At 72.4% G+C, this 186,677-nt stretch carries 174 protein-coding genes, 5 tRNA genes and 1 pseudogene (1 of these 180 cut by a window edge); 147 read left to right on the forward strand and 33 right to left on the reverse strand.

What is annotated here, in order from left to right:
* Window positions 1–323, forward strand: the 3' end of a protein-coding gene (locus ACZ5OX_RS09540) for an outer membrane protein assembly factor BamB family protein (protein ID WP_465629409.1). It extends 2,050 nt beyond the left edge of the window; only the last 323 of its 2,373 coding nucleotides appear in the window; its start codon lies beyond the left edge, outside the window; the stop codon is at window positions 321–323.
* Window positions 324–363: 40 nt separating this feature from the next.
* Here the strand turns inward: ACZ5OX_RS09540 and galE are convergent, their stop codons facing one another.
* Window positions 364–1,350, reverse strand: a complete 987-nt coding sequence (gene galE / locus ACZ5OX_RS09545) for a UDP-glucose 4-epimerase GalE (RefSeq protein ID WP_465629410.1) — start codon at window positions 1,348–1,350, stop codon at window positions 364–366.
* Window positions 1,351–1,592: 242 nt separating this feature from the next.
* On the opposite strand from galE, the gene ACZ5OX_RS09550 reads away from it, so the two are divergent.
* A complete protein-coding gene (locus ACZ5OX_RS09550) occupies window positions 1,593–2,660 on the forward strand; it encodes a S1C family serine protease (protein WP_465629411.1) in 1,068 nt (355 codons plus the stop codon).
* 135 nt (window positions 2,661–2,795) lie between these two features.
* Here ACZ5OX_RS09550 and ACZ5OX_RS09555 read toward each other — a convergent pair whose 3' ends face one another.
* Window positions 2,796–3,965 (reverse strand): sensor histidine kinase, encoded by a 1,170-nt coding sequence (locus ACZ5OX_RS09555; RefSeq protein ID WP_465629619.1) that lies wholly within the window; start codon window positions 3,963–3,965, stop codon window positions 2,796–2,798.
* A gap of 339 nt (window positions 3,966–4,304) precedes the next feature.
* Between ACZ5OX_RS09555 and ACZ5OX_RS09560 the strand changes: the two genes are divergently transcribed.
* The 13 genes from ACZ5OX_RS09560 to ACZ5OX_RS09620 all read left to right on the forward strand — a co-directional run bounded on the left by ACZ5OX_RS09560 (window position 4,305) and on the right by ACZ5OX_RS09620 (window position 17,062).
* Window positions 4,305–4,721: an NADH-quinone oxidoreductase subunit A gene (locus ACZ5OX_RS09560; RefSeq protein WP_392867575.1), complete on the forward strand. Its 417-nt coding sequence runs from the start codon at window positions 4,305–4,307 to the stop codon at window positions 4,719–4,721.
* Entirely contained in the window at window positions 4,712–5,395 is a 684-nt protein-coding gene (locus ACZ5OX_RS09565; protein WP_465629412.1) for an NADH-quinone oxidoreductase subunit B, read from the forward strand. The genes ACZ5OX_RS09560 and ACZ5OX_RS09565 overlap by 10 nt, the downstream gene beginning before the upstream one ends.
* Window positions 5,392–6,528 carry an NADH-quinone oxidoreductase subunit C gene (locus tag ACZ5OX_RS09570; protein ID WP_465629413.1) on the forward strand — a complete coding sequence of 379 codons (1,137 nt, stop codon included), beginning with the start codon at window positions 5,392–5,394 and terminating at the stop codon, window positions 6,526–6,528. Before ACZ5OX_RS09565 ends, ACZ5OX_RS09570 begins: the two co-directional genes overlap by 4 nt.
* Window positions 6,525–7,484: an NADH-quinone oxidoreductase subunit NuoH gene (gene nuoH, locus ACZ5OX_RS09575; protein ID WP_465629414.1), complete on the forward strand. Its 960-nt coding sequence runs from the start codon at window positions 6,525–6,527 to the stop codon at window positions 7,482–7,484. Before ACZ5OX_RS09570 ends, nuoH begins: the two co-directional genes overlap by 4 nt.
* Window positions 7,481–8,050, forward strand: coding sequence for a NuoI/complex I 23 kDa subunit family protein (locus ACZ5OX_RS09580; RefSeq protein ID WP_465629415.1), 570 nt, complete (start codon window positions 7,481–7,483; stop codon window positions 8,048–8,050). The genes nuoH and ACZ5OX_RS09580 overlap by 4 nt, the downstream gene beginning before the upstream one ends.
* On the forward strand, window positions 8,047–8,805 hold the full coding sequence (locus ACZ5OX_RS09585; RefSeq protein ID WP_449788125.1) for an NADH-quinone oxidoreductase subunit J family protein: 759 nt from the start codon (window positions 8,047–8,049) through the stop codon (window positions 8,803–8,805). Before ACZ5OX_RS09580 ends, ACZ5OX_RS09585 begins: the two co-directional genes overlap by 4 nt.
* The gene (nuoK, locus tag ACZ5OX_RS09590) at window positions 8,805–9,197 is read left to right on the forward strand and encodes an NADH-quinone oxidoreductase subunit NuoK (protein ID WP_449788126.1); all 393 of its coding nucleotides are present in this window, start codon (window positions 8,805–8,807) and stop codon (window positions 9,195–9,197) included. Before ACZ5OX_RS09585 ends, nuoK begins: the two co-directional genes overlap by 1 nt.
* Window positions 9,194–11,254: an NADH-quinone oxidoreductase subunit 5 family protein gene (locus ACZ5OX_RS09595; RefSeq protein ID WP_465629416.1), complete on the forward strand. Its 2,061-nt coding sequence runs from the start codon at window positions 9,194–9,196 to the stop codon at window positions 11,252–11,254. Before nuoK ends, ACZ5OX_RS09595 begins: the two co-directional genes overlap by 4 nt.
* 53 nt (window positions 11,255–11,307) lie before the next feature.
* Window positions 11,308–12,864, forward strand: a complete 1,557-nt coding sequence (locus ACZ5OX_RS09600) for a complex I subunit 4 family protein (protein ID WP_465629417.1) — start codon at window positions 11,308–11,310, stop codon at window positions 12,862–12,864.
* A 56-nt stretch (window positions 12,865–12,920) separates the two neighbouring features.
* Window positions 12,921–14,465, forward strand: a complete 1,545-nt coding sequence (locus ACZ5OX_RS09605; protein WP_465629418.1) for an NADH-quinone oxidoreductase subunit N — start codon at window positions 12,921–12,923, stop codon at window positions 14,463–14,465.
* 218 nt (window positions 14,466–14,683) lie between these two features.
* Window positions 14,684–15,547 (forward strand): zinc metalloprotease HtpX, encoded by an 864-nt coding sequence (htpX, locus tag ACZ5OX_RS09610; RefSeq protein ID WP_465629419.1) that lies wholly within the window; start codon window positions 14,684–14,686, stop codon window positions 15,545–15,547.
* Window positions 15,548–15,676: 129 nt separating this feature from the next.
* Complete coding sequence (locus tag ACZ5OX_RS09615; protein WP_449788130.1) at window positions 15,677–16,102, forward strand: BlaI/MecI/CopY family transcriptional regulator; 426 nt, start codon at window positions 15,677–15,679, stop codon at window positions 16,100–16,102.
* Between the two features lie 3 nt (window positions 16,103–16,105).
* On the forward strand, window positions 16,106–17,062 hold the full coding sequence (locus ACZ5OX_RS09620) for a M48 family metalloprotease (protein WP_465629420.1): 957 nt from the start codon (window positions 16,106–16,108) through the stop codon (window positions 17,060–17,062).
* On the opposite strand, the gene ACZ5OX_RS09625 is transcribed toward ACZ5OX_RS09620, so the two are convergent.
* A complete protein-coding gene (locus ACZ5OX_RS09625; protein WP_465629421.1) occupies window positions 17,049–17,195 on the reverse strand; it encodes a hypothetical protein in 147 nt (48 codons plus the stop codon). The genes ACZ5OX_RS09620 and ACZ5OX_RS09625 overlap by 14 nt on opposite strands.
* Between ACZ5OX_RS09625 and ACZ5OX_RS09630 the strand changes: the two genes are divergently transcribed.
* Window positions 17,188–17,445 carry a hypothetical protein gene (locus ACZ5OX_RS09630; RefSeq protein WP_465629422.1) on the forward strand — a complete coding sequence of 86 codons (258 nt, stop codon included), beginning with the start codon at window positions 17,188–17,190 and terminating at the stop codon, window positions 17,443–17,445. The two genes, ACZ5OX_RS09625 and ACZ5OX_RS09630, sit on opposite strands and share 8 nt — an antisense overlap.
* Window positions 17,446–17,485: 40 nt before the next feature.
* Here ACZ5OX_RS09630 and ACZ5OX_RS09635 read toward each other — a convergent pair whose 3' ends face one another.
* Window positions 17,486–18,490 (reverse strand): NADP-dependent oxidoreductase, encoded by a 1,005-nt coding sequence (locus ACZ5OX_RS09635; protein ID WP_465629423.1) that lies wholly within the window; start codon window positions 18,488–18,490, stop codon window positions 17,486–17,488.
* 148 nt (window positions 18,491–18,638) lie between these two features.
* On the opposite strand from ACZ5OX_RS09635, the gene ACZ5OX_RS09640 reads away from it, so the two are divergent.
* Window positions 18,639–19,667 (forward strand): LysR family transcriptional regulator, encoded by a 1,029-nt coding sequence (locus tag ACZ5OX_RS09640; RefSeq protein ID WP_465629424.1) that lies wholly within the window; start codon window positions 18,639–18,641, stop codon window positions 19,665–19,667.
* On the opposite strand, the gene mug is transcribed toward ACZ5OX_RS09640, so the two are convergent.
* The 3 genes from mug to ACZ5OX_RS09655 form a co-directional block, all read right to left on the reverse strand.
* Complete coding sequence (gene mug, locus ACZ5OX_RS09645) at window positions 19,607–20,149, reverse strand: G/U mismatch-specific DNA glycosylase (RefSeq protein ID WP_449788296.1); 543 nt, start codon at window positions 20,147–20,149, stop codon at window positions 19,607–19,609. The genes ACZ5OX_RS09640 and mug overlap by 61 nt on opposite strands.
* Before the next feature lie 14 nt (window positions 20,150–20,163).
* On the reverse strand, window positions 20,164–21,279 hold the full coding sequence (locus ACZ5OX_RS09650) for a phosphatase PAP2 family protein (RefSeq protein WP_465629425.1): 1,116 nt from the start codon (window positions 21,277–21,279) through the stop codon (window positions 20,164–20,166).
* Window positions 21,280–21,478: 199 nt separating this feature from the next.
* Window positions 21,479–22,558, reverse strand: coding sequence for a M24 family metallopeptidase (locus tag ACZ5OX_RS09655; RefSeq protein ID WP_465629620.1), 1,080 nt, complete (start codon window positions 22,556–22,558; stop codon window positions 21,479–21,481).
* A 618-nt stretch (window positions 22,559–23,176) separates the two neighbouring features.
* On the opposite strand from ACZ5OX_RS09655, the gene ACZ5OX_RS09660 reads away from it, so the two are divergent.
* Window positions 23,177–23,671 (forward strand): hypothetical protein, encoded by a 495-nt coding sequence (locus tag ACZ5OX_RS09660; protein ID WP_465629426.1) that lies wholly within the window; start codon window positions 23,177–23,179, stop codon window positions 23,669–23,671.
* Window positions 23,672–23,782: 111 nt separating this feature from the next.
* Here the strand turns inward: ACZ5OX_RS09660 and ACZ5OX_RS09665 are convergent, their stop codons facing one another.
* Complete coding sequence (locus ACZ5OX_RS09665; RefSeq protein ID WP_355262984.1) at window positions 23,783–24,271, reverse strand: YajQ family cyclic di-GMP-binding protein; 489 nt, start codon at window positions 24,269–24,271, stop codon at window positions 23,783–23,785.
* A 219-nt stretch (window positions 24,272–24,490) separates the two neighbouring features.
* On the opposite strand from ACZ5OX_RS09665, the gene ACZ5OX_RS09670 reads away from it, so the two are divergent.
* From ACZ5OX_RS09670 to ACZ5OX_RS09705, 8 genes are all read left to right on the forward strand, one after another.
* Window positions 24,491–24,571: transfer RNA gene (locus ACZ5OX_RS09670), tRNA-Tyr, on the forward strand.
* Between the two features lie 402 nt (window positions 24,572–24,973).
* On the forward strand, window positions 24,974–26,806 hold the full coding sequence (locus ACZ5OX_RS09675) for an APC family permease (RefSeq protein WP_465629427.1): 1,833 nt from the start codon (window positions 24,974–24,976) through the stop codon (window positions 26,804–26,806).
* A 547-nt stretch (window positions 26,807–27,353) separates the two neighbouring features.
* A complete protein-coding gene (gene kdpF, locus ACZ5OX_RS09680) occupies window positions 27,354–27,443 on the forward strand; it encodes a K(+)-transporting ATPase subunit F (protein WP_045693083.1) in 90 nt (29 codons plus the stop codon).
* A gap of 1 nt (window position 27,444) precedes the next feature.
* Complete coding sequence (kdpA, locus tag ACZ5OX_RS09685) at window positions 27,445–29,109, forward strand: potassium-transporting ATPase subunit KdpA (protein ID WP_465629428.1); 1,665 nt, start codon at window positions 27,445–27,447, stop codon at window positions 29,107–29,109.
* Window positions 29,109–31,223, forward strand: a complete 2,115-nt coding sequence (gene kdpB / locus ACZ5OX_RS09690; protein WP_465629429.1) for a potassium-transporting ATPase subunit KdpB — start codon at window positions 29,109–29,111, stop codon at window positions 31,221–31,223. The genes kdpA and kdpB overlap by 1 nt, the downstream gene beginning before the upstream one ends.
* A gap of 21 nt (window positions 31,224–31,244) precedes the next feature.
* The gene (kdpC, locus tag ACZ5OX_RS09695) at window positions 31,245–31,880 is read left to right on the forward strand and encodes a potassium-transporting ATPase subunit KdpC (RefSeq protein ID WP_465629430.1); all 636 of its coding nucleotides are present in this window, start codon (window positions 31,245–31,247) and stop codon (window positions 31,878–31,880) included.
* Between the two features lie 121 nt (window positions 31,881–32,001).
* A complete protein-coding gene (locus ACZ5OX_RS09700; protein ID WP_465629431.1) occupies window positions 32,002–34,554 on the forward strand; it encodes an ATP-binding protein in 2,553 nt (850 codons plus the stop codon).
* Window positions 34,551–35,225, forward strand: a complete 675-nt coding sequence (locus ACZ5OX_RS09705; RefSeq protein ID WP_392914359.1) for a response regulator — start codon at window positions 34,551–34,553, stop codon at window positions 35,223–35,225. The genes ACZ5OX_RS09700 and ACZ5OX_RS09705 overlap by 4 nt, the downstream gene beginning before the upstream one ends.
* 248 nt (window positions 35,226–35,473) lie before the next feature.
* On the opposite strand, the gene ACZ5OX_RS09710 is transcribed toward ACZ5OX_RS09705, so the two are convergent.
* Window positions 35,474–36,742 carry an amidohydrolase family protein gene (locus tag ACZ5OX_RS09710; protein WP_465629432.1) on the reverse strand — a complete coding sequence of 423 codons (1,269 nt, stop codon included), beginning with the start codon at window positions 36,740–36,742 and terminating at the stop codon, window positions 35,474–35,476.
* Window positions 36,743–37,020: 278 nt separating this feature from the next.
* Between ACZ5OX_RS09710 and ACZ5OX_RS09715 the strand changes: the two genes are divergently transcribed.
* The 8 genes from ACZ5OX_RS09715 to ACZ5OX_RS09750 all read left to right on the forward strand — a co-directional run bounded on the left by ACZ5OX_RS09715 (window position 37,021) and on the right by ACZ5OX_RS09750 (window position 41,785).
* A tRNA-Thr gene (locus ACZ5OX_RS09715) sits at window positions 37,021–37,093 on the forward strand.
* Between the two features lie 43 nt (window positions 37,094–37,136).
* Window positions 37,137–37,209: transfer RNA gene (locus tag ACZ5OX_RS09720), tRNA-Met, on the forward strand.
* 83 nt (window positions 37,210–37,292) lie between these two features.
* Window positions 37,293–37,457, forward strand: coding sequence for a 50S ribosomal protein L33 (gene rpmG / locus ACZ5OX_RS09725; RefSeq protein WP_006604855.1), 165 nt, complete (start codon window positions 37,293–37,295; stop codon window positions 37,455–37,457).
* 117 nt (window positions 37,458–37,574) lie between these two features.
* On the forward strand, window positions 37,575–38,033 hold the full coding sequence (locus ACZ5OX_RS09730) for an FAS1-like dehydratase domain-containing protein (RefSeq protein WP_465629433.1): 459 nt from the start codon (window positions 37,575–37,577) through the stop codon (window positions 38,031–38,033).
* A 5-nt stretch (window positions 38,034–38,038) separates the two neighbouring features.
* Window positions 38,039–38,461 (forward strand): MaoC family dehydratase, encoded by a 423-nt coding sequence (locus ACZ5OX_RS09735; RefSeq protein WP_097237453.1) that lies wholly within the window; start codon window positions 38,039–38,041, stop codon window positions 38,459–38,461.
* 105 nt (window positions 38,462–38,566) lie between these two features.
* A complete protein-coding gene (locus tag ACZ5OX_RS09740) occupies window positions 38,567–39,130 on the forward strand; it encodes a TetR/AcrR family transcriptional regulator (protein ID WP_465629434.1) in 564 nt (187 codons plus the stop codon).
* A gap of 93 nt (window positions 39,131–39,223) precedes the next feature.
* Entirely contained in the window at window positions 39,224–40,663 is a 1,440-nt protein-coding gene (locus ACZ5OX_RS09745; RefSeq protein WP_465629435.1) for an MFS transporter, read from the forward strand.
* A gap of 78 nt (window positions 40,664–40,741) precedes the next feature.
* On the forward strand, window positions 40,742–41,785 hold the full coding sequence (locus ACZ5OX_RS09750) for a UDP-N-acetylmuramate dehydrogenase (RefSeq protein WP_465629436.1): 1,044 nt from the start codon (window positions 40,742–40,744) through the stop codon (window positions 41,783–41,785).
* Window positions 41,786–41,814: 29 nt separating this feature from the next.
* Here the strand turns inward: ACZ5OX_RS09750 and ACZ5OX_RS09755 are convergent, their stop codons facing one another.
* Window positions 41,815–42,879: an adenosine deaminase gene (locus ACZ5OX_RS09755; RefSeq protein WP_392867456.1), complete on the reverse strand. Its 1,065-nt coding sequence runs from the start codon at window positions 42,877–42,879 to the stop codon at window positions 41,815–41,817.
* A 126-nt stretch (window positions 42,880–43,005) separates the two neighbouring features.
* The gene (locus tag ACZ5OX_RS09760) at window positions 43,006–44,253 is read right to left on the reverse strand and encodes a pyridoxal phosphate-dependent aminotransferase (RefSeq protein WP_449809705.1); all 1,248 of its coding nucleotides are present in this window, start codon (window positions 44,251–44,253) and stop codon (window positions 43,006–43,008) included.
* A 283-nt stretch (window positions 44,254–44,536) separates the two neighbouring features.
* On the opposite strand from ACZ5OX_RS09760, the gene ACZ5OX_RS09765 reads away from it, so the two are divergent.
* The 22 genes from ACZ5OX_RS09765 to ACZ5OX_RS09870 all read left to right on the forward strand — a co-directional run bounded on the left by ACZ5OX_RS09765 (window position 44,537) and on the right by ACZ5OX_RS09870 (window position 69,572).
* Window positions 44,537–44,609 (forward strand) — tRNA-Trp (locus tag ACZ5OX_RS09765).
* A 148-nt stretch (window positions 44,610–44,757) separates the two neighbouring features.
* Entirely contained in the window at window positions 44,758–45,084 is a 327-nt protein-coding gene (secE, locus tag ACZ5OX_RS09770) for a preprotein translocase subunit SecE (protein WP_449788146.1), read from the forward strand.
* 209 nt (window positions 45,085–45,293) lie between these two features.
* Complete coding sequence (nusG, locus tag ACZ5OX_RS09775; RefSeq protein WP_449788147.1) at window positions 45,294–46,166, forward strand: transcription termination/antitermination protein NusG; 873 nt, start codon at window positions 45,294–45,296, stop codon at window positions 46,164–46,166.
* 165 nt (window positions 46,167–46,331) lie between these two features.
* A complete protein-coding gene (rplK, locus tag ACZ5OX_RS09780) occupies window positions 46,332–46,766 on the forward strand; it encodes a 50S ribosomal protein L11 (protein ID WP_359897545.1) in 435 nt (144 codons plus the stop codon).
* A gap of 104 nt (window positions 46,767–46,870) precedes the next feature.
* Window positions 46,871–47,593, forward strand: coding sequence for a 50S ribosomal protein L1 (rplA, locus tag ACZ5OX_RS09785; RefSeq protein WP_030290441.1), 723 nt, complete (start codon window positions 46,871–46,873; stop codon window positions 47,591–47,593).
* A 254-nt stretch (window positions 47,594–47,847) separates the two neighbouring features.
* Window positions 47,848–48,630 (forward strand): hypothetical protein, encoded by a 783-nt coding sequence (locus tag ACZ5OX_RS09790; RefSeq protein WP_465629437.1) that lies wholly within the window; start codon window positions 47,848–47,850, stop codon window positions 48,628–48,630.
* Between the two features lie 146 nt (window positions 48,631–48,776).
* On the forward strand, window positions 48,777–49,658 hold the full coding sequence (locus ACZ5OX_RS09795; RefSeq protein WP_465629438.1) for an SCO4651 family lipoprotein: 882 nt from the start codon (window positions 48,777–48,779) through the stop codon (window positions 49,656–49,658).
* 88 nt (window positions 49,659–49,746) lie between these two features.
* The gene (locus tag ACZ5OX_RS09800; RefSeq protein ID WP_465629439.1) at window positions 49,747–50,667 is read left to right on the forward strand and encodes an SCO4651 family lipoprotein; all 921 of its coding nucleotides are present in this window, start codon (window positions 49,747–49,749) and stop codon (window positions 50,665–50,667) included.
* Window positions 50,668–50,827: 160 nt separating this feature from the next.
* On the forward strand, window positions 50,828–51,706 hold the full coding sequence (locus tag ACZ5OX_RS09805) for an SCO4651 family lipoprotein (RefSeq protein WP_465629440.1): 879 nt from the start codon (window positions 50,828–50,830) through the stop codon (window positions 51,704–51,706).
* 351 nt (window positions 51,707–52,057) lie between these two features.
* Window positions 52,058–52,621, forward strand: coding sequence for a 50S ribosomal protein L10 (gene rplJ, locus ACZ5OX_RS09810; RefSeq protein ID WP_207809823.1), 564 nt, complete (start codon window positions 52,058–52,060; stop codon window positions 52,619–52,621).
* 91 nt (window positions 52,622–52,712) lie between these two features.
* The gene (gene rplL / locus ACZ5OX_RS09815; protein ID WP_359823749.1) at window positions 52,713–53,096 is read left to right on the forward strand and encodes a 50S ribosomal protein L7/L12; all 384 of its coding nucleotides are present in this window, start codon (window positions 52,713–52,715) and stop codon (window positions 53,094–53,096) included.
* A gap of 708 nt (window positions 53,097–53,804) precedes the next feature.
* Complete coding sequence (rpoB, locus tag ACZ5OX_RS09820) at window positions 53,805–57,281, forward strand: DNA-directed RNA polymerase subunit beta (protein ID WP_449788153.1); 3,477 nt, start codon at window positions 53,805–53,807, stop codon at window positions 57,279–57,281.
* 98 nt (window positions 57,282–57,379) lie between these two features.
* Window positions 57,380–61,273 carry a DNA-directed RNA polymerase subunit beta' gene (locus ACZ5OX_RS09825; RefSeq protein ID WP_465629441.1) on the forward strand — a complete coding sequence of 1,298 codons (3,894 nt, stop codon included), beginning with the start codon at window positions 57,380–57,382 and terminating at the stop codon, window positions 61,271–61,273.
* 144 nt (window positions 61,274–61,417) lie between these two features.
* Window positions 61,418–61,491, forward strand: a tRNA-Met gene (locus tag ACZ5OX_RS09830).
* 173 nt (window positions 61,492–61,664) lie between these two features.
* A complete protein-coding gene (locus ACZ5OX_RS09835; protein WP_465629442.1) occupies window positions 61,665–62,339 on the forward strand; it encodes a DUF4097 family beta strand repeat-containing protein in 675 nt (224 codons plus the stop codon).
* Between the two features lie 79 nt (window positions 62,340–62,418).
* On the forward strand, window positions 62,419–63,627 hold the full coding sequence (locus tag ACZ5OX_RS09840; protein ID WP_465629443.1) for a sensor histidine kinase: 1,209 nt from the start codon (window positions 62,419–62,421) through the stop codon (window positions 63,625–63,627).
* Window positions 63,624–64,304: a response regulator gene (locus ACZ5OX_RS09845; RefSeq protein WP_392867426.1), complete on the forward strand. Its 681-nt coding sequence runs from the start codon at window positions 63,624–63,626 to the stop codon at window positions 64,302–64,304. Before ACZ5OX_RS09840 ends, ACZ5OX_RS09845 begins: the two co-directional genes overlap by 4 nt.
* Before the next feature lie 114 nt (window positions 64,305–64,418).
* The gene (locus tag ACZ5OX_RS09850) at window positions 64,419–65,045 is read left to right on the forward strand and encodes a hypothetical protein (RefSeq protein WP_465629444.1); all 627 of its coding nucleotides are present in this window, start codon (window positions 64,419–64,421) and stop codon (window positions 65,043–65,045) included.
* A 78-nt stretch (window positions 65,046–65,123) separates the two neighbouring features.
* The gene (locus ACZ5OX_RS09855; protein ID WP_465629445.1) at window positions 65,124–65,864 is read left to right on the forward strand and encodes an SIR2 family NAD-dependent protein deacylase; all 741 of its coding nucleotides are present in this window, start codon (window positions 65,124–65,126) and stop codon (window positions 65,862–65,864) included.
* Between the two features lie 89 nt (window positions 65,865–65,953).
* Window positions 65,954–67,168, forward strand: coding sequence for a cytochrome P450 (locus ACZ5OX_RS09860; protein ID WP_465629446.1), 1,215 nt, complete (start codon window positions 65,954–65,956; stop codon window positions 67,166–67,168).
* A 19-nt stretch (window positions 67,169–67,187) separates the two neighbouring features.
* Window positions 67,188–68,186 (forward strand): ADP-ribosylglycohydrolase family protein, encoded by a 999-nt coding sequence (locus ACZ5OX_RS09865; protein WP_465629447.1) that lies wholly within the window; start codon window positions 67,188–67,190, stop codon window positions 68,184–68,186.
* A gap of 66 nt (window positions 68,187–68,252) precedes the next feature.
* The gene (locus tag ACZ5OX_RS09870; RefSeq protein ID WP_465629448.1) at window positions 68,253–69,572 is read left to right on the forward strand and encodes a serpin family protein; all 1,320 of its coding nucleotides are present in this window, start codon (window positions 68,253–68,255) and stop codon (window positions 69,570–69,572) included.
* A 26-nt stretch (window positions 69,573–69,598) separates the two neighbouring features.
* Here ACZ5OX_RS09870 and ACZ5OX_RS09875 read toward each other — a convergent pair whose 3' ends face one another.
* The 4 genes from ACZ5OX_RS09875 to ACZ5OX_RS09890 all read right to left on the reverse strand — a co-directional run bounded on the left by ACZ5OX_RS09875 (window position 69,599) and on the right by ACZ5OX_RS09890 (window position 74,658).
* Window positions 69,599–70,711 (reverse strand): ADP-ribosylglycohydrolase family protein, encoded by a 1,113-nt coding sequence (locus ACZ5OX_RS09875; protein WP_465629449.1) that lies wholly within the window; start codon window positions 70,709–70,711, stop codon window positions 69,599–69,601.
* Window positions 70,712–70,836: 125 nt separating this feature from the next.
* Window positions 70,837–72,108, reverse strand: coding sequence for a DUF2786 domain-containing protein (locus ACZ5OX_RS09880; protein ID WP_465629450.1), 1,272 nt, complete (start codon window positions 72,106–72,108; stop codon window positions 70,837–70,839).
* 103 nt (window positions 72,109–72,211) lie between these two features.
* Complete coding sequence (locus tag ACZ5OX_RS09885) at window positions 72,212–73,834, reverse strand: transporter (RefSeq protein ID WP_465629452.1); 1,623 nt, start codon at window positions 73,832–73,834, stop codon at window positions 72,212–72,214.
* A complete protein-coding gene (locus ACZ5OX_RS09890) occupies window positions 73,831–74,658 on the reverse strand; it encodes an ABC transporter ATP-binding protein (RefSeq protein ID WP_465629453.1) in 828 nt (275 codons plus the stop codon). Before ACZ5OX_RS09890 ends, ACZ5OX_RS09885 begins: the two co-directional genes overlap by 4 nt.
* Before the next feature lie 245 nt (window positions 74,659–74,903).
* Here ACZ5OX_RS09890 and ACZ5OX_RS09895 point away from each other — a divergent pair, with 245 nt between their 5' ends.
* The 9 genes from ACZ5OX_RS09895 (at window position 74,904) to ACZ5OX_RS09935 (ending at window position 86,350) form a co-directional block, all read left to right on the forward strand.
* Window positions 74,904–75,449 (forward strand): DUF1707 and DUF4190 domain-containing protein, encoded by a 546-nt coding sequence (locus ACZ5OX_RS09895; protein ID WP_449809699.1) that lies wholly within the window; start codon window positions 74,904–74,906, stop codon window positions 75,447–75,449.
* A gap of 223 nt (window positions 75,450–75,672) precedes the next feature.
* Entirely contained in the window at window positions 75,673–77,289 is a 1,617-nt protein-coding gene (locus ACZ5OX_RS09900; protein WP_465629454.1) for a DUF2142 domain-containing protein, read from the forward strand.
* 376 nt (window positions 77,290–77,665) lie between these two features.
* Window positions 77,666–78,037, forward strand: a complete 372-nt coding sequence (gene rpsL, locus ACZ5OX_RS09905; protein WP_014144289.1) for a 30S ribosomal protein S12 — start codon at window positions 77,666–77,668, stop codon at window positions 78,035–78,037.
* 2 nt (window positions 78,038–78,039) lie between these two features.
* On the forward strand, window positions 78,040–78,510 hold the full coding sequence (gene rpsG, locus ACZ5OX_RS09910; RefSeq protein ID WP_030055803.1) for a 30S ribosomal protein S7: 471 nt from the start codon (window positions 78,040–78,042) through the stop codon (window positions 78,508–78,510).
* 39 nt (window positions 78,511–78,549) lie between these two features.
* Complete coding sequence (gene fusA, locus ACZ5OX_RS09915; RefSeq protein WP_449788168.1) at window positions 78,550–80,655, forward strand: elongation factor G; 2,106 nt, start codon at window positions 78,550–78,552, stop codon at window positions 80,653–80,655.
* A 199-nt stretch (window positions 80,656–80,854) separates the two neighbouring features.
* The gene (tuf, locus tag ACZ5OX_RS09920) at window positions 80,855–82,048 is read left to right on the forward strand and encodes an elongation factor Tu (protein ID WP_355253441.1); all 1,194 of its coding nucleotides are present in this window, start codon (window positions 80,855–80,857) and stop codon (window positions 82,046–82,048) included.
* 355 nt (window positions 82,049–82,403) lie between these two features.
* Window positions 82,404–83,354, forward strand: a complete 951-nt coding sequence (locus ACZ5OX_RS09925; protein ID WP_392867389.1) for a glycosyltransferase family 2 protein — start codon at window positions 82,404–82,406, stop codon at window positions 83,352–83,354.
* Between the two features lie 95 nt (window positions 83,355–83,449).
* Window positions 83,450–85,870: a hypothetical protein gene (locus ACZ5OX_RS09930; protein WP_465629456.1), complete on the forward strand. Its 2,421-nt coding sequence runs from the start codon at window positions 83,450–83,452 to the stop codon at window positions 85,868–85,870.
* A 27-nt stretch (window positions 85,871–85,897) separates the two neighbouring features.
* Complete coding sequence (locus tag ACZ5OX_RS09935; protein WP_449788170.1) at window positions 85,898–86,350, forward strand: GtrA family protein; 453 nt, start codon at window positions 85,898–85,900, stop codon at window positions 86,348–86,350.
* A gap of 43 nt (window positions 86,351–86,393) precedes the next feature.
* On the opposite strand, the gene ACZ5OX_RS09940 is transcribed toward ACZ5OX_RS09935, so the two are convergent.
* The 3 genes from ACZ5OX_RS09940 to rfbA form a co-directional block, all read right to left on the reverse strand.
* Entirely contained in the window at window positions 86,394–87,572 is a 1,179-nt protein-coding gene (locus tag ACZ5OX_RS09940; RefSeq protein ID WP_465629457.1) for an acyltransferase family protein, read from the reverse strand.
* A 212-nt stretch (window positions 87,573–87,784) separates the two neighbouring features.
* Window positions 87,785–88,384, reverse strand: coding sequence for a dTDP-4-dehydrorhamnose 3,5-epimerase (gene rfbC / locus ACZ5OX_RS09945; protein WP_402406044.1), 600 nt, complete (start codon window positions 88,382–88,384; stop codon window positions 87,785–87,787).
* Window positions 88,381–89,256, reverse strand: coding sequence for a glucose-1-phosphate thymidylyltransferase RfbA (rfbA, locus tag ACZ5OX_RS09950; protein WP_392867373.1), 876 nt, complete (start codon window positions 89,254–89,256; stop codon window positions 88,381–88,383). Before rfbA ends, rfbC begins: the two co-directional genes overlap by 4 nt.
* 81 nt (window positions 89,257–89,337) lie before the next feature.
* Between rfbA and rfbB the strand changes: the two genes are divergently transcribed.
* The 6 genes from rfbB to ACZ5OX_RS09980 all read left to right on the forward strand — a co-directional run bounded on the left by rfbB (window position 89,338) and on the right by ACZ5OX_RS09980 (window position 94,644).
* Window positions 89,338–90,315, forward strand: a complete 978-nt coding sequence (gene rfbB, locus ACZ5OX_RS09955; RefSeq protein ID WP_392867370.1) for a dTDP-glucose 4,6-dehydratase — start codon at window positions 89,338–89,340, stop codon at window positions 90,313–90,315.
* Window positions 90,312–91,247: a dTDP-4-dehydrorhamnose reductase gene (gene rfbD, locus ACZ5OX_RS09960; RefSeq protein WP_465629458.1), complete on the forward strand. Its 936-nt coding sequence runs from the start codon at window positions 90,312–90,314 to the stop codon at window positions 91,245–91,247. The genes rfbB and rfbD overlap by 4 nt, the downstream gene beginning before the upstream one ends.
* Window positions 91,244–92,581 (forward strand): lipopolysaccharide biosynthesis protein, encoded by a 1,338-nt coding sequence (locus ACZ5OX_RS09965; protein WP_465629459.1) that lies wholly within the window; start codon window positions 91,244–91,246, stop codon window positions 92,579–92,581. Before rfbD ends, ACZ5OX_RS09965 begins: the two co-directional genes overlap by 4 nt.
* Before the next feature lie 68 nt (window positions 92,582–92,649).
* Window positions 92,650–93,339: a glycosyltransferase family 2 protein gene (locus ACZ5OX_RS09970; RefSeq protein ID WP_402406050.1), complete on the forward strand. Its 690-nt coding sequence runs from the start codon at window positions 92,650–92,652 to the stop codon at window positions 93,337–93,339.
* Entirely contained in the window at window positions 93,336–93,734 is a 399-nt protein-coding gene (locus ACZ5OX_RS09975) for a DUF2304 domain-containing protein (protein ID WP_402406052.1), read from the forward strand. Before ACZ5OX_RS09970 ends, ACZ5OX_RS09975 begins: the two co-directional genes overlap by 4 nt.
* Before the next feature lie 4 nt (window positions 93,735–93,738).
* Window positions 93,739–94,644 carry a glycosyltransferase family 2 protein gene (locus ACZ5OX_RS09980; RefSeq protein ID WP_449788174.1) on the forward strand — a complete coding sequence of 302 codons (906 nt, stop codon included), beginning with the start codon at window positions 93,739–93,741 and terminating at the stop codon, window positions 94,642–94,644.
* Between the two features lie 83 nt (window positions 94,645–94,727).
* On the opposite strand, the gene ACZ5OX_RS09985 is transcribed toward ACZ5OX_RS09980, so the two are convergent.
* Window positions 94,728–96,479: a hypothetical protein gene (locus tag ACZ5OX_RS09985; RefSeq protein ID WP_465629462.1), complete on the reverse strand. Its 1,752-nt coding sequence runs from the start codon at window positions 96,477–96,479 to the stop codon at window positions 94,728–94,730.
* 288 nt (window positions 96,480–96,767) lie between these two features.
* Here ACZ5OX_RS09985 and ACZ5OX_RS09990 point away from each other — a divergent pair, with 288 nt between their 5' ends.
* From ACZ5OX_RS09990 to glmM, 37 genes are all read left to right on the forward strand, one after another.
* Window positions 96,768–98,573 (forward strand): hypothetical protein, encoded by a 1,806-nt coding sequence (locus tag ACZ5OX_RS09990; protein WP_465629463.1) that lies wholly within the window; start codon window positions 96,768–96,770, stop codon window positions 98,571–98,573.
* 391 nt (window positions 98,574–98,964) lie between these two features.
* Entirely contained in the window at window positions 98,965–99,273 is a 309-nt protein-coding gene (gene rpsJ / locus ACZ5OX_RS09995) for a 30S ribosomal protein S10 (RefSeq protein WP_012785157.1), read from the forward strand.
* 14 nt (window positions 99,274–99,287) lie between these two features.
* Entirely contained in the window at window positions 99,288–99,935 is a 648-nt protein-coding gene (gene rplC, locus ACZ5OX_RS10000) for a 50S ribosomal protein L3 (RefSeq protein WP_153460994.1), read from the forward strand.
* 5 nt (window positions 99,936–99,940) lie between these two features.
* A complete protein-coding gene (gene rplD, locus ACZ5OX_RS10005; protein ID WP_031063053.1) occupies window positions 99,941–100,618 on the forward strand; it encodes a 50S ribosomal protein L4 in 678 nt (225 codons plus the stop codon).
* Entirely contained in the window at window positions 100,618–100,935 is a 318-nt protein-coding gene (gene rplW / locus ACZ5OX_RS10010) for a 50S ribosomal protein L23 (protein ID WP_030280768.1), read from the forward strand. The genes rplD and rplW overlap by 1 nt, the downstream gene beginning before the upstream one ends.
* A 46-nt stretch (window positions 100,936–100,981) precedes the next feature.
* On the forward strand, window positions 100,982–101,818 hold the full coding sequence (gene rplB / locus ACZ5OX_RS10015) for a 50S ribosomal protein L2 (protein WP_030232466.1): 837 nt from the start codon (window positions 100,982–100,984) through the stop codon (window positions 101,816–101,818).
* A gap of 11 nt (window positions 101,819–101,829) precedes the next feature.
* Window positions 101,830–102,111 carry a 30S ribosomal protein S19 gene (rpsS, locus tag ACZ5OX_RS10020; protein ID WP_035848164.1) on the forward strand — a complete coding sequence of 94 codons (282 nt, stop codon included), beginning with the start codon at window positions 101,830–101,832 and terminating at the stop codon, window positions 102,109–102,111.
* A gap of 82 nt (window positions 102,112–102,193) precedes the next feature.
* Window positions 102,194–102,541, forward strand: a complete 348-nt coding sequence (rplV, locus tag ACZ5OX_RS10025) for a 50S ribosomal protein L22 (protein WP_030280773.1) — start codon at window positions 102,194–102,196, stop codon at window positions 102,539–102,541.
* Window positions 102,541–103,365 carry a 30S ribosomal protein S3 gene (gene rpsC / locus ACZ5OX_RS10030; RefSeq protein WP_355253411.1) on the forward strand — a complete coding sequence of 275 codons (825 nt, stop codon included), beginning with the start codon at window positions 102,541–102,543 and terminating at the stop codon, window positions 103,363–103,365. The genes rplV and rpsC overlap by 1 nt, the downstream gene beginning before the upstream one ends.
* Before the next feature lie 5 nt (window positions 103,366–103,370).
* Window positions 103,371–103,790, forward strand: a complete 420-nt coding sequence (gene rplP / locus ACZ5OX_RS10035; protein WP_030232476.1) for a 50S ribosomal protein L16 — start codon at window positions 103,371–103,373, stop codon at window positions 103,788–103,790.
* Entirely contained in the window at window positions 103,790–104,014 is a 225-nt protein-coding gene (gene rpmC / locus ACZ5OX_RS10040) for a 50S ribosomal protein L29 (RefSeq protein ID WP_030232478.1), read from the forward strand. Before rplP ends, rpmC begins: the two co-directional genes overlap by 1 nt.
* Window positions 104,014–104,286 (forward strand): 30S ribosomal protein S17, encoded by a 273-nt coding sequence (gene rpsQ / locus ACZ5OX_RS10045; protein WP_030055826.1) that lies wholly within the window; start codon window positions 104,014–104,016, stop codon window positions 104,284–104,286. Before rpmC ends, rpsQ begins: the two co-directional genes overlap by 1 nt.
* 102 nt (window positions 104,287–104,388) lie before the next feature.
* Window positions 104,389–104,760 (forward strand): 50S ribosomal protein L14, encoded by a 372-nt coding sequence (gene rplN / locus ACZ5OX_RS10050; protein ID WP_030232481.1) that lies wholly within the window; start codon window positions 104,389–104,391, stop codon window positions 104,758–104,760.
* 15 nt (window positions 104,761–104,775) lie between these two features.
* Window positions 104,776–105,087 (forward strand): 50S ribosomal protein L24, encoded by a 312-nt coding sequence (gene rplX / locus ACZ5OX_RS10055; RefSeq protein WP_030263484.1) that lies wholly within the window; start codon window positions 104,776–104,778, stop codon window positions 105,085–105,087.
* A complete protein-coding gene (gene rplE, locus ACZ5OX_RS10060; protein WP_359820418.1) occupies window positions 105,087–105,656 on the forward strand; it encodes a 50S ribosomal protein L5 in 570 nt (189 codons plus the stop codon). The genes rplX and rplE overlap by 1 nt, the downstream gene beginning before the upstream one ends.
* Before the next feature lie 4 nt (window positions 105,657–105,660).
* A complete protein-coding gene (locus ACZ5OX_RS10065) occupies window positions 105,661–105,846 on the forward strand; it encodes a type Z 30S ribosomal protein S14 (RefSeq protein ID WP_030393303.1) in 186 nt (61 codons plus the stop codon).
* Between the two features lie 268 nt (window positions 105,847–106,114).
* Complete coding sequence (gene rpsH / locus ACZ5OX_RS10070; protein WP_350503566.1) at window positions 106,115–106,522, forward strand: 30S ribosomal protein S8; 408 nt, start codon at window positions 106,115–106,117, stop codon at window positions 106,520–106,522.
* Between the two features lie 22 nt (window positions 106,523–106,544).
* The gene (gene rplF / locus ACZ5OX_RS10075; protein ID WP_359820420.1) at window positions 106,545–107,084 is read left to right on the forward strand and encodes a 50S ribosomal protein L6; all 540 of its coding nucleotides are present in this window, start codon (window positions 106,545–106,547) and stop codon (window positions 107,082–107,084) included.
* Window positions 107,085–107,087: 3 nt separating this feature from the next.
* On the forward strand, window positions 107,088–107,471 hold the full coding sequence (gene rplR / locus ACZ5OX_RS10080) for a 50S ribosomal protein L18 (RefSeq protein ID WP_030280785.1): 384 nt from the start codon (window positions 107,088–107,090) through the stop codon (window positions 107,469–107,471).
* A 49-nt stretch (window positions 107,472–107,520) separates the two neighbouring features.
* Window positions 107,521–108,141 carry a 30S ribosomal protein S5 gene (rpsE, locus tag ACZ5OX_RS10085; RefSeq protein WP_350573992.1) on the forward strand — a complete coding sequence of 207 codons (621 nt, stop codon included), beginning with the start codon at window positions 107,521–107,523 and terminating at the stop codon, window positions 108,139–108,141.
* Window positions 108,141–108,323 carry a 50S ribosomal protein L30 gene (gene rpmD, locus ACZ5OX_RS10090; RefSeq protein WP_030055835.1) on the forward strand — a complete coding sequence of 61 codons (183 nt, stop codon included), beginning with the start codon at window positions 108,141–108,143 and terminating at the stop codon, window positions 108,321–108,323. Before rpsE ends, rpmD begins: the two co-directional genes overlap by 1 nt.
* Window positions 108,324–108,325: 2 nt before the next feature.
* Window positions 108,326–108,778, forward strand: coding sequence for a 50S ribosomal protein L15 (gene rplO, locus ACZ5OX_RS10095; protein ID WP_392867334.1), 453 nt, complete (start codon window positions 108,326–108,328; stop codon window positions 108,776–108,778).
* Window positions 108,779–109,088: 310 nt separating this feature from the next.
* Window positions 109,089–110,399 carry a preprotein translocase subunit SecY gene (gene secY, locus ACZ5OX_RS10100; protein ID WP_392867331.1) on the forward strand — a complete coding sequence of 437 codons (1,311 nt, stop codon included), beginning with the start codon at window positions 109,089–109,091 and terminating at the stop codon, window positions 110,397–110,399.
* Complete coding sequence (locus ACZ5OX_RS10105) at window positions 110,399–111,052, forward strand: adenylate kinase (protein ID WP_402406061.1); 654 nt, start codon at window positions 110,399–110,401, stop codon at window positions 111,050–111,052. Before secY ends, ACZ5OX_RS10105 begins: the two co-directional genes overlap by 1 nt.
* Before the next feature lie 115 nt (window positions 111,053–111,167).
* Window positions 111,168–112,007, forward strand: a complete 840-nt coding sequence (gene map, locus ACZ5OX_RS10110) for a type I methionyl aminopeptidase (RefSeq protein ID WP_355261350.1) — start codon at window positions 111,168–111,170, stop codon at window positions 112,005–112,007.
* Between the two features lie 142 nt (window positions 112,008–112,149).
* Window positions 112,150–112,575 (forward strand): large conductance mechanosensitive channel protein MscL, encoded by a 426-nt coding sequence (gene mscL, locus ACZ5OX_RS10115; protein WP_449788177.1) that lies wholly within the window; start codon window positions 112,150–112,152, stop codon window positions 112,573–112,575.
* 194 nt (window positions 112,576–112,769) lie between these two features.
* On the forward strand, window positions 112,770–112,991 hold the full coding sequence (infA, locus tag ACZ5OX_RS10120; protein WP_003956442.1) for a translation initiation factor IF-1: 222 nt from the start codon (window positions 112,770–112,772) through the stop codon (window positions 112,989–112,991).
* A 33-nt stretch (window positions 112,992–113,024) separates the two neighbouring features.
* Window positions 113,025–113,138 carry a 50S ribosomal protein L36 gene (rpmJ, locus tag ACZ5OX_RS10125; RefSeq protein WP_003956441.1) on the forward strand — a complete coding sequence of 38 codons (114 nt, stop codon included), beginning with the start codon at window positions 113,025–113,027 and terminating at the stop codon, window positions 113,136–113,138.
* A gap of 176 nt (window positions 113,139–113,314) precedes the next feature.
* Entirely contained in the window at window positions 113,315–113,695 is a 381-nt protein-coding gene (gene rpsM / locus ACZ5OX_RS10130; RefSeq protein ID WP_188306769.1) for a 30S ribosomal protein S13, read from the forward strand.
* A gap of 72 nt (window positions 113,696–113,767) precedes the next feature.
* Window positions 113,768–114,175, forward strand: coding sequence for a 30S ribosomal protein S11 (gene rpsK, locus ACZ5OX_RS10135; RefSeq protein WP_030232513.1), 408 nt, complete (start codon window positions 113,768–113,770; stop codon window positions 114,173–114,175).
* 130 nt (window positions 114,176–114,305) lie between these two features.
* Window positions 114,306–115,328 carry a DNA-directed RNA polymerase subunit alpha gene (locus ACZ5OX_RS10140; RefSeq protein WP_049649049.1) on the forward strand — a complete coding sequence of 341 codons (1,023 nt, stop codon included), beginning with the start codon at window positions 114,306–114,308 and terminating at the stop codon, window positions 115,326–115,328.
* Window positions 115,329–115,455: 127 nt separating this feature from the next.
* Window positions 115,456–115,923, forward strand: coding sequence for a 50S ribosomal protein L17 (gene rplQ, locus ACZ5OX_RS10145; protein WP_396300203.1), 468 nt, complete (start codon window positions 115,456–115,458; stop codon window positions 115,921–115,923).
* A gap of 81 nt (window positions 115,924–116,004) precedes the next feature.
* Window positions 116,005–116,910, forward strand: coding sequence for a tRNA pseudouridine(38-40) synthase TruA (gene truA / locus ACZ5OX_RS10150; protein WP_392867319.1), 906 nt, complete (start codon window positions 116,005–116,007; stop codon window positions 116,908–116,910).
* 49 nt (window positions 116,911–116,959) lie between these two features.
* A complete protein-coding gene (locus tag ACZ5OX_RS10155) occupies window positions 116,960–118,618 on the forward strand; it encodes an ABC-F family ATP-binding cassette domain-containing protein (protein WP_465629464.1) in 1,659 nt (552 codons plus the stop codon).
* Window positions 118,619–118,850: 232 nt separating this feature from the next.
* Entirely contained in the window at window positions 118,851–119,294 is a 444-nt protein-coding gene (gene rplM, locus ACZ5OX_RS10160) for a 50S ribosomal protein L13 (protein WP_030055846.1), read from the forward strand.
* A gap of 45 nt (window positions 119,295–119,339) precedes the next feature.
* The gene (gene rpsI / locus ACZ5OX_RS10165) at window positions 119,340–119,843 is read left to right on the forward strand and encodes a 30S ribosomal protein S9 (protein ID WP_224273932.1); all 504 of its coding nucleotides are present in this window, start codon (window positions 119,340–119,342) and stop codon (window positions 119,841–119,843) included.
* Window positions 119,844–120,008: 165 nt separating this feature from the next.
* The gene (glmM, locus tag ACZ5OX_RS10170) at window positions 120,009–121,373 is read left to right on the forward strand and encodes a phosphoglucosamine mutase (RefSeq protein ID WP_449788180.1); all 1,365 of its coding nucleotides are present in this window, start codon (window positions 120,009–120,011) and stop codon (window positions 121,371–121,373) included.
* 67 nt (window positions 121,374–121,440) lie between these two features.
* On the opposite strand, the gene coaA is transcribed toward glmM, so the two are convergent.
* The gene (gene coaA / locus ACZ5OX_RS10175) at window positions 121,441–122,436 is read right to left on the reverse strand and encodes a type I pantothenate kinase (protein ID WP_392867308.1); all 996 of its coding nucleotides are present in this window, start codon (window positions 122,434–122,436) and stop codon (window positions 121,441–121,443) included.
* A gap of 99 nt (window positions 122,437–122,535) precedes the next feature.
* Here coaA and glmS point away from each other — a divergent pair, with 99 nt between their 5' ends.
* The 6 genes from glmS (at window position 122,536) to ACZ5OX_RS10205 (ending at window position 129,619) form a co-directional block, all read left to right on the forward strand.
* Window positions 122,536–124,392, forward strand: coding sequence for a glutamine--fructose-6-phosphate transaminase (isomerizing) (gene glmS / locus ACZ5OX_RS10180; RefSeq protein WP_449788181.1), 1,857 nt, complete (start codon window positions 122,536–122,538; stop codon window positions 124,390–124,392).
* Window positions 124,393–124,642: 250 nt separating this feature from the next.
* On the forward strand, window positions 124,643–126,154 hold the full coding sequence (locus tag ACZ5OX_RS10185) for an NAD(P)H-hydrate dehydratase (RefSeq protein WP_465629465.1): 1,512 nt from the start codon (window positions 124,643–124,645) through the stop codon (window positions 126,152–126,154).
* 105 nt (window positions 126,155–126,259) lie between these two features.
* A complete protein-coding gene (alr, locus tag ACZ5OX_RS10190; RefSeq protein ID WP_465629466.1) occupies window positions 126,260–127,459 on the forward strand; it encodes an alanine racemase in 1,200 nt (399 codons plus the stop codon).
* Window positions 127,456–128,700, forward strand: coding sequence for an alpha/beta fold hydrolase (locus tag ACZ5OX_RS10195; RefSeq protein WP_465629467.1), 1,245 nt, complete (start codon window positions 127,456–127,458; stop codon window positions 128,698–128,700). The genes alr and ACZ5OX_RS10195 overlap by 4 nt, the downstream gene beginning before the upstream one ends.
* Before the next feature lie 114 nt (window positions 128,701–128,814).
* Window positions 128,815–129,312, forward strand: a complete 498-nt coding sequence (tsaE, locus tag ACZ5OX_RS10200) for a tRNA (adenosine(37)-N6)-threonylcarbamoyltransferase complex ATPase subunit type 1 TsaE (RefSeq protein ID WP_392867290.1) — start codon at window positions 128,815–128,817, stop codon at window positions 129,310–129,312.
* A gap of 112 nt (window positions 129,313–129,424) precedes the next feature.
* Entirely contained in the window at window positions 129,425–129,619 is a 195-nt protein-coding gene (locus ACZ5OX_RS10205; RefSeq protein ID WP_392867288.1) for a hypothetical protein, read from the forward strand.
* 133 nt (window positions 129,620–129,752) lie between these two features.
* On the opposite strand, the gene ACZ5OX_RS10210 is transcribed toward ACZ5OX_RS10205, so the two are convergent.
* Window positions 129,753–130,325, reverse strand: coding sequence for a hypothetical protein (locus ACZ5OX_RS10210; RefSeq protein ID WP_465629622.1), 573 nt, complete (start codon window positions 130,323–130,325; stop codon window positions 129,753–129,755).
* 155 nt (window positions 130,326–130,480) lie between these two features.
* Here ACZ5OX_RS10210 and tsaB point away from each other — a divergent pair, with 155 nt between their 5' ends.
* The 5 genes from tsaB to ACZ5OX_RS10235 all read left to right on the forward strand — a co-directional run bounded on the left by tsaB (window position 130,481) and on the right by ACZ5OX_RS10235 (window position 134,042).
* On the forward strand, window positions 130,481–131,137 hold the full coding sequence (tsaB, locus tag ACZ5OX_RS10215) for a tRNA (adenosine(37)-N6)-threonylcarbamoyltransferase complex dimerization subunit type 1 TsaB (RefSeq protein WP_465629468.1): 657 nt from the start codon (window positions 130,481–130,483) through the stop codon (window positions 131,135–131,137).
* Between the two features lie 23 nt (window positions 131,138–131,160).
* Entirely contained in the window at window positions 131,161–131,649 is a 489-nt protein-coding gene (rimI, locus tag ACZ5OX_RS10220; RefSeq protein WP_449788300.1) for a ribosomal protein S18-alanine N-acetyltransferase, read from the forward strand.
* Window positions 131,642–132,733: a tRNA (adenosine(37)-N6)-threonylcarbamoyltransferase complex transferase subunit TsaD gene (gene tsaD, locus ACZ5OX_RS10225; protein ID WP_465629469.1), complete on the forward strand. Its 1,092-nt coding sequence runs from the start codon at window positions 131,642–131,644 to the stop codon at window positions 132,731–132,733. The genes rimI and tsaD overlap by 8 nt, the downstream gene beginning before the upstream one ends.
* The gene (locus ACZ5OX_RS10230; protein WP_465629470.1) at window positions 132,730–133,038 is read left to right on the forward strand and encodes a hypothetical protein; all 309 of its coding nucleotides are present in this window, start codon (window positions 132,730–132,732) and stop codon (window positions 133,036–133,038) included. The genes tsaD and ACZ5OX_RS10230 overlap by 4 nt, the downstream gene beginning before the upstream one ends.
* A gap of 92 nt (window positions 133,039–133,130) precedes the next feature.
* A complete protein-coding gene (locus ACZ5OX_RS10235; protein WP_465629471.1) occupies window positions 133,131–134,042 on the forward strand; it encodes a polysaccharide deacetylase family protein in 912 nt (303 codons plus the stop codon).
* Here the strand turns inward: ACZ5OX_RS10235 and ACZ5OX_RS10240 are convergent.
* Window positions 134,018–135,214, reverse strand: coding sequence for a THUMP-like domain-containing protein (locus ACZ5OX_RS10240; protein ID WP_465629472.1), 1,197 nt, complete (start codon window positions 135,212–135,214; stop codon window positions 134,018–134,020). The two genes, ACZ5OX_RS10235 and ACZ5OX_RS10240, sit on opposite strands and share 25 nt — an antisense overlap.
* Window positions 135,215–135,272: 58 nt before the next feature.
* Window positions 135,273–135,608, reverse strand: a complete 336-nt coding sequence (locus ACZ5OX_RS10245; protein WP_465629473.1) for a hypothetical protein — start codon at window positions 135,606–135,608, stop codon at window positions 135,273–135,275.
* Between the two features lie 249 nt (window positions 135,609–135,857).
* Between ACZ5OX_RS10245 and groES the strand changes: the two genes are divergently transcribed.
* From groES to ACZ5OX_RS10260, 3 genes are all read left to right on the forward strand, one after another.
* On the forward strand, window positions 135,858–136,163 hold the full coding sequence (groES, locus tag ACZ5OX_RS10250) for a co-chaperone GroES (RefSeq protein ID WP_014136232.1): 306 nt from the start codon (window positions 135,858–135,860) through the stop codon (window positions 136,161–136,163).
* Between the two features lie 116 nt (window positions 136,164–136,279).
* Window positions 136,280–137,911, forward strand: a complete 1,632-nt coding sequence (groL, locus tag ACZ5OX_RS10255; protein WP_465629474.1) for a chaperonin GroEL — start codon at window positions 136,280–136,282, stop codon at window positions 137,909–137,911.
* A gap of 132 nt (window positions 137,912–138,043) precedes the next feature.
* Window positions 138,044–139,036, forward strand: coding sequence for a LysR family transcriptional regulator (locus tag ACZ5OX_RS10260; protein ID WP_465629475.1), 993 nt, complete (start codon window positions 138,044–138,046; stop codon window positions 139,034–139,036).
* A gap of 118 nt (window positions 139,037–139,154) precedes the next feature.
* Here ACZ5OX_RS10260 and ACZ5OX_RS10265 read toward each other — a convergent pair whose 3' ends face one another.
* Window positions 139,155–139,481, reverse strand: coding sequence for a WhiB family transcriptional regulator (locus ACZ5OX_RS10265; protein ID WP_049654358.1), 327 nt, complete (start codon window positions 139,479–139,481; stop codon window positions 139,155–139,157).
* Window positions 139,482–140,039: 558 nt separating this feature from the next.
* Here ACZ5OX_RS10265 and ACZ5OX_RS10270 point away from each other — a divergent pair.
* The 4 genes from ACZ5OX_RS10270 (at window position 140,040) to ACZ5OX_RS10285 (ending at window position 144,790) form a co-directional block, all read left to right on the forward strand.
* A complete protein-coding gene (locus ACZ5OX_RS10270) occupies window positions 140,040–140,651 on the forward strand; it encodes a response regulator transcription factor (RefSeq protein ID WP_014136228.1) in 612 nt (203 codons plus the stop codon).
* Window positions 140,652–140,986: 335 nt separating this feature from the next.
* Window positions 140,987–141,703, forward strand: coding sequence for a sigma-70 family RNA polymerase sigma factor (locus ACZ5OX_RS10275; protein ID WP_465629476.1), 717 nt, complete (start codon window positions 140,987–140,989; stop codon window positions 141,701–141,703).
* A gap of 295 nt (window positions 141,704–141,998) precedes the next feature.
* Window positions 141,999–143,501, forward strand: a complete 1,503-nt coding sequence (gene guaB, locus ACZ5OX_RS10280) for an IMP dehydrogenase (RefSeq protein ID WP_465629477.1) — start codon at window positions 141,999–142,001, stop codon at window positions 143,499–143,501.
* A 161-nt stretch (window positions 143,502–143,662) separates the two neighbouring features.
* Complete coding sequence (locus ACZ5OX_RS10285; RefSeq protein ID WP_392867258.1) at window positions 143,663–144,790, forward strand: GuaB3 family IMP dehydrogenase-related protein; 1,128 nt, start codon at window positions 143,663–143,665, stop codon at window positions 144,788–144,790.
* Window positions 144,791–144,899: 109 nt separating this feature from the next.
* Here ACZ5OX_RS10285 and ACZ5OX_RS10290 read toward each other — a convergent pair whose 3' ends face one another.
* Window positions 144,900–145,463: a hypothetical protein gene (locus ACZ5OX_RS10290; protein ID WP_465629479.1), complete on the reverse strand. Its 564-nt coding sequence runs from the start codon at window positions 145,461–145,463 to the stop codon at window positions 144,900–144,902.
* A gap of 253 nt (window positions 145,464–145,716) precedes the next feature.
* On the opposite strand from ACZ5OX_RS10290, the gene ACZ5OX_RS10295 reads away from it, so the two are divergent.
* Window positions 145,717–147,597, forward strand: coding sequence for a serine/threonine-protein kinase (locus ACZ5OX_RS10295; protein ID WP_465629480.1), 1,881 nt, complete (start codon window positions 145,717–145,719; stop codon window positions 147,595–147,597).
* 19 nt (window positions 147,598–147,616) lie between these two features.
* On the opposite strand, the gene ACZ5OX_RS10300 is transcribed toward ACZ5OX_RS10295, so the two are convergent.
* Entirely contained in the window at window positions 147,617–148,144 is a 528-nt protein-coding gene (locus ACZ5OX_RS10300; protein ID WP_465629481.1) for an SHOCT domain-containing protein, read from the reverse strand.
* A gap of 57 nt (window positions 148,145–148,201) precedes the next feature.
* Here ACZ5OX_RS10300 and ACZ5OX_RS10305 point away from each other — a divergent pair, with 57 nt between their 5' ends.
* The 8 genes and pseudogenes from ACZ5OX_RS10305 to ACZ5OX_RS10340 all read left to right on the forward strand — a co-directional run bounded on the left by ACZ5OX_RS10305 (window position 148,202) and on the right by ACZ5OX_RS10340 (window position 160,680).
* Window positions 148,202–149,326, forward strand: a complete 1,125-nt coding sequence (locus ACZ5OX_RS10305; RefSeq protein ID WP_465629482.1) for a protein kinase domain-containing protein — start codon at window positions 148,202–148,204, stop codon at window positions 149,324–149,326.
* Window positions 149,327–149,487: 161 nt separating this feature from the next.
* Window positions 149,488–151,212 (forward strand): protein kinase domain-containing protein, encoded by a 1,725-nt coding sequence (locus ACZ5OX_RS10310; RefSeq protein ID WP_465629483.1) that lies wholly within the window; start codon window positions 149,488–149,490, stop codon window positions 151,210–151,212.
* 93 nt (window positions 151,213–151,305) lie between these two features.
* Window positions 151,306–152,937, forward strand: coding sequence for a succinic semialdehyde dehydrogenase (locus tag ACZ5OX_RS10315; protein WP_465629484.1), 1,632 nt, complete (start codon window positions 151,306–151,308; stop codon window positions 152,935–152,937).
* A gap of 90 nt (window positions 152,938–153,027) precedes the next feature.
* Window positions 153,028–154,833 (forward strand): GMC oxidoreductase, encoded by a 1,806-nt coding sequence (locus tag ACZ5OX_RS10320; RefSeq protein ID WP_465629485.1) that lies wholly within the window; start codon window positions 153,028–153,030, stop codon window positions 154,831–154,833.
* 326 nt (window positions 154,834–155,159) lie between these two features.
* Window positions 155,160–156,800, forward strand: a complete 1,641-nt coding sequence (locus ACZ5OX_RS10325; protein WP_465629486.1) for a hypothetical protein — start codon at window positions 155,160–155,162, stop codon at window positions 156,798–156,800.
* Window positions 156,801–157,820: 1,020 nt separating this feature from the next.
* Window positions 157,821–159,416, forward strand: coding sequence for a glutamine-hydrolyzing GMP synthase (gene guaA, locus ACZ5OX_RS10330; RefSeq protein WP_402416654.1), 1,596 nt, complete (start codon window positions 157,821–157,823; stop codon window positions 159,414–159,416).
* Window positions 159,417–159,630: 214 nt separating this feature from the next.
* A pseudogene (locus ACZ5OX_RS10335) lies at window positions 159,631–160,164 on the forward strand (DoxX family membrane protein); the annotation flags it as partial.
* Between the two features lie 231 nt (window positions 160,165–160,395).
* Window positions 160,396–160,680 (forward strand): QcrA and Rieske domain-containing protein, encoded by a 285-nt coding sequence (locus ACZ5OX_RS10340; RefSeq protein WP_465629623.1) that lies wholly within the window; start codon window positions 160,396–160,398, stop codon window positions 160,678–160,680.
* A gap of 57 nt (window positions 160,681–160,737) precedes the next feature.
* Here the strand turns inward: ACZ5OX_RS10340 and ACZ5OX_RS10345 are convergent, their stop codons facing one another.
* Both ACZ5OX_RS10345 and ACZ5OX_RS10350 read right to left on the reverse strand, forming a co-directional pair.
* Window positions 160,738–160,947, reverse strand: a complete 210-nt coding sequence (locus tag ACZ5OX_RS10345) for a hypothetical protein (RefSeq protein WP_449788204.1) — start codon at window positions 160,945–160,947, stop codon at window positions 160,738–160,740.
* Complete coding sequence (locus ACZ5OX_RS10350; RefSeq protein WP_465629487.1) at window positions 160,944–162,398, reverse strand: PspC domain-containing protein; 1,455 nt, start codon at window positions 162,396–162,398, stop codon at window positions 160,944–160,946. The genes ACZ5OX_RS10345 and ACZ5OX_RS10350 overlap by 4 nt, the downstream gene beginning before the upstream one ends.
* A 263-nt stretch (window positions 162,399–162,661) precedes the next feature.
* Between ACZ5OX_RS10350 and ACZ5OX_RS10355 the strand changes: the two genes are divergently transcribed.
* The 3 genes from ACZ5OX_RS10355 to pcrA all read left to right on the forward strand — a co-directional run bounded on the left by ACZ5OX_RS10355 (window position 162,662) and on the right by pcrA (window position 167,393).
* Complete coding sequence (locus tag ACZ5OX_RS10355; protein WP_449809971.1) at window positions 162,662–163,996, forward strand: ATP-binding protein; 1,335 nt, start codon at window positions 162,662–162,664, stop codon at window positions 163,994–163,996.
* On the forward strand, window positions 163,989–164,693 hold the full coding sequence (locus ACZ5OX_RS10360) for a LuxR C-terminal-related transcriptional regulator (protein WP_449788206.1): 705 nt from the start codon (window positions 163,989–163,991) through the stop codon (window positions 164,691–164,693). The genes ACZ5OX_RS10355 and ACZ5OX_RS10360 overlap by 8 nt, the downstream gene beginning before the upstream one ends.
* Before the next feature lie 84 nt (window positions 164,694–164,777).
* A complete protein-coding gene (gene pcrA / locus ACZ5OX_RS10365; protein ID WP_465629488.1) occupies window positions 164,778–167,393 on the forward strand; it encodes a DNA helicase PcrA in 2,616 nt (871 codons plus the stop codon).
* A 6-nt stretch (window positions 167,394–167,399) separates the two neighbouring features.
* Here the strand turns inward: pcrA and ACZ5OX_RS10370 are convergent, their stop codons facing one another.
* Window positions 167,400–168,215 carry a M23 family metallopeptidase gene (locus tag ACZ5OX_RS10370; protein ID WP_465629489.1) on the reverse strand — a complete coding sequence of 272 codons (816 nt, stop codon included), beginning with the start codon at window positions 168,213–168,215 and terminating at the stop codon, window positions 167,400–167,402.
* Between the two features lie 324 nt (window positions 168,216–168,539).
* Between ACZ5OX_RS10370 and ACZ5OX_RS10375 the strand changes: the two genes are divergently transcribed.
* Entirely contained in the window at window positions 168,540–168,944 is a 405-nt protein-coding gene (locus tag ACZ5OX_RS10375; RefSeq protein WP_224285525.1) for a cobalamin B12-binding domain-containing protein, read from the forward strand.
* A 72-nt stretch (window positions 168,945–169,016) separates the two neighbouring features.
* On the opposite strand, the gene ACZ5OX_RS10380 is transcribed toward ACZ5OX_RS10375, so the two are convergent.
* On the reverse strand, window positions 169,017–170,603 hold the full coding sequence (locus tag ACZ5OX_RS10380) for a DUF5691 domain-containing protein (RefSeq protein ID WP_465629490.1): 1,587 nt from the start codon (window positions 170,601–170,603) through the stop codon (window positions 169,017–169,019).
* 11 nt (window positions 170,604–170,614) lie between these two features.
* Window positions 170,615–171,907 carry an SWIM zinc finger family protein gene (locus ACZ5OX_RS10385; protein WP_465629492.1) on the reverse strand — a complete coding sequence of 431 codons (1,293 nt, stop codon included), beginning with the start codon at window positions 171,905–171,907 and terminating at the stop codon, window positions 170,615–170,617.
* Between the two features lie 167 nt (window positions 171,908–172,074).
* Here ACZ5OX_RS10385 and ACZ5OX_RS10390 point away from each other — a divergent pair, with 167 nt between their 5' ends.
* The 5 genes from ACZ5OX_RS10390 to sucD all read left to right on the forward strand — a co-directional run bounded on the left by ACZ5OX_RS10390 (window position 172,075) and on the right by sucD (window position 179,227).
* Window positions 172,075–173,157, forward strand: coding sequence for an ATP-binding protein (locus ACZ5OX_RS10390; protein ID WP_402416679.1), 1,083 nt, complete (start codon window positions 172,075–172,077; stop codon window positions 173,155–173,157).
* Window positions 173,115–175,541 carry a DUF5682 family protein gene (locus tag ACZ5OX_RS10395; RefSeq protein ID WP_465629625.1) on the forward strand — a complete coding sequence of 809 codons (2,427 nt, stop codon included), beginning with the start codon at window positions 173,115–173,117 and terminating at the stop codon, window positions 175,539–175,541. The genes ACZ5OX_RS10390 and ACZ5OX_RS10395 overlap by 43 nt, the downstream gene beginning before the upstream one ends.
* A 135-nt stretch (window positions 175,542–175,676) precedes the next feature.
* On the forward strand, window positions 175,677–176,843 hold the full coding sequence (locus tag ACZ5OX_RS10400) for a VWA domain-containing protein (RefSeq protein ID WP_392867209.1): 1,167 nt from the start codon (window positions 175,677–175,679) through the stop codon (window positions 176,841–176,843).
* Window positions 176,844–177,145: 302 nt separating this feature from the next.
* The gene (gene sucC, locus ACZ5OX_RS10405; RefSeq protein WP_449788212.1) at window positions 177,146–178,318 is read left to right on the forward strand and encodes an ADP-forming succinate--CoA ligase subunit beta; all 1,173 of its coding nucleotides are present in this window, start codon (window positions 177,146–177,148) and stop codon (window positions 178,316–178,318) included.
* Window positions 178,319–178,336: 18 nt separating this feature from the next.
* Window positions 178,337–179,227, forward strand: a complete 891-nt coding sequence (sucD, locus tag ACZ5OX_RS10410) for a succinate--CoA ligase subunit alpha (RefSeq protein ID WP_465629493.1) — start codon at window positions 178,337–178,339, stop codon at window positions 179,225–179,227.
* Window positions 179,228–179,303: 76 nt separating this feature from the next.
* On the opposite strand, the gene ACZ5OX_RS10415 is transcribed toward sucD, so the two are convergent.
* The gene (locus ACZ5OX_RS10415; protein ID WP_465629494.1) at window positions 179,304–181,643 is read right to left on the reverse strand and encodes a LuxR C-terminal-related transcriptional regulator; all 2,340 of its coding nucleotides are present in this window, start codon (window positions 181,641–181,643) and stop codon (window positions 179,304–179,306) included.
* Between the two features lie 132 nt (window positions 181,644–181,775).
* Between ACZ5OX_RS10415 and ACZ5OX_RS10420 the strand changes: the two genes are divergently transcribed.
* The gene (locus ACZ5OX_RS10420; RefSeq protein ID WP_465629495.1) at window positions 181,776–183,194 is read left to right on the forward strand and encodes a cell division protein PerM; all 1,419 of its coding nucleotides are present in this window, start codon (window positions 181,776–181,778) and stop codon (window positions 183,192–183,194) included.
* 48 nt (window positions 183,195–183,242) lie between these two features.
* Here ACZ5OX_RS10420 and ACZ5OX_RS10425 read toward each other — a convergent pair whose 3' ends face one another.
* A complete protein-coding gene (locus ACZ5OX_RS10425; RefSeq protein ID WP_465629496.1) occupies window positions 183,243–183,893 on the reverse strand; it encodes a hypothetical protein in 651 nt (216 codons plus the stop codon).
* Window positions 183,894–184,317: 424 nt separating this feature from the next.
* On the opposite strand from ACZ5OX_RS10425, the gene purN reads away from it, so the two are divergent.
* Complete coding sequence (gene purN / locus ACZ5OX_RS10430) at window positions 184,318–184,977, forward strand: phosphoribosylglycinamide formyltransferase (protein ID WP_465629497.1); 660 nt, start codon at window positions 184,318–184,320, stop codon at window positions 184,975–184,977.
* Window positions 184,974–186,551 (forward strand): bifunctional phosphoribosylaminoimidazolecarboxamide formyltransferase/IMP cyclohydrolase, encoded by a 1,578-nt coding sequence (gene purH, locus ACZ5OX_RS10435; RefSeq protein ID WP_465629498.1) that lies wholly within the window; start codon window positions 184,974–184,976, stop codon window positions 186,549–186,551. Before purN ends, purH begins: the two co-directional genes overlap by 4 nt.
* Window positions 186,552–186,677: the final 126 nt, after the last annotated feature.

Here is a 186,677-nt window from a genome sequence, read left to right on the forward strand (position 1 = left end):
CGGACGGCATGGTGCTGGTCGGCAACGGCGAGGTGCTGTACGCCTTCGAGGCGGCCACCGGCCGTGAGCGCTGGCGCTACACCGCCCGCGGCGAGATCGTCGGCTCCCCGGCGGTGGCCGACGGCCTGGTCCACCTGGGCAGCCGGGACCATTCGCTGCACACCCTGGACCTGGCGAGCGGTCAGCTGCGCTGGGAGCTCGGTACCAAGGGCGAGCTCACCGGCTCGCCGGTGGCGGTCGGCGGCCGGGTCTTCGTCGGCTCCAAGGACCGCTGCGTGTACGCGCTGGACGCCTTCTACGGAACGGCGGTGCCCGCCCGCTGAAGCGCGGGCGGACACCGCCGGTCGGCCGGGTCGGGCCGGATCAGGCCTTGCGGGCCCCGGGGTGGCGGCTGCACCAGCCGTCCCACGCGGAGGAGACCATCTCCGTCACGTCGTGACGGGCGGTCCAGCCCAGCTCCCGGTGGATCAGGTCGGCGGAGGCCACCACCCGGGCCGGGTCGCCGGGGCGGCGCGGGGTCACCTCGGCGGTGGTGTCGTAGCCGGTGACCTTGCCGATCACCGCCAGCATCTCCTTGACGCTGACGCCCTCGCCGCGGCCGATGTTCAGCACCAGGGAGGTCGCGCCGGCCGGGTCGGCGGCCATCCGCTTGGCGGCCGCCACGTGCGCCGAGGCGATGTCGGAGACGTGGATGAAGTCGCGGACGCAGGTGCCGTCCGGGGTCTGGTAGTCGTCGCCGAAGATCCGCGGGGCCTCGCCGGCGGTGAGCCGCTCGAAGACCATCGGGATCAGGTTGAACACCCCGGCGTCGGAGAGCTCGGGGGAGGCGGCGCCGGCCACGTTGAAGTAGCGCAGGGCCACGGTGGACATGCCGTGGGCCTTGCCGGCCGCGGCGACCAGCCACTCGCCGGCCAGCTTGGTCTCGCCGTACGGGCTCATCGGGGCGCAGGGCGTGGACTCGGTGACCAGGTCGACGTCCGGCATGCCGTAGACCGCGGCGGAGGAGGAGAAGAGGAAACGCTTCACCCCGCCCTCGGCGGCGGCCTCCAGGACGGTCTGGAGGCCGATCATGTTCTCGCGGTAGTACAGGAACGGCTGCTCGACGGACTCGCCGACCTGCTTCTTGGCGGCGAAGTGCAGGATGCCCTCGACGCCGTGCTCGCGGATCGCGGCTTCCAGGGCGGCGCGGTCCAGGGTGGAGCCCTCGATCAGGGGGACGCCGGCCGGGAGCCGGGAGGCGTCGCCGGTGCTGAGGTCGTCCAGGACGGCGACGCGCTCCCCGGCGTCGAGCAGCTGTCGGACGACGTGTCCGCCGATGTATCCGGCACCGCCGGTGATCAACCAAGTCATGGCCCGAATCCTAGGCGCTCGGATTCGATCGCCACGTTCGGGCGAGTCGGGACAACAAAGCGGACAAAACGGTGAAAAGCTGACAAGGATTTCCGTGCGTTCATGACTGCGCCCGCTCGGCGCGGTGACGAATCGGAGGCAGCCAGGTGCGCCGTCACAAGGAACACGCCAGCCCCCTGCCCGCCGGACCGCGGCCGATCGGGCCGTGGGCGCGGGGCCGGCGGCTGCCGGGAGTCGTCGCGATGGCGCTGGTGGCCGTGCTGGCGCCGGCCGGGTGCAGCAGCGGCTCGTCCTCCTCGTCCACCCTCGCCGCCACCGCCTCGCCCCCGGCCACCGCCTCGCCCCCGGCCGCCTCGACGAACGGCGCGACCCAGTTGCAGGAGGCCTACCAGGCGGTGATCGCCAACGTGCTGCCCTCCGTGGTGCAGATCACCACCGGCGACAGCCTCGGGTCCGGGATCGTCTACGACGACAAGGGCGACATCGTCACCAACGCCCACGTGGTCGGCACCGCGACCGGCTTCACGGTGACGCTCGCCAACAGCACCACGGCGCTGGACGCCGGCCTGGTCGCCAGCTACCCCGACTCCGACCTCGCGGTGATCCGGCTGAAGAACCCGCCGAGCGGTCTCAAACCGGCCAGCTTCGGCGATTCGAGCAAGGTCCAGATCGGCCAGATCACCCTCGCCATGGGCAGCCCGCTGGGCCTGTCCGGCAGCGTCACCCAGGGCATCGTCTCGGCCATCGGGCGGACCGTCTCCGAGCCCCAGGCGCCGGGGTCGCCGGGCGCCACGATCAGCAACATGGTGCAGACCTCGGCGGCGATCAACCCGGGCAACAGCGGTGGCGCGCTGGCCGACCTGGACAGCAAGGTGATCGGGATCAACACGCTCGCCGCGACCGAGCCGCAGACCAACGGCGCGGCCGCCCCCGGCATCGGCTTCGCCATCCCGGCGAGCACCATCACCAACATCGCCGACCAGCTGATCAAGCAGGGCAAGGTCACCAACTCCGGCCGGGCCGCGCTCGGCATCACCGCCCGGACCAGCTTCAACCAGCAGTTCCAGCCCACCGGTGCGGTCATCGTGGCGGTCACCCCGGGCGGGGCGGCCGCCTCGGCGGGGCTCCAGGTCGGGGACGTCATCACCAAGATCGGCGACACCCCGGTGGACTCGCTGAACGCGCTCACCACCGCGCTCGCCGCGCTCAGCCCGGGCAGCAAGACCACCGTCACGTACACCAGGAACGGCGAGACCAGGACCGCCGCCGTCACCCTCGGCGAACTGGCACTCGCCCGGACCTCGCCCTGAGCCCCGGTACGGGGACGCCGGGCCGCACGCCGCGCAAGGGTTCAGCGGGCCGGGTGCCGTACCGGACCGGCGCCGGGACCCCGTCTCTGCCACGACGGGGTCCCGGCGCCTTGCCGTGTTCCGGGGCAGGGGTGGTCAGCGGCGGGCGGTGCGGGTGCGCCAGGGCAGCTCGACGGTGACGGTGGTCGGCCCGCCCTCGGGGCTCTCCACCAGGAAGACCCCGTCCACCGCGCGGATCCGCTCGGCCAGTCCGGCCAGTCCACTGCCCGGGTAGGGGGCCGCGCCGCCCTTGCCGTCGTCCTGGACCAGCACCATCAGCTGGTCGTCCGAGCGCCAGACCTCGACCGACGCGGAGCGGGCGCCGGCGTGCTTGGAGACGTTGGTCAGCAGCTCGCTGACGGTGAAGTAGGCGATGCCCTCGACCGCCGAGTCCGGGCGCTCGGGCTGCCCGTCCGCGCCGGCCAGGTCGACGTTCACCCGGACCCCGCCGGGGACGGTGCAGCGGGCGGCGACCGAGGAGAGCGCGGCGTCCAGGCCGCGGTCGGTGAGCACCGCCGGGTGGATGCCGCGGGCCAGGTCGCGCAGCTCCTGGAGGGCCAGCTTCACCTCGCCGTGGGCGTTGTCGACCATCCTGGTGGCGGCCGCCATGTCGTCCTCGCTCTCCACCTCGCGCAGCCGCTCCTTGGCCATGCCGAGGTCCATCGCCAGCGCGACCAGCCGGGCCTGGGCGCCGTCGTGCAGGTCGCGCTCGATCCGGCGCAGGTCGGCGGCGGCGGTGTCGACCACGGTGCCGCGGTCGTCCTCCAGCTCGCGCACCCGCTCGGCCAGGGCGCCCGGGAAGAGCAGCGACTCGATCAGGATGCGGTCGACCGCCGCCAGCCCGCGGACCACCCAGGGCAGCACCGGCCAGAGCGCGATCACCGCGACCAGGGTCAGCGCGAAGCTGAGCACGCCCCACGGCAGCATCAGCACGTTGTAGAGCGCCGAGCGCCAGTTCAGCAGGTCGGTGAGCTGGGCGATGGTGTAGCCGACCATCCCCGGGCGGCGCGGCTTGACCGGCTCCGGCTCGTCGATCCCGGAGCCGTACGCCACCCGGGCCCGCTGCCGGCCCAGCGCGCCCAGGGAGCGGGAGACGGCCAGGCCGCCGGCCAGCAGCGGCAGGCCGATCACGGTGATCGACAGCCCCAGGCCGACCGACAGAGTGGTCACCGCCAGCACGAAGCCGAAGATGCCGAGCGGCAGGTTGAGCAGCAGCCGGCCGACCTGGTGCCACATCCTCGTGCCGTACAGCGGCGGACGCTCCATCCGAGCGTCCTGCTCCTTGATGGCGTCCACGGCGCGGTGCAGCGGCTTCATCCGGATCTACCGTCCCTCTTCGTCGTGCGGGTGGACCAAGCTTCCCGAACGCCGGGCGGTGCAGGCCATGGGGGTGATACATCTTCCCGGCCGGGGGTTAACCCCACCCCGGGCGGGGGTGCCGGAGGTCCGCCGGGGTGTCCAGCGGCCGTCTTGCCAAGCGGGCAGGGTTCGGGCGGAGCGCGGCGGTCCCCTTAGACTCACGCTTTGGCCATGGTTGGGTCCGTGAGAGCAAACGTCGTAGAACTGTCCTGAGGGCGGATTCACGGCCGAGGTGGAGGCGAAGGCATGGAGGGGAAGCACGCGGCTGCCGTCGCGGCCGACCCGGCGGTCGGCAGCGGCTACTTCGACGCGTACGCCGCGATGGGCCTGCTGGCCGTCGTCGGGGTGCTCTTCGTCGCCGTGGCGTTCACCGCCAACCGGCTGCTGCGGCCCGTGGTGTACTCGCCCGAGAAGCTCCTCGCCTACGAGTGCGGGGTGGACCCGGTGGGCGAGGACTGGGCGCACACCCAGATCCGCTACTACGTGTACGCCTTCCTGTACGTGATCTTCGCGGTGGACGCGATCTACCTGTTCCCCTGGGCGACCGTCTTCGCCTCCGCCGGGTACGGCGCCGGAACGCTGATCGAGATGTTCCTGTTCATCGGGTTCCTCGCGGTCGGGCTGCTGTACGCCTGGAAGAAGGGTGTTCTGGAATGGACGTGACGCACTCCCACTCCCACGGCGGCGCGCAGGGCGGTCCCGTCCCGCTCGGTCTGCCGGACCCGGCGCGCCCCGGCGCCGTCGAGCGCCGCGGCATAGGCCCGCTGGCCCGGCTGGCGCCGGACCCGGTCAAGGTGGTGCTCAACTGGGGGCGCCGCTACAGCCTCTGGTGCTTCAACTTCGGGCTGGCCTGCTGCGCGATCGAGTTCATCGCCGCGTCCATGGCCAAGCACGACTTCATCCGGATGGGTGTCATCCCGTTCGCACCCGGCCCCCGTCAGGCTGATCTGATGATCGTCTCCGGGACCGTCACCGACAAGATGGCGCCCGCCGTCAAGCGCCTCTACGAGCAGATGCCCGAGCCGAAGTACGTCATCTCCTTCGGCGCCTGCTCCAACTCCGGCGGCCCCTACTGGGACTCTTACTCGGTCACCAAGGGCGTGGACCAGATCATCCCCGTGGACGTCTACGTGCCCGGCTGCCCGCCGCGGCCGGAGGCGCTGCTCCAGGGCATCCTCAAGCTCCAGGAGAAGATCGCCGCCGAGTCCCTGCCGGACCGCTACACCACGCCCGCGGCGGCGCTGCGCCGCCCGCTGGTGGCCGGGCCGCAGGCCGGTTCCGGGGCCGGCACTGCGACCGCGGGAGCCGGCCCTTCGACCGAGGGAGGGGCCTCGTGACTTCCGCCGAGCAGTACGCGGCGTCGGTCGGGGAGTGGGCGACCGGCGCCGAGGCGTACGGGCTGACCACCGTCGACGTCCCGGCCGAGCACTGGATCGAGGCGCTCACCAACGCCCGCGACGTCCTGGGCCTGGGCTTCTTCGACTGGCTGAGCGCCGTCGACGAGCTCGCCGACGGCTTCTCCGTGGTCGCGCACCTGGCCGCCGTCGAGGCTCCGGGCGTGCGGCACCTCGCGCTGCGCACCCGGCTGCCGCGCGACGGGGCGGCGCTGCCGACCGCCGTCGGGGTGTACGCGGGTGCCGCCTGGCACGAGCGCGAGACCCACGAGATGTTCGGCATCGACTTCCCCGGGCACCCCCACCTGGTCACCCTGCTGCTGCCGGACGGCTTCGAGGGGCACCCGCTGCGCAAGGAGTTCGTGCTCGCGGCCCGGGTCGCCAAGGACTGGCCGGGCGCCAAGGAGCCGGGCGAGTCCGACCACGGCGGCGGGCCGGCCCGGCGCAAGATGCAGCCGGCCGGTGTGCCGGACCCGAACGAGTGGGGGCCGCTCAAGGGCACCCTGCCGCCGGTCGCCGAGCGGCCCGCGCGCGGTGCGCGGGCGGCGGGTGCGGCGGCGCGGACGCCCCGGGCGGCCGCCGGTGCCGGTGCCGCCGGTGCCGCCGCCGAGGGCGGCGCTCCGGTGCGGGCGGACCGGCCGCGGCGGACCAGGTCGGTGTCGGAGGGGTCGGCGAGCCAGGCGGCCGCCGAGGCCCCCGCGGCGGTTCCGGCCGAGGGCGGCGCTCCGGTGCGGGCGGACCGGCCGCGGCGGACCAGGTCGGCCTCCGAGGGATCGGCCGGCCAGGCGGCGGGCCAAGGGGCCGACCAGCCGGCCGCCGAGCCGGCCGCCGAGCCGGCCGCCGAGCCGGCCGCCGAGCCGGCCGCCGAGCCGACGGCCGGGCCCGCGGCTCCGGTACGGCCCCGGCCCTCCGACGCGCCCCGGTCCGCGGACGCGCCCTGGCACAACCCGGTGCCCGCCCACGACGAGAAGCCGTCGGACGGGAAGCCCTCCGAGGAGAAGCCGTCGGGCGAGCCGGCCGGGCAGCAGGACGAGACCTCGGCCGGAGCGGCCGACCAGGACGGAGACGGCGCGTGAACCTGCTCGACACGGTGCTGCGCTGCGTCGCCACCCTCGTCGTCTTCCTGGTGTTCCCGCTGGTCATCGGCCAGACCGAGCACAAGGTCATGGCGCACATGCAGGGCCGGCTCGGCCCGATGTACGCGGGCGGCTTCCACGGCTGGGCGCAGCTCGTCGCGGACGGCGTGAAGTTCGCGCAGAAGGAGGACATCGTCCCGGCCGGGGCGGACCGCCGGATCTTCCAGCTGGCGCCCGCCGTCTCGCTGCTGCCGTACCTCTTCGTGCTGCTGGCGATCCCGGTCGGCCCGGACGGCTTCGTCGGCCAGGCGGTCGACGCCGGCCTGTTCTTCGTGCTGGCCGTGATGGGCGTCGGCGTGATCGGCAAGCTGATGGCCGGCTGGGCCTCGGCGAACAAGTTCTCGCTGCTCGGCGCGCTGCGCACGGCCGCCCAGCTGATGTCGTACGAGCTGCCGATGGTGCTGGCGGCGGCCTCGGTGGCGATGGCCGCCGGCACGCTGTCGCTGCCCGGGATCGTGGACGCCTGGGAGTGGTACTGGCTGCCCTGGCAGATCATCGGCGCGTTCGTGTTCTTCACGGCCGGTCTGGCCGAACTCCAGCGGCCGCCGTTCGACATGCCGGTCGCCGACTCGGAGATCATCTTCGGCGCGTACACCGAGTACACCGGCCTGCGGTTCGCCCTGTTCCTGCTGTCCGAGTACGCGGGCATCCTGGTGGTGTCCGCGCTGACCGCGGTGCTCTTCCTGGGCGGCTGGCACGGACCGCTGTCGGACCAGCTCGGCTGGCTCTGGATGATCCTCAAGACCTTCGCGCTGGCCTTCGTGGTCATCTGGCTGCGGGTCACCTACCCGCGTCTGCGCGAGGACCAGCTGATGCGCTTCGCGTGGACGGTGCTGATCCCGCTCGCGCTGGTCCAGCTGGCCCTCACCGGCATCATCAAGGTGGCGATCTCATGAGTTTTCCCGGTGTCGGGCTCGCGAAGGGCCTGGCCGTGACGCTGCGGACGATGACGAGGAAGAGCGTCACCGCGCAGTACCCCGACGTGCAGCCGGTGCTGCCGCCGCGTTCCCGCGGCGTCATCGCGCTGCTGGAGGAGAACTGCACGGTCTGCATGCTCTGCGCGCGCGAGTGCCCGGACTGGTGCATCTACATCGACTCCCACAAGGAGACGCTGCCGGCCGCCGAGCCGAACGCCCGGGCCCGCACCCGCAACGTGCTGGACCGGTTCGCCATCGACTTCTCGCTCTGCATGTACTGCGGGATTTGCATCGAGGTCTGCCCGTTCGACGCGCTGTTCTGGTCGCCGGAGTTCGAGTACGCGGAGACCGACATCCACGAGCTGACCCACGAGCGGGAGAAGCTCCGCGAGTGGATGTGGACCGTCCCCGCGCCGCCGGCGCTGGACCCGGCGGCCGAGGAGCCCAAGGAGATCGCCACCGCGCGCAAGGCGGCGGACAAGCTGGCGGCCGCTGCCGCAGCCGCCGCGGCAGCGGCTACCGAGGAGAAGGGTGACGACGCGTGATCGGTGCCACCACGCTTCTCGCGGCGACCGGCTCCCTGGAGCCGGCCGCCCGTTCGTTCCTGTCCCCGACCGGCCAGGAGATCGTCTTCCTGCTGGTCGGCATCGCCGTGCTCGGCTCGGCCGTGGTCTCGGTGACCACCAGGCAGCTGGTGCACGCCGCGCTCTGGCTGGTGGTCGCGCTCGGCGGGCTGGCGGTGGAGTTCCTGCTGCTCACGGCCGAGTTCATCGCCTGGGTGCAGGTGCTGATCTACCTCGGCTCGGTGGTCGTCCTGGTGCTGTTCGGGCTGATGCTCACCAAGGCGCCGATCGGGCGCTCGCCGGACGCCGACTCCAAGAACCGCTGGGTGGCGCTGGTCGTGGCGCTGGCCTCGGCCGGGACGCTGGTCACGCTGGTGGTCGACGCCTTCCGGACCTCCTGGATCGACCTCGGCCAGGGCGGCGGCTCGGCCGCCGTCACCGGGGCCAGCCTGTTCCGGCACTGGGTGCTGCCCTTCGAGGCGCTGTCCGTGCTGCTGCTGGCGGCGCTGGTCGGCGCGATCGTGCTGTCCCGCGGCGCCAAGCGGCGGGTGCCGGCGCCCCGGGCGGGCAAGCTGCGCGCCGGGCGGCCGGTCGGGTCCAACGGGACGGTCGCCGCGACGGCGCCGAAGCCGGTTCCGGCGGCCGCCGAGCCGGTGACCGCCGAGCCTTCGACCGCCGAGCAGCCGACGGCCGCGCAACCGACCGCCGAGCCGTCGACCTCTGAGCAGGAGGGCTGATGCACCTCGCCTATCCCGCCGTCCTCGCCGCGCTGCTGTTCAGCGTCGGCGTGTACGGCGTGCTCGCCCGGCGCAACGCCGTCCTGGTGTTGATGTCCGTCGAGCTGATGCTCAACGCCGTCAACCTCAACCTGGTCGCCTTCGACGCCTGGCTGCGGGACTCGCTGCACGCCGGGCAGGCGCTCACCCTGTTCACCATCACCGTCGCCGCCGCCGAGATCGGGCTGGGACTCGCCATCGTCCTGCTGCTGTTCCGGGCCCGGGGCACCGCGGACATCGACCGGGCCACCGCGCTCGGCGACCCGGCCGAGGCGCTCGCCGTCGAGGAGACGCCGGTCGACGCCGAGGCGCCGGTCGGAGCCGAGGCACTGAAGGGCCGGGCCGCCGCATGAACCTCGCCCTGCCCGTACTCGTCCCGGCGCTGCCCGCGCTCGGCGCCGCCGCGACCCTGGCCGTCGGCAAGAAGGCGCCCGGGCTGGCCCGGCCGCTGGCGATCGTCCCGGTCGCCGTCTCGGCGGTGCTCGCCCTGGTGGTCGCCCTCCAGCTCGGCACCGGCCAGACGCTGGACGCCGCCACCAGGCTCACCCCGACCGGCGGCCCGGACATCGCGCTCGCGCTCCACCTGGACGGCTTCAGCTCGCTGATCTCGGTGCTGGTCGGCCTGGTCGCCACCTGCGTCCAGGTCTACTCGACCGCGTACCTCAAGAAGGACCCGCGCTACCCCTCGTACGCGGCGCTGGTCTCGCTGTTCACCGCGGCGATGTTCCTGGTGGTCTACTCGGGTGACCTGATCGTGCTGCTGGTGGGCTGGGAGGTCATGGGCCTGTGCTCGTACTTCCTGATCGGCCACCACTGGGAGACCGCGGACGCCCGCTCGGCCTCGCTGAAGGCCTTCCTGGTCACCAAGCTCGGTGACGTGCCGTTCCTGTTCGGGATCTTCCTGCTCGGCGCGGACGCCGGCAGCTTCCGCGTCCCGGACGTGCTGGCGGCCGCGACGGAGGGCCGGCTCGGGCACCCCACGCTGACCGCTCTGCTGCTGCTCGCCGGCGTGGCCGGCAAGAGCGCGCAGTTCCCGCTGCACACCTGGCTCCCGGACGCGATGGCCGGCCCGACCCCGGTCTCCGCGCTGATCCACGCCGCCACCATGGTCGCGGCCGGCATCTACCTGGTCGCCCGGCTGCTGCCGGTGTTCCTGCTGTCGGGCGCGGCGCTGGTCGTGCTCGCGGTGATGGCCGCCGTGACGATGATCGGCTCGGCGCTCTGCGCGCTCGCCCAGGACGACCTCAAGCGGGTGCTCGCCTACTCCACCGTCGGCCAGCTCGGCTACATGGCCGGCGCGCTGGCCAGCGGGGACCGCGAGGCCTCGGTCTTCCACCTGGTCAGCCACGGCGCGTTCAAGGCGCTGCTCTTCCTGGCCGCCGGTGTGGTGATCCACGCCGCGCACACCAACTCGATCTCCGCGATGTCCCGCATCCCGGGGCTGCGCAAGCGGGTGCCGGACGCCTACTGGACGATGGGCATCGCGCTGGTCGCCCTGGTCGGGCTGCCGCCGTTCTCCGGCTTCTTCAGCAAGGAGGCGGTGCTGACCGCCGCCGAGCACGCCGCCAAGGGCGAAGCGCTGACCAACGGGCTCGGCCCGGCCTCGGCGGTGCCGCAGGCCGCCGGGTGGATCGTGCTGATCTCCGCCGGGCTCACCGCGCTGCTGACCGCCGCGTACGCGGCCAGGCTCTTCCTGGTCGCGTTCCACAGCCCGGCCGGGGCCGCCGCGGCCGCCCCGAAGGTGCTGCCCGCCGCCGACCGGGCCACCGTCGCGGCCGATCACGAGGCCGACGCGCCGTACTCGCCCGAGCTCGACGAGGCCGACCCGGCCGCCGCCGAGCCGCCCGCGATGCGCTGGCCGCTGTGGGTGCTGGCCGTGCCGACCATGGGCTTCGGCATCGCCGGCCTGCGCTCGGACTGGCTGCCCGCGCTGCTGGACGGCGGCTCGCTGCGGCCCTCCGCCGTCACCGCCGTCACCGGGACCGGGCTCGCCGTCGTCGGCGCGCTCGCCGCGTACGGCGCCTGGCGTTCGGCGACCGCCCGACTGGGCACCGGCCGCCCGGCCCCGGCCGCCGCCGGCCGGGTGCCCGAGCAGGGCGCCGCCCCGGCCGCCGAGGTGATCGTCGCCGACCCCGGGCGCACCCTGCTCGGCCCGCTGTTCGGCCCGGCCCGGCACGGCTTCGGCGTCGACCGGCTGTACCACGCGCTGTTCGTCCGCCCGGTGGGCGCCGCCGCCAAGCTGGTCCGCTTCCTCGACCGCGAGGTCGTCGAGACCTACGTGCGCGGCAGCGCGGTGGGCGCCAACCTGCTCGGCCGGGCCGTCCGGCTCGCGCAGACCGGCAACGCCCAGACGTACCTCAGCGCCCTGCTGGCCGCCGTCGTCCTGCTGGCCGTCCTGGTGGCGGTGTAGCCGGTGCTGCTGTCCTCCACCTCCGTCCCCTCGACCGCTGCTGGGAGCCCCCGATGAACGCAGTCCTCATCGCCCTCCTGGTGCTGCCGCTGCTCGGTGCCGCACTCACCCTGGCGCCGGTGTTCGGGCCGGACCGGGCCGTGGCCGACCGGCGGGCACTGCGGCTGAACACCGTCGTCACCGGCGCGGTGTTCCTGCTCACCGTCGCCCTCGCGGCCGGCTTCGACCACGACGAACCCGCCCGGATGCAGGCCACCACCGACGTGTCCTGGATCCCGGCCCTGCACGTGCGCCTCCACCTCGGGGTGGACGGCGTCTCGCTGCCGCTGGTCGTGCTGACCGCGCTGCTCACCTTCCTCTGCGCGCTGTACTCGGAGAAGAGGCTGCCGAACGGGGAGGGCGTCCCGTCGGCGCAGGCCTTCGTCGGGCTGTTCCTGCTGCTCGAAGTCGGCATGCTCGCCACCTTCGCGGTGCTGGACCTCCTGCTCTTCTTCGTGGCCTTCGAGATCGTGCTGATCCCGATGTACTTCCTGATCGCCCGCTGGGGGAGCGGGGCGAAGGTGCCGGCCGCCAACCGCTTCATCCTCTACACGCTGCTCGGCTCGGCCGTGATGCTGCTCGGCTTCCTGCTGATCGGCAGCAAGGCGGGCACCTTCGACATGCAGGCCCTGGCCGCCGCGCACGGCAGCGGCCTGAGCCACACCACCCAGGTGATCGCCGCGCTGGCGATCCTGGTCGGGCTCGCGGTCAAGGCCCCGGCCTGGCCGCTGCACAGCTGGCTCCCCGACGCGCACACCGCCGCCCCGACGGTGGGCTCGGTGCTGCTCGCCGGCGTGCTGCTGAAGATGGGCACCTACGGCCTGGTCCGCGTCCTCCTCCCGGTCGTGCCGGACGGCGCCGCCACGCTGGCCCCCTACCTGGGCGCCTTCGCGGCCGTCGGCATCGTCTACGGCTCACTGGCCTGCCTGGCGCTGGCCCGCCCCGGCGCCAAGGGCGACCTCAAGCGTCTGATCGCGTACTCCTCCGTCGGCCACATGGGCTTCGTGCTGCTCGGCATCGCCTCCCTCACCCCGGTGGGCGTCAACGGCGCGCTGTTCGCCAACATCGCCCACGGTCTGATCACCGGTCTGCTGTTCTTCGTCGTCGGCGCGCTCAAGGACCGCTACGGCACCGCCGACCTCGACACCCTCGCCGGCACCACCGGAGCCGCCCTGTACGGCCGGGCCCCGCGGCTCGGTGTGCTGCTCGCCTTCGCCGCCGTCGCCAGCCTCGGCCTGCCCGGCCTGGCCGGCTTCTGGGGCGAGCTGCTCGCCATGTTCGGCGCGTTCGACCCGGCCGACGGCCTGTCGCGCCCCGCGTTCGTCACCTACATGGTCCTGGCCGGCCTCGGCACCCTCCTCACCGCCGCGTACCTCCTGATCGTGGTCAAGCGCGTCTGCATGGGGGACCCCGAGCAGCCCGCACCGGTGGCCGAGCTCGCCGACCTGCGCCCGTACGAGGCCGTCAGCTGGACGCCGCTGGCCGCGCTCACCCTGCTCGCCGGCCTCTGGCCCGCGCTGCTGCTCGGCCTCTCCGATCCCGCCGTCAAGCACCTCCTCGGGGGTGGCTGACCGTGCTCGCAGCCCAGACCGCCGCACTCGGACCTCACTCCACGGGGCAGCACACTGTGACCTCCCTCGCCGTAGCCAACCCGGGCAGCCTGATCCAGTCCGTGGACTGGGTGGCGATCGCGCCCCCGCTGATCGCCGCCGTGGCCGCCCTCGCCGTGCTGCTCACGGACCTGTTCCTGCCCGAGCGGCACAAGCGGTGGCTCGGCCGCCTCACCGCGGCCGGACTCGCCCTCGCCCTCATCGCGCTCCTTCCCCTCACCGGCGGATCACCCCGAGCGACCTTCTGCGTGCAGAACGTAGCAGGGGGGTCTGACAACGGCGGTTGCTCGTACGTCGCCGACCACTTCGCCCTGGTGTTCCAGCTGCTCGCCCTCGGCGGCGCGCTGATCGCGGCGCTGCTGTCGGCGCACACGGTGGAGACCGAGAAGCTGCCGCGCGGCGAGTACTGGTTCCTGCTGCTTTCCAGCGCCACCGGCGCCGCCCTGCTGCCCGCCTCCCGGGACCTCGCCACCATGGTGATCGCCCTGGAGGTCGCCTCGCTGCCCGCCTTCGCCCTGGTGGCGCTGCGCCGGGACGGCCGGGGCGCGGAGGCCGCCTTCAAGTTCTTCGTCTCCTCGGTGACCGCGACCGCCGTGATGCTGCTCGGCGTCGGCTTCGTCTACGCGGCGAGCGGCAGCCTGCACCTCGGCGCCGTCGCCCAGGGCCTGGAGCACGCCCCCGGGCAGCTCAGGCCGCTGGCCGAGGCGGGCGCGGTGCTGACCCTGGTCGGCTTCGCCTTCAAGGTCGCCGCCGTCCCGTTCCACTTCTGGGTGCCCGACACCTACACCGGCGCCCCGCTGCCGGTGGCCGGCTACCTCTCGGTGGTCGGCAAGGCGGCCGGCCTGTCCGGGCTCGCCCTCGCCACCACCGTCGCGTTCCGCCCGTACGCCCACACCTGGGGCCTGGTGCTCGCCGTGCTGGCCGCCGTCACGATGACCGTCGGCAACGTCGGCGCACTGCGGCAGCGCTTCGACACCCGGTACAGCGCGGTGCGGCTGCTCGCCTGGTCCTCGGTCGGCCAGGCCGGGTACCTGCTGGTGCCGCTCGCCGCCGCCGGCTACGCGCCCACCGGCGTCGATCCGCTCGGCGCCACCGCCGCGTACGCGCTGATCTACGGCGTGGTGAACCTCGGCGCCTTCGGGGTGGTCGCCGCCGTCGGCCGCCGCGCCGGGACCAGCGTGGACGACTTCCGCGGCCTGTTCTCCCGCAACCGCTGGACGGCGCTGGCGCTCGCCTTCTTCCTGCTCTGCCTGGCCGGGCTGCCGCCGGGCGTGATCGGCCTGTTCGGCAAGGTCGTGGTGTTCCGCGCGGCGGTCGACGCCGGGCTGGGCTGGCTGGCCGTGGTGATGGCCGTCAACGTGGTCGTCGCCCTGTACTACTACCTGCTGTGGACGGCCCGGCTGTTCGCCCCGGCGGGCGACGCGCCCCTCGGGGAGGCCGCCGCCGGGCACCGCCTGCCGGTGAGCCTCACCGCGACCCTGGGGCTGACCGCCTCGGCGGCCGTGGTCCTCTCGGTGGCGCCGCAGCTGGTCCTCCAGGTGGCGGGCGGCTCGCTGTTCTGAGCCCCGGCCGGGACCGGGCCGCGGTGCTGCCGGGCGGTCCCGGGGCACCGTCGGGGGTGCGGTCCGGTGGTGTCGGGGGTGCGGTCCGGCGGTGTCGGGGTGCGGTCCGGCGGTGTCGCGTCGGTCACAAGGGAACAAGGTCCCCGGCCCCACCCGTTGACCGGGCAAGAGGGACGAGGCAGAAAGGGCTTCCCCACCGCACCATTGGAGGGCCTGACGTGCACAGCAGGCACAACGGACTGAGGACTGCGGTCCTGCTCGGAGGCCTCTCGGCGCTGATCCTGGTGATCGGCAGCCTCTTCGGCCGCACCGGCTTCCTGATCGCCCTGCTGGTCGCCCTCGGGACCAACGCCTACGCCTACTGGAACAGCGACAAGCTCGCGCTGCGGGCCATGCGCGCCCGGCCGGTCAGCGAGTTCGAGGCACCCGGGCTGTACCGGATCGTCCGTGAACTCTCCACCTCGGCCCGCCAGCCGATGCCCCGCCTCTACATCTCCCCGACCCCGGCCCCGAACGCCTTCGCCACCGGCCGCAACCCGCGCAACGCGGCGGTCTGCTGCACCGAGGGCATCCTGCGGATCCTGGACGAACGCGAACTGCGGGGCGTGCTCGGGCACGAGCTCAGCCACGTCTACAACCGGGACATCCTGATCTCCTCGGTGGCCGGGGCGCTCGCCTCGGTGGTGATGTTCCTGGTGAACTTCGCCTGGCTGATCCCGTTCGGGCGCAGCGAGGACGACGACGGCCCGGGGCTGTTCGGGATGCTCGCCATCATGATCCTCGGCCCGCTCGCGGCCGGGCTGATCCAGCTGGCGGTCAGCCGCTCCCGGGAGTACCAGGCCGACGCCGACGGCGCCCGGATCACCGGCGACCCGCTCGCCCTCGCGAGCGCCCTGCGGAAGCTCGACGCCGGCACCCGGCAGCTGCCGCTCCCGCCCGAGCCGCAGCTCCAGACCGCGAGCCACATGATGATCGCCAGCCCCTTCCGCCCCGGCGAGGCCGGCGCGAAGCTCTTCTCCACCCACCCGCCGATGGCCGAGCGCATCGCCCGCCTGGAGCGGATGGCGGGCCACGGCCGGTAGGGCCTGGGCGCCTCGGGCGCCGTACGCCCCCGAACCCTCGCCTCCGACCGGGTCGGCGCGGCCCCGTGCTCGTTAGGATGAACCCGCGCCCGTCGGTCCGGGCGCGGCATCCGGAGGGAGTGGGCCGTCATGGCAGACCAGAGGCACGCCCCGACGACCGGGGACGCGCCGACCCGGCGACGCGGCCAGGGCGAGCTGGAGGCACAGGTGCTCGCGGTGCTCCAGCAGGCGCCCGGCCCGGCGGCCGCGGGATGGGTCCAGGAACGCCTGGACGGCGACCTGGCGTACACCACGGTGATGACCATCCTGTCCCGGCTGCACGCCAAGAACGCCGTGACCCGGACCCGCTCCGGCCGCTCCTACCTGTGGCAGGCCTCCTCGGACGCCGCCGGGCTGGCCGCGCTGCGGATGCGCCGGATGCTCGACGGGGAGGCGGACCGGGACGCCGTCCTGGCCAGTTTCGTCAGCGCGCTGCTGCCGCACGACGAGGAACTGCTCCGGGCGCTGCTGGACGCCGCGTCCGCCGATCCGGCAGCGCCCGACCGTGAGAGCTGATCCGTGGGCCTCTTCGTCTTCCTCCCGCTCGTCCTGCCGCTCACCGCGGTCCCGATCGCGCGCCTGACCGAGCAGCACCTGCACCCGCGCGGCGCGACCCGGTTGATGACCGTGATCAGCGCCGTGATGGCGGTGTGCAGCGTGCTCTGCCTCGGCCTGATCGGCGTGGTGGGCACCGCGCAGATCCCGGGCAACCCGCTGCCGGACAGCTGGTCCGACCCGGAGGTGCGGGCCGCGCTGCCGTACCACGAGACGGTCGGCACGGCCGCGATGTGGCTGCTGGCCCTGGTGGGCTTCGCCTGCGCCCGGACGGTCGTCCGCCACCTGCGGGTGCGGACCCGGGCCCGGCGGGCGCTGAGCGGGCTGCCCGCCGGGCCGGGCGGGTCCGGTGACCTCGCGGTGCTGCCGGACCGCAGCCCGTACGCCTACGCGCTGCCCGGCTCGCCGGGCCGGGTGGTGGTCTCCACCGGGATGCTGGACGGCCTGGCCGCCGACGAACGCGAGGCGCTGCTCGCGCACGAGCGGGCGCACCTGCGCCACCGGCACCACCGGTACCTGCTGGCCACCCAGCTCGCCGCCTGCGTCAACCCGTTCCTGCGGCCCCTGCAGGACGCGGTGGCGTACAGCGCGGAGCGGTGGGCGGACGAGGACTCGGCGCAGGCCGTCGGGGACCGCCGGATCACCGCGCGGGCGGTGGCCCGGGCGGCCCTGGTCTCGCACGCCGCCCCGGCGCCCGGCTTCGCGGCCTTCGCCACCCCGGCCGCCGCGGCCGGTCCGGTGCCGCGGCGGGTCGCCGCCCTGCTCGGGCCGGTGCCGACCTCCCGCAACTGGCCGCCGGCCAAGACCCCGGCGGGCCTGGCGGCGATGGTCGCGGCGATCGGTACGGCGGCGTCGGCCCTGTGCGCGCTCAACGCCGCCATCGCCCTGCTGGTGGTGCTCAAGGCCGTCACCCCGCTGTAGTCCGCCGGGGCCGGAGCGCCGCGGCCAACTCGTCGAGGGCGGCCTCGGCGGCCGCCGGCGACTCGGCGGCGAGCGGCCGGAGGGCGTTCAGCGCCGGGATGTCCGCGGCCCTGGTGAGCTCGGCGGTGGCCACGTGGAGGTTCTCCGGCGGGGACCGTCGCCCGGAAGACCACGGTCCCCGGAAGACCACGGTCTTCGGCCGCCGGGCCCGCTACGGCGCGGTGGCGCTGGTGGACGGGGTGCCCGGCATCCTGATCGCCCCGGGCGGGCGGCTGCGGCTGGTGCTGCGGCTGGCGGTCGCCGACGGCCGGGTGGCCGGCTACGAGGTGGTGGCCGACCCGGCCCGGCTCGCCGCGCTCGAACTGGCCGTCCTGCCCGGATGAGCGCCGCCGGGGTGAGCACGGCGGGCCGGCCGGAGCCGGGTCAGTCGGCGATCCGGACCAGCATCTTGCCGGTGTTGGCGCCGCGCAGCATGCCGAGGAAGGCGTCCACCACCCGCTCGAAGCCGTCCACGACCGTCTCGTCGGGGACGACGGCGCCCGAGCGCAGGTGCGGGACCAGGAAGTCGTAGAGCTCCGGCCGGGCGTCGAGGTGGTCACGGACCAGGAAGCCCTCCAGCCGCAGGCTCTTCCCGACCACGTCGTAGAGGTTGCGCGGCGCGGCCGGCGGGTCCCCGAGGCGGTCGTACTGGGCGACCGCGCCGCACCAGGCGATCCGGCCGCGCTCGCGCAGGGCGCCGATGGCGGCCTCCAGGTGGTCGCCGCCGACGTTGTCCAGGTAGACGTGCAGCCCCTCGGGGGCGGCCTCGCGCAGGCGGTCCGCGATCGGGCCGTCGTGGTAGTCGAAGGCGGCGTCGAAGCCGAGCCGCTCGACGAGCCGGGCCGCCTTGGCGGCGGAGCCGGTGCTGCCGACGATCCGGCCGGCGCCGAGCAGCCGGGCGAGCTGTCCGGCGGCGGTACCGACGCCGCCGGCGGCCGCCGAGACGAAGAGCGTCTCGCCGGCCCTGAGCCGGGCGATCCTGGTAAGCGCCACCCAGGCGGACAGGCCGGTGCCACCGAGCACCGACAGGTGGGCGCTGAGCGGGACACCGGCGAGCTCCGGCAGCAGGCTCGCCCGCTCCACGGTGACCACCGAGTGGGTGCGCCACGCCTGGCGGTGCTGGACCAGCGCCCCGACCGGCAGGCCGTCGGCCCGGGACTCCACCACCCGGCCGAGGGTGCGTCCCTCCAGCGGGGCGTGCAGCTCCCACCCGCCCTCCTCCATCTCCTCGCGCATGTACGGGTCGACGGACTGGTAGAGGTTCTCGACCAGGGCCTCGCCCGCTGCGAGGGCCGGGACGGTCTCGTCGACGAAGGCGAAGTTCGCGGCGGTGGGCGCGCCGTCGGGGCGGGACACCAGGTGGACGGCGTGGACGGTGGGACGGGACATCGGGTGCTGCTCCAGGGGGCGGGTGACGGCGGGACGTGATCACCGTAGAAAGCGCGGGAGCGGCCGGGCAGAGGCTGCTGCCGATGGAACGGCGGCATCCATGAGCGGGATCGATGGATCGCCGGACGGCCGGGATAGGTTCGGGCGCATGACCGATCTCGCCCCGCACGAGCTGCGGACCCTGGTCGCCGTAGAGGAGGAGCGGAGCTTCACGGCGGCCGCCGCACGCCTGGGCACCACTCAGTCCGCCGTCTCGCACACCGTGCGCGCCTGCGAGCGGAAGCTCGGCACGGTGCTCTTCGACCGGGGACGCCACGGCGCACGCCCCACCGATGGCGGCGCGCGGGCGGTGGCGTACGCCCGCCGGATCCTGCGGCTGCTGGACGCGATGGGCCCCGAGGTCCGCGGCGCGGGAGCGGCCGGGCCGCTGACCGGCACGCTGCGGATCGCCGCCTTCCGCAGTGCCGCCGCCCATCTGCTGCCGTCCGTCCTGGCCCGGCTGGCCGAGCGGCACCCCGGGCTCGGCACCCGTGTCCGGATCGTCCGGGAGATCGGCCGCGGCACCGCCGGAGAGGTCGCCGACGGGCGCGCCGACCTGGGGCTGGCCACGCTCGACCCGGGCGGCCCGCCGGCCGTCCCCGGTCTGGTCGCGGTGCCGCTGTACGAGGAGTCGTACGCGCTCGCGCACCCGCTGGGCCACCCGGCGCCGCGCGAGCTCCCGCTGGTCGACTGGGACGAGAACTGCGGTTCGTACACCCGGGACTGGTGGCGGCGGCAGGACTGGATCCCGCCCGCGACGGTGGACGTGGAGGACGACACGGTGGCCCTCTCGCTGGTCGCCCAGGGCCTCGGCATGGCGATCATGCCCCGGACCGCCCTGCTGGGCGCTCCGGCCGCCCTCGCCGTCACCGACCTCGGGCCGCGGCCGCCGAGCCGCTCCGTCGGGTACGTCACCACGCCCGAGCTCGCCGGGACGGCCGCCGTCCGGGCACTGATCCGCGAGCTGCGCGAACTGCCCCTGCCGGAAGGGCTGTCGGCGGCCCGGCCCCCGGCCGGTCAGGCCTCGACGGCTCAGCCGTCAGCGGCTCGGGCCGCCGGGGCTCGGCTGTCCGGGGTTCAGCCGTCGACGGCCTCGCGGAGCCTTCGGAACTCCTCGGCCAGCCCGTCCAGGGTGTAGTGGGCGTTGAGGCCGCTGGGGTTCGGCAGCACCCACACCTCGGTGTCCCCGATGCCCTCCGGCTGCCGCCCGAGCACGGCCCGGCGCTGCCCGAAGGCCGTCCGGTAGGCGCCGATGCCGAGCACGGCGAGGACGCGCGGGCGCAGCCGCAGCACCCGTTCGCGCAGTGCGGCGCCGCCCTCGCGCAGCTCCTCGGCGGTCAGTTCGTCCGCCTTGGCGGTGGTGCGCGGGGCGACGTTGGTGATGCCCAGGCCGAGTGCGAGCAACTCCTGCTGCTCGTCCGGGCGGTACTGGCGCGGGGTGAAGCCGGAGCGGTGCAGGGCGGGCCAGAAGCGGTTGCCCGGGCGGGCGAAGTGGTGCCCGGTGGCGCCGGACCACAGGCCCGGGTTGATGCCGCAGAACAGCACCCGCAGCCCGGGCCCGGAGACGTCCGGGATGGTGCCGTCCTTGGCGGCCAGCAGCTGCTCGGCGGTGGGTTTCATCGGTGCGCTCGGGGTCACCCGGCCAAGTCTGCCCTGCCCTTGGCCGTGCTCTCCGTCGCGGCCGGGGCCGACGTCGGATCCGAAACCGCAGCCGGATCCGAAGCCACAGCCGGATCGGAAACCGCAGCCGGGGCCGAAGCCACAGCCGGGGCCGAAGCCGCAGTGGCCGCCCGGCGGTTGTGCAGCCGGCGCAGGCCGAACACCACCACGGCCGCGTAGGCCCAGCCGACGAAGACGTCGATGATGAAGTGCTCCGCGCCGTAGACCAGGGTGAAGGTCATCGCGAGCGGGTAGGCGACCAGCACCGCCCGCAGCCAGCGCTTGGCGGTGGGCCAGAAGAAGAACAGCAGCATCGCCGGGTAGGCGGAGTGCAGCGAGGGCATCGCCGCGACGTCGTTGGCGAACTGACTGCCGTTCTCCAGCAGCGAGTCGGCCTGCGGCAGCCCGCTCACCGAGATCACCTCCCAGACCACCCGGGACAGGTGCGGCAGGTTGCCCTCCTGGGAGACCAGCCACGGCGGGTCGGCCGGGTAGAGGAGGTAGGTGGCGAAGCCCGCGAAGGTGAGCGTCAGGTAGGCGGCGAGCAGCTGCCGGAAGCGGTGGTGGGCGCGCCGCCAGAGCACCGCGAGCAGCAGGAAGACGACGAAGAAGTGCGAGAGGTAGACGGCCACCGCGGCGTAGTCGTACCAGTGTGGCGAGCCGGAGGTGTAGAGGGCGTGCTGGAGCCGGACGGTCCAGGTCTCGCCGAAGCCGAGCACCTCGTCGAAGCGCAGCTGCGGCAGCCAGTGCGGGGCCCACGGGGTGTGCGCGCCGTAGCCGCGCAGCAGCGAGTACGTCCACACCACGGCCATGACCGGGACCCAGTCGCGCAGGACCAGGAGGAAGCCGCGGGGGCCGTGCCCGCTGTGCACGGCGGCGGTCAGCAGGGCGGCGATCAGCCAGAGGAACAGCACGTCGTTGGCCGCGGGGATGCCCTCGGTGCGCAGGAACCAGAGGAAGCACGTCAGGTAGAGCGGCCAGGCGAGCCACCGGAGTCTCGACCAGCCCGTCACGCGTGGACGGGGCGGAGGCACCGGGCGCGGCTGCCCGGCCCGCACGTCGTACGGGGCCGGGGGGAGGGTCTTGGTCATGCGCACCGAAACTAGCAACCCAAACTTGGAGGTCTCTGGGTGAAATATGACCGGTTCGTAAGGACGTCCGATCCGGTCGACACCCGGTTCGACGGGCGGTCCGACAGATGGTTCGACAGGCGGTTCGACGGGCGGTCGGGCGCCCGGTCCGAAACCCGGTCGGACACGGTCGGGAATGGTCAGAGATGGTCGGGGGCGGTCAGGCCACGATGGCCAACTCGTGCGGGGTGTTGTTGAAGCGGCGCCCGCCCGACGGGGTGACGGTGACGATGTCCTCGATCCGCACCCCGAACCGGCCGGGCAGGTAGATCCCGGGCTCGATCGAGAAGCACATGCCGGGCACCAGCGGCCGCTCCTCGCCCTCGACCAGGTACGGAGGCTCGTGCGTGGTGATGCCGATGCCGTGACCGGTGCGGTGGATGAAGTACTCGCCGTACCCGCCCTCGGTGATCACCCGGCGGGCGATCCGGTCGATCTCCTGGCACGGCACCCCTGGGCGGACCGCCTCGAAGGCGGTCTGCTGGGCCGACCGGACCAGCTCGTGCACCTTCCGCACCTCGTCCGGGACGTCCGGGCCGACGTGCACCGTCCGGGTGGTGTCGGAGCCGTAGCCGTCCTTGAGGCCGCCGAAGTCCAGCACCACGGTGTCACCCGTACGGATGACCCGGTCACCGGCCTCGTGGTGCGGGTCGGCGCCGTTCGGGCCGGAGCCGACCACGGTGAAGTCGACCTGGCTGTGCCCGTACTGGACGAGCAGCGCGGCGAGGTCGCCGGCCACCTCGTTCTCCCGGCGGCCGACGAAGGGGACCTCCAGGATGCCCCGGTAGGCGGCGTCCGCGGCGCCGCCGGCCGCGGCCAGACGGTCCACCTCCTCGGCGTCCTTGACGGCGCGCAGCATCGGCAGGCTGTCGGTGAGCGAGCTGAAGGAGACGCCGGGCAGCGCGCCCTGGAAGCCGAGCAGGTGCAGCGCCCAGGTGTTGTCGGAGACGCCGTACCGCCCGGCCGGGTCGAGCAGCGGGCCCGCGGTGGCGAACGGGTCCTCGCCGTCGGACCAGTCGAGCAGCCGGACGGCCGGGGCGCCGACCGCCTTCTCGGCGTCCGGACGTTCCAACCTGGGGACCACCAGGGCGGGTTCGCGTCCGGCGGTGAGGACGAGGGCGGTCAGCCGCTCGGTGACCGCGGTGGGCGTGTAGCCGCACAGGTAGGCCAGGTCCGGGCCGGGGGCGACGACCAGGCCGGCCAGCCCGGCGGCGGTCGCCTCGGCGGTGGCCCGAGTCATCCGGGCGGTGTGGTCCTCGACGGTGAAGGGACGGGGCACGGCGGTTCCTCCTCGGGGGCCGGACGGGCTCGGCGAGACGCCATCGGGTCGACTCCATCACTTCCGCGCCGAGTTGGCGAAGCCCTCGGGGAGGGACCGGCGCGATCCGGACGACGGGCCGGCCGCCCCTCGGCGGGCCGGAGCGGCCCCGGCGGCCGCGCCGGGGCCCGGCGGGGCGCGCCGCCGACCCGGCCGGGGGCGGGCGGGGGCAGGAGCACGAGGGCCGCGACGAGGCGGAGAAGGGCGGCGCGGGCCAGACTGCGGAGCGCCATGGTCGTGGCCGTCCGGTACGGCGGGGGCGTGTCCGTGGAATGCATGCGGTCCTCCTGCGTACGGTCCCGGCGTGAGCACCCGGCTGTACGGGAGACGGGGAGGGGCCGGTGGAGGCCGTACCGGGCCAGTCCATCCGGGTGTCGCGGCCACCGCATGCCGCAGGCGTCCGAGCGGGTGACCGGCGGCGCGACCGGAGAGGCGGCCTGAGCCGTCATGCGGCCTCGCGGTCTGCTCTACGGTCTCCGACCGGGCACGGAATCATAAATTCGGGGCCGACTGTCGGTGCGGTGGGACACCATGTCCGCCATGTCCTACGAACTCCAGGCGCTCATTGGAACATTGGAGCTGTTGACGGTGGCGTCGGCGGAGGTTCCGGCGGCCAGGGTGGTGCCGTTGGCACAGGGGCTGGCACTGCTCCCCGTCACCCCCGCGGTCCTCGCCGCGCTCCAGGGGGACGGCACCGCGCGCAAGCGCGCCGGTGGGGCCGGGTTCGGTTGGCACTCGGACGGCTTCGAGCTCCGGCTGGCCGCCTGGTCGAAGGCCGGCCCGATCGCCTGCGTCGAGGCGGACTACTTCGGCGGCAGCGGCACCCAGCGCGCCGCCGTCTGGGTGGACGGCGTGGTCGCCCTCGGCCCGCTCACCATCGGCGAGTTCGAGGCGTCCCCGGCCGAGGGCACCCCGATCTCCCGCGCCCTCAGGCGGCTCGGCGCGCACACCGAGGAGGGCCGGGTGGACGAGTTCGAGTCGGTCGGCCTGGGCCGGCACCGCACCACCGGCGGCTGGGCGGAGCCGACCGCCTGACCCGCCCCCGCCCGCCCGCCTGCCGGGACCGCCCCGGTCGCGCGAACGGCCCCGCTCCCGAACCCGGGAGCGGGGCCGCGCCGTCGTCCGTCGGACCGGCCGACCGGAGGGTCAGCGGTAGTTCACGAACTGGATCGCGAAGTCCAGGTCCTTGCCCTTGAGCAGGGCCTGCACGGCCTGGAGGTCGTCGCGGCTCTTCGAGCTGACGCGCAGCTCGTCGCCCTGGACCTGCGCCTTGACGCCCTTCGGGCCCTCGTCACGGATGATCTTCGCGACCTTCTTCGCGTCCTCCGTGGTGATGCCCTCCTTGACGTTGGCGAAGATCTTGTACTCCTTGCCGGAGAGCTGGGGCTCGTTGGCGTCCAGAGCCTTCAGCGACAGGCCGCGCTTGACGAACTTGGTCTGGAGGATGTCGAGGACGGCGCGCACGCGCTCCTCGCCGTTCGCCTTCATCTCGATCTTCTCGCCGGAGCGGCTGATCTCGGCGCCCACGTTCTTGAAGTCGAAGCGCGTCGCGATCTCGCGGGAGGTCTGGTTGATCGCGTTGTCGACCTCCTGCCACTCGACCTTCGAGACGATGTCGAAACTGGAGTCGGCCATGGGTATAGGTCTCCTTGATGCTCTGGTCTTCACTGGCACGAGTGCCCCGCCGGGGTGCCCGCAGGCCCAGCCTATCCAGCGCCACACCGGCCCCGCCCGTAGCAGGCGCCCGAGACTCCTTGATCATCGTGTGATCTGGCGAGTGGCGGAACACCCCCCTGCATCGGGTATGGTTTACCAAGTCGAACGGGGCGAACGCCCCGGGAAACGAAAAATCCTGGCTGGTTGCCCGAGCGGCCAAAGGGAGCAGACTGTAAATCTGTCGCGCAAGCTACGCAGGTTCGAACCCTGCACCAGCCACAGGATAGAGAACAGCCCCCGATCTGCGGAAACGCGGATCGGGGGCTGTTCTGTGTGTTCGGGGCGGGCTCGGGCGGGCTCGGGGTGGGCTTGGTCCGGAGTCGGGGCGGCGGGCCGACTTATTGCACATTGCTTGCAATTACGGGTTGCAGGCAGCAGAGTGGTGCCCGGGGGTGGGAGTCCTTCGACAGAGCTGATCGTCTTCCCAGCCGGCGACCGCCGGGACAACGGCTCGCCCCACCCCCGCCAACAGCCACCGGACGGGGCCGACGCGGCGTGACGGCCCCGTCAAGAGCGTGTCAAGGCCGCTCGTGGCGGCGTCAGGAACGCGTACGGGCCCCGGGGCGGTGGGCGCGCGGACCGCAGGATCGGACCAACTACCGACTGCGGAGGTCCCGTCCGATGTCCAGCGCCACCACCACCCCGGCAGCCACGGCCGAACCCGCGCCGCCTGATACCGGCGCGGGCGACGAGCGGCACCGGCTCAGCGCGCTCGGCGGGCTGGCCGCGCTCTCGCTGGACGCCATGGCCTCGGTCGCGTACGGGCCGGAGTCGATCGTGCTGGTGCTGGCCGCCGCCGGGGCTTACGGGCTGGGCTTCACGCTGCCGGTCACGGCGGCGATCGCGGTGCTGCTGGCGGTGCTGGTCGCCTCCTACCGGCAGGTGATCGCGGCGTTCCCGGACGGTGGCGGCTCCTACGCGGTGGCCAAGGCGCACCTGGGCCGCCGGACCGCGCTGACCGCGGCCGCCTCGCTGGTCGTCGACTACGTCCTGAACGTCGCGGTCTCGGTCACCGCCGGCGTCGCCGCGCTCACCTCGGCCGTCCCGAGCCTGTACGACGACCGCGTCTGGCTCTGTCTGGGCGTGCTGGCGCTGGTCACCGCGGTGAACCTGCGCGGGATCGCCGAGTCGGCGCGCTGGTTCATGGCGCCGACGGCCGTCTTCGTGCTCTCCATCCTGGCGATCGTCGTGGTCGGCCTGTTCCGGGACGCCCCGGTCAGCACCGCGGCCGCTGCCGGGCACACCTCGGCCCTCGCCCAGAACGCCACCGCCGTCGGTGCGCTGCTGCTGCTCAGGGCCTTCGCGGCCGGCTGTTCCGCGCTGACCGGCGTGGAGGCGGTGGCCAACGCCGTCCCCTCCTTCCGCACCCCGCGGGTCAAGCGCGCGCAGCACACCGAGGTCGCGCTCGGCGCCCTGCTCGGCGTGATGCTGGTCGGGCTGGCGGTGCTGATCGGCCGCTTCCACCTCCAGCCGGTCGAGGGCGTCACGGTGCTCGCCCAGCTCGCCGACGCCTCGCTCGGCCACGGGTTCGGCTTCTACGTCGTCCAGTTCGCCACCGTGGTGCTGCTCGGGCTCGCCGCCAACACCTCCTTCGGCGGGCTGCCGGTGCTGCTCGACCTGCTCGCCCGGGACAACCACCTGCCGCACCTGTTCGCGCTGCGCGCCGACCGCCAGGTGTACCGGTACGGGGTGCTGTTCCTGGCCGCGGTCTCGGCGGCGCTGCTGGTCGGCTCCGGCGGGGACGTCAACAGCCTGGTGCCGCTGTTCTCGATCGGCGTGTTCGTCGGCTTCACCGTCTGCCAGGTCGGCATGGTCCGGCACTGGCTGCTGCACCGGCCGTCCGGCTGGCGGTGGAAGGCCGCGCTGAACGGCTTCGGCGCGCTGCTCACCGGCGTCGCGGCGCTGGTCGTCACCGGCACCAAGTTCACCGAGGGCGCCTGGGGCATCGTGCTGGCCCTGCCGCTGCTGGTGGTGCTGTTCGAGGCGGTCCACCGCAGCTACGGGCGGATCGGCGAGCGGCTGGAGCTGGGCCGGGTGCCAGGCCCGGTGACCAGGCAGCGCAGTCTGGTCGTCGTCCCGGTGACCGCGATCACCCGGCTGACCAGGGACGGCCTGTCGGCGGCGCTCTCGCTCGGCGACGAGGTCATGGCGGTGACCGTGGTGCACGAGCCGGCCGTCGCGGAGGCACTGCGCCGGGACTGGGAGCTGTGGCGGCCGGGCGTGCCGCTGGTGGAGGTCCCGGACGTCCACCGACGGCTGGGCCGGCCGATCGCGGACTTCGTCAACGAGCTGGGGGCGGAGCACGTCTACGACCGGCTGACCGTGCTGATCCCCGAGGTGGAGCCGGCCCGCTGGTGGCAGCGGGCGCTCCAGAACCGGCGCGGCGCCGTGATCGACCGCGCCCTGCGGCGGCACACCGACGCGGTGGTCTGCCGGCTGCGCATGCGGATGTGACCGGGGACGGGGGACCGGGAACGGGGGAACGGGGACTGGGGACCGGGGACGGGGGACCGGGGACGGGGGAACGGGGACGGGGGAACGGGGAGCGGGGGCGGCCCCGGACGGCAGCCTGCCGTCCGGGGCCCGCCGTTTTCCGCTCCCGAGCCGGCCCGAGCCGGCCCGCGCGGGCCCCGGCCACGTCTCGGCCCGATCACGACGGTCTCGGTCCGGTGAAGCGCCCGTCAACGTCGCGTCAACGTCGCGCTATCACCCGTATGGAGGGCGTCAGGGCCCCATAACGCGCCCCTGACGGCTGGTTTGCTGCATCTGCCGGTCTTCCGCCGGTGCCGCGCGAGCCCCTCCGGCCCAGGTCGCGGCATCTCCCGAACCACTCTGGTGGAGCCCATGTCCGATCTCATCTACGTCGGTGTCACGGTCGCCGTGTTCGCCGTCATCGCCCTGATCGCGCGGGGGGTGGAGAAGCTGTGAGTGAGCGCAGCGAACGAACCATCGGAGGGCGCGTGTTGCGCCAGGCGCCCAGCGAGCGCAGCGAGGTGGCCGCATGAGTGCCGAGAACATCGCTGGTCTGGTCGTGGCCGTCGCGCTCGTCGGCTATCTCGTCGTGGCGCTGATCTTCCCGGAGAAGTTCTGACATGGGATCCACTCTCGCGGGCTGGCTGCAGGTGCTCGCCCTCGTCGGCGCGCTGGCCCTGTGCTACCGCCCCCTCGGCGACTACATCGCCAAGCTCCTCACCTCCGCCAGGCACCTCAGAGTCGAGCGCGGCATCTACAAGTTGATCGGCGTCGACGGCGACGCCGATCAGCGGTGGCCGGTGTACCTCCGCTCGGTGCTGGCCTTCTCGGCCGTCTCCGTCCTCTTCCTCTACGGTCTGATCCGCCTCCAGGGCTACCTGCTGCTGAGCCTGGGCGTTCCCCAGATGGAGGGCCACCAGGCCTGGAACACCGCCATCTCGTTCGTCGCCAACACCAACTGGCAGTCCTACGCGGGCGAGTCCGCGATGGGCCAGGTGGCGCAGATGGCGGGTCTGGCCGTGCAGAACTTCGTCTCCGCGGCCGTCGGCATCGCCGTCGTCGCCGCGTTGGTCCGGGGCTTCACCCGGAACAGGACGGACCGGGTCGGCAACTTCTGGGTGGACCTCACCCGGATCAACCTGCGGCTGCTGCTGCCGATCTCGATCGTCTTCGCCCTGGTCCTGGCCGCCAGCGGCGTGATCCAGAACTTCCACGGCTTCCACGAGGTCACCGGCCTCGCGGGTGAGGTCCAGAAGATCCCGGGCGGCCCGGTGGCCTCCCAGGAGGTCATCAAGCTGCTCGGCACCAACGGCGGCGGCTTCTTCAACGCCAACTCGGCGCACCCGTTCGAGAACCCGACCGGCTTCACCAACCTGGTCGAGGTCTTCCTGATCCTGGTGATCCCGTTCGCGCTGCCGCGGACCTTCGGCCGGATGGTGGGGGACGACCGCCAGGGCTACGCGATCGTCGCCGTGATGGGCCTGTTCTGGATCGCCTCGACGGCCCTGCTGACCTTCGCCGAGGCGCAGCACCAGGGCAGCGCCCTGCAGGCCGCGGGCGCCGCGATGGAGGGCAAGGAGCAGCGCTTCGGCATCGCCGCCAGCTCGCTGTTCGCCGCCTCGACCACGCTGACCTCGACCGGTGCGGTGAACTCCTTCCACGACTCGTACACGCCGTTCGGCGGCGGGCTGACGGTCTTCGACATGATGCTGGGCGAGATCGCGCCCGGCGGTGTGGGCTCCGGCCTGTACGGCATGCTGGTGCTGGCGGTCGTCGCGGTGTTCGTCGCCGGCCTGATGGTCGGCCGCACCCCCGAGTACCTGGGCAAGAAGCTCGGCGGCCGGGAGATGAAGTTCGCCTCGCTGTACATCCTCACCACGCCGACGATCGTGCTGGTCGGCACGGGCGTGGCGATGGCCCTGCCGGGCGAGCGTGCCGGGATGCTCAACTCGGGCGCCCACGGCTTCTCCGAGGTGCTGTACGCCTTCACCTCGGCCTCCAACAACAACGGCTCGGCCTTCGGCGGCATCACCGTCAACACCGACTGGTACGACACCGCGCTCGGCCTGGCGATGATCTTCGGTCGGCTGCTGCCGATCGTCTTCGTCCTCGCGCTGGCCGGTTCGCTCGCCCAGCAGCAGCCGGTCCCGGCCACCCCGGGCACCCTGCCCACCCACAAGCCGCTGTTCGTGGGCCTGCTGTCGGGCGTGATCCTGATCGTCGTCGGCCTCACCTACTTCCCGGCCCTGGCTCTCGGGCCGATCGCGGAAGGTCTGTCCTCCTGATGTCCACCTCCACGCTCAACCCCGCACCGGCCGACCAGGCGGAGGCCGCCGCGCCGCACAGAGTGGCGAGCGGCCTGCTCGACCCGAAGCTGATCGTCGCGTCCCTGCCGGACGCGGTGAAGAAGCTCGACCCCCGGGTGATGATCAAGAACCCGGTGATGTTCGTGGTCGAGGTCGGCTCGGTGGTCACCACCGTCGCCGCGATCGCCGACCCGTCCGTGTTCGCCTGGGTCATCACCGTCTGGCTGTGGCTCACCACGGTCTTCGCCAACCTGGCCGAGGCCGTGGCCGAGGGCCGCGGCAAGGCGCAGGCCGACACGCTGCGCAAGACCAAGAGCGACACCATGGCCCGCCGGCTCACCGACTGGCCGGCCACCGGTGCCGAGGAGGAGGTGCCCGGCACCGCGCTGAGGCTCGGCGACCACGTGGTGGTCGAGGCCGGCCAGGTCATCCCCGGCGACGGCGACGTGGTCGAGGGCGTCGCGAGCGTCGACGAGTCGGCGATCACGGGTGAGTCCGCGCCCGTCATCCGTGAGTCGGGCGGCGACCGCAGCGCCGTCACCGGCGGCACCAAGGTGCTGTCCGACCGGATCGTGGTGAGGATCTCCTCCGAGCCCGGCAAGACCTTCATCGACCGGATGATCGCCCTGGTCGAGGGCGCCGCCCGGCAGAAGACGCCGAACGAGATCGCGCTCAACATCCTGCTGGCCTCGCTGACCGTCGTCTTCCTGGTCGCGGTCGTCACGCTCCAGCCGATGGCCACCTACGCGGGTGCTCCGCAGACGATGATCGTCCTGGTCGCCCTGATCGTGGCGCTCATCCCGACCACCATCGGCGCGTTGCTCTCCGCGATCGGCATCGCCGGCATGGACCGCCTGGTGCAGCGCAACGTGCTGGCGATGTCCGGCCGCGCCGTCGAGGCCGCCGGCGACGTCAACACGCTGCTGCTCGACAAGACCGGCACCATCACCCTGGGCAACCGCCAGGCCGCCGAGTTCCTGGCCGCCCCGGGCGTGTCCACCGAGGACCTGGCCGGCGCGGCGCAGCTGTCCTCGCTCGCGGACGAGACCCCGGAGGGCCGCTCGATCGTGGTCCTCGCGAAGACCGGGTACGGCCTGCGGGCCCGCGCCCAGGGCGAGCTGACGCACGCCACGTGGGTCCCGTTCACCGCCCAGACCCGGATGTCGGGCGTGGACCTCGACGAGGCCGGAGGAGTCCACCAGGTCCGCAAGGGCGCGGCCGGCGCGGTCTCCAACTGGGTCACCGAGAACGGCGGTTCGGTCGGAGCCGAGGTCTCCACCCTGGTCGACGGGATATCCGCGGCCGGCGGCACCCCGCTGGTCGTCGCCGAGCGGATCGGCGCCGGGCCCGCCCGCGTCCTCGGGGTCATCCACCTCAAGGACGTCGTCAAGGAGGGCATGCGGGAGCGCTTCGACGAGCTCCGCCGGATGGGCATCAAGACCGTCATGATCACGGGCGACAACCCGCTGACCGCCAGGGCGATCGCGGAGGAGGCCGGCGTGGACGACTTCCTCGCCGAGGCCACGCCCGAGGACAAGATGGCCCTGATCAAGAAGGAGCAGGAGGGCGGCAAGCTGGTCGCGATGACCGGCGACGGCACCAACGACGCCCCCGCCCTCGCCCAGGCCGACGTCGGCGTCGCGATGAACACCGGGACCATGGCGGCCAAGGAGGCCGGCAACATGGTCGACCTGGACTCCAACCCCACCAAGCTGATCGAGATCGTGGAGATCGGCAAGCAGCTGCTGATCACCCGTGGCGCGCTGACCACCTTCTCGATCGCCAACGACGTGGCCAAGTACTTCGCGATCATCCCCGCGATGTTCGCCGGGGTCTACCCGGGCCTGAGCCACCTCAACATCATGGGCCTGCACAGCCCCCAGTCCGCGATCACCTCGGCGATCGTCTTCAACGCCCTGGTCATCATCGGCCTGATCCCGCTCGCCCTGCGCGGCGTGCGCTACCGCCCGTCCGACGCCAGCTCGCTGCTGCGCCGCAACATCGGGATCTACGGCTTCGGCGGCCTCGTGGTGCCGTTCGCCGGCATCAAACTGATCGACCTGATCGTCCAGTTCATCCCCGGCCTCAACTGACGCGGGGAAGGAGAGAAAACCATGTCCAAGCCCCTGCCGACGACCCTCCGCACCCACTTCACCGCGCTGCGCGCGCTGCTGGTGCTGACCGTGATCCTCGGGATCGCCTACCCGCTGCTGATCACCGGGATCTCCCAGGTCGCCTTCACCGACAAGGCGAACGGCTCGCCGGTGAAGACCGACGGCAAGGAGATCGGCTCCAGCCTGATCGGCCAGAGCTTCAACCTCCCGAAGAAGAACCCCGACGACCCGAACGAGGAGGCCCAGCCGGACCCGAAGTGGTTCCAGCCCCGCCCCTCCGCGGCCGGGACCGGCTACGACGCTTCCTCGTCCAGCGCCAGCAACCTCGGCCCGAACAGCGAGGACCTGCTGAAGGCCGTCAACGACCGCCGCGCCGCCGTCGCCTCCTTCGACGGCGTCGACCCGGCGAGCGTCCCGGCCGACGCGCTGACCGCCTCCGGCTCCGGCCTCGACCCGCACATCTCCGCCGCGTACGCCAAGGAGCAGGTCGACCGGGTCGCGAAGAACCGCGGCCTGCCGGTGGAGACGGTGGCCAAGCTGGTCGACGAGTACACCGAGAGCCGTTCGCTCGGCTTCCTCGGCAACGAGGGCGTCAACGTCGTGCTGCTCAACAAGGCGCTCAGCGAGCAGAAGTGACACCACCTCACACATACGGGTGACCGGGCCGGCCCGGGCACGGGAGCACGCCTCCCGGGCCCGGGCCGGCCGACCCGCGTCCGCAGACGTGCACCACCTCCCGATGGAAAGAGCAGTGCCCATGGCTCGCGACCTCACCCCCGGCACCGGCATCCGCGGCGGCCGACTGAGGGTGTACCTCGGCTCCGCGCCGGGGGTAGGCAAGACCTACCGCATGCTGGACGAGGCCCGGCGCAGACAGCAGCGCGGGGCCGATGTCGTGGTCGGGTACATCGAGTGCCACGGCAGACGGCACACCGAGGCCATGCTGGCCGGCCTGGAGGTCCTGCCGCGTGCCCGACGCTCCTACCGGGACGCCGAGTTCGAGGAGATGGACCTCGACGGCGTGCTCGCCCGCCGCCCGTCCGTCGTGCTCGTGGACGAGCTGGCGCACACCAACATCCCCGGCGGCCGGCACGCCAAGCGCTGGCAGGACGTCGAGGAACTGCTCGCCGCCGGGATCGACGTCGTCACCACCGTCAACATCCAGCACCTGGAGTCGCTGAACGACGTCGTCCGGAAGATCACCGGCATCCCGCAGCGCGAGACCGTCCCGGACGAGGTGGTCCGCCGGGCCGACCAGATCGAACTCGTCGACATGGCCCCCCAGGCGCTGCGCCGCCGGATGGCCCACGGCAACGTCTACAGGGCGGAGAAGGTGGACGCCGCGCTCTCCAACTACTTCCGGGTCGGCAACCTCACCGCCCTGCGCGAACTCGCCTTGCTCTGGGTGGCCGGGCGGGTGGACGAGGGCCTGCGCGACTACCGGGCCAGCCACAACATCGACCGGGTCTGGGAGGCCCGCGAGCGGGTCGTGGTCGCCCTCACCGGCGGCCCCGAGGGCGAGACCCTGATCCGCCGCGCCGCCCGGATCGCCGACCGCACGGCCGGCGGCGACCTGCTGGCCGTCCACGTCTCCCGCAGCGACGGCCTGGCCGGCGCCTCCTCCGGAGCGCTCGCCCAGCAGCGGCAGCTGGTGGAGACCCTCGGCGGCAGCTACCACGTGGTGGTCGGCGACGACGTCCCCACCGCGCTGCTCGCCTTCGCCCGCGCCCACGACGCCACCCAGCTGGTGCTCGGCACCAGCCGCCGCGGCCGGATCAACCGCTTCCTCACCGGCCCCGGCACCGGGCAGACCACCGTGGACGACTCCGAGGACATCGACGTCCACATGGTCACCCACGAGTTCACCGGCCGCGGCCGGCTGCCCTCGCTCGGCCGCCGCCACTCCCGGCGCCGCACCGTCGCCGGCTACCTGGCCGGCCTGGCGGTGCCCTGGCTGCTCACCGCCCTGCTCTCGCAGGCGCACCACAGCATCAACCTGACCACCGACGCGCTGATCTTCCAGCTCGGCGTGGTCATCGTCGCCCTGCTCGGCGGCGCGGTGTCGGCCCTGCTGGCCTCGTTCGTCGCCTCGGTGCTGCTCAACTACTACTTCATCCCGCCGATCCACAGCCTGACCATCGGCGAGACCAACAACATCGTCGCCCTGGTGGTCTTCGCCGCCATCGCGCTCACCGTCTCCACCGTGGTCGACCACGCCGGCCGGCTCACCAGCCGGGCCGCCCGCGCCACCGCCGAGGCCGAGACCCTCTCCACCCTGGCCGGCAGCGTGCTGCGCGGCGCCGACGCGCTGCCCGCCCTGCTGGAGAAGTCCCGGACGGCCTTCGGGATGCGGACCGTCGCGCTGCTCTCCCGGGCCGACGGCGAGGTGCTCGCGCACAGCGAGGGGGACCATCCGGGCGACGGCGACGGGCCGCACGAGACCACCGAGGTCCCGGTCGGCCGGGACGCCCTCCTGGTGCTCACCGGCCGCCGGCTGCCGGCTGCCGACCAGCGGGTGCTGACCGCCTTCGCCGCCCACGTCGGCGCCGCGCTCGAACGCGACCGGCTGGCGGTGGCCGCCGCCGAGGTCGAGCCGATCAAGGCCGCCGACCGGATGCGCACCGCCCTGCTCGCCGCCGTCAGCCACGACCTGCGCACCCCGCTGGCCGCCGCCCGGGCCTCGGTCGGCTCGCTGCGCAGCCCCGACGTCGAGTTCTCGCCCGAGGACCAGGCCGAACTCCTCGCCACCGCCGACGAGTCGCTGGTCAAGCTCACCCGGCTGGTCGACAACCTGCTCGACATGAGCCGCCTGCAGGCCGGCGCGCTCACCCTGCACCTCACCGAGACCCACCTGGACGAGATCCTGCCCCGGGCGCTCGACAGCCTCCCCGACCCGTACGCGCCGATCCAGCCGCTGGACCTGGACACGACCCCGCCGGTGCTCGCCGACCCGCCGCTGCTGGAGCGGGTGCTCGCCAACGTGATCACCAACGCGCTGCGGTACAACGCCCCCGGCGCGCCCGTCCTGGTCACCGGCAGCCACCACGCCGCCCAGGTCGAGATCCGGGTGATCGACCGCGGCCCCGGCATCGCCCCCGAGGACCGCGACCGGGTCTTCCTGCCCTTCCAGCGCCTCGGCGACACCGACAACACCACCGGCGTCGGCCTCGGACTCGCCCTCTCCCGCGGCCTCGCCGAGGCGATGGGCGGCAGCCTGGAGGTCGAGGACACCCCGGGCGGCGGCACCACCATGCTGCTCACCCTGCCCGCCGCCGACCCCACCATCGAGCGAAGCGAGGCGGACACGTGAGCGAGATCCTGGTCGTCGACGACGAGCCGGCCCTCCTGCGCACCCTGCGGATCAACCTCAGCGCCCGGCAGTACGCCGTCCGCACCGCGGCCACCGGCGGCGAGGCGCTCGACCGTGCCGCGCACAGCGCCCCGGACGCCGTCCTGCTCGACCTCGGCCTGCCCGACCTCGACGGGATGGACGTGCTGCGCGGCCTGCGCACCCACAGCGCGGTGCCGATCATCGTGCTCTCCGGCCGCACCGACGCGGCCGACAAGGTGGGCGCCCTGGACGCGGGCGCCGACGACTACCTCACCAAGCCGTTCCTGATGGACGAGCTGCTGGCCCGGCTGCGTGCCGTGCTGCGCCGGCCGCTGGGCGGCGTGCCGCTGAGCCGGCCGGTGATCGGCGACCACACCGTGGACCTCGCGGCCACCGCGGTGAACGGCCCGAACGGCCCGGTCCGGCTCACCCCGACCGAGTGGCGCATCCTGGCCCTGCTGCTCGCCAACCCCGGCCGGCTGGTGCCAGGCCGGCAGATCCTGCGCGAGGTGTGGGGTCCGGCCCAGGAGGGGCGCGGCAACTACCTGCGGGTCTACTTCGCCGGGCTGCGCCGCAAGTTGGAGCGCGACCCGGCCCGGCCGCGGCACCTGGTCACCGAGCCGGGGATCGGGTACCGCTACGTGCCGTGACGGGCCGACGCCGCGGCCTGCGTCAACGGCCCGTCAAGAGCGCCCCGGTGGGCGACAGGACGGCGTCAAGGCCGCTCGGGGGTGGTGCTCCGTGGGCGTAGTGTCGGTGTCGAACGAGCGGCCCTGCTCCGTGTGGGGGAGGCCTGGGGCCGCTTCGACAGCCGTCCCATGGACGGCCGGCAGGTGGGGGAGGGGCGCGCGACACCCGTCGCGCGCCCCCATCTGCCGTCGGGGCCGGTCCGCCCCGCTCAGCCCTCCCCGCCCCCGCACTGGCGGGGCAGCGCCAGCGCCACCGTGTCCGCGAACTCCCGGACCGCGCTGGTCCGGCTGACCACCCGGCCGCTGTGCACCACCAGCCGGCTGTGCCCGCCCGCGAGCGCCCCGGCCAGGCTGTCCCCGCGCACCGCCAGCAGCTCCGCCGGGAACCCGGCGTCCACCCGGACCGGCGCCAGTCCGAGCGCCGCCCGGGCCTGGTTCGCCACCGCGTCGTACGCCGCCTCCGGGTCCAACTCCCCACCGGCCGCCAGCAGATAGGCCGACTCCAGCGGATCCGCCCGGCCGACCGGGTTGGACGGGTCGCGCAGCGCCCCGCTGCCCGCTGCCAACGGCACCCGGGCCGCCGCCAACTCCCGTACCAGGCCCGGCCGCAGGCCTGCCGGCCGACCCTCCAGCCCGGTGCAGCAGCCGTTCTGCGGCAGGCAGACCACCCGCACCCCGCTGGTCGCCAGCACCGTCGACGCGCCGCGGGCCAGCGCCCCGCACGGGCCGAGCGTCACCCGTGGCCGCAGCGGCGCCAACGCACCGGCCATCCGGGCGAGTTGGGCGGCGTCGGCGGCGCTGGCGTGCAGGTCCACCGAGCAGTCGGCCTCGCGGGCCGCCTCCAGCAGCAGCTGCACGTAGCCGGAGGGGTCCGGGTCCAGCTCCGGGCAGCCGCCGGCCGCCGTGGCGCCCAGCTTGAGCGCCTCGCGCAGCTGCGCGCGGCCGTCCGCGCCGGCCCGCCCGGTGAGCAGCCGTGGCATCGCCACCGCCTGGAGCTCGGCCAGCCCGCTCAGCGCCTGCCGGGCGGTGAGCACGGCCTCCAGCCGGCGCAGTCCGTGTACGTCGCCGATCCGGACGTGGGTGCGCTGGGCGGTGGCGCCGTAGCCGAGGGAGGTCAGCGCGGCCTCGGTGATCCGCCGGGTGAGGTCGGCCGGGGTGTCCGGCGGCGGAGTGGGCAGGGCGGCGGAGAAGGCGGCGTCGTAGTGGGCGTGCGCCTCGGCGGGGGCCGGGAGCAGCAGGTATCCGCGAAGGTCGATCCGGGCGCCGGTGGTGACGGTGGGGGCGCCGGGCAGGGCGGGCAGCGGGCCGAGGCTGCCGACGGTGCCGACCGCCTGGATGCGGTCGCCGCTGATCCGGACGTCCACCACCCGCCCGTCGGCGAGTCGGGCGCCGGTGAGCAGCAGGACCGGGCCGTGCCCGAGCGGGTTGGCCGCCGGGCCGGGCCAGGGCTGCGGCCCGTCGGCGGCTGCGCTGTCCATCGCCGGCTCCTTCTCGGGCCGGCCCGTGCGGTCGGCCCCGTACGGCTGGCCCGTACCGCCGGCCAGTCCTCCCGATCAATGAGCGACGAGCCTATGGGCCCGGGAGGCGGGTCGCCGGGAGGCGGGCAATAGTCGTATCGGGTCGGGCCGTGGGGCTCGCGGGCCGATCGAACGCCCGCCCTTGGATCGTCCGTCCGTACCCGTCGCCCACCTGCGGTCTTCGCCGCGGGATACGGATTTCACCTCCGGCCGCGAAACGTGTAATCTCTTCCTCGTTCGCCCCTATAGCTCAGTCGGTAGAGCGTCTCCATGGTAAGGAGAAGGTCTGCGGTTCGATTCCGCATGGGGGCTCGGGTGAGAAGCAGTCAGCTCCGGCTGTGCTGCGGATCACTGTGGCGGTGTAGCTCAGTTGGTAGAGCAAGCGGCTCATAATCGCTGTGTCACCGGTTCAAGTCCGGTCACCGCTACCCCGCGTAGTCGGTCGGGAGATCGCACTCCCGGTCGGCTACTCTTGTTGTGTTCTTATTCGTTGTCCAAGGAAGGCACTCCCGTGGCTGCCACCGACGTCCGCCCGAAGATCACGCTGGCCTGCGTGGAGTGCAAGGAGCGGAACTACATCACCAAGAAGAACCGGCGTAACGACCCGGACCGTCTTGAGATGAAGAAGCACTGCCCCCGCTGCAACTCGCACACCGCGCACCGCGAGACCCGCTGACCCTCCCGTAGGGCGCCGGGCCTGTGTGAATTCAGGTCTTCTACTCCGGGCCGCATCCCTCACTGGGGGGTGCGGCCCGGAGTTTTTTCGTATCCATCCGCGTTCCGAGGAGCTGCCATGGCGCTCGACCCCTCCTTCATCGGGCGTAGTTACCCGCCCACCGAGCCGTACGAGGTCGGCCGGGAGAAGATCCGCGAGTTCGCGACCGCGATCGGGGACGCCAACCCGGCGTACGCCGACCCTGAGGCGGCGAAGGCGCTGGGTCACTCCGACGTCATCGCCCCGCCGACCTTCCCCTTCGTGGTCACCTACCGGGCGGCCGCCCAGGTGATCGAGGACCCGGAGCTGGGTCTGGACTTCAGCCGGGTGGTGCACGGCGACCAGAAGTTCGTCTACACCCGCCCGGTGCGGGCCGGTGACCGGCTGTCGGTCGCGGTGACCATCGACAACATCAAGTCGCTGGCGGGCAACGACGTGCTCACCGTGTGCGGCGAGGTGACGGACGCGACCGGCGAGCACGTTGTGACGTCGGTCATGACCCTGGTGGCCCGGGCCGCCGACGAGGCGGGGGAGTGAGCGCGATGGCGATCAGCTACGACGAGGTCGAGGTCGGCACCGAGCTGCCGGCGCAGTCCTTCCCGGTGACCCGCGACACACTGGTGCGCTACGCGGGCGCCTCGGGCGACTTCAACCCGATCCACTGGAACGAGAAGTTCGCCCTGGAGGTCGGCCTGCCGGACGTCATCGCGCACGGCATGTTCACCATGGCCGAGGCGATCCGGGTGGTCACCGACTGGGTCGGCGACCCGGCCGCGGTGGTCGAGTACGGCGTGCGCTTCACCCGGCCGGTGCCGGTGCCGAACGACGGGGTCGGCGCGGTGGTCGAGGTCTCGGCCAAGGTCGCCAAGAAGCTGGACGACCGCAGGGTGCAGGTCGACCTGCTGGCCACCACGGGCGGCCAGAAGGTGCTCGGCATGTCCCGGGCCGTCGTCCGGCTCGGCTGAGCCGCTTCCGCGCGCCGGCGGCCGCGGCCGGAGTGCCCGCACCGGGGGCTCCGGCCGCGGCCGCGGGCCTTGCCTGGCTAGTGATTGGCCACTAACTTGTGACCCATGGCGAAGTCGAGCATCCGGATGAGTGCGGAGGAGCGGCGCGAGAGCGTCGTCCGCGCCGCCCTGATCGAGTTCGCCCGGGGCGGTTACCACGGCACCTCCACCGAGGCGATCGCCCGCCGGGTGGGCGTCTCGCAGCCGTACCTGTTCCGGCTGTTCCCGGGCAAGCAGGCGATCTTCGCCGCGGCCGCCGAACGCTGCGTCGAGGAGACCTGGCGGGTGTTCGACGAGGCCTCGGCCGGGCTGACCGGCTCGGAGGCCGCCGACGCGATATCCGGCGCGTACATGGGCCTGGTCGAGGACAGCGACCAGCTCATGATGCAGATGCAGATCTACGTCTCGGTCTTCGCGGCCCGCTCGGCCGGCGAGGAGGAGATCGGGGAGACCGCCCGGCGGCTCTGGGAGAGCCTGTTCGAGCGGGTCAGGATGCGGATCGGCGGGGACATGAGGGACGCCACGCGGTTCTTCGCGCACGGGATGCTGATCAACACCCTGGTGGCGCTGGGCTATCCGCAGGACCACCGGATCTGGACCGGCTTCGACGAGTGCAAGGACCCGGAGTAGCGTCCGGGCGGCCGCGCGGTGCGTCCGGGCGGCCTTTTTTCGACCCATGAAAGTTATTGAGCAATAACTACCTAGAGGAACCTGGGGGATGTCATGACGGAGAAACCGGCCATGGGCAGAGCCGCGATCTGGACCCTGGTGATCGTCAGCGCGGCCGGCTTCATGGCCGCCCTGGACAACCTGGTGGTCACCACCGCCCTGCCGTCGATCCGCGAGGAGCTCGGCGGCGGGCTGTCCGAGCTCGAATGGACGGTCAGCGCCTACACCCTGAGCTTCGCCGTGCTGCTGATGTTCGGCGCCGCCCTCGGCGACCGCTTCGGCCGCCGCCGGATCTTCCTGGCCGGCCTGGCGGTCTTCACCGCCGGCTCCGCCGCGGCCGCGCTGTCCCCCGGCATCGGCGAGCTGATCGCCGCCCGCGCCGTCCAGGGGGCCGGGGCCGCGGTGATGATGCCGCTCACCCTCACCCTGCTCACCGCCGCGGTGCCCCCGGCCAGGCGGGGGCTGGCCTTCGGCGTCTGGTCGGGCGTCAGCGGCCTCGCCGTCGCGGCCGGGCCGCTGATCGGCGGCGCGCTGACCGAGCACTTCTCCTGGCAGTGGATCTTCTGGGTGAACGTCCCGGTGGGCCTCGTCCTGCTGCCGCTGGCCTTCCTGCGGCTCGGCGAGAGCCGGGGCGCGGGCCGGGCCCTGGACGTGCCCGGAACCGTGCTGGTCAGCCTGGGGATGTTCGGGGTCGTCCTCGGCCTGATCCGCGGCAACCCGGACGGCTGGACCAGCCCGCCGGTCCTCGGCGCCCTGATCGGCGGCGCCCTGCTGCTGACCGCCTTCGTCTGGTACGAGCAGCGGGTGGCCGCCCACCCGATGCTGCCGATGCGGCTGTTCCGCAGCCGGACCTTCTCCGCCGTCAACGCGGCGAGCCTGCTGATGTACCTGGGGATGTTCGGCTCGATCTTCCTGATCAGCCAGTACCTCCAGGGGGTCGGCGGCTTCAGCCCCCAGGAGGCGGGCATCCGGATGCTGCCGTGGACGGCGATGCCGCTGCTGGTCTCGCCGGTCGCGGGCATCGTCTCCGACCGGATCGGCGGCCGCCCGATCGTGGTCGCCGGGCTGGCGCTGCAGGCGGTGGGCCTGGTGCTGTTCGGGCTGGTCGCGGACGGGAGCACCGGCCTCGACTACCCTGCCCTGATCCCGGCCATCGTGATCTGCGGGGTCGGCATGTCGCTGTACTTCGGCCCGACCGCCCAGCTGGTGATGGTCGGCGTCCGGCCGCAGGAGCAGGGGATCGCCTCCGGCGCCAACAACGCGCTGCGCGAGGTCGGCGGGGCGCTCGGGGTCGCCGTGCTCGCCGCGGTGTTCTCGGCACAGGGCGGCTACCAGTCGGCCCGGGCCTTCACGGACGGGCTGGTGCCCGCGCTGTACGTCGGCGGGGCCGCCGTCGGGCTCGGCGCGCTCGCCGCGGTGCTCATCCCCCGGCGGGGCAGGGCGCCGGTCGCGGCCGCGGTCGAACAGCCGGCGCCCGAGATGGTCAAGGCCTGACAGCGGCACCGGAAGCCGCTTCCCGGGAAGGGCCTTCCCCGGGAAGCGGCTTCCCGGCGCCCCCGTACGCTGGTGGGCGTGCTGGTAGAAAACGACGCCCCCCTCGCCCCGCTGACCACGCTCCGGCTCGGCGGCCCGGCCCGCCGCCTGGTGACCGCCCACACCGACGACGAGGTGATCGCGGCCGTCCGCGAGGCCGACGCGGCCGGCGAGCCGCTGCTGGTCCTCGGCGGCGGCTCCAACCTGGTGATCGGCGACGCCGGCTTCTCCGGCACCGCGCTGCGGATCGCCACCGAGGGCTTCGCCCTGGACGGCACCGCGCTGGAGGTCGCGGCCGGCGAGACCTGGTCCGAGGTGGTCCGCCGGACCGTGCTGGACCACCACCTGGCGGGCATCGAGTTCCTGGCCGGCATCCCCGGCTCGGCCGGCGCCACCCCGGTGCAGAACGTGGGCGCGTACGGCCAGGAGGTCGCGCAGGCGATCACCGAGGTGGTCGCGTACGACCGCACCGCCGACGAGGTGGTCGTGCTCCCGAACGCCGAGTGCGCGTTCTCCTACCGGCACAGCCGCTTCAAGGCCGAGCCGGACCGCTACGTGGTGCTGCGGGTGCGGTTCCGCCTGGAGGACGCCGACGGGCTCTCCACCCCCGTCCGCTACGCCGAGACCGCCAGGCACCTGGGCGTCGAGCAGGGCGACCGGGTGGCGGTCGACACGGCCTGGAAGGCGGTGCTGCTGCTGCGCGCCGGCAAGGGCATGGTGCTGGACCCGGCGGACCACGACACCTGGTCGGCCGGCTCCTTCTTCACCAACCCGGTGCTCACGGCCGCCCAGTACGAGTCCTTCCGCACCCGCCCGGGCGCCGAGGACGCCCCCGCCTACCCGGCCCCGGAGGGCTGCACCAAGACCTCGGCGGCCTGGCTGATCGACCGGGCGGGCTTCGGCAAGGGCTACGGCAGCGGCCCGGCGACGCTCTCCACCAAGCACACCCTGGCGCTCACCAACCGCGGCTCGGCCACCGCCGAGGACCTGCTGGCACTGGCCCGGGAGATCCGGGACGGGGTCCGCGAAGCCTTCGGGGTGGAGCTGGTGAACGAGCCGGTGATGGTGGGCGTCACGCTCTGAGCGGGCGCCGGGGGTGCGCCGAACGGGCGCTAGGCGGGCACGGCGGCCGGCTCGGCGGGGGCACGGTCGCCCACCAGCCAGGCGTCGATGTCCGCCAGCAGCTCCCTGCGGACGGCCTCCGGCGCGACCGAGCCGCGCACCGACTGCCGCGCCAGCTCGGCGAGTTCGGCGTCGGAGAAGCCCAGCACGTCCCGGACCAGCTCGTACTGGGCGGCCAGCCGGCTGCCGAACAGCAGCGGGTCGTCGGCGCCCAGGGCGAGCGGGACCCCGGCGTCGAACAGCCGGCGCAGCGGGACCTCCTCGGGGCGCTCGTAGACGCCGAGCGAGACGTTGGAGGACGGGCAGACCTCGCAGGTGACCTGCCGGTCCGCCAGCCGCTCCATCAGCCGGGGGTCCTCGGCGGCCCGCACGCCGTGGCCGATCCGGCCGGCGCCCAGGTCGTCCAGGCAGTCCCGGACGGACTCCGGGCCGGACAGCTCGCCGCCGTGCGGGGCCGCCAGCAGCCCGCCGTTGCGGGCGATCGCGAAGGCCCGGTCGAAGTCCCTGGCCATGCCCCGGCGCTCGTCGTTGGAGAGGCCGAAGCCGACCACCCCGTGGTCGGCGTAGCGGACGGCCAGCCGGGCCAACGTCCGGGCGTCCATCGGGGACTTCATCCGGTTGGCCGCGACCAGGACCCGGATGCCCACGCCGGTCGCCGCGGCGGCGTGCTCCACCGCGTCCAGGATCAGTTCCAGGGCGGGGATCAGTCCGCCCAGCCGGGGCGCGTACGAGGTCGGGTCGACCTGGATCTCCAGCCAGCGGGAGCCGTCCCGCCGCTCGTCCTCGGCGGTTTCCAGGACCAGCCGGCGGATGTCCTGCTCGTCCCGCAGCACCGAGCGGGCGGTGTCGTACAGCCGCTGGAAGCGGAACCAGCCCCGTTCGTCGGTGGCCCGCAGTCGGGGCGGTTCGCCGGAGCTGAGCGCCTCCGGCAGCCGGACGCCGTGCTTCTCGGCCAGCTCCAGGAGGGTGGCGGGCCGCATCGATCCGGTGAAGTGCAGGTGCAGGTGGGCCTTCGGGAGGCCCCTGACGTCTCGCGGGTTCAACAGGCGTTCCATTCGCCGATACTGCCGTATGCGACCCCCGGACGGGAACCGCCTCCTTCCAATCCCCCGGAGGGGTGAAAGGAGGCGGTGTGCCGGGTGAATCCCGTATGTCGGATTGACGTCAGTACCGCAGCGACGTCAGTCGCGGGCCTCGCCGAGCAGCTTCTGGATCCGGCTGATGCCCTCGACCAGGTCCTCGTCGCCGAGCGCGTAGGAGAACCGCAGGTAGCCGGGGGTGCCGAAGGCCTCGCCCGGGACGGCGGCGACCTCGACCTCGTCCAGGATCAGGCTCGCCAGCTCGGCGGAGCTCTGCGGACGCCGGCCGCGGATCTCCTTGCCCAGCAGGCCCTTGACCGACGGGTAGGCGTAGAAGGCGCCCTCGGGCTCGGGGCACAGGACGCCCTCGATCTCGTTGAGCATCCGCACGATCGTCCTGCGGCGGCGGTCGAAGGCGGTGCGCATCTCGTGCACCGCGGACAGGTCGCCGGCGACGGCGGCGATCGCGGCGCGCTGGGCGACGTTGGAGACGTTCGAGGTGGCGTGCGACTGCAGGTTGGTCGCGGCCTTGATGACGTCCTTGGGGCCGATCACCCAGCCCACCCGCCAGCCGGTCATCGCGTAGGTCTTGGCCACGCCGTTGACCACGATGCACTTGTCGGCCAGCTCGGGCAGCAGGGCGGGCAGCGAGGTGAACTTCGCGTCGCCGTAGACCAGGTGCTCGTAGATCTCGTCGGTGAGCACCCACAGGCCGTGCTCCAGCGCCCAGCGGCCGATCGCCTCGGCCTCGGCCTCGGTGTACACCGCGCCGGTCGGGTTGGACGGCGAGACGAACAGCACCACCTTGGTGTTCTCGGTGCGGGCGGCCTCCAGCTGCTCGACCGAGACCTTGTAGCCGGTGGTCTCGTCGGCCACGACCTCCACCGGGACGCCGCCGGCCAGCTGGATCGACTCCGGGTAGGTGGTCCAGTACGGCGCCGGGACGATGACCTCGTCGCCCGGGTCGAGGATCGCGGCGAAGGCCTCGTAGATGGCCTGCTTGCCGCCGTTGGTGACCAGCACCTGCGAGGCGTCCACCTGGTAGCCGGAGTCGCGCAGCGTCTTGGCGGCGATCGCGGCCTTCAGCTCGGGCAGGCCACCCGCCGGGGTGTAGCGGTGGTTCTTCGGGTCGCGGCAGGCCTCGACGGCCGCCTCGACGATGTAGTCCGGGGTGGGGAAGTCGGGCTCGCCGGCGCCGAAGCCGATGACCGGACGGCCGGCGGCCTTGAGGGCCTTGGCCTTCGCGTCCACGGCGAGGGTCGCGGACTCGGCGATCGCACCGATCCGGGCGGAGACCCGGCGGTCGGCGGGGCGGATGGACTGGTCGGGCTGCGGGGTGGAAGCGCTCATGCCTGCATCGTCGCAGAACCGGGACCTACCGGGCATCGGGGTATCGCGATCCGTACGCTCCCGTCCGGATCGCGGCCCCGGAGGTCCGTCGAAAGGGGTCCCCCCGGACCGGACGTCCGACGCCGGACGGGCGGCTCCGGAAGAAGACGTTCGACCAAACGCCCCTCGACCACGTACACTCGCTGCTCGACGGCCCGCCGAAAAGACCGGAGCTTTCACCGCCTGTGCAGACAGCGGGGGGAGATGCGGTAGGTTGGTCGCCACCGGAGCCGCGAGGCACCGTAGGGCAATAGCTCAATTGGTAGAGCACCGGTCTCCAAAACCGGCGGTTGGGGGTTCGAGTCCCTCTTGCCCTGCTGCTAGATCCGTTTTCAGCCCGTTCGCTCCACAGGAGTGAGCGGGCTTGATGCGGAGATGGCACCGATCAGCACCGCTAGCCGACTGGTCGTGCCCAAACCGGGTGCGCGGCGAAGTTCGGCAGGACCCGGATTCAGGTGAGGACGAGTGACGGAGACCACGGGCTCCACCGCAACGCCTGAGAGCGGCAACCCCGAGGGTGCCGACGGCGCCGCCGAGACGGCATCGGCCGAGGGCGACAAGAAGTCGGGCAAGCAGAAGAAGTCCGGCAAGCGGGCCAAGAAGGGCCTGTTCGCCAGGATGGGCCTGTTCTATCGCCAGATCATCGCCGAACTGCGCAAGGTCGTCTGGCCGACCCGCAACGAGCTCACCAACTACACCGCCGTCGTGGTCACCTTCGTGGTGGTCGTGATGGCCTTCGTGGCCGGCCTGGACTACGGCTTCTCCAAGCTCAGCCTCCTGGTCTTCGGCTGACCGGCCGCACCACCTCTCGAACAGCTTCCCGACCCGGGCCGAATCCTCGGCCCGGGTCGAGCTGTCGGCGCCGGACGTACGCGCGGTTACCGTGGACTCGGTACTGTTGAAGTCTCCGAGACCTCACCTGGCGCCCGCGCGAGCGGTCGTACGCCGGGCCGGTCGAGGAGCGCGCCACCTTCACCATCTCCAGGAAAGAAGCCGCCACCGTGTCTGAGTCCCCCCTGTACGACGCCGACGAGACCGTCCGCGAGGCGGATGTCGCCGCCGAGCTGGACGCGGCCGAGCTGGCTGACGACGCCGAGCCCGCCGAGCAGATCGTGGACGCCGCGGACAGCGACGAGGACGAGGTCGAGGCGTACGACGAGGCCGAGGCGGGCGAGCCCGCCGAGGAGGCCGCGTCGCACGTGGAGGGCGACAGCGAGTCCGCCGCCGCCGAGGAGTCCGTCGAGGAGGAGCCGGCCGACGAGGTCGAGGTCGACCCCGTCGCCAAGTTCCGCGAGGACCTGCGCTTCATGCCGGGCGAGTGGTACGTGATCCACACCTACGCCGGCTACGAGAACCGGGTGAAGCAGAACCTGGAGCAGCGCGCCGTCTCGCTGAACGTCGAGGAGTACATCTTCCAGGCCGAGGTGCCGCAGGAGGAGGTCGTCCAGATCAAGAACGGCGACCGCAAGACCATCCGCCAGAACAAGCTCCCCGGCTACGTCCTGGTGCGCATGGACCTCACCCCCGAGTCCTGGGGCGTCGTGCGCAACACCCCGGGTGTCACCGGCTTCGTCGGCAACGCCTACGACCCGTACCCGCTGACGCTGGACGAGGTCGTCAAGATGCTCGCCCCCGACGTCGAGCGCCAGGCCGCCAAGGAGGCCGGCAAGCCGTCGCCGGTCAAGCCGAGCGAGATCCAGGTCCTGGACTTCGAGGTCGGCGACTCGGTCACCGTCACCGACGGCCCGTTCGCGACCCTCCAGGCGACGATCAACGAGATCAACCCGGACTCGAAGAAGGTCAAGGGCCTGGTCGAGATCTTCGGCCGGGAGACCCCGGTCGAGCTCTCCTTCGACCAGATCCAGAAGAACTAGTCATACGGACTTCGGATTCGGGGCGGGGCCGCGGGCCCTGCCCCGAATCCGTTTTGGTCCAGCGGCGCGGACGCGTTAGCCTGGTCCGATGTGTGTGCTGGCGGCCGGGTGTCGCCCCGGTTCCGCACGCACCAGCAATCACCTCTCGGAAGGACCCGGAGAGACATGCCTCCCAAGAAGAAGAAGATCACGGGGCTTATCAAGCTCCAGATCAACGCCGGCGCGGCCAACCCGGCGCCGCCGGTCGGCCCCGCGCTGGGCCAGCACGGCGTGAACATCATGGAGTTCTGCAAGGCCTACAACGCTGCGACCGAGTCGCAGCGCGGCATGATCGTGCCGGTGGAGATCACGGTCTACGAGGACCGTTCCTTCACCTTCATCACGAAGACGCCGCCGGCCGCGCGCCTCATCCTGAAGGCCGCCGGTGTCGACAAGGGCTCCAGCGAGCCGCACAAGACCAAGGTCGCCAAGCTCACCAGCGCCCAGGTCCGTGAGATCGCCACCACGAAGATGCCCGACCTGAACGCGAACGACCTGGACGCCGCGGAGAAGATCATCGCCGGCACCGCCCGGTCGATGGGCATCACCGTCGAGGGCTGAGCGCCCCCGTCCCGCCAGGGACAAAACGGCTCAGCCGTCCCCCGTGGTAGGGCCTGCGCAGGCCCGTCGAACACCACAACTCCAATCACCATTCAGGAGCAGCCATGAAGCGCAGCAAGGCCCTGAAGGCCGCGGACGCCAAGGTCGACCGCGAGCGCCTTTACGCCCCCCTCGAGGCCGTCCGCCTCGCCAAGGCGACCAGCACCACCAAGTTCGACGGCACCGTTGAGGTCGCCATGCGTCTGGGCGTCGACCCGCGCAAGGCCGACCAGATGGTCCGCAGCACCGTGATCCTCCCGCACGGCACCGGTAAGACCGCTCGGGTCCTGGTCTTCGCGACCGGCGAGCGTGCCGAGGCCGCGCGTGCTGCGGGCGCCGACATCGTCGGTGCCGACGAGCTGATCGACGAGGTCGCGAAGGGCAAGCTGGACTTCGACGCCGTCGTCGCCACCCCGGACCTCATGGGCAAGGTCGGCCGCCTCGGCCGCGTGCTCGGCCCCCGTGGTCTGATGCCGAACCCGAAGACCGGCACCGTGACCCCGGACGTCGCCAAGGCTGTCAACGACATCAAGGGCGGCAAGATCGAGTTCCGCGTCGACAAGCACTCGAACCTGCACTTCATCATCGGTAAGGCCTCCTTCACCGACGAGCAGCTGGTCGAGAACTACGCCGCCGCGCTGGACGAGGTGCTCCGCGCCAAGCCGTCCGCCGCCAAGGGCCGGTACATCAAGAAGACCGCCTTCTCCACCACCATGGGCCCCGGCATCCAGGTGGACCCGAACCGCACCCGCAACCTCCTCGTCGAGGAGGACCCGGCCGCGGTCTGAGCCCCAGTGCTCTAGAGCAGTCCGTACGGCGGGCCCGCACCCCTCTCACCGGGGGTGCGGGCCCGCCGTCGTTCCCGGGCGCGGCCGGGACGGGGCCGGGGCGGGGCCGGGGCGGGGCCGAACGGGGCCGGGACGGGGGCCGGTGGGCCGCAACGGTTGCCTGATCGGGACATCGAAGGATGGGAACGGCGGGCCGAACCGTCGTACGCTCTGCCGGTCAGCACGTGGAGAACCTGTGACCGCCGGAGTGTGCCGTGCCGCCCGCCCCCCGCCCCGCCGTTCTCGTGGCAGCCCTGCTGCTCGCCACCACCACCGGGTGCAGTCTGCTGGCCGCCCCGACCACCGGCACCCCCGGGAGGCCGGCGCCGGTGCCGCCCAAGCAGGTGGTGCTCACGGCCGCGCAGGCGCTGGACGACTCGGGCAGCGCCCGGATCGACGTGGTCCAGGAGGGCCCGGCGGGCCGGCGCACCGCGAGCGGCTCCCTGGTCTGGGGCGCGGCGGACGAGGCCCGACTGGCCGTCACCGACGAGCTGGGCAGCGGACTGCTGACCGTCAAGGACGGCGCGCTCGACCTCGTCTACCAGGGCGGCGCGGCCAAGCACGCGGAGCGGCGGAGCGCCGAGGCGGTCGACCCCGCGGCGGGCCCCGATCCGGAGGGCTTCGCGGGCGGCTGGACGACGGCGCTGATCACCAACCCGGGCAGCCGGGCGTACGAGGTCGCCCAGGGCGTCACACTCCGCTCGCTCGGCGGCGAGCAGCTGGCCGGGGTGACCGTGGCGCACTATCAGGGTTCCGCGCCGCTGGCCGAACTGTTCGGCAAGGACGACGAGTTGAGTCCGAAGAAGCGCGCCGCCACACTGGACTGGTACCGGCAGCACGGGGTGGCGACGATCGGCTACGACGTCTGGATCGGGCCCGGCATGCAGCTGCTGCGGCTGCGTGAGACGGTCCGGGGGAGCGCGGGAACCACGGTGACCACCACCGATGTCTCGGCTCCGGGGGCGGCGGACACGGCACCGACGACCCCGGCCGGGTGACGGGGAGGCTGACGGGGGTCGTGGGGGAGGGGATATCCGGTGTGTGGGTAATCCGGGGATCCGTTAGAGTCCGCGTGAAAAGTACGCGAGAAGAGCTGACAATCAGTTCTTCCATGGCTTATCAGGAAACTCTCGGGGGTAGCTCCATGCGCGCTCTGCGCCTCGCCTCGGCCGTCGCGACGGCGGCCGTCCTGTTCGGTGCGGCCACCGCCTGCGGCAGTGACGCCAAGAGTGGCGACGCCAAGGCCGGCGACACCAAGACCGGCGAGGCCAAGCCCGCTGACACCAAGTCCGCCGACGCCAAGCCCGCCGACCCGCTCGCCGCGGCCCTCAACGCGGACCCGAAGGCCGCGCTGGCCGCCGCCGCCGTGGTGATGCAGAAGGCCGGCAACGGCAAGATCACCATGACCCCGACCGACCCCACCGACCCGGGCGGCACCGGCGACGCGGACTGGAAGGACCCGGCCAAGGCGGCCGTGGACATGGCCAGCGACATCGAGGGCAAGAAGCTCCGGATCCGGGTGCTCGGCACGGACGCCTACCTCGGCGGCGGCGACGACATCGCCCCGGCCCTGGGCGGCAAGCACTGGGTCAAGATGCCCGCCGACCAGACGGGCGACAGCTTCCGGATGGTCGGCCAGATGACCAACCCGGTCATCCTGCTCACCGTCGGGGCCCAGAGCGGCAAGCTCTCCAAGGTCGGCCAGGAGGCCGTGGACGGAGTCCAGACCACCCACCTGCGGGCGGAGCAGGACACCGCCGCGCTGGTGGCCGGGATGACGTCGCTCTCGGCGGACCAGCGCAAGTCCGCCCAGAAGACGCTGGAGGAGGACGGCAAGACCCTCACCATCGACTTCTGGCTGAACGCCAAGCAGGAGCTCGTCCAGTACAAGGAGTACGGCGACGCCAACGGCGAGAAGAAGGCCGTCACCATCAAGTACTCCGACCTCGGCAAGGCCGCCGCGATCACGGCACCCGCCGCGAGCGACCTCGGCAAGGAATCCGACCTGCTCAAGCTGCTCGGCTGATCCGGTCGGACCGGACACCGAGCCCACCCGCACCGACCGGCTGCACCCCCGGGCGCATCACGCGCCCGGGGTCCTCAAGGGGGGAATCATGGCTGGAACCCGCAACACCGCCGCCGTCGCCGTCGTCATCGCCGCACTGGCGCTGACCGCGACCGCGTGCGACAACAACGACGACAAGAAGGCCGCCCCGGCCGCGCCGACCACGGCCGCCGCCGCCCCGGCCACCCCGTCGGCCGCCGCCCCGACGACCGACGCGAAGCCGGCGAAGGTCAGCCCGGCGGTCTTCCTGGAGCAGGTCACCCAGAAGACCAGCGCGGCCAAGTCGGCCAAGATCGACGAGCTGATCGAGTTCGGCGAGGTCACCATGAAGGGCCAGGGCGCCGCGTCCTGGGCCGACGGCCTGGAGGCCGACCTCACGATGGACCTGTCGGGCTCCCCGATGGCCAAGGTCCTGGAGCCGCTCACCGGCGGGCCGAAGGTGCGCTACCTGTACACCAAGGACGCGATGTTCATGCACCTGGGCGGCAAGGTGGTGGAGAGCGGCGGCCCGAGCTGGGTGCGCTACAGCAAGGCCGACCTGGCCAAGGCGTCCGGCGGCACGACCGACCAGCTCCAGAGCGCGGACCCGGTGCAGGCCGTCCGGACGCTGATCGCCGGCGGCAAGGTCACCGAGGTCGGACCGGAGACGGTGAACGGCAAGGCCACCACCCACTACACCGGCGTGCTCAGCGCGGCCGACGTGGCCAACGCCACCAGCCAGGGCATGACCCAGGCGCAGGTCGACAAGATCAAGCAGAGCCTGGAGACGGCCGGCGTCACCACCGACAAGATCGACATCTGGGTCGACGCCGACAAGCTCGTCGTCAAGCGGACCGAGCAGGCCGAGACCAAGGCCGGCACGATGAACGTCTCCGTCAGCTACTCGGACTACGGCACCCCGGTGAACACCACCGCCCCGGCGGACTCCATGGACCTCGCCGAGCTCCAGAAGGCCGCCGCCGGCAGCTGATCCCCGCGGCCGGTGTCCCGGTACCGGGACACCGGCTCCGCCGACCCGGCGGAATCCAACGGGCCCCAGGGGGGCCGCCGCCGGGCGGGCCGGGGACGGGTGACAAGGTGGCCCGAACGAGGCCGCCGTCGGACGGGGCCGGGCGAGAGGGGAACGGGCGATGGCGGGACGGCAGCGGTTGGCGGCAGTGGCCGTCGTCGTCCTGCTGGCGAGCGGCCTGAGCGGGTGCGGCGGGGGCGGCGGCGCGACCGCCACGCCGTCCGGCAGCCCGAGCCCGACCAGCGCCTCGCCCTCCACCGCCTCCCCCAGCGCCCAGGCCAAGCCGACCGACCGCTCGCCGCACGGGGTGCTGCTCTCCGCCCAGCTGGCCATGCAGACCGCCCGCCGGGCCAAGGTCAGCTACCGGCTCGGCGCGGACGCCGGGTCCGGCCCGCTGTTCTGGCAGCCCAAGACCGCCCTCCAGATCAAGCGCTCCACCCCAGCCGAGGCCGAGCAGCTGATCGTCGTGGACACCGTCGCCTACCAGGGCGGGGACGCCGTCACCGCCGTCCGGCAGGGCGGGAAGCACTGGGAGCGCTTCACCGTCCCGCCGGACGCGGACGGCCACAAGGAGATCCCGTACGCCGGGCTGATCGACCTGCTGAACCCGGTCGAGGCGCTGACCGCGGCCACCGCCGAGGGAACGGACCCGGTCTTCGTCGGCGAGGAGAAGTTCGAGGACTCGACCGTCGAGCACTACCGGGTCGCCACCACCGCCGAGAGGTACGCGGCCGCCCAGACCCAGCTGACCCAGTCCCGCCGGGACGGCCTGCGGACCGCGCTCGCGCCCGGCGGCTCGCTCTCGCTCACCCTGGACCTCTGGCTCAACGACAAGGACCAGCTGGTCCGGCTCCAGCGCACGGGCAGCGGGGACAGCGGCCGGGCGGACGACTCGGTGCTCTACACCGACCACGCCGGGGCGCTGCTCTCGGCGCAGGCGCCGGCCGAGTCCGACACCGTGGACACCGGCGTCCGGACGGTCTCCCCGCTGGCCCGCTGAGCCGCGTCGGGGGTGCTCCGTCCGAGGGCGATTTGCACCTTGCGAACGCCTCCGGCTAGTCTGGCCGAAGCCAAAGACCGCTGGTTGTCACCACGCGCCCGTCAGGGAGCAGGTGGCCGAAGGATCTGCGCTTCGTCGCAGGCAGCCCGCGCAGGTGTGTCTGGAGCTTCGACTTCCGGGTTCCGCGTTCGCGCGGCCGCCCGTCGAGGTCGTTCCGAGCCCCGTGCCCCTGCGCACCGGGGCTCGTTGCATTTATGCAGGAGCTTTCCTTCCGTCCGGTCGGTCCGCGGCGACCCAGGTCGACTTTCGCGGTCGGCCCGACTTCGACATCACGGAAGGAGGCGTAAGCCTATGGCCAGGCCCGACAAGGCTGCTGCCGTCGCCGAGATCACGGACAAGTTCCGTGGCTCCTCCGCGGCGCTGCTCACCGAGTACCGCGGTCTCTCGGTGAAGCAGGTCAAGACCCTGCGTCGCTCGCTCGGCGACAACGCCGAGTACGCCGTGGTGAAGAACACGCTGACCAAGATTGCGGCCAATGAGGTCGGGATCACGGAGCTCGACGACCTGTTCACTGGTCCGACGGCTGTCGCCTTCGTCACCGGTGACCCGGTGGAGTCGGCGAAGGCTCTGCGTGACTTCGCCAAGGAGAACCCCGCTCTCATCATCAAGGGCGGTGTCCTTGACGGCAAGGCGCTGTCCGCCGATGAGATCAAGAAGCTCGCGGACCTCGAGTCCCGCGAGGTGCTGCTCGCCAAGCTGGCGGGTGCCCTGAAGGCCAAGCAGTCCCAGGCTGCCGCGCTCTTCCAGGCCCTGCCGTCGAAGCTCGTCCGCACCGTGGACGCGCTGCGCGACAAGGTCGAGCAGGGCGGTGCCGGTACGCCGGCTCCCGCCGCCGAGGACGCTGCCGCCGAGTAATTCGGCAGGCTCACGCCTCGCTGCGGGCCCGTACGCCCGCCCCACCCGTACATCCGGCACCAACCTGCCGATTTAGTGGAAGGACGCCATCATGGCGAAGCTGTCCCAGGACGAGCTGCTCGCGCAGTTCGAGGAGCTCACCCTCATCGAGCTGGCCGCCTTCGTGAAGGCCTTCGAGGAGAAGTTCGACGTCACCGCCGCCGCCCCGGTCGCCGTTGCCGCCGCCGGCGTTGCCGGCCCGGCCGCCGAGGCCGCTGAGGAGCAGGACGAGTTCGACGTCATCCTCGAGGCCGCTGGCGACAAGAAGATCCAGGTCATCAAGGAGGTGCGCACCCTGACCTCCCTCGGCCTGAAGGAGGCCAAGGACCTCGTTGACACCGCTGGTGCCAAGGTCCTGGAGAAGGTTGCCAAGGACGTTGCCGAGAAGGCCAAGGCCGCCCTCGAGGGTGCCGGCGCCAAGGTCACCGTCAAGTGACTTCTCGCCCCCTCTGAGGGGGCCTGAAGCCGGGCCGATCACCCTTGTGGGTGGTCGGCCCGGCTTTTTCGCGTTTCCGGGCCGGGGCCGGGCCCCGTCGGGCCGTCCACGGCCCGGTTCCCCCGACCGGCCGGTCCGGCCCGCCGGTGTGGCCGACAGCCCACTCGGCAGCGTCGGTGCCGGGGGGTATGGTGATCACCGTCGTCGAGGGCGGCCCCACCACGGTTTCTGTAACGCGGAGGGGGTCCGGACCGATAGACCGATCGAGGCCCGCACCGCCGGTGGGCCCTTGACGAACCCGGCGCGGCGCGCGATTCTCAAGGCGCGAGTCCGCCCGGTTGGTCCGCTGCTGGATGCATAACCAGTGGCTCCGGCGGGAAATGACTCCACGTGAGTTAGAGCAGTACCCGGTGGGCGCCCGCGCTCGCCGGCTACCGGGAGGAGTCTCCGATTCGGTCTCCGAATCAGAGCTGGACAGCAGTGTCGCCTTTGGCTACACTGTCCCTTTGCGCTGCCTGTTAGCTTCTCCGTGACTCGTCGCCCGGAGTTTGCGTTGCCCTGAAGGGGTCTGGCACCGCCTCCGCAAAGCGGCTCTGACCTGGGTTTCGACTCCGGCAGAGGCCAGTGGCGAGGGAGGCGGCACCAAGCCCAAGCAGGCCCGGCTGGTACGCGCGTAGTGAGCTCCGAGCCCTCGGAAGGACCCCCCTCTTGGCCGCGCCGCGCAACGCCTCGAACAATTCCGCCGCATCCACCGCCCCGCTCCGCGTCTCCTTCGCGAAGATCAAGGAGCCCCTCGAGGTCCCGAACCTCCTGGCCCTGCAGACCGAGAGCTTTGACTGGCTGCTCGGCAACGCGGCCTGGAAGGCCCGGGTCGAGGCGGCCCTGGAGAGTGGTCAGGACGTCCCCACCAAGTCCGGTCTGGAGGAGATCTTCGAGGAGATCTCCCCGATCGAGGACTTCAGTGGGTCGATGTCGCTGACCTTCCGCGACCACCGTTTCGAGCCGCCGAAGAACTCCATTGACGAGTGCAAGGACCGCGACTTCACGTTCGCGGCCCCGCTCTTCGTCACGGCCGAGTTCACCAACAACGAGACCGGTGAGATCAAGTCTCAGACGGTCTTCATGGGCGATTTCCCGCTCATGACCCACAAGGGCACGTTCGTGATCAACGGCACCGAGCGTGTCGTCGTGTCGCAGCTGGTCCGCTCCCCGGGTGTGTACTTCGACTCCACCCTGGACAAGGTGTCCGACAAGGACATCTACTCCTGCAAGGTCATCCCCTCGCGTGGTGCCTGGCTGGAGATGGAGATCGACAAGCGCGACATGGTCGGCGTCCGCATCGACCGCAAGCGCAAGCAGTCCGTCACCGTGCTGCTCAAGGCGCTCGGCTGGACCAACGAGATGATTCTCGAGGAGTTCGGCGAGTACGAGTCGATGCGCGCCACCCTGGAGAAGGACCACACCCAGGGCCAGGACGACGCGCTGCTGGACATCTACCGCAAGCTGCGCCCGGGCGAGCCGCCCACGCGCGAGGCCGCGCAGACGCTTCTGGAGAACCTCTACTTCAACCCGAAGCGCTACGACCTCGCCAAGGTCGGCCGTTACAAGGTCAACCGCAAGCTGGGCAACGCCGAGTCGCTGGACTCCGGCGTGCTCACCGAGCCCGACATCATCGGTGCGATCAAGTACCTGGTGAAGCTGCACGCGGGCGAGACCGAGTGGCGTGACGACGAGGGCCGCGACATCGTGGTCGAGGTCGACGACATCGACCACTTCGGCAACCGCCGCCTGCGCAACGTCGGCGAGCTCATCCAGAACCAGGTCCGTACGGGTCTCGCCCGTATGGAGCGCGTCGTGCGCGAGCGCATGACCACCCAGGACGTCGAGGCGATCACGCCGCAGACCCTGATCAACATCCGGCCGGTCGTCGCCTCCATCAAGGAGTTCTTCGGCACCAGCCAGCTGTCGCAGTTCATGGACCAGACGAACCCGCTGTCGGGTCTGACCCACAAGCGCCGTCTGTCCGCGCTGGGCCCCGGTGGTCTGTCCCGTGAGCGGGCCGGCTTCGAGGTCCGTGACGTGCACCCCTCGCACTACGGCCGCATGTGTCCGATCGAGACCCCCGAAGGCCCGAACATCGGTCTGATCGGCTCACTGGCCTCGTACGGCCGGGTCAACGCGTTCGGCTTCATCGAGACGCCGTACCGCAAGGTCGTCGACGGTGTGGTCACCGAGAAGGTCGACTACCTGACCGCCGACGAGGAGGACCGCTACGTCATCGCCCAGGCGAACGCGCCGCTGACCGCGGACCTGCACTTCGCCGAGCCGCGCGTCCTGGTCCGCCGCCGTGGCGGCGAGATCGACTACATCCCGGGCACCGAGATCGACTACATGGACGTCTCGCCGCGCCAGATGGTGTCGGTCGCGACCGCCATGATCCCCTTCCTCGAGCACGACGACGCCAACCGCGCGCTCATGGGCTCGAACATGATGCGCCAGGCGGTGCCGCTGCTGAAGAGCGAGGCTCCGCTGGTCGGTACCGGCATGGAGTACCGCTGCGCCGTCGACGCCGCGGACGTCATCACCGCCGAGAAGGCCGGTGTCGTCCAGGAGGTCTCGGCCGACTACGTCACCGTGGCCAACGACGACGGCACGTACACCACGTACCGCGCCGCCAAGTTCACCCGCTCCAACCAGGGCACCTCCTTCAACCAGAAGGTGCTCGTGGACGAGGGCGCCCGGGTCGAGTCCGGCCAGGTGCTGGCCGACGGCCCGTGCACCGACGAGGGCGAGATGGCCCTCGGCAAGAACCTGCTCGTGGCGTTCATGTCGTGGGAGGGTCACAACTACGAGGACGCGATCATCCTGTCGCAGCGCCTCGTGCAGGACGACGTCCTCTCCTCGATCCACATCGAGGAGCACGAGGTCGACGCCCGTGACACCAAGCTCGGCCCCGAGGAGATCACCCGGGACATCCCGAACGTCTCCGAGGAGGTCCTGGCGGACCTCGACGAGCGCGGCATCATCCGCATCGGCGCCGACGTCGTCACCGGCGACATCCTGGTCGGCAAGGTCACCCCGAAGGGTGAGACCGAGCTGACCCCGGAGGAGCGCCTGCTCCGCGCGATCTTCGGCGAGAAGGCCCGTGAGGTCCGCGACACCTCGCTGAAGGTCCCGCACGGTGAGTCCGGCAAGGTCATCGGCGTGCGCGTGTTCGACCGCGAGGAGGGCGACGAGCTTCCCCCGGGTGTCAACCAGCTGGTCCGCGTCTACGTGGCCCAGAAGCGCAAGATCACCAACGGTGACAAGCTCGCCGGCCGTCACGGCAACAAGGGTGTCATCTCCAAGATCCTCCCGGTCGAGGACATGCCGTTCCTCGAGGACGGCACCCCGGTCGACATCATCCTCAACCCGCTGGGTGTCCCGTCCCGAATGAACCCGGGACAGGTCCTGGAGATCCACCTCGGCTGGCTCGCCCAGCAGGGTTGGGACGTCTCCGGCCTCGCCGACGAGTGGGCCCAGCGCCTGCAGGCGATCGGCGCGGACAAGGTCGAGGGCGGCACCAACCTCGCCACCCCGGTCTTCGACGGCGCCCGCGAGGACGAGATCACCGGTCTGCTGGACAACACCACCCTCACCCGTGACGGTGAGCGCCTGGTGAACTCCACCGGCAAGGCCCGCCTGTTCGACGGCCGCTCCGGCGAGCCGTTCCCGATGCCGATCTCGGTCGGCTACATGTACATCCTCAAGCTGCACCACCTGGTCGACGACAAGCTGCACGCCCGTTCGACCGGTCCGTACTCGATGATCACCCAGCAGCCGCTCGGTGGTAAGGCGCAGTTCGGTGGTCAGCGCTTCGGTGAGATGGAGGTGTGGGCCCTCGAGGCGTACGGCGCGGCCTACGCGCTCCAGGAGCTGCTCACCATCAAGTCCGACGACGTCCTCGGCCGAGTCAAGGTCTACGAGGCCATCGTCAAGGGCGAGAACATCCCCGAGCCCGGCATTCCCGAGTCCTTCAAGGTCCTCATCAAGGAAATGCAGTCGCTCTGCCTCAACGTGGAGGTGCTGTCCTCGGACGGCCAGTCCATCGAGATGCGGGACTCCGACGAGGACGTGTTCCGCGCCGCCGAGGAGCTCGGCATCGACCTGTCCCGGCGCGAGCCGAGCAGCGTCGAAGAGGTCTGACGGAGGCTGGGCCGGCCGCAGCAGCGGCCGGCCCGCCCCCAGGCCCCCCTCAGACCACATGAACGACTCTCGACTTACGAAAGAGGGCTTGACGACCAGTGCTTGACGTCAACTTCTTCGACGAGCTCCGCATCGGCCTGGCCACCGCCGACGACATCCGCCAGTGGTCGCACGGCGAGGTCAAGAAGCCGGAGACCATCAACTACCGCACCCTGAAGCCCGAAAAGGACGGACTCTTCTGCGAGAAGATCTTCGGCCCCACCCGGGACTGGGAGTGCTACTGCGGTAAGTACAAGCGCGTCCGCTTCAAGGGCATCATCTGTGAGCGCTGCGGCGTCGAGGTGACCCGCGCCAAGGTGCGCCGCGAGCGGATGGGCCACATCGAGCTGGCCGCCCCGGTCACCCACATCTGGTACTTCAAGGGCGTGCCGTCCCGTCTGGGCTACCTGCTCGACCTGGCGCCGAAGGACCTCGAGAAGGTCATCTATTTTGCCGCCTACATGATCACCTGGGTCGACGACGAGCGCCGCCAGCGCGACCTGCCGTCCCTGGAGGCGCACGTCTCGGTCGAGCGCCAGCAGATCGAGAACCGTCGCGACTCCGACCTCGAGGCCCGCGCCAAGAAGGCCGAGACCGACCTGGCCGAGCTGGAGGCCGAGGGCGCCAAGGCCGACGTGCGCCGCAAGGTGCGCGAGGGCGCCGAGCGCGAGATGAAGCAGCTGCGCGACCGCGCGCAGCGCGAGCTCGACCGCCTCGACGAGGTGTGGGCCCGCTTCAAGAACCTCAAGGTCCAGGACCTCGAGGGCGACGAGCTGCTCTACCGCGAGCTGCGCGACCGCTTCGGCACCTACTTCTCCGGCTCGATGGGCGCGGCGGCCCTCAAGGACCGCCTCGAGACCTTCGACCTGGCGGAGGAGTCCGAGCGCCTGCGCGAGATCATCCGCACCGGCAAGGGCCAGAAGAAGACCCGTGCGCTCAAGCGCCTCAAGGTCGTCTCCGCGTTCCTGCAGACCACCAACAAGCCCAACGGCATGGTGCTGGACTGCGTCCCGGTCATCCCGCCGGACCTGCGTCCGATGGTGCAGCTGGACGGTGGCCGCTTCGCGACCTCCGACCTGAACGACCTGTACCGCCGCGTCATCAACCGCAACAACCGCCTGAAGCGCCTGCTCGACCTCGGTGCCCCCGAGATCATCGTGAACAACGAGAAGCGCATGCTCCAGGAGGCCGTCGACGCGCTGTTCGACAACGGCCGCCGCGGCCGTCCGGTCACCGGCCCGGGCAACCGCCCGCTGAAGTCCCTCAGCGACATGCTGAAGGGCAAGCAGGGTCGTTTCCGCCAGAACCTGCTCGGCAAGCGAGTCGACTACTCGGCCCGTTCGGTCATCGTCGTCGGCCCGCAGCTCAAGCTGCACCAGTGCGGTCTGCCGAAGGCCATGGCGCTGGAGCTCTTCAAGCCGTTCGTGATGAAGCGCCTGGTCGACCTGAACCACGCGCAGAACATCAAGTCGGCCAAGCGCATGGTCGAGCGCGCCCGTCCGGTCGTGTGGGACGTGCTCGAAGAGGTCATCGCCGAGCACCCGGTCCTGCTGAACCGTGCGCCCACCCTGCACCGCCTCGGCATCCAGGCCTTCGAGCCGCAGCTGGTCGAGGGCAAGGCCATCCAGATCCACCCGCTCGTCTGCACCGCGTTCAACGCGGACTTCGACGGTGACCAGATGGCCGTCCACCTGCCGCTCTCCGCGGAGGCGCAGGCCGAGGCCCGCATCCTGATGCTGTCCTCGAACAACATCCTGAAGCCGGCCGACGGTCGCCCCGTCACCATGCCGACCCAGGACATGGTGCTCGGTCTGTTCTTCCTGACCTCGGACCGCGAGAACGTGAAGGGCGCCGGTCGCACCTTCTCGTCGACCGCCGAGGCGATCATGGCCTTCGACGCCCGGGACCTGGACGTCCAGGCCCCGATCGAGCTGCGCCTGCCGGCCGGCACCGTCCCGCCGCGCGGCTGGACCGCCCCGGTGGACGAGGACGGCCAGTCGACCTGGTTCGACGGCGAGCCCTTCCGCCTGACCACCACCCTGGGCCGCGCGCTCTTCAACGAGCTGCTGCCCGAGGACTACCCGTTCGTCGACTACGAGGTGGGCAAGAAGCAGCTCTCCGCGATCGTCAACGACCTGGCGGAGCGCTACCCCAAGGTCGTCGTCGCGGCGACCCTGGACAACCTGAAGGCGGCCGGCTTCCACTGGTCGACCCGTTCGGGTGTCACCGTCTCGATCTCGGACGTCATCGTCCCGCCGAGCAAGCCCCAGATCCTGGAGGGCTTCGAGGCGAAGGCGGAGAAGGTCCAGAAGCAGTACGAGCGCGGTCTGATCACCAACGACGAGCGCAAGCAGGAGCTCGTCGGCATCTGGACCCAGGCGACCAACGAGGTCGCGGACGCCATGGCCGCGAACTTCCCGAAGACGAACCCCATCTTCATGATGGTCGACTCGGGTGCTCGTGGAAACATGATGCAGATGCGCCAGATCGCCGGTATGCGTGGTCTGGTGTCGAACGCCAAGAACGAGACCATCCCGCGACCCATCAAGGCGTCGTTCCGTGAGGGTCTGTCCGTGCTGGAGTACTTCATCTCCACCCACGGTGCCCGTAAGGGTCTGGCCGACACCGCCCTCCGTACCGCCGACTCCGGTTACCTCACCCGTCGTCTGGTCGACGTCTCCCAGGACGTCATCATTCGCGAGGAGGACTGCGGCACCGAGCGCGGCCTGAAGCTGGCGATCGGCTCCGTGGGTGCGGACGGCGTGCTGCGCAAGGCCGACGACGTCGAGACCAGCGTCTACGCCCGCATGCTCGCCGAGGACATCACGGTGGACGGCAAGCTCCTCGCCACCGCCAACACCGACCTCGGTGACGTCCTGATCGACGAGCTGATCCGCCACGGCATCAGCGAGGTCAAGACCCGCTCGATCCTGACCTGTGAGTCGGCCGTCGGCACCTGCGCCATGTGCTACGGGCGCTCGCTGGCCACCGGCAAGCTGGTCGACATCGGTGAGGCGGTCGGCATCATCGCCGCCCAGTCCATCGGTGAGCCCGGTACCCAGCTGACCATGCGTACCTTCCACACCGGTGGTGTGGCCGGTGACGACATCACCCAGGGTCTGCCCCGTGTCGTCGAGCTCTTCGAGGCCCGTACCCCGAAGGGTGTGGCTCCGATCTCGGAGGCCGCCGGCCGGGTCCGGATCGAGGACACCGAGAAGACCCGCAAGCTGGTCATCACGCCGGACGACGGCAGCGACGAGATCGCCTACCCGGTCTCGAAGCGCGTGAAGCTGCTCGTCAGCGAGGGCGAGGCGGTCGAGGTCGGCCAGAAGCTGACCATGGGTGCCACCAACCCGCACGACGTCCTGCGCATCATGGGCCAGCGTGCCGTCCAGGTCCACCTGGTCGCCGAGGTCCAGAAGGTCTACAACTCGCAGGGTGTGTCGATCCACGACAAGCACATCGAGATCATCATCCGGCAGATGCTCCGCCGCGTGACGATCATCGAGTCGGGCGACGCCGAGCTGCTGCCCGGCGAGCTGGTCGAGCGCGGTCGCTTCGAGCAGGAGAACCGCCGCGTCGTCGCCGAGGGCGGTCACCCCGCCTCCGGCCGTCCGCAGCTGATGGGTATCACCAAGGCCTCGCTGGCCACCGAGTCCTGGCTGTCGGCCGCCTCCTTCCAGGAGACGACCCGGGTCCTCACCGACGCGGCGATCCACGCCAAGTCGGACCCGCTGCTGGGCCTCAAGGAGAACGTCATCCTCGGTAAGCTCATCCCGGCCGGTACGGGTCTGCCCCGCTACCGCAACATCCGGGTCGAGCCGACCGAGGAGGCCAAGGCCGCGATGTACTCGGCCGTCGGCTACGACGACTACGACCTGTCGCCCTTCGGCGCCGGCTCCGGCCAGGCGGTCCCGCTGGACGACTACGACTACGGCCCGTACACCGGCTGAGTCGCGTAGCACCGACCGCAGGGCGGTCACCCCGATCGGGGTGACCGCCCTGCGGCGTTCCGGGGCCGTTTCGGGGCCGTGTGGGCGGCGGACGGAATCCGATTAGGTCATTCGGCCGAAGTCACGTAAGCTCGTGTTCACCGACGCGGGGTGGAGCAGCTCGGTAGCTCGCTGGGCTCATAACCCAGAGGTCGCAGGTTCAAATCCTGTCCCCGCTACTCAGTACGAAGGGCCCGGAGGCATTCAGCCTCCGGGCCCTTCGGCGTTCCCGGGGCGGGCGACTCCGTCGTGCGGGGGAGGGGCGGGAACCGCTCCGGCGGGGGAGGCGGCGGGGGAGGCGGCCGCGGGAGGGTTCTCGGCGTCAGGACGAGGGCTTACGAAGGGGTCGGGGATGAAGCGGGTGCTGGGCGCGGTGGCGATCACGGCGGGGGTCGTGCTGGGGATGCAGGGGTGCCTGCCGTTCGGGGGCGAGGACGAGCACCGGACACTGAGCTACGGGGTGGCGGAGCCGGTCCGGGAACTCGTCGTCGAGGGGATCAACGGCGGCGTGGTGGTGAACGGCGGCGGCGACGGCGTGCACGTGGTCGAGCGGCAGAACTACTCGGGGGACGTACCGAAGAGCAGCCACGAGGTGGTGGACGGCGTGCTGAAGCTGACGTACGACTGCGATCACTGCGGGATCGGCTACACGGTGCAGGTGCCGGCCGGGACCAAGGTGCGGGTCAAGCAGGGCAACGGCGGCGTCAGGCTGTCCGGGCTGGCCGGCGAGGCGGAGGCCGAGGTGACCAACGGCGGCGTCGAGGCCGACGGGCTGCGGTCCCCGAAGGCGCGGCTGACCGCGGTGAACGGCGGGGTGCGGGCCGACTTCGCAGTGGCGCCGTCGACGGTCGAGGCGAGCACCACGAACGGCGGGGTGCGGCTGCGGGTGCCGGCCGGGGAGGCCTACGCGGTGGACGCCCGGGCCTCGGTCGGCGGGGTGGAGGTGGGCATCCCGTCGAAGCCGGGGGCGGAGCGCCGGATCACCGCGCGGGCGGACACCGGCGGTGTGACGGTCACCGGTGCCTGACCGGGCCGTTCCGGAGGTCCTGCCGCTGGGGCATGATCTTCTCCGCGGGGGCGGCGTCCCCGGCTACGGGGGAGGTGCGGTGGTGGAGCGCGCGGCGCGGTGGCGGACGGGGCGGATCCGGCAGGAGTGGGCGACCGGCCCGAGCCCGTACGTCCTGGACACCTTCCTGGCGGTCTGCTCGGCGGTGGTGTCGGTCTGGTCGGTCTACCACGACGACACGGACTGGCCCTGGTGGGTCTACCTGCTGGCGGTGTCCACCGCGCTGTTCCTGCCCTGGCGGCGGCGGATCACGCTGCCCCTCATGGTCGTGGGCAGCGTGCCCGCGGTGCTGGTGACGGTGCTCGCGCACTCGGCGAACCCGCAGCTGCCGCTGTACGCGGTGATCGGGATGTACACCGTGGCGGAGCGCTTCCCGGACTGGCAGCGCTGGCCGGTGCTGGCGTTCGTGGTGGTCGCCAACGTGATCGGCACCCATTCGCCGAACGGCGCGCTGTTCAGCGTGCTCACCTCGGCCGGCTCCTTCGTGTTCGGCTCGCTGGTGCGCGCCCAGCGGCAGTTGGCCCGGGTGCAGGCGGAGCGGGCCCGGGAGGCCGGTGAGCGGGCGGCGAGCGACGCGGCCCGGGCGGTGGCGGAGGAGCGGGCCCGGATCGCCCGGGAGATGCACGACATCCTGGCGCACGCCGTCTCGCTGATGGTGATCCAGGCCGAGGCCGGGCCGGTGGTGGTGCGCAGCGATCCGGACCGGGCGATCCGCGCGTTCGACACCATCGCCGACGCGGGCCGGGACGCGATGGTCCAGCTGCGGCGGGTGCTCGGGGTGCTGAAGGATCCGGAGGCGGGCCGGCAGCTGGCGCCCCAGCCCCGGCTGGCCGAGCTCGCCGGGGTGGCCGATCGGGTGCGCGCGGCGGGACTGCGGGTGGAGCTCGAACTCCCGGCGGAGCAGGACCGGCTGCCGGCCGACGTGGAGGCGGCGGCGTTCCGGATCGTGCAGGAGGCGCTGACCAACACGGTCAAGCACGCCGGGGCGGACCGGGCGGCGATCCGGGTCCGGCGGGCCGGGGAGGTGCTGGAGGTCGTGGTCTCGGACAACGGCCGTGGGGTGCCGGCGCGCGTCGGCCGTACCGTGGTCGGCTGGTCCGGCGGCCGCGGGCTGGTCGGCATCCGGGAGCGGGCGGCGGCCTGCGGCGGGCGGGCCGAGGCCGGGCCGGGCCCGGAGGGCAGGGGTTTCCTGGTGAGCGCCCGGCTGCCGCTGGGCACGGGCGAAGTGGTGGAGGGAGTGGGCGGATGACGCCGATCCGGGTGGTCGTCGCGGACGACCAGGAGCTGGTGCGGGCCGGGTTCGGGATGATCCTGGACGCGCAGCCGGACATCGAGGTGGTGGCGGAGGCCCGCGACGGCGCCGAGGCGGTCGAGGCGGTGCGCGCGCACGGCCCGGACGTGCTGCTGCTGGACGTCCGGATGCCGGTGATGGACGGGCTGGAGGCGGCCCGCCGGGTGTGCGCCGAGTTCCCGGCCACCAAGGTGATCATGCTGACCACCTTCGACATCGACGACTACGTCTTCGACGCGCTGTACGCGGGCGCCAGCGGCTTCCTGCTCAAGGACGTCCGGCGGGACGACCTGGCGCACGGGGTGCGGATGGTCGCCTCGGGGGAGGCGCTGCTCGCGCCCTCGGTGACCAGACGGTTGATCGGCGAGTTCGCGGCCCGTCGGCCGGGGGCACCGGAGCGGGCGGTGCGGCCGCCGTCGCGGCTGCTGGAGCAGCTGACCCTGCGCGAGCAGGAGACGCTGCGGCTGATCGCCCGCGGGCTGTCCAACGCGGAGATCGCGGCCGAGCTGGTGGTCAGCGAGCACACGGTGAAGACGCACGTCAGCAATGTGCTGAGCAAGCTCGGGCTGCGGGACCGGGTGCACGCGGTGGTGTTCGCGTACGAGGCCGGGGCGGTGGTGGCGGGGGAGTCCTGACGGGCTCCCCCGTGCGGGGGAGGCGGCCCTTTCGCCGGTGCGGGCGATCCGGGACGAGGGCGCGGGCGGCCAGGCTCTGCGGTGTCGGAACGGACCACACCACCGGAGGTCAGGATGAACGCCACGTCGGACGCCCGAACCACCCGCCTCGCCCGCCTCACCCCGTACGCCGTCGTCGGCGCCCCCGCGCTGATGGCGCTCTACGGCGGCATCCGGCTGGTGCCGGGCTCCCGGGCGCCGGGCCCCGGCTGGACGGCCGGCCACGCCGCGATGTTCGCCGGGCTGCTGCTGTTCGTCCCGCTCCTGCTCGCCCTGCACCGGCGGCTCGCCCCGCGTGGCACGGCCGGGCGGGTCGGGGCCGGGGCGGCCCTGGGGACGGCCTTCGCGGGGCTGCTCTGCTCGCTGGCGCAGATCGGCATCGACCTGGTCGTCGGGCTGGTGGCGGCGGACAAGGCCGAGCAGTCCCGGCTGTTCGACCGGGTGCAGGGCGTCCCCGGCGTGCTGCCGGTCGTCTACCAGGTCGGGCCGCTGCTCTTCTACGTCGGCCTGCTGGCGCTGCTGACCGCCGCGGCGGCGGGCCGCTCCCGGGCGCTGCGCTGGTGGAGCCCGGCGCTGGTGCTGCTCGGCACCCTGGCCAGCGGCGTCGACCTGGCCCTCGTCCCGCTCGCCGCCGCCTGCTACCTGCTCGCCCTGGCCCCGCTGGCCCGCCCGGCCGCCGCGCCGCGGGCCGCGCTGGCCTGATCCGCGCGCTTCGGCCCGAAACGGCCCCGCCGGATTTTCGGTGGCCGCCGGCGGGCCGTCGGCCGTACCGTCCGGGGTATGAACGCGAAGCGCCCCCTGGTCGCCGTGCTCACCGGCGCGGGCATCTCGACGGACTCCGGCATCCCCGACTACCGCGGCCCGAAGGGGCTGTGGCAGAAGGACCCGTCGGCGCAGGAGCTGGTCACCATCGAGCCGTACCTGGACGATCCGCGGGTGCGCCGGCGGGCTTGGCGGATGCGGCTGGAGACGGCCGCCCCGGCCGCCGAGCCGAACGCCGGGCACCGCGCGCTGGTCGACCTGGAGCGCTCCGGGCTGCCGACTCGGGTGCTCACCCAGAACATCGACGGGCTGCACCAGAAGTCCGGGCTGACCGCCCGCAAGGTGCTGGAGCTGCACGGCAACCTCCGGGAGACGCAGTGCCTGCGCTGCCGGGTGGTCGGTCCGATGGCGGAGGCGCTGGCGCGGGTCGAGGCGGGGGAGCCGGACCCGGAGTGCCGGGAGTGCGGGGGGATCCTCAAGCCGAACATCGTGATGTTCGGCGAGAACCTGGACCCGGAGGTGCTCGGGCAGGCCGACTCGATCGTCCGGGCCTGCGACGTCTTCATCGCGGTCGGCACCAGCCTCCAGGTGTTCCCGGTGGCGGCGCTGCCGTACAACGCGGTGAAGACCGGGGCGAAGCTGATCATCGTGAACGGCGAGCCCACCCCGTACGACGAGGCCGCGGCCGAGGTGATCCGGGAGCCGATCTCGGAGGCGCTGCCGAAGCTGGTGCGCCGACTTGTACGGGAACGGGCCTGATCAGGGGCCGGAAGGTCGTATTCCCGGATGTACCGCGTGCGTACGATGATCGTTCCGGCTTCCCCCTTCTGGCCTGGAGTGATCGACCGATGACGACGACGGCGAAGTTCGACCCCTGGTCGGCGGAGTTCGTGGCCCACCCGTACGACGCGTACGCCGAACTGCGCGAGCACGCGCCGGTGACGTACTTCGAGCCGACGAACCAGTGGCTCGTCTCGCGCTTCGAGGACGTCAGCGCCCTGCTGCGCGACCGGCGACTGGGCCGCACCTACACCCACCGCTTCAGCCACGAGGAGTTCGGCCGCACCGCGCCCGACCCGGCGCACGAGCCCTTCCACACCCTGAACGACCACGGGCTGCTGGACCTCGAAGGGCCGGACCACACCCGGCTGCGCCGGCTGGTCTCCAAGGCCTTCACCCCGCGCATGGTCGAGGGCCTGCGCTCCACCGTGCGCCGGCTGGCCGGGGAACTGGTCGACGAGCTGCTCGCGGCCGGCGGCGGCGACCTGATCGCCGCCGTCGCCGAGCCGCTGCCCGTCGCCGTGATCGCCGAGATGCTCGGCGTGCCGGAGGGCGACCGGCACCTGCTGCGGCCGTGGTCCGCCGACATCACCGGGATGTTCGAGCTCAACCCGAGCGAGGAGGTCGCCCGCCGGGCCGTCACCGCCAGCATCGAGTTCTCCGACTACCTGCGCACCCTGATCCGCGAACGCCGGGCGAACCCGGGGACGGACCTGATCAGCGCGCTCATCCAGGCCCAGGAGGGCTCCGACGCGCTCAGCGAGCAGGAGATGATCTCCACCTGCGTGCTGCTGCTCAACGCCGGCCACGAGGCGACCGTCAACACCACCGGCAACGGCTGGTGGGCGCTGTTCCGCAACCCCGGGGAGCTCGCCCGGCTGCGCGGCTCGGTCGACGAGCTGCTGCCCACCGCCGTCGAGGAGCTGATGCGCTGGGACACCCCGCTGCAGATGTTCGAGCGCTGGGTGCTGGAGGACATCGAGGTCCGCGGCGTCACCATCCCGCGCGGAGCCGAGATCGCCCTGCTCTTCGGCTCCGCCAACCGCGACCCCGAGCGCTTCGCCGACCCGGACCGCCTCGACCTCGGCCGCACCGACAACCCGCACATCACCTTCGGCGCCGGAATCCACTTCTGCCTCGGCGCCCCGCTTGCCAGACTGGAGCTCACCGAGTCCTACGGCACGCTGCTGCGCCGGGCCCCGGGCCTGCGGCTGGTCCGCGAGCCCGAGTGGAACCCGGGCTACGTGATCCGCGGGCTCAAGGAGCTGCTGGTCGAGGTGTGACGGAGGAGGGGGAGCTGCCGTGGGCAAGGCGACGGGGGCGCTGCTGGGTCTGGCGATCGGGGACGCGCTGGGCAAGGAGACCGAGTTCCACGAGGTCGAGGAGATCGCCTGGAACCATCCCGACTGGCGGCGACTCCCGCTGCCCGAGCGGGCGCTGGTCACCGACGACACCCAGATGACACTCGCCCTCGCCCGCGGCCTGCGCACCGCCCTGGAGCGCGGGCCGCTCACCCCGCTGCGGCTGGAGCGGCCGGTCCGCGAGGAGTTCGTCGACTGGTGGCGCTCCCCGCAGAACAACCGCGCCCCCGGCATGACCTGCCTGCGCGCCTGTCAGCGGCTCAGCCACCCCGAGTACCGCTGGCAGCAGGCCAGCGACGTCGGCTCCAAGGGCTGCGGCGCCAACATGCGGGTCGCCCCGGTCGGACTGGTCCGCGGCCTGGACGCCCGGCAGCTCTCCGGCGCCGCCCAGCTGCAGTCCGCGCTCACCCACGGCCACCCGACCGCCCTCGCCGCCGGCGACCTCACCGCGTACGCCGTGCGGCGGCTGGCCGAGGGCGTCCGGCCGGCCGACCTGCCCGCGGCGCTGCGGGCGTACGCGCTGGCGAGCCGGGAGCGCTACGACGAGTTCTGGCTCGGCGACCTCGCCGACCGCTGGCACGACCCCTCCCCGCAGGCCGGCACGGCCCGGGGCTGGGAGGAGTGCCTCACGGTGCTCGACCGACTGGACGCCGCGCTCGCCGCGCCCGACGTCGAGGCCGACCCCTGCCTGGCCACCGGAGAGGGCTGGATCGCCGAGGAGGCCCTCGGCACCGGCCTGCTCTGCTTCCTGCTGCTTCCCGACGACCCGGTGGCGGCCGTCCGCCGGGCCGCGTACTCCAGCGGCGACTCCGACTCGCTGGCCTGCCTGACCGGCGCCTTCGCGGGCGCCCACCACGGCGAGGCGGCCTGGCCGGCCGACTGGGTGGAGCGGATCGAGCACCGGGACGAACTGCTGGAGTTCGGGGCGCTCTGGGACTGATCCGGGGCCCCGCCGGGCGGGGCGGGCCGGGCGGAACCGGTCGGCGGGGCGGCGCGTCGAAGGGCCATGACGAACCGCAGCACCGCACCCCGTCGCACCCTCCGCCGCCCGGCGGCGCTGCTCCTCGCGGCCGCGCTCGCCGCGCCGCTGCTCGCCGGCTGCGGCAGCACCGGAGCCGCCGCGCCCGTGGAGCTCCGGGCGTCCGCGCCCGCGAGCCGACCGGCCGTGGACCCGGCGTCGGTGGCCGCCACCGCGGCGGCCACCGACGCCTTCGGCCTGGACCTCCTGCACGCCCTGACCGCCCAGCCGGACGCCGCCGGGAGCAACCTGGTGGTCTCCCCGTCCGGCCTGGCCACCCTGCTCGCCATGCTGCTGCCCGGCGCCCGCGGCACCACCGCCGGGGAACTCGCCAAGGCCGTGCACACCGGGCTCGACCCGCAGCAGTACGCCTACGCCACCGGCGCGCTGAACCGGCCGGTCCCGGTCACCGGCAAGGTCACACTGCGCCGCAGCGACGACCTCTGGACGCAGCAGGGCCTGGCCGTGGAACCGGACTACCTGGCCACCCTCGCCGCCGCCTTCGACACCGGCGTGCACCAGGCCGACTTCGCCAAGGACCCGGACGGGGCCCGCAGGACCGTCAACGCGGCCGTGGAGAAGGCCACCGACGGCCGGATCAAGGACCTGTTCGGCCGGGACGCGATCACCTCGAACACCCGGCTGGTGCTCACCGACGCGCTGTACCTCAAGGCCGAGTGGGCCTCCGCCTTCAAGCCCTCGCACACCGCCGACCGCCCGTTCCACGAGCTCGACGGCTCCACCCCGGCCGTCCCCACGATGGGCCAGACCGGGGAGTTCAAGTACGCCGACGGCTCCGGCGGGATCGTCGGCGAGCCCTGGCAGGCCGTCGAACTGCCATACGCGGACGGCGGGTTGGCGATGGATCTGATCCTCCCCGGGCAGGGCGGCTTCACCGCCTTCGCCAAGGGCCTGGACCAGCCCCAGCTGGACCGCATCCTCGGCGCGCTCACCGAGCGGCCGGTCGACCTCCGGCTGCCGCGCTTCCACTTCGGCACCTCGAAGGAACTCACCCCCGCGCTGCGCTCGCTCGGGGTGGAGGCGGCCTTCGACCGGGCCGACTTCGGCGGCATCGCCAAGGACCCGCTGGCCGTCGGCACCGTGGTGCAGAAGGCCACCATCGAGGTCGGCGAGCAGGGCACGGTCGCGGCGGCCGGCAGCGGTGCCGGGATCGACGTGGCGGCGGCGCCGAACGTCGAACGGCCGGTCGAGATGCACCTCGACCGGCCGTTCCTGTTCCTGATCCGGGACACCCGGAGCGGGGCGCCGCTGTTCCTCGGCCAGGTCACCGACCCGCAGGCGCCGTAGGGCCCGTCCTCACACTCGCGCCCGCGCTACCAGGCCGGGTAGCGCCCGCCGAGCCCGGGGTGCAGCGGGTCGCGGCTGCCGAACAGCACCAGCAGGTCGTCGGCGACCTGCCGCAGCTCCGCCCGGCCCTCGACCGCCCCGGCCCACTCGGCGGGCAGCGCCGCCGCGCCGTACGCGGCCCCGACCAGGTTGCCGCAGACCGCGCCGGTCGAGTCGCTGTCCCCGGAGTGGTTCACCGACAGCAGCAGCGCGGTGCGCACCGGGTCGGGGTCCAGGGTGGCCGCCAGCAGCGAGTACACCGCGATGGCCAGGCACTCCTCGGCGATCCAGCCGAGCCCGACCCGCTCCACCGTCTCCGCGGCCGGCTCGGCCTCCTGGGCGAGCCGCACCGCCCGGGCCAGCGCCTGGACGGTCTCCTTGGAGCTCGGCAGTTCGCGGATCTGCTCCACCGTCTCGCCGACCGCCGCCCACGGCTCGGTGCCGTCCGCGAGCCGCTCGATGAGCGCCGCGAAGGCGCCCGCCGCGAGGTAGCCGGTCGGGTGGCCGTGGGTGAGCTGGGCGCACTGCACCGCCAGTCCGAAGGACTGCTCGACGCCCAGCCGGGCCAGCCCGAACGGCGCCGAGCGCATCACGGTGCCGCAGCCCTTGGAGCCCGGGTTGATCGGCCCGGTCAGCCCGATCGCCGACGGCGCCTCGAACACCGGGTGCTCGGACACCCCGCTCAGGCAGGCGTTGCCCGGCGCCCGCCGCGCGTACAGGAAGGGCCGGCTCAGCAGCCAGCCGTCGTACGGGTGGGGCTGCGGCTCGGTGTCCGGCGCGCCCTGGTACTGGGTCCGCAGCCAGCGGCGGTAGGCGCCGTGCACGGCCTCCGGCACCGAGCCGCCGCCGCCCGTCCAGCCCCGGACGAAGCCGCGGATCAGACCCTCGGCGGTGAACAGCGTCATCTGGGTGTCGTCGGTCACCTCGACCGGTCCGGGCCCGGCCGGCAGCGCGGTCACGCCCTGCGGCCCGTACCGGTCCTGGATCTGGTGGAGCTGCTGGAACTCCACCGGCCAGCCCAGCGCGTCGCCGATCGCTCCGCCGAGCAGTGCTCCGCGCACCCGGTCCCGGTACCCCGATTCCGCCGCCGGTTCCGTCACGTCGAGTCCCCCTTCGTTCCTGGCGGACTACGTTCTATCAGGTCCCCGGGAAGCGGGGCGGCTCTTGTGGATCTTGCGCGGGTCGGGCCGGGACCGGTGGGGCCGGCCGGGCCCGCCCGGCGCCCTCAGCGGCGGATCGCCCCGGCGCGCCCGTGCAGCGTGGCCCGGTCGGCGGCGGCGCGTCCGGCCGCCCAGCCCACCCCGTCGCTGACCCGCACCCGCTGCGAGACCAGCTTGGGGAACAGCCGGCCGACCTCCTCGTCCACCGCCTCGGAGCGGGCGGCGAGGGCGGGCAGCAGCCGCTCGTCGGGCAGCAGCTGCTCCTCGGTGCCGTCCTCGCGCAGGTGCCGGCCGGCCGCGGCGGCGCTGGTGGCGCGCTCGGTCGCGGCGGTCAGCCGCTCCCGGATCCGCGCCGCGTACGCGACCAGGAAGGACTGCCGGAACGCCTTGCTGCGCGAGTCCCTGCGGGAGCCCGCCTTGTTCATCGCGTGGGTGGCCTGCACCAGCAGCGAGGTGTAGAGCAGCTCGACGCCGTCCAGGTCGCCGTCGAAGCCGACCACGGTGCAGAAGCCGAACTCCTTCGCCCACACCACCCGGCACCGGTTGGCCGCCGCGACCGCGTCCAGCAGCATCGTCTTGGGGCCCTCGTACGGGTTGTCCACCCCGATCCGCAGCGCCGCCGGGGTGTCGCGGTCGGTGCCGTCCACGGCCAGCAGTGCCTCGTCGATGCTGTGCTGGGCCATCAGCTGCTGGGCCTTGGCGGTCAGCGCCTCGGCCTCCTCCGGGTACTCGGTGGACTCGGCCTTGGCCAGCAGCGCCCGGATCCGCGCCAGCATCCGCGGCTCGCCGGCCGCAGGCGCCGAGCGCCGAGGCCGCACGGCCTGCCCGGGGGCGGGCCCCACCGGGGCGATCGGCGGCAGCCGGCCCCAGGTGCGCAGCAGCTCCAGGACGGCGGTGGCGAGCGCGAAGCGGTCCAGCCGGTGCCGGTCGGCGAAGGCGCCGAGGTACTCCTCGTCGCCGGACCACCACACCTCGGCCTCCAGCTCGCGCAGCTGCTCCAGCCAGCGCCGGTCCAGGGCGGCCGCCGGGTGGCGGCGGCCCTCGGCGGCGATCAGGTCCACCGCGAGGGCCAGGTGGACGGGCTTCAGCTCGCGCCGCACCACCCGGACCAGGTCGGCCGGCCGCCACCCGGCGGACCAGCAGCGGCCGACGGCGGTGTCCGCGTGGCCGAGCAGCGCCCGGCCGACCTCGGGCCACTGCCCGGCCGAGGCGGCCAGCAGCGACGCCCCGGTGTCCAGGGCGAGGTCCAGTGCGTCCTCGGGGGCCGTCAGCACCGACCGCACCGCCTGCTCCAGCAGCGGTCCGGCGGTCCCGGCCTGCTGCGCGCGCTCGCCCACGGTCTGTCCCTGCTCTCCTCGACGGTCCGGCCTCCTGCCCATGATGCCGGAGCCGTGGCGGGAACCCGCCGGGGAGCGGGCCGGGCCGGTGCGGCGGCCCGGCTCAGCGCTCGATGGCCTTGGCCAGGATCTCCGGCGTGCGCTCCAGCAGCCGGCTCGCCGCCATCCGCACGCCCAGCGCCGCGACCAGGGCGCCGTACAGCGGGCCGATCAGCAGCACCGGCCAGCTCGGCCCGTCCGAGGCCAGCGCCCAGGCGAGGTAGCCGCCGACCGGCAGCGCCAGCACCGTGACGCCGAACATCGAGCCGAACTGGTTGAGCAGGATCAGCCCGCCCTGCCCGGGGGCGGCGTTGCGCATCGGGTTGCTGTCGGCCGGCATGGTGTACGGCGCCAGCACGCTGAACATCGAGCCCAGCGCGATCCCGCAGCCGAGCAGCGCCAGCGCCAGGCCGAGCGCCGACGGCAGCTCGCCCCACCGGCCGGTGACGGCCGCCAGCACCAGCCCGAGCACCACCGTCACCGGGACGGCGTACGACAGCACCGCGTACGCCCGGCCGCGCAGCTCGGACCGGGCGTCGGCCGGGGTGCGCAGGGTGGCGGCGACCATCCAGAACGCCGAGCCGTCCATGCCGAACAGGTTGAGCATCTGCAGCCCGAGGAACACCCCGGTCATCGCCAGCAGGTACACGCTCGCCCAGCCCTGGACCATCGACAGCACGCAGATCACCAGCGTCATCCCGATGCTGGTGAACAGCGCCGCCTTGGCCCGCGGCTCGCGCCAGGCGTACCGCAGGTGGCGCTGCATCACCGCGCCGGTCCGCCCCTGGGGCAGGAAGCCCCACCCGCGCGCGTTGCGCACCCCGCGGGCCACCTCCAGGGTGGAGGAGTCGGCCGTCACCATCAGCTCCTGGAGGCTCCGCCGCCACCAGCGCAGCAGCAGCGCCAGCAGCGCGGCGGTCGCGGCGAGCTGGAGCAGCGCGAGCCCGTACCGGCCCTCGCCCGCGGTGCGCGGCGCGTCCGCCGCGCTGATCGGCGGGATCCAGCGCAGCACGGAGGCGATCGGCTTCAGCGGGGTGAGGTCGATCGGCCCGCCCCGGCGGCCGAGGATGCTCTGCGAACCGACGTTGGCGACCTGCACCAGCAGCGCGAAGGCCAGCCCGCCGAAGATCGCGAAGTCCTTGCCGCGGCGGCTGGAGAGCATCCGGGCGTTGCCCGCCGCGACCGCCCGGGAGAGCGTGACCAGGCAGAGCGCCGCGAGCGGCACGCCCGCCACCGCGACCGCGGCCGAGGCGCCTCCCGCCGCGCCGGCCAGCACCGCGCCGGTCACCAGCACCAGGGTGATCAGCGGCCCGGGCCCGATCAGGGCGGCCAGCAGCGAGCCGCGCAGCAGCGGGCCGGGCCGCAGCGGCAGCATGGTCAGCCGGGTCGGGTCGGCGCTCTCGTCGCTGGAGAAGAGGAACAGCGGCAGCGCGGCCCAGCCCAGGGTCAGCACGCCGAGCAGCATCACCCCGGCGTCCCCGGAGCCGGCGTACCGCCCGTTCAGCGCGGCCATCGCGACGGCGATGCCGGCCGCGAAGGCCAGGCCCACGACGCCGCCGATCACGTAGACGGTGGTCCGGCCCGGGCTGCGCCGCAGCCCGTTGCGCAGCAGCCGCAGCTTGAGCGCCACCAGGGCACGGACCACCGTCCGCCCGTCCGGCACCGGAGCCGTGACCCCGCCCGTCACCGGTCGACTCCGGCCTGGCCGCCGCCGAGCCAGCCGAGCACCTGCCCGTCGTCCTCGCGCACGCCGATCAGCTCCAGGAAGGCCTCGTGCAGGCTGCGCCCGCCCCGGACGGAGTCCAGCGGGCCCTGGGCGATCACCCGGCCGGCGTTGACCACCGCGACCCAGTCGCAGAGCTGTTCGACCAGCTCCATCACGTGGCTGGAGAACACCACCGTGGAACCGGCCGCCGCGTACCGCTTGAGCACGCCGCGGATGGTCTGGGCGGAAACCGGGTCGACGCCCTCGAAGGGTTCGTCCAGGAACAGCACGTCCGGGTTGTGCAGCAGGGCGGCGGCGAGGCCGATCTTCTTGCGCATGCCGGTGGAGTAGTCGGCGACCAGCTTGTCGGCGTCCCGGCCGAGGTCCAGGACGGCCAGCAGCTCCTCGGCCCGCCGGTCCACCTCGGCGCCGGGCAGGCCGCGCAGCCGCCCGGTGTACTGGAGCAGCTCGCGCCCGCTGAGCCGCTCGAACATCCGCAGGCCCTCGGGCAGGATGCCTATTCGGGCCTTGACCGTGACCGGGTCCGCCCACACGTCGGTGCCGTGGACCAGGACGGTGCCCTGGTCGGGCCGGAGCAGCCCGGTGACCATCGACAGCGTGGTGGTCTTGCCGGCGCCGTTCGGCCCGACCAGGCCGACGAACGCCCCGGCCGGAAGCTCCAGGCTCAGCCCGGCCACGGCTGCCTGGGTGCCGAAGTGCTTCCAGAGCCCCTGGATGCTGACGGCGGACGGGGTTCCCGGCCCGGGGAGGGGGAGGTCGGAGGACGGCGGCGCTGACGCCTGCATGGCGGCCTTCTCTGCTCGTGGTGGGACATCGTCGTGGCTGGAGACCAGCCTGGCACTGCTCGAACGGGCTGTCGCCCGAGTTGAGCATCCCTTGAGACCGTCCGCCGAACGGCCCAGGCGCGCCGCCCCGACGTCCTCTTCCCTGCCACTGGTCCGATTCGGCAACTACCCGGTCCCGTCGTTCGTCCTGCACTATGAGTGAGCAGTGACGTGCGCGGGGGTGCCGCGCTACCGGGAGGTGGCGGATGTCCGTACAACGATGGGGCGAGCCCGGTTCCGGCTATCCGCCCGGCAGGCAGCCGGCGGCGGGCTGGCAGCCGGCGCCCCCGGTGTCCCCGCAGGCCGTGATGCGGGCGGGCCACGCCGACCGGGACCGCACGCTGGACGTCCTCAAGGCCGCGTTCGCCGAGGGACGGCTCACCATCCAGGAGTACGAGCAGCGCCACGAGGCGGCGGCCGGGGCGCAGACCTACGGCCAGCTGGCCGCCCTGGTGGCCGACCTGCCCTCCGGGCCGATGACGGCGCCGCCGATGACCGCGCCGCAGCCGGTCCCGGCGACCTTCCTCCCGCCGCCCCCGCCGCCGCCCCGCCCCACCAATGTGCTCGCGGTCACGTCGTTGGTGCTCAGCCTGGTCTGCGTCTCGCTGCCCGCCGTGGTCACCGGCCACATCGCCCGGTCGCAGATCCGCCAGCGCAACATGGACGGCGACTGGGCGGCCGTCCTCGGCCTGGTCATCGGTTACATGGGCACCGCTTTCTGGACCTTGTTGATCCTGCTGGGTACCGTCTGACCCGCTGGTACCGCCTCCGTCGTCGGTGGACCGCACCGGGCCGGACCGACTCGGCGGGCCTCCACCGGGAGGGTGCCATTAGTCCCTCAGGGCTCGGTTCGGTACGGTCTTCTCGTCCATGGCTGACCGTTGCCTGTTACATCTCGTCGATGCGAGCACCCACCGCGCCCGTCCGTGGGCGCCGCACGCCGAGTTCGGACCGACCCCGAAGGCCCATTTCCAGATGATGATCACTGCCGTCAAGAGCATCGCCGAGCGGCTCGCGTCCTCACCCCGGCGGCTGTGGGCGGTCGCGTTCGCGATCCTCTTCGCGCTGAGCGCCTCCTGGTCGCTGACGACTCCGATCGGCGGTGCGCCCGACGAACCCGCGCACATCATCCGGGCGGGCGCGGTCGCCCGGGGCCAGATCAACGGCGAGGAGGTCATGACCCCGCACACGGTCGGCGGGATCCAGGGCTACTGGGCCGAGAGCGGGGTGGTGCTCCCGCGGATCTACGAGGACCTCGCGGAGACCCACTGGTGCTACGCCTTCAAGTCCTGGCAGTCGGCCGACTGCGCGCCCCCGCTCAAGCAGCGCTCGGGGACCGCGGAGGTGACCACCTCGGCGGGTCGCTACCACCCGGCGTACTACTTCGCCGTCGGCTGGCCCAGCCTGCTGCTCCCGGGCAAGACGGCCTTCTACCTGATGCGCCTGATCTCGGCCGCGATCTGCTCCGCCCTGGTGGCGAGCGCGGTGGTCTCGGCGGCCGAGTGGCGCCGGCGGTCCCTCAGCATCCTCGGCGTGGTGGCGGCCACCACCCCGATGTCGCTGTTCATGTTCGGCGTGGTCAACCCGAGCGGCCCGGAGATCGCCGCGGGCATCCTGGTCTGGAGCGCCGCCGTGGCGCTGCTGATGAACCCGGACCCGCAGCTCCTGAGCCGCCGCGTCGCCCGGCTCGGCATCGGCGCGGTGGTGCTGATCAGCATCCGGCCGTTGGGCCTGATCTGGCTCAGCGGGGCGGTCTTCTTCGCCCTGCTGCTCGGGCGCAGGGGCGTGCTGGGCGACATCCTGCGCCATCGGGCGACCTGGGCCTGGGGCGCCGTGGCCGCGGTCTCGGCCGGCGTGGCCCTCGTCTGGTCCTCGACCCATCCGGACAACTCGACCATCAACGCCCCGAGCAACTTCACCCCGCTGTCCGCGGCCCGTCAGACCTTCGACAACGGTCTGCTGTACATGAAGCAGATGATCGGCTACTTCGGCTGGCTGGACGCCGAGCCCCCGGCCGCGACGTTGCTGCTGTGGTGCGCCGTGGCGATCGCCCTGGTGCTGCTGGCGCTCTGCTACGCGCGGCTCAGGGACACCCTGGCCGTCCTGGGGATCCTGGTCGGGATCGAGGCCATACCCCTGGTGGCCCAGGCCATGCAGGCGGAGAAGGTCGGCATGATCTGGCAGGGCCGCTACCTGCTGCCGTTCGCCGTCGGGTTGCCGATCGTGTGCGCCGCGATCTGCCACGAGCGGCTGCCGCGGGGCGGTTTCGCCTGGCGCCGGCTGATGGTGCTCTGCTCCCTCGCGCTGGCCCTGGCCGACTTCGCGGGGTTCATCTGGGCGCTGCGCCGCAACACGGTCGGTACCGGCGGTTCGTTCTTCATCAGCCCGGCCCACTGGTCGCCGCCGTTCGTGGGCTGGCAGCCCTGGGTGCTGGTGTACGGGGCGGGCGTGCTGGCGCTGGGGCTGCTCGTCGCCCTGTCGGACCGGAAGGGGACGGACCGGCCGCAGGACGAGTCGGCGTCGGCCGGGACGTCCGGGGGCGGTGCCGACGACGGGAGCACCCCGCTCGCCGCCGCCCGCGCGGAGGCGTAGGGTTTCGCCCTGCGGGGGGCTCTCGGCCGTGATATGGGCGGCACCGGCGCCGGTTCCCGTCCCGTTTCGAGGCCAGGCCCCGCGACCTGCGGCGTTGCATTTGTTTTGACCGCGCCCGATGCGCTAGGTACGCTCTGACCTTGTGCCTGGGGTGTCCCCGGGTCCTTGTGCGTGCATGCACACCGGTCGCCGCGCCGAGCCGGAGCGCCTCCCAGCGCGCCGCGCGTAGAGCGCCGTCGCTGTACATCAGCCATGGGATTCCGTGTCGTAACAAGCCCAACACACCCGACCGCGTGGGTCGACCACGGGGCCGGGTGCGAGGGAGACACCGCAGGTTAGTTTCACCAAGCCTTGGCACACAGAAAACGGAGAAACGGTGCCTACGATCCAGCAGCTGGTCCGAAAGGGCCGGCAGGACAAGGTCGAGAAGAACAAGACTCCCGCGCTGAAGGGCTCCCCGCAGCGCCGTGGGGTCTGCACGCGTGTGTACACGACCACCCCGAAGAAGCCGAACTCGGCTCTCCGCAAGGTCGCCCGTGTGCGCCTCACCAGCGGGATCGAGGTCACCGCTTACATCCCGGGCGAGGGCCACAACCTGCAGGAGCACTCCATCGTGCTGGTGCGCGGTGGTCGTGTGAAGGACCTTCCTGGTGTCCGCTACAAGATCATCCGCGGTTCGCTCGACACCCAGGGTGTCAAGAACCGCAAGCAGGCTCGCAGCCGCTACGGCGCCAAGAAGGAGAAGTAAGAATGCCTCGTAAGGGCCCCGCCCCGAAGCGCCCGGTCATCATCGACCCGGTTTACGGCTCCCCGGTCGTCACCCAGCTAGTCAACAAGATCCTGCTGCACGGCAAGCGCTCCACCGCCGAGCGGATCGTCTACGGCGCCCTCGAGGGCGTCCGTGAGAAGACCGGCTCGGACCCGGTCGTGACGCTGAAGCGCGCGCTGGAGAACGTCAAGCCGGCCCTCGAGGTCAAGTCCCGCCGTGTCGGTGGCGCGACCTACCAGGTTCCGGTCGAGGTCCGTCCGGGCCGCGCCAGCACCCTGGCGCTGCGCTGGATGGTCGGTTACTCCCGCGCCCGTCGCGAGAAGACCATGACCGAGCGCCTGATGAACGAGATCCTCGACGCCAGCAACGGCCTGGGCGCTTCCGTGAAGCGTCGCGAGGACACCCACAAGATGGCCGAGTCCAACAAGGCCTTCGCGCACTACCGCTGGTAGTCCGTACCCCGTCACTAGACAGAGAGAGAACGAGCCACCATGGCTGCAACCTCCCTTGACCTCGCCAGGGTCCGCAACATCGGGATCATGGCGCACATCGACGCGGGCAAGACCACCACCACCGAGCGGATCCTGTTCTACACCGGTGTCTCGTACAAGATCGGTGAGGTCCACGATGGCGCTGCCACCATGGACTGGATGGAGCAGGAGCAGGAGCGCGGCATCACGATCACGTCGGCCGCGACGACCTGTCACTGGACGGTCGACGACGTCGACAACACGATCAACATCATCGACACCCCGGGTCACGTCGACTTCACCGTCGAGGTGGAGCGTTCGCTGCGCGTCCTCGACGGTGCCGTGACGGTGTTCGACGGTGTCGCCGGTGTCGAGCCCCAGTCCGAGACCGTGTGGCGGCAGGCTGACCGCTACGGCGTCCCGCGCATCTGCTTCATCAACAAGCTGGACCGCACGGGCGCGAACTTCTTCTTCTGCGTGCAGACCATCGTGGACCGCCTCGGCGCCACCCCGCTGGTCATGCAGCTCCCGATCGGTGCCGAGTCGGACTTCCAGGGCGTTGTCGACCTGGTCCGCATGAAGGCGCTGGTCTGGTCCGCCGAGGCCGCCAAGGGCGAGATGTACGACATCGTCGACATCCCGGCCGACCTGCAGGAGCAGGCCGACGAGTACCGCGAGGCGCTCATCGACACGGTCTCGAACGTCAGCGACGAGATCATGGAGCTCGCCCTCGAGGGCGAGGAGATCCCGGTCGAGCTGCTGCAGGCCGCGATCCGCAAGGGCACCCTGAACTCGGACTTCACCCCGATCTTCTGCGGTACCGCCTTCAAGAACAAGGGCGTCCAGCCCCTGCTCGACGCGGTCGTCAAGTACCTGCCGTCCCCGCTGGACATCGAGTCCATCGAGGGCACCAAGCCGGGCGACGACACCGTCAAGATCTCCCGCAAGGCCTCGGACGACGAGCCGCTCGCCGCGCTCGCGTTCAAGATCATGTCGGACCCGCACCTCGGCAAGCTCACCTTCGTCCGGGTCTACTCGGGCCGCCTGGAGTCCGGCACCTCGGTGCTGAACGCCGTCAAGGGCAAGAAGGAGCGCATCGGCAAGATCTACCGCATGCACGCGAACAAGCGTGAGGAGATCGAGTCGGTGGGCGCCGGCGACATCATCGCCGTCATGGGCCTGAAGCAGACCACCACCGGTGAGACGCTGTCCGACGAGAAGAACCCGGTCATCCTGGAGTCCATGGACTTCCCGGCCCCGGTCATCCGCGTCGCGATCGAGCCCAAGTCCAAGGGTGACCAGGAGAAGCTGGGTGTCGCCATCCAGCGTCTCGCCGAGGAGGACCCGTCCTTCCAGGTCAACACGGACGAGGAGACCGGCCAGACCATCATCGCGGGTATGGGCGAGCTGCACCTCGAGGTGCTGGTCGACCGTATGCGCCGTGAGTTCAAGGTCGAGGCCAACGTCGGCAAGCCGCAGGTCGCGTACCGCGAGACCATCCGCCAGGCGGTCGAGCGCATCGACTACACCCACAAGAAGCAGACCGGTGGTTCCGGTCAGTTCGCCAAGGTGCAGATCGCGATCGAGCCGCTCGAGCAGGCCGAGGGCTACGAGTTCGTCAACAAGGTCACCGGTGGCCGCGTCCCCCGGGAGTACATCCCGTCGGTCGACGCCGGTTGCCAGGAGGCCATGGAGTTCGGCATCCTCGCCGGCTACCCGCTGCAGGGTGTCCGCGTGAGCCTGCTCGACGGCCAGGCCCACGACGTCGACTCCTCCGAGCTCGCGTTCAAGATCGCCGGTTCGATGGCCTTCAAGGAAGGCGCGAAGAAGGCCAAGCCGGTCCTTCTCGAGCCGATGATGGCCGTCGAGGTCACCACGCCCGAGGACTACATGGGCGACGTGATCGGCGACATCAACTCTCGTCGTGGCCAGATCCGGTCCATGGACGAGCGTCACGGTGCCCGCGTCGTCTCGGCGCTGGTGCCCCTCTCCGAGATGTTCGGCTACGTCGGTGACCTGCGCAGCAAGACCTCTGGTCGCGCGAGCTACTCGATGCAGTTCGACTCGTACGCCGAGGTTCCGAAGAACGTGGCGGACGACATCATCGCCAAGGCCAAGGGCGAGTGACGTCCCGATAATCGGGACGATTACGAAGCCTTAGGCTATTAGGAGGCAATCCGGGAGGATCCGGTCGGATCCTCCCGGGGCCTCCGGCCCCCCCAGCAGCGGGACGGCACGGGATGTCCTCCGGACAACCCGCACCAAAACCGATTTCAGACCAACTGGCGTCAGCACGGCGTACAGGAACTGTCCTCAGGAGGACTCAGTGGCGAAGGCGAAGTTCGAGCGGACGAAGCCCCACGTCAACATCGGCACCATCGGTCACATCGACCACGGCAAGACCACGCTGACCGCGGCCATCACCAAGGTGCTGCACGACGCGTACCCGGAGATCAACCCCTTCACGCCGTTCGACCAGATCGACAAGGCCCCGGAGGAGCGTCAGCGCGGTATCACCATCTCGATCGCGCACGTCGAGTACCAGACCGAGGCGCGCCACTACGCCCACGTCGACTGCCCGGGTCACGCCGACTACATCAAGAACATGATCACCGGTGCCGCCCAGATGGACGGCGCCATCCTCGTGGTCGCCGCCACCGACGGCCCGATGCCGCAGACCAAGGAGCACGTCCTCCTGGCCCGCCAGGTCGGCGTTCCGTACATCGTCGTCGCCCTGAACAAGGCCGACATGGTGGACGACGAGGAGATCCTGGAGCTCGTCGAGCTCGAGGTCCGCGAGCTGCTCTCCGAGTACGAGTTCCCGGGCGACGACCTGCCGGTCGTCCGCGTCTCCGCGCTGAAGGCGCTGGAGGGCGACAAGGAGTGGGGCGAGAAGCTCCTCGGCCTGATGCACGCCGTCGACGAGGCCATCCCGACCCCGGCCCGCGCCGTGGACCAGCCGTTCCTGATGCCGATCGAGGACGTCTTCACGATCACCGGTCGTGGCACCGTCGTCACCGGTCGTATCGAGCGCGGTATCCTCAAGGTCAACGAGACTGTCGACATCATCGGCATCAAGGAGACCAAGACCACCACCACGGTCACCGGCATCGAGATGTTCCGCAAGCTGCTCGACGAGGGCCAGGCCGGTGAGAACGTCGGTCTGCTGCTCCGTGGCATCAAGCGCGAGGACGTCGAGCGCGGCCAGGTCATCATCAAGCCGGGTTCGGTTACCCCGCACACCGACTTCGAGGCCCAGGCCTACATCCTGTCGAAGGACGAGGGTGGCCGCCACACCCCGTTCTTCAACAACTACCGCCCGCAGTTCTACTTCCGCACCACGGACGTGACCGGCGTCGTGACCCTCCCCGAGGGCACCGAGATGGTCATGCCGGGCGACAACACCGCCATGACCGTCGCGCTGATCCAGCCCGTCGCCATGGAGGAGGGCCTGAAGTTCGCCATCCGTGAGGGTGGCCGCACCGTCGGCGCCGGCCAGGTCACCAAGATCGTCAAGTAATCTGACGCTCTGACCTGCCTGCCTCGTACAGGCTCGGTCCGAAGGGCCCCGCGCACTCCGAGTGAGCGGGGCCCTTCGGCGTGTCGGGATATCGAATCGACGGCGATCAGGTAACAGGTCCGTTGAGAGTGGGATCAGAGCAGACTGCTATCCTGCCGCTCATTGGCTCTCCCTCGCCGCCGTCCGCGATGCTCCGGGTGCGGAGGGAGAAGGTTCCGGCCGGTGGGGTCGACTCGGCGGTCCATGCCTCCCAACCGCTTTCGGATCACATGGGGACAGGCGAAGAAGGATGCTCAACGCAGGAGATCAGGGAGTCGGGTCGGCCGGCGAGCCGGCGCCGCTCTTGTCGGTCGTCATGCCGATCTACAACGAGCAGGAGGCGCTGCCGCTGACCGTGCACCGCCTGCGCCCGATCCTCGACGGGTTGGGGATCACCTACGAGGTGGTCGGCATCGACGACGGCAGCACGGACGCCACCCCGGTGCTGATGCAGAAGATCCGCCAGGACTGGCCGGAGTTCCGCATCGTCCGCTTCGCCCGCAACTCCGGGCACCAGGCCGCGCTCACGGCCGGCATCCACCGCGCCTTCGGCGACTACGTCGTCTCCATCGACGCCGACCTCCAGGACCCGCCGGAGAAGATCCCCGAGATGCTCTCGCTCGCGCGGGAGCAGGGCCTCGACGTGGTCTACGGCGTTCGCGGCGACCGCGGCACCGACACGGTCTTCAAGCGCCGCACCGCCGGCGGCTACTACTGGCTGATGCGCAAGCTCGTCGGCAAGAAGATGCCGAACCAGGCCGGCGACTTCCGCCTGCTCAGCCGTGCCGCGGTGGACGCGCTCAAGGCGATGCCCGAGCACCAGCCGGTCTACCGGCTGCTGGTGCCGTGGCTCGGTTTCCCGAGCGGCGAGGTCGTCTACGTGCGCGAGGAGCGGGTCGCCGGTTCGACCCACTACCCGCTGTCCAAGATGGTCCGCCTGGCCGTCGACAGCGTCACCAACTTCTCGGCGAGCCCGTTGCGGCTCGCCACCTGGCTCGGCCTGCTGAGCTTCCTGGTCTGCTTCGCCCTCGGTGTCTACACCGTGGTCGCGTACGCGCTCGACAAGACCGTCCCCGGCTGGTCCTCGCTGTTCATGGGCATGCTGTTCCTCGGCGCCGTCCAGCTCGTCTGCATGGGTCTGCTGGGTGAGTACGTCGGGCGCATCTACTCGGCGGCCCAGGCCAGACCGGCCTACTTCGTCGGCTACGACTCGGCGGACGGGCCCGACCCCGCGACGGCTCGTCGCAGCGCCTCCTACACGGGCTGACCCGGAGTCGTTCCGCCGCCGGTCGACGGACCGCGGCCGGCCTCCGCCAGGCTGCCGTGCTGCGAGCTGCGAGCTCGGACGAGAGAACGGACACCATGCATACGAACAGCACCGCGACCGGAGCCGCCCCGGCCACCGGAGGACGTCCGGGGGTCCCGGCGCCGTCCGGCGGGCTGTCCGGCGGCGCGACGGACGGGGGCTCCGGGGCGCACGCCCTCTGGCGCTTCCTGCCCGCCGTCTCGGCCTACCTGCTCCTGGTGGGGCTGCTGCTGGCCGCGGACACCAGGGTCGGCGACATCGCCCGGTACACCTTCTACGCGGGCTGGGGCGTGGTGCTCCCGGGCACCCTGGTCTTCCGGGCCCTGCGCAGGCGTCCGCACACCCTGCTGGAGGACCTGGTCTTCGGTGCGGTGACCGGGCTGGTGCTGGAACTGGCGGCGTGGGCGGTCCTCGTCCGCGCCGGACTGCAGTCGGTGGCCGTCGGCTGGCCGCTCGCGGTGGTCGTCCCGTTCGCGCTCGTCCCGGGCCTGCGCCGGCACTGGCGACCCGGTGGCTACCGGCGGCTGTCCCTCGGCTGTTCCTGGTCGACGGCCGCGGTGGTGGGCCTGACCAGCCTGTACTACTACCAGGTCTTCCTGTCGAAGTTCCCGGTCCTGGCGACGGACGAGCGGTCCCGGCTGTTCGGCGACATGCCGTACATGCTGTCGCTGGCGGCCGACGCCAAGCAGCACGTGCCGCTGACCGTGCCGCAGGTGGCGGGGGAGCCGCTCCACTACCACTGGTTCACGTTCGCGCACATGGCGATGACCGACATGGTCGGCCACATCGACCTGCCGGTGGTCGAGACCAGGCTGCTCGTCCCCGCGTTCGCCGCGCTCGGTGTGTTGATCATGACCGTGGTGGCCCAGCGGATCACCGGTCGGGCGTGGGCGGGACCGTTGGCCGCGGTGCTGCTCTTCGCGGTGGGGGAGTTCACCGCGGTCTACCCGAACACCGTGATGAGCTGGACCTTCGGCGCGCCGGCCGTCCGGCTGATGTCCTGGTCGAGCATGTCGCTGACGTACAGCCAGCCGCTGCTGATCGCGCTGGTCGGCGTGGTCGCCGACGGGCTCCGACGGGTCGCCCGTCCGGGCGGCGAGGACGGGCCGTTCCAGGCACCGCAGTTCGGGCGGGGCGTCTTCGTCCTGACGGCGATGTTCGCGACCGCCTCCAGCGCGGCCAAGGCGAGCACCCTCCCGGTGGCCCTCGCGGGTCTGGCCGTCGCCGGTCTGGCGGTCGTGATCAGGAGCAGGTGCATCCCCTGGACGGTCGTCGGGCTGGGCGGGGCCATCGCGGGAGCGCAGCTCTTCGCGACGGCGGTGATCTTCGACTTCGAGAGCTACGGCCTGGAGGTCATCCCCTTCGGCAACATCCAGAAGTACTGGGCCGAACCCCTGGAGGGCCGGCCGGTGCTGGCCCAGAGCGGCCTGGTCGTGGCCGTCCTGATCGCCTTCCTCCTGAACCACCAGATCAAGCTCCTGGGCGCGGTGCCGCTGCTGTGGCGCCGCCGGCTCCGGCTGGAGCCGGCGCAGTGGTTCCTGCTCGGCGCGGCGGTGGCCGGACCGGCGGCCTACCTGGTGGTCAACGGCTACAACGCCAGCTACTTCACCATCTCCGCGATGCCCTTCGGGGCGGTGCTGTCCGCCTGGGGGTACTGCGAGGCCTTCGAGCGGGCCAGGCTGCCCAGGGCCGGCAAGGCCGCCCTTGCCGTCGGCGCGGTGGCCCTGACCGGGCTGCTCACCTGGCTCTCGTACCGGTACTCGGCGACCTGGGAGACCTTCCTGCACGAGCACACCGGCGACGGCACCGGCACCGAGCCGTACACGCCGCTGCTGCCGGCGCTGAGCGTGGCGGCCGCGTTCGCGGTGCTGGCGCTCCTCCTGGGGCTGCTCTGGCGGCTGCTCTCCCGGGGGGCGCGCGGCCTGCGGCGCCGGGGCGGGGTCGTCCTGCTGACCGCCGGACTGACGCTCGGCACCCCGGGCCTGGCCCTCGACGCCGTCCAGGCCCAGGAGATGATGTGGGACGGCAGCTGGGTGATGCCGGCGAGCCAGGTGAACGCCGCCCGCTGGATCCGCTCGCACAGCGAGCCCTCGGACATCCTGGCGACGAACAGCCACTGCTGGCAGTACGAGGACTACGCGGACGGCCTGCCGTGCGCCAACTACCGTTCGCACTGGCTCAGCGGCTACTCGGAGCGCTCGGTCCTGATCGAGGGCTGGGCCTACGCGCCGAGGCTGATGGCCACCGCGAACGGGGCGTCGGCCTCCGGCTCGCCGTTCTGGGACACCGAGCTGTTCCAGCTCAACGAGGCCGCGTTCTACGCGCCGACGCCGGACATCCTGAAGCGGCTGCACCGTGATCACAAGGTCCGCTACCTGGTGGTCCAGCGGAAGGCGGGCGAGGAGTCGCCGCAGCTCAGGAACCTCGCCAAGCAGGTGTTCGACAACGGCCGGGTGGCCGTGTACGAGCTCTCCTGACCCGACGAACGAAGCAGTGGGCAACCCATGGTCTCCACCGACAACGCGCCGGCGCCGGCCCCCGACGGCCGGGCCGCCGCACCGGCCGGCACCGCCAAGCGGCAGTTGCCGTCGTTCCTGGTCATCGGTGTGCTCAGCACGCTCTTCTACCTCGGCCTGTACGTGGTGGCCCGCCAGGTCGTCGACCGGCAGGCGGCCAACCTGATCGCCCTGGCGGTGAGCGCGGTCGCCAACACCGCCGCCAACCGGCGCTTCACCTTCGGCATCACCGGCTCGGAGGGCGCGGTGCGCCACCAGCTCCAGGGCGCCGTCGCCTTCCTGATCGGCCTGGGCCTGAGCAGCGGTGCGCTCGCCCTGCTGGCCCTGCTCGCGCCGCACGCCTCGCGGGTGGTCGAGGTGGCCGGCCTGGTCGTGGCCAACGGCCTCGCGACGGTGGCCCGCTTCGTCCTCCTCAAGGTGTGGGTCTTCAGGACCCGTTGAGGGGGACGAACCGGGCCACCGGGGGCCTGGCGTCGTACGGTCGTCAGGGCGCGGGGACCGGCTCCCCGGCCGGCTCGGCCGGCACCGGGACGGCGGCCTTGCGGGCCCGGCGTTCGGCCAGCGCGCGCACCGGCCGCGGCGTCCAGTCCTTCGCCTTCAGCGCGGGCTTCTCGACCAGGTACCAGGAGAGCGCGGCGAGGAGGACCGTCCCGCCGAGGGACAGCAGGAGGTAGACCTTCATGCCGTGCGTGTTGCCCCCGAGCGCGGCGACGGCCTGTTCGACGGTGAAGCCGTACACGTAGATGCCGTACGAGAAGTCCCGCTTGACGCCGATCCGTTGGAACGGCCGGGGCAGCCGGACCGCCAGCCAGAAGAGCAGGTACGCGAAGGCCGGGTAGCCGAACGCGAACAGCCCGCCGTAGTGCAGGCTGGCGACGAGCACGACGACCGACAGCAGCGCGAGCCCGGCGTGGATCGGGATCCGCTCCTTGTACAGCTGCACCGTGGCGCCGAGCAGGAAGACGAACGCCAGGTAGACGAAGTACTGGGTGTAGACCTGGCCGAAGACCGGCACATGGATGTAGAAGCCCATGTGGTGCGGGTAGTTGACGAAGCCGGGGGTCGTCCGCCAGTCCTCGAAGACCAGGATCCAGCCGACCAGGGTCAGCAGCGGCACCGTCTTCTTCGCGCGCAGCAGCACGCCGCCGGCGGCCAGCAGGCCCATCATGACGTAGCAGAGCATCTCGTAGTCGAGCGACCAGAGGGAGCCGTTGATGCCGGGGTCGTGGTTGGTGCCGGCCTTCACGCCGTCGTCGATCACGTTCGAGATGTCGAACCCGGTGGAGAGCGAGGCGTTCCAGGCGCCCGCCAGGTACCTCAGAGGCCCGTGCGAGTGCGACCAGTAGCCGTCGAGCGAGTGGTGGGTCCGGTAGTACAGGGCGGGTGCCACCAGCAGGACGCAGACCAGGAGCGACGCCCAGAGCCCGGGCAGGATGCGCAGGGCGCGGTGCCAGGAGTAGCGGCCGATCGTGCTGCGCATGGCACTTCCGGTGATCATGAACCCGGAGAGCGCGAAGAAGCCGACCACCGCGAGCCGGCCGAGGTCGATCTGGCCGCCGCTGAACTGGGAGAGCGGAGCGGGCCGGCCGAACCCGAGCGGGTAGGCGTGGGAGTAGACGACGGCTACCGCGAGGGTCGTCCGGATCGCGCCGAAGCTGTTCACGCGGCCGGACAGACTGCCTCCCCTCAGCCACGCAGGGCGTCGGGTGTCGACGCCCCCACGTATGCCGTGTGAGGGTCCCGCAGGGTGGGTCATGGTCCGTCCGATCCGGCCGGCTGGGGAGCGGCCTGGGAATGGGCCTGTGATGGGGGGCAGGGGGTACGGCTGAGGGGACGGGTGCATCTGCGCTCGTCCCCTCGGCCGGTCGGGCTCCGCTACTGCTGCTTCAGCGAGTCCGTGTAGGCCTTGCAGGCCTGGTAGTCCGGCAGCAGGCCGGTGGCGAGGGCCTCCGAGAGGGAGGGCGCCACCGCGTCGCGGGCGGAGAGCTGCGGGGCGTCGGTCGGCCACTCGATGCCGAGTTCCGGGTCCAGCGGGTGCACGCCGTGCTCGCCGGTCGGGTTGTACGTCGCCGAGCAGAGGTAGGTCAGCGTGGCGTCGTCGGTGAGGGCGCAGAAGCCGTGGCCGAGGCCCTCCGGGATGTAGACGGCCTTGCGCTCGGTGTCGTCCAGCCGGACGAACTCCCACTTGCCGAAGTTCGGCGAGCCGACCCGCAGGTCGACGATGACGTCCAGCACCGCGCCGCGGGTGCAGGCCACGTACTTGGCCTGGCCGGGCGGGACGTCGGCGAAGTGGATGCCGCGGACGACGTCCTTGGCGGAGAGCGACAGGTTGGCCTGGGCCAGGTTCAGCGGGTGGCCGACGACCTCGGCGAGCCGGTCGAAGCGGTACCACTCGGTGAAGTGGCCGCGGGCGTCGCCGTGCACCTGCGGGGTGATCTCGAAGGCGCCCTCGATGGAGAGCTCGCGGAACTTCACTTGGCGGCCGCCTCTTCGAGCAGGCCCAGCAGGTACTGGCCGTAGCCGCTCTTCAGCAGCGGCTCGGCGAGCTCGCGCAGCTGGGCGTCGTCGATCAGGCCGGCCCGCCAGACGGCCTCCTCGATGCAGCCGATCTTGAAGCCCTGGCGCTCCTCGATGACCCGGACGAACTCCGAGGCCTGGACCATCGACACGAACGTGCCGGTGTCCAGCCAGGCGGTGCCGCGGTCGAGGATCGTCACGTGCAGGTCGCCGGTCTGCAGGTAGGCGTCGTTGACGGCGGTGATCTCCAGCTCGCCGCGGGCGCTCGGCTGCAGGTTGCGGGCGATCTCGACCACCCGGTTGTCGTAGAAGTACAGGCCCGGGACGGCGTAACGGGACTTGGGCTCGGTCGGCTTCTCCTCGATGGAGAGGACCTGGCCGCTCTCGTCGAACTCGACCACGCCGTACGCGGTCGGGTCGGCCACCGGGTAGGCGAAGACCCGGCCGCCCTTGATGTCCGAGTGCTCGGTGAGCCGGGTGCCCAGGCCGCTGCCGTGGAAGATGTTGTCGCCGAGGATCAGGGCCACCGGCTCGTCACCGATGAAGTCCGCGCCGAGCACGAAGGCCTGGGCGATGCCCTCGGGCTTCTCCTGGACGGCGTACTGGAGCTTCAGGCCGAACTGGGAACCGTCGCCCAGCAGCCGTTCGAACTGGTCCCGGTCGTTCGGGGTGGTGATGATCAGGATTTCGCTTATCCCGGCCATCACGAGGGTCGAGAGGGGGTAGTAGATCATCGGCTTGTCGAAGACCGGGAGGAGCTGCTTCGACACCGCACGGGTCAGCGGCCACAGCCGCGAGCCGGTGCCGCCGGCCAGGAGGATTCCACGCATGGGTGCACCCTATTCGAGATCGGTGAACGCGGGAGGGGCCGGGTCGGGAGGGTGTTCGGGCGGCGGTAGACTACGCGCATTATGCGCATCCTCGTGACCGGCGGCGCCGGATTCATCGGTTCGGAGTTCGTCCGTCAGCTCCTCGGGGCTGACGAGAATGCCCGGATCACGGTCTTTGACAAGCTCACCTACTCGGGTGTCCTGGAGAACCTGGCCCCGGTGGCCGGGCACCAGGGCTACACCTTCGTCCAGGGCGACATCTGCGATGTGGACGCCGTCGACCAGGTCATGCCGGGTCACGACGTGGTGGTGCACTTCGCCGCCGAGTCCCACGTGGACCGCTCGATCGCCGGTGCGGGCCCGTTCGTGCTGACCAACGTCGTGGGCACCCAGGTGCTGCTCGACGCGGCCCGCAAGCACGGCGTCGGCCGCTTCGTGCACATCTCCACCGACGAGGTGTACGGCTCGATCAACGAGGGCTCCTGGACCGAGACCTGGCCGCTGGAGCCGAACTCCCCGTACTCCGCCTCCAAGGCCTCCTCCGACCTGCTGGCGCTGGCCTACCACCGCACCCACGGCATGGACGTCGTGGTGACCCGCTGCTCCAACAACTACGGGCACTACCAGTTCCCGGAGAAGGTCATCCCGCTGTTCACCACCAACCTGATCGACGGCAAGAAGGTGCCGCTGTACGGCGACGGTGGCAACGTCCGCGACTGGCTGCACGTCTCGGACCACTGCCGGGGCATCGAGCTGGTCATGCGCGGCGGCCGGGCCGGCGAGGTCTACAACATCGGCGGCGGCACCGAGGCCACCAACAAGGAGCTGACCGGCCTGCTGCTCGAGGCCGCGGGCGCCGGCTGGGACATGGTCGAGCACGTCGAGGACCGCAAGGGCCACGACCTCCGCTACTCCATCGACATCAGCAAGATCCGCGAGGAGCTCGGCTACGAGCCGCAGGTCCGCTTCGAGGACGGCCTCGCCGCGACCATCGCCTGGTACCGCGAGAACCGCGCCTGGTGGGAGCCGCTGAAGCAGAAGGCGGCCCTGGCCAAGTGACCGCGAACGCCGCCGCGCCCGTGCGCTGGCTGGTCACCGGCGCGGCCGGGATGCTCGGGCAGGACCTGCTGTCGGTGCTGGGCGCCGACGAGGCCGCCGAGGTCACCGCGCTGCGCCGGGCGGACCTCGACATCACCGACGCGGCGGCCGTCCAGGCCGCCGTCGAGGGCCACGACATCGTGGTCAACTGCGCCGCCTGGACGAACGTCGACGCCGCGGAGACGGAGGAGGACGCCGCCACCGCCGTCAACGGCACCGGCGTGCGCCTTCTCGCCGAGGCGTGCGCCAAGGCCGGCGCGCGGCTGCTGCACGTCTCCACCGACTACGTCCTTCCGGGTGACGCCACCGAGCCCTGCCCGGAGGACGCCCCGACCGCGCCGGTGAACGCGTACGGCCGCAGCAAGCTGGTGGGGGAGCGGGCGGTCGCCGAACTGCTCCCCGAGCACGGCTACGTGGTGCGCACCGCCTGGCTGTACGGCGAGCACGGCCCGAACTTCGTGGCCACCATGCTCAAGCTCGCCGCCCAGCGGGACACCTTGGACGTGGTGGACGACCAGCACGGCCAGCCGACCTGGTCGTACGCGCTGGCCGGCCGCCTGGTCGAGCTCGGCCGGGCCGCGCTCGCCGGGCAGGCCCCGGCCGGGATCTACCACGGCACCGCGAGCGGCCGCACCACCTGGTGCGGGCTGGCCCGCGAGAGCTACGCGCTGAGCGGGCTGGACCCGGAGCGGATCCGCCCGACCACGTCGGAGGCCTTCGTCCGTCCGGCCGCCCGTCCGGCCTTCAGCGTCCTGGCGCACGACCGCTGGGCCGCCGCCGGGCTGGCCCCGCTGCCCGAGTGGCGGGCCATGCTGGCCGAGGCCCTGGCCCGGCCCGTCTTCGCCGAACTGGCCGCCACGGCCCGGACCACGGGGAGCGACAGACCTCAGTGAAGAACGCACTGACGAAGGTGGCTGCCGCGCTACCGCCGGGAACCCTGGCGGTGGCCGGCGGCACCGTCGTATTGGGCGCCGCCTCCTACATCCACCTCGGGGTGGCGGGCCACAGCCTGTCCGTCGACGACATGGCGAACGTCTCGCTGCTGTGGACGATCGTGATGTCGGTGGGCATCGGCGTCTTCTTCCCGATCGAGCAGGAGCTCACCCGGATCGTCGCGGCGCGGGCGGCGCTCGGCCACGGTGCCGCGCCGGTCCTGCGCCGGGCGACCCTGCTCACCGGCGGGATCCTCGCGGCGACCCTGGCCGTCCTCGGGGCCGCCTCCGGCCCGATCGCCCGGGCGATGTTCCACGGGGACCGCTCGCTGGTGCTGGCCCTCGGCGGCGCCTTCACCGGCATGGCCGTCTGCTACCTCACCCGCGGCGTGCTGGCCGGCCTCGGCCGCTTCGGCGCGTACGGCACCCAGCTCGGCCTGGACGGCGGCCTGCGGATCGGCCTGGCCTTCGCCTGCGGCATGGCCGGGGTGCACTCGGCACTCGCGTTCAGCCTGATCCTGGCCGTCGCGCCGATCCTGGCCACGATCCTCACGCTGCCGCCGCTGCTGCGCGCGGTGAAGCCCGGCGAGCAGATCGGCTGGTCCGAACTCTGCTCCGGCCTTGGCCTGTTGATCTGTTCGACGCTGCTCTCGCAGGTCGTGGTGAACGCGGCCGTGGTGAGCACCAAGCTGCTCGCGCCGTCCGACTCCGCGCTGATCGCCGCCCTGCTCAACGCGCTGGTGCTGGCCCGGGTGCCGCTGTTCGTCTTCGGTTCGCTCCAGGCCTCGCTGCTGAACGGCCTCTCCGCCGCGATCGCGGTCGGGGACCGGGCCGCGTTCACCGGGATGCTCAAGAAGATCGGCGCCGTGGTGGGCGCGCTCGGCCTGCTCGGCGGGATCCCGGCGGTCGCCCTCGGCCCGTGGCTGATCCAGGTGCTGTTCGGCGCCAAGCCGGTGCTCGGCTGCCTCGACTTCTTCTGGTTGTCCGCCGGAACCGTGGCGTACATGTTCGCGATGGTGCTCGGCCAGGCGCTGATGGTATTCAAGCGTCACAACCTTCAGCTGCTCTGCTGGGCGGTCGGCACCGTGGTCCTCGCCGGGGTGACCTTCCTGCCCGGCGACGTGTCCACCCGCGTGATCCTCGCGTACACCGCGGGTTCCGTGGCCACGGTCCTCGGTATGCTGGCGGTCCTGAGGCAGAGTTTCGCCCGTTCGGCGACGAATTCCGCAGGCCTCGTCCAGCAGCCGGGGGACTCGAACGCCGCGGTGTTGAGCAGCCGGACGGCCGGTGAGTGACCGTGTCCGCCCCTCATCTTCAGATCGCCGCGCAGCAGCGCGGGCCAGACCCCATTGATGGAGCCTCCGTGTCCCAGTACGACGATGTTTGGCTGGTGATCCCGGCCTACAACGAGGGCCAGGTGATCGCCGACGTTGTGGAGGGGGCGCGAAAGACGTTCCCGAACATCGTGGTGGTCGATGACGGCAGCGGCGACGACTCGGCCAAGCACATCATGGAGACGGGCGCGCACCTGGTGCGCCACCCGGTCAACCTCGGCCAGGGTGCCGCCCTCCAGACCGGCCTCGCCTACGCCCTGGCCCAGCCCGGTTCCAAGTACTTCGCCACCTTCGACGCCGACGGCCAGCACCAGACCGCCGACGTCGAGAAGATGGTCGCCCTGCTGCGGGAGGGTGACGTGGACGTCGTCCTCGGCTCGCGCTTCATCGAGCAGAACGGGCAGGTGCCGTGGATCAAGCGGGTCGTCCTGCGGACCGCGGCGACCGTCAGCCCGACCGCTCGCAAGCTCAAGCTGACCGACGCCCACAACGGCCTGCGCGTGCTCAACCGCGAGGCCGCCGGTCGGCTGCGGATCACCATGAACGGCATGGCGCACGCGTCGGAGATCGTCAGCTACCTCGCCGGCTCGGACCTCCGGGTCGCCGAACTCCCGGTGGACATCCTGTACACCGACTACTCACGCGCCAAGGGTCAGTCCCTGATCAACGGCGTCAACATCATCTTCGACATCTCGCTGCGGGAGCGTAGCCGCCGATGAAATTCTTCTGGATCCAGCTGGTTCTCATTCTCGGCTCGGTCTCTCTCGCCTTCATGTTCATCCGGCGTTGGGACCGTGCCAACACCCGCGCCTGGAAGCGCATCGCGTTCTCGGTCTTCGTGCTGGTGAACATCTACGCGGTGCTGCGTCCCACCGACGTGACCTGGCTGGCCCACCAGCTCGGCGTCGGCCGCGGCACCGACCTGGTGCTGTACGTGATGGTGCTGGCGATGGGCTTCCTGACCCTGAACACCTTCCTGCGCTTCCGCTCGCTGGAGAAGAAGCTCACCGACCTGGCGCGCACCGTGGCGATCAACGAGGGCGCCCGCCTGAACGAGGAGCGCTTCGACCTGGACCTGCCGGTCTCGGCGCCGGTCGACCGCAGCAAGGCCTGATCCCGTGGCGACCTTCGAGTTCATGCTGCCGTACTACGGCGACGTGGCGCTGATGCAGGCCGCGGTGCGGAGCATCCTCGCGCAGACCGACCGGGACTTCCGGCTGACCGTCATCGACGACGGCAAGGAGCCGGACGTCCCGGGCTGGTTCGCCTCGCTCGGCGACGACCGGGTGACGTACCTGCGCAACGAGCAGAACCTGGGCATCACCAAGAACTTCCAGAAGTGCGTGGAGCTGTCCACGGCCGACCACGTGGTCATCATGGGCTGCGACGACCTGCTGCACCCGCACTACCTGGAGACCGTCCGCTCGATCCTCAAGGCCAACCCGGACCTGGGCATGGTCCAGCCGGGCGTCGAGGTCATCGACGGCAACGGCGAGGTCAGCCGTTCCGGCCTGGCGGACAACGTCAAGGAGAAGATCTACGCGCCGACCGTCAAGGGCCGGCGGCTGATGGGCGGCGAGGAGCTGGCCGCGAGCGTGCTGCGCGGCAACTGGCTCTACTTCCCGTCGATCTGCTGGCGGGGCGAGGCGCTGCGCGCGGTCAACTTCCGTGACGAGTACTCGGTGATCCAGGACCTGGCCCTGGTCGTCGACCTGCTGGAGCGGGGCGAGCAGATGATGGTGGACAACACCACCGTCGTCTTCCAGTACCGCCGGCACGCCGTCAGCGAGTCCTCGGTGCAGGCCTTCTCCGGCACCCGCTTCACCGAGGCGGAGCGGTACTTCAACGCGGTGGCCGAGCGGATGGACGCCCGCGGCTGGCCGAAGGCCGCCCGTGCGGCCCGGTTCCGCAGCGCCTCCCGGCTGCACGCGCTGACCATGCTGCCGGGCGCGCTGAAGCGCGGCCAGCGGGCCGGCGCCAAGGTGCTGGTACGCCACGCGCTGACCGGCGGGGAGCGGCACTGACGCCGCGCGAGTTCTGATACGGCACTGGGCCGGTAGTCCGAATCGGACTACCGGCCCAGTGCCGTATCAGGGTCGGGTGAGGGTCACTCGGGCAGGTCCGCGGAGAACCCGGGGAGCAGTTCACCCTTGCGCGGGTACGGGTTGACCTTGGGGCAGATCAGCTTCCCGAGGTCGACCTTCGGGTCCGACGGGTTCAGGAGCCCCGGGGCCTCGTTGCACTTGGGCGCGTAGGGGGAGCAGTGCCCCTTGGTGTCGGCGGTGGTCTGCGAGATCCAGGCCAGCATGCCGGTGCCCTCGTGCGGGTCGGGCATGTACTTGCTGGCGGTGGCGGAGCCCGCCATGCCGAAGAGCAGGCCCAGCGCGCAGATGGCGCCGATGGCCACGGCGCGCGGGTTGAGGCCCAGCGGAAGCCGGCGGACGGTCTCCTCGCCCGTCTCGGCGGCGGCCGAGGAGGCGCTCCGACGGCGGCGGGCGATCAGGTAGCACGCCAGGCCGACCAGGACCAGCAGGCAGTAGAGCAGCTGCGCGCTGGTGCGCGGGTAGAGCATGACGGCCTGGTCTCGCTCCATGTGGGAGGCGTACCAGTAGCGCATCAGCAGGGCGCTCGCCGAGCAGGCGGCGGCGGTCAGGACGGCGGCTCGGCCTATCCCGAGGGCCAGCGCCACACCCAGGCCGACCAGCAGCAGGATCGTGAAGAGGCCGACCCCGCCGAGCTCGCCGGGCAGCGGCCAGGTGCTCTGGCCGTCGGTGCCGGGAAGGTCGTCGCGCCACATCGCGAAGTAGGTCGGCTCGGTGTAGGTGTCGAAGTAGCAGTAGCGGTCGACCGTGCTTCCGGCGGACCCGAGCAGCCGGACCAGGTAGAGGGACGAGGCGACCAGGAAGATCCCGGACGCGGCACCGATCGCGGTCAGGGCGTTGAGCAGGCCGGGGGTCCCGCCGGTGCGGCGGGCACGCAGCAGCAGCGCCACGGTGAGCACCACCACTCCGACGGCGGACCACACGAACCAGCCGGAGTAGAGGTTGAACAGCAGCGCGATGCCGAGGCCGAGCACGGCGCCGCGGACGGCGACGGTGCGGCGCGGGAGCTCCGGGGCGCGCTGCAGGAGCTGCATCAGCTTGGCCAGCAGGGGGACGAAGGCGACGAGCACGAACGTGGTGTACGGCTTGTACGGCTGCGCCATCGGCAGCGCGGCGGTGACGCCGATCCCGAGCGCCCAGAGCGGGGGCAGCAGCAGCCGCCAGGACAGGTACGCGAGCGGGCCGAGCAGCGCGACGAACACCAGGTCGACGAGCTTGAGCGCGTAGCCGATGTCTCCGTGGGTGAGGTGCTCGGCGACGAAGGCGACGATGTGCGGGAACATCGGCGGGTAGGCGCCGTCCAGCGGCTTGCCGTCCATCAGGGCGCTGACCCAGGCCTGGAGGTTGCCGGAGTCACCCGACTGGGCGTACAGCGGCCAGTCGGTGCCGCGCAGCGCGAGCGAGACACCGGCCGCCAGCACGCCGGAGGACAGGCCCGCGACCGCGGCGGCGGCGAACCGGACCGGGACGTCCGCCCAGCGGCGCATCGCCGGCACCAGGACCAGCACGATGACGCCGAGCAGCAGCAGGAGCCGGAGCTGCAGCGCGGCGAGGCCGCTGACCTGGCCGATCCGCGACATGGGGTTGAGCTGGACGGACGTCGCCAGACCCGTCATGAGCAGGGCCGCCGTGACCGCGGTCAGGATCTCCGCGGCCCAGAGGACGGCGGGTCGGCGCAGGGCTGCCCGTCTTGCTCGGCTGGACGGTATGCCCTGTTGCATGCCCGGGGTGGAGGCGGGCTGCACGCTCGTCGTCACTGTTCGGTCCTTCTGCCTTCCGCAGCGATTCGGTACGGAGGCGGTGTGTGGTTTCGGTGCCGGACACCGCGATTCTGCCAGCACCCCGGGCACGGGATCATCAGGGGCCGAACCACCCTGCCCTAGTAGGCCGTTGTCGTCCACGAGGCAGGAGCGCGTTGGCTCCGCCAGATGGCCGCGTGGCACACTGCCGATGCGCTTCGACTCATGGTGGCGGGAACCGAGGCGCGCCGCCCGGAGCCGACCACGACGAGATCGTCAAACTCATACAAGTAGGGAAGTGTCCCGGTGCAGCCGCTGATCGACTCTGCCCACACGTCCGACGGTCCGGACCGGGGTGAGGACGGCGGCACGAACGCGCCCGACACCCCGGTCGTGCCGGCCCGGCTGCGGGCGCTCGCCGCCCACCGCTGGTTCTGGCCGGCGGCCCTGCTGCTCGGGTACGGCGGGCAGGTGGTGTTCCGCCTGGTGCTGTCGATCCACAACTACTTCCCGTCGGTGCACGCCGACGAGGACTCCTACCTGGTGATCGCGCGGGTGCTGGCCGGCCGGTCGGCCACCGAGCTGCCGGTCGGCGTGGTGATCCCCGGCGGGTACCCGCTGCTGATATCGCCGGCGCTGCGGATCGCCGACAGCCCGGCCATGGCGTACCACCTGGTCATGGGCATCAACGCGGTGCTCAACGCGCTGGTGTTCCCGCTGGCCGTGGCGGCGGCGCGCCGGCTGGGCCTGTCCCGGCCGCACTCCTACCTGGTGGGCACCGCCGTGGCGCTGGTGCCGCCGGTGGTCTTCTACTCCCAGTTCGCCATGTCGGACACCGTGCTCCCGGTGCTCCTGCTGGCCTGGCTGCTCGCGATGCACGGCTGGCTCTCGCCCGGTACGACGGGCCGCCGCGCGCTGTACGCGGTGGGGATGGGCCTGGCGGCCGGCTACTCGCTGGCCACCCACGACCGCGGCGGCGTGGTCGTGGCGCTGACCGCGCTGGTCCTGGTCGTGGTGCTGGCCTTCGGCTGGGCGCCGAGACTCGCCTCGCTGGCCGGCGTCGGCGCGCTCGGGGTGTCGTACCTGGGCGCGCAACTGCTGGCCGGCTTCGTCAGGAGCCGGTTCAAGGACGTGCCGCCGAGCGACGTCGGCAACAAGGTCTTCGAGAACCTCGGGGACAGCAAGTACATCGGCACGATCATCGCCCGCACGTTCGGACAGCTGTGGTACTTCATGACCTCCACGTACGGCTTCGGGGCGATCGCCCTGGTGCTGTGCGTGGTGGTGGTGTTCCGACGCCGGTACACGGTGGCCGAGCGGGTGGTGGCCTTCACCATGGTGGCGCTGCTGTTCGGCACCGCGCTGGCGTCCGCCGCCGGCCTGGCGGACAACGACCGGACCGACAACTGGGTGTACGCCCGGTACTGCGCGGTGCTGGTGCCGCTGTTCCTGGTGGTCGGCCTGGCCGCGCTGTGGCGGGCCGGGGTCCGGGCGCTGCTGTGGTCGGCGCTGGCCGGCACCGTGCTGATCGGGGTCATCCAGCTGTCGGTCGGTGCGTACGCGGGCTCCGCGCTCAAGCTCTGGGTCAGTCCGTGGACGGTGCCGGACGCGATGTTCCTGGCCTCGACCTGGGACGGCCTGCACATGATTCGGACGACCTTCGGGGCGCTGGCGGTGCTGGCCGCGTGCCTGTTGCTGCGGGTGGCCGGCGGGCGCCGGGTGGTCGCCGCCGTGGTGGGGTGCGTGACGCTGTTCGCCGCCTACGCGACGGTCGCCGTCACCGGCAACGTCGCCGAACCGCACGCCAAGGAGCGCAAGTACCAGGCGGTCGGAATGGCCAAGGAGGCGGGCCTGCGCAAGGGCGACAACGTGGTCCTGGACATGGACCTCGACTGGGACGCCCGGATGTCGATGGCCTACGAGGTCTACTGGGGCCGGGTCTGGTCGGACGACCTGAAGGACGGCTCCAACCCGCCGCAGGAGGCCACCGCGTACCTGGCCGGCTGGGCCAAGGGCGCCCTGCCCCAGGCCAGCTGGCCGGACGCGCGGCCCGGCTGGCACATCGCGAAGTTCAACAAGGACAAGGGCTGGGTGCTCTGGCGCAGGGACTGACCTGGGCCGTCACCCGGTCGGGGCCGGTGAGGAGCGCCTCACCGGCCCCGATTGGCATCCGGGCTGCTCCATGTGGCAGTATGTCCAAGTTGCTCGGTTGAGTGCCGATGCTGCGCGCCTCCCGCCGGGAGGACCGGAAGCGAGTCCCATGTACTCGTCGTTCCCGTGATGGCCGTCAAGCGTGAGTTCTACGCCACGGCAGCTGCGGGGCGAAAGTACGGGAATCTTCCGGGAAGCGTGAGCGGGGCCTCGACCCGGCACCCCCCACCCCGAAAGTTCGAAACCGACGAAGTACTTCGCCGGTTTTTTGCAAGCGCGAGTGCGACACGCCCGAGCGCGGGGGTCGGAGGGGGTCGTGCAGTGACTAAGGACAAAGGACTACTGAGTAGCCATGGCGGGACAGAAGATCCGCATCCGGCTCAAGGCCTACGACCACGAGGTCATCGACTCCTCGGCGAAGAAGATCGTCGAGACGGTGATTCGTACTGGTGCGCAGGTCGCGGGCCCGGTGCCGCTGCCCACTGAGAAGAACGTGTACTGCGTCATCCGCTCGCCGCACAAGTACAAGGACTCGCGCGAGCACTTCGAGATGCGTACTCACAAGCGTCTGATCGACATCCTCGACCCCACGCCGAAGACGGTTGACTCGCTGATGCGTCTCGACCTGCCGGCGGGCGTCGACATCGAGATCAAGCTCTGAGAGGCGCACCGAAGATGGCTAAGCAGATTAAGGGCATCCTGGGCGAGAAGCTCGGCATGACCCAGGTCTGGGACGAGAACAACCGGGTCGTCCCGGTGACCGTCGTCAAGGCCGGGCCGAATGTCGTGACCCAGGTCCACACCGCCGACAGCCCGGCCGGCTACGACGCCGTCCAGATCGGCTTCGGCGAGATCGACCCCCGCAAGGTGAACAAGCCCCTCGCGGGCCACTTCGCCAAGGCCGGTGTCACCCCGCGCCGTCACCTGGTCGAGCTGCGTACCTCGGACGCGTCCGAGTACACCCTGGGCCAGGAGATCACCGCCGAGCTGTTCGAGGCGGGTGTCAAGGTCGACGTGACCGGCACCTCCAAGGGCAAGGGCTTCGCCGGTGTCATGAAGCGCCACAACTTCCGTGGTCTCGGCGCCGGTCACGGCACCCAGCGCAAGCACCGCTCGCCCGGTTCCATCGGTGGCTGCGCCACCCCGGGCCGTGTGTTCAAGGGCCTGCGCATGGCCGGTCGGATGGGCCACGAGCGTGTGACCACCCAGAACCTGACCGTGCACGCGGTCGACGCGGAGAAGGGTCTGCTGCTCATCAAGGGCGCCGTCCCGGGCCCGAACGGCGGCCTCGTCCTCGTCCGCACCGCGGCGAAGGGGCTGTGAAGGATATGAGCACCATTGACATCCTGTCGCCGGCTGGCGACAAGACCGGCAGCCTCGAGCTGCCGGCTGAGATCTTCGACGCGAAGGTCAGCGTTCCGCTGATGCACCAGGTCGTCGTGGCGCAGCTCGCTGCGGCCCGTCAGGGCACCCACAAGACCAAGACTCGCGGCGAGGTCCGTGGCGGCGGCAAGAAGCCGTACCGCCAGAAGGGCACCGGCCGCGCCCGTCAGGGCTCGACCCGTGCGCCGCAGTTCGCCGGCGGTGGCGTCGTGCACGGTCCCGTGCCGCGCGACTACTCGCAGCGGACCCCGAAGAAGATGATCGCCGCCGCCCTGCGCGGTGCGCTCACCGACCGGGCCCGCCACAACCGCATCCACGTCGTCACCGGCGTGACCGCGACCGAGGCGCCGTCGACCAAGGCCGCCAAGAGCCTGTTCGGCAAGATCACCGAGCGCAAGAACGTCCTCCTGGTCGTCGAGCGCGAGGACGAGCTGGGCCTGAAGTCCGCTCGCAACCTGCCGCACGTGCACATCCTGGACGCCGGTCAGCTGAACACCTACGACGTGCTCGTCTCCGACGATGTGGTCTTCACCCAGGCCGCCTTCGAGCGTTTCGTGGCCGGTCCGGCCGCGTCCGCCAAGGCCGTTGCCGCTGAGGGCGAGCTCGAAGGGAGCGCCGCCTGATGAGCGACGTTACGAGCAAGACGTTCACGGACCCCCGTGACGTCCTGGTGAAGCCGGTCATCTCGGAGAAGAGCTACTCGCTCCTCGACGAGAACAAGTACACGTTCATCGTGTCGCCGGGCGCCAACAAGACCCAGATCAAGCAGGCCGTCGAGGCGGTCTTCTCGGTCAAGGTCGAGGCTGTCAACACGATCAACCGTCAGGGCAAGCGCAAGCGCTCCAAGACGGGCTTTGGCAAGCGCAAGGACACCAAGCGCGCCATCGTGACGCTGGCCGAGGGCAACCGCATCGACATCTTCGGTGGTCCGGTCTCCTGAATCAGGAGATCGTGATCGTCGATTAGGACGAGGACGAGAGAGCCAAATGGGCATCCGCAAGTACAAGCCGACTACGCCGGGCCGTCGCGGCTCCAGCGTGGCCGACTTCGTAGAAATCACGCGGTCCACCCCGGAGAAGTCGCTGGTTCGCCCCCTGCACAGCAAGGGCGGCCGCAACAACGCCGGTCGTGTCACCGCTCGCCACCAGGGTGGCGGTCACAAGCGCGCCTACCGCGTGATCGACTTCCGTCGTCACGACAAGGACGGCGTGCCGGCCAAGGTCGCTCACATCGAGTACGACCCGAACCGCACCGCGCGCATCGCGCTCCTGCACTACGCGGACGGCGAGAAGCGCTACATCATCGCGCCGCGCGGCATCGCGCAGGGTGACCGGATCGAGAACGGCGCTGGCGCCGACATCAAGCCGGGCAACAACCTGCCGCTGCGCAACATCCCGGTCGGTACCACCATCCACGCGGTGGAGCTGCGTCCCGGCGGCGGTGCCAAGCTGGCCCGCTCGGCCGGCTCCGGCATCCAGCTGCTGGCGCGTGAGGGCAAGATGGCGCACCTGCGCATGCCCTCCGGTGAGATCCGCCTCGTCGACGCGCGCTGCCGCGCCACCGTCGGCGAGGTCGGCAACGCCGAGCAGTCGAACATCAACTGGGGCAAGGCCGGCCGTATGCGCTGGAAGGGCGTCCGCCCGACCGTGCGTGGTGTGGCCATGAACCCGATCGACCACCCGCACGGTGGTGGTGAGGGTAAGACCTCCGGTGGTCGCCACCCGGTCTCGCCGTGGGGTAAGCCCGAGGGCCGTACCCGTCGCCCGAACAAGGCGTCGGACAAGCTCATCGTGCGCCGCCGCAAGACCAACAAGAAGCGCTAGGAGCAGGTCAGATGCCGCGCAGTCTCAAGAAGGGCCCCTTCATCGACGGCCACCTCATCAAGAAGGTGGACGCTCAGAACGAGGCGGGTACTCAGAACGTCATCAAGACCTGGTCCCGTCGTTCCGTGATCTCCCCGAGCATGCTCGGTCACACGATCGCGGTTCACGATGGCCGTAAGCACGTCCCGGTGTTCGTCACCGAGTCGATGGTCGGCCACAAGCTCGGCGAGTTCGCTCCGACCCGCACCTTCCGTGGCCACGTGAAGGATGACCGGAAGTCGAAGCGCCGCTAGAGAGCCCATCAGTGGCCCCTGGCCACGGGCTGAGCTTGCGCGCCAATAAGACTCAATGACTTACTCCATTAAGGGGACAACCATGGAAGCCAGGGCACAGGCGCGGTACATCCGCGTGACGCCCATGAAGGCCCGCCGCGTGGTGGACCTCATCCGTGGCATGAATGCCACGGAGGCCCAGGCCGTCCTGCGTTTCGCTCCGCAGGCCGCCACCGTGCCGGTCGGCAAGGTGCTCGACAGCGCCATCGCCAACGCCGCGCACAACTACAACCACTCCAACGTGGACGACCTCTACATCTCCGAGGCGTACGTTGACGAGGGCCCGACCCTGAAGCGGTTCCGTCCGCGTGCCCAGGGCCGCGCCTACCGGATCCGCAAGCGGACCAGCCACATCACCGTGGTCGTCAGCAGCAAGGAAGGGACCCGGTAATGGGCCAGAAGGTTAACCCGCACGGGTTCCGCCTCGGCATCAGCACGGACTTCAAGTCCCGCTGGTACGCCGACAAGCTGTACAAGGACTACGTCAAGGAAGACGTTGCCATTCGTCGCATGATGACGAAGGGCATGGAGCGCGCCGGCATCTCCAAGGTCGAGATCGAGCGCACCCGCGACCGCGTCCGCGTCGACATCCACACCGCCCGCCCCGGCATCGTCATCGGTCGCCGTGGCACCGAGGCCGACCGCATCCGCGGCGACCTGGAGAAGCTGACCGGCAAGCAGGTCCAGCTGAACATCCTCGAGGTCAAGAACCCCGAGCTGGACGCCCAGCTCGTGGCTCAGGGCGTCGCGGAGCAGCTGTCCTCCCGCGTCTCCTTCCGCCGTGCCATGCGCAAGTCGATGCAGGGCACCATGAAGTCCGGCGCCAAGGGCATCAAGGTCCAGTGCTCCGGTCGTCTCGGCGGCGCCGAGATGAGCCGTTCGGAGTTCTACCGCGAGGGTCGCGTGCCGCTGCACACCCTGCGGGCGAACGTCGACTACGGCTTCTTCGAGGCCAAGACCACCTTCGGCCGCATCGGCGTGAAGGTCTGGATCTACAAGGGCGACGTCAAGAACATCGCCGAGGTCCGCGCTGAGAACGCCGCTGCCCGCTCGGGCAACCGCCCGGCCCGTCCCGAGGGTGGTCGTCCCGCCCGCGGTGGCGACCGCCGTGGTGGCGAGCGCGGTGGCCGTGGCCGTCGTCCCGCCGCTGCCGAGGCCCCCGCGGCCCCGGCGGTCGAGGCTCCGGCTGCCGAGAACACCGGAACGGAGGCCTGACCCCAATGCTGATCCCCCGTCGGGTCAAGCACCGCAAGCAGCACCACCCGAAGCGCCGTGGCGCTGCCAAGGGTGGCACCGAGCTGGCGTTCGGCCAGTTCGGCATCCAGGCCGTGACCCCGGCCTACGTGACGAACCGTCAGATCGAGTCCGCTCGTATCGCGATCACCCGTCACATCCGCCGTGGCGGCAAGGTCTGGATCAACATCTACCCGGACCGTCCGCTCACCAAGAAGCCGGCCGAGACCCGCATGGGTTCCGGTAAGGGTTCGCCGGAGTGGTGGATCGCGAACGTGCACCCGGGTCGGGTCATGTTCGAGCTGTCGTACCCGAACGAGAAGGTTGCTCGCGAGGCGCTCACCCGTGCCGCGCACAAGCTGCCGATGAAGTGCCGGATCGTCCGGCGCGAGGACGGTGAGAGCTGATGTCGGCCGCTACCAAGGCTGCTGAGCTTCGTTCGCTGGACAACGAGGGTCTCGTTGCCAAGCTGCGCGAGGCCAAGGAGGAGCTGTTCAACCTCCGCTTCCAGGCGGCGACCGGGCAGCTCGACAACCACGGACGGCTCAAGCTCGTCCGTAAGGACATCGCGCGGATCTACACCCTGATGCGCGAGCGCGAGCTGGGCATCGAGACGGTGGAGAACGCCTGATGACTGAGAACACCAACGAGACGCGCGGTTTCCGCAAGACCCGTGAGGGTCTCGTCGTCAGCGACAAGATGGACAAGACCGTCGTCGTCGCCGTCGAGGACCGCGTCAAGCACGCTCTGTACGGCAAGGTCATCCGCCGTACGAACAAGCTGAAGGCGCACGACGAGGCCAACGCCTGCGGCATCGGCGACCGGGTCCTCCTCGCGGAGACCCGCCCGCTGTCCGCGACGAAGCGCTGGCGCGTCGTCGAGATCCTCGAGAAGGCCAAGTAACGAAGCCGATGAGGTACGGCCGTATGTGCACCGGGTCCCGCAGGGGCGCCGATGTGAGCAGCGGCCGGCCCGTCGACTCTCGTTGACGATCAGGAGAAAGCTGTGATCCAGCAGGAGTCGCGACTGCGCGTCGCCGACAACACTGGTGCCAAGGAGATCCTTTGCATCCGTGTTCTCGGTGGCTCCGGTCGCCGCTACGCCGGTATCGGGGACGTCATCGTCGCCACCGTCAAGGACGCGATCCCCGGTGGTTCGGTGAAGAAGGGTGACGTCGTCAAGTGCGTCGTCGTCCGCACCGTCAAGGAGCGTCGTCGTCCGGATGGCTCGTACATCCGTTTCGACGAGAACGCCGCGGTCGTTCTGAAGAACACCGAAGGTGACCCCCGTGGCACCCGCATCTTCGGCCCGGTGGGCCGCGAGCTGCGTGACAAGAAGTTCATGAAGATCATCTCGCTTGCGCCGGAGGTGCTCTAACTCATGGCGAACAGCATGAAGATCAAGAAGGGTGACCTGGTCCAGGTCATCACCGGCAAGGACAAGGGCAAGCAGGGCAAGGTCATCCAGGCCATGCCGGCTGAGAACAAGGTCCTCGTCGAGGGTGTCAACCGGGTCAAGAAGCACACCAAGCCGGGTCCGGGTACCCAGGGTGGCATCGTGACCGTCGAGGCCCCGGTGCACGTCTCCAACGTCCAGCTGGTCGTGGAGAAGGACGGCAAGAAGGTCGTCACCCGCGTCGGCTACCGCTTCGACGACCAGGGCAACAAGATCCGCGTTGCCAAGCGAACCGGTGAGGACATCTGATGTCTGAGACGTCTGTTGAGAAGGTGACCCCCCGCCTCAAGGAGCGTTACAACTCCGAGATCAAGGGTCAGCTGCAGGAGCAGTTCAAGTACGAGAACGTCATGCTGACGCCCGGCCTGGTCAAGGTCGTCGTCAACATGGGTGTCGGCGAGGCTGCCCGTGACAGCAAGCTGATCGAGGGCGCGATCCGCGACCTGACCGCCATCACCGGTCAGAAGCCGGCCGTGACCAAGGCTCGCAAGTCCATCGCGCAGTTCAAGCTGCGCGAGGGCCAGCCGATCGGCACCCACGTCACCCTCCGTGGTGACCGCATGTGGGAGTTCCTGGACCGTCTGGTTTCGCTGGCTCTGCCGCGTATCCGTGACTTCCGTGGTCTCTCCCCGAAGCAGTTCGACGGCCGTGGCAACTACACCTTCGGTCTGACCGAGCAGGTTATGTTCCACGAGATCGACCAGGACAAGGTCGACCGTCAGCGCGGTATGGACATCACCGTCGTGACCACCGCTCAGACCGACGACGAGGGCCGGGCGCTCCTGCGCGCTCTGGGCTTCCCGTTCAAGGAGGCGTGAGCCAATGGCGAAGAAGTCCCTCATCGCGAAGGCCGAGCGTAAGCCGAAGTTCGGCGTCCGGGCCTACACCCGGTGCCAGCGCTGCGGCCGTCCGCACTCGGTGTACCGCAAGTTCGGCCTGTGCCGTGTCTGCCTCCGTGAGATGGCGCACCGCGGCGAGCTGCCGGGCGTGACCAAGAGCTCCTGGTAGTCCAGGCGCTTTAGGCACACAGCGACGCAGAGGTGCCCGATCCCACACCGGTCCGTTTTGGGCCTGCCGTACGGAGTCCCGTAAGGTAGTGGGGTCGGGCCCCCTGCCGCGGCTTCCCCATGGACGTCCGTGGCCCTTCAGAGGAAGGGCTCGCACCCAGTCTTACTACGTCGTAGGTCCCCTGCGCTTGTGCCCCTGACGAACTCGGAAGAGTGCGGAAGGGGGACCTGGCGCGGAGAAACCACGGCGAGAGAGGCCTGAGGCCATCATGACCATGACCGACCCCATCGCAGACATGCTCACGCGTCTGCGTAACGCGAACTCGGCGTACCACGACACCGTGGCGATGCCGGCCAGCAAGATCAAGGCGCACGTCGCCCAGATCCTGCAGCAGGAGGGGTACATCTCCTCCTACAAGGTTGAGGAGCCGGCTGAGGGCGAGGTCGGCAAGAAGCTGACCATCGAGCTCAAGTTCGGCCCCAACCGTGAGCGCTCCATCGCCGGCATCAAGCGCATCAGCAAGCCGGGTCTGCGCGTTTACGCAAAGTCCACCAACCTGCCGAAGGTTCTCGGCGGCCTGGGCGTGGCGATCATCTCCACGTCGTCCGGCCTCCTGACCGACAAGCAGGCCGCCAAGAAGGGCGTAGGCGGAGAAGTTCTCGCCTACGTCTGGTAATTCGGGAAACGGAGGTACAGCAATGTCGCGCATTGGACGGCTGCCCATCCAGGTCCCCGCTGGCGTGGACGTCACCATCGATGGCCAGGCGGTCTCGGTGAAGGGCCCGAAGGGCTCGCTCACCCACGTCGTCGCCGAGCCGATCGGGATCGGCAAGGGCGAGGACGGCACTGTGCTCGTCTCTCGTCCGAACGACGAGCGTCGCTCGAAGGCCCTGCACGGCCTGACCCGCACGCTGGTGGCGAACATGATCACCGGCGTGACCGCGGGCTACCGCAAGTCGCTGGAGATCAGCGGTGTTGGTTACCGTGTGACCGCGAAGGGCTCCGACATGGAGTTCGCGCTCGGTTACAGCCACCCGATCCTGATCACCGCGCCGGAGGGCATCTCCTTCGTCGTCGAGTCGCCCACCAAGTTCCACGTGGACGGCATCGACAAGCAGAAGGTCGGCGAGGTCGCCGCGAACATCCGCAAGCTGCGCAAGCCCGACCCGTACAAGGCCAAGGGTGTCAAGTACGCGGGCGAGGTCATCCGCCGCAAGGTCGGAAAGAGTGGTAAGTAAGCGATGAGTGTCTCTGTCAAGATCGGCAAGGGCAACGCCTACAAGAGCGCCGCTCGCAAGCGCCGCGCGATCCGCGTTCGCAAGCGCGTCGTCGGCACCGAGGTGCGTCCGCGTCTCGTCGTGACGCGCTCGAACCGTCACATGGTCGCCCAGGTCATCGACGACGCCAAGGGTCACACCCTGGCGTCGGCGTCCACCCTCGACGTGTCCATCAAGGGCGCCGAGGGCGACAAGACCGAGCTGGCCAAGAAGGTCGGGAGCCTGGTCGCCGAGCGCGCCAAGGCCGCCGGCATCGAGTCGGTCGTCTTCGACCGCGCGGGCAACCGGTACGCCGGCCGCATCGCCGCCCTGGCGGACGCGGCCCGTGAGGCCGGGCTCGACTTCTAAGCCGCTCGTCGACTCTGTCGACGGACGTATTACGAGAGAGGTAAATCCAATGGCTGGACCCCAGCGCCGCGGCAGCGGCGCCGGTGGCGGCACCGGTGGCGAGCGGCGCGACCGTAAGCGTGACGACCGGGGCAACGCCCCCGCCGTCGAGAAGACCGCTTACGTCGAGCGCGTCGTCGCGATCAACCGTGTCGCCAAGGTTGTCAAGGGTGGCCGTCGCTTCAGCTTCACCGCGCTCGTCGTGGTGGGCGATGGCGAGGGCACCGTGGGTGTCGGTTACGGCAAGGCGAAGGAGGTTCCGGCCGCCATCGCCAAGGGTGTTGAGGAGGCCAAGAAGAACTTCTTCAAGGTCCCCCGTATCCAGGGCACCATCCCCCACCCGATCCAGGGTGAGAAGGCCGCCGGCGTCGTGCTGCTGAAGCCCGCCGCCCCCGGTACCGGTGTTATCGCCGGTGGTCCGGTGCGCGCCGTCCTGGAGTGCGCCGGCATCCACGACATCCTGTCGAAGTCGCTCGGCTCGGACAACGCGATCAACATCGTGCACGCCACCGTGGCCGCTCTGAAGGGCCTCGTGCGCCCCGAGGAGATCGCCGCCCGTCGTGGCCTGCCGCTGGAGGACGTGGCCCCCGCCGCTCTGCTGCGGGCGCGTGCTGCTGGGGTGAGCGCCTGATGGCTCGCCTGAAGATCACGCAGACCAAGTCGTACATCGGCAGCAAGCAGAATCACCGTGACACCCTGCGTTCGCTTGGTCTCAAGCGCATGCACGACGTCGTGGTGAAGGAGGACCGTCCCGAGATCCGCGGGATGGCCCACACGGTCCGTCACCTGGTGACGGTTGAGGAGGTGGACTGATCATGGGCGACAACCCGATCAAGATCCACAACCTGCGTCCCGCCCCGGGTGCCAAGACCGACAAGATCCGTGTGGGTCGTGGTGAGGGCTCCAAGGGTAAGACCGCCGGTCGTGGCACCAAGGGCACGAAGGCCCGCTACCAGGTTCCGCAGCGCTTCGAGGGTGGCCAGATGCCGCTCCACATGCGCCTGCCGAAGCTGAAGGGCTTCAAGAACCCGTTCAAGATCACGTTCCAGGTTGTCAACCTCGACAAGCTGGCCGAGCTCTACCCGCAGGGTGGCGAGGTCACCGTCGAGGACCTGGTCGCCAAGGGCGCGGTTCGCAAGAACTCCCTCGTCAAGGTGCTCGGCACCGGCGAGATCTCGGTCGCCCTCCAGGTTGCGGTGGACGCCGTCTCCGGTTCGGCCGCCGAGAAGATCAAGGCCGCCGGCGGTACGGTCACCGAGCTCATCTGAGCCCGCTGAATTCCGCCCACGAGCCCCGCACCTCCTTCGGGAGGTGCGGGGCTCGTGCCGTTCCCGGGGATTTCCGGCCCGACGGCGCTCGTTCTTTTGTGTGGCAAAACCGGGCATCCCGTACCCCATGAGTGGGGGACCGGCGGTACGCGCTTCTTCCGAGTGGCCGCGCACTGTTAGAGTCCGTGGAGTTCCCTTGTAGGCTGCGCGTAGGCTCGCCTGTGCCGTCTGTACGGGAGCCCGTACCGCAAAACTCCCCATTCAGGACCGACCCTCCCGCCGACGACGCGCGGGAGGCGCAGGAGGCACCGTGCTCAGTGCGTTCGCGCGGGCGTTCCAGACGCCCGACCTGCGCAAGAAGCTGCTGTTCACGCTGGGCATCATGGTGCTGTTCCGGCTGGGCTCGCACATCCCGATTCCGGGCGTGAGTTTCACGGCCGTGAACGAGTGCGTGAAGGAGACCAAGAACAGTGGCCTCTTCGGACTCGTCAACCTGTTCAGCGGTGGCGCGCTCCTCCAGCTGACGATCTTCGCCCTCGGCATCATGCCGTACATCACGGCGAGCATCATCCTCCAGCTCCTCACCGTCGTGATCCCGCGACTGGAGATGCTGAAGAAGGAGGGGCAGGCCGGCCAGGCGAAGATCACCCAGTACACCCGGTACCTGACCATCGCCCTCGCCGTGCTCCAGGGCACCGGCATCGTGGCGACGGCCTCCAGCGGCGCGCTGTTCTCCGGCTGCCCGCTGGCCAACCAGATCGTCCCGGACACCAGCGTGTTCCGGATCGCCGTCATGGTCCTCACCATGACCGCGGGCACCACGGTCATCATGTGGCTGGGCGAGCTGATCACCGACCGCGGCATCGGCAACGGCATGTCGCTGCTGATCTTCACCTCGATCGCGGCCCAGTTCCCGTCCTCGATGTGGGCGATCAAGCAGTCCGGCACCATCGGCGACGGCTGGGTCGAGTTCCTCTCCGTGGTCGCGGTCGGCATCATCGTCGTGATGCTGGTCATCTTCGTCGAGCAGGCCCAGCGCCGGATCCCGGTCCAGTACGCGAAGCGGATGATCGGCCGCCGGGCGTTCGGTGGGACCTCGACCTACATCCCGCTCAAGGTGAACCAGGCCGGTGTCATCCCGGTCATCTTCGCCTCGTCGCTGCTGTACATCCCCGCCCTCGTGGTCCAGCTGACCAACAGCCAGGCGGGCTGGGCCACGTGGATCCGGACGAACTTCGTCAAGGGTGACCACCCGATCTACATGGCCACCTACTTCCTGCTGATCGTCTTCTTCGCCTTCTTCTACGTCGCCATCTCCTTCAACCCCGAAGAAGTTGCCGACAACATGAAGAAGTATGGTGGGTTCATCCCGGGTATCCGGGCCGGCCGACCGACGGCCGAGTACCTGAACTACGTGCTGACCCGAATCACGTGGCCGGGTTCGCTCTACCTGGGCCTGATCGCGTTGATCCCGATGATCGCCCTGGTCGCCTTCGGACAGCAGACCAACTTCCCGTTCGGCGGCACCAGCGTGCTCATCGTCGTCGGCGTCGGACTCGAAACTGTGAAGCAGATCGAGAGCCAGCTCCAGCAGCGCAATTACGAAGGGTTCCTCCGCTGATGCGTATCGTCCTCGTTGGTCCTCCCGGGGCCGGGAAGGGTACTCAGGCGCACCTGCTCGCCAAGACCCTGTCCATCCCCCACATCTCCACCGGCGACCTGTTCCGTGCGAACATCAGCCAGGGCACCCCGCTCGGCCTCGAGGCCAAGAGCTACATGGACGCGGGACACCTGGTGCCGGACGAGGTCACCATCGGGATGGCCAAGGACCGAATGCTCCAGGAGGACGCCGCCAACGGCTTCCTGCTCGACGGCTTCCCCCGCAACCTGGGGCAGGCCAAGGCGCTGGACGAGTTCCTCGCCGAGCAGGGCATAAAGCTGGACGGTGTGCTGGACCTGGAGGTCCCCGAGGACGAGGTCGTCCGCCGGATCGCCGGCCGTCGCCTGTGCCGCAACGACGGCGGCCACGTCTTCCACGTGGACTACAACCCGCCGAAGGTCGAGGGCGTCTGCGACGAGTGCGGCGGCGAGCTGTACCAGCGCTCGGACGACACCGAGGAGAAGGTGCGCACGCGCCTGGAGGTCTACCACACGGAGACCGAGCCGATCATCGACTACTACGTCCAGCAGGGCCTGGTGGCGACGATCTCGGCCCTCGGCAAGGTGGACGAGGTCACCGCCCGCTCGATCGAGGCGTTGAAGCAGGACAGCTGAGTCTCTCGGCGAACGTACGACGGTACGGCCGGGTCGCCCGTGAAGCGGGTGGCCCGGCCGTTTCGGCGTCGTACGGTGGTAGCAGTGGTAATCCGGACTTGGAAGGCGTGACCAGATGGTGGAGATCAAGACCCCCGAGCAGATCGCGAAGATGCGAGCGGCCGGGCTGGTCGTCGCCGAGGCCCTGAAGGCCTGCCGCGAGGCGGTCGTCCCGGGGGTGACCACCCAGGAGCTCAACGACATCGCGGACAAGGTCATCACCGACCACGGCGCCACCTCGAACTTCCGCGCCCACCACGGCGGGCTCTGGTTCCCGGGCGTCATCTGCGCCTCGGTGAACAACGAGGTCGTGCACGGCATCCCCGGCGAGCGGGTGCTCCAGGAGGGTGACGTCATCTCGATCGACTGCGGCGCCATCCTGGACGGCTGGCACGGCGACTCGGCCATCACGGTGGCGGTCGGCGAGGTCCGCCCGGAGGTCGAGATGCTGAGCCGGGTCACCGAGGGCTCGATGTGGGCCGGCATCGCCCAGATGAAGAAGAACAACCGTCTGGTCGACGTCTCCAAGGCGATCGAGGGCTACATCCGCCGCCAGCCGCTCCCGCCGAAGGGCAAGTGGGGCATCACCGAGGGCTACGGCGGCCACGGCATCGGCACCGCGATGCACATGGAGCCGCACGTGCTGAACTACGTCGAGCGCGGCCGGGGCAAGGGCCCGAAGCTGGTGCCGGGCACCGTGCTGGCGATCGAGCCGATGGTCTCGCTCGGCACCCCGCACACCACCGTGCTGGAGGACGACTGGACGGTCGTCACCAACGACGGCACCTGGGCCTCGCACTGGGAGCACTCGGTGGCCGTCACCGAGCAGGGTCCGCTGGTGCTGACCGCCTTCGACGGCGGCAAGGCGGAACTGGCCAAGCTGGGCATCACCGCAGCTCCGGACCCCCTCGCGTAGTCACGGCGGCGCCCAACTGCCGCCGCTGACAAGGGATCAGAGCCCTGGAGGTTTGGACCTCCAGGGCTTTTGTCCTATTTTTATCCGCTGGCAGTGGTCAGTAGTGGTCAGCAGTGGCTTACGAGCGAGCAGGAGACAGCACGTGCTCAAGGGATTCCGCGACTTCATGATGCGGGGCAACGTCGTCGACATGGCGGTCGGTGTGGTCATCGGTGCCGCGTTCACCGCGGTGGTGACCGGCTTCGTGTCCGCCTTCCTCACCCCGCTGGTGGGTGTGGTGGTCGGCGCGGCCGGCGACTTCAGCTCGTACAAGGCGCACATCGCCGGAGTGACCTTCCCGTACGGGCAGTTCCTCAACGTGCTGATCGCGTTCTTCATGACCGCCGCGGTGCTGTACTTCTGCGTGGTGCTGCCGATCACCAAGGCGACCGCGCGCTACATGCCGAAGAAGCCGAAGGCACCGAAGCGCCCGTGCCCCGAGTGCCTGACCGAGATCCCCGAGGCCGCCCGCCGCTGCTCGGCCTGCACCGCCCACGTCGAGCCGCTGACCGTCACCACCCGGGCCTGACGGAACGGGTGTGACGGCTACCGCTTTCCGGGGCCCCCGTTTTGGTCCACCGCACGCGCTGGCGTAGGATGGACCGTCGGCTCACTCGTAGCGTGCTTCAGCGCGCCCTCTTCCCTCCGGGGGAGGGGTGAACCCAGGTTCGCACGAGCGTTCCGCATACGGTAGCCGGTCCCGGAAGGTGGATCTCGCAGTTCATGGCTAAGAAGCAAGGCGCCATTGAGATCGAGGGCACCGTGATCGAGTCTCTTCCGAACGCGATGTTCAAGGTCGAGCTGCAGAACGGTCACAAGGTCCTCGCGCACATCAGTGGCAAGATGCGCATGCACTACATCCGCATCCTGCCGGACGACCGGGTCGTCGTGGAGCTCAGCCCCTACGACCTCACGCGCGGGCGGATCGTCTACCGCTACAAGTAAGAACGTCAGATCTAGACCCGGAGAACCTGAAACATGAAGGTCAAGCCGAGCGTCAAGAAGATCTGCGACAAGTGCAAGGTGATCCGCCGCCACGGCCGGGTCATGGTGATCTGCGACAACCTGCGCCACAAGCAGCGCCAGGGCTGATCGCTCTCCAGCATTTCTCGTAGTACTTCGCGCGACGCGAAAACGTCATAAGCGGGCTACCCGATCCGTCCCCTCGTGGACGGACTGCCACCCCCGGTCAGAGGCCGGGGCTCCATCGTCGAGAGGCGAAGGAGTAGGTAGCACGCAAGACCTCTGAAGAACCACAGGAGCCTTGAATGGCACGCCTCGCCGGCGTTGATCTCCCCCGTGAGAAGCGGATCGAGATCGCCCTCACCTACGTGTACGGCATCGGCCGTACCCGCGCCCAGCAGACCCTGGCCGAGACCGGTGTCAACCCGGATGTCCGCGTTCGCGACATCTCCGAGGACGACCTCGTCAAGCTGAGCCAGTACATCGACGCCAACTACACGGTCGAGGGTGACCTCCGCCGTGAGGTGGCCGCCGACATCCGCCGCAAGGTCGAGATCGGCTGCTACGAGGGTCTGCGTCACCGCCGTGGCCTGCCGGTCCGCGGCCAGCGCACCCACACCAACGCGCGTACCCGCAAGGGCCCGCGTCGCGCGATCGCCGGCAAGAAGAAGCCGGGCAAGAAGTAGTCCGTCCCGTAACCGGACATCCCTCCGGCCCGCGGGTCAGCGGACCGACCACCTCAGTAGGAGAACAGACTTATGCCCCCCAAGGGTCGTCAGGCTGCCGGCGCGAAGAAGATCCGCCGCAAGGAAAAGAAGAACGTCGCTCACGGCCACGCGCACATCAAGAGCACGTTCAACAACACCATCGTTTCGATCACCGACCCCGCGGGCAACGTGATCTCCTGGGCCTCCGCCGGCCACGTCGGCTTCAAGGGCTCGCGCAAGTCCACCCCGTTCGCCGCGCAGATGGCCGCCGAGGCCGCTGCCCGTCGCGCGCAGGAGCACGGCATGCGCAAGGTTGACGTCTTCGTGAAGGGTCCGGGCTCCGGCCGCGAGACCGCGATCCGTTCGCTCCAGGCCACCGGCCTGGAGGTCGGCTCGATCCAGGACGTCACCCCCACCCCGCACAACGGCTGCCGCCCGCCGAAGCGCCGCCGCGTCTGACGCAGCGCCTTCGGGCTCGCAGTACCTGCTGTAAACCTCGTACGGGGTCCTGCTTCTCGGCGGGACCCCGTACGCTTGGTCCTGTCGGCATCAAATAGTGGGTGCCGAAGACAACCGGAGGATTTCCCCCATGCTTATCGCTCAGCGTCCTTCGCTGACCGAAGAGGTCGTCGACGAGTTCCGCTCGCGGTTCGTGATCGAGCCGCTGGAGCCGGGCTTCGGCTACACCCTCGGCAACTCCCTGCGCCGCACGCTCCTGTCGTCGATCCCGGGTGCCGCTGTCACCAGCATCCGCATCGACGGCGTCCTGCACGAGTTCACCACCGTGCCGGGCGTCAAGGAGGACGTGACCGACCTCATCCTCAACATCAAGCAGCTGGTCGTCTCCTCGGAGCACGACGAGCCGGTCGTGATGTACCTGCGCAAGCAGGGCCCGGGTGTCGTCACCGCCGCCGACATCGCCCCGCCGGCGGGTGTCGAGGTGCACAACCCCGAGCTGGTCCTCGCCACGCTGAACGGCAAGGGCAAGCTGGAGATGGAGCTGACCGTCGAGCGCGGTCGCGGCTACGTCTCCGCCGTCCAGAACAAGGCCTCCGGCCAGGAGATCGGCCGCATCCCGGTCGACTCGATCTACAGCCCGGTGCTGAAGGTCACCTACAAGGTCGAGGCCACCCGTGTCGAGCAGCGGACCGACTTCGACAAGCTGATCGTCGACGTCGAGACCAAGCCCGCCATGCGTCCGCGCGACGCCATGGCCTCGGCCGGCAAGACCCTGGTGGAGCTGTTCGGCCTCGCCCGCGAGCTGAACATCGACGCCGAGGGCATCGACATGGGCCCGTCCCCGACGGACGCCGCCCTGGCCGCCGACCTGGCGCTGCCGATCGAGGAGCTGGAGCTCACCGTCCGCTCCTACAACTGCCTCAAGCGCGAGGGCATCCACACCGTGGGTGAGCTCGTCGCCCGCTCCGAGGCCGACCTGCTCGACATCCGCAACTTCGGTGCGAAGTCGATCGACGAGGTCAAGGCGAAGCTGGCCGGCATGGGCCTGGCCCTCAAGGACAGCCCGCCCGGGTTCGACCCGACCGCTGCCGCCGACGCCTTCGGCGCCGACGACCTCGACGACTCGCACTTCGCCGAGACCGAGCAGTACTAAGAGAATTGGCCGCGGGGGCGGTTCCACGGAACCGCCCCCGTCGTCCTGAAAGCCGTACGGGCACAGTGCCCGTACGCCCGCTGCGGTACCTGGTACGGCCGCAGTCGGAGATTCGAGGAGTAATTCCATGCCGCGTCCCACCAAGGGTGCCCGCCTGGGCGGTGGCCCGCACCACGAGCCGCTGCTGCTCGCCGGTCTGGCCCGTGAGCTGTTCCAGTACGGCCGCATCACCACCACCGAGGCCAAGGCCCGCCGCCTGCGCCCGCTGGCGGAGAAGCTGATCACCAAGGCGAAGAAGGGCGACATCCACAACCGTCGCCTGGTGCGCAAGACCATCACCGACGTGTCGGTGCTGCACACCCTCTTCACCGAGATCGCGCCGCGCTACGAGAACCGCCCGGGTGGCTACACCCGCATCACCAAGATCGGTCCCCGTCGTGGCGACAACGCCCCGATGGCCGTGATCGAGCTGGTCGAGGCGCTGACCGTCGCGCAGACCGCCGTCGGCGAGGCCGAGGCCGCCACCAAGCGTGCCGTCAAGGAGGCCGACGCCAAGGTCGAGGCCACCGAGACCGAGGCCGCCGAGCAGGCCTGACACCACTAGGTGTTGTTGCGGGCCCGCTTCCCCAGCGATGGGGGAGCGGGCCCGTTCCTCATGTCCAGGGAGTGGAGAGCAGTGGTCAACGATTGCGCCGAGCGGCCGCCGGTGAAGGACGGCCCGGCCGACGGGTACGTCCGGGTCCGGCTGGACCTCGCCTACCAGGGCGCCGAGTTCTCCGGCTGGGCCCGCCAGAAGGGCGGCCGCCGGACGGTCCAGGAGGAGATCGAGACCGCGCTCCAGATCGTCACCCGCAGCTCGGAGCTGTTCCCGCTGACCGTGGCCGGGCGCACCGACGCCGGGGTGCACGCCCGCGGCCAGGTCGCCCACGTCGACCTGCCGGCCGAGCTGTGGGAGGCGCACCGGGAGAAGCTGCTGCGCCGACTGGCCGGCCGGCTGCCCGGGGACGTCCGGATCTACCGGGTCGGCGAGGCGCCGGCCGGGTTCGACGCCCGCTTCTCGGCGATCTGGCGCCGGTACGCGTACCGGGTCGCCGACCACCCCGGCGGGGTCGACCCGCTGCTGCGCGGCCACGTGCTCTGGCACGACCGCCCGCTGGACGTGGACCGGATGAACCGGGCGGCCGAACTGCTGCTCGGCGAGCACGACTTCGCCGCGTACTGCAAGAAGCGCGAGGGCGCCACCACCATCCGCACCCTGCTGGAGCTGCACTGGGACCGCGTCCCGGTGGACTCCTACGCCGCCCAGGAGGGCTCCCTCGCGGTCGCCACCGTCCGGGCCGACGCCTTCTGCCACAACATGGTCCGGGCGCTGGTCGGCGCGATGCTGCTGGTCGGCGACGGGCACCGGCCGGTGGAGTTCCCCGGCGAGGTGCTGGCCGGCGGGGTGCGCAACTCCGCCGTCAACGTGATCCGGCCGTACGGGCTCACGCTGGAGGAGGTCGGCTACCCGCCGGACGACCAGCTGGCCGAGCGCAACCGCGCGGCCCGGCGGATGCGCACCCTGCCCGGGCAGAGCGCGTAGTGAGGTAATCCGTTTTGGCCCGGCGCGTCCGCTTGGGAGAATCGCTCCCATGGGACACGTCGAGATTTCGCACCTGGAGTACTACCTGCCGGACGGGCGCGTCTTGTTCGACGACGCGTCCTTCCGGGTGGGCGAGGGAGCCGCGGTCGCCCTGGTCGGCGCCAACGGCGCCGGCAAGACCACCCTGCTGCGCATGATCGCGGGGGACATCCAGCCGCACGGCGGCTCGGTGACGATCAGCGGCGGGCTCGGCGTGATGCGCCAGTTCGTCGGCACCACCGGCCGCGAGGACCAGCAGGCCACGCCCGGCGCGCTGCCGGCCGACGCCTCGGTGCGCGACCTGCTGGTGTCGGTCGCCCCGGAGCGGATCGCCAAGGCTGCCCGCGCGGTGGACGCAGCCGAGCTGGCGATGATCGCCCAGGACGACGAGAAGACGCAGATGGCCTACGCCCAGGCGCTCTCCGACTGGGCCGACGTCGGCGGCTACGACTACGAGACCGACTGGGACGTCTGCACCATGGCGGCCCTGGGGGTGCCCTTCGACAAGGCCCAGTGGCGCGGCCTGAACACCCTCTCCGGCGGCGAGCAGAAGCGGCTCGTGCTGGAGGCGCTGCTGCGCGGTCCCGACGAGGTGCTGCTGCTCGACGAGCCCGACAACTACCTGGACGTCCCGGCCAAGCGCTGGCTGGAGGAGGCCATCAAGGCCACCTCGAAGACCGTCCTGTTCATCTCGCACGACCGCGAGCTGCTCTCCAAGACCGCGGACAAGATCATCGCCGTCGAGACCGGCGCCACCGGCAGCAGCGTCTGGGTGCACGGCGGCGGCTTCGACACCTTCCACGAGGCCCGCAAGGCCCGCTTCGAGCGCTTCGAGGAACTGCGCCGCCGCTGGGACGAGGAGCACGCCAAGCTCAAGAAGCTGGTCGTCACCCTGCGCCAGGCCGCCGCGGTCAGCCACGAGATGGCCTCCCGCTACGCCGCCGCCCAGACCAGGCTGAAGAAGTTCGAGGACGCCGGCCCGCCCGAGACGCCGCCGCGCGAGCAGACCATCACCATGCGGCTCAAGGGCGGGCGCACCGGCGTGCGCGCCTTCACCATGGAGCAGCTGGAGCTCACCGGCCTGATGCAGCCCTTCGACCTGGAGGTCTTCTACGGCGAGCGGGTCGCGGTGCTGGGCGCCAACGGCGCCGGCAAGTCGCACCTCCTGCGGCTGCTGGCCGGTGACGGGTCGGTCGCGCACACCGGCGAGTGGAAGCTCGGTGCCCGGGTCGTGCCCGGCCACTTCCGGCAGACCCACGCCCACCCGGAGCTGTTCGGCCGCACCGTGCGGTCGATCGTCGAGGAGGAGCACGCGCTCAGCCGCGGCGCCGCGATGGGCGCGCTGCGCCGGTACGAGCTGGACCGCCAGGAGGAGCAGAAGTTCGAGTCGCTGTCCGGCGGGCAGCAGGCCCGGCTGATGATCCTCAAGCTCGAACTCTCCGGCGTGACGGCCCTGTTGCTCGACGAGCCGACCGACAACCTGGACCTGGAGAGCGCCGAGGCCCTGCAGGCCGGCCTGGAGGCCTTCGACGGCACCGTGCTGTGCGTGACCCACGACCGCTGGTTCGCCAAGACCTTCGACCGCTTCCTGGTGTTCGGCGCGGACGGCCGGGTGTACGAGTCGCCGGAGCCGGTCTGGGACGTGACCCGGGTGGAGCGCGAACGCTGAGTGACGGCGGGGGTCGGTCCCGGGCGCTTTTGACCCGCCCCCGCCCTGCCGGTAACCTGGACGCTTGATGTGCGTATTGGCTCGCTCTATCTCACGTGAGAGGTCGGTACGCCGGAGACATCAGGTCGTCGACCAGCGGTCCCCCTTGAATTGCGTCCAAGGATGGCCAGGCTGCTCTTCCGTCCGGGTGCTCCTGTCAGGACTCACTCACTGAAAAGCGAAGGCTACGACCGTGCGTACGTACAGCCCCAAGCCCGGCGACGTCCAGCGTCAGTGGCACGTCATCGACGCGACCGACGTCGTGCTGGGCCGCCTGGCCTCCCAGGCCGCCAACCTCCTCCGGGGCAAGCACAAGGCGATCTACGCGCCGCACGTTGACACTGGTGACTTCGTCATCATCATCAACGCCGACAAGGTGCACCTGTCCGGTAACAAGAAGACCCAGAAGCTGGCCTACCGCCACTCGGGCTTCCCGGGCGGTCTGCGCTCGGTGCGCTACGACGACCTGCTGGCGAACAACCCGGAGAAGGCCGTCGAGAAGGCCATCAAGGGCATGATCCCCAAGAACAGCCTGGGCCGCCAGATGCTCTCCAAGCTGAAGGTCTACTCGGGCGACCAGCACCCGCACGCTGCCCAGCAGCCGGTGCCGTTCGAGATCACCCAGGTCGCGCAGTAATTCGGCCACCAAGCCCCCCAACACTGAAAAGAGCTGAGGAACACCGTGGCCGAGACCACTGAAACCCTTGAGGTCGACTTCGACGAGACCGTCGTCGAGGGCGAGTACACCTCCGAGGAGAGCTACACCTCCGAGTCGCTGGCCGGCCGCTTCGGCGAGGCCGTCCCCGGCGCCGGCCTGGGCCGTCGCAAGGAGGCGATCGCCCGCGTGCGCATCGTCCCCGGCACCGGCCAGTGGAAGATCAACGGTCGCACCCTCGAGGGCTACTTCCCGAACAAGGTGCACCAGCAGACCGTGAACGAGCCCTTCAAGCTCCTGGAGCTGGACGGCCGTTACGACGTCGTCGCCCGCATCAGCGGTGGCGGCGTCTCCGGCCAGGCCTACGCGCTGCGCCTCGGCGTCGCCCGTGCCCTGAACGAGGCCGACGTGGACAACAACCGCGGCGCGCTGAAGAAGGCCGGCTTCCTGACCCGTGACGCCCGCGCCGTCGAGCGCAAGAAGGCCGGTCTGAAGAAGGCCCGCAAGGCGCCGCAGTACAGCAAGCGCTAATCGCCTCCCCGGGGGTGCGGTCCGCCCTGGCGGCGCACCCCCTGGTTGCGCGAAACCGTCGCCCCGGAGTACCTCGCGTACTCCGGGGCGACGTGTTCCCCGGCTACTGTGCGGCGGCCGGGATCATCGGTTGGGTTCCGAGCAGTGGTGATGGAGGACGGGACAGTGGGACGACTCTTCGGTACGGACGGCGTGCGCGGGGTGGCCAACGAGGGCCTGACGGCGGAGCTGGCCCTCGGCCTGTCGGTCGCGGCGGCCCATGTGCTCGGTGAGGCCGGCGCCTTCGACGGCCACCGGCCGGTCGCGGTGGTCGGCCGTGACCCGCGTGCCTCGGGCGAGTTCCTCGAGGCCGCCGTCATCGCCGGTCTGGCGAGCGCGGGCGTCGACGTCCTGCGGGTCGGCGTCCTGCCCACCCCGGCCGTGGCGTACCTCACCGGCGCGCTCGGCGCCGACTTCGGCGTGATGCTGTCCGCCAGCCACAACGCCATGCCGGACAACGGCATCAAGTTCCTCGCCCGCGGCGGCCACAAGCTGGACGACCGGATCGAGGACGCGATCGAGACCCACTACCGCAAGCACTCGCTCGGCGACGAGGACTGGAACCGTCCGACCGGCGCTGCCGTCGGCCGGGTGCGCGAGTACACCGAGGGCTTCGACAAGTACGTCGCCCACCTGATCGGCGTACTGCCCAACCGCCTGGACGGCGTCAAGGTCGTCATCGACGGCGCCCACGGCGCGGCCGCCTACGTCGCCCCCGAGGCCTTCGCCCGGGCCGGCGCCGAGGTGGTCCACACCCTGGGGGCCGAGCCCACCGGCCTCAACATCAACGACGGCGTCGGCTCCACCCACCTGGACCGGCTGCGCGTCGCGATGAAGGAGCACCAGGCCGACCTGGGCATCGCCCTGGACGGCGACGCCGACCGCTGCCTGGCCGCCGACGCCGAGGGCAACGAGGTGGACGGCGACCAGATCATCGCCATCCTCGCCGTCGCCATGAAGGAGGCCGGCACCCTGCGCCGCAACACCGCGGTGGCCACCGTGATGTCCAACCTCGGCTTCAAGCTGGCGATGGAGCGCGAGGGCATCGAGCTGGTGGAGACCGCCGTCGGCGACCGCTACGTGCTGGAGGCGATGAAGGAGCACGGCTTCGCGCTGGGCGGCGAGCAGTCCGGCCACGTGATCCTGCTGGACCATGCCACCACCGGCGACGGCACCCTGACCGGCCTGATGCTGGGCGCCCGGCTGGCCGCCACCAAGCAGCCGCTGGCCGACCTGGCCGCCGTGATGACCCGGCTGCCGCAGGTGCTGATCAACGTCAAGGGCGTCGACAAGTCCCGGGTGCGGACCAGCACCGAGCTGGCCGCCGCGGTCGCCGGCGCCGAGGCCGAGCTGGGCTCCACCGGCCGGGTGCTGCTGCGCCCGTCGGGCACCGAGCCGCTGGTCCGGGTGATGGTCGAGGCCGCCGACCCGGCGCAGGCCGAGGCGGTCGCGCAGCGGCTGGCCGAGGCGGTGCGCACCCACCTGGGCTGAGCCCCCGTACGGCACGAGGCCCCCACCGGGTTCCGGTGGGGGCCGTCGGTGTTGCTCCGAGGACGCCTCAGAGCTTGCGCAGCAGCGCCCGGCGGACCTTGTGGTCCTGGCCCTTCTGGAGGATCAGGGTGGCCCGGCCGCGGGTCGGCAGGACGTTCTCCAGCAGGTTGGGCTTGTTGATGGTGCGCCAGACCTGCCGGCCGTACTCCATCGCCTCCTCCTCCGGCACCTCGGTGAAGCGGCGGAAGTAGGAGTTCGGGTCCTGGAAGGCGGTCTGCCGCAGCTTGCGGAAGCGGTCCAGGTACCAGTGCTCGATGTCGTCGGTCCGGGCGTCGACGTAGATCGAGAAGTCGAAGTAGTCGGCCACCGCGAGGCGGGTGCGGCCGTCGGTGCCGGGCAGGGCCGGCTGGAGCACGTTCAGGCCCTCGACGATCAGGATGTCCGGGCGCTCCACGGTGAGCCGCTCGCCCTGCACGATGTCGTACACCAGGTGCGAGTAGACCGGCGCGCTGACCCGCTCCTTGCCCGCCTTCACGTCCGCGACGAAGCGCATCAGCGCCCGGCGGTCGTACGACTCCGGGAAGCCCTTGCGGGCCATCAGGCCGCGGCGGCGCAGCTCGGCGTTGGGCAGCAGGAAGCCGTCGGTGGTGACCAGTTCGACCCGGGGGTGCTCGGGCCAGCGGGCGAGCAGCGCCTGGAGCAGACGGGCGGTGGTCGACTTGCCGACCGCGACGGAGCCGGCCACGCCGATGATGAACGGGGTGCGGGTGCGCTCGGTGTCCGGGGTGTCCAGGAAGGTGCCCAGCGCGCCGCGCAGCTCGTGCGTGGCGTGGATGTACAGGTTCAGCAGTCGCGACAGCGGCAGGTAGACGTCGCGGACCTCGTCCAGGTCGAGGGCGGTACCGAGGCCGCGCAGCCGCTCCACCTCCTCGGCGCTCAGCGGCAGCGGCGTACGCTCGCGCAGCGCGCTCCACTCGGCCCGGCTGAGGTCCACGTAGGGAGACGGGGACGGGCCGGGCGTGGCGGCGCCCCGCGTACAGAGTTCGGTCAGCACATGCTCCATTGTGAGCCGTCGCGACGTTCACGGTTGCTGTGGTGTCGGTCACGCAGCGTTCGCGCGCGGCGGGAAAACAGCCACAGAACCGCCCTTATGCTGGCACGCATGTGCGGAATTGTTGGATACGTGGGCGCTCAGTCCGCCCTCGACGTAGTAATCGCAGGCTTGCAGCGCCTGGAGTACCGGGGTTACGACTCGGCCGGTGTCGCGGTGCAGGTCCAGGACTCCGAGGGGCAGTGGAGCCTGGCCACGGACAAGCGGGCGGGCAAGCTCGCCAACCTGGAGAAGTCGCTCGCCGAGTCCCCTCTGCCCGGCGGCACCACCGGCATCGGCCACACCCGCTGGGCCACCCACGGCGGCCCGACGGACGCCAACGCCCACCCCCACCTGGACGACCGGCAGCGGGTGGCCGTGGTGCACAACGGCATCATCGAGAACTTCGCCCAGCTGCGCGCCGAGATCGCCGAGCGCGGCCACACCCTCCGGTCCGAGACCGACACCGAGGTCGTCGCCCACCTGCTGGGCGAGGCCTACGCGGGTGACCTCGCCGAGGCCATGCGGGTGGTCTGCCGTCAGCTGGAGGGCGCCTTCACCCTGGTGGCCGTGCACGCGGACGCGCCGGACGTGGTCGTCGGCGCCCGCCGCAACTCGCCGCTGGTGGTCGGCCGCGGCGAGGGCGAGAACTTCCTCGCCTCGGACGTCGCCGCCTTCATCGCCCACACCCGCGAGGCGATCGAGCTGGGCCAGGACCAGGTGGTCGAGCTGCGCCGCGAGGGCGTGACCGTCACCAACTTCGACGGCACCCCGGCCGACGTGCGCGAATACCACGTCGACTGGGACGCCTCCGCCGCCGAGAAGGGCGGCTACGACTACTTCATGCTCAAGGAGATCGCCGAGCAGCCGAAGGCGGTCGCCGACACCCTGCTCGGCCGGATCGGCACCGACGGCCGGCTCACCCTCGACGAGCTGCGGATCTCCGACGCCGACCTGCGCTCGGTCGACAAGGTCGTCATCGTGGCCTGCGGCACGGCGTTCCACGCCGGCATGATCGCCAAGTACGCGATCGAGCACTGGACCCGCATCCCCTGCGAGGTCGAGGTCGCCTCCGAGTTCCGCTACCGCGACCCGATCATGGGCCCGGGCACGCTGGTCATCGCCATCTCGCAGTCCGGCGAGACCATGGACACCCTGATGGCCCTGCGGCACGCCCGCGAGCAGGGCGCCAAGGTGCTGGCGATCTGCAACACCAACGGCTCCACCATCCCGCGCGAGTCGGACGCGGTGTTGTACACCCACGCCGGCCCGGAGGTCGCGGTCGCCTCCACCAAGGCGTTCCTGACCCAGCTGGTCGCCTGCTACCTGGTCGCCCTGTACCTGGGCCAGGTGCGCGGCACCAAGTGGGGCGACGAGATCTTCGCCGTCATCAAGGAGCTCGGCGACGCGCCGAAGCAGGTCGAGCAGGTCCTGGAGACCATGGAGCCGGTGCGCGAGCTGGCCCGCTCGCTCGCCGACGCCCGCTCGGTGCTGTTCCTCGGCCGCCACGTCGGCTTCCCGGTGGCCCTGGAGGGCGCGCTCAAGCTCAAGGAGCTGGCGTACATGCACGCCGAGGGCTTCGCGGCGGGCGAGCTCAAGCACGGCCCGATCGCGCTGATCGAGGAGGGGCTGCCGGTGGTGGTGGTCGTGCCCTCGCCGCGCGGCCGGTCGATCCTGCACGACAAGATCGTCTCCAACATCCAGGAGATCCGGGCCCGCGGCGCCCGCACGATCGTGATCGCCGAGGAGGGCGACGAGGCCGTCGTCCCGTACGCGGACCACCTGATCCGCATCCCGGCCACCCCGACCCTGCTCCAGCCGCTGGTCGCCGCCGTCCCGCTCCAGGTCTTCGCCTGCGAGCTGGCCACGGCCAAGGGCCACGAGGTCGACCAGCCGCGCAACCTGGCGAAGTCGGTCACCGTCGAGTAGTGACGACCACGACGCCCCTGCGGTGGCTGTGCCCTACCGCAGGGGCGCCGTGTCCAGCGTGAAGGAGAACGGGGCGGGTGGCCCTTCTCCCTCCTGTGGGTCCGTGCCGAGCCACAAGGTAGGCGTACGGACCGGCACCGGTGGGGCATCGAAGTGGGTGTCACTCGAAAGTGTGCCGCAGTCCGGCCTGCCGTGGGGCCGCGGCGCGGGCTAGCGTCGGTGGTACGCCGATCGCCGAGGGAGACCCGTCATGCGTCATGCACACCCTGTGGAAACCGTCCGGGCCGCGGAGGCGGAGCTGATGGCGCGGCTGCCGGAGGGCACGTTGATGCAGCGGGCGGCGGCGGGGTTGGCGGCGACCTGTGCGCGGCTGCTGACGCGGCGTCGGGGGCGGGTGTACGGCGGTCGGGTGACGGTGCTGGCGGGCAGCGGGGACAACGGGGGTGACGCCCTGTACGCCGGGGCCGCGCTGGCCCGGCGCGGAGCGCGGGTGACGGCGGTGCTGCTGACGCCGGAGAAGGCGCACCCGGGCGGGCTGGCCGCGCTGCGGGCCGCCGGCGGACGGGTGACGGTGGAGCAGGAAGTCGGCCTGGCCGACTTCTCGCGCGCGGACCTGGTGCTGGACGGCATCGTCGGCATCGGCGGCCGGGGCGGGCTGCGCCCCGAGGCGGAGCCGTACGCGCGGGCCCGGCGGTCCGGGACCGTGGTGGCGGTGGACCTGCCGAGCGGGGTGGACGCCGACACCGGCGAGGTGCCGGGCGCGGCGCTGCGGGCGGACGTCACGGTCTGCTTCGGCACGTACAAGCCCGGGCTGCTGGTCGACCCGGGGGCCTCGTACGCGGGCGTGGTGCAGCTGGTCGGCATCGGGCTGGAGCCGCCCGCCGCGGAGGTGACGGCGCTCCAGCACGCGGACGTGGCGGCGCTGCTGCCGGTGCCGGACGCGGAGAGCGACAAGTACCGGCGCGGCGTCGTCGGGGTGGCGGCCGGCTCGGCGACGTACCCGGGGGCGGCGCTGCTGGCCGTGGCGGGGGCGCTGCACGGCGGCGCGGGCGCCGTCCGGTACGTGGGCACGGCGGCCGAGGAGGTGGTGCGGCGCTTCCCGGAGACGCTCGTCACCGAGGGCGGCCCGGCCGGTGCCGGGCGGGTGCAGGCCTGGGTGGTCGGGCCGGGCGGCGGCGAGGGGGCGCGGCAGGCGCTGACCGAGGCGCTGGCGGGCGACGTCCCGGTGCTGGTGGACGCGGACGCGCTGACCGAGCTGGGCCGGCTCGGCCCGGGCGCGCTGGCCGGCCGCACCGCGCCCACCCTGCTCACCCCGCACACCGGCGAGGCGGCCCGGCTGCTCGCGGGCGCCGAGGGCGGCGCGCCGCCGGCCGCCGACGACCTGGCCGCGGCCCGGCTGGCCACCGCCCGCCGGCTGGCGGCGCACTACCGCGCGACGGTGCTGCTGAAGGGCTCCACCACGGTGGTCGCCGACCCGGGCGGGGCCGTCCGGGTGAACCCGACCGGCACCTCCTGGCTGGCCACCGCCGGCAGCGGCGACGTCCTGGCCGGGCTGGCCGGCTCCCTGCTGGCGGCGGGCCTCGCGCCGCTGGACGCCGCGTCGGTGGCCGCCTACCTGCACGGCCTGGCCGGCCGCGAGGCGGCGGGCGCGCCGGGCGCCCCGACGACGGCGCTCGCGGTGGCCGGGGCGCTGCCGGCGGTGTGGCGGGCGGTCCGCGAGGGGTGGGCGCCGGAACCGGAACGTCCGGTCGCGGCGTCCTGAACGGGGTGAACGGGCGGTCCGCCGCACGTCGGCGCGTCGTAGGGGGCCGTCGTGTCCGACGGGCCGTTCGGCGAGGACTCCGGGACGTCTGGGAGACTGACCCTGATGACAACTGCGAACACGACCGGCACGGCCACCCTCACCGACGGCGTACGGGCCGAGGCGACCATCGATCTCGCCGCCCTGCGCGGCAACCTCGCGGCGCTGCGCGAGCGCGTCGGCGACGCGGCGGTGATGCTCGCGGTCAAGGCGAACGCCTACGGCCACGGCGCGGTCGAGTGTGCCCGGGAGGCGGTCGCGAACGGCGTCGGCTGGCTCGGCTGCGCGACCCCGGACGAGGCGCTGGCACTGCGGGCCGCGGGCATCCGCCCCGAGCGGGCCCGCATCCTGTGCTGGCTGTGGACGCCGGGCGGCCCGTGGCGCGAGGCGCTGCGCGCGGACCTGGACATCTCGGTCAGCGGCCAGTGGGCGCTGGACGAGCTGCTGCCCGCCGTGCGCGAGACCGGCATCCCGGCCCGGGTGCACCTGAAGGCCGACACCGGCCTCGGCCGCAACGGCTGTCAGCCGCGCGACTGGCCGCAGCTGGTGGCCGCCGCCCGCCGGGCCGAGGCGGAGGGACTGCTGACGGTCGTCGGCGTCTGGTCGCACTTCGCCGCGGCGGACGAGCCCGGCCACCCGTCGATCCAGGCCCAGCTGGACTCCTACCGCACCGCGCTGGCCACGGCCGAGGCCGCCGGGCTGCGCCCCGAGGTCCGGCACCTGGCGAACTCCCCGGCCGCCCTGCTGCTGCCCGAGGCGCACTTCGACCTGGTCCGCACCGGCCTGGCCGCGTACGGGCTGTCGCCGGTGCCCGAGGTGGGCTCCCCGGCGGACTTCGGGCTGCGCCCGGTGATGGCGCTGACCGCGCGGCTGGCGCTGGTCAAGCACGTCCCCGGCGGACACGGGGTCAGCTACGGCCACCACTACACGACGCCGGGCGAGACCACCCTGGGCCTGGTGCCGCTCGGCTACGGCGACGGGATCCCCCGGCACGCCAGCGGCACCGGCCCGGTGCAGATCGACGGCAAGTGGCGCACGGTGGCCGGCCGGATCGCGATGGACCAGTTCGTGGTGGACCTCGGCGGCGACACCCCGGAGATCGGCGACGAGGTGCTGGTGTTCGGCAACGGCGAGCGCGGCGAGCCCACCGCCGAGGACTGGGCCCGCGCCTGCGGCACCATCTCGTACGAGATCATCACCCGGATCGGCGCCCGGGTGCCCCGCCGCTACCTGGGCGGCAGCCACGCCGAGGGCCCGTCGGCATGACCGACGCACCGGCCGAGCGAGGCCCGGTCGCGGCGGTCGCCAAGGCGGCCGGCGCCGCCGGGGTGAGCCGGGCGGGAGTGATCGGGATCTCGGTCGGCGTGCTGGCGGCCGGGGCGGCCGCGGGCGTCGCGATAGAGCGGCTGACCGTCGGCCGGGCGATGCGCCGCCGGGCCCGGGCCGAGCTGGACGCGAACGCCCCGTACGGCTCGCTGCGCGGCCGTCCGCGGACGGTGGCGGCGCCGGACGGCACCGAGCTGTACGTCGAGCTGGACGGCACCGGCTGGAGCGAGCCGGACGGCGACGGCCGCGCGGCGAGCCACCATCCGGAACCGCTGACCGTGGTGTTCTGCCACGGCTACTGCCTCAACCAGGACAGCTGGCACTTCCAGCGGGCCGCGCTGCGCGACGGCATGCGGCTGGTCTTCTGGGACCAGCGCAGCCACGGCCGCTCCGAGCGCTCCCGCTCCTACCTGGCGGGGGAGCCGGCCGGCATCGACCAGCTGGGCGGCGACCTCAAGGCGGTGATCGACGCCGTCGCCCCGACCGGGCCGCTGGTGCTGGTGGGCCACTCGATGGGCGGCATGACGGTGATGGCGCTGGCCGACCAGCACCCGGAGCTGTTCCGCGAGCGCGTCGCCGGCGTGGCGCTGGTCGGGACCCTCGCCGGGGACTGGAACGACGTCAGCCTGGGCCTGCCGAAGGCCGGCGCGAAGCTGTTCAAGAAGGTCGCGCCCGGGATGGTGAAGCTGCTGGGCCGCCAGGTCGACCTGGTCGAGGCGACCAGGCGGCTGGGCTCGGACGTGGCCGCGTTGTTCTACCGGAGGTTCTCCTTCGGCGGCCGGGACGTCGACCCCGGCGTGGTGCGCTTCGCCGAGCAGCTGCTGGACGCCACCCCGATCGACGTGGTCGCCGAGTTCTACCCGGTGTTCGGGGCGCACGAGAAGTACGAGGCGCTGGTCGCCCTGCGCGGCCTGCCCGCGCTGGTGCTGGCCGGGACGAAGGACCTGCTGACGCCCTCGACGCACAGCGAGGCGATCGCCGAGCGGCTGCCAGGCGCCGAGCTGGTGCTGGCCGAGGGCGCCGGGCACCTGGTGATGCTGGAGCGCCCCGAGCTGGTCGACCACGAGCTGGCGCGGCTGCTGCGCCGGGCCGCCGGCTTCGCCGGGGCGGCGCCGCTGCCCGCGGCCGTCCTCGACCTGGCCCGGGAGCGGGCCGTGGAGAGCGTCGCCGATCCGGTGTGATCCCGGGCCCGGCTCAGGGCCCCGCCCGCCGCACGGGGGCGCGCGGATGTGGCACGGTAGCGGTGGCGGCCGGTGGTCGGTGCGCCGGTACGGACCGAAGGGCAAGACACGCGCATGGGCTCGCACGCCACTCTCACCGTCCCAACCCCGGAGCGGATGGGCCGGCTCGGCCGGGAGCTGGCCGCGCTGCTGCGGCCGGGGGACCTGGTGCTGCTCTCCGGCGAGCTGGGGGCGGGGAAGACCACGCTGACCCGCGGCCTGGGGGAGGGCCTGCAGGTCCGCGGGGCGGTGACCTCGCCGACCTTCGTGATCGCCCGGGTGCACCCCTCGCTGGTCGGCGGCCCGGCGCTGGTGCACGTGGACGCGTACCGGCTGGGCGGGGACCTGGACGAGATGGAGGACCTCGACCTGGACGTCTCGCTGCCCGAGTCGGTGGTCGTGGTCGAGTGGGGCGAGGGCAAGGTCGAGCGGCTGTCCGAGGACCGGCTGGAGGTCCGGATCGAGCGTGCCATCGGTGACACCGCGGACGGCGACGACCAGGACCCGCGCCGGGTGGTGCTCACCGGCATCGGCCCGCGCTGGGCGGACGCGGCGCTGGCGGACCTCGGATAGCCGAAGCGTTGCCGACACGTTGCCGACAAGCTGTCGGCAAGATGTTGCGGGCGGGGTGCCGGGCGTGGTGGGATGGGTGCTGCGGTTAGGTCTGCCTAACTAGGGAGGCGCCATGTCGAGCCCCACCCCCGTCCCGAAGCGCGCGGTCCCCGCCGCCGGGGCCGGAGACTCCGCCCGCCGCGCTCCGGGAGAGCCGATGCGGGCGCTGCTGGCCGCCTGCGCGGCCGCCGAGGCGGTGTCCACTCCGCCCGAACCCCGGCCCGGGCAGCACGAACGGCCCGAGGCGCGGACGCCCCGGGCCGCGTGAGGCCGGTCCTCCCTGGCCCTGAGCGGGCCGCCCGGACAGGCTGCCCGAACCCCGGCCGGGGCAGCGCGAACGGCCCGAGGCGCGGACGCCCCGGGCCGCCCGGACCAGCCTGGCCCTGAGCGGGCCGCCCGGATCAGGCGATCACGACCACCTTGGTGTCCTTGGGCGCGAAGTCCCAGAGCAGCTGCCCCTCCGGGCGGCCGCTGCGGATGCCGCCGGTCTTGGCGCTCGGGTCGACGGTCGGCGTCGCGCCGTCCACCGCCGCGCTGAAGCCGAACACCACGCCGTTCTGCTGCGCGAAGCGCACCACGTGCTCGATCTGCTTGCCGTCCGACCCGGTGGTGGTCTGGGTGCGGCTGTACACCGCGTAGCTGCCGGGGGCCGGCTCGACCGAGCCCGGGGTGACCGGGAACGCGGCCGCGACCTGCGGGGTCTTCTTCGGGTCGACCAGCCAGACGTAGTGGCTGCCGATCGAGTACACCACCCGGATGCCGGTGCCCGAGACGGCGCCGGCCGGCAGCGCCGGGACGGTCGGGGTGGGTGCGGCGGTCGGCGCCGCGGCGGTGGCCGTGCCGGTCGCCGTGGTGGTGGCGGTGGGCTTGGCGCCGCCCGCCCGGTCCTGGGCGCCGTTGGCCTGGAAGGCCAGCAGGCTCACCACCGCCAGGGCCCCCAGGGTCAACCCCGTGACCACCACTCCAGGACCCATCTTCGCCACGTTGCCGCTCCCGCCGCCGTCCCTTTACGTACGGCCCCATCGTGCCAGGTTCATCCGCGCGGGTCGCAGCGCCTCGGATGTGTGTTCCTGGGTGGTACACCTTGCCGATCGGCCGGTCGGCCCAACGTCGGTCTAACCTTGACCCCGTGCTGCTGCTCGCGTTCGACACCGCTACCCCCGCCGTCACCGCCGCCGTCCACGACGGCACGGCCGTCCTCGCCGAGACCCACCAGGTCGACGCCAGGCGCCACGGCGAACTGCTGCTGCCCGCGATCGACCAGGTGCTGCGGGCCGCCGGTGTGGACAAGCACCGGCTGACCGGCATCGCCGTCGGCGTCGGCCCCGGCCCGTACACCGGCCTGCGGGTCGGCCTGGTGACCGCCGCCGCGCTCGGCCACGCGCTCGGGCTGCCGGTGCACGGCGTCTGCACCCTGGACGCGATCGCCTTCCAGGCCCGCGCCGAGGGGCTGGCCGGGCAGCCGTTCACGGTCGCCACCGACGCGCGCCGCAAGGAGGTCTACTGGGCCTCGTACGACGCCGAGGGCCGCCGCACCGAGGGCCCCGGCGTGGACCGCCCGGCCGAGCTGACCCCGCAGGAACGCTCCGTCGGCGCCGGCGCGCTGCTCTACCCCGACGCCTTCCCCGGCGCCCACGACCCCGCGCACGTCTCGGCCGGCGCGCTGGCCGGCTTCGCCGCCGCCGAACTGGCCGCCGGGCGCGAGCTGCTGCCGAACCACCCGCTGTACCTGCGCCGCCCGGACGCCCAGGTCCCCGCGGGCTACAAGGCGGTGCTCCCGGCGTGAACCACGGCACCACCCTGCGCCCGATGCGCTGGTGGGACATCGCGCCGGTGCTGGAGCTGGAGCTGCGGCTCTTCCCCGAGGACGCCTGGTCCGCCGGGATGTTCTGGTCCGAGCTGGCCGAGTCCCACCCCGGCGGCACCCGCCACTACACCGTCGCGACCGCCCCGGACGGCCGGATCGTCGGCTACGCCGGGCTGATGGCGATCGCCGGCGAGGGCGACGTCCAGACCATCGCCGTCGACGAGCGCCACCAGGGCGCCGGCCTCGGCGCGGCGCTGCTCACCGACCTGATCCGGGAGGCCGCCCGGCGCGAGTGCGCCGAGCTGCTGCTGGAGGTGCGGGTGGACAACCCGCGCGCCCAGCGGCTGTACGAGCGCCACGGCTTCGAACCGGTGGGCATCCGGCGCGGCTACTACCAGCCCGCCAACGTCGACGCGCTGGTGATGCGCCTCGACCACCCGAGCACTGACAGCACCGACCCGAAGGACATTGAGGACCCCCGCCATGGCTGACGAACCGCTCGTCCTCGGCATCGAGACCTCCTGCGACGAGACCGGCGTCGGCATCGTGCGCGGCACCACGCTGCTGGCCGACGCGGTCGCCTCCAGCGTCAACGACCACGCCCGCTTCGGCGGCGTCGTCCCGGAGATCGCCAGCCGGGCGCACCTGGAGGCGATGGTCCCGACCATCCAGCGCGCGCTGGACACCGCCGGGATCAAGGCGACCGACCTGGACGGCATCGCCGTCACCGCCGGCCCCGGCCTGGCCGGCGCGTTGCTGGTCGGCGTCAGCGCCGCGAAGGCGTACGCGTGGGCGCTGGACAAGCCGCTGTACGGGGTCAACCACCTCGCCTCGCACATCTGCGTCGACCAGCTGGAGCACGGCCGGCTGCCCTCGCCGACGATGGCCCTGCTGGTCTCCGGCGGGCACTCCTCGCTGCTGCTCAGCGAGGACATCACCAGCGACGTCCGCCCGCTCGGCGCGACCATCGACGACGCGGCCGGCGAGGCCTTCGACAAGGTCGCCCGGGTGCTCGGCCTCGGCTTCCCCGGCGGCCCGATCGTCGACCGCACGGCCCGCGAGGGCGACCCGAAGGCGATCGCCTTCCCGCGCGGCCTGAGCGGCAGGAACGACCCGGAGTACGACTTCTCCTTCTCCGGCCTGAAGACCGCTGTCGCCCGCTGGGTCGAGGCCAAGCGCCGGGCCGGCGAGGAGGTGCCGATCGCCGACGTGGCGGCGTCCTTCCAGGAGGCGGTCACCGACGTGCTCACCCGCAAGGCCGTCAAGGCGTGCAAGGACAACGGCGTCGACCACCTGATGATCGGTGGCGGCGTGGCGGCCAACTCGCGGCTGCGCGAGATGGCCCAGCAGCGCTGCGACCGGGCCGGCATCCGGCTGCGGGTGCCCCGGCCGGGCCTGTGCACCGACAACGGCGCGATGGTCGCGGCGCTGGGCTCCGAGATGGTGTGGCGCGACCGCGCGCCGTCCGCCTTCGACCTGTCGGCGGACTCCTCGCTGCCCGTCACCGAGGTCCACGTGCCGCACACGGACTTCCACGGCCAGGCCTACGAGGCCCTCGGCGGTGGCGCGGCATGACCGTCGCCGCGATGTGGGAGGCCCGGGCGGCCGCCGGCCGGGGGGCCGAACTCGCCGCCTGGGTGCGGGAGTCGGCGCTGCCCGGACTCCGCGGCTCGGCCGGGCTGGAGCGCCTCGAACTGCTCTCGGCCCCGGGGGAGAGGGTGCTGCTGATCGCCTGGTGGACCGGCGAGCCGGTGCCCGTCGCCGACCCGCCGGCCGAACTGCTCGGCCGCCCGGTGCACCGCTGGTCCTTCACCAGCGAGCACGTCGAGCAGTCCGTCGAGCAGTCCGTCGAGCAGTCCGTCGAGCAGCCCTCCGAGTAGTCCGTCGAGTAGCCCCCGGTCGGGAACCGTGGGCCCGGTCGTTACCGTGCTTAGCTGATAGAAGGCTGAACGGGAACCGGGAGCGGGCTGCGGTGATCAGGGACGGGCGGAGCAGGACCAGGACGTACGCGGTGGGGGCGCTGGCCGTGCTGGCCCTCGCCACCGCGTGCGGCGGCAACGGGGGCGGTGGCGGCAGCGCCGCCCCCGCCGCCACGAGCGCACCGACCGCAGCCCAGAGCGCCGCGCCGGCGCCGGCCGGCGCGGCCGCGACCCCCTCGGCCGGCGCCCCCGCGGGAGCGGCCGCGGCGGCCTGGGCCAAGTGGAACCTCACCCCGCTCGCCCCCGCCCCGGCGCCGCCCGCCGACAAGCCGATCAAGCTCGAACGGACCGGCCCCGTACCGGTGTTCAGCGAGGTGAAGACGAGCGACAAGGTCGTCTTCATCACCATCGACGACGGAGCCGAGAAGGACCCGAAGTTCGTCGAGATGCTCACCGACCTCAAGGTGCCGATATCGATGTTCCTGACCCGGGACATCGTCAAGAACGACTACGGCTACTTCAAGCCGCTCCAGGCGCTCGGCAACCACGTCCAGAACCACACCGTCGACCACCCGGTGATGAGCAAGATCCCGGCGGAGAAGCAGAAGTCCGAGATCTGCGACGCGCAGTCCGCGCTCACCCAGCAGTACGGCACCGCCCCACTGCTGTTCCGCCCGCCGTTCGGCGACGGTGCCAACACCCCGACGCTCAACACCTCCGTCCAGCAGTGCGGCCCGCGGGCGATCGTGCTGTGGCGCGAGTCGATGCAGATCCACGACATGCAGTACCAGTCGGGGGACAAGAAGCTGAAGCCCGGCGACATCATCCTGGCGCACTTCCGCGGCCCCAAGGAGCTCAAGGGCGCCACGATGACCCAGATGTTCGGCGACCTGCTGGCCCGGATCCAGGAGCAGGGCTTCTCGGTGGCCCGGCTGGAGGACTACGTCCAGGCGCCCGCGTCCTGAGGAGCCCGTACGGGCTGCCCCAGCATCATCAGCGGTCCGTGGTCGGTGCGGCTGAGGATCACCGTGACGGTGTTCGGCCCGGAGGGCTTGAGCTGGCGGCGCAGCTCCTCCGGGGTGATCGCCATCCCGCGCTTCTTGATCACCACCGTGCCGACCGCGCGCTCGCGCAGCAGCGCCTTCAGCTTCTTGATGTTGAACGGCAGCACGTCGGTGAGCTCGAAGGCGTGCGCGTACGGGGTGGCGACCAGCTCGTCCGAGGTCAGGTAGGCGATCTTCGGGTCGATCAGCCGGCCGCCCACCTGCCCGGCCACCTCGGCCACCAGGTGGGCCCGGATCACCGCGCCGTCCGGCTCGTACAGGTAGCGCCCGACCGGGCCGGCCGGCGGGTCGGGCAGGTCGCCGCCGGTCAGGCTGGCGCCCTGCGGCAGCAGGGTGGCGCGGTGCGGGCTCGCGGCCCGGGTGCCGAACCAGAGCACCGCCTCCTTGACGTCGCCGTGGTCGGAGACCCACTCGGCCTCGGCGTCCTCGGGCACGGCCTCGTGCGGGATGCCGGGGGCCACCTTCAGCGCGCCGATCGGGGTGCGCCGGCCCGCCTCGATCGCCCAGGAGAGCGGCGGGGCGTACGCCTCCGGGTCGAACACCCGGCCGCGCGAGGTGCGCCGGGCCGGGTCGGTGAACACCGCGTCGTAGCCGGTGACGTCCACCTCGGCGACGTCCGCGCAGCGCACCTCGACCAGCTCGGCCACGCCCAGCGCGGCGGCGTTGGCCGCGGTGGCGGCGCAGGCCGCCGGGTCCTTGTCGACGGCCAGCACCTCGATGCCCGCCCGGGCCAGCGCCAGCACGTCGCCGCCGATGCCGCAGCACAGGTCCGCCAGCCGCCGTACGCCGAGGTCGGCGAACCGCCGCGCCCGCCACTCGGCGACGCTGCGCCGGGTGGACTGCTCGACCCCGTTGGGCGTGAAGTACATCAGGTCGGCGTCCGCCCCGAACTTCGCCCGCGCCCGCTGCCGCAGCCGCGCCTGCCCGAACGCCGCCGACACCAGCTCCGCCGGGTGCTCCCGCCGCAGGCGCGTCGCCAGCGCCAGTTCCTCCTCGGGGGTGAACTCGCGCAGTTCGGCGAGCAGGGCCTGGCCCTCGGGAGTCAGCAGCGGCTGGAGGTTCTCGGTGTCCACGAGGCCATTCTCGCCGGTCGGGCCAGGAGGAACGCGGTCACGGCCACGCCGGACGTCGTCACCGCCACAGGACGCCCGAGGAGAAGACCGCCGGCAGCATGAGCGGGGAGAGCGCGGCGGTGACGGGGAGGAAGCGGTAGCCGGACCGCCGGGTGCGGAAGGCGACCACGAGGCCCACCGCCAGTGTGACGACCGGGGCGGCCAGCATCCCGATGCCCAGGAAGGCCCAGATGAGCCCGTCCCCGTCGTCCCCGTGCCCGGGGCCGCTGCCGAGGCAGACGGCGAAGGAGAAGACGACGAACGGCAGTACGGCTCCCAGCAGCGGCAGTGCCAGCAGGGAGAGCGCCGCGTCCTTGAGCCTGGACGGGTCGATACGGGCCGGGATCGGAGTCATGGCAGGGAGTCTGGCGGGGCGGGCCGCATCGCACATGAGTACGGCTACTCATCCGCGAACCGGGGGCCCGAGGGCGCGCCGTTGGCACTCTGGTTGACTGAGTGCTAACACGGCCCTATGGTCGTCCTTGGCACTCCCCACCAGGAGAGTGCTAACGCGACGACGCGTGTCTGACCCCCGCGACGGCAGGCCCGCAGGATCGCCCCTACCCGTTAGAAAACCCCGTAATCTCCGAAGGGGAGCTCGGACGTGACCACCAGCAGCAAGGTTGCCATCAAGCCGCTCGAGGACCGCATCGTGGTCCAGCCGCTCGACGCCGAGACCACCACGGCCTCCGGCCTGGTTATCCCGGACACCGCCAAGGAGAAGCCCCAGGAGGGCGTCGTCCTGGCCGTCGGCCCGGGCCGCTTCGAGGACGGCCAGCGTCTGCCGCTCGACGTCGCCGTGGGTGACATCGTCCTGTACTCGAAGTACGGCGGCACCGAGGTGAAGTACCAGGGCGAGGAGTACCTGGTGCTCTCCGCCCGCGACGTTCTCGCGATCATCGAGAAGTAAGACGTCCCGACCCGCCCCGGATCCGTGTCCCAAGTGACAGGGGCCCGGGGCGTGGTTGTTGGTTCACGTAGTTCGGCGGCCGGTGGCCCGGCCGCAGCCCCGAGGGAATAGGGAACATGGCGAAGATCCTGCAGTTCGACGAGGACGCCCGCCGCTCGCTGGAGCGCGGTGTCAACAAGCTGGCCGACACCGTCAAGGTGACCATCGGCCCCAAGGGCCGCAACGTCGTCATCGACAAGAAGTTCGGCGCCCCGACCATCACCAACGACGGTGTCACCATCGCCCGTGAGGTCGAGCTGGACGACCCGTACGAGAACCTTGGCGCGCAGCTCGTCAAGGAGGTCGCCACCAAGACCAACGACGTCGCGGGTGACGGCACCACCACCGCCACCGTGCTGGCCCAGGCCCTGGTCAACGAGGGCCTGCGCAACGTCGCCGCCGGCGCCGGCCCGGCCGCCCTGAAGAAGGGCATCGACAAGGCCGTCGCCGCCGTCTCCGAGCACCTGCTCTCGGTGGCCCGCGAGATCGAGGGCAAGGACGACGTCGCCGCCGTCGCGTCCCTCTCCGCCCAGGACACCCAGGTCGGCGAGCTGATCGCCGAGGCGATCGACAAGGTCGGCAAGGACGGTGTCATCACCGTCGAGGAGTCGAACACCTTCGGCGTGGAGCTGGACTTCACCGAGGGCATGCAGTTCGACAAGGGCTACCTGTCGCCGTACTTCGTCACCGACGCGGAGCGGCAGGAGGCGGTCCTGGAGGACCCGTACATCCTGATCAACCAGGGCAAGATCTCCTCCATCCAGGAGCTGCTGCCGCTGCTGGAGAAGATCCTCCAGGGCGGTGCCTCCAAGCCGCTGCTGATCATCGCCGAGGACGTCGACGGCGAGGCGCTGTCGACCCTGGTCGTGAACAAGATCCGTGGCACCTTCAACGCCGTCGCCGTCAAGGCCCCGGGCTTCGGTGACCGCCGCAAGGCGATCCTCGGCGACCTGGCCGTCCTGACCGGTGGCCAGGTCATCTCCGAGGAGGTCGGCCTCAAGCTCGACCAGGTCGGCCTGGACGTGCTGGGCACCGCCCGCCGCGTGACCATCACCAAGGACGAGACCACGGTCGTCGACGGTGCCGGTGACGCCGAGGCCGTGGCCGGCCGCGTCGCCCAGATCAAGGGCGAGATCGCCGCGACCGACTCCGACTGGGACCGCGAGAAGCTGCAGGAGCGCCTGGCCAAGCTGGCCGGCGGCGTCTGCGTCATCAAGGTCGGCGCCGCCACCGAGGTGGAGCTGAAGGAGCGCAAGCACCGCCTGGAGGACGCCATCTCGGCGACCCGCGCCGCGGTCGAGGAGGGCATCGTCGCCGGTGGTGGCGCCTCCCTGGTCCACGCCGCCAAGGTGCTGGAGGACGGCCTGGGCCTGTCGGGCGACGAGGCCACCGGTGTCGCCGTGGTCCGCAAGGCGCTGCACGAGCCGCTGCGCTGGATCGCCCAGAACGCCGGCCTGGAGGGCTACGTCATCACCTCCAAGGTCTCCGAGCTGGAGCTCGGCCAGGGCTACAACGCCGCCACCGGCGAGTACGGCGACCTGGTGAAGGCCGGCGTCATCGACCCGGTCAAGGTCACCCGCTCCGCCCTGGAGAACGCCGCCTCGATCGCCTCCCTGCTCCTCACCACCGAGACCCTCGTGGTGGAGAAGAAGGAGGAGGAGGCCGACAACGGTCACGGCCACTCGCACGGCCACGGCCACTCGCACTGAGGCTCCGACGCCTGACCGGAGGCCCGGTCCGCGCCCCGCGAGGGGAGGCGGGCCGGGCCTCCGGCGTTCACCTTCACGCTTCAACTATCAGTAGAATTTTGCACAATGCGAAGTTTGCCTTATAACTAAGGCATGATCGAGGCCCGCCACCTGCGCGTCCTGCGTGCCGTCGCCCGCACCGGCTCCTTCTCCGCCGCCGCTCGCGAGCTGGGGTGTACCCAGCCCGCCATCAGCCAGCAGATGAAGGCCCTGGAGAAGTCGGTGGACACCCCGCTGGTGGTCCGCTCGGGCCGCGGGATGCAACTCAGTGAGGCCGGGCGGGTCCTGCTCAAGCATGCCACCGGAATCCTGGCCGGGCTCTCCGCGGCCGAGGAGGAGGTGGCCGCGATCGCCGGGCTGCGGGCCGGGCGGGTGCGGCTGGTCTCCTTCCCGACCGCGAGTTCCACCCTGGTGCCGCCCGCGGTCGCCCGCCTGCGGGACAGCCATCCGGGGGTGCGCGTGTCGCTGGTCGAGGCGGAGCCGCCGGAGTCGCTGGCGATGCTGCGCGGGGGCGAGTGCGAGATCGCGCTGGCCTTCCGCTACCCGCAGTCCGACGGCGCCGTCGCGCTCCCGGCGCCCGCCCACGGCACGCCGCGCGAGGCGCGGGCCGAGGCCAACCTGGAGGCGCAGCAGCTGACCGCCGGCACGGACTGGTCCGACCTGGTGGTCACCCCGCTGCTGGACGACCCGCTGGTGGGCCTGCTGCCCGCCACCCATCCGCTGGCCGGGCAGGGCGTGGAGCTGGCCGAGCTGGCGGGGGAGCAGTGGATCGCCGGCTGCCCGCAGTGTCGGGGGCACCTGGTGGAGCTGTGCGCCGGAGCGGGTTTCGAGCCCCGGATCGACTTCGCCACGGACGACTACCCGGCGGTGGTCGGCCTGGTGGCGGCCGGGCTGGGGGTGGCGGTGCTGCCGCGGCTGGCGCTGCGGTCGGTGCGCCCTGACGGCGTGTCGACGGTGCCGGTGCGGACGGCCTCCGGGGCGCCGGCGGTGCGCCAGGTGGTCGCGCTGACCCTGCCGGACCTGGCCGAGGTGCCGGCCGTCGCGCTGATGCTGGAGCGGCTGGCCGGGGCGGCCGTCGATCGCTGACGGTGGGTGACGAAGCCGCCGTGGTGCCGCACCCAGGGTGAACTGGCGGGCGTACGGTGAGCCGACAGGCTGAAGCGCCGCGAAGAAACGTTTCTTCACTGCGCTCGTAGGGGCGGGTCTAGCGCTGGGCGACCGCCGGCGGGGCGAGCGGGACCTCGACCAGCCGGTGTCGTGAGCGGCCCAGCATCTCCTCGCGTTCGTCCTCGGTCATCCCGCCCCAGACGCCGTACGGCTCGCGGACCGCCAGCGCGTGCGCCGCGCACTCGGCGATCACCGGGCAGCGCATGCAGACCTCCTTGGCGCTGGCCTCGCGCGAACTGCGCGCGGCCCCGCGCTCGCCCTCGGGGTGGAAGAAGAGCGAGCTGTCCACGCCACGGCAGGCTGCGGAGAGCTGCCAGTCCCAGAGGTCCGCGTTGGGACCGGGGAGGCGGGAGAAATCTGCCATGGCTCATTCCCTTCAGAGGCTGTCGGCCGTGGGCCGGGCGTTCGGCGGGTCTGCTGCCGAGCGGTGCGGCGGGCTTCTGCACTGGTGTGGACACCTGGAAATATGACTTAAGGCAACTCCATGGACAAGTCACCCACACACTGGCACAACAGTCAATGACCATACGAAAGCTATAAAAGCGGGCATAGTGGGCGAGGGCTCCGCCGGGCGCGGGCGTGGCAATCGGGTGGCCGACGGGCGCGCGACGTGCCGAATCGGTGTGCGGGTCGTACGCCGACCGCGCGCGAGCTGCGCAAAAGTGCGGCGTGTGCACCGCGATGCGGCTGATCGGTAATGGGTTGGCCACGTACAGTGGTGGAGGTGGCCCCGAAGGCCGTAACTCATTCGAGTGACGGTCGTTGGAAGTGCGGAGGCGGTTAGCGGGCGCCGGACGTCGGGAACGATCGCGGGCAGGTTGGGGCGATCGCACGGAGTCTGTCGCCGATCGGCCGTGTCGGAGAGGTTCGTACCAGCCAGGAGGCTCAACGTGACGCGGATCAGCTGCGGAGGACGACGGTCATGACTTCCGTTCTCGTTTGCGACGATTCCCCGCTCGCCCGCGAGGCGCTTCGCCGCGCGGTCGCGACCGTACCCGGTGTGGACCGGGTCACCACCGCGACGAACGGGGAGGAGGTCCTCCGCCGCTGGGTGGCCGACCGCTCCGATCTCGTTCTGATGGACGTCCGGATGCCCGGCCTCGGCGGGGTCGAGACGGTCCGGCGGCTGCTGTCCGCCGACCCGGGCGCGCGGATCATCATGCTCACCGTCGCCGAGGACCTCGACGGGGTCGCGCTGGCGGTCGCCGCGGGTGCCCGCGGGTACCTGCACAAGGACGCCTCGCGCGCCGAGCTGCGGGCCACCGTCACCCAGGCCCTCGCCGACCCGACCTGGCGGCTCGCCCCGCGCCGGCTGCGCAGCCCCGACATGGGTGCCGCACCGACGTTGACGGCGCGTGAGATCCAGGTGCTGGAGGGCATGAGCCACGGCCGCAGCAACGCCGAGATCGGCCGCGAGCTGTTCCTCTCCGAGGACACCGTCAAGACCCACGCCCGACGGCTGTTCAAGAAGCTCGGGGCCTCCGACCGGGCGCACGCGGTGGCGCTGGGCTTCCGCTGGGGCCTGGTCCGCTGACCACCGGCGGCGCCGCCGGTTGCGGCGTGCCGCCGGACGTTCCCGGAGCGGGTCCCGCACGGGCGTGTGACGTTACGGTCCCGAGGTTGCACCATGGAGGAGTGGAGCACCTCGGGGACCAGCGGACAGGCACTGCGGCGAACCACACGGCCGCGGGACACTCGGCGGACGGCGCGACGGACGGGACCACCGACGGCGGCGGGGCGGGAGGCGGCACGGTGCAGGAGGGGCCGGTGGTGCGCGGTACGCCGGACGGTGCCGCAGCGCATAACGTTCCGGTGCACAACTCCGGACGCGGTGCCGCGTTTTCCCGCTCGACCAGGCACCATGGACCGATGCGTGACGACGTCGCCGGTGCGGCCGGCCAGGCGGACCCGGTGGAGGCCGAGCCCTCCGGTCCGGGCCACGATCCGTCGTACGCCGATCCCGACGGTCCCGCCGGGGAAACCGGGCCGGGCCGCCCGCCGGTGCTCGGCACGGGCGGCTCGCCGCTGGTGGGCGAGCTGGTCGCGGCCGCGGTGCGCGGCGAGGGCCCGGCGATCGACGCGCTGCTCGCCTACGTCCACCCGCTGGCGCTGCGGTACTGCCGCGCCAGGCTGGTCCGGCTGCCCGGCGGGGCCCGGCACCACGTGGACGACGTCGCGCAGGAGGTCTGCGTTGCGGTGCTCTGCGCGCTGCCCCGGTACAAGGACCAGGGGCGCCCGTTCGAGGCCTTCGTGTACGGGATCGCCGCGCACAAGATCGCCGATCTCCAGCGGGCCGCGATGCGCGGGCCCGGTTCGACCGTCGTGCCGCAGGACGACCTGCCCGAGGTGCCGGACGAGGCGCTCGGCCCGGAGGAGCAGGCGCTGCTGAGCAGCGACGCGGCCTGGGCGAAGGAACTGCTCTCCAACCTGCCGGCCCGTCAGCGCGAGCTGGTGCTGCTGCGGGTGGCCGCCGGGCTCTCGGCGGAGGAGACCGGGGAGGTGCTCGGGATGTCCCCTGGTGCCGTCCGGGTCGCCCAGCACCGGGCGCTCAGCCGGCTGCGGGCGCTCGCGGAGGAGTCCTCCTGACCTGGCGGCCCGAGCCGTCCGGCCGTCCGGGTTCGTGCCGGTTCCTCCGGTTGCGGGGGGAATGAGCCCCGGGACGGGGATGTTGTCAAGGGCACACGAGGACACATTCGCGGTGCCAGTACCATTGGGTATCGGCGCCTGGGCGGGTTGCCAAAGTTTGACGGGTGCGCGCGGGGTCCCCTTGGAGGATCCTCCCATTGCACCCGGCTTCGGCGGTCTGCGCGAGTGAGCGATGAATGCGCCCCCACCCTCAGGGCGTGAGCGGATAAGGCCGGCCACGGAAGGTACCCCCCAAATGTCTTACAACGCCGCAGGCGTACCCGAGAAGTTCGCCATGCTCGGGCTCACGTACGACGATGTGCTGCTGCTGCCCGGGGCCTCCGAGGTGCTGCCCAACCAGGTGGACACGTCCTCGCGGGTCTCCCGGAACGTGCGCGTCAACATCCCGCTGCTCTCCGCGGCGATGGACAAGGTCACCGAGTCGCGCATGGCCATCGCGATGGCGCGCCAGGGCGGCGTCGGCGTGCTGCACCGCAACCTGTCGGTCGAGGACCAGGCCAACCAGGTCGACCTCGTGAAGCGGTCCGAGTCCGGCATGGTCACCGACCCGATCACGGTCGGCCCCGAGACCACCCTGGCCGAGGCCGACGCGCTGTGCGCCAAGTTCCGCATCTCCGGCGTGCCGATCGCCGACGAGGCGGGCAAGCTGCTCGGCATCGTCACCAACCGTGACATGGCCTTCGAGTCGGACCGCAGCCGCCAGGTCCGCGAGATCATGACCCCGATGCCGCTGATCACCGGCAAGGTCGGCATCTCCGGCGTGGACGCGATGGCCCTGCTGCGCCGCCACAAGATCGAGAAGCTGCCGCTGGTCGACGACGAGGGCCGGATCAAGGGCCTGATCACCGTCAAGGACTTCGTCAAGGCCGAGCAGTACCCGAACGCCGCCAAGGACGCCGAGGGCCGTCTGCTGGTCGGCGCCGCCGTCGGTGCCAGCGCCGAGGCGTTCGACCGGGCCCAGGCCCTGGTCGAGGCCGGTGCGGACTTCCTCGTGGTGGACACCTCGCACGGCCACAGCCACAACGCGCTGGCCTGGATCGAGAAGATCAAGTCGGCCGTCAAGATCGACGTGGTCGGCGGCAACGTCGCCACCCGGGACGGCGCCCAGGCGCTGATCGACGCCGGCGTGGACGGCGTCAAGGTCGGCGTCGGCCCCGGCTCCATCTGCACCACCCGCGTGGTCGCCGGCATCGGCGTCCCGCAGATCACCGCCATCTACGAGGCCGCGCTGGCCTGCCAGGCGGCCGGCGTGCCGGTCATCGGCGACGGCGGCCTGCAGTACTCGGGCGACATCGGCAAGGCGCTGGCCGCCGGTGCCGACACCGTGATGCTCGGCTCGCTGCTGGCCGGCTGCGAGGAGTCCCCGGGCGAGCTGCTGTTCATCAACGGCAAGCAGTTCAAGTCCTACCGCGGCATGGGCTCGCTGGGCGCCATGCAGTCCCGCGGCCAGGGCCGCTCGTACTCCAAGGACCGCTACTTCCAGGCCGAGGTGGCCTCGGACGACAAGCTCGTCCCCGAGGGCATCGAGGGCCAGGTGCCGTACCGCGGCCCGCTGTCGGCCGTGCTGCACCAGCTGGTCGGCGGCCTGCGCCAGACCATGGGCTACGTCGGCGCCGCCACCGTCGCCGAGATGGAGAGCAAGGGCCGGTTCGTCCGGATCACCTCGGCGGGCCTCAAGGAGAGCCACCCGCACGACATCCAGATGACCGTCGAGGCGCCGAACTACTCGGCCCGCTGAACGGCGTGAACGACCGAGGGGCCCGCTGCCGCACTGCGGTGGCGGGCCCCTCGCGCTGTCGGGGCCGTGGGGCGTCGGGGCGGGACCAGCGGTAGTACGGGATACTGGGGTGCGGCCGGGGTGACCCGGTGGGCATGAGCAACAAAGCAGAAGGGCTCGAAGTGACTGAGATCGAGATCGGGCGAGGCAAGCGCGGCCGACGGGCGTACGCCTTCGACGACATCGCCGTCGTCCCCAGCCGGCGTACGCGTGACCCGAAGGAGGTCTCGATCGCCTGGCAGATCGACGCCTACCGCTTCGAGCTGCCGTTCCTGGCCGCCCCGATGGACAGCGTGGTCTCGCCGCAGCAGGCCATCCGGATCGGCCGCCTCGGCGGTCTGGGCGTGCTGAACCTCGAGGGCCTGTGGACCCGCTACGAGGACCCGCAGCCGCTGCTGGACGAGATCGCCGCGATCACCGACGAGTCCACCGCGACCCGCCGGCTCCAGGAGATCTACGCCGCGCCGATCCGCGCCGAGCTGATCAAGCAGCGGATCCAGGAGGTCCGCGACTCCGGCGTGGTCACCGCCGCCGCGCTGTCGCCGCAGCGCACCGCCGAGTTCTCCAAGGCCGTGGTGGACGCCGGCGTCGACGTCTTCGTCATCCGCGGCACCACCGTCTCGGCCGAGCACGTCTCCAGTGCCGCCGAGCCGCTCAACCTCAAGCAGTTCATCTACGAGCTGGACGTGCCGGTGATCGTCGGCGGGTGCGCCACGTACACCGCGGCGCTGCACCTGATGCGGACCGGCGCCGCCGGTGTGCTGGTCGGGTTCGGTGGGGGCGCGGCCCACACCACCCGGAACGTGCTGGGCATCCAGGTGCCGATGGCCACCGCCGTGGCCGACGTGGCGGCGGCCCGTCGTGACTACATGGACGAGTCCGGTGGGCGCTACGTGCACGTGATCGCCGACGGCGGGGTCGGGTACAGCGGGGACATCCCGAAGGCCGTCGCCTGCGGGGCGGACGCGGTGATGATCGGTGCGGCGCTGGCGCGGGCCACGGACGCTCCGGGCAAGGGGTTCCACTGGGGGATGGAGGCCGTCCACGAGGAGCTGCCGCGGGGCAAGCGGGTGGACCTCGGGACGGTCGGCAGCACCGAGGAGATCCTGACCGGGCCCTCGCACACTCCGGACGGGACCATGAACCTGTTCGGCGCGCTGCGGCGGGCGATGGCCACGACGGGGTACACGGAGCTCAAGGAGTTCCAGCGGGTCGAGGTGACGGTGAACCCGGCGCTGGACCACCGCTGACGTCGAGGTGTGGTGACGAGGGCCCCTGCCGGTGGTGGGGGCCTTCGGGCTTTTCGGGCGCGCGGGCTCCGGCCCGCGCGCCCGTGGGCTTTCCCCGGGCGAGGGGTGGTCAGCTGCGGTTGGCGGTGCGGCGGGTGAGGAGGTAGCCGCCGATGAGGGCGATCGCGTAGAAGGCGGCGTCGAGGGGGCGGAGGTCGGCGCGCCAGGTGGTGAGGGTGTCGTTCAGGAGGCCGTGGGGGGTGGGGGCTCCGGGGTGGACGCGGCGGAGGTGTTCGATCAGTTGGCCGAGGAGGAGGGCGCCGGCGGCGAGGAGGGCGCCGAGAGGGGGGAGTAAGCGGCCCTGGCCGCCGAGGCGGCCGAGCGGGAGGGCGACCAGGCCGGCGGGGGCGATGGCCAGCCAGCCGAGGCTGTCGGCGGCGCGCAGGGGGGCGCTGCCGTAGGCGAGGCCGCCGAGGAGCATGGCGAGCAGGGCCAGGGCCACGGCCAGGGCGGTGCGGCGGCGGGGGACGGGGCGGGGTGCGGGCTCGGCGGGTTCGAAGCCGGGGACGTGGGCACCGGGCATGCCGGGGGCGATGTAGCCCTCGGGGGCGGCCGGGAGCGGGGCGACCGAGTAGTGCTGGGCGGTGCGCGGCCGGGTCGATGGGCCGTCAGTGCCCGGTGCGGGTGCCGTCATGGGCGTCGAATCCCCCCGGAAAGACGATGAGCTGCCGAACGGTAGCAGTGACCGGGGCAGATCTTGGCGAGTTTTCGATCACAGATCGGGCACGGAGCGCCGTACCCGTTCCGGTTCGTCCCGGCTTGTGGCGGGGGGCGGGTGGTCGAGGGCCCTCGGGACAGGGGATGATGGAGGCTTGGGCGTTCGGGACCCAGGTCGGGCCGACGCGCCGTCACCACGACCGCCGGCAGCACATGGGGGAACGTTCCGAATGACCCAGGCGCAGGGTTCCACCGGCCGCCTCCTGGCGGGCCGCTACCGCCTGAACGGCGTGCTCGGGCGCGGTGGCATGGGTACGGTCTGGCGCGCCGAGGACGAGATGCTGGGCCGGACCGTCGCGGTCAAGGAACTGCGGATGAACGCCAGCGTCGAGGAGGAGGAGAAGCACCGGCTGATCACCCGGACGCTGCGCGAGGCGAAGGCGACCGCGCGGATCCGGCACAACTCGGCGGTGACGGTCTTCGACGTGGTCGACGAGGACGACCGGCCGTGGATCGTCATGGAGCTGGTCGAGTCCCGTTCGCTGGCCGACGTGGTGCGGGAGGATGGGCCGCTGTCGCCCGGCCGGGCCGCGGAGATCGCGCTGGACGTGCTGGGCGTGCTGAGCGCCGCGCACGCGCTGGGCATCCTGCACCGGGACGTCAAGCCGTCCAACGTACTGATCGGCGAGGACGGCCGGGTGGTGCTCACCGACTTCGGCATCGCCAGTGTGGAGGGCGACGCCTCGGTCACCTCGACCGGGATGCTGGTCGGCGCGCCCTCGTACATCTCGCCGGAGCGGGCCCGCGGGCAGAAGCCCGGGCCGCCGGCCGACCTGTGGTCGCTGGGCGGCACGCTGTACGCGATGGTCGAGGGACGGCCGCCGTACGACCGGGGCTCGGCGCTGGCCACGCTGACCGCGGTGATGACCGAGGACCTGGTCCCGCCGGTGAACGCCGGGCCGCTGCTGCCGGTGATCGAGGGGCTGCTGGCGAAGGACCCGGCCGAGCGGCTGGACGCCTCGCAGACCCGGTCGATGCTCAAGCGGGTGGTCGCGGAGTCGACCTCGCGGGCCGAGTCGACCACCCAGCACGCGGTGCCGTTGGAGAAGCCGGTCGAGGTTCCGGAGCCCGCGGAGAAGGAGAAGGAGAAGGAGCCGGAGCAGGCCGAGGACGGCCGCAAGCGTCCCGTGGGCGGGCTGCTGGGGACGGTGCGGGTCGGTAGCCGGGCGCAGGACGGGGAACCCGCCGAGAAGCCGTCGGGGGATCCGGCGCCGGAGTCGATCCGTCCGGTGACCAGCGAGTGGACGATGGGTGCGACCCAGGCGGCCGGGGCCGATCCGCGCACCGGCCGGCGGCGGCTGGCCATCGCCACCGTGATCGTGGTGCTGCTGCTGATCGCGGGCGTGGTGGCGGTGATCCGGATGGTCGGCAACGGGGACGCCGGGTCGGGCGACGGGGCCACGCGGAGCGCGGGGGCCACCGCGCCGGTGGTGGCCGGTACGGAGCCGGCGGCGAGCGAACCCGCGCCGGCGCCCGCCCAGCCGACCAGTGAGCCGGCCGCGGTGCCGGACGCGCCCGTGCAGTCCGCCGGTTCGCCGGCGGCTCCCGCGCAGCCCCCGGCGCCGGCGCCGGCGCAGCCCACACCTGCGCAGCCCGCGCCGGCGGGGGTGCCGGCCGGGTACCACGAGTACAAGGACCCGAGCGGCTTCTCGGTCGTGCTGCCGGACGGACTGCAGCCGACCGGGTCGGACGCCAACCGGCGGATCTTCAAGAACGCGGCCGACGGCAGCCAGCTGCGGATCGAGTGGACCACGTCGCCGGGGGCGAGCGCGGTCGCGGACTGGCAGGAGTCGGAGCCGAACGTCCGCGGTCAGGTCAGCAACTACCAGCGGCTGAACCTGGCGGCGATCACCTACCGGCAGTGGACCAACGCGGCGGACTGGGAGTGGACCAACGGCACGCCGAAGACGCACTCGCTCAACCGCGGCTTCGTGACCGGCACCCCGGCCAAGTACGGGTACTCGATCTACTGGATCGTCCCGGACACCGAGTGGGCCGCGCAGGCCCCGGTCCGGGACGTCGTGTTCAACAGCTTCCAGCCGGCGCCCTAGGGCCGGTTGACGACGGGCCCTAGCCGATCAGGCGCTGCTTGGCGCGGGTGAACTCGTCCTCGGTGAGGGCGCCGGAACCGCGCAGGGCGGCCAGGCGTTCCAGCTGGCCGATCAGCTGTTCGCCGGTGGCGTCCGCGGCCGGTGCGGTGGGGAGGGCCTTCGGGGTGTTGCGGGCGGTCCGGGCGGCGGCCCGGAGCTGTTCGGCGAAGAAGTCGGCCTTGACCACGTCCTCGAAGCGGTGTGAGCCGGTGAGCGCCACCACCAGGAGCACTTCGCCGTTGAGCTTGGTGCGGGTCACGGTGACGTCGGTGACGGCGGCGAGCGGAACCGGGACCGGCGGCTTCCCGTCCTTCAGGAAGAGCAGTCGATGGGTGGTCAGCACCAGCACTCCCTTGCGGAAGTGGTCGGGGTGGCGCCCGGCGGTCGAGGCGACCGGCTTCTCGCCGTCGATGATGTTCGCCTCGACGTTGCGGACCGCCTCGGCGCGGTTGCCCCTGCTGTTTCCGGACGCCTCGAAGGCGGTGTCGATCAGATCGGTCCAGTCCATGGGATCGAGCCTAAGGGAGCCGCTCAGTAGGCTGGTCGGCGAGCGAGAGGAACTGGCATGCGAGGCGGCCCCGGGTTGTTGCTGGCGGGGCGGTACCGGCTGACGGACCGTCCCGAACCGCTGCGCGCCCGCGCGGTGGACGAGCGGACCGGTGAGTCGGTGCTGCTGAGTGCCCTGGAGCTGCCGGCGGTGCTGACGGTGGGCCAGGATCCGGACGAGGCCGCCGCCGCGCGGGCGGACCGGCTGGTGCGGCGGGTGGCGGCGGTCGGTTCGGCCGCGCCGGTCGGGCACCCGCGGCTGCTGCGCGGGGTCGGCGCGTTCGTCGAGGACGAGCTGCTGTGGACGGTGGAGGAGCGGCCGGCCGGGTGGACGGTGGCCGAGCTGCTCGCCCAGGGACCGCTGCCGCCGTACCGGGCGGCCGAGTTGGCGGCGGACCTGGCCGGGGCGCTGCGGGCGCTGCACGCGGCCGGGCTGACCCACGGCGCCCTGACCGCGGAGTCGGTGCTGGTCTGCGAGGACGGCGCGGCGATGCTCGGCGGGCTGCTCGCCGGGGTGGCGGAGGAGGCCTTGGCCGAGGAGCTCGGCGGGCCGGGCGGGCGGCAGCGGTACGAGGTGCGGGCCACCCTGGTCGGCCCGGTGGCGGAGCGCTGGCCGTTGGACGGCGGCCCGGCGGGCGACTGCTGGGCGCTCGGGGTGCTGACGCAGCGACTGGTCACCGGCCGTGCGCCGTACCCGGAGCGGGACGTGCCGGAGTTGGTGACGGCCGTACGGGACGGGCGGCGGGAGCCCTCGGTGGTGTGCGGGCCGCTCGGGCCGCTGGTGGAGCGGCTGCTGCAGCCCGATCCGGTGCGGCGGCCGACGGCGGAGGCGGTGCGTGGGGAGCTGGCGGAGCTGTTGGCCGGGGCGCCGGAGCCGGTCGACGAGGAGCGGGCGGCGGCGGTCGCGGCTCTGGACCCGGCGGCGCCGGCGGTGCCGCGGCAGCCGCGGGTGCGGGGCGGGAGGGCCGGGCGTTCCGGGGCGCGGGGGAGTGCCCGAAAGGGCGGCAACGGCGGGGACTTCGGGGCAGGAAACGGGGCGAAGCCGCCCCGGATACCCCCCTCCCTCTTGGGGCCGCTGCTGGTGGGCGGAGTGTTTGTGCTGCTCGCGCTGGGAATTGTCGCGGTGGTGCTGTTCGCGGGCTGACGATCCGCTCGGATTCCGGTGTTGCGGTCCAGGGGGTGGGCGTGATTACCGGGGGCGGCAAGGTGCGCCTAATGTGTGCGTGGGATTTGTTCGAACAGTGGTCTGCACCAGGCCCTCCGTCGCGGTGACGGCAGGCGGAATGTGTGGGGGAGCGGGCGCAGATGGGCGTGCAGGACCGGCCGGAGGCGGCCGAGGCGGAGCGGTTGCTGGCCGGGCGGTACGAGCTCGGCGAGCGGCTCGGCCGGGGTGGCATGGGCACCGTCTGGCGGGCCTGGGACCGGATGCTCGACCGGGAGGTCGCGGTCAAGGAGCTGACCGTCAACCACCTGCCCGAGGAGGACCTCCAGATCCTGCACACCCGGATGAAGCGCGAGGCCAGCGCGGCCGCGCGGATCAAGCACCCCGGTGTGATCACCGTGCACGACGTGCTGGAGCAGGACGGCCGGCCGTGGATCGTGATGGAGCTGGTCGACGGCCGCTCGCTGGCCGACGTGATCAGCCAGGACGGCACCCTGCAGCCGCGCGCCGCCGCCGAGGTCGGCAGCCAGGTGCTGGCGGCGCTGCACCGCGGCCACCAGCTGGGCGTGCTGCACCGGGACGTGAAGCCGGCCAACGTGCTGCTGGAGCGCGGCACCGGGCGGGTGGTGCTGCTGGACTTCGGCATCGCGAAGTACGAGGGCTCGACCGAGCTGACCCGGCCGGGCGACCTGGTCGGCTCGCCGGACTACCTGGCGCCCGAGCGGGCCCAGGGCGAGCGGCCTGGGCCGGCCTCGGACCTGTGGGGCCTCGGGGCGACGCTGTACGCGGCGGTCGAGGGCCAGTCGCCGTTCCGGCGGGACTCGCCGATCACCACGCTCGCCGCGGTGGTGGACGAGCCGCTGCCGGAGTCGCGGCGGGCCGGGCCGCTGGGGCCGGTGCTGGCCGCGCTGATGGCCAAGGACCCGGCGGAGCGGCCGACCGCGGACGAGGCGGCCCGGATGCTGGCCGAGGTGCAGGCCGGGCACACGATGGGCCTGAAGTCGGTGGCGTCGGTGCGCACGCCCACCCAGTCGGTGCCGGTGGTGGACCGCAGCGAGGGGCCGACGCCCGCCGCGGAGCCGGTCGAGGGCTCCGAGGAGCCGACCGAGCCGAAGGCTCCTGCCCCCGCCGAACCGGACACCACCGAGGGCGCACAGGACGCGGCCCGGGCGCACACCGCGCCCGTCGCGCCGGTGCCGCACCCATACGCGCCTGCGCGCGGACCGGCCAAGCGCCGCAACCTGCTGAAGATCGTCGGCATAGCCGTGGGCGTCGGGCTGCTGGCCGCCGCGGGCACCTTCCTCGTCACCCGGCACGTGGTGGGCGGCGGCCCCGTCGAGGACCCGACGCCCACCGCGGTCGAGTCCACCGGGCCGGAGCCCACCAGCGACGCCTCCCCCGCGGTGGCGCCGCCCAACGGCTACCACTGGGTCGACGACCCGGCCGGCTTCCGCTTCCCGCTGCCGAACGGGACCCCGTCCTGGCAGCGGATCAGCTCCGGGGACAACCAGATCTACTACACCCCCGACGGCAAGGTGCACTACCTCCAGTTCGCCGTCACCGTCGGCCAGTCGGTCAAGCCGCTGGAGCACATGCGGCAGATGGAGACCAGCCTCTCCAAGTCGCTCAAGGACTACAAGCAGCACCGGATGGCCGGCACGGCGGTGAAGGGCCAGGAGGCGGCGGTCTGGGAGTTCAGCTACGCGGCCAAGGAGGGCGGCCGCCGGCGCGCGATCGAGACCGAGTTCATCAGCCAGGACGGCACCAGCTATGCGATCTACTCGTCCAGCCCGGAGAAGGGCAGCGAGTGGAACGAGGCCGAGCAGCGCTTCTACGCGGTGCTCAACAGCTTCACCCCGATCCGCTGACCGGTCCGGGCGGCGCCCGCTTTCACCCGACTGGGGCAGATTCTTGTTACCGACGGGTACCGGACCGGCCGCCGAGCGCCTAGGCTGCGCCGTATGTCGGACCTCACAGCAGATGTAGTGGCCACCGAACACCCCGGCGCCGGCAACCCGGCGGCCCCCGGCGGCGGCCGGACCGTCACCGCGGCCGTTCCGCCGTCCCTGGTCGCCAGGCTGGCCGCCGGCGTCACCGCCACCGGCGAGCCCGACCTGGTGGAGACCGTCGCCCCGCTGACCGGCGAACGGCTGGCCAGCCTGCCGCAGTCGACCCCGGCCGACGTCGAGGTCGCCTTCCAGCTAGCCCGCCGCGCCCAGGCCGCCTGGGCCGCGCTGCCGGTGCGCCGCCGGGCCGCCGTCCTGCTGCGCTTCCACGACCTGCTGCTCAGGCGGCAGGACGAGGTGCTGGACCTCATCCAGGCGGAGACCGGCAAGGCCCGGCTGCACGCCTTCGAGGAGGTGCTGGCCGTCGCCATGGCCGCCCGGCACTACGGACGGGCCGCGCACGGCTACCTCAAGGACAAGCGGCGCGGCGGCGCGCTGCCGGTGCTCACCCACGCCGTCGAGGCCCGCCGCCCCAAGGGCGTGGTCGGCCACATCTCGCCGTGGAACTACCCGCTGGAGCTGTCCATCGGCGACGCCCTGCCCGCCTTCGCGGCCGGCAACGCGGTGGTCAACAAGCCCGACACCCAGACCGCGCTGACCGCGCTGTGGGCCCGGGAGCTGCTGGTCGAGGCCGGGCTGCCGGCCGACCTGTGGCAGATCGTGATCGGCGACGGACCGGTGATCGGCCCCGCCGTGGTGGAGCACGCCGACTACGTCTCGTTCACCGGCTCCACCCGCACCGGCCGCGACGTCGCCCAGCGCGCCGCCGCCCGGCTGGTCGGCGCCTCGCTCGAACTCGGCGGCAAGAACGCCATGCTGGTGCTCGCCGACGCCGACCTCGACGCGGCCGCCGCGGGCGCCGTCCGGGCCTGCTTCTCCTCCGCCGGACAGCTGTGCATCTCGATCGAGCGGCTGCTGGTGCACCGCTCGGTGGCCGACGAGTTCCTGGAGCGCTTCGCCGCCCGCACCCGGGCGCTGCGCCTGGGCGGCGGCCTCGCGTACGGCGCGGACATGGGCTCGCTGGTCTCCGCCCGTCAGCTGGAGACCACCGCCCGGCACGTGGACGAGGCGGTCAAGGCGGGCGCCACCGTGGTGGCCGGCGGGCGCGCCCGGCCGGACCTCGGCCCGTTCTTCTTCGAGCCGACCATCCTCGACGGCGTCACCCCGGACATGGCGGTCTGCGCCGAGGAGACCTTCGGACCGGTCGTCTCCCTCTACCGCTTCGACACCGACGAGGAGGCGGTCGCCGCCGCCAACTCCACGCCGTACGGCCTGAACTCCAGCGTCTGGACCAGGGACCTGCGGCGCGGCCGGACGGTCGCGGCCCGGCTGCGCACCGGCACGGTCAACGTCAACGAGGCCTACGCCGCCGCGTACGGCTCGGTCGGCTCGCCGATGGGCGGCATGGGCGACTCCGGGCTGGGCCGCCGGCACGGCGCCGAGGGCATCCTGCGCTTCACCGAGGCGCAGACCATCGCGACCCAGCGGCTGGTGCCGCTCGCGCCCTCGTTCGGCCTGGACGACAAGCAGTTCGCCGCCGTGATGACCGGCGGGCTGCGGGCGCTCAAGGCGCTGCGCTTCAAGTAGGACCCGACCGCGAACCGGGCCCCGCCGGACGGTCGGGGCCCGGTTCGCGGTACCCACAGGCAGGTTCACCCGGCGAAGGAGCGGTGGCAGATGGTGCAGTCCGGCGGTGCGGCGGAGTTCGACTACGACGTGGTGGTGGTCGGGTCCGGCTTCGGCGGTTCGGTCGCGGCCCTGCGGCTGACCGAGAAGGGCTACCGGGTCGCCGTCCTGGAGGCCGGGCGGCGCTTCGACCGGGACGAACTGCCCAAGAACTCCTGGGACCTGCCGAACTACCTGTGGGCGCCGCAGCTCGGGCTGTACGGCATCCAGCGCATCCACCTGCTGGCCAACGTGCTGATCCTGGCCGGCGCCGGGGTCGGCGGCGGCTCGCTGAACTACGCCAACACGCTGTACGTGCCGCCGAAGGCCTTCTTCGAGGACCGGCAGTGGCGCCACATCACCGACTGGCAAGAGGAGTTGGCGCCGTTCTACGACCAGGCGCAGCGGATGCTCGGGGTCCGGCTCAACCCGACCGTCACCCCCTCGGACGTCCACCTCAAGGCGGCCGCCGAGCGGATGGGCGTCGGCGACACCTTCCACATGGCGCCGGTCGGGGTCTTCTTCGGCGACGGCGGGGACGCCGGGGGCAGTGCCAAGGCGGCGCCCGGCGGCGAGGTCGCCGACCCGTACTTCGGCGGCGCCGGCCCGGCCCGCAAGGCCTGTGTGGAGTGCGGCGAGTGCATGACCGGCTGCCGGCACGGCGCCAAGAACATGCTCACCGAGAACTACCTCCACCTGGCCGAGAAGGGCGGCGCGCAGATCCACCCGCTGACCACGGTGGCCCGGATCCGGGAGATCGGCGGGGCCGACGGGAGCCGCGGCTACGCGGTGGACGTGCGCCGCACCGACGCGCGCTCGAAGACCGACCGGGTGAAGGCGGGCGCGCGGACGATCACCGCGGCCCGGGTGGTCGTCGCGGCCGGCACCTACGGGACCCAGTCGCTGCTGCACCGGATGCGGGACGGCGGCCACCTGCCCCGGATCTCGGCGCGGCTGGGCGAGCTGACCCGCACCAACTCCGAGGCCCTGGTGGGCGCGCAGACCACCGACCGGCGCTACGGCGCCAAGGCGGACTTCACCAAGGGCGTCGCGATCACCTCCTCGATCCACCCGGACGCCAACACCCACATCGAGCCGGTCCGCTACGGCAAGGGCTCCAACGCGATGGGCGCGCTGTCCATCGCCCAGGTCAAGGGCGGCGGAACGATTCCGCGCTGGCTGCGCTACCTGGCGAACTCGGCGCTCCACCCGTTGACCTTCGCCCGTTCGATGGACCAGCGCCGCTGGTCCGAGAAGACGATCATCGGCCTGGTGATGCAGTCGCTGGACAACTCGATCACCGTCTCGCTGAAGAAGGGCCCGCTCGGCAAGGCCCGGCTCACCTCCACCCAGGGCCACGGCGAACCCAACCCGACCTGGATCCCGGCCGCCGAGCGGGGCGCCCAGGCGCTGGCCGACGAGATCAACGGCTTCGCCGGCAGCACCGTCGGCGAGATCTTCGACATCCCGATGACGGCGCACTTCCTGGGCGGCTGCCCGATCGGCGACGCCCCCGAGACCGGCGTGGTGGACCCGTACCACCGGCTGTACGGCTACCCCGGGATCAGCGTGGTGGACGGTTCGGCCGTCTCCGCCAACCTGGGCGTCAACCCCTCGCTCACCATCACCGCGCAGGCCGAGCGCGCCCTGTCGATGTGGCCGAACAAGGGCGAGGCGGACCCGCGCCCGGCCCAGGGCGAGGAGTACCGGCGGGTCGCGGCGGTCGCGCCGGTGCGGCCGGCCGTGCCGGAGGGCGCGTTCGGCGCGCTGCGGCTGCCGCTGCTGCCCGTCCCGGAGGTCCCGAAGAAGCGCGACTGAACCCGTCCGGCGGGCCAATCCGCCTGCCCCGGTTCCCGGTTGACAGCCGTTCGGGTCCGATGGGATAAACGGGCTCCCTGGGGCCGCCAGGGACTCGTCGATCGGGGGGAGCGCGGGCCATGGCCGACTGCGCATCGTGCGGCGCGACTTCGCAGGAGGGGGCGGTCGTCTGCGGTTCGTGCGGGCGGCCGTCGGCGCCGCCGCCCCCGCCCCCGCCGGCGGGCGCCCCGCCCGCCGCACCGCCCGTCCCGCCCTCGTACGGTCCGCCGCCCGGTGCCCCCGGGTACCCGCCGCCCCCGCCGCCGCCCGTCGCCGGGCCGCCCGCGGTGGGCAGCTGGGGCAGCGGGAACCCGTACGAGCCGCGGCGCGGGCCCTCGCCGGTGATGCGCTGGCTCACCGGATCGGACTGGCGCCCGGCGCTCCGGGCCGCGATCGCCCCGACCGGCGTGCTGCTCGTGGCGGCGCTGATCACGGCCGTCCCGAGCGGCTACGACTACGACGCGTTCATCGCCTCGCCCGGCTACGGCGACCGGTTCGGCGCGGCGCTGGCGATGACGCTGAACGCCTTCGGCGCGCCGTTCCGGCTGACCGGGCACCCCGCGTCCGGCCGCGACACCCTGGACGACCTGGAGCTCGCGTTCCGGGTGCTGCCGATGACCGTCACCGTGCTCTGGGCACTGGCGCTCTGGCTCGGCCTGCGGGCCGGGGCCCGCGGGCGCAAGGCGGCCGGCGCCCAGCTGACCCGCGGCCAGGCCGGTGGCGAGGCACTGCGCACCGCCGTGGTGCTGGCCGGGTTGACGCTGCTGATCGGGCTGGCCGGAGGGACGACCTGGCAGCCGGCGGACCGGTTCGACGACGAGTCCGGCTACCCCCTGCGGAACACCGGCATGAGCTTCGGCGCGGACTCGGGCTGGGTCGAGGCGGTCGGGTGGACGGCCCTGCTGGCCGCCGCACTGGCCTTCGCCGTCCACGGCACCGACGCCCTGCGCTGGGCGGCCTGGCGCAACCGGTCGGTGCGCGGCTGGGCGGTGGCCGCGCTCACGGCGGGCCAGGCGCTGGCGCTGGCGGTCGGCCTGGCCGCGCTGGTGGCCTTCGTGCTGGTCGCGGCGAACAGCAAGGAGGGCGTGGAGACGGCGGTCTCGCTCGCGTTCCTGCCCAACCTGGGCCTCCTCCTGCTCGGTTTCGGCTCGGGGTCGACCTGGCGGGTGCACTCCGGGCTGTCCGGCCAGGGCGAGAGCTGGGGCGACCGCAGCAGCGACGCGGAGATCTCCTTCTTCGACCTGCACGACGCGGCCGCGGACTGGCGCTGGTGCGGCCTGCTCGCGCTCGCCGCGGCGGGCCTGCTCGGCTGGTCCGCGTACCGGCGCCGACTGGACGCGGCCGACCGGCTCCGGCTGGCGGCCGTGTACGGGGTGGCGCTCACCGTGCTGATGGCGGTGGCCGGTGCGCAGATGACCAGGACGATGTCGATGCGGGGCTGGACCTCCTCGGCCCGCGTGGACATGTCCCAGGAGACCTCGGTCGGCCTGGTGTTCCTCAGCGTGCTGCTGGCCAACCTGGTCTGGTCGGTGGTCGGCGCGGTGCTGGTGCCGCCGCTGCTGGCGGCCGTCCGCGGTCGGGGTGTGGGCGCGCCGCAGACCGCGGTGCCGTACGCCGAGTCGCCGTTCGCGTCCGCCCAGGGCACTGGAACCCAGGGCGCTGGAACCCAGGGCGCCGGCGTGCAGGGGGCCGGAGCCCAGGCCGGCGGCCCGTACGCGCAGGTGCCGCCGCAGGTGCCGTACGCGACGCCGGGGGCGCCGGTGGCGCCGGGCCACGGCGTGCCGCCGCAGTCCGGCGGGCCGAGCGAGGTGCTGGACTCGCACCCGGCGCCGCCCGCTCCGGCCGGCGGGACGTCGGCGCCCGGCGCGGTGCCGCCGCCCCCGGGCCAGGAGCCGGTCGACCCGAGCGTCTGGCGCGAGCACCCCTGACTGCGGGCGCCCCCGACGGGCACCCCTGACTCCGGGCACCCCTCACTCCGGGCGCCCCCGAAAAGGGCAAAGGGCCCCGCGGGGGAACGGGGCCCTTTGTCGTTCAGCACTCGGCGTCAGGGCCGCGCCGGTGCTGCGGTGACGGCGCCGGGGGAGGAGCGCCGTCGTGTCGGTTGGCTTCGGGGTGCGCCGTGCGGCTCCGGCGTGGGTGGCCGGTCGCGCGGGGCGCGGACGTCCGTGGGCGGCGGGTCGGTGCGCAGGTCTGCGCCGGGCCCGCGCTCACGGAGTGTGAGCGGTAAGCCGCTGCCGCCTCCCTGCGGCGCGGCTGCGGAGAACGCCGTCGCGGGCCTCCTCGGCGAGCCGTGAGGCGCCGGGAGAACCGCTTACAACGAGCATCGTGCTGGACGAGGGGCTCGCTCTGCAACCGGTTCGGCACAGTTCGGCACAGAGCATTTCCCGTCGAGCCCGCCGCTGATGATCACGGTGAGTAGCGGTTCGGGTGGTTGTGGCGCACGGGGACGCGCGTAGCGGCGCTGGGTGGACGGGGGAGTGCGCCCGGGCGCGCACCGGATCGGACCGGGGGTGTGACGACCGGTCCCGGGCGTCCCCGGACCCCGGCCGTCCCACCTCTCGGCCCAGTCGCGGCCGGGTTCGCTGTCCCCTGCTGGCCGGCCGCGGCACCCGCGCACGGTCCCACGGAGCCGTGCGCCCGGCGGGCCGGGCGGCGGCACCACGTGCGCCGGTGTACTGGGGTGAAGCTCCACGCGTGGTCCTGCTGCCGTACGGCGGTGCCCCCGCGGGGGCGGCGGCGCGTCTGGCGGACGCGGCGCGGCCGTACGTTCGTCAGAAGCAACGAACCGCCGCCCCGCGCGGTCACGGTCCATTGGACGTGCAGACGAGTGAAACCGGACAGCCCGGTAGAATCGGTGTCCAGACACCCCACACCGTCCGCCGCAGCCGCAGCCCCGCCGGGGCGGCGGCCACGCGCGACACCTCGATACCGCTGCCGGAAGGCCGTCTGTGTCCTCTGCAATTCCCGTCCAGTCCGCGCCGGACAACGACCCCGTCCTGGTGGTCGACTTCGGCGCCCAGTACGCCCAGCTCATCGCCCGTCGGGTGCGTGAGGCGCGGGTCTACAGCGAGATCGTGCCGAGCAGCATGCCGGTCGCCGAGATGCTCGCCAAGAACCCCAAGGCGATCATCCTCTCCGGCGGCCCGTCGTCGGTCTACGAAGAGGGCGCGCCGCAGATCGACCGCTCGATCTTCGAGGCCGGTGTCCCGGTCTTCGGCATGTGCTATGGCTTCCAGCTGATGGCCAAGAGCCTCGGCGGCACCGTCGACAACAACGGCGCCCGCGAGTACGGCCGCACCCCGCTGACCGTCTCCCGCACCGGCTCCACCCTGTTCGAGGGCGTCCCGGCGCAGCACTCGGTGTGGATGTCGCACGGCGACGCCTGCTCCGCCGCCCCGGAGGGCTTCACCGTCACCGCCTCCACCGACCTGGTCCCGGTCGCGGCCTTCGAGAACGACGAGGCCCGGCTCTACGGCGTCCAGTACCACCCCGAGGTGCTGCACTCCGACCACGGCCAGCAGGTCCTGGAGCACTTCCTCTACCGCGGCGCCGGCATCGCCCCGACCTGGACCACCGGCAGCGTGGTCGACGAGCAGATCGCCCTGATCCGCGAGCAGGTCGGCGACAAGCGCGCGATCTGCGGCCTGTCCGGCGGCGTGGACTCCGCGGTCGCGGCCGCCCTGGTCAACAAGGCCATCGGCGACCGGCTGACCTGCGTCTACGTCGACCACGGTCTGATGCGCAAGGGCGAGACCGAGCAGGTCGAGAAGGACTTCGTGGCCGCCACCGGCGTCCAGCTGAAGGTCGTCGACGCCTCCGAGCGCTTCCTGAACGCGCTGAAGGGGGTCACCGACCCCGAGGAGAAGCGCAAGATCATCGGCCGGGAGTTCATCCGGGTCTTCGAGCAGGCCCAGGCCGAGATCGTCGCCGAGGCCGGCGAGCAGGGCGAGTCGGTCGACTTCCTGGTCCAGGGCACCCTGTACCCGGACGTGGTGGAGTCCGGTGGCGGCACCGGCACCGCCAACATCAAGTCCCACCACAACGTCGGCGGCCTGCCCGAGGACCTCCAGTTCCAGCTGGTCGAGCCGCTGCGCAAGCTGTTCAAGGACGAGGTCCGGATGGTCGGCCAGGAGCTGGGCCTGCCGGAGGAGATCGTCCAGCGCCAGCCGTTCCCGGGCCCGGGCCTGGGCATCCGGATCGTCGGCGAGGTCACCAAGGAGCGCCTGGACCTGCTCCGCGACGCCGACGCGATCGCCCGCGAGGAGCTGACCGCGGCCGGTCTGGACCGCGAGATCTGGCAGTGCCCGGTCGTGCTGCTCGCCGACGTCCGCAGCGTGGGCGTGCAGGGCGACGGCCGCACCTACGGCCACCCGATCGTGCTGCGCCCGGTCTCGTCCGAGGACGCCATGACCGCCGACTGGTCGCGCCTGCCGTACGACGTGCTGGCGAAGATCTCCACCCGGATCACCAACGAGGTCCGCGACGTGAACCGCGTCGTCGTCGACGTCACCAGCAAGCCGCCGGGCACCATCGAGTGGGAGTAGCACTCCCACCGGCCGCCGGGAGGTTTCCGCGTCCCTGAGGCCGATGCCTGAACGGCCGCGCCGTCGTTCCCCTAACGGAGGGAGCGACGGCGCGGCCGTTTGCGGTGCGGGCGCCGCTCGTCGGGAGGGACCTCCCACCGAAAGCGGCCGGGAGCGGGCAGAATGCGGACCGGACCTGTCAGGCGGTGGCAGGCGGCGAGGGAAGGTGTGAGGGATGTCGGAGGCCAGCAACCCGGTGCCGGCAGGCGGGGGAGCGGCCGGTCCGGCCGCCCGGGCGGCGCAGCTGAGGGCGCTAGCGTCCAGGTACGCGCTGCTGCCGCTGCGGCTCTTCCTCGGCGTCACCTTCGTCTACGCCGCCCTCGACAAGCTCTCCGACGCCCACTTCCTGGCCGGGGCGGGCGACCCGGCCTCCTTCGTCTCGCAGACCCAGGCCGCCAAGGCGGGCGGCAGCCCGGTCTCCTTCCTGCTCGGCCCCGCCCTCGGCCACCCGACCCTGTTCGCGCTCGCCGTGGCCTTCGGCGAGCTGGCGGTGGGCCTCGGCACCCTGCTCGGCCTGTGGGGCCGGGTCGCCGCGCTCGGCGGCGCGCTGCTCAACCTCAGCCTGTGGCTGACGGTCAGCTGGAGCGTCTCGCCGTACTACCTCGGCAACGACCTGGCCTACCTGATGGCCTGGACCCCGCTGCTGCTGGCCGGCACGCCGGACCTGTCGGTGGACGGCTACCTGGCCCGCCGGGCCGCGCGGGACCGCGAGCGCGGGCTGGGCGAGGACCACGTCAAGCGCCGGGCCCTGGTGGACGGTGGGATCGCGGCCGTCGCGATCGGCGGGGCCGGGCTGCTCACCGGCTCGCTGACCCGTACCTTCGGCCGGGACGAGCCGGCCGCCGCCAAGCAGTCGGCGGCCCCGGTCGCCGACGCGCCGGCCCCCGGCGCCGCGGTCTCGAACGCCCCGGCGCAGGCCCCCGCGGTGCCCGCCGCGAGCGTGCCGGTCGGCGGCTCGGCCCAGGTCAAGGACCCGGCCACCGGGGACGCCGTCTACATCGTGCAGCCCAAGGCCGGCCAGTACTGCGCCTTCTCCGCGGTGTGCACCCACTCCGGCTGCGCCGTGGACGCGCCGAAGAACGGCCAGCTGTACTGCCCCTGCCACGGCTCCAGGTTCGACGCCGCGACCGGTGCGGTGGTCAACGGGCCGGCGGTCAAGCCGCTGCCCAAGTACGCCGTCAGCAAGAACGGGGACCAGCTGACCCTGGGCCCGCAGCAGAGCTGAGGACCCGGGGCCGGGCGGGCGCGCTCGGGGCGCTCACGGGGCGGTCAGTCCTCGCGGTCAGTCCTCGCGGTCGGGCCGGCCGCGCCGGGCCACCGCCGCGACCGCGCCGGCCAGGCCGCCGACGCCGAGCACGATGAAGGCGACGGGGATGACGATCCGCCCGTTCACCGACCGGTCGTTGAGCGCCGCGACCAGGTAGACCACGGCGATCACGGTGAACAGCGCACCCGCGATCAGCGAGAACAGGTCGAGCCGGTGCTTCCTCACTGCTGAACCACCTTGATGTTGCCGAGCCCGAGTCCGAGTTCGAGATTGAGGGTGCCCTTGGCCGGCTGCCCGTTGGCAGGGCCGATCAGGTAGGTGTGCCGTCCGGTGCTGTCGCTCCGGTCGTCGGGGGCGGAGACGTTGCCCAGGCCGACCCGGGCCACCACGTTCACCGTCACGTCGTCCGGCACGGTGACGGTGATGTCGCCGACGCCGAGGTCGACCTTGGTGGAGAGGGTGGCCCCGGCCGGGTCGACCGCGGACAGGTTCAGGTTGATCTTCCCGGCGGCCAGGTTGTACCGGTCGTGCAGGTCGGCCGCCGAGGCGACGGTCCACTCGCGGTCGCCGACGGCGTTGCGCATGGAGTCCGGCGCGTGGCCGACGAAGGCCAGCGCCAGGGTGAGCAGCATGCCGGTCACCGCCAGCCGGCGGGCCCGGCCGAACTTCGCGCCGACCAGCAGGGTCAGGCCCACCACCAGCAGTGCGGTGGCCAGCACCGTCGCGCCCAGCACGGTGGGGTTGTGGTGGTCGGCGGAGGCGGCCCAGACCGCGGCGCCGGCGCCGACCGCCAGCAGGAAGCCGAAGAAGCCGAGCGCCGAGCGCTCCCGGGGGTGCCGCACGGCGGCGGGCGCTGGGCGGCGCTGGGCGTTCTCCTTGCGCAGCGGGTCGCCCTCGGGCAGGTCGGCGCGCTGCCACCAGGGCTGGGCCGGGACGCCGGCCGGGGGCACGGGGGTGCCGTACGGCGGGGTCGGGCCGGCCGGGGAGGCGCCCCCGTACGGGTTGCGCTCGGGGTGGCGCGGGTCCCACAGGTAGCCGCCGGGGCCGGGGGCCGGGCCGTCGGCGGGGGTCCGCCCGGCGGGCCGGGCGGCCTCGTCCTGCTCCGGCCGCGGCCAGCGGTAGGCCCCGGTGCCGTCGGCGCTCGCGGCGCCGGTGACCCCGGTGCCCTCCTGCCCGGGGAAGTGGCGGTCGTACGGGCCGCAGCTGCGGCGCTCGCGCCCCCGACCCCGGCCCCGGCGGCGCTCCGGGTCGTAGCGCACCGCGAGGAAGACCAGGGCGGCGAGCAGCAGCAGCGGGAACATCTGGTCCCCGTCGCCCATCGAGGAGAAGAACACCCCGGTGCCGATCACCGTCAGCAGCACCGCGCCGACCGACTGGCCGTCCACCCGCCCGGTGAGCACCCGCTGGAGCTCGGTGCGCCCGCCGCGGCCCTTGGGCTCGCCGTCCGTCGGGACGATCAGCCAGGCCAGGCCGTACAGGAACAGCCCGAGGCCGCCGGAGAGGCAGAGCACCACCGTGACGATCCGGAACACCACCGGGTCGATGTCCAGGTGCCGGCCGAGGCCGCCGCAGACGCCGGCCACCACGCGGTGGTGCTCGGCCCGGGTCAGTGGCGGGCGGTCCGGTTCCGGCGGGGCGGCGGGCCCGGCCTCCTCGATGCGGGGGTCCTCGGTCATGGGCACCATCCTTCCGGCAGGGGACGGCCCGGCCCAACCGGGTCGATCCCTGTCCGTACCCTGACTTGTCCCTGATACGGGATGGGGACACACCCTGATGCGCCCGCGGGCGCCCGCGTGGAACCATCGGTGGCGTGGCAGCCCCCGGTACCGATCCCCGAACCATCGCCCCCGACGCCGTGCCGTCGGCCGGCGCCGACCCGAGCGCGCCCGACGGCGGTCGGCCGCCCTACCGGCGGCTCTACCGCAGCCCGCGGGGCCGGATGCTCGGCGGCGTCGCGCACGGCCTGGCGGTGCACCTCGGGCTGCCGGTGCGGTGGGTGCGGATCGCCTTCGTCGTGCTGTTCTTCGCGCAGGGGATCGGCGCGCTGCTGTACGCCGCGTTCTGGTTCGTGGTGCCGATCGGCATCGGCGAGCCCTCGCAGCGCGGCGGCGCCCAGTGGGTGTACGTCAACGGGGCGTTCGTCCCGGCCTCGCCCGGGGTGCAGGGCGGGCTGCTGAACAAGGGCGGCCAGGCCACCGGCTGGGTGGGCCGGATGCGCCGGCTGCTCCAGCACACCCTGCAGGGCGAGCCGGTGACCGCCCCCGCGGAGGGGGAGGAGGCCGGGCCGGCCGGCAAGGCCGGGCAGGGCGGCCTCGGCCAGCTCGCCGCCCTGGTGATGACCGTGATCGGCGTGATCGCGCTGCTCAACGTGCTCGGCTGGCAGACCGCCAAGCCGTACACCTGGCCGCTGCTGGCGATCGGCGTCGGCGTGGCGCTGGTCTGGCGGCAGGCCGACGACTCGCGCTGGCAGCGCTGGTTCGGCATCGAGGAGGGCGAGAAGCGGCGCGGCGCCTACACCCGGGTCGGCGCGGGCGTGCTGCTCGCGGTGGTCGGCACCATCGCGCTGCTCGCCATGCAGGGCAGCGGCTCCACGCTCGGCTCGGTGATCGAGGCCTCGCTCGCGGTGCTGGTCGGCGTGTTGGTGCTGCTCGGCCCGTACGGCCTGCGGCTCTGGCAGGACCTCGGGGCCGAGCGCACCGCCCGCATCCGCGCCCAGGAGCGGGCCGAGATCGCCGCGCACATCCACGACTCCGTGCTGCACACCCTGACCCTGATCCAGCGCAGGGCCGAGGACCCCAAGGAGGTGCTGCGGCTGGCGCGCTCGCAGGAGCGCGAGCTGCGGCTGTGGCTGTACCGCCCGGAGGCCGCCGCCGAGGCCGCGCCGGACACCATGGCGGAGACCCTGCGGGCCGCCGTCGCCGAGGTCGAGGACCGGCACGGCGTCCAGGTCGAGCTGGTGATCGTCGGCGACTGCCCGATGGACGAGAGGATCGCGGCACAGATGCAGGCCGCGAGGGAGGCGACCGTCAACGCGGCCAAGTACGGTGGCGGGGGACCGGTCCAGGTCTACGCCGAGGTGGAGGGGAGGACGGTGTCGGTGTTCGTCCGCGACCACGGCCCCGGCTTCGACCCCGATACGGTGCCCGAGGACCGGATGGGCGTACGGGAGTCGATCATCGGCCGGATGAAGCGCAACGGCGGCACCGCTCGGGTGCGGCCGGCGGCGGGCGGCGGTACCGAGGTCGAGCTGGAGATGGAGAGAACGGATGACTGAGGCAGCTCCGATGGGGGTGCCCCCAGCCGAAGGCCGGGGGAGGACCGCACGGGTCGTACTGGTGGACGACCACCGGATGTTCCGGACGGGGGTCAGGGCCGAGATCGGCCGTACCGAGGTGACCGGCATCGACGTGGTCGGCGAGGCCGACGACGTGGACTCGGCGGTCCGCGTGGTCGCCGAGACCAGGCCGGACGTGGTGCTGCTCGACGTCCACCTGCCGGGTGGCGGCGGCGTCGAGGTGCTGCGCCGCTCGGCCGGCGTGATGGGGGAGCAGGGAGGGGTGAAGTTCCTGGCGCTGTCGGTGTCGGACGCCGCCGAGGACGTCATCGGCGTCATCCGCGGCGGCGCGCGCGGCTACGTCACCAAGACCATCACCGGCACCGACCTGGTGAACGCGGTCTTCCGGATCGCCGACGGCGACGCGGTGTTCTCGCCCCGGCTGGCCGGCTTCGTGCTGGACGCCTTCGCCGCCACCGACACCCCGCCGGTGGACGAGGACCTGGACCGGCTCACCCAGCGCGAGCGCGAGGTCCTGCGGCTGATCGCCCGCGGCTACGCCTACAAGGAGATCGCCAAGCAGCTCTTCATCTCGGTGAAGACGGTCGAGAGCCACGTCTCCGCCGTGCTGCGCAAGCTCCAGCTGAGCAACCGCCACGAGCTGACCCGCTGGGCCACCGCCCGCCGCCTGGTCTGACAGGTCCGGGAGCCGAAGCCCGCCCGCCCCGGATCCTTCGGGGCGGGCGGGCTTGTCGGCGGGTGGCCATAGACTCGATGTGCCATGAGTAGCCTCTTTGACGACCTTCCGCTCCCCGGTTTCGAGGCCCCCGCCGCCGGGTCGAAGCAGCCCGCCGCTCCCGTGGACGAGGAGCCCCCGCCGTACGAGGACGACCTCCCGTACGACGCGTACGAGGAGGCCATCCCGGACGGGCTGTTCCAGACCGACCACGCCGCCGAGACGGAGCGGGACGCCTGGTACCGCAACGGCGCCACCAGGGCGGTGATCGACCCGGCGCAACTGCTGGAGGGGATGAACGACCCGCAGCGCGAGGCGGTGCTGCACGCGGGCTCCCCGCTGCTGATCGTGGCCGGCGCCGGCTCGGGCAAGACCCGGGTGCTGACCCACCGGATCGCCCACCTGCTGGGCGCCCGCGGCGTGCAGCCGGGGGAGATCCTGGCGATCACCTTCACCAACAAGGCGGCCGGCGAGATGCGCGAGCGCGTCGAGGCGCTGGTCGGCCCGCGCGCCCGGGCGATGTGGGTCTCCACCTTCCACAGCGCCTGCGTGCGCATCCTGCGCCGCGAGTCCAAGCAGCTGGGCTTCACCTCCAGCTTCTCGATCTACGACTCGGCCGACTCGCAGCGGCTGATGTCGCTGGTCTGCCGTGACCTCGACCTGGACCCGAAGCAGTTCCCGCCGAAGTCCTTCACCGCGAAGATCAGCAACCTCAAGAACGAGCTGATCGACGAGGAGACCTTCGCCGACCAGGCCGCCAACCCGATGGAGAAGAAGCTCGCCGAGGCGTACGCGCTCTACCAGCGGCGGCTGCGCGAGGCCAACGCGCTGGACTTCGACGACATCATCATGACGACGGTGAACCTGCTGCAGGCCTTCCCCGACGTCGCCGAGCACTACCGGCGCCGGTTCCGGCACATCCTGGTCGACGAGTACCAGGACACCAACCACGCCCAGTACATGCTCGTCCGGGAGCTGAGCGGCGGATCCGTCGCGGCCGCGCCGAAGCGCACCGCGGACGGGGACTTCGTGAACCCGGCGGCCGCGCACCTCGCCGAGGTGCCGCCGGCCGAGCTGTGCGTGGTCGGTGACGCGGACCAGTCGATCTACGCCTTCCGCGGCGCGACGATCCGCAACATCCTCCAGTTCGAGGAGGACTACCCGAACGCGACCACGATCCTGCTGGAGCAGAACTACCGCTCCACCCAGACGATCCTGAGCGCCGCCAACGCCGTCATCGAGCGCAACGCCAACCGCCGCGAGAAGAAGCTGTGGACGGCCGGGGACCACGGCGAGAAGGTCGTCGGCTACGTCGCGGACGACGAGCACGGCGAGGCCCAGTTCATCGCCGACGAGATCGACCGGCTCACCGACAAGGGCGAGGCCAAGCCCGGCGACGTCGCGATCTTCTACCGGACCAACGCCCAGTCCCGCGTGTTCGAGGAGGTGTTCATCCGGGTCGGCCTGCCGTACAAGGTGGTCGGCGGGGTGCGCTTCTACGAGCGCAAGGAGGTCCGGGACGTCCTGGCGTACCTGCGGGTGCTCTCCAACCCCGAGGACACCGTGCCGCTGCGCCGGATCCTCAACGTGCCCAAGCGCGGCATCGGCGAGCGGGCCGAGGCGATGATCGACGCGCTCGCCGCGCGGGAGCGGATCTCCTTCGCCCAGGCGCTGGTGCGGGTCGACGAGGCGTACGGGATGGCCGCGCGCTCGGCCAACGCCGTCAAGAAGTTCAACACCCTGATGGCCGGGCTGCGCCAGGTGGTCGAGTCGGGCGCGGGCCCGGCGGCGGTGCTGGAGGCCGTCCTGGAGGAGACCGGCTACCTGGCCGAGCTCCAGGCGTCGACGGACCCGCAGGACGAGACCCGGGTGGAGAACCTCCAGGAGCTCGCCTCCGTCGCCCTGGAGTACGAGCAGGACCCGGGCGAGCGTCCGGACGCCGGGGAGGAGGGCACGCCGCCGGTCGGCTCGCTGGCCGACTTCCTGGAGCGGGTCGCGCTGGTCGCCGACTCCGACCAGATCCCCGACGAGGACGAGGACGGGCAGGGCGTCATCACGATGATGACCCTGCACACCGCCAAGGGCCTGGAGTTCCCGGTGGTCTTCCTGACCGGCATGGAGGACGGGATCTTCCCGCACATGCGGGCGCTCAACCAGGTCAAGGAGCTGGAGGAGGAGCGCCGGCTCGCGTACGTCGGCCTCACCCGGGCCCGCGAGCGGCTGTACCTGACCCGCTCGGTGCTGCGCAGCGCCTGGGGGCAGCCGGCCTACAACCCGGCCTCGCGCTTCCTGGAGGAGATCCCGGAGGCGCTGGTGGAGTGGAAGCGCACCGGGGCGGCCCAGGCGCCGGTCCAGCGCGGCTACTCCTCGGGCGCGTCCTGGGGCAAGTCCTCGTCCGGCGGCGGGAGTTCGCGCTCCTCGTCGTCGGCGGCGTCGCCCAAGGCCGGCTGGGGGCAGTCGGCGCGGCGCGGCGGCGGCCAGCTGGTGGAGCGCGAGGCCGTCTCGCTCGCGGTCGGCGACCGGGTCACCCACGACAGCTTCGGGCTGGGCACCGTGGTGGCCGTCACGGGCGTCGGCGACCGGGCACAGGCCACCGTCGACTTCGGCACCGACGGGCGCAAGCAGCTGCTGCTGCGCTACGCGCCGGTCGAGAAGCTGTAGGGCGTTCTAGCGCGGGTCCAGGCCGTTCGAGAGGAACCAGGGCAGCGGGTCGATCGGCCCGCTGCCCGGCGGCCGGATCTCGAAGTGCAGGTGCGGGCCGGTGCTGTTGCCGCTGCTGCCGACGAAGGCGACCACGTCGCCCTGCTTCACCGGGCCCTTGCGCACCTTGTACGCCCGCAGGTGGCAGTACCAGGCCTCGGTGCCGTCGGACATCTTGATGATCGTCATGTAGCCGTAGAACGGGTTCCACTGGGTGCGGAGGGTGCCGTCGGCCACGGCGTAGACCTCGGAGCCGCCGTCCACCGGGAAGTCGATGCCGGTGTGCCGGTTGGCCCAGTGGGTGCCAGCCTCGCCGAACACCTCGCCGAGGCCGTGCCGGGCGACCGGCATGACCACCTTGGGCTTGACCGGCTCGGGCGCCGGCTCGGCGGTGGGCTGCGCGGTGGGGGCCTCGGCGGGGGCGTCGGTGGGCTGGGCGCCGGCCAGCGGCTGGCGGGCGTCGCCGCGCGAGGCCTGGGCCGGTGCGCCGGCCGCGACCGCCTGGGCGGCCGCCGTCCGCGCGGCCGCGGTGTCCGGGGCGTTGTCCGTCGCCGTCTGCGGCACTCGCCCGGCGGCCTGGGCGCGCTGCTGGTCGGCCTCGCCCTGCACGGTGACCGCCGCCGCGGCGGCCACGCCGAGCGCCGCCACCGACGGCAGCGCGACCCGCAGCAGCGCCGTCCGGGTGGCCGCCTTGGCGGCGCCGCGGCGCTGGGCGCGGGACTGTTCGCGGGCCGCGAGGCGCAGCTCCGCACGGGTCGGACGGGCGGCTGCATCGGGAGCCATCGGGGGCTGCCTCCTCGGTGGGCCTCGGACGTCGTCGGGCGAGGGGGAAAACAGCCGTGACTGTAACCGCAAGGTCGACGCTCCGGAAAACCCTCCGGATGTCAAGGGGGCGGCCGGGGGGTCTGTGCGGAGGTTGCGGGAAGGAGGGGTATACCCGCTGGTAGCAAGGCCCGGAGCTGTGACTTTGCCCTCCTCTTCGGGGGTGGCACGGTCAACCGTGCCCGGTGGCGCTAACCTCCCCTCAGATTGGTTATTGACCGTTAACCGCGCCGACGGCCCACGAGGCCCGGTCGGATGGTGGACGACGATGTCCAGGAGGCAGTCATGAGTGTGTCGGGGCCGATCCGTGTGGTGGTCGCCAAGCCCGGGCTCGACGGTCACGACCGTGGTGCCAAGGTCATCGCGCGCGCCCTGCGCGACGCCGGTATGGAGGTCATCTACACCGGACTGCACCAGACGCCCGAGCAGGTCGTCGACACCGCGATCCAGGAGGACGCGGACGGCATCGGGCTGTCGATCCTCTCCGGCGCCCACATGACGCTGTGCGCGCGGGTGCTGGAGCTGCTGAAGGAGCGCGACGCGGAGGACATCAAGGTCTTCTGCGGCGGGATCATCCCGGACGAGGACATCGCCGAGCTCAAGGCGATGGGCGTCGCGGACATCTTCACCCCGGGCACGCCGACCCGGGACGTGGTCGCCTGGGTCGAGTCGAACCTGCGGGCCGGCTGAGCCACCGGGCGTCGAGCGGGCCGGCCCCTCCCGGGGCCGCCCCGCTCCGTCGTGTCCGGCGCTCCGTCGGGTTCAGCCCGCCAGCTCCGCGAGCATCGCCGCCCGGAAGCGCAGGGTGCCGGCCAGTCGGGCGAAGGTCTCGGACCACGCGGAGTCCGGGGCGGCCCCGGCGGCCAGCTCCTCCACCGCGGCGGCCGTCTCCGGGGCGAGCGCGCGCTCCGTCATCCCGAGCACCCCGCTGTGGCTCCACGGGTACGCCCCGGAGGCCGCCGCCCGGGCCAGCGCCGTCACCACGGCGGTGGACAGCGGCGGCGTCCACGGGGTGGCGCAGGCGCCGAGCAGTTGGAAGGCCTCGCCCAGTCCGTGGACCGTGATGAACGCGGCCGTCCAGGCGGCCCGCTCCTGTGGCGGGAGGACGGCCAGCAGCTTGGCCGGGGCGCCGGTGGCCCGCGGCGAGCGGGTCCGGGCGCCGCGTCCGGGCGGGGCCGGGGCCGGGCCGAGCAGCGCCCGGGCCCAGTCGGCGTCCTGCTGGCGGACGGCCGCCCGCGCCCAGGCCTCCCGCAGGTCGTCGGCCCAGCTGCTGCTGGTCTCGTCGAGGCTGTCGCCGACCCGCAGGGCGAGCAGCTGCTCGGGCGTCAGCCCGGTGCTCGTCGACCAGGTCGCCAGTGGCGCGGCGGCCACCACCTCGCCGAACCACCAGGCCCGTTCGCCGCGCCCGGTGGGCGACTTGGGGGCGATCCCGTCGCGCTGCATCCGGGCGTCGCACTCGGCGGGCGGCGTGACCAGCAGGTGGGTGCCGGTGTCGGCGAGCCGGACGGCGGCCCGGGCCCGCTCGGCCATCCGGTGGGCCAGCGCCGAGTCGGGCAGGGCGGAGAGCAGCTCGGCGGCGGTGGCCCGGACGTTCTTGCTGCGGTCGCCGAGGGCGGCCTCCAGGAACGGTTCGTCGGCGGGGGAGAGGCCCTCCTGGAGGGCGTCCAGGAAGAGCAGACGGTCCTCGGCGCGCTCGGTGGCCCAGGTGCCGCGCAGCAGTTCCAGGCCGGCCGCGGGATCGCGGCGGCGCAGCAGCGCGAGGTGGGTGACCCGTTCGGCGAACAGGCCCTCGTGCCAGAGCCGGTCGTCCGCGCACTCCTGCGGCAGCTCGGGCGTGGTGGTGCGCAGCACGAACCGCCAGTCGGGGTTCTGCTCGGCCAGCCAGCGGCCCAGCGGACCGGCCAACGCCACGGCGTCGGGCCGCAGTTCGCTGCGGGCGCGGGCGGCGTCGAGCAGGCCGGGCACCAGCGCGGCGGGCGGGCGCAGGCCGCTCGCCCGGGCGGTGGTGAGCCACTGGGGCAGCAGCTCGGCCAGGTTGGCCAGGGTGCCGCCGCCGGCGCCGGTCCGGCCCGAGAGCAGGACGGCCAGGCGGCGGGCTGCGGGCTCCGGCAGTTCCGGGCGGGTGTCCTCGGCCGCGGGCGGGCCGGGCGGCTCGGCGGCTGGTACGGGCAGCGCGCCGGCCCGGCGGCGGACGGCGGCCAGCGCGGCCAGCTCCAGCAGGGCGGAGGCCTGGTCGCCCCGGTCCACGGCGTCGGCGAGCGGCAGGGCGGTGGCCGGGAGCGGTCGGCGGTCGGTCCCGAGCAGGGCGCTGGTCTGCAGCGTCTCCCACGGGTCCTGGGTGGTCGTCATTCTCGGTGCTCCTAAGCGTTGGTGAGGCCGACCGGGCGTCGGCCGGCAGCCCAGGCCGTGACCGGGGCGAAGCCCTGGTGGCCGTACTCGCCGAAGACCGTGAGCGGGCGGCCGGTGGAGACCGCGGCCAGCCGCCACAGCGCGGCCTCCGGGACGGTCGAGGTGCGGACCGGCACGGTGTGGTGGCCGTCCGTCAGGAACCAGCCGTCCGGGGTGCGGACCGGGACGACGTCGCCGAGCACCGTCGGCCGGCTCTCCAGCCACGGGTCGTCGGCGACGGCGGTGCCGTAGCCGGCCACCGCCTCGGCGACGGTCAGCCCGGCAGGCGGCCCGGCGGGGCCCGGCTCGGGGGCGCCGTAGCGCTTGCCGAGGGTGGCGCGCAGCGGATGGGCGCCGGGGTAGTAGGCGAGCTGGGCCTCCACCAGGTGGCCGGTGGGCAGGGCGAGGGCGGGCGCCTGGCCGGAGTGGCCGAAGGCGAGCAGCAGGGCCGGGCGGCCGGTCTTGGCGCCGCGCAGCCAGACCCGGCGGGTGGTGAGCCGCTCGACCGTGGTGTCCCGGCTGCCGAGCACCAGCCAGCGGTCGCGGACGCCGGCCCCCAGCGTGCTGTCGTCCGCGGGGTACCCGACCCGGGTGCGGACGGTGGCGGCCAGTTCGGGCGGCAGCTCGTCCATCCGGGTGGCGGCGGTGGCGAGCAGGTGCAGCATCGCGTACTCCTCCAGCAGCCGCTCCTGCGGCAGCGCGTCCAGTTCGCGGACCCGGGTGGCCAGGCCGGGGGCCTGCGCGTCGACCATCCGGGCGGCGACCTCCTCCCAGGGCCCGGCGGTGGACTGGTCGGCCAGGCCGTGCCGGACCCGGTCGGCCAGCCGCAGCCGCAGCTCGGCGGCCCCGGCGGTGACCCGGGCGCCGCGCTTCTCGGCCCGCCGCCGGGCGGCCTCCGGGTCGACCGGCTCCGCCGCGCGCTTCTCCGCGCGCTCCTGGCGGGACTTGAGCCACTCGGCGACCCAGTCGGCGGGCTCGCCGGCCGGGACGGCCTGCGGGGTGCCGCTCCACAGCAGGAGGAGCCCGAGCGCGTGCTTGCACGGGAACTTCCGGCTGGGGCAGCTGCACTGGTAGGCGGGCGTGGCGAGTTCGATCGCGGTGCGGTACGGCGTGCGGCCGCTGCCCTTGCACTCGCCCCAGAGCGCGGTGCCGTCGGTGCCGGTGCCGGACCACGGCGCGGGCGCGGAGAGCTTGCCCGCCGCCTTCTGCGAGGCGGCGTCAGGTGCCAGGGACAGGACGTGTTCGGTGCTCCAGCGTTCCTCCATGCGACCGACCGTAGGCGGCGGCACTGACAGCGGCTGACGGGCCGTCCGCGGGCCCCGCCGGGTTGTCAGTGGCTCGGTGCAGGGTTGTTCCCAACAGGTCCTGACTCCCCGATCACCATTGCGCCCGGGGCACCCGTGTGCCCGGGGCCGACCCGAAGGAGCCCGAGATGGCCGACGTTCTGCGGCAGCACGCCGAGGACGCGTTCGCCGGTGAACTGGCCGCACTGGCCGCGCAGGACGACCGTCCGCGCCCCGAGCGCTGGAAGCTCTCGCCGTGGGCCGTGGCGACGTACCTGCTCGGCGGTGAACTGCCCGACGGCACCCGGATCACCCCCAAGTACATCGGCCCGCGCCGGGTCGTCGAGGTCGCCGTGACGACCCTGGCGACGGACCGCGCGCTGCTGCTGCTCGGCGTGCCGGGCACCGCGAAGACCTGGGTGTCCGAGCACCTGGCGGCGGCGATCAGCGGCGACTCCACGATGCTGGTGCAGGGCACCGCCGGCACCCCCGAGGAGGCCGTCCGGTACGGCTGGAACTACGCCCAGCTGCTCACCCACGGGCCCAGCCGGGACGCCCTGGTGCCCTCGCCGCTGATGCGGGCGATGGCCGACGGCAAGATCGCCCGGGTCGAGGAGCTCACCCGCATCCCCGCCGACGTACAGGACAGTCTGATCACCATCCTGTCCGAGAAGACGCTCCCGATACCGGAGTTGGGAGCCGAGACCCAGGCGGTGCGCGGCTTCAACGTGATCGCCACCGCCAACGACCGCGACCGCGGCGTCAACGAGCTGTCCAGCGCGCTGCGCCGCCGCTTCAACACCGTGGTGCTGCCGCTGCCGGGCTCGCTGGACGAGGAGGTCGACATCGTCACCCGCCGGGTCAACCAGCTCGGCCGCTCCCTGGACCTGCCCGAACTGCCCGGCGGCGCCGAGGAGATCAGGCGCGTGGTCACCGTCTTCCGCGAGCTGCGGGCCGGGATCACGGTGGACGGCCGGACGAAGGTCAAGACCCCGAGCGGCACCCTCTCCACCGCCGAGGCGATCTCGGTGGTGACCAACGGGCTGGCCCTGGCCGCCCACTTCGGCGACGGCGTGCTGCGCGCCGGGGACGTGACGGCCGGCATCCTCGGCGCCGTCGTCCGCGACCCGGTGGCGGACCGGGCGGTCTGGCGCGAGTACGTCGAAGGGGTGGTGCGCGAGCGCGACGGCTGGAAGGACTTCTACCGCGCCGCCCGCGAGGTGACGGCGTGACGTCCGAGGTCGCCCTGCTGGGCATCCGCCACCACGGCCCCGGATCCGCCCGGGCGGTGGCCGCCGCGCTGGCGCGGTGGCGGCCGGACGCGGTGCTGATCGAGGGCCCGCCGGAGGCCGACGCGATCGTCCACCTGGCCGCCGAGAAGGACCTCGTCCCGCCGGTGGCGCTGCTCGCCCACGCGGTGGACGACCCGGCGAGGGCCGCCTTCTGGCCGTACGCCGAGTTCTCCCCGGAGTGGGTGGCGATCCGGCACGCCGTCGACCACGACCTGCCGGTCCGCTTCATCGACCTGCCCGCCGGGTACGGCTTCGCGCCGGAGGAGGAGGGCGCCGAAGCGGAGGGCACCGAGGAGGACGGCGCGCGGGAGGGCGCCGAGCCGGTCGCCGACCCGCTGGCGCTGCTCGCCGAGGCGGCCGGGCACGACGACGCCGAGCGCTGGTGGGAGGACGTGGTCGAGCACCGCGCGCCCGGCGGCGACGCGCTGGCGCCGTTCGCCGCCGTCGCCGAGGCGATGGGCGCGCTGCGCGCGGAGGGTCTCGGCGAGTCCCGCCGGGACCGGCTGCGCGAGGCGCACATGCGCCAGCAGATCCGCGCCGCCCGCCGCGCCGGGCACCGGCGGATCGCCGTGGTCTGCGGGGCCTTCCACGTCCCCGCGCTGGAGCGGATGCCCACCGTCGCCCACGACCGGGCGCTGCTCGCCGGGCTGCCCAAGAAGGTGCGCACGGACATCACCTGGGTGCCGTGGACGCACCGCCGGCTCTCCCAGTCCGCCGGCTACGGCGCGGGCGTGCAGTCGCCCGGCTGGTACCACCACCTGTTCACCACCGACGGGGACCCGGTCCCGCGCTGGCTCACCCGGGCCGCCGAACTGCTGCGCGCCGAGGACCACCCGGTCTCCTCCGCGCACGTGATCGAGGCGGTCCGGCTCGCCGAGACGCTGGCCGTGCTGCGCGGACGCCCGCTCGCCGGGCTGACCGAGACCCTGGACGCGGTGCGCGCGGTGCTCTGCGAGGGCTCGGACGTCGCCCTGGAGCTGGTCCGGGACCGCCTGGTGGTCGGCGACGCGCTCGGCGAGGTCCCGGACGCCGCGCCGGCGGTGCCGCTCCAGCGCGACCTCACCCGGCTGCAGCGCTCGCTGCGGCTCAAGCCCGAGGCCGCGCCGAAGGACGTCGACCTCGACCTGCGCAAGGACACCGACGCGGCCCGCTCCCGGCTGCTGCACCGGCTGCGGCTGCTGGGCGTGGACTGGGGCGTGCCCGCGCGGTCCTCGGTGAACTCGACCGGGACGTTCCGGGAGAGCTGGCGGCTGTGCTGGCAGCCCGAGTTCGCGGTCCGGATCGCCGAGGCCGCCCAGTGGGGCACCACGGTCGAGGAGGCGGCGGTCAACAAGGCCGTCGGCACCGCCCGCGCCGCCGAGGAACTCGCCGAGCTGACCGGCCTGGTGGAGACCTGCCTGCTGGCCGGGCTGTCCGGGGCACTGCCCGCCGTGATGCGGGTGCTCGCCGACTGCGCGGCCCTGGACACCGATGTCGCGCACCTCGCGGGCGCGCTGCCCGCGCTGGTCCGCGCGCTGCGCTACGGCGACGTGCGCGGCACCGACCACGGGGCGCTCGCCGAGGCGGCCTCGGGCCTGGCCGAGCGGATCTGCGTCGGGCTGCCGCCCGCCTGCGTCGGCCTGGACGCGCAGGGCGCGGAGGCGATGCGCGGCCGGCTCGACGAGGTGCACGGCGCGATCGGGCTGCTGGCCGCCGATCCCGCCGCCTCCGCCACCACGGAAGACGCCGCCGTCGAAGAGGCCGCCGAAGGCACCGCGCCGGACCCGGAAGGCCTGGCCGGCCTGGCCGGCCTGGCCGACCGCTGGGCCGCCGCCCTGCGTTCGCTGGCCCGCCGCGAGCCGGCCGGCGGACCGGCCACCGGCGCCCCCGGGCTGCTGCGCGGTCGCGCCGTGCGACTGCTGCTGGACGACGGCCGGCTCGACTCCGAGGAGGCCGGCCGACGGCTGCGGCTGGTGCTCTCCGTCGCCAACGCCCCGGCGGACGCGGCCGGTTGGGTCGAGGGCTTCCTGACCGGCGGCGGCGCCCTGCTGCTGCACGACCCCCGGCTGCTCGCCCTGCTGGACGAGTGGCTGACCGGGGTGAGCGGCGAGGTCTTCACCGACGTCCTGCCGCTGCTGCGCCGCACCTTCGCCGGACTGGAGGCGGGCGTGCGCACCACCATCGGCGGCCGGGTCGCGGCCGGCCCGCTCGGCGAGCTCCCGGCCGCCCGGGCCGAGTCCGGCGAGCTGGACCGGGCCCGCGCCGACGCCGCCGTCCCCGTGGTGGCCCTGCTGCTCGGGCTCCGTCCGACGATCCCCCGGCAGGCCGCCGGCCGCGACACCTGACACCGCCGCACCGCCGTACCGAACGCACCGCCTACCGAACGCCGGGCGCACCGCCGCCGGCCGCACCGCCGCACCGAACGCACCGCCGTACCGAACGCCTGCCCCACCGCAGGACCCGCTGAAGAGGAGGACGAGATGGCAGCGCCCACGACCGACGAACGGCTGCGCCGCTGGCGGCTGGTGCTCGGCGGCGAGGCCGACGGCACCGGCTGCACCCTGCGCGGCCGCGACGCCGCGATGGACGGCGCCCTCGCCGCGCTCTACCGGGGCGCCCCCGAGGAGGGCGCCCGGGGTGGTCGCGGCGGCCGCCGCAGCGCCGGGCTGGGCGGCTCGGCCCCGCAGGTGGCCCGCTGGCTGGGCGACATCCGCGAGTACTTCCCGTCCACCGTCGTGCAGCTGATGCAGCAGGACGCGATCACCCGGCTCGGCCTGGACCGGCTGCTGCTGGAACCGGAGATGCTGGAGGCCGTCGAGCCGGACGTGCACCTGGTCGGCACCCTGCTGTCGCTCAAGCACGCGCTGCCCGAGACCACCCGGGAGACCGCGCGGGCGGTGGTCGGCAAGGTGGTCGCCGACCTGGAGCGCCGGCTCGCCGACCGCACCCGGGCCACCCTCGGGGGCGCCCTCGACCGCAGCGCCAAGGTCAACCGGCCGCGCCACCGGGACATCGACTGGGACCGCACCATCCGGGCCAACCTGAAGAACTACCTGCCCGAGCACGGCACCGTCGTCCCCGAGCGGCTGGTCGGCTACGCCCGCGCCCAGCAGGCCGTGAAGAAGGACGTCATCCTCTGCATCGACCAGTCCGGCTCGATGGCGCCCTCGGTCGTCCACTCGGCGGTCTTCGGCGCGGTGCTCGCCTCGATGCGCACCCTGGACACCCGACTGGTCGTCTTCGACACCTCGGTGGTCGACCTCACCGAACAGCTCACCGACCCGGTCGACGTCCTGTTCGCCACCCAGCTCGGCGGCGGCACCGACATCAACCGCGCGCTCGCCTACTGCCAGTCGAAGATCACCCGGCCCTCCGAGACCGTCGTGGTGCTGATCAGCGACCTGTACGAGGGCGGCATCCGGGACGGCATGCTCAAGCGGGTCGCCGCGATGAAGGCGGCCGGCGTCCAGTTCATCGCCCTGCTCGCGCTCTCCGACGAGGGGGCCCCGGCGTACGACCACGCGCACGCCGCCGCCCTGGCCTCGCTCGGCGCGCCGGCCTTCGCCTGCACCCCGGACGCGTTCCCGGAGATCATGGCGGCGGCCATCGAGAAGCGTCCGATCCCCGTGCCGGACCAGAGGGCGTGAGGATTCACCCGAACGCGGTAATCCGCCCGATCGGTGGACCGGCCGCCCGCCCCGGCCTTCCGGGCATTCTGTGACGGTTCTCACCCAAGGCGGGCAGGCTCCCGGGCGGAACAGGCCCGTCCCACGGGGATAACCTGCCAGACGGACGTGACGCGCGTGTTGATTGACGTGTGCGCCCGTGGCTGTGTGGGCCGCAAGGCCGTATCTCTGCGTACCCGCACCGCCCCGACGACCCGCAGCGAAGATCCTGCCGTGGCACGCTCGTAGAGACACAATCCGCGACCACGAACAAGGACAAACACGTGGACCTGTTCGAGTACCAGGCGAGGGACCTCTTCGCCAAGCACGGTGTACCCGTGCTTGACGGCGATGTCATCGAGACCGCCGCAGACGCTGCCGCCATCGCGGAGCGCTTCGGCGGCCGCGCCGTCGTCAAGGCTCAGGTGAAGGTGGGCGGCCGAGGCAAGGCCGGCGGCGTCAAGCTCGCCGCCGACCCGGCGGACGCCGTCGCCAAGGCCGAGCAGATCCTCGGCATGGACATCAAGGGCCACACCGTTCACAAGGTGATGCTGGCCCAGACCGCGGACATCAAGGACGAGTACTACGTCTCGTTCCTGCTGGACCGCACCAACCGCACCTTCCTGGCCATGGCCAGCGTCGAGGGCGGCGTGGAGATCGAGGTCGTCGCCGAGCAGAACCCCGAGGCGCTCGCCAAGATCCCGGTCGACGCCAACGAGGGCTGCACCCCGGAGAAGGCCGCCGAGATCGTCGCCGCGGCGAAGTTCCCGGCCGAGGTCGCCGACCAGGTCGCCGAGGTCCTGCAGAAGCTGTGGACCGTCTTCATCAAGGAGGACGCCCTCCTCGTCGAGGTCAACCCGCTGATCAAGTCCGGCGACGGCAAGATCATCGCGCTCGACGGCAAGGTCTCCCTGGACGACAACGCCGAGTTCCGCCAGCCCGAGCACGAGGCCCTGGAGGACAAGGCCGCGGCCAACCCGCTGGAGGCCGCCGCCAAGGCCAAGGGCCTGAACTACGTCAAGCTCGACGGCCAGGTCGGCATCATCGGCAACGGCGCGGGCCTCGTCATGAGCACCCTCGACGTGGTCGCCTACGCCGGTGAGAAGCACGGCGGCGTCAAGCCCGCCAACTTCCTCGACATCGGTGGCGGCGCCTCCGCCGAGGTCATGGCGAACGGCCTGGAGATCATCCTGGGCGACCCCGACGTCAAGTCGGTCTTCGTCAACGTCTTCGGCGGCATCACCGCGTGCGACGCGGTCGCCAACGGCATCGTGCAGGCCCTGGAGCTCCTGAAGAGCAAGGGCGAGAACGTCACCAAGCCGCTGGTCGTCCGTCTGGACGGCAACAACGCGGAGCTGGGTCGCAAGATCCTCGACGACGCCAACCACCCGCTGGTCCAGCGCGTGGACACCATGGACGGCGCCGCTGACCGCGCCGCCGAGCTGGCCAACAAGTAAGGAAGGGGACTACACACCATGGCTATCTTCCTTACCAAGGACAGCAAGGTCATCGTCCAGGGCATGACCGGCTCCGAGGGCATGAAGCACACCCGCCGCATGCTCGCCTCCGGCACCCGGATCGTCGGCGGTGTCAACCCGCGCAAGGCCGGCACCACGGTCGACGTCGACGGCACCGAGATCCCGGTCTTCGGGTCGGTCGCCGAGGCGATGGAGAAGACCGGTGCCGACGTCACCGTCGTCTTCGTCCCGCCGGCGTTCACCAAGGCCGCCGTCGTCGAGGCCATCGACGCCGAGATCGACCTGGCCGTCGTCATCACCGAGGGCGTCCCGGTGCACGACACCGCCGCCTTCTGGGCGCACGCCGGTGCCAAGGGCAACAAGACCCGCATCATCGGCCCGAACTGCCCCGGCCTGATCAGCCCCGGACAGTCGAACGCCGGCATCATCCCGGCCGACATCACCAGCTCCGGCAAGATCGGCCTGGTCTCGAAGTCCGGCACCCTGACCTACCAGCTCATGTACGAGCTGCGGGACATCGGCTTCACCTCGGCCGTCGGCATCGGTGGTGACCCGGTCATCGGCACCACCCACATCGACGCGCTCAAGGCCTTCCAGGAGGACCCGGAGACCGAGCTCATCGTCATGATCGGTGAGATCGGTGGCGACGCCGAGGAGCGTGCCGCGGCCTTCATCGCCGAGCACGTCACCAAGCCGGTCGTCGGCTACGTCGCGGGCTTCACCGCCCCGGAGGGCAAGACCATGGGCCACGCCGGCGCCATCGTCTCCGGCTCCTCGGGCACCGCCCAGGCGAAGAAGGAGGCCCTCGAGGCCGCCGGTGTCAAGGTCGGCAAGACGCCGTCCGAGACCGCCCGCCTGGCCCGCGAGATCATCGCCGCCCAGGCCTGATCCCGCCCCGCGCGTGACGAGCGCCCCCGCCCTTCCCGGGCGGGGGCGCTCGCCGTTCCGGCACGCCCCGGGCGGCTCAGTGCGCCCTCGGCCCCGTCGTGCAGGGTAGCGGCGACCACAGCCGGCAGACCACCGGGCCCTGCGGCGGGGGAGCGGCCGTCCGGCCCGCCGCAGGCAGCTCCCAGCGCGCGGCCGCCCGCGGCCGCGGCTCCACCAGGACGGCCTCCAGGCCGGGCGCCGGGCTGCACCAGATGCTGGTGATGCCGTTCGGCGCCCCTCCGGGCAGCAGCGGCACGCTCGGCTCCGCCTCCTGCGCCCCGGCGGACCGGGCGGCGGGCAGGCACACCGCGGGCGCCGGCGGGTCGACCGACCGGAACAGCACCGCCGGGCGCACCCCCGACAGGGTCGCCAGCATCGCCCCGGCCACCGCGAGCGTCAGCAGCGCCGCCGCACCCGTGCGGCTCGCCGTCCAGAGCCGGTGCCGGGCCCGCAGCACCGGCACCGGTGCCCGGTGCGGCTGCGGGCAGCCGCGCACCGCCGCCCGGTACAGCTGTCGGCTCAGCCCGTCCGCGAAGCCCGGTGCCGCCGGGTCCGGCCCGACCAGCTCCGGCACCCACTGCGCCAGTGCCGCCCGGGCGGCCCACACCCGGCTCTCGGCCGCCACCCGCGTGGACTCCACCTCCACCGCGACCGCCGCGGCCGGCAGCCCCAGCCCGTCGTGCAGCACCAGCGCCCGGCGCTGCGGGCGGGACAGCCGCTTGAGCGCCTTCAGCAGCGCCCGGTCCCGGTCGGTCAGCCGGTCGTGGTCCGGCAGCACCGCCTGCGCCTCGTCGGCCGGGCGCACCCTGATCCGCCGGTGCGGCAGCACCCACAGGTGCGAGCGGCGGGGTCCGCCCCGGTGCCACGGGGACAGTGCCAGCTCGCAGGCCCGCACCCGTACCCACCCCTCCGGGTTCCCCGAAGCGGCCACCGCGCCCCAGCGCCGCCGGGCCTCCCCGAACGCCAGCCGTACGCAGTGCGCCGCCCGGTGCCGGCAGGCGGTCAGCAGGAACACCTGCTGCACCAGCCGGGTGTGCGCGGTCTCGTACAGCTCCTCGAAGCTCACCGCCGGGGGCTGCGCGTCGAGGTCGTCGTCCCCGACCGAGGGCGCGGCGGCCAGCGCCACCCGGCCGGGACTGGCGGAACCGGGCCCGGCCGGGGCGGCGGCGGGGTACGGGGGCTCGCCGCGGTCGGCGGCGGTGCCGCCCGTGGGGGTGTTCGGCCCGGGGCCCGTGCTCGGGGACGTGGCGTGAAGGTGCTCGGCCGGGTCGTGGAGGCGGGCCGTGGGCGTGGCGGTGGCGTCGCTTGTCCGGTCGGGGCCGGCGGCCTTCGACCGCCCGCCGTCAGCCCGCCGCCCGGCCGTGGCGCCGCGTCCCGCGTGTTCCGTCGGGGCCTTCCGTGCCTGGTCGGGCTCGGCGGCCTGTGGCTGCCTGCCGTCGGACCCCTGCGCGGCCGGGGCCCGGCGTGACGTGTCGCCGGGGCGGGCGGCCGTGCCCGCGGGGGCCTGCGGCTCACGGCCGTCGCCGCTGCCGTTGCCCGGGGACGGGCGGCCGCTCGAGGTGGGGACGTTCTCCGGCCGGTCCTGTTCGGTGCCGGGGTCAGTGGGCGTCGTCGGCCCACTTCCGCCGTCTGCGCCCCGGGCCCGCGCCCGTCCGGCGCCGGGGGCGCCGCCGCGCCTCCCGGGGGCCGCGGGAGGCGTCGGCCCGCCTCCGCCGCCGGCGGGGCCCGCCGGCTCGTGGCTCCCGGCGGTCGGCTGACGCCGCGCGCCGACCGTCGCCGGTGCGGCCAGCGGCGCCCGTGGCACGGTGGCGCCGCCGGCCTGGCCCCCGGGCGCGCGACCCTCGTGCGCGCGCCCCGGGGCGGCGCTCTTCGCGGGGGCCGGCGGCCTGCCGGAGGCCGGGCGCGGCTTCTCGGCCGAAGCCCGGCGTGCCGCGCCGCCGTCCGCGTCCCGCGCCGGGCGGGCCGCCTTCCGGGCGTCGTCGGAGGTGCGTGGGGTGGGCTTCACGGCTCGGGAGGGGCGCCGTTTCCTCGGCACGTCCCCACCCGCTGCCACATCGGCCGACGGGCGCCCGGCCCCGCAGACGGGGGCAGGTTCCTCGGGGCGCGTCAGGGTGCCGGCCAGCAGGGCGAGGGCCTCCGCCTCGGTGCGGGTGCCGAGCTTGCGCAGGGCGCGCTGGAGGTAGCTGCGGGCGGTGGTGGGGGTGACTCCGAGGGCGACGGCGGTGCGGGGGAGGTCGTGGCCGACCGCGAGGTGGGCCAGGACCTGGGCCTCACGGGGGGTCAGGTTCCGCGGTGGGCGGCCCGCGTCGGTCCCGGCGCGGGCCGGCTTGCGGTGGCGCTCCGGTGCGGGGGACTCGGCGGTGGGTGGCGTGGTCATCAGACGCTCCGGGCCGGGGCACCGGCGGCTTGGGGGCAGGGTCTGAAAATGCGCATAAGCCAATAATCTGGGACACGGCGGCGGTTTGGCGCTTCACGGAGCATGGCGAGTCGCCTTGGCACCATGTGGCCCATGACGCAGCTGATGGGCCGTCCGATCCTGCAATCGCCCGGTGAATCGGGTGGACGCCCCGCGCTGGCCGACCTGTTGACGGGAGTGCGGACGGCGCTGGTCGGCCTGGCCGTGGTCGGGGCGCCGGTGCTGGCGCTCTGGGTGGTGTCGCCGTACGCGGAGGACGGCGCGGCCGCTGTCACCCGGTTGGCGGGGGTGCTCTGGCTGCTCGGGCACGGCGCACCGGTGCTGCGCGGCCCGACGGACGCCCCGCTGACCGTCACTCCGCTGCTGCTCGGCGTCCTGGCCGTGGCCCGGCTCCACCGGGTGGCCGCCGGGGTGGCGGCGCGGCGCGGGCCGCGCTCGCGCTGGAGCGGTCCGGTGGCGGTCTGGGCGGGGTACTGCGCGGTGGCCGTCGGGGTGACGCTGCACTGCGCGGGGGGCGGGCTGTTCCGCAGCCGGGTGCTGCCGGACGTCCTGGCGGTGGCGCTGGTGGCGGGCCTGGCGACGGCCGCCGGGGCCCGTTCGGCGGCCGTCCTCGACGGGCCGGCCGATTCCCCGCTGGACCGCCTCCCGCCGCCGTACTGTCCGGTCGGCGCCGTGCCGACGGTACGGGCCGCGGCGCTGGCGGCCGGGGCCGGACTGGTCGCGGCGGGCGGCCTCCTGGTGGTGTCCTCGGCGGTGCTGGACGCGGTGGCCGGCGGCGGGCGCGGCATGGCGCTGCTGGGGAGCGGGCCCACCGCGCTGGCGGGGCTGGTGCTGCTCGCGCTGGTGCTGCTGCCGAACGCGGTGCTGTGGGGTACGGCGTACGCGCTGGGCCCGGGTTTCGGGGTCGGCACCGGGACGGTGGTGTCGCCGGCCGCTACGGCGCTGGGTCCGGTGCCCGAGTTCCCGCTGTTCGCGCTGCTGCCGGCGGACGGCCCGGGCGGCTGGCGGCTGGCGGTGTCGGCCCTGCCGCTGCTGGCCGGGGTGGTGCCGGCGGTCCTGCTGGGCCGCGCGGCGGCGGGCCGGCGGCTGCCGGGCAGGGCCGGGGAGCGGCCCGAGCCCTGGCCGCCGGCCGCCACGGCGGTGGCCGCGCTGGCGGCGGCGCTGTCGGTCGGGGCCGGGGCGGCGGTGCTGGGCTGGCTCTCCGGCGGGGCGTTGGCGGGGGAGCGGCTGGCCTGGGTGGGGCCGGTGCCGTGGACGGGTCCGGCGGCGGCGGGCTGGATCGCGCTGGTCGCCGTCCCGGGCGCGCTGCTGGTCCGGTACCGCACGCTGGGCCCGGCGGACGGCGTGGGCGTGTATGCCCGGCTCGCGCGGCGCGTCCGCCGGGGTGCGCTGGCGCTGCGCGCCGTTGCGTACGCCCTCGTGCTGCGGCTCTCCGGAGCGGGTGTCAGGAGCGTCGGCGGACCGGGCCCCGACGAGCGGGACCCGGTCGACCGGGTGGATCAGGACGACTGACCGGGGCCGACCGGCCGGACGACCGACCGGCCCCGGACGTCGGCCCGGCTACTCGGTGTTCCCGGTGAAGTCCACGTACCACTGCGGCGCGTACCGGTCGCAGTTCTGGGCGCCGACGCTGGTCAGCGAGTCCTGCACGCAGGTGACGTAGTCGCGGTAGTGGTACCCGAGGCCGATCACCGAGGTGGCGACCACGATGGTCATCGCGCCGGTCAGGATGCCGGCGAGCGCGGCCGGGGTGAGCGGGTTCGGTGCCGGCGCCGCGGGGAGCGGGCCGCCCGGGCCGGCGACGGTGGCGGCGGCCGGGGCGGACCGCCGGGTCCGCAGCGCGCCGACGCCCCAGACGATGCCGAGCGCCCCGATCAGCAGCGCGATCCAGTGGAACCCCATGAACAGGCAGACCAGCGCGAACGGCCCGGCCAGCGCGGCGTTGCGCGCCTTGCGGTGGGCCGGGTCGGCGAGGTCGAGCCGGGGCGGCTGCGGGGCCGGCGGCCGCCGGCCGGGTCGGCCGTCGTCGCCTGGGCCCCACGGCGGCGGAAGAACCGGACGCTCGCCGCCCTGGCCGTCGGGGCCGCCCTGCCCGTCGGCGCCGGGGCCCGGGCCGGCCCAGGGGCTGCGCGGCTGCCACGGCTGGTCCGGGGCATCCGCCGGCGGCGGCGCGAAGGGGTTGCGCTCACCGGTGTCGTCGCCGCTGCTCATGGGTTCAGCCATTCCTTCTCGGTCGGAGCTCGTTCGGAGGTTCTCGCGTCGGAGCGGTCTCCCGCGCCCCCAATGATCCCGCAGCCGTCCACCGGGCCACCGGCGGCCCGCGTCGAAGGGCCGGGCGGGACCGGACGGGGCCGTCGGCGGGGTCGTCGGCGGGCCGGTGCGGGCCGGGGCAACTCCGGTGCGGCGGGCCGGAGGAGATCCCCGTCTCAACTACGCGCGTAGCGCCGCCGGGAGGGTGCGGAGGCCGTCCGACCAGCCGTTATCGTGGTGACGGTCAGCAGCCCACAGAGGTTCCCCGGGCCCGCGTCGCGGCGGGTTTTCCCGGAGTTCCCCCTCGCTCGACCTGCCGTTCGTAGTGGCCCCACCGCCGGTGGACGTACCAGCGGACGGCGCCCGACCTACGGAGAAACGCGCAGTGGCCGCCGCCCCCGCCCAGCACTTCCCGCCCCGTAAGCCCGGACCGGCCCGCCTGGTGGTGCTGGTCTCCGGCTCCGGCACCAACCTGCAGGCGCTGATCGACGCCGCGGCCGATCCGGCGTACGGCGCCGAGATCCTCGCCGTCGGCGCGGACCGGGACGGGATCGTCGGCCTGGACCGCGCGGAGAAGGCCGGCCTGCCGACCTTCGTCCACCGGGTGAAGGACCACCCCGACCGGGCCGAGTGGGACCGCGCGCTGACCGCCTCCGTCGCCGAGTACCGGCCCGACCTGGTGGTCACGGCCGGCTTCATGAAGATCCTCGGCCCCGAGTTCATCGCCGCCTTCGCCGGGCGGATCGTCAACACCCACCCCGCACTGCTGCCCTCCTTCCCCGGCGCCCACGGCGTCACCGACGCGCTCGCGTACGGGGTGAAGGTCACCGGCTGCACCGTCCACCTGGTCGATTCCGGCGTGGACACCGGGCCGATCATCGCGCAGGGCGTCGTCGAGGTCGTCGACGCCGACCACGCCGATGGCGGCGTCGCGCTGCACGAGCGCATCAAGACTGTCGAGCGCAAGCTGCTCGTCGACGTCGTGGGCCGGCTGGCCCGCGAAGGTCACCGCATCGAGGACCGAAAGGTATGGATCCCGGCATGAGTGCCAGCTCCACCACCACGCCCGTTTCGGAGAACGTCCGTCCGATCCGTCGCGCGCTGATCAGCGTGTACGACAAGACCGGTCTGGAGGAGCTGGCCCAGGGCCTGCACGCCGCCGGGGTCGCCATCGTCTCCACCGGCTCGACCGCCGGCCGGATCGCCGCCGCCGGCGTCCCGGTGACCGAGGTCTCCGAGCTGACCGGCTTCCCGGAGTGCCTCGACGGGCGCGTGAAGACGCTGCACCCCCGCGTGCACGCCGGCGTGCTGGCCGACCTGCGGCTGGAGTCGCACCGGGCGCAGCTGGCCGAGCTGGGCGTCGAGCCCTTCGACCTGGTCGTGGTGAACCTCTACCCGTTCAAGGCCACCGTCGCCTCCGGCGCCACCCCGGACGAGTGCGTCGAGCAGATCGACATCGGCGGCCCGAGCATGGTCCGCGCCGCCGCCAAGAACCACCCCTCGGTGGCCGTGGTGGTCGACCCGGCCCGTTACGGCGACGTGCTGACGGCCGTCCGGGAGGGCGGCTTCGACCTGGCCACCCGCAAGCGCCTGGCCGGTGCCGCGTTCGCCCACACCGCCGCCTACGACGTGGCCGTCGCCTCCTGGTTCGAGGACGGCTACGCCCCGAGCGACGCGCACTTCCCCGAGTTCCTCGGCTCGACCTGGGAGCGGCAGAACGTGCTGCGCTACGGCGAGAACCCGCACCAGGGCGCCGCGCTGTACAGCGACGGCACCGGCGGCCTGGCCGGCGCGCAGCAGCTGCACGGCAAGGAGATGTCGTACAACAACTACGTCGACACCGACGCCGCCCGCCGCGCCGCCTACGACCACGCCGAGCCGGCCGTCGCGATCATCAAGCACGCCAACCCGTGCGGCATCGGGACCGGCGCCGACGTCGCCGAGGCGCACCGCAAGGCGCACGAGTGCGACCCGGTCTCCGCGTACGGCGGCGTGATCGCCGTCAACCGCCCGGTCACCGTCGCGCTGGCCGAGCAGATCGCCCCGATCTTCACCGAGGTCGTCGTGGCCCCCGGCTACGAGGAGGGCGCCCTGGAGGTGCTCACCCGCAAGAAGAACCTGCGGGTGCTGCTCGCCCCCGAGGCCCCGGCCAACCGCCAGGAGGTGCGCCCGATCTCCGGCGGCGTGCTGCTCCAGGACGCCGACCGGGTGCACGCCGAGGGCGACGACCCGGCGAACTGGACCCTCGCCAGCGGTGAGGCGCTGTCCGCCGACGAGCTGGCCGAGCTGGCCTTCGCCTGGCGGGCCTGCCGGGCCGTCAAGTCCAACGCGATCCTGCTGGCCAAGGACGGCGCCTCGGTCGGTGTCGGCATGGGCCAGGTGAACCGGGTGGACTCCTGCAAGCTCGCGGTCGAGCGGGCCGGCGAGCGCGCCAAGGGCTCCTACGCGGCCTCGGACGCCTTCTTCCCGTTCGCGGACGGCCCGGCGATCCTGATCGCGGCCGGCGTCAAGGCGATCGTCCAGCCCGGTGGCTCGATCCGCGACGAGGAGGTCGTCGCGGCGGCCGCCGAGGCCGGCGTGACCATGTACTTCACCGGTGCGCGGCACTTCTTCCACTGACACCGGTCCCGCCGACGGCGGGACGGCGTGACGGAACGGCAGAGGGGGGGGGGGGGCCCCCACGGGGGGGGGGGGGGGTACTCCCTTTTTGTTTTGTATCTGACTAGGGGTGTGTGGTATTCCTTG

It is taken from the genome of Kitasatospora sp. NPDC032121 (genome assembly GCF_055580145.1).

Excerpts from the sequence above, each read along its gene's own strand:
- ACZ5OX_RS09890 (WP_465629453.1), bottom strand. The coding sequence starts at position 74,658 with ATGCAGGCGTCAGCGCCGCCGTCCTCCGACCTCCCCCTCCCCGGGCCG.
- ACZ5OX_RS09740 (WP_465629434.1), top strand. The coding sequence starts at position 38,567 with ATGGCGAAGTCGAGCATCCGGATGAGTGCGGAGGAGCGGCGCGAGAGC.
- glmS (WP_449788181.1), top strand. The coding sequence starts at position 122,536 with ATGTGCGGAATTGTTGGATACGTGGGCGCTCAGTCCGCCCTCGACGTA.
- ACZ5OX_RS10105 (WP_402406061.1), top strand. The coding sequence starts at position 110,399 with ATGCGTATCGTCCTCGTTGGTCCTCCCGGGGCCGGGAAGGGTACTCAG.
- rpsS (WP_035848164.1), top strand. The coding sequence starts at position 101,830 with ATGCCGCGCAGTCTCAAGAAGGGCCCCTTCATCGACGGCCACCTCATC.
- ACZ5OX_RS10300 (WP_465629481.1), bottom strand. The coding sequence starts at position 148,144 with ATGGACTGGACCGATCTGATCGACACCGCCTTCGAGGCGTCCGGAAAC.
- ACZ5OX_RS10360 (WP_449788206.1), top strand. The coding sequence starts at position 163,989 with ATGACTGAGGCAGCTCCGATGGGGGTGCCCCCAGCCGAAGGCCGGGGG.
- rpsG (WP_030055803.1), top strand. The coding sequence starts at position 78,040 with ATGCCTCGTAAGGGCCCCGCCCCGAAGCGCCCGGTCATCATCGACCCG.
- ACZ5OX_RS09795 (WP_465629438.1), top strand. The coding sequence starts at position 48,777 with ATGCGCGCTCTGCGCCTCGCCTCGGCCGTCGCGACGGCGGCCGTCCTG.
- ACZ5OX_RS09930 (WP_465629456.1), top strand. The coding sequence starts at position 83,450 with ATGCATACGAACAGCACCGCGACCGGAGCCGCCCCGGCCACCGGAGGA.
- ACZ5OX_RS09615 (WP_449788130.1), top strand. The coding sequence starts at position 15,677 with ATGGCAGACCAGAGGCACGCCCCGACGACCGGGGACGCGCCGACCCGG.
- ACZ5OX_RS10390 (WP_402416679.1), top strand. The coding sequence starts at position 172,075 with ATGGCCGACGTTCTGCGGCAGCACGCCGAGGACGCGTTCGCCGGTGAA.
- ACZ5OX_RS09560 (WP_392867575.1), top strand. The coding sequence starts at position 4,305 with ATGGAGGGGAAGCACGCGGCTGCCGTCGCGGCCGACCCGGCGGTCGGC.
- ACZ5OX_RS10375 (WP_224285525.1), top strand. The coding sequence starts at position 168,540 with ATGAGTGTGTCGGGGCCGATCCGTGTGGTGGTCGCCAAGCCCGGGCTC.
- ACZ5OX_RS10370 (WP_465629489.1), bottom strand. The coding sequence starts at position 168,215 with ATGGCTCCCGATGCAGCCGCCCGTCCGACCCGTGCGGAGCTGCGCCTC.
- kdpF (WP_045693083.1), top strand. The coding sequence starts at position 27,354 with ATGAGTGCCGAGAACATCGCTGGTCTGGTCGTGGCCGTCGCGCTCGTC.
- ACZ5OX_RS09900 (WP_465629454.1), top strand. The coding sequence starts at position 75,673 with ATGATGATCACTGCCGTCAAGAGCATCGCCGAGCGGCTCGCGTCCTCA.
- ACZ5OX_RS10245 (WP_465629473.1), bottom strand. The coding sequence starts at position 135,608 with ATGACTCCGATCCCGGCCCGTATCGACCCGTCCAGGCTCAAGGACGCG.
- ACZ5OX_RS09640 (WP_465629424.1), top strand. The coding sequence starts at position 18,639 with ATGACCGATCTCGCCCCGCACGAGCTGCGGACCCTGGTCGCCGTAGAG.
- rfbA (WP_392867373.1), bottom strand. The coding sequence starts at position 89,256 with ATGCGTGGAATCCTCCTGGCCGGCGGCACCGGCTCGCGGCTGTGGCCG.
- ACZ5OX_RS10295 (WP_465629480.1), top strand. The coding sequence starts at position 145,717 with ATGACCCAGGCGCAGGGTTCCACCGGCCGCCTCCTGGCGGGCCGCTAC.
- rplR (WP_030280785.1), top strand. The coding sequence starts at position 107,088 with ATGAGTGTCTCTGTCAAGATCGGCAAGGGCAACGCCTACAAGAGCGCC.
- purH (WP_465629498.1), top strand. The coding sequence starts at position 184,974 with ATGAGTGCCAGCTCCACCACCACGCCCGTTTCGGAGAACGTCCGTCCG.
- rpsJ (WP_012785157.1), top strand. The coding sequence starts at position 98,965 with ATGGCGGGACAGAAGATCCGCATCCGGCTCAAGGCCTACGACCACGAG.
- rplD (WP_031063053.1), top strand. The coding sequence starts at position 99,941 with ATGAGCACCATTGACATCCTGTCGCCGGCTGGCGACAAGACCGGCAGC.
- ACZ5OX_RS09975 (WP_402406052.1), top strand. The coding sequence starts at position 93,336 with ATGAAATTCTTCTGGATCCAGCTGGTTCTCATTCTCGGCTCGGTCTCT.
- groL (WP_465629474.1), top strand. The coding sequence starts at position 136,280 with ATGGCGAAGATCCTGCAGTTCGACGAGGACGCCCGCCGCTCGCTGGAG.
- ACZ5OX_RS10320 (WP_465629485.1), top strand. The coding sequence starts at position 153,028 with ATGGTGCAGTCCGGCGGTGCGGCGGAGTTCGACTACGACGTGGTGGTG.
- ACZ5OX_RS09650 (WP_465629425.1), bottom strand. The coding sequence starts at position 21,279 with ATGACCAAGACCCTCCCCCCGGCCCCGTACGACGTGCGGGCCGGGCAG.
- ACZ5OX_RS10385 (WP_465629492.1), bottom strand. The coding sequence starts at position 171,907 with ATGGAGGAACGCTGGAGCACCGAACACGTCCTGTCCCTGGCACCTGAC.
- rplB (WP_030232466.1), top strand. The coding sequence starts at position 100,982 with ATGGGCATCCGCAAGTACAAGCCGACTACGCCGGGCCGTCGCGGCTCC.
- kdpA (WP_465629428.1), top strand. The coding sequence starts at position 27,445 with ATGGGATCCACTCTCGCGGGCTGGCTGCAGGTGCTCGCCCTCGTCGGC.
- rplC (WP_153460994.1), top strand. The coding sequence starts at position 99,288 with ATGGCTAAGCAGATTAAGGGCATCCTGGGCGAGAAGCTCGGCATGACC.
- ACZ5OX_RS10140 (WP_049649049.1), top strand. The coding sequence starts at position 114,306 with ATGCTTATCGCTCAGCGTCCTTCGCTGACCGAAGAGGTCGTCGACGAG.
- ACZ5OX_RS10310 (WP_465629483.1), top strand. The coding sequence starts at position 149,488 with ATGGGCGTGCAGGACCGGCCGGAGGCGGCCGAGGCGGAGCGGTTGCTG.
- ACZ5OX_RS09600 (WP_465629417.1), top strand. The coding sequence starts at position 11,308 with ATGAACGCAGTCCTCATCGCCCTCCTGGTGCTGCCGCTGCTCGGTGCC.
- ACZ5OX_RS09700 (WP_465629431.1), top strand. The coding sequence starts at position 32,002 with ATGGCTCGCGACCTCACCCCCGGCACCGGCATCCGCGGCGGCCGACTG.
- ACZ5OX_RS10155 (WP_465629464.1), top strand. The coding sequence starts at position 116,960 with ATGGGACACGTCGAGATTTCGCACCTGGAGTACTACCTGCCGGACGGG.
- rplE (WP_359820418.1), top strand. The coding sequence starts at position 105,087 with ATGTCTGAGACGTCTGTTGAGAAGGTGACCCCCCGCCTCAAGGAGCGT.
- ACZ5OX_RS09800 (WP_465629439.1), top strand. The coding sequence starts at position 49,747 with ATGGCTGGAACCCGCAACACCGCCGCCGTCGCCGTCGTCATCGCCGCA.
- ACZ5OX_RS09850 (WP_465629444.1), top strand. The coding sequence starts at position 64,419 with ATGAACGCCACGTCGGACGCCCGAACCACCCGCCTCGCCCGCCTCACC.
- rplJ (WP_207809823.1), top strand. The coding sequence starts at position 52,058 with ATGGCCAGGCCCGACAAGGCTGCTGCCGTCGCCGAGATCACGGACAAG.
- rplQ (WP_396300203.1), top strand. The coding sequence starts at position 115,456 with ATGCCGCGTCCCACCAAGGGTGCCCGCCTGGGCGGTGGCCCGCACCAC.
- ACZ5OX_RS09855 (WP_465629445.1), top strand. The coding sequence starts at position 65,124 with ATGAACGCGAAGCGCCCCCTGGTCGCCGTGCTCACCGGCGCGGGCATC.
- ACZ5OX_RS09925 (WP_392867389.1), top strand. The coding sequence starts at position 82,404 with ATGCCGATCTACAACGAGCAGGAGGCGCTGCCGCTGACCGTGCACCGC.
- ACZ5OX_RS09660 (WP_465629426.1), top strand. The coding sequence starts at position 23,177 with ATGTCCTACGAACTCCAGGCGCTCATTGGAACATTGGAGCTGTTGACG.
- ACZ5OX_RS09845 (WP_392867426.1), top strand. The coding sequence starts at position 63,624 with ATGACGCCGATCCGGGTGGTCGTCGCGGACGACCAGGAGCTGGTGCGG.
- ACZ5OX_RS09555 (WP_465629619.1), bottom strand. The coding sequence starts at position 3,965 with ATGGAGCGTCCGCCGCTGTACGGCACGAGGATGTGGCACCAGGTCGGC.
- ACZ5OX_RS10290 (WP_465629479.1), bottom strand. The coding sequence starts at position 145,463 with ATGACGGCACCCGCACCGGGCACTGACGGCCCATCGACCCGGCCGCGC.
- rpmC (WP_030232478.1), top strand. The coding sequence starts at position 103,790 with ATGTCGGCCGCTACCAAGGCTGCTGAGCTTCGTTCGCTGGACAACGAG.
- rimI (WP_449788300.1), top strand. The coding sequence starts at position 131,161 with ATGCGCTGGTGGGACATCGCGCCGGTGCTGGAGCTGGAGCTGCGGCTC.
- ACZ5OX_RS10420 (WP_465629495.1), top strand. The coding sequence starts at position 181,776 with ATGACGCAGCTGATGGGCCGTCCGATCCTGCAATCGCCCGGTGAATCG.
- ACZ5OX_RS10400 (WP_392867209.1), top strand. The coding sequence starts at position 175,677 with ATGGCAGCGCCCACGACCGACGAACGGCTGCGCCGCTGGCGGCTGGTG.
- ACZ5OX_RS09580 (WP_465629415.1), top strand. The coding sequence starts at position 7,481 with ATGAGTTTTCCCGGTGTCGGGCTCGCGAAGGGCCTGGCCGTGACGCTG.
- ACZ5OX_RS10350 (WP_465629487.1), bottom strand. The coding sequence starts at position 162,398 with ATGACCGAGGACCCCCGCATCGAGGAGGCCGGGCCCGCCGCCCCGCCG.
- rplL (WP_359823749.1), top strand. The coding sequence starts at position 52,713 with ATGGCGAAGCTGTCCCAGGACGAGCTGCTCGCGCAGTTCGAGGAGCTC.
- ACZ5OX_RS09745 (WP_465629435.1), top strand. The coding sequence starts at position 39,224 with ATGACGGAGAAACCGGCCATGGGCAGAGCCGCGATCTGGACCCTGGTG.
- rplA (WP_030290441.1), top strand. The coding sequence starts at position 46,871 with ATGAAGCGCAGCAAGGCCCTGAAGGCCGCGGACGCCAAGGTCGACCGC.
- pcrA (WP_465629488.1), top strand. The coding sequence starts at position 164,778 with ATGAGTAGCCTCTTTGACGACCTTCCGCTCCCCGGTTTCGAGGCCCCC.
- ACZ5OX_RS09710 (WP_465629432.1), bottom strand. The coding sequence starts at position 36,742 with ATGGACAGCGCAGCCGCCGACGGGCCGCAGCCCTGGCCCGGCCCGGCG.
- rpsC (WP_355253411.1), top strand. The coding sequence starts at position 102,541 with ATGGGCCAGAAGGTTAACCCGCACGGGTTCCGCCTCGGCATCAGCACG.
- ACZ5OX_RS09550 (WP_465629411.1), top strand. The coding sequence starts at position 1,593 with ATGGCGCTGGTGGCCGTGCTGGCGCCGGCCGGGTGCAGCAGCGGCTCG.
- ACZ5OX_RS09655 (WP_465629620.1), bottom strand. The coding sequence starts at position 22,558 with ATGACTCGGGCCACCGCCGAGGCGACCGCCGCCGGGCTGGCCGGCCTG.
- ACZ5OX_RS09665 (WP_355262984.1), bottom strand. The coding sequence starts at position 24,271 with ATGGCCGACTCCAGTTTCGACATCGTCTCGAAGGTCGAGTGGCAGGAG.
- ACZ5OX_RS10275 (WP_465629476.1), top strand. The coding sequence starts at position 140,987 with ATGCGTGACGACGTCGCCGGTGCGGCCGGCCAGGCGGACCCGGTGGAG.
- ACZ5OX_RS09635 (WP_465629423.1), bottom strand. The coding sequence starts at position 18,490 with ATGTCCCGTCCCACCGTCCACGCCGTCCACCTGGTGTCCCGCCCCGAC.
- fusA (WP_449788168.1), top strand. The coding sequence starts at position 78,550 with ATGGCTGCAACCTCCCTTGACCTCGCCAGGGTCCGCAACATCGGGATC.
- tsaD (WP_465629469.1), top strand. The coding sequence starts at position 131,642 with ATGGCTGACGAACCGCTCGTCCTCGGCATCGAGACCTCCTGCGACGAG.
- ACZ5OX_RS10205 (WP_392867288.1), top strand. The coding sequence starts at position 129,425 with ATGTCGAGCCCCACCCCCGTCCCGAAGCGCGCGGTCCCCGCCGCCGGG.
- guaB (WP_465629477.1), top strand. The coding sequence starts at position 141,999 with ATGTCTTACAACGCCGCAGGCGTACCCGAGAAGTTCGCCATGCTCGGG.
- ACZ5OX_RS10355 (WP_449809971.1), top strand. The coding sequence starts at position 162,662 with ATGCTCGGCGGCGTCGCGCACGGCCTGGCGGTGCACCTCGGGCTGCCG.
- rpsK (WP_030232513.1), top strand. The coding sequence starts at position 113,768 with ATGCCCCCCAAGGGTCGTCAGGCTGCCGGCGCGAAGAAGATCCGCCGC.
- rplP (WP_030232476.1), top strand. The coding sequence starts at position 103,371 with ATGCTGATCCCCCGTCGGGTCAAGCACCGCAAGCAGCACCACCCGAAG.
- ACZ5OX_RS10380 (WP_465629490.1), bottom strand. The coding sequence starts at position 170,603 with ATGACGACCACCCAGGACCCGTGGGAGACGCTGCAGACCAGCGCCCTG.
- ACZ5OX_RS10415 (WP_465629494.1), bottom strand. The coding sequence starts at position 181,643 with ATGACCACGCCACCCACCGCCGAGTCCCCCGCACCGGAGCGCCACCGC.
- ACZ5OX_RS09735 (WP_097237453.1), top strand. The coding sequence starts at position 38,039 with ATGGCGATCAGCTACGACGAGGTCGAGGTCGGCACCGAGCTGCCGGCG.
- rfbB (WP_392867370.1), top strand. The coding sequence starts at position 89,338 with ATGCGCATCCTCGTGACCGGCGGCGCCGGATTCATCGGTTCGGAGTTC.
- ACZ5OX_RS09595 (WP_465629416.1), top strand. The coding sequence starts at position 9,194 with ATGAACCTCGCCCTGCCCGTACTCGTCCCGGCGCTGCCCGCGCTCGGC.
- ACZ5OX_RS09760 (WP_449809705.1), bottom strand. The coding sequence starts at position 44,253 with ATGAGCGCTTCCACCCCGCAGCCCGACCAGTCCATCCGCCCCGCCGAC.
- mug (WP_449788296.1), bottom strand. The coding sequence starts at position 20,149 with ATGAAACCCACCGCCGAGCAGCTGCTGGCCGCCAAGGACGGCACCATC.
- rpsQ (WP_030055826.1), top strand. The coding sequence starts at position 104,014 with ATGACTGAGAACACCAACGAGACGCGCGGTTTCCGCAAGACCCGTGAG.
- rplW (WP_030280768.1), top strand. The coding sequence starts at position 100,618 with ATGAGCGACGTTACGAGCAAGACGTTCACGGACCCCCGTGACGTCCTG.
- ACZ5OX_RS10265 (WP_049654358.1), bottom strand. The coding sequence starts at position 139,481 with ATGGCAGATTTCTCCCGCCTCCCCGGTCCCAACGCGGACCTCTGGGAC.
- rplF (WP_359820420.1), top strand. The coding sequence starts at position 106,545 with ATGTCGCGCATTGGACGGCTGCCCATCCAGGTCCCCGCTGGCGTGGAC.
- rpmJ (WP_003956441.1), top strand. The coding sequence starts at position 113,025 with ATGAAGGTCAAGCCGAGCGTCAAGAAGATCTGCGACAAGTGCAAGGTG.
- ACZ5OX_RS10315 (WP_465629484.1), top strand. The coding sequence starts at position 151,306 with ATGTCGGACCTCACAGCAGATGTAGTGGCCACCGAACACCCCGGCGCC.
- infA (WP_003956442.1), top strand. The coding sequence starts at position 112,770 with ATGGCTAAGAAGCAAGGCGCCATTGAGATCGAGGGCACCGTGATCGAG.
- ACZ5OX_RS09565 (WP_465629412.1), top strand. The coding sequence starts at position 4,712 with ATGGACGTGACGCACTCCCACTCCCACGGCGGCGCGCAGGGCGGTCCC.
- ACZ5OX_RS10425 (WP_465629496.1), bottom strand. The coding sequence starts at position 183,893 with ATGAGCAGCGGCGACGACACCGGTGAGCGCAACCCCTTCGCGCCGCCG.
- ACZ5OX_RS10185 (WP_465629465.1), top strand. The coding sequence starts at position 124,643 with ATGCGTCATGCACACCCTGTGGAAACCGTCCGGGCCGCGGAGGCGGAG.
- ACZ5OX_RS10305 (WP_465629482.1), top strand. The coding sequence starts at position 148,202 with ATGCGAGGCGGCCCCGGGTTGTTGCTGGCGGGGCGGTACCGGCTGACG.
- rplX (WP_030263484.1), top strand. The coding sequence starts at position 104,776 with ATGAAGATCAAGAAGGGTGACCTGGTCCAGGTCATCACCGGCAAGGAC.
- ACZ5OX_RS09805 (WP_465629440.1), top strand. The coding sequence starts at position 50,828 with ATGGCGGGACGGCAGCGGTTGGCGGCAGTGGCCGTCGTCGTCCTGCTG.
- tsaE (WP_392867290.1), top strand. The coding sequence starts at position 128,815 with ATGGGCTCGCACGCCACTCTCACCGTCCCAACCCCGGAGCGGATGGGC.
- rpsM (WP_188306769.1), top strand. The coding sequence starts at position 113,315 with ATGGCACGCCTCGCCGGCGTTGATCTCCCCCGTGAGAAGCGGATCGAG.
- ACZ5OX_RS10230 (WP_465629470.1), top strand. The coding sequence starts at position 132,730 with ATGACCGTCGCCGCGATGTGGGAGGCCCGGGCGGCCGCCGGCCGGGGG.
- sucD (WP_465629493.1), top strand. The coding sequence starts at position 178,337 with ATGGCTATCTTCCTTACCAAGGACAGCAAGGTCATCGTCCAGGGCATG.
- ACZ5OX_RS10260 (WP_465629475.1), top strand. The coding sequence starts at position 138,044 with ATGATCGAGGCCCGCCACCTGCGCGTCCTGCGTGCCGTCGCCCGCACC.
- ACZ5OX_RS10270 (WP_014136228.1), top strand. The coding sequence starts at position 140,040 with ATGACTTCCGTTCTCGTTTGCGACGATTCCCCGCTCGCCCGCGAGGCG.
- kdpB (WP_465629429.1), top strand. The coding sequence starts at position 29,109 with ATGTCCACCTCCACGCTCAACCCCGCACCGGCCGACCAGGCGGAGGCC.
- rpsE (WP_350573992.1), top strand. The coding sequence starts at position 107,521 with ATGGCTGGACCCCAGCGCCGCGGCAGCGGCGCCGGTGGCGGCACCGGT.
- ACZ5OX_RS09755 (WP_392867456.1), bottom strand. The coding sequence starts at position 42,879 with ATGGAACGCCTGTTGAACCCGCGAGACGTCAGGGGCCTCCCGAAGGCC.
- ACZ5OX_RS10065 (WP_030393303.1), top strand. The coding sequence starts at position 105,661 with ATGGCGAAGAAGTCCCTCATCGCGAAGGCCGAGCGTAAGCCGAAGTTC.
- ACZ5OX_RS09895 (WP_449809699.1), top strand. The coding sequence starts at position 74,904 with ATGTCCGTACAACGATGGGGCGAGCCCGGTTCCGGCTATCCGCCCGGC.
- ACZ5OX_RS09935 (WP_449788170.1), top strand. The coding sequence starts at position 85,898 with ATGGTCTCCACCGACAACGCGCCGGCGCCGGCCCCCGACGGCCGGGCC.
- nuoK (WP_449788126.1), top strand. The coding sequence starts at position 8,805 with ATGCACCTCGCCTATCCCGCCGTCCTCGCCGCGCTGCTGTTCAGCGTC.
- ACZ5OX_RS10210 (WP_465629622.1), bottom strand. The coding sequence starts at position 130,325 with ATGGGTCCTGGAGTGGTGGTCACGGGGTTGACCCTGGGGGCCCTGGCG.
- ACZ5OX_RS09675 (WP_465629427.1), top strand. The coding sequence starts at position 24,974 with ATGTCCAGCGCCACCACCACCCCGGCAGCCACGGCCGAACCCGCGCCG.
- rplV (WP_030280773.1), top strand. The coding sequence starts at position 102,194 with ATGGAAGCCAGGGCACAGGCGCGGTACATCCGCGTGACGCCCATGAAG.
- rplO (WP_392867334.1), top strand. The coding sequence starts at position 108,326 with ATGGGCGACAACCCGATCAAGATCCACAACCTGCGTCCCGCCCCGGGT.
- rplK (WP_359897545.1), top strand. The coding sequence starts at position 46,332 with ATGCCTCCCAAGAAGAAGAAGATCACGGGGCTTATCAAGCTCCAGATC.
- map (WP_355261350.1), top strand. The coding sequence starts at position 111,168 with ATGGTGGAGATCAAGACCCCCGAGCAGATCGCGAAGATGCGAGCGGCC.
- ACZ5OX_RS10195 (WP_465629467.1), top strand. The coding sequence starts at position 127,456 with ATGACCGACGCACCGGCCGAGCGAGGCCCGGTCGCGGCGGTCGCCAAG.
- ACZ5OX_RS09870 (WP_465629448.1), top strand. The coding sequence starts at position 68,253 with ATGACGAACCGCAGCACCGCACCCCGTCGCACCCTCCGCCGCCCGGCG.
- rpmD (WP_030055835.1), top strand. The coding sequence starts at position 108,141 with ATGGCTCGCCTGAAGATCACGCAGACCAAGTCGTACATCGGCAGCAAG.
- alr (WP_465629466.1), top strand. The coding sequence starts at position 126,260 with ATGACAACTGCGAACACGACCGGCACGGCCACCCTCACCGACGGCGTA.
- rpsH (WP_350503566.1), top strand. The coding sequence starts at position 106,115 with ATGACCATGACCGACCCCATCGCAGACATGCTCACGCGTCTGCGTAAC.
- kdpC (WP_465629430.1), top strand. The coding sequence starts at position 31,245 with ATGTCCAAGCCCCTGCCGACGACCCTCCGCACCCACTTCACCGCGCTG.
- ACZ5OX_RS09860 (WP_465629446.1), top strand. The coding sequence starts at position 65,954 with ATGACGACGACGGCGAAGTTCGACCCCTGGTCGGCGGAGTTCGTGGCC.
- coaA (WP_392867308.1), bottom strand. The coding sequence starts at position 122,436 with ATGGAGCATGTGCTGACCGAACTCTGTACGCGGGGCGCCGCCACGCCC.
- galE (WP_465629410.1), bottom strand. The coding sequence starts at position 1,350 with ATGACTTGGTTGATCACCGGCGGTGCCGGATACATCGGCGGACACGTC.
- ACZ5OX_RS09835 (WP_465629442.1), top strand. The coding sequence starts at position 61,665 with ATGAAGCGGGTGCTGGGCGCGGTGGCGATCACGGCGGGGGTCGTGCTG.
- ACZ5OX_RS09730 (WP_465629433.1), top strand. The coding sequence starts at position 37,575 with ATGGCGCTCGACCCCTCCTTCATCGGGCGTAGTTACCCGCCCACCGAG.